Below are 230,686 nucleotides of genomic sequence, written 5' to 3'. Positions count from 1 at the left end.
GACCTTTCCTTTCTGCTCGGTGAGCCAGTATTCCCGCTGACAGGTTGGACTGTTGGCCCTTACGAAGTGTTGCTGATGCGTGGAGAACTCACTCCAGAGGTCGTACAACTGTGCGATGCACTGGCGCTGGACTGCGCGTCACTTGAAAACATTCCAAATCTTTATGAGCCGGGATTGGCACTGTTCGATATGGACTCAACGGCTATTCAGATTGAGTGCATTGATGAAATTGCCAAGCTGGCAGGCGTCGGCGAGCAGGTAGCAGAAGTGACGGAACGTGCCATGCGCGGCGAACTCGACTTTGAAGCTAGCCTTCGCCAACGTGTTGCGACGCTGAAAGGCACGGATGTGTCTGTGCTTGAGCAAGTACGCGATAACATTCCTTACATGCCGGGCATGAAGCAACTGACGGCCTCTTTGCAGGCGCGTGGCTGGAAAGTCGCGATTGCATCAGGTGGCTTTACCTGGTTCTCGGACAAGCTGAAAGAAGACTTGTCACTGGCCTATGCTGAGTCAAACCAACTGGTGATTGAAAACGGCAAGCTGACCGGTGAAGTGGCGGGCTCAGTGGTGGATGCACAGCGCAAAGCCGACATTCTTCGCGATCTGGCAGACCGCTATGAACTGATGCCGGCGAACACACTGGCGGTGGGTGACGGCGCCAACGATTTGGTCATGATGTCTGCCGCTGGGCTGGGCATTGCTTATCACGCTAAACCGAAAGTGCAGCAAGCGGCGCAGGTGGCTGTTCGTCACGCGGATTTAGGGGGCGTACTTTGTGTGCTCTCTGCCTCTTTGCTCCCGCAAAGACTGAGTTGGTAAGGTGTATAGAGGCTGAAACAAGAAAGGGATGTCGACTGACATCCCTTTTTATTTGGTGGTATAAGTTTAACCGCCGATTTCCAAACGTCTTAGCACTTCGTCGGTAATGTCACTCATTTCTCCATAAGCACAGAGGTCAGTGAATTCCATTTCAAGCTGTCTTGCCCGTTGTGTAGACAGAGAGACCAAAGGTGCCAGCGTTTCTGGTGGCAGCCACTGATTGCCATCATCCAATGGTTGTAGCCAGTTTCTGACCGCAAAAAACTTCCCACGCTTACGTGCCTGTGTAATGAACATTTTGCGCTCTTCGGGAGAGCTAAAGCTTTCCAGTGGGCGCGATGTGACATCGATAATGGCACCGTCTGAGAAGGTCGCCGAAATATAGAACTCATGACGAACCTGCTCTTCCCGGTTGCGCAGGCGCGTCACTGGGCTTACGTATTTCGACAGGTGCTCACCAATGACTGAGCGGAGCGACATCATGCCCGAACCAGCATTTTTCTGAAGCAGACGACTGAGTTCATTACCCGGGAAGTTCGCACCAATGGCAGACACCTGAAGCGTTTCCCCACGGCGAACAATAAAGTAAGGCGTGGCAGATAACCGTGTTAGCAGCATTTGATGCATGGCATGAAGCAGCGGTGCGTCCGGCAGTTTCTCGCTGTCGAGCAGAAGCTTATGCTGGTTGTGCTCAATCAATCGCTGCAGGTAATGACTCCGGTGCTTGCTGTGTCTGTCTTTTAACAGTGCCAGCTTGATGTTGGTTCTGTCTTCACTGATCTGTACCACTTTGTAAGGCACGTTACCGAGAGGTGCGTTCGGATCGACCCGTTTCAGATCAGTAAAAGTGACCGATACTTCCTGCTGTTTACTACCGGTAAAGGGTTTGCTCAGCACCACGTTCAGACCTTGGGTTGAAAAGTCGATGGTCTGGCCCTGCAATTCACCGGTTAAATGGTGCACCAAGGTGGTTTGGTTCTGTGCTGGTAGCGCGGCTCTTTGCGTTGCGGTGCCAGCACAGAAGGGACTGCTTCAACCGGTAGAATAGGGTCACGCAAGTGCGCGAAACGGTTGAGCTGTTTCACCGGGTGCTTGGGCTTGATTGGAATCCGGAAATCACTGCTGACCTGGGACAAGGTCAAATCCTGAATCGTCGCAATATGGGTCAGCTCATCAATTTGTTGGATGTAGGCTGGTGACACTTCCTGCAACCTTCGGGCGTCTTCTTCACTGATTTTAGCCATGGTGACGCGAAGCACACGCCAGGATGGGCGTGAACTGCCGACATGCCAGAACAGGTGACGAAGCTCTGCGTCCAATTCTGTCGGACAGGCAGAGAAGAAGTAGGTTTTTTCACCGTGCTGATGGTTAAAGCAATACACCAGGGTTTCGCTGTTGGTCAGCCCTTCAAGTGCCAGATACTGTAAACGCTTTTCCGAGAACAACTTGTCGATCACCGGCTGATTGCGTTCGTCATGCCAGTAATCCCAAAGCTCGCGGTTTTGTTCGGTCAAAAGGCTGTATCTCAGCCTGTTGCCACAGAAAAACAGTGGCAGTGACGGTGTCTGCTCAAGGAATACCTGTTCATAGGCGCGGGAGCGGGTGGTCAGGAATTTGTCCTCATTTTCCTGGCGGGAGTCCAGATCGTCAGTTTGGGACTTAATCTCAATGGCGTCTTTGATGACATCGGTGCTGCTCATCAAACGAAGGCGCAGGCGCTGGAAGTTGTCGCCGTTGAGGTTAAGTTCCTTTCCGACCACTCGATAGTTCAAGCCGCTGAAAAGCTCTGCCAGCTGGCACTCATCCCCCAATTGAGGGAAATAAATCACCAATGTCGATCCCGTTTCATAATGGAACGATGAAGGTAATTTGATCTGCATGCCTGAATTGGAAATATCAATGGTCGAGCCATTCACTTCCGTGCCATCGGGCAGAAAAGCCTGAATGCGACTAGAGAGCTGAATGCGGTTTTCACTTCTCGACAGGTAGTGGCCAAAACGCAGCGGCACTGCATCAACTGTGTCCAGAGACTCTGTTGCCCGCACATCGCCTTGTCGCTGCAAAACACGGTAACTGTTTGGCGTATTGTGTAACTCTTCCCAAAGCCCGACTGTCATCCGGCCTTGATAGATGTCGACGCGGCGGTGATACAGATTGATGGCAACATCGTCCATCCAGTGATTCACTTCGTGCAGAAAATAACGGCGACACTCGCCAACCACTTTTCCGCGTAGGTCCACGGGTTTGCTGCAAGGAGACATGAGGCGTCGCACTTCCATCTTGGTAATTAACCGTTCGGAAGCGTTCTCATTGGGGGTAAGCTCCGCCAGTACTGCATCAAATGCATCTTGCTCATACAGGGGGAGTAGCTGATCAAACAGCGCCTTGTCGTGGTCCTTCATCTCGATAAAGTCTGGTAGAATCCTGAAATTAGATGACAACATCTGTATCGGCCATAAGTGTCGATAGTTTACCTTTTTTCCCGATCTTGGCGTGAACTTATGCGCAGACTTGCATGCAAGACATGTAAGCATTGGTAACAGGAGCAATCATGGCGAAAACAAAACGTGCTTATGTGTGTAACGACTGTGGCGCAGACTATCCGCGCTGGCAGGGACAATGCACTGCCTGTGGGTCGTGGAACACCATCACTGAAGTACGTTTGGCTGCCTCTCCAACGGTGGCGCGCACTGAGAAATATGCGGGCTATGCGGGCGCAACCGAAGCCAAAGTTCAGACGCTCTCTGCTATCGATCTTCAGGAAGTGCCACGCTTTACCAGTGGTTTTAAAGAACTCGACCGCGTACTGGGTGGCGGTATTGTGCCGGGTGCGGCGATCCTGATTGGCGGTAACCCAGGGGCAGGTAAAAGTACACTTCTTCTGCAAACTATGTGTTGGCTGGCAAGCCAAATGCCAACGCTGTATGTCACTGGTGAAGAGTCGCTCCAGCAGGTGGCAATGCGCGCCGAGCGCTTGGGTCTGCCGAAAGACAACCTCAAAATGCTGTCTGAAACTAACGTTGAAACCATTTGCTCGATTGCCCGTACAGAGCAGCCGAAAATCATGGTTATCGACTCGATTCAGGTCATGCACTGTGCAGATATTGCCTCTGCGCCGGGCAGTGTCGCGCAGGTGCGTGAGTCTGCTGCCGCTCTGACCCGTTATGCTAAGCAGCATAACGTGGCGATATTTATGGTCGGTCATGTCACCAAAGATGGCACGCTCGCTGGGCCGAAGGTGCTTGAACACTGTATCGACTGCTCCGTGTTGCTTGATGGTTCCAGCGACAGCCGTTTCCGTACTCTTCGCAGCCATAAAAACCGCTTTGGTGCGGTGAATGAATTGGGTGTGTTTGCGATGACAGGGCAGGGACTGCGTGAAGTCAGTAACCCTTCGGCGATTTTTCTGTCACGTGGCGAGGAAGCGACATCCGGTAGTTCAGTGATGGTGTTATGGGAAGGCACGCGTCCACTGCTTGTCGAGTTACAGGCGTTGGTAGATTACAGTCAACTGGCCAATCCGCGACGTGTTGCCGTCGGCCTTGAGCAAAACCGCTTGGCGTTGCTGCTGGCTGTTTTGCACAAACATGGCGGCCTGCAAATGTCGGATCAGGATGTGTTCGTCAACGTAGTGGGTGGCGTGAAAGTCACGGAAACCAGTGCAGACCTCGCCTTGCTGCTGGCATTGATTTCCAGCTTCCGTGATCGCCCATTGCCGCGCGATTTAGTGGTGTTCGGTGAAGTCGGTCTTGCCGGTGAAATCCGCCCAGTCCCAAGCGGTCAAGAGCGTTTGTCAGAAGCGTTCAAGCATGGCTTTAAACGCGCTGTTGTGCCAATGGCCAATGCGCCTAAAAAAGAAATCCCAGGCATGAAGGTGTATGGGGTGAATAAGCTTTCCGAAGTGCTGACTGTGTTGGATGAAATGGATTAACGGTTACAGACCTTAACACCATTGAAAAAGGCGCCCGATTGACGTGGCGCCTTTTTTTACGTCTCAGCATGACTGGCGAAGATTAATCCGTGGCTGCAATGGTCACTGGAGTGTCATTCTCGCTTTTCGCAGTGACTGCACCTGATTGCGCCACGGCATCCGCCGCCAGCTGCACTTGGGTTGATACCATGCTTTCAACGATCTCGACCAGGTTCGCCCAGTTCACTTTGTCTTCCTCTTTGAAAAGGAACTCAAAGTTATCCGGTGTCCAGGCAATAAAGCGTTTCGGGTTCAACGCACGGCCCAGGAATCGCACTTCATAATGAAGGTGTGGGCCGGTAGACAAGCCCGTGTTACCTGACCAACCAATCAAGTCCCCTTTTTTGACGAACTGACCGGTATTGACGTTGAACTTATCGAGATGGGCATACAGCGTCATAAAGCCAAAGGCGTGGTCAATTTTCAGCATGTTGCCGTAGCCTTTCTTGCGGCTAGGGCGTTTGTATTCCACGACGCCATCTGCGGGTGCGTAAACCGGTGTGCCGATGTCTGCAGTTAAATCTAAACCAAGGTGGAACTTCTTGTTGCCAGTCACTGGGTGGGTACGCGAGCCATAGCCTGACGATCGACGGTAGCTTTCAATCGGTTTGCCGCTTGGAATGAGTTGCAGCATGGTGGCGCGCACGGCAGAGTTTATCGCCGCTACATCCAGTCGCTCAGCCAATGGCAAAGACTCATCGCCTTCTTTTTCCAACCCCAATACTTCCTCAACCGTGGAAACGCGCTGGGTCAGATAGCTAAGTTGGCTGTCTTTGTCTTCGATGATCTGGGCGTATTCTTCTTCTTTGTTGTTGATCAGTTGCTCTAGCTGTTGGCGTTTTTGTTTGAGATCTTCAAGCTGACCGACAAGCTCAGAGCTTTGCTCTGTCATGCTCTTGAGCGTCACTTCCGCGGTGGTTGAACGGTGGTTCAGATAATAAATGGTCGCGATGCTGGCGAAGATGCCAACGATGAGGGTGGCTAACAGCGTGAGCAGGACTTTCTTTAGCGAAGGGGAGAGCACATAGTGACGTGATCCATTCGCATGGGAGACGGCGATTCGAATGTTGTGGGGCATGTTACTACTACTTCATGTATATGCGCTTAAATTCATCACCGCGATTATACGGTATCTTTCAGATCTGTCAGTTGTGCTAATTCACGATGAAGCAAATCATCGTTACCGACGTTCAATTCGACCAGACGTTTCAGGTGGCTGGCGCTGTCGATATCAATATGGTCGATTTGAAAGCGCAGGTACTCATTGTTTTCCTGGACCAGTTTCAGATCCATGTCTAACTCAATGTCAGTATCCTGGAGGCAGAAGCGAACATCATAGTCTGCTTCATTACCTGCTTCCCAGTCCTCTGGCGTTGCCAGCAATGCCCCTTTCAGTGACAGATCCAGTACTTTGGATTCCCAGCTTTTTCCATTTTGCGTGATGGTAGCAGGGGTGCGGTACACCACGCGGGAAAATTTACGACGTTCTGCCATCTAAAAGTCCTCAATTCCTTTTACACCAAGTGTAGGAGAGTCGGCGTTATATCTCTACTTCGACGTTTCGTCTCCGTGATGTTCTGCGCGTCTTATAAATGAATCAATAAATAACGGGCAGATTTTGCGCATAAAAAAGGGCCACATGACGTGACCCTTTCTCTATCAAGCGGTGATTACTTGGTCACGCGCTTGTATTTGATGCGGTGTGGTTGTGCTGCCGCTGCGCCCAGCGTTTGTTTCAGCCACTCGCTGTATTCCGCGTAGTTACCTTCGAAGAAGTTCACCTGACCTTCATCACGGTAATCCAGGATGTGCGTCGCGATACGGTCAAGGAACCAACGGTCGTGAGAGATAACCATGGCACAGCCAGGGAACTCGAGCAGCGCTTCTTCCAGTGCACGCAGGGTTTCTACGTCCAGGTCGTTGGTTGGTTCATCGAGAAGCAGTACGTTACCGCCCGCTTTTAGCAGTTTTGCAAGATGAACACGGTTACGCTCACCACCTGACAAGTCGCCGATACGTTTTTGCTGATCGCTGCCTTTGAAGTTGAAGCGCGAACAGTAAGCACGGGCAGGGATCTCGAAGTTATTGATGCGGATGATTTCTGCACCTTCAGAGATTTCCTGATAAACCGTGTTGTTGTCGTCCATGCTGTCACGGAACTGATCAACAGACGCCAGTTGTACGGTTTCACCCATTTCGATAGAGCCGCTGTCTGGCTGCTCGGTGCCGCTCAGCATCTTGAACAGAGTAGATTTACCTGCACCGTTGGCACCGATGATGCCCACAATCGCACCTTTAGGCACGCTGAACGACAGGTCGTCGATCAGAACGCGGTCACCGAACGACTTGGTCAGGTTATTCACTTCGATAACCTTGTCACCCAGGCGTGGACCCGGTGGGATGAACAGCTCGTTGGTCTCATTACGGCGTTGGTAGTCAGTGGTGTTCAGCTCTTCAAAGCGCGCCATACGTGCTTTAGATTTTGCCTGACGACCTTTAGGATTCTGGCGAACCCACTCCAGTTCTTTCTCGATGGTTTTCTGGCGAGCTTTTTCAGATGACGCTTCTTGTTGCAGACGCGCGTCTTTTTGCTCCAGCCATGAGGTGTAGTTACCTTCCCATGGAATACCTTCACCACGGTCAAGTTCCAGAATCCAACCCGCTGCGTTGTCGAGGAAGTAACGGTCGTGCGTGATCGCCACAACAGTGCCGTTATAATCAACCAGGAAGCGTTCCAGCCAGCCCACAGATTCTGCGTCCAGGTGGTTCGTTGGTTCGTCGAGCAGCAGCATGTCTGGGCGCTCAAGCAACAAGCGACAGATAGCAACACGGCGGCGCTCACCACCAGACAGATGCTTAATCTTCGCATCCCACTCTGGCAGACGCAGTGCATCCGCAGCGCGCTCAAGGGCGTTGTCAAGATTGTGACCGTCTTTTGCCTGGATCAGTGCTTCCAATTCGCCTTGCTCTTTTGCCAGCGCGTCGAAATCTGCATCTGGTTCTGCATAAGCGGCGTAAACAGCATCAAGACGAGACAGGGCATCAACCACGTCAGAAACTGCTTCTTCCACAGTTTCACGAACCGTTTTGTCTTCATCCAGTTTTGGTTCCTGAGGCAGGTAACCCACTTTGATGCCAGGTTGTGCACGCGCTTCACCTTCGATATCGGTATCGATACCCGCCATGATGCGTAGAAGGGTGGATTTACCTGCGCCGTTTAGACCCAATACGCCGATTTTGGCACCTGGGAAAAAGCACAGAGAGATGTCTTTCAGGATCTGACGCTTCGGTGGCACGATTTTGCCAACGCGCGACATGGTATAAACGTACTCAGCCATTCTGCTCGCGTTCTCTTGTCACTAAATGGAAATGATTAGCCGGATATTCTACCTGCTTCGTTGAAGTATTGTAACAGGCCCTAAGTCTCAAACCGCTTCAAGGTCAGACTTTGAACTGGTCAGAGTATAGTTTTGGGAACCATTTGTTGTTGGGAAAAACAAAAGAAAGAGAGGCATGCTTCCGTCTCACGTGCCCGAGCTCCCGTTTGTCGTTTTCAGTAACAGTTTCTTTGCGGCGGGAGCTCAGGGAGTTTGATATATAGAAGATGGTGCAACAGACCTAATTTTCCATCTCATTCGAAGGATTGGGTATAAGCTTAAAGCTAAGTGCGCTAGGGAGAAGCATCTGAATGCTACTAAGTGAAAAATCAATAATTACAAAAGCGTATAATAAGTCAGTGGATAGATTCAATCTCGCAGCGCCTCTAGGCATGGCGCTTCTGCTTGGCAGTGTTTTTCCTGCCAACGCACTCACGATCGATGAGCAACGTACCCGTTACGAAAAAGCCATCGCTGCGATTGAGCGCAACGACATGGCAACGTTTTCGCGCCTCAAATCAAACGTGAAGGATTATCCGCTTTATCCTTATCTGGACTATCGCGATTTTATGCGTGATATCAATGGTGCCAGTACCAAAGAAGTGAACGCTTTTTTGAAAAAGCATGCTGATTTGCCGTTTACACGCACTGTGCGGGCGCGTCATCTCAATGTATTGGCTTCTAAGGGGAAATGGTCGCAATTGCTGGCGTTTCAGGACACTGTCCCCCGTGGTGAGAGTTACCAGTGTAATTATTACTATGCGCACAGCAAAGCCGGTGACAAAGCGCTGGCGCTGTCAGGGGCGAAATCCCTCTACCTGTCGGGTTCGTCAGTCGACAGGGCATGTGACAAGCTGTTTGATTACCTCAAAGACAATGGCAAGCTGACAGATAACCTCGTCCTTGAGCGCATGCTGCTGGCGTTTGATAACCGCAACAAGTCGTTGATGACCTATCTTCAGAAGCAATTCACCACCACTCACGCCAAACGTCAGGCCAAAGAAGTCCTGGCACTTTATAACAAGCCTCAGGGCGTGGCGGATTTCTCCAAAAAAAGCAAAGTCACCACGTTTAACCGGCACCTGGCGCGCATTGCCTTTGAACGCCTTGCGCGCAGCAATTCTGAAGAAGCCGTGAAACAGTTCAAACGCACGGTTGAAGGTCAGCATTACGACAAGCATGAACGTCAGGAGATGGCGGATTACCTTGCGGGTCGTTTGATGTCGACAGAAGATGCATCCCTTGCTGCATGGCGTGATAAGCAGCTCAAGCAAACAGTGAATCAGTCGCTGCTGGAACGCCGAGTGCGTATGAGTCTGGTGGAAGCGGATTGGAAAGACGTTGGCCGCTGGATTGATGTGATGTCTGAAAAGGAGCGTGACTCACTTAAGTGGAAATACTGGCGAGCCCGAGTGCTGAAAGAGGCAGGTAAAACGGCAGAAGCCAACGCGATTTTTGAATCCATGATTGGGGAGCGTAACTTCTACAGTGTTGCGGCAGCAGACGAATTGGGTAAGTCGATTGATATTCCTTATCAAACCACACCGCTTAATCCGGGAGCATTAGCGCCTTTCAACAAAGCCTTGAAGCGTGTCGATGAGCTGCTGACGTTGGATAAAATCACTGCTGCGAAACGCGAATGGCAATACATTTTGCGCAATGCAAACAGGGATCAGAAAGCCAACCTTGCGGCGTATGCGTCAGACCAAAAGTGGTATCATCTCTCTGTGCAGGCAACGATCGCCGGAAAGCTCTGGGGACACCTGGAATACCGCTTCCCAGTGGCGCATCGCTGGTGGTTTGAGTTCTTCAGTAAAGAGCGTGAACTTCCACTGACGACTTTGCTGGCTTTGTCGCGTCAGGAGAGTGCCTTCTACACCCGCGCAGTGTCACCTGTTGGCGCACGCGGTTTGATGCAGCTCATGCCGGCGACGGCGAAGGAAACGTCGAAGAAACTGGGTTTTCGCTATCTTGGCAAGAGCACGCTGAACGATCCGGGTATCAATATCCGTTTAGGCAGTGGTTACCTTCGTATGTTGCTGGATCAGTTTGATGAAAACCGTATCCTGGCGTTCGCCGGGTACAACGCAGGTCCTCACCGTGCTTCCCGCTGGTTGGCGAAATCAGACGGCAATCTGGATGCGATTGCGTTTATCGAAGCCATTCCTTTCCGGGAGACGCGAGGTTATGTGCAGAATGTGCTGATGTACGACATCTACTACCGTAAGTTGCTGGGTCAACCTCTACAGTTCCTGACAGAAAGTGAGTCTAATCGTCGCTATTGAGTCATGATTGTCTAAGAAACAGAGAGACTTGGAGTATAATGACGGCGTTATTAGTACCGATTTCTACGAGGTGACCATGAAAGCGACGCCGGAATATTCTGACTGGCAAGATGTGCTGGATTTGATCCACAGAGCAAGTGACAACGGGGACGAAGCTAAACTCTTGAAGATGTTGCTGACGCCCGACGAGCGCAGCGCGCTGATTGCCCGGGTCAATATTCTCAACGAGTTGTTAAAAGGTGAGGTGAGCCAGCGACAACTCAGTCAGATGCTTGGCGTCGGTATCGCGACGATCACCCGTGGCTCTAACGAATTGAAGCAATTGGATGATGCGCAAAAGCAGTGGTTGCTGGAGCTTTTGGACAAGTAAAGATCAGGAAGAGAAGGTTCTAGGAAAAACAGGTCCTAGGGAAAAAATGTGCGGCAACTGTCTCTTAGCAGTGCCGCTTTTTTATTCAATGTTGTCTGCAGGACCCAGGACCCAGGACCCAGGACCCAGGACCCAGGACCCAGGACTCAGGTCTTCTTTAGTGCTCTTCCGTCGGAAAAAAACCGGATTCATAAACGGGATCAGCGCTAAGATAAGCGCCTGATGGTAGACCGAGCTTCGTGTCAGTAAGTGTCCAGTCAGCATGCCGATCGCCCCACCTTTTTGTTTCACGTTCTGTTCATTGAACATTTCATCCATCACATCGCCCAGCTCTTTGCCTTCCTCCAGCATGTTGAGTGCGGCTGGTGGCAAAGGGACAGAAGCCGAACGCGATTCACCAACGCGGTCTGCAGATTCCACGACCATCCAGGCAAAGGTATAAGGAGCGTCCAATCCAGCCTCGACACCCACGTAGAAATTACCATCAACCACCTTTTTGGCGTTATGGACACGGTTTCTGGCACCTGCCAACGTTTCCTCACTGGTCATTGGCTGATCTGCGACACCACTGGAGACAGACACACCTTCAAACGTCATGTCATTGTTGGGAAATACTTCTTTGAAGGCAGCTTCCACAGCAGCAATTTTGGCAGGGTTAAGCGAAGTGACAATCACTTTGGTCATGGGCATCCAGTCCTGAATCAGAGAGAGTTATTTTGTTGTTTTTTCTCAGGGGCACGTTTGAACAAGCGAAATGGCAAGGCAAGAAGGCCTGTTAGCCACACGACATGTCTTTCTTCCCGCTGGCTTTTTATGCCAATAGTCATGCCGTAATGGCCTTCCTCGGGTTGCGCACGGTAAGTGTTGAACAGCCGGTCCCAGATAGCAAGATTAAAACCGAAGTTCGAATCACTTTCATAGCGATGAATGGAGTGATGCACGCGGTGCATGTCCGGTGTCACCACCACTTTGCGCAGCCAGCGGTCTATCGACAAGGGAATGGCCACGTTACTGTGATTAAACAGCGCCATACCGCTGAGTATCACTTCAAACAAAATCACAGCGACCACAGGCACGCCTAACAGCGCAATGGCAGCAAATTTGATAAGCATGGAAAGCAGAATTTCAATCGGATGGAAGCGGGCACCTGAGGTAACATCCAAATCCCGATCAGCATGATGAACCGCGTGCAAACGCCAGAGAATAGGAACGGTGTGAAAGAGTTTGTGCTGGAACCAGATGATACCGTCAAGAAGGACAATGCTGAGGGTGACCGACAGCCAAAGTGGGGAATCAAACACGTTGAATAAACCAATCCCTTTCTGGGCACACCATGCAGCGAAACCCGCCGCGGCGAGAGGAAAAATGGCGCGGAGCACCGCGGTGTTAAACATCATCAGGGCGATATTGTTCAGCCAGCGTTTCGCCTTGCTGACCGTCAGAATTCGTTTTGGGAACAGCCACTCTACAGCTGCCATGACGCCGAAAATGGAAAAAAAAGTCAGCAGACGGAAAACACTTTCCTGTGATTCGATAAAACTCAGCACTGACACTCCCGCATGAATAATCCTTTCGAACAGCTTAACACATCCCGAAACATCTTCGGTTCGCGTATAGATACGTGACCGGAAAGAAAAACGGGCACTTTCAACAGTGCCCGTTTGTGCTTTGATGGGAACGAATCACCAAACCCGTTTGATGGTGACTTTCGCGCCCGGGTTCAGAAACCGGTGACGGTAATTCAATGCTGAACCTTCCAATCCCTCATCAGCCGACAGCACGCCAGGGTGAATGCGCAGACGGTCTACATCATCGCGTGCAGCGTTGAAGCCTTCACCACCTGCAGCGGGCCCAGGAATGGTGCCTTGGGTTTCCGAGTTCGCTTCTGTGCCTGCATCCCACACTGGCAATGTGATGGTGATGCTTTGACCAGGGCGCAATTTACGTAGATCGATATCAGACTCAGCGACGATAGCATCGTTGGTATTGACCAGCATAGATGCCACAGAAAGGTAACGTGTCTTCTTGTGGTTCAGTTGTACAGTGAAGCTTTCTGATGCGCCCGGAGGAAGCGGCGATGCGCCAGAGAGAGCATCTTCCACGTGGCGAAGATCTTCATAAGCAAGAACATCGCTGTTATCACCACCTTCCGCCAGTTTTTCCAGTGCGACAGAAACCGGTTGGCCAACTTCAAACAAGGTGTTGGTCTTGCTGTGGGTCAACAGCGCGACCGGAGACATAGGTTGCGCATCCGTCAGGTTTTCTACGGTGACCGTGTATTCCTTTTGCAAGGGACACCCAGCCAGTGCCAGCGCTGCTGCGCCAATGAGAGCAAAGCGATACATACTGCGCCCTCCTTAATAAACGGTGACGGTGATGATGGCAACTGGGTTGAGCCAACGGTGTTTGGTGCTGTCGAAGTCGCTTAGACCGCCAGTGGCATCAGTGTCACCGAGGTTACCCGGATGAATGTGAACGGTTTCATTGGCAACTTCAGTATCGACACCTGTGCCACCTTCACCAAAGGTGATAAACGGTGGGGTTGGAACGCTGCCTGCCAGCTCATCATTCGCTTCTGTGCCTGCGTCATAGCCGTTGGCTTTGATGACATAGGTGCCTTTTTTCTTTGGGATTTTCCAGCTGTCTACCCCGATAAACGCATCGTTAGAAGGTAGCAACATCGCGGCGATAGAAAGCACATCGCCATGATTTGCGTAAAGCGTGGTGGAAGTGGATGCGCCTGGGTCCAGAATGCCTTCTGCCGGGTTGGCTTGTACATCAGCACCCACACCTTCAGCCAGTGCAACCAGACCAGAAATATCGCCACCTTCTGCCATGGCTTCTACATCAGCAGATGCTGCTTCGCCGGTACGGAACAGATACGCGTCCGGGCTGTGAGCAGCAACGATCAATGGGGTGAAATAAATGCCATCGGTGGCATTGGTGATTTTGACATCGACGTTGGCGGCCTGCGCGGTGAATGCTGCGCCCATTGCCATACTGAGAAGTAAGGTTTTCATTTTTCGCTCCCTGTGCGTTGAATTCTTCCAAGCATGGCGCGAAAAAATGGCGAAGCCTTCGCGGATTTCTCTCAAAACTCTCACAAAGGCCTAATGAAATACTATCAGAGTGTTACGCGGTGTTTTTCTCCTGAGGGTCATCACTGTTCCCCAGTTCAACATGGGTTACCACACGGTTTCTTCCCCGCTCTTTTGCCAGATAGAGTGAAGAGTCGGCCACTTCAATAAGACCCTCAATAGAATCAAACTCGGGAAACGTCGCGATACCAGCACTCAAGGTGGCAGTGAATGTTTCGGGACCGTTTGAAAACGGCGTTTTGGAGAACGTACTGCGGAATTCATCAATCAATCTGAGCGCGATATCTGCAGGCGTGTCGGGCAGGATCAATGCGAATTCTTCACCGCCATAACGGGCGCTGGTATCAGTTTTGCGGAAGCGGTAATTGAGTAAGCGCGCGACACCCTTGATGACCTTGTCACCGACAGGGTGACCGTACTTGTCATTGATGGACTTGAAGTGGTCGATATCAATCATCACAAAACTGACGGGAGACTTATGACGTCTGGCGCGCGAAAGCTCACGCTCCAGTGCCATTTTCAGGTTGGAGTGATTGAGCAACCCGGTCAGACTGTCTCTGTCCATCATGGCGCTTAGCGCACGAAATCGGCGGGCACGAATGGAGACTGCCTGTGTCAGGTGTAAGTCGTTAATCGGCTTAGTCAGAAAATCATCCGCGCCGACCTGAAGCGCTTTCATTTGAAGCTTAAGATCAGTTTCACCGGAAAGGTACACGATGGGCACATTGGTGTGCGCCGCATGTTGGCGTATTACGCTGGCCGCTTCAACTCCTGAGCAATTCGGCATGTAGAGGTCCATTAACACCAGATCCGGATGAAATTCGCCCAACTCATCGAGCAGATGATCCGGACTGTCTACTATGCAGGTTTTCATACCTGCGCCTTGCAGCACAATTGAGTAGTGCTCAGCAAGGGTTCGGTCATCTTCGACGATCAGTACCCGGTATTGAGCGTTGTTGGTCTCCCAGAGGGAGTCGAGTAAACCGAGGATATCGTCATACTCAACAGGTTTGTGGAAGAAGGTAAACGCACCAGCTTTGGCGGCACGCAGGCGACTTTCCCAGCATTCTGTTGCACTCAGCACGACCAAAGGAATTCCGCTGTTTTTACGCCAGACTTTGGTGATTTCATCGAGGAGTTTAAAGTCATCAAGGTCAACAATCAGTACCGAAGGTGCCTCTTGATCGAGAGCGACTTTAAGTTCGGCAGCTGTTGAGAACATTGCTACTTCGTAATCGATATACTGAAGTTGCTCGACCATTTCGGTGGCATCTTCAGGATTTTCTGCAACCACGTAAACCAGTTGCTTGGTGCGGTCTTGCTCATGAAGCAAGGTCACTTCACCGTATGTTAAATCATCAGGGCGTTTGGGTTCGATTTTGGCGATATCGTCAATGCCTGAAATCAGGCGATCTATATCTTCATCACCGATGGGCAGCGTTTGATTCTCAATGTGCGGTTTCAGTAATACTTCAATGTCACGGCCGCATTCTCCAAGATCGACAAAGCCCAGCGTAGTGGCGGTGCCAGCCAGCTTATGCGCTTCCATTACCAATTCTTCCAGTTCGCAAAACTCAGAGGTTTTCTGCGTTTGGATTTTATTCCACAGCGTTTTAATACGCTTTGTGCGTTTAACGACGCTGCTGGCGAACTTGGTTTGTTGCTCCTGAAACTTTTTGACTTGAGAAGGTCTCATACACTGCGCCTTTCCATTAATTTCATGATTTCATCTGCCAGTAACATGGGATCGAAAGGTTTGCTGATGACCCCGATGGCGCCGTACTCGTGATACGCTTTCACTTCCGCAGGCTGCACCTTGGCGGTCATAAAGATAGCGGGTGTACTTTCAAGGTGTGGTATGGTTCTTAACCGTTTGAGCGTGGTGGGGCCATCCATGTCTGGCATCATCACATCCAAAAGCAATAGATCAGGGCTTGATAACGCTGCCTTTTCGAGCGCCACATCGCCACACTCACATGACAAAAGGATAAAGTCGTCACCTTCCAGCGCGAGCTCTGCCACATCACGTATATCTTCATCATCTTCAACGTAAAGTACGGTAATTGGCTTATCCATTACATCGCCTCTCTGGGAAATCTTTTCTTAAGTATAAGACGCAGTTCGGATTTAAGACTGTTGATGTTCAGAGTATCAATACTGTGGGCGGCGATCACGATATCGAGATCGGGCACATCCTGTTCCCCGTGGGTGAGTAGAACAACAGGGATATGACGACGACTGAGTTGATCCATCAACTTATCCAGAGGCTCCGGGAAGGGATATTCCACTAACGCGAGCTCAAAGGGTTGCTGGCCTAACGCCAGATTGGCTCGCGATACCGATTCTGCGGTTGATATTTCGCACTCGGGATAGAACTGATTCCTGAGATCGCCAATCAGCTGATCATCCGATCCCACAAACAGTATTTGAAAGGCAGGGAGTCTGCCGCTTTGGCGTCGCTGATTGTTTGGTTGTGCACTATCGCTAGGAAGGGTGAAGAAGAAGGTCGAACCTTCGCCCAGTGTGGAGAAAAAGTCGATGTTACCTTTATGGGCTTCAATGATGGATTTGGTAATCGCCAGCCCTAGGCCAGTGCCTCCAACTTGGCGGGTATCAGAGCTATCTGCCTGGGAAAAACGTTCGAAGATCTGCTGATGAAACTCAGCGGGAATACCTGCACCGGTATCTGTCACTTCTACCCGATAGGCTTTGCCTTGAAGGGAAAGAGAAACGGTCACGGTACTTTCGGCGCTGGAGTATTTAATGGCATTGGAAAGCAGGTTTGCCATCACCTGCTGAAGCCTTGTCGAATCGGCATTGATATAGGCATTTTCAATGTCGGCATGAAATGCCAACGAGACCTTGTGCTGTCTTGCATACCCTTCGTTGTCTTCTAAAGAGCGGGTAATGATGCTGTAGAGGTTATTTCGGTGGAAGGTGTACACCATTTGGTCGGACTCTAGTTTTTCGATATCCAGAATATCGTTAATAAGCAGAGTCAGGCGTTCACAGTTGCGGAGCGCAAGTGTCAGCATTTTGTGGGTTTTGGGCGGAAGCTCATCGGTGAACTTACCGAGGATCAGACCAAGCGCCCCCCGAATGGAAGTGAGTGGGGTGCGAAGCTCATGGCTCACCGTGGCAACAAACTTGCTTTTTAAGGCCTCGCCTTTTTTCCTTTGGGTGATATCACGTACAACACCCGTGAACATTTTATTTCCGGACACCTGCATTTCACTGACAGAAAGCTCAGCCGGGAAGATGTTGCCATCTTTACGCTTGGCCGTTACTTCACGCCCCACGCCAATAACCTTTGCACGTTTTCCTGACAGGTAATTGTTGAGATAAGTGTCGTGTTGGGAAGCGAAATTTTCCGGCATCAGCATGTTGACTTTGTGACCAATGACTTCTTCTGCCCGGTAACCAAACAGGCCCTCAGCCGCCGGGTTGAAGGTCGCAATATGGCCTTTCGAATCAATAGTGATAATGGCATCAACAACGGTGTCGACAATCGCTGACAATTGATTTTGACCGGATTGCCGTTCTTCTTGCAGATTGATTTCATTGATCCGTTTGATTTCTAACGTGGCTTGGTTGAATGCATCAGCCAGTGTGGTCAGTTCAAGATCAGAAACTTGTGTTCTTACCGGATACTTAGCGGCTTTGACTTCATCTGCTAGTTCAATAATGGGGTTTGCCATCTTTTGCCCAATCCGGCGTGTAATGACAATCATCGGCAGTAAGGCAATCAAAGCTAGGACACTGAAACTGGTCAGCCAGGGAGAGATTCCACCCAACAATGCCTTATAGGGTTGGTTCAAGGTAATGGAAATATCGAACTCGCTGAGCGCCATGTTGCTTGGGGGGGGCATGACAACGGTAATGCCAGGAGCAATAACATCTCCAGCAGATATGCGCCAGCGTTGGTTGATTTTGAGCTCGTGGCTGTATTCAATGTTATCAAGAACGGGGGCAATGAGAACGTTGGGATCAATTTTGGCAATAATTCCACCCTGAACTGCGCCGTAGTATTTAATGGGCTCGATAATAAAAAAGCTGCCATCATGGAACTTGATCTCGCCCAGCCCTGTCGTGAGGGTTTCGGTGACTAAAAGTGGGGTAAACCATGTGGCGGCTTCATCATCCATATGAAGAAACTGCCCGGCATAATCAAAAAGGTGTGCTTCTTCGATGGCGGTATAGAGGGTCAAATCTTCCAGTGCGTGTTCGAAGTAGTAACGTCCTCCGCCAAGGTCAATCAAGCTGTTTATGGATAACTGGCTTTGGGCAGTTCTGGATACGGCACGTTGCTGGGTAGACAGTTGAAGATTGAGTACGCTCAGTACGTTAAATGCCTGTGCGTGGAGTTTATCCTGCAGTTGGCGCTCAATGCGGAATAGCTCCATCACCGTTGTTGCGCCGACAACCAATAAAAGAAACGTAATCAACAGGGACAGGATCAGTTTTGAAAACCGATTAGCGATGCTTGTTTTGGCAGCCATCAGCGTTCAGTCTCCATGGGGCGCAAACTCCCCTCTTTGTAGTAGGCAAACAAATAGTCTTCGACTGAAAGGGCATCCTGATTACCGTTTTTGAATGGCGCCCGATACGCTTTCATCAACCCGTTATACTGCTCAAGCTGTGTCAGTGCTTTTTGAATCTCAGACATATCGATAGTGCCTGCACGTTCTGCGGCAATGGCTAGCATGTGCATCAAGTCATACGCATGTGCGGTGCCAGAGGGGGCGTAAATATCCGACGCCTTTTGGGTGCCGTATTTGCTGTGATAGCGCGCGACGAAGGATTTGGCGGTGGGGTTGTTATTGTCAACGAAGGAAAAGGTTTGGAGCACCCGAAGATCAACGGATTGGAGTGCTTTTTGTGAACGGCTGGCAAACTCAGAGCCTGTGATCCCCCAATGGGAGAAAACCACTGGCGGGTTTGGATACTTGGCGAGGTGAGTGACAAACTTTTCGCCTTCGACAGCGTTCCCAACAAAAATAATGGCTTCTGCGCCTTTTTTGACCAAGCTATCGACTTTTGAACGCATGCTTTGCTCCCCCCAATCAAACCATTCGATTTGAATGGGTGGAAGTGAACGCTTATTCATTTGCTTGGTCAGTCCTTCAAAATTACTGCGTCCCCAACCATTGTTGACCAGAAGAAATCCAATCTTGTCGGACACGTCGAGTGCGCCTTCCAGCAAGAATTGTGCGGCGTATTCATCCCTGACAGAGACCCGGAAGACAAAATTGGGGTCTCTCTTGTTACTGACAATGGGCGTCGCGGCTGCCATGGTGCCAGCATCAATATCTTGCGCTCGTGCAGCATATCTAACTCCGCCAGCACCACGGGGCTGCTGATGCCACTGAATACAGCGAGCAGGTTTGGGAGTTTGGAGAACACTTCGATGTTGTCCAATCCGCGTGACGGCACCATGGAGTTATCGCGGGCGACCAACTTCACCTGTTTGCCGAGAATACCGCCATTGGCGTTGATTTCTTCCAGTGCGAGTTCAATCCCGCGCCTGATAGAAAGTCCTGATATCGCTGAGCCTCCTGAAAGGTCGGCATCCAACGCTACGAGCAAATCGGTAGGATGTGGGTTGGTCCAATCTTCACGCGCTTGAAGAAATTGCTCGACCAATGCGGTGCCAAAGTGCTCCCTATTTTGCTCGAGCAGGGGTTTATGGGCTTGACGCATGGCATCGGTCAGTTCGAATGGAGGCGTTTGCAGGCGGCCTTGCTTTTTCAGTTCCGCCAATGCCGCCTCTGACTTCTTCTTTGCTACGTCGTATTGCAATGCAGTCGCAGCGCCGGCGGATTTTTCGATAGCGGCAACAAGGTGCGAAGGCAGACTGTCTCGGACTTTGGTGGACATCAGAAGTAATTGAGTGAGATGACCGTGATTGGTCAGGGAGATGGGAAGTGCAGTCTCTGTGTGCTGAATAACTTCATCCGGTGTGCACTCCTCACCATCAATGTCTCCGGCTTTAAATGCGGCTTCAACCTGTTTTCGGCAATCGGGATAGAGATGGCTCCCCATTTTTCAAACTGTTGACGTAACACGGTACTTTCCATGGTGCGAAAGCGGCGTTTTTGAAAGTCTTCAGGTTTACGCAGAGGGAAATCCGTCACTATCTGCTTGAACCCCCCATCCCAGTAAGCCAGCCCTGATATACCGTGAACACTGAGATCAGAAAGGAGCTTTTGTGCACTGATGCTGCGATAAACACGCAAGAGTTGCTCCTGACTTTCGAACATGTAGGGCACATCAAACAGTTCCAGTGGTCGTGAGAGGTAGCTGACTTTGGCACTGGGAATGACGATAAAGTCTATATCTCCTTTCTGCACGGCGGCCAACAGCTCCCGCTCGCTTGCGCCATGGTTTTGACCTAGCAGTTCTATTTTTATTGCGCCTTGCGTTTTCTTTTCAACCAAAGCAGCGAAATAACGCGAAGCCTCAGCGCTGGCGCTGTCTTGATGGCTGGAAATTGCCAGGGTGAGGGTCTGGGACTTTATTTCGTGACTTGAGTCTGGATTGGAAACCTCACGGTTATCACAGCCATTTAGCAGCAGTAACAATGTCGTGAGTGTAAAGAGGTATCTCATTGTTTTCTCCGCCCGAAAAGACCTTCAATGCCTCATCAAAGATTAGAAATGAGATGGGTGTTTTTCCAGTGAGATAAGGGCGAACACAATGCGGTAAACCAGCCCCAGAACGGAGCTGGTGGGAAAGTAAGTGCTAACGTTGTGTAACTTGATGAATATTAAACAAATCACTGTTAATTGTGGCGATGGTGTACTCGAAGGGGATGCCATCATCAAATGAGACCACTTCGCGAAGCTCGATCATGGCCTGTCCTTCATCGACATTGAGAAGCTCTGCCAGCTCTGAGTCCCGCAGATTAAAGGCGGAAATATCCTGTTCGCGGGTCTGTACTTTCTTGCCTGTCATCTGCTCCATGTAGCCGTATTTTGAATGTTCAATCTGGTTAAACTCAAAGCCATCGCAAACGGCGACCGGGATATGGGTTTGCTCAAAAGACACTGGCATGTTGCCAAAGCTCATCAAACGCTCGATGTAGTAAACCTTTTCATTGGGTTTGATACGAAGGGCGTGGGCGATTTGCACATTCGGCACTTCGATAATGGCGCTGGAAATCACGCGTCTTACTGCGCTTTGGCCTGATTTCTGGGCCTGTTCATCAAAGGGGGAAAGCACATGGAAATTGCCACTTGGCGCTGCTTGGCCAGAACCCACATAAAGACCGGAGCCTTTAACGCGATAAACCATGCCTTGCTCGACCAGATAGCGGGTGGCTTCACGCACGGTCACGCGCGTAAAGCCCAGGTGTTTGGCGATACCCGCTTCGGTATCCAGCTTGTCACCGGGGGAGAGGTTAGCGCTCGCGATTTTGCGCTCAATGAAGTCGATGACTTCTTGTTGCTTCCCTGTCACTTTAAACGTCATAGCGTCTCTTTTTTCGTTATTTATTAGCCGACTGACTGCAATGTTATTGAGTGTTTTTAGTTTGCAGATCTAAAAACGGCGGATCCCTGATCCGCCGCTTAGTTTATGTTATCGCTAGGTGAATACAAACTGTCGCTTGCGTAGCGCGACGGTTGAGGGCTAAGCGCTTAGCAAGCTGGTGCAGAAATCCGCAATGCGTTCGGCGCTGATGCCATAAGCATCTTTCAGAAAATCGAGTGAGCCCACCTGACCGTATTGCTCCTGCACGCCAAGCTTATGGAAACTTTGCAGTGCAACGCCACCAGAGAGCAGTTCAGAAGCCACCGCATCACCCAGACCACCAATCACATTGTGGTTTTCAATCGTCACCACACGGCCCGTCTTACGCGCCTCTGCAATCAAAAGCTCGGTATCCAGCGGTTTGATGGTGTGCATGTCGATAACCGCAACAGTTTTACCTGTGTTAGCTTCGATTTTCTCAGCGGCTTCCAGCGCGTCATGCACACAGATACCCGCCGCGACGAGGGTAAGCTCCGCACCTTCTTTCAAAAGGTTACCCTTACCGATTTCAATCTCATCTTCCGAGGCATAAATCGCTGGTAAATCTTTGCGGGTAGAGCGGATGTAGTTCACCCCTTTGTGCTCGTAGGCATAACGCATCGCTGCGCGAAGCACCGATTCATCTGACACATCAATCACGGTCGCATTCGGCACCAAGCGCATCAAGCCTGTGTCTTCAAACGGCATGTGGGTACCACCGTTGGTGACCGCGGTTACGCCTGCATCACTGCCGAAGATATTGATATGTTGGCCTGCGTAGCCGCCTGCAAGGAAAATCTGATCGTAACAACGACGGGTGGCGAAGCAACCAAACGAGTGAACGAAGGGCACTTTGCCAACCGCTGAAAGGCCGGATGCCACACCAATCATGTTGGCTTCGGCAATACCACAGTTCAGGAAGTTATTCGGGAAAGCGTCCGCGAATTTTTTGGTGCTTACGCTGCCTGCAAGGTCGGCTTCCAGCACCATCACATTGTCATGTTGCTCAGCCAGTTCCATCAGCATTTCAGCATGGATAACGCGAAGTTCTTTGCTCATTTCAGCTCCTCGATTTTTTGTTCCAGCATGGCAATGTCAGCTTCAATGGCTGCGCGCAGGTTGTCGTCTAAACGCAAATGGTGGTTGGCTTCAATCGCTTCCACGGTTGGCATGCCCTGGCCTTTTTCGGTATCGAGAATGATGGCGGTTGGGCGCTCAGTTTCAGCCTGCGCGGTTTCAATTGCGGCGCAGATGGCTTCGACACTCTTACCGTCGACATCAATGGCGTTGAAACCGAAGGAAGCGAACTTCTCGCGAAGATCGAACGACGCCTGAATCTCGTCGATGTAGCCATCAAGCTGGCGCTTGTTGTTGTCGACAAACACCACCAGATTCGACAGCTTGTGGTGTGCGGCAAATTGCGCCGCTTCCCAGCACTGACCTTCCTGAAGCTCGCCGTCACCGACGATGGTGTAAACCGTTGATTCGGTGCCCGCCGCCATACCGGCAGCACACGAGATGCCCTGACCCAGAGAGCCGGTTGTCATATCCACGCCCGGTGTTTTGTTCATATCCGCATGGCTTGGCAGGTTAGTGCCGTTACCGTTGATGGTTTTCAGCCATTCGATATCGAAGAAACCGCGAAGGGCGAGAGTTGCGTAAAGCGCAGGACCCGCATGGCCCTTAGACAGCACAAACAAATCACGGTCTTGCATTTTCGGGGTCGCAGGATCGTGCTTCAGGTAGCGACCGTAGAGACAAGCCAGTGTTTCAGTGACAGACAGGCAGCCGCCAAAGTGTCCGTAACCCATGTTCAGTAAAGCCTTTGCCATTTCTTTTTTGATGGACAGATTGAAGGCCTCAATCTGACGCAGATCGAGTAAAGATTGCATAGTTACCTCGGGAGAAAGAGAAGGGCGGGCTGGTGGTCAGCCCGCGCTGAAATTAGATGTTTTCTGCTGTCTCGGCGGTTTTCTTGCCGATGAAGTTGGTGCTCAGAACCAGTGCAGCAACGGCTGCCACACCCAGAATGACCGCCTCTTTGCCCAGCATCGCCAGATAGCCCAGGAAGATACCTGTGATAGCGAAGTCAGAGTCGGAGAAGGTGGTGTTGGCAAAGCCCAGGTCGCCCAGTACAGGCAGCAGCCACAGGGTCAGGAAGGTAATGACCACACCGTTGATGAATGCGCCCACTGCCGCGCCGCGACGGCCACCGGTAGCGTTACCGAACACGCCCGCCGTTGCGCCGGTGAAGAAGTGAGGGACCACGCCCGGAAGGATAAGCGTCAGCTCCATCACACCCAGCACGCCCATGCTCACCAGACCGCCAAGGAAACTACACAGGAAGCCAATCAGTACCGCGTTTTGTGCGTAAGGGAATACGATTGGACAATCCAGCGCTGGTTTCGCGTTTGGTACCAGTTTTTGGGAAATACCGGTAAATGCCGGCACGATCTCAGCGAGTACCAGACGTACACCCTGAAGGATAACGAACACACCCGCTGCGAAGCCGATAGCTGTCAGAATCGCGTAAACAATCGGGTTCTGGCCGTTACTCAGGTTTTCGGTGACGAAATCACTGCCTGCTGCCATTACGAGGATCAGATAGATGATACCCATGGTCAGCGAGATAGAGATGGATGAGTCACGCAGGAACACCAGGTTCTTCGGCAGATTCATCTCTTCGGTGCTCTTAGAGCCTTTGCCGACCAGCTTACCGACAAGGCCAGAAGCCACGTAACCCACGGTAGAGAAGTGACCGAATGCCACATCATCACTGCCGGTGATCTTACGCATGAATGGCTGCGCCATGGCTGGGAACAGCACCATGATAAGGCCCAGAGACACCGAGCCCAGGAACACCAAAGATGCGCCGCTAAAGCCTGCCACGCTCAGGATGATCGCAATCATACATGCCATGTACAGGGTATGGTGACCCGTCAGGAAGATGTATTTGAACTTACTGAAACGGGCAAAGAAGATGTTCGCCACCATACCGAACGCCATGATCATGGACGTTGCTGCGCCGAAGTCCGCCATCGCTGTGGCGTAAATCGCTTCGTTGTTCGGGATGACACCGCGAAGGTTGAAGCCTTCTTCCATCAGCACACCCATAGGGGTAACAGCACTCACCAGGATGCCGGCACCGCCGCCGATCACGATGAAACCCAGGACAGTTTTTATCGAGCCTTTGATCACGTCAGAGCTCGATTTTTTCTGGATAGCAAGACCAATCAGGGCCACGATACCGATGAGGATCGCAGGTGTACTTAGAATGTCAGTGATGAAGTCGAGCATAGCGAAACCCTCAATTAACGGTTCATGTAAGCGACGAGCTGTTCTTTCATTGCGTTCTTGTCAGTGATGTTAGGGATAGAAATCACATCACCGGCATGAATGCTGTCTGCCAAATCGCGGGTGCAGATGAACACATCCGCCATGTCTGGCGTCACTGAACCCAAATCGGTGTGGTTCACTTCTGCCTCAACGCCCAACTCACGCATAACTTCCTTCACTTTCATTTCGATCATGAAAGAAGAACCCAGACCTGTGCTACAAACGGCCATGATACGCATAGTGTTACCCTCAATATTTTTTAATAATTTCAATGATGTCTTGTGTGTTCTTCGCTTCGGTGACGGCTAAAACGTCCTCGTCGGAGCAGAAGAACTCAGAGATTTTTGTGATGAGCTCGATGTGCTGATCGCTGTCTTTTGCAGCCAAAAGAAGCAGCAGTTTCACCGGGTCGTTTTCTTCACTGTGGAACTCGACGCCATTGCGGACGACGAGCAGGGAAAGTGCGTTATTGTTCACGCCCTGTTCCGGGCGGGCATGTGGCATGGCAATCATAGGAGCCAGCACGTAATAAGGGCCAAGCGACTCAGTGGTGTCGATAATGGCAGACTGGTAATCAGGCTCGATATCGCCGGATTTCACCAAAGGTGCGCACACCTGTTGAATGGCGTCTTTCCAGTCAGAAACGGAATCTACCACCGCGATGCGGTGCTCGGAGAGTAAGGTTGAAAGCATACATACCACCATGCTTATACAGCTAATAAGTTGTCTATACAGGTGGCAATGTAGCGGTTTAAAAACGGCTTTTTCGTGATGGAAGTCTAACCTGCTAGCGGATACTTTTACGAAATTCCCACATTGTTTTCATGGTCACAATGGCGACTTATTTCGTATCACATTCGGATTAAAGTGAGATCTTCTGACAAGTATTGGGAATAACTTGATGATATGTGCTTGAGTGCTTATGTGAATTCAGGGTTATTTTTGCACCAATGTCTGTATAGAAGTTTGCCAAAGCGTTAACGCCGCGATCTGGGCTAGTATGTTAATTGTGTGGTTAATCAATAAGCGGCAACCTATCGCTAATAAAAATGAAACCACCTTTGTAGTCAGCCAGAATTAAGGGGCGGTTTATGCTTTACGAACTTAATGCAACCTATATGGATGCCATCAAGCCATTGAACAGCTGGGTCAAATTTATCAGGGACGTGAATGCCGCGCCCTGGAATCCGATGAAGACCTCACCTGCGACCCGAACGCTTGATGCTTCCATGGAGCTGGTGGAGCGGCTGACAGATTGCTACGACGAACCCGCATGGGGGCTTGATACCACCGTCATCCACGGCGAGAAACTCGCGATTCAATACAATGTGATTGCCAATAAGCCCTTCTGTAATCTGCTGCATTTCCGCCGCAGCAAAGCGCAACCCAATCAACCTAAAGTGTTGTTTGTCGCGCCACTTTCCGGCCATTTTGCCACGCTATTGCGCGGCACCATTGATGCCTTCCTGCCGGATCACGATGTGTATGTGACTGACTGGCGCAACGCCCGCGATGTGCCGCTCACAGAGGGAGAGTTCCACTTCGATGATTACGTGGATTATCTGGTCGAATTCTTAGAGCTGCTGGGGCCGGACACCCATGCCATTGCGGTATGCCAGCCAAGTGTACCCTTGATGGTTGCGACAGCGCTGATGTCTGCGGAAAAGAACCCAGCCGCTCCTGCAACTGTGACTTTGATGGGCGGTCCTATCGATACCCGCATCAATCCTACCGAAGTAAACGACTACGCCAGCGGCAAGGATTTGGAGTGGTTTGAGTCTAACGTGATTTGTACTGTGCCCGAGCAATACGAAGGTGCAGGACAAGTGGTGTATCCGGGGTTCGTTCAGCTTTCGGGTTTTATGTCGATGAACCTCGATACCCACGTGCAAAAGCACTTTAAGTTTTTCGGCGATCTGGTCAAAGGTGACGGTGATAACGCGGAAGCGCACCGCAAATTCTACAACGAATACTTGGCGGTGATGGACTTGCCCGCTCATTACTACCTCGACACCATCCGCAAGGTGTTTTTGGAACATGACCTGCCAAACGGCACCATGACCTATCGCGGCAAACCTATTGATCTCGCCGCCATCAAAAAGACAGCACTCCTGACTATTGAAGGGGAGCTGGATGACATTACCGGCCGAGGTCAGACAGCCGCTGCGCTCGACATCTGCCCCAACATCCCTAAATCCAAGAAAATGCATTACGAGCAAAAAGGCGTTGGCCATTACGGTATTTTCAATGGCCGCCGCTACCGGGAGGCGATTGCGCCGAAGATCAAGGGGTTTATCAAGAAATACAATCCGAAGATGGTGAAGGCGGCATAGCCCATTCTTACGCGCCAGTGGAGAAAACACTTTTGCCACTGGTGTGATTCTGTTCGTTCCTGATCGTCGTTATAAAGAAACGAAACGGTTTGAGAAGGAACAGCGGATGTTACGAAAACTATTTCCCGTCATTGTGATGCTGGCAGGGATTGTCGGCGTTTCCACGGCCAATGCCCATGGCCCATCAAAGTGAAAGCGGAAGGTGATAAAAGTATCGTGACGTGGATGGCGGGATGCTACCGCGGCTATCCGGACAACGATCCGCTGGAAAACCCCAACGACGCAACAGCCATTTCAGCCATCACTGGCCTCTATAAAGCGGGGTTAGACAACCTGAAAGCTGAGATGGAAAAGTAAGGTTCACTGCCTTTGGAGGTTTTCAGCTCAATTCCTGCGAACCACCGCCGCTGACAGTCAAAACCTGACCACTCACCCAAGCTGCCGCGGGTGAGCACAGAAACAGTGCGGCCAGCGCGATATCATCGGTTTTCCCAAGCCTTCCGAGTGGCGTGTGTTTCAGCATCGCTTTTTCAATATCCGGGGTGAGCACTTTCTCCAGCGCCGCAGTGCGGATTGCCCCCGGTGCAATGGCATTCACGCGAATGCCCTTGGTACCCAAATCAAAAGCGGTATTGCGGGTGAGGTGATTGATAGCGGCTTTCGACGATCCATAAGACGCCATCATCCAGTTTTTATTTTCACCAGCCATCGAACTGATATTCAACACTGCGCCTCCGCCGGCTTTTTCCATTTCCGGCGTACAAAGCTGCATCAACCTGAAAGGGGCAAACACATTGAGTTGATACGCCCACTCAAAGTCTGCCATGGGCATGTCGAAGGGCTTGGGGCCGCCACCGCCTGCGTTGTTGGCAAGAATAGTCACCTTGCCAAATGTCGTGACAGCACGCTCAACCAGTGCAGCTCTGTCTTCTTCTTTGGTGACGTTGCAGGCTGCAGCAATTGCATGTCTGCCCGTCGCATTGATATTGCAGGCGACTTCGTTAGCGGCATCCAAATCGAGATCGCTCACTACGACCTCTGCGCCCGCATCAGCAAACACTTCTGCTATCCGGCGACCAATCCCCGCGGCTGCGCCAGTGACAATGGCGACCTGACCATCAAGGCTGAACTGTTGAATGACTGACATGACAAACCCTCATTGAAAAGAGATGCATTGAGCCTAGATGTGGTGGGCAGAAGCGCGCGCGTTATTCTTGATACAAAGCGGGATGGAGGAAATGGGAAGGAGAGTTTTTCGGGAGAAGAAAGCAAAGAAGGAGCCCAGTGGCTCCTTCCGTTAGTCAGGTGTGTTATCCCGCGTAGCGGAAGTAATCCAGACCCTCGACATTACTGGTGATCTCTTTGGAGATGATTTGTGCCAGAAGATGACCAGAACCGCATGCCATGGTCCAGCCCAGCGTGCCGTGACCGGTATTGGTGAACAGATTGTCGAACGGCGTTTTGCCAATCAGCGGCGTGCCGTCTGGCGTCATTGGGCGGAAACCTGTCCAGAACTGGGCTTTGTCGAAATCGCCACTGTGGGGGAACAGATCTTTCACCACCATAGAAATCGTCGCTTTGCGCTTTTCCGGAATAGAAGGATCGAAGCCTGCCAACTCAGCGGTGCCTGCTACACGGATACGATCGTCAAAGCGGGTCAGGGCCACTTTGTAGGTTTCGTCCATCACGGTTGATGTCGGTGCCTGCGTTTCATCAGTGATTGGCACGGTGAGCGAGTAACCTTTCACCGGGTACACAGGAATGCTCAGACCCAGACCTGCCATAAACTTGGTCGAGTAGCTGCCCATCGCGACCACATAAGCGTCTGCTTCCAGCTCGCCTTTGTCTGTCACCACACTGACAATACGGGTGCCTTCGCGTTTTACATTCTTCACTTCGGTGTCGAACATAAACTCCACGCCGTGTGCTTTGGCAAGCTCAGTCATTTGTTGGCAGAACAGGTAGCAATCACCCGTTTCGTCATCCGGCAGATAGAGACCGCCTGTCAGCTTGTGGCTTACAGAAGCCAACCCCGGCTCTTGCTTGATGCAATCTTCGACCGTCATACGTTGATAACGGGTGCCGCTTTGCTCCAGAAGGGCGATGTCTTTTTCTACCGCATCGAGTTGCTTCTGATTACGGAAGATTTGCAGTGTGCCTTTCTGACGGCCCTGATATTCGATGTTGTGCTTGTCACGAAGTGCGAGCAGACACTCACGGCTGTGGTTGGCAATGCCCAGCATGCGCGACTTGTTCACCTGATAACGGTCAAGCTGACAGTTCGACAGCATTTGCGTCGCCCACTTGATCAGCTGTGGATCCAGTGTCGGTTTCACCTTCAGCGGTGCGTGTTCTTCCATCAGCCAGCGAATGGCCTTTTGCGGAATACCGGGGGCTGCCCAAGGGGAGGAGTAGCCATAGGAAATTTGCCCAGCATTGGCGAAACTGGTTTCTTCGCCCGCTTTAGATTGGCGATCAACAACAGTGACTTTGTAGCCTGCCTGCTGCAAATACCAAGCGCTCATCAAACCGACAACGCCACTTCCCAAGACCAGTGCTTTCATGATTATTCTCCCCAATCAGACAGGGCGAGTTTGCGTTGTTTACATAACCCTAACAATCGATTTAAATTAATCACTGTGTATAGAATTTCTAAAAGCAAAGATGCAGACACTCAAAAGCCAACATCTCGGTGCCCTTTATACTTTTTCGGAAGTTGGGAGGCACAGCACATTAACCAGTGCCGCTAAAGCCATGCACCTGACTACTGGGGCGGTGAGCCAGCAGTTACTGCAGTTGGAGCAGCAACTGGGTTTCACTCTGCTTGAACGTCACTCCCGTGGTATTCGTCTGACCGAAAAGGGTAAACAGCTTCACCAGAATGTGAGTTTCCATTTAGTAGAAATTGATGCAGAAATCGCCAGCTTGCAGCGTAACACCGGAAAGAAACAGGAAATCCGCCTCAAGCTCACACCCTCTTTTGCGTTCAAATGGCTGGTGCCAAAACTCGAAAGCTTTCACGACGTTTACCCCGACATTCAGGTACAAATTTTCGCGGAAGGCGCACTGGTGAACGCGGATACGCGGGACTTTGACCTTGCCATCGACTATCGCCCACATACTTTCAAACACCCGAATGCCGAACTTCTGCTGGACGAATACCTGCTGCCGGTGATGAACCCAAGATATCTGGAGCGTCACCATTGGCTGCAAAACGATGCTGGTATATCCGAACATTGGCAAGGCGTCACTTTGCTGCACGATGCCATGCCATGGGAAAAAGCAGAGAAAGATTTGGAGTGGAGAAACTGGGCCAAAGCAATGCAGCTTTCGGTACCCACCGACCGCGGCCACTTCTTCAACCGAACCGACATGGCCATGTCAGCCGCTGAAGCAGGTGTAGGTATCGCCATGGCCCGGATGGCGCTTATCGACAATGAGCTGGAAACCGGAAGGTTGGTGTCACCGTTTTCGCCCATCAAAGCCAACGCTGGGTATTACCTGATCAGCAATGTGCAGGACGAAAGCACAGAGAGCTTTGTGAAATGGTTGGAGGGGATGATTGGGTAGGGCTGATTAAAGCCCTATTTGTTTCCATCAAAAGGCGTATCAGACTGTTGCGCTTTTCCTCGGTATAGAACGACGCCGTAATCTTCTATTTCGGGGATATACTCCCAGCGTTTTTCTGGGTCTTCTGATATTTGGCAAGGCGCACTTGGCATCCAACAGTGAACTCTATAGACAAATTCAAAATCCAGCCCATCCTTGATAGCTAGGATATCTGAGCTTTTTAGATACCCATCAAAAGCTTTGCTTCTGTAAGCGCGAATTTTTTCTTCCTGAGACTCTGGGTCTTCCAGTACCCCTTCGATTTGAAAATATCGATATTTCCAGTTTTTCCAATCACTTTCAGGATTGAGGGTTTCTTTCCATGCTACTTTAAAGCTCTTTGGCATCTCGATAGACTCAGTGGGAATAACTACTGTGCCGTCGAGATCAAGAACTTCAACAGTATCCATAGTGATATTTTCTTGCGGATTGTATCCTAGTGTCCTCGTATCCAAGCGTGATTTTGGGTATGGGTAAGGTGAGCTTTCGCCAAGACCGTCAAACAGTACCACCACATCTCCGCGCCCCCTGGGATCTTTGACTACCCAGTTATTCGGGTCAGCATCTTGCCTAGGTGTACAGTCGTCGTTAAAACCGCCGCAGCTTAAAGTAAAGAAAAGCATGGCTCTGGGTCCCTCGACTGCAAACTGCATTTTCCCCCAGGGGGAAGAGTAATTTTGATAATAGTTTTCGAGAGTTTCGATTTTTTTCTTGGCTAGATCACTGTCGATAGGTGATGAAATACGGTAAAAGGTGCTATCTCTATTCGTTTCAGGATCTTCTTTGACCCAATGTCCTGCAATAAAATTAGGTACTCCAAGGCCGCCAACATCGGCGCTTGCTCCTGGAAATCCGTTTACTGCTCCAAAACCAAATCCCATTCTGCCACCTGATGTATCAGTAGCATACACATCAATAATGCCATACGGTCCGTCAAGGCTTCCTGCATTGGCAAGCTGAGCATGAGTTTTATAGTTATCTTCCGGTTCAGTACATCCCTGCAAAATAAAAAAACATAGGGAGAGAGCCGCAGGCTTAATCATTGTCATAAGTCTCTCTGTATAATTCACCAGATGCTTTTTGATTGGGTTTGTTTGCTATCTCCATGACGAAATCGTCATAGCCTATGCTGATGTTTATATCATGAGGGCGATGCACGCAGTGCATGATGATAGGAGTAATATCATTGGCCCAGAGTGTTTGATTGATTGTTCCGCTTCCTTGCACGTTGAGAGCAGCAGATAGCTGTTTTAGTTCGCTACTTTTCCCGTAGTCAGTGGGGATGTCATATCTATTTTTGTTCCATTTGATACCGGCAACTTCTGCTTGCTGGTACATTCGTTCTAGAGACAAACCCTGAAGACCCGTAGTGATGGGTTGTAAGTGGTAATAGTAAAGCATACCATCGTGGTGTTTTACCTGCCCGTGATGCCTATATTCCTCTGAACCAATGACAGTCTTATAGATGCTTTTACATTGCAGATTCCAAGTTGTAGTTTCTTGCCTTGCAAGAGATAACCCATAATCTTCGTCTGATATCCCCCGCGCCTGAGACTTAAATTTCCACTTTCTTTCGTCATCAGGCACAGGCAACGTTTTTACCAATTCTCGATTGTAGCTATCGATCATAGGGGTACCGTATCTATCAGGTAATCCAGATTTATCGTATTGCTCAATGTTCGGGTAACCACCACCAACATCTGCATGCGCACCCGGGAATACCTCTTCATAGAAATTGTCTGGGAGGGTATCTTTGACTTTTAGGGATGTCAGAGGGAAATTCTTTCTGTACTCGTGGTATGCAGTAATGTGATATACAGTTTTAGCGCAATCCGGACCTAGTGATAGTTTGAAGCTACCTTCGTCTTTATCTCCGGCTTTACCGAAAGATCCAACTGTATCAAATAAACCCACAAAACGAATTTTTACGGTTCTCTTTTGATCAATGTTATACGTACAAACTGAGCTGGCTAGGGCATTCTCATTGCCTAGTAAGTGAGGAACGATACCAACATTAAAACGAGAAGCTTTTTCAACTTCGCTTCTGCCTGAGCCGGGGGGGACCAGTAAATTTTGGTAATCAGGGAAGCCTGCTTGAGCAGCGTTTACAAAATGCCTAGCTAGCGCTGCACCACGACTAAAACCGAAAACATCAAACTCTATACATTTTATCTCGCTATACGACCCCGCATTTTCTAAATCGTAAATGATATCTCGCAATTGCTTTAGCAAAGATGTCCACTTTACATAGGCACTTGTTTTACCGTCTGAGTCGTAAATAGCGGTCATCATAGCGAGTGTATTTAGATCATCTCCTTCATCTATTGCCTTTTCCATGACAGCTCTCGGAGCATCATCAAAATCAACTGTACCAATGCCCGAAACATAGATTTTGGCGATTTCACCTTCCTTCTCAGGATAAGCTTCAAACAGTCTTGCTACATTGGTACGGGAAGCATTGCCTCTTACTTCCTTGTACTTGTCGTTCTCAAGATTATTTCCCGTCCCATCAAAGAACACCCCGATGGTGAACTTATTATTTTGCAACTTTTTGATGTTAACTACTGGCAACCCACTCTCTACCAATCGTTCATTGTTGATGGCTTTGAGTGTTGAACCTTCCAGCAGACGTTCTTTGTGTTCGTAAACTACATCAACTGGGGCATTGCAGGTTTTCGGTTGGTAAGGTTTCTCGTCGGCGGTTGCGGCTTTCATGGCACCAAGCAGGGTTGGAACGTCTATCTCAACGCCATTCTCATTCAGCCATTCATCACTGACGTTACCAAGTTGCTCTTGAGTAATAGGCTCGTCGAGGTAAACAAGATGCTGGTCGGTGACGACTTTGCTGTCGATTTTCCAGTAAAGCAGAATCGCGCCCTGGTATTTATTCAGCCCGTTCTCTGTGTTCAGGCTAAATGGCGTTGAACGTGTGGCCTGAAATGCCCAGCGGCCTTCACCGAGAATTTTGTATTCCTGAACCAGCTTCTTTTCATGGAAATGGTAGAAGTAGCCTTCAGTTGGAAAGCCTAAACAATCGCCAAGTTGAAGGGCCGGGATCACCGGAATAAACGCTTCCCGAACGGCGTCTGTGCCTTTGGGTTTGAGCTTTACAGGAGGCTGGTTACTCACGCCTTTTTCTGCACTCGCAACTTTAGCGATAAGTTTACGGGGCTTGTCGTCAGTGGCTTTGGCAGAGAAAACCGTCCCCATTTCAGAAGGCTTGGTTTCCCAGCTGACAATACTTGCTTCCTTCGGTGTTTTACCCAGCGCAAACTGACACCCTACTTCGCTGGCAAGTACCTCTTCCGAGCAGGCTACCTCAAACAGATACTCATAATCCTGCGCAGGCTTTTCCTGTTTTTCTTCAACTTTATCTTCAGGTGTGTAAGGCGCTTCTGCAGGAGCTTGGGATTCAGAACCCGAGCGGGAAGTCAAACCTTTAGCTTTGGTTCGGGAAGTCAGCGCAGATTTAGCTTCAGGGGAAAAGCTGGATTCGGCATCAGGGTTGACCAGCCAAACCTTATCACCCATCGAGTCAGTTGTGGATTTCAGAGCTGGCGTGACAGGCGCATCACTCAGTAACACATACTCGCCAGATGCGAGCTGAGATTGGAACTTTTGAATGGTGACACCTTGAGGTAACACGGCTTCCAATGCCCGCTCTTCCAGTGTCGAAAATCCACCTTCGACTTTGCAGAACTCGTACGATGCAAGTTCGGTTATTTTTACAACCCTGTACGCCACTGACTCTTTCCTGATGTGCTTTTGTTTTTTGGTTAAATACCGAACAAACGCGAGCAGCACAACGCCGTGAAAGCAAAACCGAAAGACAGATCATGCAGGGGCAATTTCTTGCTCAATTTCTTGGTGAGAAGCGGCTCGGAGAGGGATCAATTCAACCCAAGCTCAGACACGAATTTGCTCTTGAGATACATATCCGTCGATTGTTTCAGCCAGTTCGGATTTTGCTTGAACCAGCTATCTAAAAGCGGGATCACTTCCTGCTCTTTCATGCCTGCATTAACGCCTGACGAATAGAGCAAGCGAAGCAAGGTGATATCCAGCGTTGTCATCACATTGTTTTTAGAGCCATCGTTAAAGATGGAAGGGAAGACCTTGTCAGAGTCATTCGGCAATCCCATCGCCTGCGTCAGTTCCTCGACCACACAGGCGAACAGCTTGCCGCGTTCGCGGGCGAGATCGACCGGGATTACAATCAGTGCTTCTTCGATTTCTGCCTGAGATGAAGAAGAAAAATGCGCCATGCAGATAGCACCGCGGAACGGAAAGTCTTTCTGTTTCGGCCACAGTTCGCGGGTCTCGTTCTGCCAGCGGCTCTGGCGGGTAAATACCATGCGGAGGTTGGCGTTTTCCGGCGAATTCACCACCTTGATGTCATGCCCCGTTGCCCGCACCAAATCTTCAATCTGGGTATTGGCCAGCATGCTATGAAGCTCTTTGTCACCAACGCGATGGTCAATATAGATACGTATCGGCTTTTGCCACTTGCGGACAGGGTGCTGCTGATTGTCATACTCATTGCTGAGGGCAATGATTTTAAATGCCCTTTTGACATACTCAGGGTCATTCCATTTCGCCAGAGCAGGGGCAGACAGCAGTGACAGCATCAGCCCCCAGATAAGAATTCGCATTTGGCTCTCCGTGGCCGATTCAGAAACGTCGTCGAAATCACGACGACTCAAGATTAATAATGACAATCAGTGGGTAAGGTTTCCAGTTGGAAGGTGAGATGTCCAGATTCAATCGTCCAAAACATTTTTGTGTGTGGGAGGAAGCGTTTCTTTATCCCCTAGTGGGTATAACAGAAAGTGTATCCGCGGTAAGGGATAGCAGGTCGCTATCCCTTAAAGGCCCTTTAACCCAAACTCATTGAGAGAAACCACTGATACGGATGACTTCCCGGAGTTCATTCTCCAAGTCCGCTGCGTCATTGTATGGCAGCGTGTAAGGGCTCTGTTTGAGTAACTCAGACTCCCACGAAATATCAGGCAATACGCCCTCATTCAACCTTGAGCCGTCTAACCGACGAAACTCCTGTACGGGGTAAGACATGTATCCAAGCTTCTCATCATACAAGTCATAGATATGTTGAAGTGAGCGGAACTGAATCACCAAGGGAGAGCCCGCAGTTGGCTTGCCAATCACCGTCGATTCAGGTGAACTTTGAATCCCAGCCGCCAATATTTCCCCGCCGGAATTTGTCTGTGTATCGGTTAGCACCAACACTTTCCCGTCGAATACCTTGCTGGTCTCGGAAGAAACGCGCTTACTTCTGCCAAAGGCATCGTAATAGACTCCGAAATCTTCATCCCCAAGAAACAGGCCCGCTAAACCTGTCATCTCTGGCAGAGCGCCGCCTTGGTTTCCTCTTAGATCAAACACAACAAGCTCGGGATTATTGGCTTCTAAAAACTCTCCGGTTGCCTCAGCGATACCTTCGTAAAAGTAAGCCATCCAAATGTAAGCGACACGCTTGCCGTCGACGTTCAGCTGGGAGAAATCCACGCCCTGCGTGTGGATGCCATTTTCGCTGGAGGCGAAATCTGCCTGTGTGCCCAACTGCAACGGGACAGGAATATCAAGGAAGGTAATGTTTCCCCCGTTATTGCGCAGAACATGGAGCGTGACCATTTCACCACGCATTCCTGTGACAAACTCTTGGAGCTTGGCATTGTCGCTGTCTCCCAGAACTGAAAACTCCCCGGATTTCGTCACACCGACAATACAGTCCAGCGGCCTTAAACCTGCATTAAGGGTGGATGTGTTGGTAATCCCCATGACGGAGTAACACGCAGGTTTTTGTGCCAACGTCGCGCCAATGTGCGGAACGGGAGGAAGCGTCGTTTGTTCATACTCTTTTTCAGAAATATAGCGAACACCAGTCACTGAATGAGGAAGCAAAGCGCCAATAAACAGCCCGATGTTGGAAAAGTCGACGCGGTCAGTTTTCGACTGATGGTAGTCCAATTGCCCTTCAATGATGCGCAGCGTCTCTGCCGGGTTGTCAGTAAACCCATTGATAGCGACCAGCTTATACGTCAGTAATGCAGCCCTTCTGTCGTCTATCAGATCGCCATCGTCTGCCGAGATAAAGTTCAGCGCATTGTCTGGTGCATTTTTTAAAACCTCAGCCCCGTTTTCGGCCAGCCAGTTTTTCATCTCGCTAATGGCGAGGTTTTCCTTTTCCCGATAGTCGGTGTAAAAGTCCTGAGCCTCTTTGGTGGAAAGGTTGAGGGGATAAACGAACAGATCGCGATAGCGATCCCCAAACGCTTTTTTCTCTTCATCCGTTAACACCACACCGATGGGATCCAGATTGAAGAGAAGCCGAGAAAAAGCCTGCCCAACACTTTCGCGGTTGTTAGCCAGGGGAGTGAGCGTATCAAGTGATGACTTGTAATAGCGTCGGATAAACCGATTAACCATAGCATTCAGCGCATCGTTATAGCCTTGTTCTACACTGGCAGGCGTGGAGGGAGCATATGCTTTGGGGGCACTTTCTTTCGGGGTGTTAGCGCTTCCCGTTGACTGACAGCCAACAAGAAAAGAGGCGCAAAATAAGCCAAACACCCAAAACGGTTTACATACGGTTTTTCCAAACAGCACTTTCATCGACATCATCCCTGTCATTACCATTTTGTGAAAGCTAGCTTATCTTTGAGCGCGTTGCCGTGATCTGTGTTTTTGCTCACTGCTAATTCGTTGGTTTGTATCAGTTTGGAGGCGGGAGCTGAGAACTCCTAGCTGGTGGGGGAGAGATGAGGCTAATCTGCTTTTAGCTTCCATAACGCCTGAGCGCGCTCATTCAGGGCTTCTAATCCTTTCCCGCTGAGTTCCCCAAACACTGCGCCGGACTTTATCCAAGTTGAAATCAGCATGAAGATAGATGGCTCAGGTAATCGCTCTTTTCCCTTTAGGGCGCATTCCCAAACCACCAATACCCTTTTTCCGTCTTTAAGAAGGGCGGATATGTTCCTTTTGTCTCTGGCGGCATTGCCAGTGAGCTTATCGTTCCAGAACTGTTTTCGGGTATTAGGGATGTGGGATAAGTGGCAACGGTGAAGATGCCAGAAGCAACCGTTGATAAATATTGCCGTGTTGTACTTTGGCAGCCAGATATCGGGTTTGCCGGGAAGAGCTTTGGGAGCGATACGATAGCGAAAGCCTCTGGAATGCAGCCCTTGGCGGATCAGCAATTCCGGTTTTGTGTCTCTGGCTTTAATCGCCCGCATGTTCCGCTTGCGGGCCTCAGACAGTTCTTCCATAACCCTGCATTTCGGTGTGAGGCGTAGTGATACCTTACACAAAAATACAGAAGAGAAGTGTATGAGTTCCGCTAACTGGAGTGTGTATTCACAAGGCGCTCATCTATCAACTTTTGTGCCGTTGAAAGGGCTGATTCAGGATCTGCTGTTAGCCCTTGTTCTAGAATTTCGGTTCCATTCGAAATACAGAACTCAAAGCCACCTCTGTAGCCATCTGAGTTTTCGTCGATGTAGATAGTGAAGCCTTTGTAGCTTTCCTCAGTTTCTGCCCTGTAGCTCATAGCTGGATTCCCATTGAATGAAACATTGAGAAATGATGATTGATATGAAGGGGATAGGCCACGGACTATGAGTCACATTGTAATTGTGTCTTGCTCATTGTGTGACCATTAAGAACACCTTAAAGCTAAAGTGATTGTGCACAAGATGAAGCCTGGTATTATTGCCAGCATTGAAGATAAGTAAGCGCTGAATAATGAACCAAGGTGAAATTTTAGTTATAGATTTGTTCGCTGGACCGGGCGGTTTGGGCGAGGGTATCTCATCGTGCAAAGACGATAACGGGAATTTTCCTTTTCAAATCGGCGTATCCGTTGAGAAAGAAGCTTCGGCGCATAAAACACTGACGACAAGAGCGTTTTATAGAAAGCTAAAAGATAACCCTGACTCCCTTGCTGATTATCACAAGTACCTCGAAGGTAAAATTAGCCGTTCTGATCTATTTGATGTTTACCCACAAGCAGCTGAAGAAGCAAAATTAGAAACACTTCAAGCTCCAAGAGCGTTAGGTGATGATAATGAACTTATTCATGCTCGAATCAAGCAGCTTTGCGAGAAGCATAAAGGACCTAAAGTCGTAATAGGTGGCCCCCCGTGTCAGGCTTATTCGCTAGCTGGCCGTTCTCGCAATGCAGGCATCAAAGACTATAAAGCAGAAAACGATACCCGGAATTTCCTGTACAAAGAATACCTAGAAGTTATTTCGATAGCTCAACCTGAAGTGTTCGTGATGGAGAACGTTAGGGGAATATTGTCAGCCAAAGTTGCTGGTGAGTTGATGTTTCCCAAAATCCTAGCAGACTTAAGAGAGCCGGGAAAAGTAACTGATAAACCGGGTGTTAAAGGTTATCGAATTTATTCCCTCGTAGAGCCAGCAACAGACCCTTCAGATCCTATTTATAAAGACTCTAGAGCTTTTCTCATTAAAGCTGAAAACTATGGCGTGCCTCAGGCAAGGCATAGAGTCATTCTCCTTGGTATTAGAGAGGATATTGACCGCGTCCCAAATGTATTGAAGCCTGCTGACGAAATTGTGACTGTAGAACAGGCTATCGGCGACCTACCGCCTCTAAGAAGCGGATTCTCAAAAAGAAAAGATGATGCGTTTGAATGGGAAGTGGAAGTTGAAAGTAACAGTAAACTTATTTCTCGTTTACTTGCAGCCAAGTTCAATATAGAAAAACCAGCGGATTTATTCTTAATGTTAAAACCGCAGAAGGCTCTCAAGAGAAAAACGTCGACTAAGTCTGGGATAAGTTCGAGCTTGCCTGAAGAGTTGAAACGTTGGTACTCAAATAATGCCGCATCTGCAGTTCTTAATCACGAAACCCGTGGTCATATGGATAGTGATCTTTTGAGGTATGCATTTAGCGCTGGATATACAGAATTAAGCGGTGGAACCTCGCCTAAAGCAAGAGATTTCCCTGAAGAGTTAGCGCCTAACCATGACAATTGGAAATCAGGTTCACATGCAGACCGATTTAGAACTCAGGCGGCCGATAAGTGCGCAACGACTGTAACTAGTCATATATCTAAAGATGGCCATTACTTTATTCACTACGATCCCAGCCAATGTAGGAGCTTGACTGTTCGTGAAGCAGCAAGGCTTCAGACATTTCCTGATAATTATTTTTTTGAGGGAAATCGAACTCAGCAATATGTCCAAGTAGGAAATGCTGTCCCTCCATACTTAGCTAAGCAGATAGCGAAAATTGTACTCAAGTGCTTATAAGTTGAATTAAAAGGGTGGAGACACCACCCTTTACGCATTTTCCTTAGAGAGAATTAAGCACCTCAGTAGAAATGACTTTATATCAGCAGAGCTTAAAGCTTCAAACACCAAGCCACCACCATATAAATTTACAGTCTTCATAAACTCCCTAAACTGTTTTTCGCTAAGATCTAAATTTTCACCTATAAAATCGACTAAATGAGTGATCAAACACTTCCTAGTGGTGATCCCAGAACGCTCAATGATATTAGAGCGTATATCTGCTTTTGAGAATATAATGCTCAGTACATTTCTTGGGTTTTCAGCATCAATTCTTCGTGCAATCCAAGAGCTCCACCAAAGTCTAGCTATACCGTTATCATCTCTATACTGAGTCAGATGTGTCGCGAAAAAGTGTTTTCGAATGGCTTTGTCAACATTTTCATCGTTCGACTTATCGAGACTATTAAGCCACCTGTTTCTCGTATATTCAAAACCTTCAGCATGACAGACCCGCGTCCATATCCGACTATCAGTGGCCATAACAGGTGTTATATCCGAGAATGCTTTCATTACTAAAATAGAGTTTTCAACATCTAGCTTTGAAGATGTTGAAGTGCTATCCAAACTCTTCAAATAACTGTAATCGACAAGTATATCTTTGAGCTCACTATTCCAGCCATAACTATCACAGAGATCAGAGAATGAATCATTTAAATATTTTTCTCTGTCAGTACTAATATTTCCTATGAGTCTGTCATGTTCGTCTTGAGATAGATATTTAAGTCTCTCTAGTGCCATAACTATACTATCTCCATATTTTTCAATATTCTACTTAAAGGGTTTTTCAGTATCTTCTGAGCATCTCTTAATGGGTTGATAGATTCAAAATCAATATCAAGGCTTTCACATTTCATCTTGAATATGGGATACCATGACCTTTCTTCATAGATTGTGGGCTCTTCAGCAATTTGCCACAGTGCTTCCATAACCGCAGGAAGATAAATGCTATTCAGTAGAATATCTTTACCTCTCCGAGTGCTTCTAAGCTCTGTTATACTATTTAATGTCTCTCTATTGACTCTTATGTCAATTTTATCTGAGTTTAGATCAACTAATATTTCATTATCTTCAATAGCATCATGAGCTGAGAAAATGAATATGGTTTCAGTAGCTTGTAGCTTTGCAGGAATTGATTTAAATCTACTTTCAGTTGAAAATGCAAGTATGCTTCCTTTATCTAACTTCCAGTCTTCATCAGATAGTTCAGGGTGTAAGTTTTGGTTGATATATGGATGTATATCAACTGCTGAATAAACTATTGCACGAATTGTAACAAGTCCTCGGAAGTTCTCAGGTTTGAAGTTGAATTTTCCATTTGTTACTCGAGATAATATTTTTATATCATGCGAGTCTGTAATGTAAGTGTCTTTGCAGGATAGGAAAATGCTACATTTTGCTTGTCCGGATATTATGGATTTAAGTAGTGTTTCTTCTGTTAACGTCAATAAGAAGCTTATCTCGCAATTACGAGTATTTACAGAGAAACTAGCATCAAACTCACCTGAGATATAGTCATTTGAATACTTCTGAAGCACTGGGTGTGGAAATGTTGAAGTATCTTTTATTTTCATTTTACTTCTCCACCTTTGGCTAATGATCTCATTGATATAGGGCCATTATAGTCAGTTGATAATTCAACATTAACAGTGACTCTTTCATTTTTACTTACTTTGATTATAAATCCATTTTCCCTAGTCTCTATTTCATTAGAAGAAATTCCATAAGCTCTAGCTATACTTAGCTTTTCTTCACTTTGAATTCCAACTGCAGAAAGAGTAATATATGCTAAACCTGATTCTTGAGCTGTCATTAGAAGTCTATAACTACCAAGCTTGGCATTTCTTATTAATCTGAAATCTTTAACAATGGCATCAATCTTTCGATTATTCTTACTATCATTACCATTGTTTTCATGATTATTACCACTCCCTTCTGAGCTAGCGGTGCCAGAGCCAGAGCCAGAGCCAGAGCCAGAGCCAGAGCCAGAGCCAGAGCCAGAGCTAGGCTCATTCCCATTCCCAGGTATATATGAACCACCGTTCTCTTTTATGCCAGATCTGGATCTTTTTATTGTTTTTGCTCTTTTTAATCTATAGTCTTCTGGTACAAATTTTGTTACAGCGGGATGATCCTCAAGATCATCTTTCCCATCGAAAATGGGTAACTCTTCTCCTGTTGAAAAGAAATCTGCAAGCTCATCTATTAGCTCTTTTTCTTTTGGGGATGTATAAGCTTTGGATTTAAGTATTTCTCTAACAGTTCGTCCTAGATCATTCATGGAGCTTTTTAGAATATTACGTTTACTAGGATCTGTTACACGCTCAGCAGAAAGTTCATCATGTTTAGGATTTTCAAGAACTTTTAAATTTGAACTGCTTTCTATTGATATTGGTTCTAGTAAAGCAGTAAAGCTTTTAAAAGAGTTGAAGTTTAATAGCTTGTCTTTAAAGTTCTTCAGGTTTGATGTGATAAACATTCCATTACGAAGAATATGTACTTTTTTGATGCCTCATCGTCTAGTAATATTCTTAGATTAAACTTACCTAGGTTTTTAATTTCAAACTGTAGATTATCTGATAAATCAGAGCTTAGGCATTTATAGATTTGTCTTGCCACTTCTAAATCTACAGCAATACCAGATCTTTCTGCTATGATCTCCAAATCAGAAGAAAAAATCAAATTACTAATACTCTCGCGGTTAACTATATATTCGTTATTAATATTGAACTCCATTTCTCCATTATATATGGCTGAAGTGAAGTTGTTTATTAAAGAAATGACGATTTTATCTTCCCACCTATCAGAGTCTTCAAAAAATAAAGAAAAAATAGTGGTGCCTTGTTCTTCTTTATGTAACCACTTTGGTAACAACTCTATATTTTCAATTGCTTTATACTGATCCTCTCCCCAATAACCAGTAGCACTCTTGGGCTCATGGTTTAAACAGTGAGAAATTAGAAGTGATTTACCCTGAAAATAAAATTTCTCCTCAGAGTTAGATAAGTATTTAGTTGAATAAAATACTGTTCTTCCCTGAGATACCGCATAAACTGCATTTTTCCCAATGCCATGAGAGCCTCCCGAAGATATATCATCTCCTTTCTGGCTGACTCCACGGGATTTAACTAAGCTATGAAACGGAGTTCCTTCCTCACACGGGCCATGTAGCCCTTTTGTATTTATATCTTCTATTTTTAGAATTTTTACCGATTCTTTTTTCAGTAAATTAGAGAGGTTATAAAAAAAGTCTATAGCTTTAGGATCTTTACGAGAATAAGAAGTTTCAAGGCATTGCTCTACTGTGTTAATAAACTCATTTATTCCTGGAATTTCTGACTTTTCAACTTCTAGGATATCGAAGGTAATTCGTACTGGGCAAGACACGTTTGGGCTCTTTGCATCTCGGCTGTTTTGACCGATTTCTCTCGCTAAACTAATAAAAGGTGAGTCGAGAAATGTCTCTATGCCAGCATCACCAAGACCTTCACTTTCCCCTGCGAAATTTGGAGTGCAGCAGAACTTTACTTCATTCAACATGTTTACCTCTAGCTTTGATCGAATTGGAGGCAGGTTCTTTCTGATAGCTTTCGATTTTATCAGTAATGCCTAAAATACAGTACATTCAACGTTTATTTTTGTGATATTCCCGAGTTGCTTAGCAAATGTGATTTGAGCTAGATAGTAGTAAGCTTCTTATTGGAGTTAAAAATGAGACACAAAAAAGCGCCAACCCTTTCGAGTTGGCGCTTTCCCAAACGTTTGGTGGAGCTGGCGGGAGTTGAACCCGCGTCCAAAATCAGTCTAACTAATGGCGCTACATGCTTAGTCTATCTTTAATCTCGTCAGTGTGCTGCGAATAGACACGCTACAAAAAGACATACCGAAATTCTATTTCGCGGTTCAGCTCTTCGGTCAAAGCTTCCCTCGCTATCCTGATTGGGTTTGACTGCCCTGATTCCCCGTCCTACAGGCGGAGGCTAGGGAGGGCAGGCTCTGAGCAGGTTATTAAGCTGCTAGTGCGTAGTTTTCGTCGTTTGCGACTATTTTTTTGCGGCTTTTTACGAGGCCAACCGCCCCTCGGCATGCTCCACGAGCCTTCTTGATCCTGTCGAATCCTGAATCAGCCCCGGAATGTGGACGCAGATACTAGCATAACATGCTGCTGCGTCAACGATTATCTGGTTGAGTGCTTCATGATTCGCGCTTTGTCGCGCTGCCAATCGCGATCTTTGGAAGCATCACGCTTGTCATGAAGTTTTTTACCTTTCGCCAGACCAATCTTAAGTTTAGCCCACGACTGTTTCCAGTACATGGAAAGCGCGATAACCGTGTAACCTTCGCGGTTCACTTTACCAATCAAGTTGTCGAGTTCACGACGCTTGAGCAGCAGTTTTCGCACGCGTGTTGGGTCTGCCACTACGTGTGTAGAAGCAACGTTCAGCGGAGTGATGGTCGCGCCAGACATGAAAGCTTCACCATTGCGGAAGAACACGTAGCTCTCGCTGATGTTGGCTTTGCCTGCACGGAGTGATTTCACTTCCCAGCCTTGTAGCTCTAGCCCTACCTCAATATCGTCTTCGATGAAGTATTCGTGGCGAGCCTGGCGGTTCTGAGCAATCGTGTTGCTGCCCGCCTTATTCTTTGCGTTTTTCTTTACCATAATGGCGGCATTATACGTAGTGGTTATGGTGGGCGAAACAAGTTTTTATCGGATTTTCAGGCGCCCGGCCCCATAAACCGTCGATGGCGATGTTTCCGGGTGTCCCTGTTCGTTGCCGTTTGTGCGGTTTGGAGGCACGTTGAAGGAATTTGGGGAAAAATACGGTCTGGTGATATGATGCCGGAATCGACCTGAGAGGAGACGCTATGCCGCGTATTACCCGTTCTGCGTTGGTGCCGTATAGTGCAGAGCAGATGTTTGAACTTGTTAATGATGTTGAAGCTTACCCTTCATTTTTGCCGGGGTGTGCCGGTTCGCGCGTGCTGGAAGCCAATGACAGTGCGATGACCGCGTCGGTGGATGTGTCGAAAGCCGGTATCCGCAAAACCTTTACCACGCGCAATTTGCTGGTAAACGGTCAGCAAATCAAAATGGAACTGGTTGATGGCCCTTTCCGAAAACTGGTGGGTGGCTGGCATTTTACGTCTTTGGATGCGGATGCGTGCAAAATCGAGCTGAATCTGGATTTTGAGTTCACCAACGGTTTGGTGGAAATGGCGTTCGGAAAAGTCTTTAACGAGTTGGCGATGAACATGGTGAAGGCTTTCACCGACAGGGCGAGAGACATTTATGAGTGACGGTAAGTTGCTGCATATTGAAGTGATGTATGCGTTGCCGGATGAGCAGCGTGTGTTTAAGGCGATTGTGACACCAGATACGCCGGTGGAAGAAATCATCAGCCACTCGGGTATTTTGGATGCCTACCCTGAAATCGACCTGAAGAAGAACAAAGTCGGTGTGTTCAGTCGTCTGGTGAAACTGGATGCGACGGTGCATGACGGCGACCGCATTGAAATCTACCGCCCTCTGGTGGCAGACCCGAAAGAAATCCGCCGCCGCCGCGCTGAGCGCATGAAAGCAGAAGGGAAGTCTGACCCGGTCACAGGTGGTAAGGTAAACCCGCTGCGCAAAGGCGAGTAAATCTGCGCTTCGCTTTCGTATACGAATGCGAAGAAGAATGCGGATAAGTATATAGATAAGAACAAAAAGAAAAGCGGTGGTCATTGGCCACCGCTTTTTTGTGTATTGAAGCCCGCACAAGCTAGGATGAGCGGATATTGACTACGATTGGTATGACTTCAACAGGTTCCAGGCATCTTGCCAGAACGGTGTTTTACCCGGTGCGTAGCTTGGGTTGGAGCACCAGCCTGAGTTTGGCCATGGCTTGCATTGGTAAAGCTTGCCGTCCTGACCTTTTACAATGTCACCTTCCTGATAGGCCGCGCCCGGTGTGTAGTTTGGGTATTCACCCGGTGGTGGCGGTGTCACTTCTGGGTCCGGATCGGGTGTTGGCTCTGGGTTAGTACCGCCACAGCTCTCGTCGTCGGTTTGTTTCCAAACGCCCCATTCACCGGTGTTGCCCGGCTCTTCGCCTTTGGTCCACCAGGCGGCCAACCATACTACGCCGTGGTGCGAGACTTTATCGCCGCCCACATACACGCGGTTTTTCTCCCAGCTGGTAATACATGTGGCGCTGGCTTTGACCGTGATGGTGCGGGTGGCTGAGGCTGTCTGGCCTTCGCTGTCGGTGACCTTGTAGCTCAGCAGGTAATCGCCCGGTGTTTGGGTATCGACATCACCGGAAACGCGGATGCTAGCGGTGATGTCGCCATCTTCTTTATCAAACGCGCTCACGCCGTGCAGTGCATCAAAGCTATCGCCCTGTTGCAGGGTCACGTCTGTCACACCTGACAGGGTCGGTGCTTCGCCAAGCTCTGTGGTGACGATGCCTGCTTTGAGTTCCACCGTCGGCGCGGCAATCGCGATATCGGCAAGCAGTTTGTCGTTGCAGTAAAGCTCGGCGCGGTAAGGGTTGAGTGCGGTTTCCACATTCACGTGGAAGCGGTTCATCAAGCCTTCTTTAAGGCGACGGTTGTGCAGGTTGAAGCGTTGGGTGCCGCCTTGTTGGGTGAGCACGTCCAGCTGACACGATGATGCAGTAAAGTTATCGGCATATACTGCGCCATACGCACCGTGCAGGGCGGGGTAGATGTAGCTTGGCAGCGTGTTGTTTGGATCGTAGTAACCCACCAGTGTGGTCACGGCAACGCCCTGTTTTTCAGGAATGCGCGGCACGGTTTTGTCGATGATGTCTTTTTCCACTTCCACCCACTGACCCGCTTCAAAGCGGTAAGCGTATTTGGTGCCGTTCACCAGAAGCTGGGAGCCACTATTAAAGTGAATGTGGGAGTTATAGCCTGCTGATGAGCTGAACACCACCACTTTGCCTTCGAAGCTTTGATCAGTCGGCAGGTAGAAATCACGCGCCCAGTAGCCGTTGCCAGTGTTGATGCGAACAGCGTCTGCGTTCTCGAACAGTTCGTGGAACTTGCTGCTTTCCGCGCCAAACTCGTTCAGTGTGTTGTTGTCGCTGATGGTGACAATGTTAAAGGCGAGATCGTCCTTCACGCTGTTGTCCCATTGCTGCATGGTCTGGCTTTCTGCATCCCATTTGCTGAATCCGGTTGGGGAGGATGGGTCAAAGCTCGCTTTGCCTTCCATAAAATGCTGGAACACGTTCAGCTCGTAAGGCGTGTGCAGTGTGTACTCATTGCCTGCCGGGTGCAGCGGCCAGCCACCTGCCATGGTGCCCCATCCGAAACTGTGTCCGTTGAATGGTTCTGCGCATTCGCCTTCGTAGCAGGACGAACCATTGGTTCGCGCTTTGCTGAGGTTCGGCAGGAAGCGGTTTTCAAACAGATCCCAACCCCAGGTGGAGTTGATATTGGTGGAGCTGTTATGCACCGAGCCTTTGAATCCGCCCAGATAGTGAGCTTCTGCATGGGTGCCTGCGCCGAACTCGTGGCCCACTTCGTGGCTGAATTCATTGCCTGTTGAGCTGACCACTGACGCCACACCGGCATAAGAGCCAAGTAAACCGTGATTGATAATGCCGTCGCTGTAGTTGCCCCGCGAGTTGTTCACTGTCACTTGGGCCGCGTGGTAAGGCGCGCTGATGTTCCATTGGGAACCGTTCATTACGTCATAGCTGTTCACGCCGTAGTTGGCGCTGTTGATCCCTGCGGAAATCAGTTCTCGGGCAATGCGGTAGTGGGAATCACTGCCGTAAGCGTCTGCTTTGCTTGGGTCAACGTCGACCAGAAGGCGGCCATCCGGCAGCATGATTTCTTCTAGATGGATGGGCGCGTATGGATTCACGATAAGCTTGCTGATCTGCACAGACTGGAAGTAGTCGCGGTGCAGTTTCTTATCGGTCATAAAGCGGAATTCACCGCGCGGTGGCGTCAAAAGACCCACATCGACAGCGTTAAGAATCAGTGTGGTGTTAGCACCGACTTTAATGCCTTCGACCACGCCTTCCTGATGGCCATTGCTGAGCGTCAGGCTAAAGCCCGGCTCAATCACTTCTGCGGGCAAAACCGCTGTGTAGGCGTTGTCGCTGTAGGCGAGCTTGCCGTAATCCGCATCAGATTGGGCAAACCATTTACCGCCAACGTTGTTGTAGGTAAAGCGGTTACCAGAAGAAAGCGTATCAGAGCCGTGGGTGTAGTGAATGCGTGAGTTGTATCCGGCCTGTGAGGAGAAGGTGACGATCTTGCCGTCGAGCTCTGCGCCTTCCGGCAGCATAAAGTCGTAGGCAAAGTTGCCGTTGCTGGTGGCGATTTCAAGGGTGTCATGCTCGGTCAGCAGTGCTTTGAAAGCGTCCTTGCCGGATTCATAGGCGATGACATCAATAGCCTGTTGCGACGAGATGCGGTGCGCGTAGGTTTCCGGCACGACAATATCGAGGTCGATATCAATCTGGCCCGCAGGTTTTGGCTGCGCAGAAGGCGGCAGCAGGGTCGTGCGGTGCACTTCGTCACCCTGGCTGTTTTTCACCACCACGGCGATCTCGCTGTTTTTAAGTTCGTCAGTGGCATGAGGTTCTACGATCACCAGTGCTTTACGCAGTGCGACCAGATGAGGCTGGCGATCCCCTTCAATGCCATGGATGGTTGGCATGATCACGCTCTGCGCCATGCTGACGCTGGCAGCCAGCGAACCTTGGGTATCTGAAGGCAAGGATTTCTGGTTGAAGTAAACGGTTTGAGAGCTTGGTGTGCTGGCGAAGGCTGTTGAGCAGCTTGCCCCAGCAAGCAATGCCGGGATCAGGCAGGCTAACTGTTTCTTGTTCATGGTATTTATTCTTTTTGATGGTTGTGATTTGGGGCGGAATATATAGAGGGAAATACCGGGTGAGTGAGCGAGAAAATCCGTTATTTGAAGCAGTCCCTCAATTCAGAATCGTGAACTGGCAGTAAATGCACAGTGGTGACATTTTTATGGCGTAATTACAGTGGTTTACGAAGTTTTGACGCTGTCTGGAAAGGTCGTCTTTGAGGCGTGTTTTCAAGACAAAAAAGCGCAGCTTTTATCAGCTGCGCTTTTGGGTTGGGTGGTGGTTGGCTTATAGCTCTTCGGTGACATCCGGCACGAAGCTTTGGCTTTCGAGTGGCGCACGTACGTAGCCTTCTTTGTTGATCTCCGGCAGATCGATGGTGTCATAACTGATGGCTTCATACGGAATGCTGGAAAGCAGGTGGGAGATGCAGTTCAGGCGCGCACGTTTTTTGTTGTCGGCTTCCACTACCCACCAAGGGGATTCTTTGGTGTCTGTGTAAGCGAACATTTTATCTTTTGCTTCACTGTATTCTTTCCAGCGGCTTCGGGATTCCAAATCCATAGGGCTGAACTTCCAGCGTTTCATTGGGGTATTGATGCGTTCGCTGAAGCGCTTTTCCTGCACTTCATCGGAAACCGAGAACCAGTATTTCAGCAGGATAATGCCGGAGCGCTGCAACATACGCTCGAACTCGGGGCAGGTACGCATGAATTCATCATATTGCTCGTCGGTGCAAAAGCCCATCACGCGCTCAACGCCTGCGCGGTTATACCAGCTTCGGTCAAACAGGACGATTTCGCCCGCAGCAGGAAGGTGCGAAACGTAGCGTTGGAAATACCATTGGGTGCGTTCGCGCTCTGTGGGTTTATCCAGCGCGACAATACGGCAAACGCGTGGGTTGAGCTTTTCGGTAATGCGCTTTATCACGCCGCCTTTACCCGCGGCATCGCGCCCTTCGAAGACGACGACCACTTTCAGGCCTTTGAGTTTGACCCATTCCTGAAGTTTGACGAGTTCCGTCTGTAGCTCAGCGAGTTTGTTCTCGTAGGCTTCGCTGCTGAGTTTCCCTTTCTTCTTTTTCGTTGGCTTGTCTTGTTCTTCGCTCGCCATGTGCCACGTCCTTTTCCTCGGGTTGTCCTGCCACCCTAAAAAAGAAAGGAGGATGATTTCAATCCCCCTTTCGGAAAAGTGCGAGCTTAGCGAGTTAGCGCTGCGAGTGTAGCTTTGATTGTCTCAGGATTGGTGACTGTGATGGCAAAATCGTCACCGTTGCCCATGGTGGCGTTTTCGTTTTTGAAAACCATATGGGATTGGCGGGTGGTTTTGCCGGAAAGGTGAATTTCTGTCACGCCTGTGGCGTCAACGATGCGCTTGGCATTATCCGGCGAAACGCCAGCGCCTGGCATGATTGAAAGGCGACCTTGGGTAAACGTAGCCATCTCTTTCAGCATCTCAATGCCGTCTTCGGCGCGTTTGGCAAGGCCGGAAGTCAGAATGCGTTCTACCTTGTGCGCCATCAGAAATTCCAGTGCATCAAACGGGGCAGAGCAGTGGTCAATCGCTCGGTGGAAAGTGATGCCCATGCCGGAGGCCGCTTTGATCATGTCGCCAACAATCGTCTCATCGATTTTTCCGTCAGCTTGCAGCGCACCAATCACCACGCCGTTAAGGCCTGCCTGTTTCGCGGTGTGAATGTCTTCAAGCATGATTTCCACATCATCACCTGAATAAAGGAAGTCGCCTTCACGGGGACGAATAATGCCGTAAACCGGAATACCCGCCACACGCGCCGCCGCTTTCATGTAACCCGCACTGGCTGTCAGGCCACCCGTTGCTAGCGAACTGCAAAGCTCAATACGCTTCGCCCCTGCACGCTCGGCGATAGGAAGGGATTCAATACTATCAATGCACACTTCAACCAAAACAGACATACAACACTCCTTGGAATTTGAGCTCTCATCATCAAGGAGTTGCATTCGGAATAGAAGATGGAGGCGTGTAAAAGTTTGGTAAAAGTTGGTTAGGAGCAGGAAGAGCAGGGCCTAGGATCCTGGGTCCTAGGAAGAGCAAGAGCAAGAGCGAGAAAGTGCAGAGATGAGATTTGAGATAAGAGAAAGAACAAGAAGGGCAGAAAAAGCAGGAAAGCGAAGATATAGATTAGAGCAATGCGAGAAAATGCGCTGAAAGTTGGGTGTGTCTGGAAATCAATTTAATGACCGAGAGTCCGCTTTTCCTAGGACCTTGTTCCCTAGGATCTAGGACCTTTTAAGTCCGCTTTTCCTAGGACCTCGTCCCCTAGGACCCAGGACCTTTTAAGTTCGCTTTTCCTAGGACCTCGCCCCCTAGGACCCAGGACCTAAATAGTCCCTTTGGAACTCTGAATTTTGGGCTTATACAGAAGGTGGAATAAATCCCAAATTTCCCGGAGCTTAAACAAAAAAGGGCCCGGTGGTCCGGGCCTCATTCTATTTTTATAGCTGACTTTGGCTTTACGCTTACGCGTTAGGGGGAAACTGCGCGAGCAGTTAGCCAAATATTACAGGTCGTCAGAGTGCTCAGACAGGAACGCTGCAACACCTTTAGGAGATGCGTCCATACCTGCTTTGCCTTCTTCCCACTGTGCTGGGCAAACTTCACCGTTCTTCTGGTGGAAGTTCAGTGCGTCAACCATGCGCAGCATTTCGTCGATGTTACGGCCCAGTGGCAGGTCGTTAACAACTTGGTGACGTACCAGACCGTCTTCGTCGATCAGGAAAGAACCACGGAAAGCAACGCCTGCTTCTGGGTGCTCTACGTCGTATGCTTTACAGATTTCGTGCTTAACGTCTGCAACCAATGGGTATTTAACCTGGCCGATACCGCCGTCTTCAACAGCAGTGTTACGCCATGCGTTGTGAGAGAACTGAGAGTCGATAGAAACGCCGATGACTTCAACGCCTTTCTCTTGGAAGTCAGCGTGACGCTTGTCGAAAGCGATCAGCTCAGAAGGACATACGAAAGTGAAGTCCAGTGGGTAGAAGAACAGAACCGCTTTCTTACCTTTGGTGAATTCTTTCAGGTTGAAGTTTTCTACGATTTCACCATTGCCCAGAACTGCTGCTGCAGTGAAGTCTGGGGCTTGACGGCCTACTAGTACCATTTCTCAGCTCCTAAAATGTCTAATTTTCAGGCATGAATGCCTTGATTCATCTATGAACGGGACAAACTATAATGGAACTGCTAGATTGAAAAAAGTGAATTAAATAGATTAGCGTAATCGGAAAAATCGATGACTAAATTCCCTTCTCTCAAACAACTCCATTACTTGGTCACACTGTATGAGACGCGCCATTTCGGTGAGGCGGCCAAACAGTGTTTCGTCAGTCAGTCTACACTAAGTTCCGGCATTCAAAACCTTGAAGACCTGATTGGATCTCAGCTTATTGAGCGCGATAACAAAACACTGGTATTTTCGGCTATCGGTGAAGATGTTGTGTCTCGAAGTCGGGAAATCTTGGCACGTAGTCAAGATTTAATGGAGCTGACACAAGTCAGTGAAAGCCCGATGCAGGGCAAGCTGCGTGTAGGCTGTATTCCCACTATCGCTCCTTTCCTTCTCTGTGACTTGGTGCAGGCAGTGAACCAGCGCTTTCCCGAGCTTGATTTGCTGCTGCGCGAAGACACCACTGCAAATCTGCTCATGGCGCTGAAAAGTGGTGAGATGGATGTGCTGATTCTGGCGCTACCTGTCGAAATCGGCGGCATGCAAAGCCGTATCGTGGGGAAAGACTCGTTTAAGATGGTGCTAAACAGTGCTCAGGCGCAAGGGATCCCTGTTCCTATCCACTATTCTGATCTGCCGGATGAGTCGGTATTTCTGCTGGAGCGTGAACATTGCCTGACAGACCACGCAGTCTCAGCCTGTCAGCTCACAAGCACAGAGAAAATTAACCCGTTTACCGCAACCAGTCTTCATACTTTGGTGCAAATGGTCGCGAATGGGTTGGGTACAACTTTCATTCCCCAAATGGCCATCAATCATGGGCTCATCGAGAATCTCGATTTGGTGGTGATGGAACCACCGGGGCGGGAGGCTTACCGCGAAATTGGGCTGGTGTGGCGTCCTACTTCGAGCCGCAAACCGACCTTTGAAGCACTTGCGGATCTGGTTGAAACTCTCCTTTAAGTACCATAGTGGTACTCAAATCCGGGGAACTTTCATCGTCAACATGCGCATCAAAACACCTAAAACGATGAAATTTCCTCTGGTTTTTCAAGATTCTTTAGCTCTCATTAGGTTTTAGAATAACTTTGGTTATTTATTCTGAATATTGATCTACCGCTAGAATAATATCCTTTTTACACTTTGGTAACTCCCCTGCGCTTCTGAAATTAAATTCTGTCGGTATCCCTACATATTTTTCGCCAATTATTAAGCACTTAAGTTGCATGTTTGTTAGCGGCTGCCAGATGCTTGTGTTGTTAAGCTTTTGTTATAAAAAGATTTTCTGCAGAAATTGATATTCACTGCTACGTTTAAAACATGCGAATTCAATATTCAACAAGTTGACTCGAAAAGTAATTTAATTTCGTAAGTGCTTACAAAAATCGCACTAAGGGATGAGAAAGTCACAAGCGGAAGAACAATCTGAGATTCGTTTTAATTTAGTGTTTTGAGTTAAAACTCTATATTTTGTAAATTGTTGATATTAAATGATTTAAATGATTTAAGACTTAAGTCTAACGCCTTTGGTAGTGTTGACGGGTGAAAATAAATACGCCAGTTTAGAAGGGTGTTTCGGCGATAAGAAAGCAATCGAAGCAGTAAGGGAATAATTGATATTGTTGTGATTTAGTTACAAATGGAAATGGAGGGCATTTTATGGATTCACAAGCACAACAAGCTTTAAAGGAATTGTCGTTTGTTCCGCCGATCACTGAGATGGAATCTGATGTACTGACTGATGAAGCGCTCTCTTTCATCCTGAAACTTGCCACCCGCTTTGCGCACCGTGTACCAGAACTGCTGGAAGCCCGAGAAGCACGTCAGGCGCAATTTGATGCGGGTGCCACGCCTGACTTTCTGCCTGAGACGGCAGAAATCCGAAACGGTGACTGGCGTATTCGCGGTATTCCTGAAGACCTACAAGACCGCCGCCTGGAAATCACCGGCCCGCCAGAAAGGAAAATGGTGATTAATGCTCTGAATGCCAACGTAAAAGTATTCATGGCAGACTTCGAAGATTCATTCTCGCCGGTTTGGGGGCCTGTGCTGCAAGGCCAGCGTAACCTGACCGACGCGATTAACCGCACTATTTCTTACAACAACCCAGCGACAGGCAAACACTACGCCCTCGGCGATGACCCATCGGTGCTGATTTGCCGTGTTCGTGGTCTGCACCTGAAAGAAAAGCACGTGCTGCTGAATGGTACGCCGATTCCTGGTGCGCTGCTGGATTTCGGTTTGTATTTCTTCCGCAACCATAAAACCTTGCTGGAAAATGGCTCTGGTCCTTATTTCTACCTGCCAAAACTTCAGGCGCATCAAGAAGCTGCATGGTGGAACGACGTGTTCTGCTTTGCGGAAGATGAGTTCAATCTGCCTCGCGGCACCATCAAGGCAACCGTGCTTATCGAAACACTGCCAGCAGTGTTCGAGATGGACGAAATCCTGCACGCGCTGAAAGACCACATTGTGGCGCTGAACTGCGGCCGTTGGGATTACATCTTCAGCTATATCAAAACATTCCGTAACCACCCAGACCGCGTTTTGCCGGATCGTCAGGTGGTGACGATGGAAAAACCTTTCCTGAACGCGTATTCGCGTCTTCTGGTGAAAACCTGTCACCACCGCGGTGCGATGGCAATGGGTGGCATGGCGGCGTTTATCCCGTCAAAAGACCCAGAGAAGAACGCCTGGGTTCTGGACAAAATCAATGCGGACAAATCGCTGGAAGCCAATAACGGTCATGACGGTACCTGGGTGGCTCACCCTGGTCTGGCAGACACGGCGAAAGCGGTTTTCGATGCAGCGCTCGGCGAGCGTAAAAACCAACTCGATGTCATGCGTGAGCAAGACGCACCTATCACAGCCAAAGAGCTCACAGAGCCGTGTGAAGGTGACCGCACCGAGGAAGGCATGCGACATAACATTCGCGTGGCGGTGCAATACATCGAAGCTTGGATTTCGGGGAATGGATGTGTGCCTATCTATGGCCTGATGGAAGATGCGGCGACGGCGGAAATCTCCCGCGCTTCAATCTGGCAATGGATTAAACATGAAAAATCGCTCAGCAACGGCAAAACCGTTACCGCAGATTTCTTCCGCGCCTGTCTGGCCGAAGAGATGGAGGTGCTGAAGCAGGAACTAGGGGAAACCGTATTCAACGGCGGGAAATACCAGCAGGCGGCCAGTTTGATGGAGCAACTGACCACCAGTGATGAGCTGGCAGATTTCCTGACGTTATCTGGATACGAATTGCTGGACTAATTACCGATTTATCAAACATTGAGAGAGGGAAGCACAATGACTCTGACAAGACAGCAGCAAATTGACGCACTGAAAAAAGACTGGGCAGAAAATCCGCGTTGGAAGAACGTGAAACGTACTTACACGGCGGAAGAAGTGGTTGCCCTGCGTGGTTCATTCGTACCGGAGCAGACCATTGCCCAGCGCGGTGCTGACAAGCTATGGGAACTGGTTAACGGTAGCGCGAAGAAAGGCTACGTGAACTGTCTTGGCGCATTGACCGGTGGTCAGGCTGTCCAGCAAGCAAAAGCAGGTATCGAGGCGATTTATCTTTCAGGTTGGCAGGTCGCTGCGGATAACAACACCGCGTCTTCTATGTACCCTGACCAGTCACTTTACCCGGTAGATTCCGTACCAGCAGTGGTTAAGCGCATTAACAACTCTTTCCGTCGTGCTGACCAAATCCAGTGGTCTAAAGGTGGCACGCCGGAAGAAGGTACCGATTACTTCCTGCCAATCGTTGCTGATGCAGAAGCAGGCTTCGGTGGTGTTCTGAATGCTTACGAGCTGATGCGTTCGATGATTGAAGCGGGTGCAGCGGGTGTTCACTTTGAAGACCAGCTGGCATCGGTGAAGAAATGTGGTCACATGGGTGGTAAGGTGCTGGTTCCTACCCAAGAAGCCGTTCAAAAACTGGTTGCAGCACGTCTTGCTGCCGACGTTGCAGGCACCACCACCCTTGTGATTGCGCGTACTGATGCGAACGCTGCAGACCTGCTGACATCTGATTGTGACCCTTACGATAAAGACTTCATCGAAGGCGAGCGTACTTCAGAAGGTTTCTACAAAGTTCGTGCGGGTATCGATCAGGCGATTTCACGTGGTCTGGCTTACGCACCATATGCTGACCTTATCTGGTGTGAAACCGCAACGCCGGATCTGGAAGAAGCGCGTCAGTTCGCTGAAGCTATTCACGCACAGTACCCAGATCAACTGCTGGCCTATAACTGTTCGCCTTCGTTCAACTGGGAGAAAAACCTGGACGCGCCAACCATCGCGAAGTTCCAGCAAGCACTGTCAGACATGGGCTACAAGTACCAGTTCATCACTCTCGCGGGTATCCACAACATGTGGTACAACATGTTCGATCTGGCGCACGCTTATGCGCAAGGTGAAGGCATGCGTCACTACGTGGAGAAAGTACAGCGTCCTGAATTTGAAGCGGCTGAGCGTGGTTACACCTTCGTTGCTCACCAACAGGAAGTGGGTACCGGTTACTTCGATAAGATGACCAACACTATTCAGGGCGGTAATTCTTCTGTGACAGCTCTGACAGGTTCTACCGAAGAAGACCAGTTTTAAAGCGCTACCCTAATCGGGCAGATAATCCAGCCATACCTATCGGCCCGATTACTTTATATAACATGCAAAGTCCTTAGCTGTTCATGGGCCGGAGAGCCCAGGGGTGTACTGCCCCTTATCCACGCTTTGAGCGACCTTCGGGTCGCTTTTTTTGTGCCTGTGATTTGAGGCTACTGAGAGTTAAGGCTGGTGTTTAAAATCGCGAGCAGCGCTGAGCACATCTTTATAGATAGAGGGAAAGGCATCCAACAATATTTGTCGATGAGCAACTAAGGTTTCTGCTGTCTCAGCCAGCGGCCCCATCCGAGGGCTTCGGGCTGACATTCGCTGTAAAGCAAAGGGCAGGGTGTTGATATCTGCATAAGAGGGGATCCAACCTTCCCGCCACATTTTATCTGAGAGAAAAAGATATTTTTCCGGCAGCGGATTGGGTTCTTGCTGAGTTACGGTGCGGCAGTCTGTCTCGGCGCGGGCGATAAACTCATCGAAACGGACGTCATTGAAGGCATCCCAATGATGGACTAGCGCATGATCCCAGAACATATCGAGAGCAATCGCGCTGAACCGGTAAAGGTGTTTGGGAAAGAGCGCGCGGCAGGGCTTGATGGCTTCATGGCTGTCGACGAAGCGATCCACAAACCGGTGAAGATAGATGGCCTGCGTTGTCTCTGGCAGAAATTTACCGTCGGGTTTTCCGCGAACAAAATCTGCCATCAGGTTTCCCATCAACTGGCTGTTGCAGTGCTTGGCAATGTGTAAATGCGCCAGATAATTCACGCGCCCTCTGGAACTTTCCTTGAAACGGAAGGCTTAGCCTATCTCAAGTGGCACGTGTTTGTCGCTATCAGACCACTTCTTCCTCTTCTTCCATCGGCTCTGTTTCTTCTTGGATCTCCAAAAGATTGATGGCGATGGCGACGAAATCGCTGTCAGTGATAATACCAACCAGTTTGTCGTCCTCAACGACTGGTAAACAGCCAATCTTACGTTTCTGCATATATAGCGCAGCCTCTTTGAGCCCAGCACACGGTGACACCGTATATAAAGAACGCTTGAGGAATCGCGACAAAGGCGCTTGCATGGGATCGTTATCGCCAACTGCTTTTTCCAGACTGGATGTTTGAGCAGCGAGGACATCACGCTGTGTGACCAGACCTTCTAGTTTTCCTAAAGCACTGACGATAGGAATGTGGCGAATACGGCGGGAATCCATCAGGCACTTTGCGTCAGATATCTTATCCTTAGAAGAGAGCGTGATGGGGTCGGAACTCATCATGTCATTAACGGTAAACATTCTGCCTCCAGAAACACATAGAATTAGTAAGGCTATATCTCGAATGTAGCTAAAAAGGCAGGGACTTTAGGTGACGACATTCAAACTTCCATCCGGAAATGTGAGATGGTCACCTAGGTTGTTTCAAGCAGTAGCAACGCACCGTGGTGCCATGGCGCCGAACAACACTTTTCTGTTTTAAGGGGCGATGATAATGCGCATGAAACTCGCAATACTATCCTTACTTTTTTCATCATTTTTGGGTCAGGCCGCAGAGCCGTCTCCCAATGTTGTTGGTGGGACAGATGCTTCCATCAGCGATGCCCCCTGGCAGGCATTTATCAGAATTGGTAACGCTTTTTGTGGCGGGGTGGTGATCTCTTCGCGCTGGATTCTAACCGCGGCACACTGCCTTGATACTGCTGACGACGATGATCCTTTTTCATTGGCGTCCGCAAATTCAGTTTCCGTCTACACGGGAACAGCGGAAATCAATGGGGCAAACTTTTCGTCTTTTCAATCTTCCGTTGAGTCTATCTATGCCAACAGCAGCTACGACAAAGACACACTGCAAAACGATATTGCCCTGGTAAAACTTTCCTCGGATGTTCATCCCAATGCCTCAACCGTGGTGTTGCCCAATGACACGGTACAAGCGGCTGTCGATGCAACAGGAAACCTCAACAACAATGATATGCAGCTAACTGGCTGGGGTTATACGGACACCGGACGAAGCCAATCGACCACAACACTGCAAAAAGCCACGCTCTCCGCACTGACAGATGCCAGTTGCGCTTCTGCGTGGGGAACAACTCTGACTGATGTGTCCGATTACCAATCTAAGTACTTCTGTGCTCAGGCAAGCGGTGTTGGTGCTTGTAACGGAGACTCAGGCGGCCCACTAATTTGGTACGACCCTTCCCGCGCTAGCGATGCAGACGGTGGCGCAACCCTGATAGGTTTGGTGAGCTTCGGTGTAGCTTCACAGTGTGCGTCGCCGACGGTTCCAGACGTTTTTACCCAGGTTGCTACTTACATCAGTTGGATTTCCAACTGCCAAAGCGGAAGCTGTGCAAGTCGATCGTCGACCGTGGTGCAAGCGTCTGATGGGGGAGGTGGGGGAACTATGGGGTTATTGTCTCTGATGATTTTCATTGTCGCTCGGACTCTCCGAACTCGACGATGAATATAATCTGCATCTGATAATCTGATAATCTGATAATCTGATAATCTGATAAGGTTTTGAATATGCGGTATTGTCTCTGGATTGAGAATGCGCTGTAAAAGTACAGGTTTTTAGGTTCTGTTCTTCCAATACCCTTGCCTTTGATGCTTTTCTGGATAACCTCGACCATTGAGACAATAACTCATGGAAGAGGTTAGTGATGAAACGTCAGTTATTGGTAAGTTCAGCATCTCTTTTGGCGTTAACTGTTTGCCCAGCCATTGGTGCGGCAGAAGATAAAACCCCCCGAATTGTAAACGGTACGTATGCTTCAATTGAAGCAACACCGTGGCAAGCATTCCTTACTATTGGAAATCGGTTCCAGGGATTCTATTCCTGCGGCGGCATCATTATTTCCGACAACTATGTATTAACCGCTGCGCATTGTGTTGATGGTTTCAGGGCCGATGACATTAAGGTTTTTGCAGGCTTTGAAAGTCAAGAATATGCTGGCGTTGGTGTTTCAGCCTCTGCTGTCACAATGCACCCAGCCTACGAAGACATTCAGTTTACGGCTGATGTAGCCCTTGTAAAGTTAGCCTCAGCGTTACCTTCTACTGTTAAACCAATAAGACTTCTTTCGCCGACAGAGCAGTCGGAAATGGATACAGAGTTTAATGGTGCGGCTAATCAGAATCTTTACGTTTCAGGTTGGGGAGCCACAAGTACTAACGGTGATTCTAGTCAGTATTTGCGGAAAACGTACTTGAATGGTGTGAGAGACCTTTCTTGTAGTTGGGTGAATGAATTTGGTTATGATCAAAACTTAGCTGATGCTTATGTCTGTGCTAATGAGACTTTCACCACCGGTATTTGTTCTGGAGACTCAGGTGGCCCTCTGGTATGGCAAAATAAGAATAATGCCGGCGATGCTGACATGGGATATCGTGCAGTCGGTGTTGTGAGTTTTTCGAGTGCGGGTTTTGGTTGTGGCAGTCCATCAGCAGAAGATGGTTTTTCACAGATCAGTACGTATTACAACTGGATAAACCAGAACATGGACGGTGGCTATACGGAACCTACTCCGACGTTCACACAAGACATCTTTGATCAAAGCGTCAACTATAACCCTTTTGATAACCCACCAATTGTTCCTGTTTATCCGGGAAGTAACGGAGGGGATGATGGCGATTCTGGTGGAGCCACACCACCAACGGGTAGCAGCGGAGGTGGCGGCTCTTTTGGCTGGCTGGCATTCCTTTCCATGGGACTTCTGACTTTCCGTCGCCGACTGTCATAACTCCTCACAATTTGCCCGCTGGAATTGCAGCGGGCAAGCCCCATCCTGCTTGATATTGCAGCACAGCGGCCTATACTAGCGGGCTGCTGTAGAATGGGGCTTTTTCGATGCAAGTATCCGATTTTCATTTTGACCTTCCTGACTCGTTGATCGCGCGTTATCCGCAGGCTGATCGCACTGCAAGCCGTTTGCTGCAACTGAACGGCAATACCGGTGAGCTGAGTCATAAGCAATTCACTGACATCCTTGATCTTGTCGAGCCAGGTGACTTGATGGTGTTCAATAACACCCGGGTGATCCCTGCGCGCGTCTACGGCCGCAAAGCGTCCGGTGGCAAGATTGAAGTGCTGGTGGAGCGTATGCTGGATGAAAAGTCGATCCTTGCACATGTTCGCGCTTCTAAGCCACCCAAGCCGGGTACTCAGTTGTTCCTGGGTGAAAATGACGAGTTTGAAGCAGAAATGGTTGCCCGTCATGATGCGCTTTTTGAAATTCACTTCAGCGGCGAGCAAGCTGTGCTTGATATCTTAAATCAAGTTGGCCACATGCCGTTGCCGCCTTATATCGATCGCCCTGATGAAGAATCGGACAAAGAGCGTTACCAAACGGTTTACAACGAAAAACCGGGTGCAGTCGCAGCACCAACAGCAGGTCTGCACTTTGATGAAAACATCCTTGCTGCTCTCAAAGAGAAAGGCGTAGAAACAGCATTCGTGACTCTTCACGTTGGCGCGGGTACTTTCCAGCCAGTGCGTGTCGATGACATTAATGATCACGTGATGCACTCTGAATATGCTGAAGTGCCGCAAGAAGTGGTAGATGCAGTTCTGGCAACCAAAGCGCGCGGTAACCGGGTGATTGCAGTAGGCACCACGTCAGTCCGCTCACTGGAAAGTGCAGCTCAGCATTCAAAGAATGAAGGCACTGAATTGAAGCCTTTCTTTAACGATACCCAGATTTTCATCTATCCGGGTTACGAATGGCAGTTGGTGGATGCATTGGTGACGAACTTTCACCTGCCGGAATCGACGCTGATCATGCTGGTGTCTTCTTTTGCAGGCTATGACCACGTGATGAATGCCTATCAAGAAGCCGTGAACAATGAATATCGTTTCTTCAGTTACGGAGATGCGATGTTTGTCACCCGCCAGACTGAGGTATAATCAGACGCTGGCTTTACACCGCATCGCCTTTGGGGATGAAGGTGACTCCAAATTCAACTGGCTGTCAGCAGATTTGCGACAGCCAGTTTTGTCTCTGTGCGACAGGCACATTAGCGCCAGACTGTTTCTCTGGCATTTCGGAGGTATCGTGAAATACGAACTGATTAAGAAAGAAGGCCGCGCGCGTCGTGGTCGTCTGGTTTTTGAACGCGGCACTGTTGAAACCCCAGCATTTATGCCAGTGGGTACTTACGGCACCGTAAAAGGGATGACACCGGAAGAAGTGGCTGATACTGGCGCACAAATCCTTCTGGGTAACACTTTCCACCTATGGCTGCGTCCTGGTCAGGAAATTATGCGTGCCCACGGTGACCTGCATGATTTCATGAATTGGCAGGGTCCTATTCTGACCGATTCAGGCGGTTTCCAGGTATTCAGCCTGGGTGCAATGCGCAAAATCACCGAAGAAGGTGTGCATTTCCGCAACCCTGTAAACGGTGACAAGATTTTCATGGACGCAGAAAAGTCGATGGAAATCCAATACGACCTGGGTTCTGACATCGTGATGATCTTCGACGAATGTACGCCATACCCGGCGACACACGAAGAAGCGAAAAAATCGATGGAAATGAGCCTGCGTTGGGCACAGCGTAGCCGCAACCACTTCGACAAAATGGGCAACAAAAATGCACTGTTTGGCATCGTTCAAGGGTCTGTCTATGAAGACCTGCGCGATGTGTCAGTCGAAGGCCTGACCAACATTGGTTTTGATGGTTATGCGGTCGGTGGTCTTGCGGTGGGTGAACCAAAAGAAGACATGCATCGCGTTCTGGAACATACCTGTCCCAAACTGCCGGAAGATAAGCCACGTTACCTGATGGGCGTAGGTAAACCGGAAGATTTGGTGGAAGGTGTTCGCCGTGGTATCGACATGTTCGACTGTGTCATGCCAACGCGTAACGCGCGTAACGGTCACCTGTTTGTGACTGGCGGTGTGATCAAGATCCGTAATGCGAAGCATAAAAGTGACACAACTGCACTGGATCCAGAGTGCGACTGTTACACTTGCCGCAACTACAGCAAGGCGTATCTGCATCATCTTGATCGCTGTAACGAAATTCTGGGCGCACGCCTCAACACCATCCACAACCTGCGTTACTACCAGCGCCTGATGGAGAGTTTGCGTAACGCTATTGACGAAGGTAGATTAGAGACCTTTGTTAAGGAATTCTACGAACGCCGTGGCCGTGAAGTGCCACCGCTGAAAGAAGACTAAGAATTCTCGCCTCGCCAAAAGAGTGCTTTCGGTGAGGCGAAAATCTAGAAAATGTTCATATTGATACGAGGACGTTACTGAATGTTTATTTCTCAAGCTCATGCAGCAGCAGAAGGCGCACCACAAGGCGGCGGTATGCAGCTATTTATTATGCTTGGCCTGTTTGCCGTTATTTTCTATTTCATGATTTACCGTCCACAGGCGAAACGTGTGAAAGAGCACAAGAACCTGATGGCATCAATGGGCAAGGGCGATGAAGTTCTGACCGGTGGCGGCCTGGTGGGTAAAATCACCAAAATTTCAGATGACAACGACTTCATCGTTATCGCACTGAGCGACAACAACGAAGTGACCATCAAAAAGGATTTTGTGACTGCAGTTCTGCCAAAAGGCACCATTCAGTCGCTGTAAACCCATAGCCATAAAGGATCCTAGCAGTGCTAAACCGTTATCCTTTGTGGAAGTACATTATGGTGGTGTTGGTCATTTTTGTCGGCGCCCTTTATGCACTTCCCAATATCTACGGTGAAGATCCAGCGGTTCAAATCACCGGGGCGCGTGGCGCCTCGGTTGATCTCTCCACACTGGACACCGTCAAATCTTCCCTCGAAAAAGATAAAATCTCTTATAAATCCATTGCGCTAGAAAACGGCACTGTACTGGTTCGTTTCTCCGACACTGATAATCAGATTGAAGCCCGTGACGCTCTAAACAGCGAACTGAAAGAAGACGGTCTGATTGTTGCGCTTAACCTTGCTCCTGCAACGCCTGATTGGCTGGAAGCCATTGGTGCTAACCCAATGAAACTGGGTCTGGACCTCCGTGGTGGTGTGCATTTCCTGATGGAGGTGGACATGGACGCGGCAATGGAAAAACTCCTCACTCAGCAGGAAGATACCTTCCGTACTGAACTTCGTGAAGCCAAAATCCGTTACCGCGGTATCCGCGTGGGTGGTGAGGACAACATTGAAGTGATGCTGCGTAATGAAGCGGACATGGATGCTGCAGAAAGTGAACTCGCTAGACTGCACCCAGATATGGTGTTCACCACCGATAGTGCCCGTTTTGCCGTTTCTGCGAAATTCACTGAGGAACGTCTGCAGGAAATCCGTAACTACGCCGTTGAGCAGAACATTACAATCCTGCGTAACCGTGTGAATGAACTGGGTGTTGCAGAACCACTGGTACAACGCCAGGGCGCAAGCCGTATCGTGGTTGAGTTACCGGGTGTTCAGGACACGGCACGTGCGAAAGAAATTCTGGGTGCGACTGCAACCCTGGAATTCCGCGAAGTGGATGACAGCGCCGATCCGGTTGCTGCGGCTGCTGGCCGTGTTCCACCGGGCAGCGAAATCAAATACACCCGTGACGGTCGTCCGGTTGTGCTGAAAAAACGTGTGATTCTGGGCGGTTCAAGCATCACTGATGCGAGCTCAAGCTTTGATGAATACAGCCGTCCGCAGGTAAACATCTCGCTGGATAGCGACGGCGGCAGCAAAATGGCAGCGTTCAGTAAGAACAATGTCGGTAAGCTGATGGCGACGGTATTTGCGGAATACAAAGACAGTGGTAAGCGTGATGAAAACGGCAAGATTATCCTTTCCAAACATGAGGAAGTGATCAACCAGGCAACGATTCAGACCGCACTGGGCCGTAACTTCCGTATCACGGGTATCGACTCTCAAGCTGAAGCACACAACCTTGCACTGCTGCTACGCGCAGGTGCTTTGATTGCACCAATCTCTATCGTTGAAGAGCGCACCATTGGTCCATCAATGGGTCAACAGAACATCGATATGGGTATCAAAGCCTGTATCTGGGGTCTGCTGGCGGTCATGTTGTTTACGCTGGTTTACTACCGTCGTTTCGGTCTGTTTGCGAACTGTGCACTTGCGGCGAACATCATCCTGATCATCGGTGTGATGTCGATGATTCCAGGGGCGACAATGACCTTGCCGGGTATCGCAGGTATCGTTCTGACAGTGGGTATGGCGGTTGATGCCAACGTCCTTATCTTTGAGCGTATCCGTGAGGAGCTCAATGAAGGGCGTAATCCTCAGCAAGCGATCCATCAGGGCTATGCGAACGCATTCAGCACCATTGCCGATGCGAACATCACCACACTGATCACGGCAATCATTCTGTTTGCTGTGGGTACAGGTGCGGTGAAAGGCTTCGCTGTGACACTGTCGATCGGTATTCTGACGTCTATGTTTACTGCAATTATCGGTACCCGTTGCCTGGTTAACCTGGTGTACGGCGGTAAGCGCATTAACAAGCTGTCGATTTAAGGAGGCATTAAGATGTTTCAACTATTAAGGCCTGACTTTAGCATCGACTTTATGCGTTGGTCGAAGCCGGCATTTTTCCTGTCGGTTGTGATGATTGCCGCTTCGATTTTCAGCTTGTCTACCAAATGGCTGAACTGGGGCTTGGACTTCACCGGCGGTACGCTGATTGAAGTGGGTTTTGAGCAACCAGCAAACCTGCCACTGATTCGCGAATCACTGGAAGCAAAAGGCTTTGGTGATGCGATCGTTCAGAACTTCGGTACTGCACGTGACGTGATGGTTCGTCTTCGTCCACGCGAAGATGCGCAGGGTGAATTACTGGGTAACCAGATCCTGGATGCTATTAAAGAAGGTACGGGTCAGGCAGTAGAAATGCGCCGTATCGAGTTTGTTGGCCCGAATGTGGGTGACGAACTGACAGAAGCAGGTGGTCTGGCGATATTGGTATCGCTGATCTGTATTCTGCTGTATGTCTCTTTGCGATTCGAGTGGCGCCTGGCGGCGGGTGCAGTTGTTTCTCTCGCACACGACGTGATTATCACGTTAGGTATCTTTTCGTTCCTGCAGATTGAAGTTGACCTCACCATCGTCGCAGCATTGTTGACCGTTGTCGGTTACTCACTCAACGATACTATCGTTGTTTATGACCGTATCCGTGAAAACTTCCGCAAGATGCGTAAGGGCGATGCCGACGAAATCGTGAACGCGTCAGTGTCCCAGACATTGAGTCGTACCTTGATTACATCAGGCACAACCTTATTCGTAGTGATTGCGCTGTTCCTTCAAGGCGGCGCCATGATCCACGGCTTTGCGACTGCATTGCTGATTGGTATCACTATCGGTACTTACTCGTCTATCTACGTGGCTTCTGCGCTGGCGCTCAAACTGGGTATTACCCGCGAGCACCTGCTTCCACCGCCACCGGTGGAAAAAGAAGGCGAAGAATTCGACAGTATGCCTTAACAAAAAACGGAGCCGATTGGCTCCGTTTTTCTTTGAGGTCCTAGGGCCTAGGAAAAGCAGGTCCTAGGAAGAGCAATAGGACTAGATATATGGTTCTAACGGCTTAAACTACCCGGTGCTCCTAACCCCCAAACAAAAACGGCGTCCCGAGGGACGCCGTTTTATTGATTCCAAAGAATCTTATTTTTTCATCGCTTCATTCGCGTTGTCGCGAATTTTCGCCAAAATACCTTTCAGTACTTTAGGGTTTGCAGTCACGATGTTGCCTGACTGAACGTAGTCAGTACCGCCAGCGAAGTCAGTACAAATTGCACCAGCTTCACGGGCAATCAGTTCACCTGCAGCGATATCCCAAGGTTTCAAGCCCAGTTCGAAGAAACCATCAACGCGGCCAGCTGCTACATAACACAGGTCAAGAGCGGCAGAACCAGTGCGGCGGAAGTCGGCGCAGTCTACAAACAGTGCGCTAACAACTTTGATGAAGCCTTCTGAGTGTTGCTTGGCTTTGAATGGGAAGCCAGTTGCCAGAACGGTACCGTTCAGATCTTTTGCAACGCCTACACGGATACGCTTGCTGTTCAGCTGCGCACCTGCGCCACGCTGAGCAGAGAAAAGTTCGTTACGGATTGGATCGTAAACACACGCAACCTCGGTACGGCCTTTAATGCGCAGAGCAATCGACACAGAGAAGTGCGGGAAGTTTTTAACGAAGTTAGTGGTGCCATCCAGTGGGTCGATGATCCATTGGTAATCAGTGTCTTTACCTGCAACCACACCGGCTTCTTCAGTCACGATGTTGTGTTCAGGGTAAGACTTCTTGATTACGTCGATAATGATTTGCTCAGCTGCTTTGTCGATGTTAGTGACAAAGTCATTAGAACCTTTCTGAGTCGTTTCAACGTTATCAGAGTTCTCAGCAGATTTAGCGATAAAGTCGCCTGCCTTTCGCGCTGCGCGAATGGCAATATTTAGCATAGGATGCATACGAATTTCCCAACGGATGTTAAAGAACGGAAAGCGGCGGCGAGTATATCAGAGCTGAACCAAAAGGGAAGCGGTTATTTTTTGTTCGCTCGTCTTCTATGACGGGCTGTAAAAAGGGTAAAACAAAAGCTGCTGTGTTAGAATCCGGCGGCTTTTCTTCCTCAAAGTAAATCAGTGATAGCGAAATGTTAGAAAATATTCGAATTGTGCTGGTAGGCACCACGCATTCAGGCAACATCGGTTCTGCTGCTCGGGCAATGAAAGTGATGGGGCTGAAACATATGGTGTTGGTCGCGCCTGATTGTCAGGTCGACGGGCAGGCGATAGCGCTTGCTGCCGGTGCTAGTGATATTGCTAACAACGCGCGTATCGTTGATACAGTGGAAGAAGCGGTTGCTGATTGTGGCTTGGTGATTGGAACCAGTGCCCGTAACCGTTCACTGGAATGGCCAATGCTGGATTCCCGCGAATGTGGCGTTAAAGCCATTGAAGAAGCGGCCCAATATCCTGTGGCATTCGTGTTTGGCCGTGAGCGTACGGGTCTGACAAATGAAGAACTTCAGGCGTGTCATTTTCACGTGGCTATTCCTGCTAACCCAGAATATAGCTCGCTGAACCTAGCCATGGCGGTGCAAACCCTTTGCTACGAAGCGCGAATGGCTTGGCTGGACAGTCAGGCATATAAAGGGGAAGTGAAAGAGCAGCCTTACCCGCTGGCTGAGGATTTGGAGCGTTTTTACGCTCACCTTGAACAGGTTCTCGATACTACTGGTTTTATCAATAAATCTCATCCGGGCATGGTGATGACTAAATTGCGTCGCTTGTTTAACCGCGCAAGACCGGAAAGTCAGGAACTGAATATTCTTCGTGGTGTGCTCTCTTCGGTTGAAAAGCACCACAAAGAGAAGCAAAAATAACCGCTTTAAATTTATGGCTAAAAGCTTGACTAAATTAGTAGGTTAAATACTTGACCCTTTTAGTCGGGTATGTCAGACTCAGTGCATTACTCGCTCACAGGTAGGATGTTATGAGACTGACTTCGAAAGGCAGATATGCCGTTACTGCGATGCTCGATGTCGCGCTGCACTCCGAGATGGGGCCTGTGCCTCTAGCTGATATTTCAGAGCGTCAAGGGATATCTCTGTCATATCTGGAGCAACTTTTCTCGCGCCTTCGTAAAGCAGGCCTAGTGTCCAGTGTACGTGGTCCAGGTGGCGGCTATCGACTCGGCGTGAATGCCAATGAAATTGCAGTCGGCATGGTGATTGCCGCTGTTGATGAATCGGTCGATGCGACCAAGTGTCAGGGCAAAGGCGATTGCCAAGGCGGAACACGCTGCCTGACGCACACGCTATGGCGTGACCTTAGCTCCCGTATCAGCAGCTTTTTGAATGACATTACGCTCGGCGAACTGATGCAAGACAACGAAGTCAAGCATGTCGCGGATCGTCAGGACTCCTCACTTGAGTCCTCAACAATTGTTAGACATGGTTTAAACTCCAGTGGCAGTGAAAAGCCAGCCACCACTTTGGGTGTGAATTTTCGCTCGTAACCAGTCTTGCCGGAGTACTTGGAGACACAAATGAAATTGCCAATCTATTTTGACTATTCAGCGACATGCCCAGTGGATCCGCGTGTTGCTGAAAAAATGATGCAGTACCTGACCCTTGATGGTTGTTTTGGTAACCCTGCATCCCGTTCACACCGTTTCGGCTGGCAGGCGGAAGAAGCAGTCGACACTGCCCGCGAAAACATTGCCAACTACTTGAACGCTGACCCACGCGAGATCGTGTTCACTTCTGGTGCGACGGAATCTGACAACCTGGCAATCAAAGGTGTTGCGCACTTCTACGGTAAGAAAGGCAAGCACATCATCACTTGCAAAACTGAGCACAAAGCTGTACTGGATCCATGCCGTCAGCTGGAGCGCGAAGGTTTTGAGGTGACTTACCTTGAGCCAGAGTCTAACGGCATTATCGATCTGAACAAGCTGGCTGACGCCATCCGCGAAGACACCATTCTTGTTTCTATCATGCACGTAAATAACGAAATCGGCGTGGTTCAAGACATCGCAGCGATCGGTGAACTGTGTCGTGAACGTAAGGTGGTCTTCCACGTTGATGCGGCTCAATCTGTCGGCAAACTGCCGCTGGACACGCAGGAAATCAAAGTTGACCTGATTTCAATGAGCGCGCACAAAGCGTACGGCCCGAAAGGTATCGGTGCTCTGTACGTTCGTCGTAAGCCACGTATTCGCCTCGAAGCTCAAATGCACGGCGGTGGTCATGAGCGCGGTTTCCGTTCTGGTACATTGCCAACCCACCAAATCGTGGGTATGGGTGAAGCTTTCCGTATTGCGAAAGAAGAACTTGAGAAGGACACTGCGCATTCTCTGGCATTGCGTAACCGATTCTATGAAGGCGTTAAAGATCTGGAAGCGGTTTATGTAAACGGCGACCTTGAGCAGCGTGTCGCAGCAAACCTGAACGTGAGCTTTGCTTTCGTTGAAGGTGAATCTCTGCTGATGGCGCTGAAAGATCTGGCGGTTTCTTCTGGCTCTGCATGTACATCTGCAAGCTTGGAACCTTCGTATGTACTTCGTGCACTGGGTCTTGATGACGAACTGGCACACAGCTCTATCCGCTTCTCGTTTGGCCGTTTCACTACTGAAGAAGAAGTAGACTACGCGGTTGAGCAAGTACGTAAAGCGGTCACCAAACTGCGCGAAATGTCGCCACTGTGGGACATGTACAAAGAAGGTATTGATTTAAGCACTGTTGAGTGGGCACACCACTAAGCGGTCTCAGGGTTTTGAGGATAAGATCATGGCTTACAGCGAAAAAGTAATCGATCATTATGAAAATCCACGTAACGTGGGTGCTTTTGACAAAAACGATCCAAACGTAGGTAGCGGCATGGTTGGCGCGCCGGCGTGTGGTGATGTGATGAAACTGCAAATCAAGGTAAATGAGCAAGGCATCATTGAAGATGCGAAGTTCAAAACCTACGGCTGTGGTTCAGCGATTGCGTCAAGCTCACTGGTTACTGAGTGGGTGAAAGGCAAGTCTTTGGACGAAGCGGCAGCTATCAAGAATGCTGAAATTGCAGAAGAGCTGGAACTTCCTCCTGTGAAGGTTCACTGCTCAATCCTCGCGGAAGATGCTATCAAAGCAGCAGTAAGCGATTATAAGAAAAAACACGAAGCTTAATACGATTTAAAGGGTTGTTGTACATATGGCCATTACTATGACTGACGCGGCGGCATTACGCGTCCGCACCTTCTTGGAAAACCGCGGAAAAGGCATCGGCCTTCGCTTGGGTGTTCGCACGTCAGGCTGTTCGGGAATGGCTTATGTACTGGAATTCGTTGACGAACTTAATGAAGAAGATCAGGTGTTTGACTTTGAACAATACGGCGTCAAAGTGATCGTCGACAGTAAAAGTCTCTTGTACTTAGATGGTACTGAGCTTGATTTCACCAAAGAAGGTCTTAATGAAGGCTTCCAGTTCAACAACCCCAACGTAAGCAGCGAGTGTGGTTGCGGCGAAAGCTTTAACGTTTAACTCGTGAGATGATATGAATCATTTCGAACTATTTGGGCTATCATCGCAGTTCGAGCTGGATGGTAGCTCTCTTTCTTCGCAGTTTCGCGAACTTCAACGACGTTTCCATCCGGACAAATTTGCCACTGCATCTGAGCAGGAACGCCTGCTTGCTGTGCAGAAAGCCGCGCAAATTAATGATGCTTATCAAACGCTCAGTGATCCGGTGCGTCGTGCCGAATACCTTCTCTCTCTCAATGGCGTAGAATTGCGCGATGAGCAGCAGACGATGCAAGATCCAGAATTCTTGATGCAGCAAATGGAGCTGAGAGAAGAGCTGGAAGAGATTGCAGACAGCGATGAGCCGGATGTATTGTTGTTCGACTTTGAACAAGGCGTGGAGAAACTCCACAAAGCCATGCTTGCCGAATTGAAAGAACAACTAAATGGCGAGCATTGGCAGGATGCGGCGATAAGCGTTCGCAAGCTGAAGTTCTTGGTCAAACTCAAGCAAGAAATCGAACGAATCGAAGATCGGCTGCTGGGTTAATTCAGCACGCTGATCAGGCTACAGGAACCACTATGGCACTGTTACAAATTGCAGAACCTGGTCAGAGTGCTGCACCGCACGAGCACAAGCTTGCGGTGGGTATTGACCTAGGAACTACCAATACTCTCGTTGCTTCAGTCCGAAGCGGCACTGCGAGCACCCTTAATGACCTTGATGGTCGAGCGCTGATCCCTTCTGTGGTTCACTACGGTGATGACGTAACGGTGGGATATGCAGCAAAAGCGATGTCAGAAACCGACAGCGCAAACACAGTTTCTTCCGTCAAACGCATGATGGGCCGCTCATTGGCGGACGTGCAAGCCCGTTATCCCAACCTTCCTTATGAACTGTCTGCATCTGACAATGGTTTACCACTGATCAACACCCGTGCAGGCAAGAAAAACCCCATTGAAGTTTCTGCGGATATCCTACGTGCCGTCAATGCACGTGCAGAAGCAGCGCTGGGTGGAGAGCTGGAAGGTGTGGTTATCACGGTTCCTGCTTACTTTGACGATGCGCAGCGCGCGGGGACCAAAGATGCCGCTAAATTTGCCGGCCTGAAGGTACTTCGTCTCCTGAACGAACCAACTGCAGCAGCGATCGCTTACGGTCTGGATTCCGGTCAGGAAGGTGTTATCGCTGTTTACGATTTAGGCGGCGGTACGTTTGATATCTCTATTCTCCGCCTTTCAAAAGGCGTGTTTGAAGTGCTGGCTACAGGCGGTGATTCAGCGCTGGGCGGGGATGACTTTGATCACCTTGTCGCAGACTGGATCTCCGAGCAAGCAGGATTTGGTTCGCTTTCCGGTGATGACCGCGCGCGCTTGATGAATGCCGCTAACAGCGCAAAAGTTGCTTTGAGCGCAAGCGATGCCGCAGATATCGATGTGCTTGGCTGGAAAGGCACACTGAGCCGCGAACAGTTCGACGATCTGATTGGCGCGCTGGTAAAGAAAACTCTATTGTCTTGTCGCCGCGCACTGAAAGATGCTGGCGTTTCTGCTGAAGAAGTGCTGGAAGTGGTGATGGTAGGTGGTTCTACCCGCGTACCACTGGTTCGCGAAAAAGTTGGCGAGTTCTTCGGCCGCACACCGCTGACCAGCATTGATCCGGATAAAGTCGTTGCCATCGGTGCAGCGACACAGGCCGACATTCTGGTAGGTAATAAGCCGGATGGTGAAATGTTGTTGTTGGACGTGATTCCGCTTTCTTTGGGTATTGAAACCATGGGCGGTCTGGTCGAGAAAATCATTCCACGCAATACCACTATCCCTGTTGCGCGTGCGCAAGAGTTCACCACGTTCAAAGATGGCCAGACGGGCATGAAAGTGCACGTGGTTCAGGGCGAGCGCGAAATGGTGGATGACTGTCGTTCGCTGGCGGATTTCACCCTGAAAGGCATTCCACCAATGGCTGCAGGCGCAGCGCACATTCGCGTGACCTACCAGGTTGACGCCGATGGCCTGCTATCCGTGACAGCGATGGAAAAGAGCACCGAAGTGCAGGCATCGATTCAGGTGAAACCGTCTTACGGCCTGAGCGATACCGAAATTGCCGATATGATCAAATCGTCGTTCACCCATGCGCAGGACGACAAAGACGCCCGTTACCTGGCGGAGCAACGCGTTGAAGCCGATCGTGTGATTGAAGGTCTGCTGGTTGCGATGCAAGCAGACGGCGAAGTGCTGCTGTCAGACGAAGAGCAGCAAGCGCTGGTGAAAGCGATTGAAGCGCTGATTGCGCTCCGTAACGGTGACGATGCTGCCGCCATTGAACAAGGCATCAAAGATACAGATAAAGCGAGTCAGGAGTTTGCCTCACGTCGTATGGACAAATCCATCCGTGAAGCACTGGCTGGCCATTCCATTGACGAGGTTTAAACATGCCAAAGATTGTTGTTCTGCCACACCAGGATCTCTGCCCAGAAGGCGCGGTGTTGGAAGCAAAGACCGGTGACACTGTGCTGGACGTTGCACTGCGTAACGGTATTGCGATTGAACATGCCTGTGAAAAGTCGTGCGCTTGTACGACCTGCCACGTAGTCATCCGTGAAGGATTTGATTCTCTGGATGAAAGCGATGAGCTGGAAGACGACATGCTGGATAAAGCATGGGGTCTGGAGCCTGAGTCACGCTTGGGCTGTCAGGCAAAAGTGGCTGATGAAGACTTGGTGGTAGAAATTCCGCGTTATACCCTAAACCACGCTGCAGAAAATCACTAATCTGATAAGGGAGCAAAAACTATGAGCCTGACATGGACCGATTCGCGTGATATCGCGATTGAGCTGGTAGAACAATTCCCTGATACTGATCCGAAAACGGTGCGTTTTACTGACCTGCACCGTTGGGTGACGGAGCTTGAAGACTTCTCTGACGACCCAAATCGCTCGAATGAGAAGATCCTAGAGGCAATCATCCTGTGCTGGATGGAAGAAATGGATTAAAGACCTTGTTTTACGCCAGTAAAGCAGGCAGATTGAGACTATCCAAGCGGGCATGATGCCCGCTTTGTTTTATCCCCAAATTGAGCTGGAACCTCTATGAACAGACGATTTGGGGCACTTCTGATAAAACGTCATAAAGATGGCGTACTCTAAAAAGAAAAATCAGCCCAAATTTTACGCTCCGCAACGATGTGCGGGGTAACAGGAAAAAGGAGTTCAGCATGACTGACAAAATGCGTATCACGCTATCACACGAAGCTGCGGGTGAGACTTGGGGTGCGAATGCACTGGTTTCTTTTAATCAGCAAGGCGCAGTGGTTCACGCCTCTGGTGACGATAAACTCACGCCGGTTCAGCAAGCTGCTCGTAAGCTGGATATGCAGGGTATTCGCAAGGTATCTCTGGTTGGTGATAGCTGGGATTTGGAAACCGCGTGGGCATTCTATCAGGGGCTGCGTGGCCCTAAGCCTGGTTTCGATTTCGACGCAGAGTTGGAAGATGCTGACCAGAAAGTGTTGAACGATCGTATGGTCGCGACTGACTGGGTACGTCAAATTATCAATGAAACCGCAGAAGAAGTTGGCCCTCAACAACTGGCTGTCCGCGCCGGTGAATTCATCAAATCCCAAGCGCCAAACCCTGAACATGTCAGCTACAAAATTGTTTCCGGTGCTGACCTGCTCGAGCAAGGCTGGGTGGGCACCCATACCGTAGGCCGTGGTTCAGCGCGTAAGCCGGCGATGCTTCAGCTTGATTACAACCCAACTGGCGACAAAGATGCTGAAGTGTTCGCTTGTATTATCGGTAAAGGTATTACTTTCGACTCGGGCGGCTACAGCATTAAGCAATCTGCGTTCATGGATTCAATGAAAGCAGACATGGGGGGCGCAGCGATGGCGACCGGTGGTCTGGGACTGGCAGTCGCTCAAGGTCTCAACAAGCGCGTTAAATTGATTCTTTGCTGTGCAGAGAACATGATTTCCAGCAACGCCTACAAGCTGGGTGACATCATCACGTACAAAAACGGCGTGACCGTTGAAGTACTGAATTCAGATGCCGAAGGGCGCTTGGTGATGGCGGATGGCCTGCTTTACGCGAACAAATTCACCCCAGCTCTGACCATCGATTGTGCTACTTTGACCGGTGCTGCGAAGGCAGCGCTAGGCAATGACTACCATGCACTGTTTAGCTTTGATCAGGCACTTTCTCAACGCTGTCTGTCAGCGGCAGAAGCGGAAAACGAAGGCATGTGGCAGTTGCCACTGGCTGAGTTCCACCGTCAGATGCTGCCATCTAACTTTGCTGATCTTGCAAACGTTGGCGCAGGTCAATACTCACCGGGTGCGAGCACGGCGGCAGCTTTCCTTTCCTACTTTGTCGACAACTACAAAGTAGGCTGGGTTCACCTGGATTGCTCCGGGACTTACCGCAAAACGCCAAGCGATAAGTGGTCTGTAGGTGCTACGGGTATGGGCGTAAAAACCCTTGCGCGCATTCTGATGAACGAATCTGCCGAATAAAGACTACAAAATATAAGTGTTTTAACAACACAGTTAACGCTTCCGCAATGTCAGGGTGGGGTCTGGCATTGCGCTCTGGTAGGCTACTTTTGTAAATACAAACAGATAGCAGAGCGCAACTCTGATGTCTGAAGAAATATAAAAGGAAGATAGAATGACTATTGAGCGCACTTTTTCAATCGTTAAGCCCGACGCAGTAAAACGTAATCTGATTGGCGCGATCTATCAGCGTATTGAAGCGGCTGGTCTGCAAATTGTCGCAGCAAAAATGCTTCACCTGACAAAAGAACAGGCACAAGGTTTTTATGCCGAGCATGAAGGCAAGCCATTTTACGATGGCTTGGTTGAGTTCATGACTTCTGGTCCGGTTACCGTGCAGGTTCTGGAAGGCGAAAATGCAATCACGCGATACCGTGAACTGATGGGTAAAACCAACCCGGAAGAAGCGGCGTGCGGCACCTTGCGTGCAGACTTTGCTGAGAGTATGCGTTTTAACTCAGTACACGGCTCTGACAGCCCGACTTCAGCAGAGCGAGAAATTGCTTACTTTTTCGCCGCTGACGAGATTTGCCCTCGTACTCTGTAATCGCTTCATAGATAAGATAAAAGGAGAGCTTTGGCTCTCCTTTTTCGTTTCTGGCGGATTTACACACTAGAATAAGCCTATAAGTAACAGGTGGAATCCCGATCACAAAGGCTGTACAATTTCGCGCCTTGATTTAAGGCGAACCGCTATTTATCAGCCAATGCTGAGAGGCTGGTATGGTTACTGATTTATTGTTCACGAGGCAATCTGATGACAACAGAAAAAATCAATCTGCTGGATTTCGATCGACAGGCGCTACGTGCGTTTTTCGCCGAAGAGTTAGGCGAAAAGGCGTTCCGAGCCGATCAGATCATGAAGTGGATGTACCATTTCGGTGTTGATGATTTCGATCAGATGAACAACATCAACAAAAAGCTTCGTGAAAAACTGAAAGCGCGTTGTGAAATCCGTGCGCCAGAAGTGAGCACTGCTCAGTATTCTTCTGATGGCACCATCAAATGGGCAATGCGTGTTGGCAATCAGGACGTTGAAACCGTTTATATCCCAGAAGACGACCGTGCAACCTTGTGTGTATCTTCACAGGTAGGCTGCGCGCTCGACTGTAAATTCTGTTCTACTGCCCAACAAGGCTTTAACCGTAACCTCAAAGTGTCTGAAATCATCGGACAGGTTTGGCGTGCGGCGAAAGAAATCGGCGTGGAAAAAGAAACTGGCCGTCGCCCAATTACCAACGTGGTCATGATGGGGATGGGTGAGCCTCTTCTGAATATGAAGAACCTGATCCCTGCGCTGAATCTAATGCTGGATGATCTGGCTTACGGTTTGTCAAAACGCCGTGTCACGGTATCAACTTCCGGTGTGGTTTCCGGCCTGGATCAGATGGCAGGTAAGATTGATGTCGCTCTGGCGATATCTCTTCACGCACCGACTGATGAGCTACGCAGCCAAATCATGCCAATCAACGATCGCTATGATATTGAAACGTTTTTAGCGTCTGTACGTCGTTACATTGCGTCGTCAAATGCGAACCGTGGACGTGTCACCGTAGAGTATATTCTCCTCGATCACGTCAATGATGATATGGAGCATGCGCGCCAACTCGCAGAGCTGTTAAAAGATACGCCTGCGAAGATAAACCTGATTCCTTTTAACCCTTATCCTGGGTCACCATATAAGAAACCGAGTAACTCACGCATCGATCGTTTCCAGAAAACACTGATGCAATACGACTACACGGTTATCGTTCGTAAAACCCGTGGTGATGACATTGATGCGGCGTGCGGTCAGCTCGTCGGTGATGTGATAGACCGAACCAAACGCACGCAAAGCAGACTGAATGTTGAGGAGCAAATCCCAGTGAAATCAGTCTGATTTGTCAGACTGATTAGGATGGGATAATGGCAAGGACGCTTAGCGCTCTGTTATTGATGGGATTATTAGCTGGTTGTGTCACAGTAACAGAGAAGCAAAATACCGCGAAGTTTGATAGCATTGACGCAGCTGAGTCCAGAATTTCGCTTGGTCTTGCCTATTTGAAGGCCGGACAATGGGAGCGAGCGAGGCAAAACCTTGAAACGGCGGTGCAGTTTGCACCCACTTATTATCGCTCACTCATTTCCTTCGCCTACTATCTTCAGGAAGTTGGCGAGTACGACCAAGCTGAACAACAGTACAAAACAGCGTTACGTCATTCACCACAAAATGGTGACGTTCAGAACAATTACGGCGTCTTTTTATGTCGACAGGAACGATACGACGAAGCGCAGCGGGCGTTTGCGAGGGCGATTGACCAACCATACTATTACAAGTTGTCCGGTAGTTACGAAAACGCCGCTCTTTGCGCAATGAAAGAGGGGAACAGGAGTAACGCGAAAGTATGGTTCGCCAAAGCTATTGACCATGAGCCGAACAGGCCTTTATCTTCCGTAAAACTCGCCCGTATGGAAGTGGAAGACGATGAGCTGAATGAGGCGAGAATACGTCTTTTCCATTTTCACAAACGCTATGGCTATCAGCCAGCGACGCTGTTAATAATGACTGACCTGGAGAACAAAGCCGGACGGCCAAAGGAAGCGGAACGTTACGCGAGCCTGCTGGCTGACAAATTTCCCGAATCAAAAGAATTTAGACAGTACCTGACGAATGAATACTGAACAAAACGAAGAACAGCAGTTTGAGGTTGAGTCGACACATCCGGGAACGGTTTTGCGACAAGCCCGAGAGGCGATGGGGCTATCCGCTCAGGATGTGGCTGACCGCCTGAGACTTCGTGTTTCCGTTATTCAAGACCTGGAAGATAACTGCTGCGATGAAAAACAGATAACCACGTTTACACGTGGTTATATTCGTTCATATGCCAAGCTGGTCGGCGTAAACGCTGACGAACTCCTGCACACGTTTAAACCTGCGCCTGAAGTGGAAGATAACGTGCAGAAGATGCAAAGCTTCTCGCGAAAGACCCGTCGTGACAAAGACGATAGCCGCGTCATGAGTCTGACCTGGGTTATTTTGGCTGCTGCTGTGGGTTTGACCGCCTTTTGGTGGTGGCAGAACCAACAAAACGATCCCCTACTTTCACTACCAGAAGGCACCAACCTTCTCGCTTCTATCACTGAAGAAACACCTGCAGCCACTGACCTAAGCGAAGGTTTGGGAAATCAGCAGGTTCAGGATGTGACCGAAAGTATCGCTCCTGCTCTGATTGAAGCAGAAGAAAACAATACTGTGGCAGAAGAGACTGTCACCGAGGTTGTGCCTGAAGTCGGGACAGAGTCTCCAGTGGCGCAAGAATCTGCACCGCAAGAAGTCGCTGAAACTTCAACAGTGGTTGAAGCGCCAGAACAGGTTGAAGAAACTGTTTCGCCCCCGGTGGTGACGGAACCGACTTTATCTTTATCCTTTAATGGCGATTGTTGGGTGGATATCCGCGATGCCAGTGGCAAACGTCTGCTGACAGGGATAAAATCTGCAGGCGAAACCGTTGAATTATCCGGTGATGCACCGTTTAAGTTGGTGCTGGGTGCACCAGCTGCTGTGAGTCTTGCCTACAATGGCGAGAATGTTGATCTGAGTGGCTACCCATCAGGACGGGTAGCGCGTTTGAGCCTTCCGAAGTAATCCAGAGTACACCTAATGCATACCGAATCTCCTATTAAACGTCGTCCGTCTACGCGTATTTATGTGGGCGATGTGCCAATTGGCGATGGCGCTCCGATCGCAGTTCAATCAATGACGAATACCCGCACAACCGACGTGGAAGCGACGGTTGCGCAGATCAAAGCACTGGAAAAAGTCGGTGCAGACATCGTGCGTGTTTCTGTGCCGACCATGGACGCCGCTGAAGCGTTCAAACTGATCAAACAGCAGTGCTCCATTCCATTGGTTGCTGATATTCACTTTGACTACCGTATTGCCCTCAAGGTGGCAGAATATGGTGTTGATTGTCTTCGTATTAACCCAGGCAATATTGGTAATGAGCAACGTATCCGCTCGGTGGTTGACGCAGCGCGTGACAAGAACATTCCGATCCGCATTGGCGTAAACGGCGGTTCGCTGGAGCGTGATATTCAAGAAAAATATGGCGAACCAACACCAGAAGCACTGGTGGAATCGGCGATGCGCCATGTTGATATTCTGGATCGCCTCAACTTTGACCAGTTTAAAGTGAGTGTGAAGGCGTCTGATGTATTCCTGGCTGTTGAATCTTACCGTCAACTGGCAAAACGCATTGATCAACCTCTGCACCTTGGTATTACTGAGGCTGGTGGTGCGCGTGCAGGTTCAGTGAAATCGGCAGTTGGCCTTGGCATGCTGCTAAGCGAAGGCATTGGTGATACTCTGCGTATCTCATTGGCGGCTGATCCAGTAGAAGAAATCAAAGTCGGTTTCGATATTTTAAAATCACTGCGTATCCGTTCACGCGGTGTGAATTTTATTGCCTGTCCAACATGCTCCCGTCAGGAGTTTGATGTGATTGGTACCGTAAACGCATTGGAACAGCGTCTGGAAGATGTTGTTGTACCTATGGATGTTTCAGTGATTGGCTGTGTGGTTAACGGGCCGGGTGAAGCTGAAGTATCACACATCGGTGTGGCTGGTGGTAACAAGCGCAGCGCGTATTACGATGATGGCAAACGCCAGAAAGAACGTTTTGAGAACGACAACCTGATCGATCAGCTGGAAGCGAAGATCCGGGCGAAAGCGTCAATGTTGGATGAAAATAACCGCATCGACGTGAACACACAAGAGTAAGCGCAGCGCGCTCACTTAGCGAGAACAAACAGATCGGTTACGAGAGTTAACGTGGCAAAAACTATTCAAGCAATCCGAGGCATGAACGACTGCCTCCCAACACAGTCTCCACTATGGCAAAAAGTGGAAGGCACTGTTAAAGACGTTATCAGCGCATACGGTTATAGCGAAGTGCGCATGCCGATCGTGGAAATGACTCATCTGTTCAGCCGCGCTATTGGTGAAGTGACCGACGTGGTTGAGAAAGAAATGTACACCTTCGAGGACCGCAACGGCGATAGCCTGACTCTGCGCCCTGAAGGCACGGCGGGCTGTGTGCGCGCTGGTATCGAAAACGGTTTGCTTTACAACCAGGAGCAACGTCTGTGGTACGTTGGTCCAATGTTCCGTCATGAGCGTCCACAAAAAGGCCGCTACCGTCAGTTCCACCAGTTTGGCGTGGAAGTGTTTGGCCTGAACGGCCCTGACGTTGACGCAGAACTCATCATGATGACTGCACGTCTTTGGCGTAAGCTGGGTATCCATGAGCATGTGCGTCTGGAACTGAACTCAATCGGTTCACTGGAAGCACGTGCGAATTATCGTGAAGCGCTAGTGGAATTCTTGATGCAACATGAAGCGATCTTGGATGAAGATTGCAAACGCCGCATGCATACCAATCCGCTGCGAGTGCTGGATACCAAGAATGCGGATATCCAAGCGGTATTGACCGATGCACCGAAGCTTTCGGAGTATCTGGATGAAGAATCAAAACAACATTTTGCAGGTCTTTGTGAACTGTTGGACGCAGCAGGTATCCAATACACGGTAAACGAGAAATTGGTGCGCGGTTTGGACTATTACAACCGTACCGTTTTCGAGTGGATCACTGAAAGCCTGGGCTCTCAAGGTACAGTTTGTGGCGGTGGCCGCTACGACGGTCTGGTTGAGCAGCTGGGCGGCAAAGCTACTCCGGCAGTCGGCTTTGCTATGGGTGTTGAGCGTCTGGTGCTTCTGATGGAAACGCTGGAACTTGATGAAACCCGTCCTGCGGTTGACGTATACATGGTCACAGCAGGCGAAGGCACGCTGGTAGCGGGCATGCAACTGGCTGAGAAACTGCGTGAGCAGGTTCCTGGTCTGCGTGTGATGACCCACTTTGGCGGCGGTAACTTTAAGAAGCAATTCAAACGCGCTGACAAAGTGGGTGCGTCGGTGGCTCTGGTACTTGGCGAAGATGAAGTCGCTAACAACCAAGTGACCTTCAAAGATCTTAAAGGCGGCGAACAGCTGACCATTTCTCAGGATGAAGTAGCCGATAAACTGGCTCAACGAGTTTAAGAGAGGACAAAACGTGGACGTCTACACCACAGAAGAACAACAAGTCGAAGCGATTAAAAAGTGGTGGCGGGATAACGGCAAAGCCGTTGTCCTCGGCGCAGTAATCGGTTTGGGCGGCCTATACGGATGGCGTTATTACCAAGCGGAAATGGAAACCAGCCGTGAGCAGGCATCAGAAGCGTATACACAAGTTGTAAGCGCACTGGTTGCAGGTGATGCGCAGGCGGAAGAGAAAGCAACTGCTTTCATCGGCGATAACCAAGGTTCTTATGCGACCTTGCTTGAGCTGCAACTGGCGAAATCTTTTGTTGATGCAGGAGATTTGAACAAAGCAGCAGAGCAACTGCGTAAAGTGCAGTCCTCAAAAGACGAAACGCTGAAAACACTGGCGACAGTTCGCTTGGCTCGTGTTGAAGCAGAGCTGGGTAACTACGACGCTGCGCTGACACAACTGAACAGCGTAACGGCGGAAAGCTGGAAAGCACAGGTTGAAGAGCTACGCGGTGATATCGAACTGCGTAAAGGTGATACAGCCGCAGCGCGTTCTGCTTATGCCGCTTCCATTGCAGCAGCGACCAACCCAGTTGTTCAGATGAAACTGGACAACCTGTCTCAATAAGGTCTGAGTATGATGCGTAAGGGATGGAAACGTGTTGGTGCAGTTGCCTTGCTGGGAACACTGCTGATTGGCTGTGCGGGTGAGGAAGATTCCATCCAGATGGCACCCGTGCCAGTGGTTGAGAGCGAATTCACCCCGACTCAAGTTTGGAAGTCGAGTGTTGGAGACGGTGTTGGAAACTATTTCAGCAATCTGGCTCCTGTGCAGGCCTACGGCAAAGTGTTTGCGGCTGACCGTGAAGGCGTGGTCAAAGCGATGGACACTGAAACCGGCACCACGATTTGGAGTGTTGATCTTGGTGAAGATGCACCAGCACTGATTTCAGGTGGCTTGACGGCATCTTACAGCAAGGTGTATTTGGGTACAGAAACCGGTGTGTTGATTGCGCTGGATGAAGAAACCGGTGAAACCGTTTGGCGTAGCAACGCTGGTGGCGAAATCCTTTCTAAGCCGTTGGCAGATGAAAGCTTGGTGATTGTTAACACCAGCCGTGGTGAACTGGCTGCGTTTGATGCAGAAACGGGTGAAGAACGTTGGCGTACTTCCAGTGATGTACCAAACCTGACGCTACGTGGTGATAGCTCGCCGGTATCAACGTCTGGCGGTGTGTTCTGGGGCATGGCAAACGGGCGCCTGGGCGCTGCGTTCGTTGAGAACGGCAATATTATCTGGCAACAGCCGATTGCGAGCCCGAAAGGCGCCACTGAAATCGACCGCCTGGTGGATGTTGATGCGACGCCTGTGATTGACGGCGCACTGCTTTACGCTGTGGGTTATAATGGCCAATTGGTTGCGATTGACCTACGTTCAGGTCGCCCTGCGTGGAAACGCACTTACAGTTCATCGACTGACTTTTTGGTGGCGGGAAGCTATCTGTTTCTTATCACCGACAAAGACCATGTGGTGGCAGTAGATGCACGCAGCGGTACTGAACTTTGGCAGAACCGTGATTTGGAATACCGTCAGCTGACGGCACCGGTTGCTATCTCCGGCTATGTTGTCGTTGGCGATGCAGAGGGCTATCTGCATTGGATGGACCCGAACTCAGGTGAGTTTGTGGCGCAACAGCAGCTAGACGATAGCGGATTTGCGGTGAGCCCATTGAATGTTGATGAAGGCTATATCGTCATTACCCGTGATGGCACAATAAGTAAGAAGCAAGTACAGTAAATACAGTTGCTTATCAATTATTCGGCTCCTGATCCTGACCGGTCAGGAGCCGCTGTTATTAATGAATTAGAGATTTTAAGAGGTCAGTATGATTCCTGTAGTAGCCCTGGTAGGGCGTCCTAATGTGGGGAAGTCGACACTCTTTAACCGGCTAACAAGGACGCGCGACGCGCTCGTTGCCGATTTTCCGGGTTTGACCAGGGATCGTAAGTACGGAAAAGCTATGCTGGGTGAGCATGAGTTCATCGTGGTGGACACTGGTGGTATCGACGGTACCGAAGAGGGTGTAGAAACCAAGATGGCTGAACAGTCACTGGCAGCGATTGAAGAAGCCGATGTTGTGCTGTTTATGGTTGATGGCCGTGCGGGTCTGACCGTCGCCGATGAGGCGATTGCACATCACCTGCGTAGTCGTGAAAAGAAAACCTTCCTTGTCGTCAACAAAGTTGATGGCATTGATGCGGATGCAGCCAGTGCAGAATTCTGGCAGCTGGGCATGCCAGACATGTACCAGATTGCAGCCGCACATGGTCGTGGTGTACTCGCTTTGATCGACCGCGCACTGAAGCCGTTTGCAGAAGAGCTCGCGAGCGAAGAAGGTGAAGAAGGCTTGGTCGACCTGACTGGGGAGCAAGATGCAGAAGACGAAGATAAAGATCTGACCGAAGAAGATGCAGAATCTGCATTGGAGCGTCTGCGTAACCTTCCAATTAAATTCGGCATCATTGGTCGTCCAAACGTCGGTAAATCGACCCTGACTAACCGTATCCTTGGCGAAGACCGCGTGGTGGTTTACGACATGCCGGGCACAACGCGCGATTCCATCTACATTCCAATGGAGCGTGATGGCCGTGAGTATGTGATCATTGATACTGCAGGTGTTCGCCGCCGTAAGCGTGTTAACGAGAAAGTTGAGAAGTTCTCTGTTATCCAGACACTGAAGGCGATCGAAGACTCGAACGTTGTGCTGCTGGTCATTGACGCGCGTGAGAACATTTCGGATCAGGATTTGAGCCTGTTGGGCTTTGCATTGAACGCAGGCCGTTCAATCGTCATCGCTGTAAACAAGTGGGATGGTCTGGACAGCGATGTGAAAGAGCGTGTGAAGTCAGAACTTGACCGTCGTCTTGGCTTTGTGGATTTCGCCCGTATTCACTTTATCTCTGCATTGCACGGTACAGGTGTGGGTCACCTGTTTGAGTCGATTCAGGAAGCGTATGAGTCTGCGACCAAGCGAATCAGCACGGCGATGCTGACCCGCATCATGAGCATGGCTCAGGATGATCACCAGCCACCGATGATCCGTGGCCGTCGCGTGAAGCTGAAATATGCACACGCTGGTGGTTACAATCCACCGATTTTCGTTATTCACGGAAACCTGGTGAAAGAGCTGCCTGATTCGTACAAGCGTTACCTGATGAACTACTACCGTAAGTCTCTGGAAATCATGGGTACACCTATCCGTATTCAGTTCCAGAACAGCGAGAACCCGTTCGAAGGTAAGAAAGAGAAGCTAACCATTTCTCAGGCGCGTCAACGTAAGCGTCTGATGGACATGGTGAAAACCCGCGGCAAGAAATAACTCTCTGCCACTAAATACTAAGAGCCGACCTAAAGGTCGGCTTTTTTACGCATGTAAAAAACGGCTTGTATCCGGATACATGAAGGTTGAATGACAGCCCATGTAATTTAGACAAAAGTGTCATCTTTCCGTGTTTCCCGCCCGTAATTTGAGCCGTTAGCCTTAATACAAGCTCTCAGGTACGGCTGATTGACCGCTAATTCAGTCTGATCTGACCGTCAAATGATGGAATTTAGATGATCTTCGTCACAAAAAATAAGCAATTAGGCGTGAAATATCGTTCTAGGAAGGAAAGGCGAATTATTACGCGGCTACTATGACACCTATAATTTATAAAATATCGAATTTTATGGTTTTAAAATTTCTTTTCGATATTTTATCCTTTCTAAAATCCATATGCAGAACATGTAACTTATGCTTTCGGGGGTTGTATTGATAAATATTTTTTTAGGGGGTGATCGCTGATCGGATCCCATAATCGCTGCGATCTGACGATCTTTATAGGATCCAGCACTAGGCTGCTCGTTTTGCCAGCATCTAAGGAGTAGAATAACGGCAAAAGGATCATTGTGCATCCTTTGACCAAAAAACTGCGAAGTCAAAGCTAAGGAAACCTTAATGGGAAATCATTGCCCTGATTGCGAACGTGACTTGGTGTGGGATAACGGCACTTACCGTTGTGAAACCTGCGAGAAAAGTTTTGTAAAACAGGCATTTTGTGCCACTTGCGACGCGCTATTGGAAAAGCTTCAGGCTTGTGGGGCGACCAGCTATTTCTGCAATAGCTGCAACGAGCTGAAATCGAAGTCGAGCGCGAGAATCGTTTTTGAAGAACAAAAAACGGTGTCCTGAGACACCGTTTCACCTTTCTGGTTAAAGATCCTTTTTAGGGGCTGTTGACCTTTGGTGATGATTTTTGCAGCAGTTTGTGGGGATTTTATGCAAGGCAGAAGCTTCGATGTGTAGCTCGCCTACATGAGAAGCTGATAACGCAGCAGAAATACCCCACAAACGCTGCCCGAAGGGTTCTGCTCTAAGCGTTTTATGCTTTGTTGAGGTGTATTTGCTTAGAATGACTAGGCGGCACACACCTCGCCGCGCCTAAAACGCTTATAGCTAGAACAAAATTTAACCACCAAAGCTCAACAGCCCCTAGCTTGCTCTTTTTTAGAAGGACACCATCGAAGGTACTTTGGTTTGAAAAATCGTTTCCATTGGCACCTTGACGTTGATGGAGTAGCCAAGGTGGTCAATTTCCATCGAAACGGGCCTTTCTCCCTCTCCATGGGGAAGAATGCCCGTCATACCCGTTAAGTGGCCGCTCACAACAGCCACCGTCACACCATCCACCTGACTGTTGGCGACAGAAGTGGCATCTTCGTAGTAATACAAAATCGTTTTGATCTTGATGATGTGGGATTCAGGGATAGAGGCCAAATACCGGCCGTGACGCACCAGATGTGAAAAGCCCGGCGCTTGTTTCACGTCCTGCAATCCCGCTTGGGTAGTCCGCACAAAAAGGTGGCATTTGAACAAAGGCTCATAAGAGATTCGCCGTTTATTACCCACAGTTTCCCAATACCTGCGTTCGGGCAAATAGACTTCATAGCCTTGCGCTAACAGGTAATCGCGGAGGAGTTTTTCCTCATTAAAATGGGTATAAACTGCATACCAATGATAGTGATGCAATTCAATCTCTCCAGTAAAAGAAAAAGGTGTCGCCTACCAAAAAATTCAGGCGAAAAAACACTTCAGGCAGCCGGAGATCACGATGCATCGAAAGGTAATTATAAGAGTGATAAATTCATCGCGACGTCTGTGAGTTGCCAACAAAACTCAAGGCTCGAAAAAGCCTGCCAGACTGCATGGAGTTGATGTGAAGATAGTAGCGCTTTACCGGGCTACAAGGAAGTGAATTCGGGTGCCAGCGTGAGCTTCGCCTTCGAACAAAATCGACTCTTTGGCGAATATCACACATCAGAGTGAAAACGCTAAAGTTAGGGCTGGAATGAACGAGGGTCGACTTAGAGCCAAGTCAGCCCTGAATAAGGTTTTGCTTTTAGACTATCCAGTCTGCTTTGAAGGCCACCAGCATGAATTTCGAGCTTATGCCCGTCCGGATCCAGAAGGTAAAGAGATTTCCCCTCGCTGTGGTTTTGTTTCCACTCGCTCACACCTTTTTTGCGCGCTGATGCAGCGAACGCTACAAAGTTTTCATCATCGATATCAAAAGCAATGTGTGAGTAATCATTTTTCTCACAGGGTTCATCGACAGAAAGACACAGCCAAAGGTCATCCAAAGAAAGGTAAGCGCCACCATCCCATTTGACATGACCTTGAAAACCCAGAACATCAAGATAGAAAGCAAGTGAACGCTCTAAATCAGACACCGCCAGCGTGATGTGATTAAGCCCTTTCAACACGGCTTAATCCACCAGTTTTTTGGTAAGGAAGTGGAGCTGATGCTCATCACCGGGGAACGCATCCAGTGTCATTTGGTTGTGATAACCCAGAGATTCGTAAAACGGTCTGGCCTGAAAACTGAAGGTATCGACCATGGCAGATTTACACCCTTTGCCGACCGCTTCTGCTTCCATCTTCTGCATCAGGGTTTTGCCGATACCCCCCCCTTTCAGCGCAGGATCTATCCAGAGGAACAGGATGTGCATCCAGCTTCCCCAAAAGCGCGAGACAATACCACCACGCCTTTGGCCGCTTTCATCAACAACAAATACCGCCATTTGCATCTCATTCAGATGCTCGACAAAAGGGTCATTGAACGCCCGAAGCCCGCCGCGCACGTCCATGATGTCCTGCTCTGTTGGGTTGGCAACAACCTGATATTCCATCACTCCTCCCTGAGTCTCAACCTGCGCTAACTGGCCGGCTGGTTGTCTTCCTTCACCGCATCTTTCAGCTTCTTGATGCGGGATTCTTTATAACCAAAGATACCGAACATCGCGACGGTAACAGCAATACAGGTATAAAGCTGCAGCTGGGAGTAAATAGTGAAGTTGGTTGCGAGGAAATAGAGCATCAGAGCCATCAGTACGATTTGGATAACCCAGCGTGGCTTGTCATTGAAGTTGAAGGTCTTAGTGTCTTCTTCGTAACGCACGTGCACGCGTCCTACGAGAAAACCAAGGTTAATCAACAATCCATCGTTATCAGTCGCTGATTTAAAGTCGATGTGGTTCAGCGCCAGGTATTTTTCCAGACCTTTCAGATCCATTCAGAGATTCTCCTAAAAACATCTTGTCGAAAGCACACGCTTTCCATTTGCCCGATAATATCAGAAGAGCAGCGCGAGTCTGAATGCCGTGCGTCAGCCTCACCCAATTTGTTGTTACGAAGTGTGAGTCAAAATGAGAAAAGGCCACCTTTGCAGGTGGCCTTTGATTACGAGGTAAAGAGGTAAAAGCGAATAAACCAAAAAGCGATGATTATTTTATTCACGTTTCTGTGATTGTTTGGTTTCCCAGTCAGCCGTGGAGACCCGCTTTTCGCATAATAAAGTCGTCAACACCAGTCGGGATAATCAAACCTACAACAGCTTCCATACACTCCTCATGTCGACCTTGGATGACTTCATCATATGCCAGAAATGAAAGGTAATTTGTGAATCTCGCCGAGAATTCAGCTTGCCAGTTCACTTTCCTTACTCTTTGAATATTTGGATATTATTGGGCTGTGCTTGACGACCAATCAGGCACAAAAAAGCAGCTTCAATGCTGCCTTTTGACATTCTATTTGGGGAGGAAGATACGATATATCGCGCCTTCTTCATCTCTCAGGCTGAGCGCCCGTTTGCCCGATATCCGGTGGTTGGAAGCGTCTTCAAAGCTCCAATGAGTGGATTGAGCACCTTCGCGCAGGGCAATGCTGACACCAAGCGCTTTGAGCTCTTCCAAATTATCCGATTCTCTGACGATATCGCCGCTAAGTACATTCACCAGCTTCATACTGCATACCTCTCGTCGTTCAGGTTTTTCCCTAAACCTAATTCGAGGCTAGCAAACGAATGTGACGATTTTTTGAACTATTTTTGGGACTCGTCGGTTTTTAGATCGACCACTAAGTTCGACCGTAAACTCTCACACCCGCCGATGAGTTTTTCGACTCACCGAAAACTTCCAGCTTCTTCACACATCGTTTGTACGGCAGTTCGCGCCAGTCCGTGGTGTCATCTTCTTTGATATTTCGGTAAAAACGGAACGTCTTGGTGTCGCCGTTTTTAAACGTGGCGACCACCTTTCGCAAATACATGTTGCGGTCAGCTTTTACCTGAATAGCATCAACACGACGACAAACCAGCAGTGGAATCGGTGCACCGTAATCAGTGTTTTCAAACACAATCGTGCGACCCAGCGTAATATCGTCATCTGCCTGCGCTGTTGCACTCGCACCCAATAAGCCCATAGACAGACAAACCACAGAGAACCAGGATTTCATTTTCATCTTTCAATCTCTCAATATCGGCCCGTCGCCGAAGGACGCGGAGTGTAGCGTCCAACTGGAGATGAAAAGACAGGGGAGTGTTAATTTTTCAACGGTGAGAGCGCAGCTAGCCAGAGTGATGCAACACGCGTACTTTTCGTTCCAGCAGTCTGCGGGATGCTTCATTTGGTGCTGTCTCAATCGCTTGCAGGTAAGCATCACGAGCGCTACTGAACTCACCAAGCTTCTCCAGCACATGGGCGCGAGTCGCGTACCAGGGTTGATAGCTTTTGAGCTTGGGTTTCAGCTCATCCATCTTTTGTAATGCGAGTTCAGGTTGACCGGTTTCGGCCAATGCCACGGACCAGTTCAGAGCCACGACAGGTGTGGGTTCAAAGTGCCAAAGCGCTCTGTAGAGAAAGGCTATCTGCAGCCAGTCTGGTTTAGGTCGCATCATGTGACAGTCTGTGATGGCGGCTTTGATTTGAAAAGGGCCAGATTGCCCACGCTCGATGGCCTCTTCAAGGATACCTCTCGCCTCTGTCACTGCATCAGTTAACCAAAGCGTTTCGCTTTGCTCTTCGACTGGTACCAAAGCCCCCTCGGCATCGATTCTTGCAATCCGCCGGGCATCGGTCAGCAGCATCAAGGCAAGCGCGCCCTCGATTTCCGGATCGTTCGGGCAAAGGTTGTGCAAAAGACGCATCAGAAAAATGCCTTCTTCACATAGGTATCTCGGCCCTTTGTCTTCTATGACATAGCCGGTGGTAAAAATCAGGTATAGCGTGGACAGCACCGTGTCCAGCCTATCCGTCCATATCTCTTTTTCGGGAACAGAAAAGCTGATGCCTTTGGATCGAATCTTCGCTTTGGCTCGGGACAGGCGCTGTCCCATTGTCTGCTCGTTATCGAGGAAGGCTGCTGCAATCTCCCGGGTCGTTAAATGGCAAACAGTACGCAGCGTCAACGCAACGCGGGACTTTTCCTCAAGCGCGGGATGGCAACAGATGAAAATCAATCGCAGGCGTTCGTCAGGGATGACTTCCGCAACATCTAAACCCGCTTGTTCTTGTGAGTCTTGGGCGACTATATCGAGATCGGTTTTTCTCTGAGCTTCGCGTTGGGAGAAACGGATTTGATCTATCCCTTTGTTCAGCCCCACCTTCATCAGCCACGCAACCGGATCACGTGGAATACCTTCTTGGCTCCAATGCTTGAGCGCAGAAATAGATGCTTCCTGCAGCGCATCTTCGCCCAATTGGAAATCACCGAGTCTGGCAATCAACCCAGACAAAATCCGCCCCCGATCGCGGCGTAATACCTCATCAATTAGATGACCTACCGCGATAGCTTTGGGGGTGGCGTTCTTCATCTGTCAGCTCTCTTGATCAAAGACCAACAAAGGCCGCACCTCAATGGTGCCAAAGTGGGCGACAGGTATCATCTCGGCATATTTCAAGGCGGCATCCAGATCCGCAACGTCCAGCACGTAATAGCCGCCTAAGTGCTCACGGGTTTCAGCAAAAGGACCATCCATAATTTCCACCTTGCCGGACTTTATCCGTAAAGACGTCGCGGTTTCGATATCTTGCAGCCCTTCACCACCCACCAGTACCCCATCTTTCTCATAGGCTTCACTGGTTGCGGCAAACGCGGCCATCATTTCATCGAATTCCGGCGTCCCGTATTGAGGCTCTTTATCCGGTGCAGCGTAAAGCAGTAGCATGTATTTCATTTCCAAATTCCTTCTTTAATGATGGTTCTCGCTACAAGGACGATCCCAATCCGTAATTTTCGACATGTATGGGGAAAAAGTTTTGTCACCTGCTGCTCAAAAGATTCGCTTAACTTCGGCATACTCACCGCTAGTGCGCAATATCACCATCACAGTGTGGTCATTGCGATTGCGGAAAAACCAGCCATGATTGCCCGTGAATGCAGCCGTTAGCACACCCTGATCTTCAATCGCCCCGCGACCCTTTTCATAGCTGACCGAATTGCCGTTTCCATCACCATGTGCATCAAAATTCACCGCCCCACCTTTGGCTTTCCATTCAAATATCGCTTGCTCTCCCTGCTTCATCATCAGCTTCACTTCCGCCCCTTGTCCGGGCTTAAGTGCCAACAGCACCCGGTCTTTCCAGACAGGTTCTTCGCCCTTTAACTCTGTGATAGCGGGTGTTTCTACTTCCTTGATATCTGACGTGACAGCTAAACTATTTGTGGTCTTATCTGCTGCCGCCTCTTGGGATAATTGCGTTTTGATATCACCCATCTCTTTAAGCCCTAACACCCGGCCAATACCCGTTGGGTCAATGCCATACTCCGCTGGCAAAATCACTGTTACCAGCAAGACGATAGCGGTGACCAGCGCAATCAGCGTAGAGCGGATAAGCTGTTTCGACGTGGGCAATTCCGCGCGGTGGGCATATCGGAGTTATACATGTTGCATTCCTTCTCTTAATGCTGCGCGACGACGTAGCCCGTTAACTGATATCCGATCAGCATAAAACCCAGACTCATCATCACAACATTGGCGGAATAAGCCTGACGATAGAAGTGGGAATGCCGACGCCAGAACCCCATCAGAATCAATATCGCCCCCAAAGCCAAGAGTTGACCAAGTTCAACACCGATGTTGAAAGCCAGAAGATTTGGCACCAGTCCATCGGGCGAAATATCGTAGTCAATGATTTTGGATGACAAACCAAAGCCGTGACAGAAGCCGAATAGCAAAGTGGCAAGTTTGGTATTCGGCTGGACGCCAAACCAGCGCTGGAAGGCACCGAGGTTATCCATGGATTTGTACACCACAGAAAGGCCAATAATGGCGTCAATGATGTAACTGTTGATACCAATGTTGAAATAGACGCCCAGTAGCATTGTCGTTGAATGCCCCAGCGCAAACAGGCTGACATAAAGCGCTATGTGCTTTGGTCTGTAGAGAAAGAAGATAACGCCTAACAGGAAGAGGATGTGGTCGTAACCCGTTACCATATGCTTTGCACCAAGGTACATAAAAGCAATGATATGTGTGCCTGTGATTTCCTGAATGTAACCTTTGTCACCTTCCGCGACAGCGTGCGCAAACGCCTCTGAGCTAACAAAAGCAACCAAAAACACTACAACTGTGCTGAGAATGGTTGAGCGCGTTTTTCTTTGCATAATTCTTCCGTGATTATTCCGTTGAAAAAGCTACACGTCCTGTGCTGCCTCTACGAGATGCCCTCTAAACCGAAAAGCTTAGCGTCTTCATTTACCAAATGGTCAAGAAAACAACAAAACAGTGAGATTGTCGTCATTACAGTTTTTGCACTCTCAACAGTATTGAGGAAAACTTGACTCCACTCTCTATTCTTTCAACGGGCTGGCTTCTTCCACACAAGATAGAGCACAAACAAACCGCCCAAGGCCGCAGTGACAATGCCGACTGGCAGTTCCTGTGGTGCCAGAATGGTGCGGCTGACAAGATCGCCAAGAGTTAAGATCACCGCCCCCCACAACGCAATGAGAGGCAACGCGCGCTTGTGGGTCATCCCTGAAAATGGGCGCACCAGATGAGGCACCATTAATCCAACAAACCCAACCACACCGGTGAGTGCAACAATCGAAGCTGTACAAAAAGCGCAGCACAGGAATACTTCACTTTGCAGCCTGTGAACGTTGATACCTAGTGAATGGGACGTTTGTTCGCTGACAAGCAAAGTATCCAGCTCGCGGTATCGCATGAGAATCAGAACCACCAAGCAGAGCACGCCCGCGGCGGCAAAAATCAGGTTATCCCAACGGGCTAAACCCAGTCCGCCCATCGTCCAGAACAAAATTGAGCTCGCAGCACGTTGGTCACCAGAATAGATAAGAAAGCTGGTCACAGCGCCAAACAAAAAGGAGATGGCCAATCCACACAGAACAATGTTGTTGTCGCCTTGCTTTTTCTGGAGGGAAAAGAGCATCAGCACCGCTGCGGCTGAGACGATTCCCCCTGCAAATGCAGCAATAGGCAGAGACCAGATGCCAAGTGCATCACCAAGCTTGGTAATCACCAATACCGCCCCTGCCGACGCACCGGAAGACAAACCAAACAGGAAAGGATCCGCCAAATCATTGCGTGTGGTGGTTTGAAGCAATGCACCCACCAAGGCTAAACCAGCGCCTGCTATCAAAGCGAGGATTGCTCTGGGTAACCTCAAATCCATCAGGATAAGGCTTGTCATGCTGGCATCGTCTTCGTTGAACGAGCTCAAGCCTTCAAGCACTTGTCCTAAGGAAAGCGGCACAGTTCCAAACTGCAAACTCAGCACAAAAGCAATCAGCATGGCACTGATACCCAGTAGCCATGCTGCGCGGTATTTGTTGATTCCTGAAATCAATCTAGGTGCTTTCTAGGTTATTGCGGATAGAAGGCCTGAGCGAGTTTTTCGATTGCCTGAATATTGGCGGGTCCCGGCGTCAACTGCTCATAACGCAGCTTCACGTAGCGACCATCTTTCACCGCATTGGTATGTTTCATCAAAGGGTGTTGTTCCAGGAAGGCCTTCAATGAATCTGCGCCACTGGCGGTTTGATAATCCAAAAGGATAATCACATCAGGGTTTTCTGTCGCGACATGTTCCCATGACGTTCTGGCCCAGCTGGTTTCCATGTCGTCAGTGACATTTTCCCCGCCTGCCGCTTTGATCATTGCGCTAGGCATCGCGAATTTACCTGCGGTGAATGGCTTGTCTTCACCGGAATCAAACAGGAAGACCTTCGGCGCGTTGTTTTCTGCTTTGCTTTGAGAAGTGACCGTTTTCATTTTGGCTTGCCACAAGTCCACCAAAGCTTCTGCTTCATCCTGCTTGTCAAAAATTACACCCAGCTTTTTAATGTCATCATAGAGCAACGCCATGCTGGCACCTTGCTCCAGCTTGTTGGTGTGAATGCAGCTTTCCGAGAGTACAAGGGTGTCGATGCCGTAAGGCTTGAGGGTTTCCGGAGTCACTTCTCCACCGACTTTCATCCCGTAGTTCCAGCCAGCAAAGAAGAAGTCGGTTTTAGCCGCAATCAGGGTTTCCAGCGAAGGATATTTGGGTGCCAGTTCAGGAATGTCGCCAAGCGCTTTTTCAAAAGAAGGGGACATCTTGTACCAACCTGTAATGCCCGTCACACCCACCATGGTGTCTTCCAAGCCAAGTGCAAATGCCATCTCCGTCATGTTGATGTCGTGAAACACAGCAGCATTCGGGCGCTTTTCAATTGTCAGTGGATTTCCACAGTTATCGACCGTGACCGGATATTCCGTGCTTTTGGCATTAGCGATTGCGATAGGGAAAAGGAAGAACAGCGTCGATACGACTGACCACTTCATTGTGCAGCTCCTATTAATGGCATGGCTTAATGGGACGGTGCGGCTTCAAAATGATGCACCGTGTTGTTGATTTGGGGATGGCTGAGTGGAAACACACGAAGGCCAAAAACGGGGGTAATGAATGTGTCCTGCAACACCTCGTTGGGGGACGCGCAGGTCACCATTTTCTGGCCGGACATCAAAATCACTTTATCCGCAAAAGGCGCGACCAGTGGTAAATCATGCAGCACTGCAATCGACGCGATGCCACGCTGTTTAATCAAGTCGAGCAGCTCAAGACGCGCCAATGGGTCAAGGTGATTGGTAGGCTCATCCAGAAGCAAAAGTTTGGGCTCTTGAGCAAATGCGCGGGCAATGCTGGCACGTTGTTTTTCACCCCCGGATAGAGAGCCGAACAGGCGATTTTCTTTGGCAGACAAACCTGTGTCATGAATGGCTTGTTTGACGGCACGTTGATGCTCTTTTTCAGTACAACAGAAGGTATGTGGCACCCGACCCAAGCCGACATATTCAATCACACTTAACCGTGGATCGACATGTTCATGCTGGGCAACCACCGCCACTCTTTTCGCCCGGTATAAACGATTCAGATTTTCTTCAGCGCAGCCTTCAAGCGAGAGTTCCCCTGCCGCTTTCCGGTATTCACCCGTGATGGCTTTAAGCAAACTCGATTTCCCGCTGCCATTAGGTCCGATAACAGCAATGCATTCGTTTGCAGAAACAGAAAACGTCACGTCAGACACAGCGCGCCAACCTGAGAGGCTATCAGCACAGAAGTCAGTCACTGAAAGTATGGGTTGATGAGTTCCTTTCATCTGATGCCCGCGAATTAAATTGATATGTTATAACATAACATTTATATAAGTAGACTTGTCAATAGGCAGGAAAATGAGTCTTTCTGAGCGTCATAAAACAGAGAATGGCAGCACTCAATCCCGGAGATGTTGGAAGAACCAAAGCCGCACAAAAGTACCTTAAGAAAAGATTATTTCAGTTTAGCTCATGGTAATGGTCGGCCATCCTTGCACCACCTGACCACCATGCGCGCAGCCGTCTCCCATTCTCACCACGGCTTTTCCGTCAATTTTCACCAAAGAGGAGCCTTGCTTCAGGTCATCAGGCATACCTACACCGGTGCAAATTGCCTTGCCTCCGACCACTGCGACAGGAATACCATTGACCTTCACTAGCGATTGGCCAGCATCGATGATTGGACCTCCCACATGAGGCACTGGGCCGGGTTCTACTTTGGGGCAGACATGCATGTGGCCAAGTAAAGAAACAGGGTTACTCATAGCAAAACCTCATTGGTGTAAGTGAAGGTTTGGGTTCACATCAATGATCGCAAACCCTCTCGATGTATCTAAAACAACATCTATCAGTAAAGGTTGTTCAAGTTGCGCGACGTCATCCCCAAGGCATTGCCACCACTTCTTGATAGCTTCTCGGTAACCGGCTTGGAAATCTTGCCGTTGCCGATAACAACGAGCGTCTAATAATGCCCCTCCGGAAACTGCCAGTCGGTATTCAGAACGCGCAGAAAAGTCATGATACGGAAACAAATACAGCCTCGGTGTTACCTGATCTACGACATACGCATGAAGTACCTGAGCCATTCGATCCGATAGATTTGTCAGCCAGCAAGATAGCACTTCATTTTGACTTTCTGGGTGAAGCAACCCTTTGGGCAGCATTGCCATTCCAACGCAATCTTTCCAACTCACTACGCCTAATTTGGGCAAGTAATCTTGGGGCTCGATGATGCTATCAGCCGTAAATTTCACCGCCCTTTTAGGTAGCCCAGAAAGGCGGCGGTAACTCGTATTGTTTGAAAGTCCTGCTAACAAAATCTCACTTGAAACCGCCAGTGTCGCTGACGGGTGCAGAAAATAATGACGCTGGAAAACATCGGGGAGATTTCCATATTCTGTCGCGATGATTGCTGTTGAACATTTTGCGATTTTTTCCAGCTGTTTCATCGAATCATTTCGTCAGGGATATTGAAATCAGGCACCTCAGCCGAGTCATTCTCTACAATCTTTAACAGCAAATCTGTCAGCGACTCGGCAATTAAAACAAGGTAGTCACTGTCTTCAAAAGCTCCCCATGGCTTCAGATTGCTGAGAAAATAGATAAAGCCAAATCGCTCGTCACAAAGATCCATCACTAAAAAATCACCGGAAATAGAATCCGCAATGATCAAACTTTCATCCGGGATTCTTTTATCTTCACCGTCATCAGAATACATTTGAGTGACAACATGTGCTGAGTCGGCAGCCAGGAATGCAGAGAGAAAAGACAGCGAAATTCCACTCAACTTGAGATGAACTCTTTCATCTTCGAAGCTGCGCATCCCATAGCTTTTCATAAACCATCGATAATCCTTCGGTAGCTTACGATTCAGAAACGTTTCAAGCGCGACCAGCTCTTGCTCCGTTGCACAATAAACGTCTTTCGTTTCACACTCTTCGGCTATTGGACTCCAAGAAATATCTTTACAAAGCTGCTCAATCACATGAGTGGAGTCAGACACTGCTCCCACCCTGAGCCATAATCAATTCGGCTTCTTCATATGTCACCAGACTTTCAAGCCAGTCTTCGAAGCTATTGGCAATCAAGATGATGGAATCATTTCCCTTGTCTCCCCATGCATTCTGGGTAAACCGCCAATGCCACAAAGAACCATAATGTTTCTCCGCCAAGTTCATTAGAAGGTAGCCATTGTCATCGGCCAAGCTGTCAGCAATGGGGATCATGGCGGGTGGGATCAACGCGGCATCCGTTTCCCAGAAATCAGGTAGTTCCTCGTTCAACTCAAACAGCGTATCTTCAATATCATCCACGTTGTAAATGAAGTTATGCGCCACAAAACCCGGCACACTGCGTTCGCCTACATCCAACATATAAACGCAAAAGTTCTGTTCAAGGTCATTAAAACTACACGCGCCGTATTCTGTCAGAAAAGATTTGAACCCCTCTGGTAACACAGCACCATGTTTGGCCTCAAAATCGGATATTGCTTCTTGAGAAGACAAACGGTCACCGAGGTCTTCCGTGCTAACTATTTCCTGCTTCCAAAAGGACAACAGTTTCTCTTTGTTCATTTGCGTCTCCTTGTGAAACAGGTGTTGGTTGGCTGATTTCAGTTGGGTTCATATTGGACAATCTTTTCCAACAGCTCGGTGAATGAGTCAGCCAAAAGCACAAGCCCTTCATAATTGTGTCCAGACCAGTCTTTTTCGCCTTGATAGCCATTCATGTACCAGACTTTCCCGTAGTTGTTCTCAGAGACATCAAGCAACAATAAATCCCGGGAAATGGAGCTTTCCATCACCGCTAAATTCGGTGGGATACGAGCGTCACCATCATCATCGACATCGCTTGCCATCATAGTGAATGTCAATACATCAACGGCATCCCGGAACCAGTCTAAAAATTCCAGCGATATACCGTTCACTCTGACTTCAATTCTCTGATCCTCAATCAAGCGTCTCCCTACATTTCTGAGGAACCATCTGTAATCTTCGGGTAACTTGGTATTGAGAAATGCTTCCACTGCTAGCACTTGTTCTTCAGTCGAACAAAACAGTTCGGGTGTTTCCCCATCCTCTATATCAATAGGCTTCCAAACGATTTGCTGACTTAGTGTCTCAATGTTCGACGGCATATCTTTCCTCATTAATTCGTCGCTAGAACGCATCCGTGTCCATGATTGAACGGCTACCTGTATGGCTTGCTTTGGAGTGTAGCTTGGAAGGGACATAACCCAGCGTACCATCTTCAAAATGGTGTAGAGTCCAATCTTTACCGGGAGGCGTGATCCCCTGTTGCTTCAACAATGCGCTGTCAGTTGCGACGTTGTTGCTCAAATCAGTAACTCTCACCCTGCCATGAACGTGTTTGTCCTTAAATACAGGAAAACCATCCTGATAATCGATTGATTTAACCTGGCCACCAGGCGGGTTTGGAAGGTCCACAGGTTTGTTAAACGTCAGTTTCCCTGAGCCAAAATTCGGGCTTTTCGGGTCATTGGCACCGGGTGGATTCCATGTTCCTTTTCGGTTAGATGGCATTTTGTGTTTGCGCTTAAATTGCTCGCATTTTTTGCACTTAAAGGCCCTTTTACGCGCATCAATCATTTGAGCTCTGGCTTTTCTCAGCGCTTGCATCCTGGCTTTCATCACCTGTGTAGCGGACAAGACGCTTTCATAAGACTTGGTCATCGAGGCGACATTGTCGAACTTCTTAAACATCAGCCCGACCAGTCCCTGAACCTTGCTCCCATATTTGGCAAACTTAGCAGGCTTTGCCAGTGCATCCCCCGCATAAGGGATCATAGAAACTAATGACAAACCGGCTCCGAGCCAGTCCCCTTTTGCCGCCGAAATGACGGCAGAAATCCCATCACTTGCCGGTGTCGGGTCAAAAATCCCTGTGATATCTGTGATGATCTGCGGGTTGTTTTTGGCAATCTCTCCCGCTTCTTCCCATAGCTTTTTGTCTCTGGCTTCTTCTAACAAACGCGTATATTCGTTACTCATGACGCCCCCTCACCCTCAGGCCACCAATCCTTGTATTTTTCTGCGCCAGCACGTATCCAGACTTCCTCAAAGTCATCAGACAGCAGCGTATCGAACTTTTCTTCTGTGCTGGATGATTGGGATAACACCTGATGTATGGAGGGTTGTAGATGAAACTGGGGGTTGATCGTCCACATCAGGTTAATGAAAAGCCGCATATGGATAAGGTCCAGAACTTTGTAAGTAAAACAGTGCTCTATGCCCTGATTAACCATGGCTCGGACAAACCCTTTTGGATAGAAGTGCACCGTTTCGACTTCTTCATACTCCAGGTATTCAATCAAGTCATCGATCAGTTCGTCGCGATGGGCGAACAACGGATACTGAAGCTGCTCCTCGGTGAAAAACCAAGGTAGAGACGGGTCATGTTCTTCGGTTTTTAATCCCGGTAGTGGGTAAATGCCTGAATCTTCAATGTTGCCAGATACCGACCAGTTCATGGTCGCGTCCGCGTTCAGCGTGTACGTGAAGAAGCCCTCTTCCCCTTCCTCAGCGTAAACACTGTTCATGGCGCTGAAAAACTCACGTCGCTGTCCTTCTGAAAACACAGGTAAATAACGGTTCAGCGTATTGGCGTCGTAAAACCGGAAATAAACCAATTCCCCACTCGGCTCGACGACCTCTTTGACCCTTTGAAGCTTGATGAAGAGGCTGTCTATCCCCTGATTGCTGGCAAAGTAAAGGACCTGCTGTTTGCCGAAGGTTTCTTTGAGTAGCCAGTCAAAAAGCGGCTCTCCTTCAAGAATTTCAGCTATCCAGGGCGATTCTTCCTGAAATTCTTCTAAATCTTCCCCGACAAACAGGCAGCGATGACGCGTCGACATGCCCTGAACCGCGGCGATAAGCTGCTCGTTGTGTGAAGGGTCTAGAAGGACATAAAGGCGACATTCTTCACTTTGATTTTTGGCCTCGAACAAGGATGCACTGAGGGTTTCTGTTGCTGTCATTACCCTTTCCCCTTGGTGCATTTTTCTTTAAATGGCTTGTCTTCTTTGTCGCCACCGCCCGCACTCGAAAAATCAATTGCGTTGCCTTTGATTTTGACTTGATTGCCCTTAATCAAAATGCCGGATGCATCCATTTCAATCATTGCACCCTTTGTACTGAGCACGATTTTCTCCGCTTGAACGACGTATTTCTTGGTGTTGGAGTGAATCGATTTACCCGCAACAATGGATTTAATCGTCCCAACTTGCTCTGCACTGACCAACGCGACCGATTCATTTTTTGCCCCTCCGACGGTCACTTGATATGCCCCGCCCACCGTGAGTGTGCTCGCTATCCCTACCGTTTCCGTCAAGAAGCGGTTGACCTTGATGTGTTGATCATTGCCGACACTGATCTTCTGGGTATCTCCGATTTTTACCGTTTCGTTATTCTTGACGTCCCGTTGCCTGTCATTACCAACAATGTCGCCTTCGTTGTTTTCGATGACACGGTTAACATCCTTCTGAGCATGGACATAAATCTCTTCTTTGCCTGACTCATCTTCGAAGCGCAGCTCATTAAAGCCATCACCTTTGTGGGTTTGCGTCCGCAGCACAGTCTGAGTTTTATGCGCCGGCAAAGACTGCGGAACTAGGTTGGCAGCGTGATAGGTTCTTCCCGTTACAATCGGCTGGTCCGGATCTCCCTCTAGAAAACTGACAATCACTTCATGACCGATCCTCGGTACACTCACAGCGCCATAGCTCGCCCCTGCCCAGCCCTGCGCGACGCGCACCCAGCAACTGGAGTTTTCGTTCCACTCCCCCACTCGGTCCCAAGGAAACTGGACTTTGACCCGCCCATGTTCATCACAGAAGATTTCTTCATTGGCTGGTCCCACAACAATCGCAATTTGAGGACCATCAACACGGGGTTTGATATTCGGCATCGGGCGCCAGGTTCTGGTTGCCGGAATCACCACAGCCTCGTTGTTGTAGGTCGTTTGGCCTTCGCCCCCCGATTCTTGTGCTGCCTGAGGCTGGGTACCTATATGGATAACCCTGACACCGAGCCATTCCATGTTGACATCAGACGCGTCTTCAGGCCCTTCAACCGTCATTTTCAGACCCGGTGAGATGGCGGGAATATTACTCAGCAAAGAAGCAGAAAGACTTTCGCGCCTCAGAGACTCAAGCCGGAACTGAGTGAAAGGTTTCCCCGAACCGTCGTCTTTAAACCGTCCGGGATAGTCGTAGTGTTCATAAGTCGCGCGCTGAAAGCTGAGGTCTGTCCCTGTGTGGCTGTGCACCAACCCATAGTCGGGTTTTTTAAAGCTGTAATCTTTTAGAGTTGCACTGGACGCCCCCATTTCGCTGGAGGGTTTGAAGCTACGGATGTAGGGATATTCAGCCACGCCGCCAATGTTCGGCTCGTAAGTCAGTGGGGTAGAAATAGCAGATAGTACGGAGCTGTCGTCCGCAAACACCAGAGAATGCTTACCGCCTGATTGCTCGAAGAAGTAAAACATTCCCTCTTCAGCTGCCAAGCGTTCGACAAAATCTAAATCAGACTCTCGATACTGCACACAATACTCGCGGGTAGCGGGCGTGTGTGTCAGTGAGAACGCGAAATCATCAACACCCATCTCCTCCAGCAGCGTAGAGATGATTTGAACAGCATCAGCACTTTGGAAGATCCGGCTGTTCTGGCGCAAGCTCAACCGTTTCAGCGCAGGAACCAGCTCCAGAAAGTAGTAAGTTTGCGAATGACCGGTGTCCCCGCGGGTAAAACGGCTGACGATGCCATGGAATTGCCGGTACAGCACACCGTCTTTCCATACGCAAAGTAAGCCATCTTTGTCTACCAGCTGGTCAGGCGAAACGCCTGCTTCACGGCTTACCAGCTCAACTTTTGCCACGAAGGGCGTCGAAAGCCCCTCCTCAACGGAAAAGCCAAGAACACCAAACAATGAAAGATCCAGACTGCTGGTCTGAAAAGTGAACTGTAGCCCTGTCGCATTCGCCATCGTTAAACCATCCCTAGACGCTTGTGCGGTATCTGTTCGATGGATAACGGGTAAGCATCAACTGAGTAGACGCTTACCCAGTTTTTTTACCCTTCGATCGGCGCTCTCCAGTCGTCGGCGCCTGATGTGCCTGCGACAGTATGTTCCCAATCGATTTTTCGGTAAGCCACGGACACAGTCACTAGCTGAGTAAACTCTTTTTTCTCTAAGTCCTGACAGTGCGGCATATGACAGTCAATATCGATGATGGTGCCGTCTGTCAAAATGGTCGAGAAAAAGTGTTCCTGCTTACCTTCTACTGACGTTCTGTACCACTTGAGTTCAATTTTCGGCAGCATTTCACCCGATGACAGTGCGTTATACATGAGGGGTACCGCTTTGTTCAGCGCCACGGTGAACTTGAATGGTTTGTGGACACGTTGACCTGACGGCTGACCACTTTGCGGGTCGGTGGGAACAGTCACGATGTGATCAAATGCCTGTACCAGCATTTCATCTTCATGACCTTCAACATAGATATTACCGACAGAATCGGCGGTAAATGCACCGGCAGTGATATTGCCTTGGGTTTGACCTTCAATCGCGATATAGCATGGAGTTGGCATTGCGTATTCCTTCTGCAGCGAGTGTATGTATAGACCAATACACACAGGCAACACATATGCCAATTAGGTTTTTTCAGATAAACAGACACTTGAGAATTTCAACCAAATACCCGGGCAAAAAACCGCTCAAACTTCGCGCAATTCTTGCCCATTGGGTAATTTTTGGCCTGAAAGAATTCTATCAATAGCTTCGATTAGCAAGGGAGCTCTGACTCTCCGCACTCAGCTGTTGGTTCCTCGCCAGAATCCCGATTGGATAGGAAAACACTGCTCTGGGAGCTCTAACGGTAATGATGCCTTGAATCAAGAGAGTAGGTGTTTCTCTATCCATCCTCTACGGTGTTCAAAGCGCTTTCCTGCGTGTAATCTACGCCCGCCGCAAAGAAATGAACGGCGAACGCAGCGAGAGCCTTAGTGATAGTAAGGCGAGGCATCAACGCTGTACACGTTGGCAAAAAGAACGTGAATTGTTGCTTGCAATCTGAGTAAATCGTAACGAGCGCCACCCAGACTGAGAACTAAGGTGATATTTTCAAACAGTCGCAACTGAGCATTGTGTTCAACACGTTGTGGGGACACGGGTCTTTGGTTGCTTTCTTAGAGTGTGTGTCCCTGTTAGTTTTTTTTAATGACTGGGCTTTACATTTACAGTTGGAAACAACCCCTCTCAGTCTATATTGACGTTAACCCCGGCAAATGGAATTTGGGGTGCCCCCAATTGGCGTAAGATGGTCAAGTGAATATCCAGATTTAATATAGCAAGATTGTCCACGCTCAAGTTGCCCCCGGCAATCAGAGCCGGTTCAAAACCGTAGACTTCATCTGGCTTTAATGGACCTAGTTTTTTGAGGGCTTGGGGGAAAAGGGGTTTGTCGTTTAGGTCTTCTATGTCGCTTATCTCAGTATCTATATTAGACAAAAAGACTTGTATGGCTAATTCAGTATCTTCCTCTACTTCACGAACTTCACTTTCCAAGGCGATAATCGCGTGCATGGGGCAATTTAAAGTAATGGTTTGATGGGTGCGTTCGCCCCACAAGTACATCTTTCCAAAAGCATTGCGACCAATGGTCCGATAGCGATCTATATCAGTGAATGGAGTATCCTCTAACCACATTTCAACAAGATGGTCATAGTCAGTAGGATTAACAAGCCAAAACTGACCGTCGGCAAAACCACTCCAGCCAATCTCCTGCCAGTATTCCAACAATTTATCAGGTAAAATGCCGCGATATACCGAAAGTTCGGCCTGTGATACAGGTCTGTATTGAGTAGGCTCACCCAGTTCTTCAATAAATAATTCTAAATATTCGTCTCGCATACTTTATCCTGGCCCTCGAGCCACTTCGAGTTTGAGGCTTTCTTGGAGTGGGCTTTCTTAGAGTGTGTGTCCCAGTTAGTTACTCGTGTCTCTGTTCGTTTTACGTCAGTGCCTTTCTTCTCATTCCTCCAGGCTCTGAAGAAACTCTACAAAACTAGAGGCAATCAGCTTTAATTCAAACTGCTTACCATCATGACCAGGCGATTGCTCATGATCCCAAAATAAATCTTCTCTCTATATACACCTCTGAGCCCAATACATATTTGATTTCCCCCAGAGTCTCGCGCTATTGGCATTAGCTCTTTTGGAATTCTGTCATTAAAGGCTTTTAGAATTTTGACCAAATCGTAGGAGTCACTGCGATTTAAACCGTAGAATCTCTGAACATCCGAACCGTCTTTTTCACCCGAAAATATATAACAATCAGGTTCAGGATACCCTCCACCATAGTTCATGAGAAATTCTCGGTAACTCCGAGGAAGGGAGCTCTCTAACCGTGATTCCAATACTTCGATTGCATCGACAGAAATCACCGAACCAGCATCATTAATTTTCGCCATATCTCTCACTTGTAAGGTTTTATACCGGATGTTGCTACACCGCCAGTGTGCTTGACCGCGTCATGTAAGTCTGAAGCAGAAGTACAAACTGGTACAAACTGGGACAGATGGTACAAACTGGGACAGACACTTTTAGAAAAAGACCCATTTATCAATTTCATACATTCGTGCGCTATTCTTCATACCCGCCCAGTCAACATGCAATCGTGTGTTGGCTAAGATACGGTAAGTTCATTCTTCAGCCTTATTCGCTTACTCGCTATGACCAAAGCTCGCGCCGCTCAGATAAATGTCGATGCCACTCCATACTATCACTGCATTTCTCGCTGTGTTCGTCGTTCTTTTCTTTGTGGCTATGACAACGAAGAGGGAAAAAATTTCGAGCACCGACGGGCTTGGATAGAAGAACGGCTCTTGATGTTAGCCCAGGCATTCTGTATCGATGTGTGTGCCTACGCCATTATGAGTAATCACTATCATGTTGTGTTGCACATCAACACGAATAGTGCGAATACATTAGCACCCATTGACGTTGCAGAACGTTGGTTAACCTTCCATCAAGGCCCAGTACTGATACAGCGCTTCGTGAAGGGGGAAGTACTGTCAGAAGCGGAAACCGAACGTTGCCTTGAAATCATAGACACTTGGCGAGAACGACTCTGCTCTATCAGTTGGTTTATGCGCCTGCTGAATCAGCATATTGCCTCTGAAGCGAACCGTGAAGACCAGTGTACGGGACACTTCTGGGAAGGGCGTTTTAAAAGCCAAGCTCTGCTCGATGAAAAAGCCTTAGCTGCGGCGATGGCCTATGTTGACCTCAACCCCATACGGGCAGACATGGCGGACTCGCCAGAATCCTCTGACCACACATCAGTTAAAGCCCGGATAGAAGCACTGCATAGCGACCATACCAATGCTGAGGGGCTGCTTGTTTTTGCGGGGTATCCGCGAAAAGATATGCATGATGGCATTCCCTTTCGTTTAATCGATTATCTGGAGTTGGTTGACTGGACGGGCAGGCAAGTGCGTGATGATAAAAGAGGCCAGATTTCTAGCACGCTACCACCATTACTGGAACGCCTTGGCATTGAACCAGCTCTGTGGTTAAAAACAGCGTCAAACATTGAGGTTGGAACTATGGTTGGTTCCGAAACATCCATTAAAGCCGCCTTACCGCTTCTTCAGCGTCAAAGGGCATCGGGTCTACGCCTGCCTGACAGTTGATCCGTCTTTTTCTGCCGTTTTCTGTCAATCAGGCCTAAGCCTGATGTTTTTGTTGCCCGAAATCTGGGTAAGTCGTACCAAACGTCATCCATACTGAGAACTAAGGTCAGATTTTCGAAAAGTTGCGACTGAGCGTTGTGTTCACCACGTTGTGGGGACTCGGGTCTTTGGTTGCTTTCTTAGAGTGAGTGTCCCTGTTAGTTTTTTCTGAAACAGTGACTACTTTCTTCGGACAACCGGTAAGGGTTCACAATGAAACCGAGCAGATAGCTTTAGGTAGCTTAGACCTAGAAGCTATTCACCAGCGCGTGCACGAAATTCTGACTAGACTTTCGAGCGCGACCAAGCCCGTGTTCGAGTTTGAGGAGAGAAGCGACTCTGCCAAGCCAGCATGTTTTATCGAAACCGAAGCACTTCCACCACTAGAATTCTACCCTCGTAGTGATATTCATGAGGCGCCATTAAGCTGGACCAAACTGCTGAGAGCAACGAGGAAGTTGGGAAGACAACCCCCAAAAAAAACATTAACCATTCAAGTATACCCCAACGCGACCACCCTACCCTGATACAAAAACTGGCAATGTGACCACTTAAATGCGACACTCCCTATTGCGACCACCTAAATGCGACGTTGGCCAACTTCAGGGAGACACACCATGTTTATTCGCGCTTACCTTCGCGCCTCGACCGATGAACAAAATGCCGAACGGGCAAAAGCCGCCCTCGACCAGTTCACCCAAGAGCATGGCCAACGCATTGCCAGCTATTACACCGAAAACATCAGCGGTACCCAACTCGACCGCCCAGAACTAAATCGCCTACTCACTGACACTCAGGCAAACGACATTCTGCTCGTTGAACAAATCGACCGCCTGACCCGCCTTAACGACCACGACTGGAAACAGCTCAAGCGCATGATTGAGGAAAAAGGCATACGCATTGTCAGCATGGACGTACCAACCAGTTGGCAGGCACTCGACAATAACTCCCTCACCCACAACGACCCCATCATCAAAGCCGTGCTTGATGCCATTAACAACATGCTGATAGAGCTGATGGCCGCCATGGCCAGAAAGGATTACGAAACCCGAAGAGAACGCCAACGCCAGGGCATAGAAGCCGCCAAAGCCAATGGCAAGTACAAAGGCAAACGAGCCGACACCGAACGGCACCAGAAAGTGAAATACTTCAGAGATAAAGGCCTTAGCCTGAGAGAAATTGCAGAAGCGACCGGCTACAGCCGATCGCAGGTGTGTAGGATCTTGGCGAGCTAAGTTTTGGACAAAATTGCTTAGAGTCGAAACTCGAAGCCATATAGTTCAGATAAGCTGAGGTTGGGGAAAATCTAGGTTACTACAGTCTACGAGTTCGGTGGCTATTCAGTATATATGTCCATGTCAGCTTCACACACTGGTTTGAGACACAAATTTTCCGTTATGACCATTAATACCTCCATTCGTATAACGCCGCAATAAAGGGCCGAAATGTAGCAGCGAAGCTGCGGAATGTAGGTCCAGCCACGTAGTGGCGCCTTTGATTGCCTTGTTAAGCATGGGCGAACTTCCTGCGGTAAATCAGAACTGACAACCTCACACCGACTAACATGCCCAGCCCAAATGCCGCTGGTGTAGCAGCCAAGAACATACTCTCTTCACTACCTTCTAGGGCTGCCGGGAGATATGGAAGGGAGCCAGCAAGTATGAACCAACCACCAAAATGAAAGAACTGAAGAGGCTGTTTTAAGCTAAACGGATTGTACTTCCAGGCTGGACGTAACCAAACTTTGGCAGACATAGGATTGAATGCCTGAATTCCTATGATGAACTGCAGCCCGACAATGCCAAAAATAAATGCTACCGGCACGAACTGCCACATTACTGGTGGGGCTTCTGTTGCACCATTAGGAGAAACAAACAACTGCGAAACTACACCCGCAGCTATAAATATTAAGCGGACATATAGCCAGTTGACTCTAGCTAAAATGGCTGAGACTGAGTCACTCGTGTTTGCCGCTAGATTATCAATGGCAACCTTACACTTTATAAATATACTCATGATTTATTGCTTAACGTTGCAATAACGGGCGCTTACCAAACCACCCAAACTGCTTTAATCCTCTTAATTCACAACACTTTGAAAAGCCGCCGCAGTGACAAAGCGCCCCGTTCATTGCCTAGTTAAAAATTTAAATTAATCAAATAGATAGAGTAAAAATGAGTCTACATTATGTTGAATTCTATCTTTTGAGTCTTCAAACGCTGGGCATAATTCTGGCGCCAAATGACACTCTTCCCACATCCTTTTCACCTTTAGCAAGTCTTCATCTGTAAAACTAAACTTTTGCTCATTCAGAATATTAAGAGCACTCCATTTACATTCGTAATTCGAATAAAATAATATTCTAAAAACATCTAAAAATTTTGAGCTGCAGTCATGGGTTTCAAGGGCATATGCGAGTGTTGCACAACGTTTAGGATCAACTGGATTTAAAACGCCTTCAATGAGAGGGTCAACTGCTCGTTTATCGCCAATATCTCTGAGAGCCAAAGCTGCTCCATTTCTAACATCAGCATTTACGGAATCAAGACACTCGATAAAGAACAGAGATACCGCATCACCCCCAATATCTACTAATTTATCTGATGTCTTCAAGAGCGAGTCCCAGTCGGAACAAAGAAACTGGTCTTTGAGTGTTTCAACTTCCGTATCTACTGCGTCCATTATTGAAATCCCCCGTTCGCGTCGAGTTTTTTATAACAGTGTATTCAACCCCAAAATGGGCGATTAAACACCCCAAAACGGCTTGCTTCGGTATTATGCGACACCTTTGCATTTACTGTGTGTATCAACAGTGGAAAAGCACGTTTCGGATTATAAAGAGTAGGGTGGATAGGAGACTTTTAAACACCTCATCAAAAATGATGCTGGCTCACTTTGGGGCATAAGCGAGCTAGATTCTAACCAATATCAGCAGCCCCACTACGCATTATACCCATAGTGTTAAATCACTTTCTCCCGCGAACCAGAGTGATTACAGGCCCAAACTCAACTTATCCAAAGTGGGCTGCGCCTAAATAAATCAACACCTAACTCGAAACTGTCCAATATCCACTTATTACGCTACTGCTCTACCGCAACGACTTTGCGCTGTTCGGCGCATAGCGCCTTTAGCTATGACGATCCCATGCCAAATGCGCAGAAGTCAGTAATATCTATTACTCACATCACTCTGACTATCCGCACTCAGCTGTTGGTTTCTCGCCAGAATGTCGATGCCTTGCTGATGGAAGAAATACAGTAAATCAATAAACACCCAGTTTTCAGCGAGCTTATCGCCTTCGCGGCGGTAGATATCAATCACGCGCATGTCGAAGTAGTTGTCACTCGCCGCCATCCCCATAAAGCCGCCTGAGGGTTTCAGGCTGAGATTCGGCCAGCCGAAGAAGCCACCGAAATGCCCTTCGGCGAACTTACAGACATGACCATTGAAGATGCGGTCGGAAAAGCTGGCTCTGAAAATACCCGAGTGTTGCTTGGCATAGCGCTCAATGGTGTAACTCGCGCCGATGCCGGTCGGTCCCCACCAAATCATGTCGTCGTGCCAGGTGAGCGCCAGTTCTTCTTCCAGACTCAGTTTGTTATCCCAATTGCCCAAATCGGAAATCATCTTGTTGATGACATTGAGCGTTTTTTCCCCTTCTTGCCCGGGTTGAAGGGTTGTCATGATGCCATCATGGGTCATCGGGCCGGGCTGCACCAGCTGCGCGCCACTCTGCGGTGGAAAAGGATTCACTCCCGCTTGCACCATGACACCGGGGATATCCGCAAAGAAAGCAGACTGAACGATCTTGCCATCTACCACCTGAGTAAACTCGCAGTAGCGCAAGAATGCCATACGGCCAGTTCTGGGTATGCCGAGCCAATGTTGATCCAACAAGCCCATCAGGTGGCCCATCGATACCACCCAAATACTGCCACCCTCATCCAGGCTGTTTTCACCTGCCATGAAAATATCCTGACGACGCTGAAGCGCACGGAAGGAAGCTTTCAATGGCTGCCAGACTGCCTTGATGACATCACTGGCATTGTCGATTTCGTTAAAGGGATGGCAGCCCCGAAAGCGGTAGTCCGGCGAGCAAAACTCGCCGAAAACAGCTTCCAACTGATCGCCTGAAGCAGCATCCAATGCTTGATAAAACGACCATACTTTCTCTTTCGCTTGTTGTAGCACTGACGACACCACCTACCCTTTAACCGCGCCAGCGGTCAGGCCGGACACAATTTGTTTTTGGAAGAAGAGAACAAGGAAGAACAGCGGGATCATCGCCGACACCACTGCAGCAACCGCAAACATCACGTTACCTTCCACCTGCGTGGTGCCAAGGAAGCTGGCGATCTTCGGCACCATGGTTTGATTTTCCTGACTGAGCAGCATGCCCGTGACGGCAAAGTCGTTATAGGCCAGCAGGAAGCTGAACAAACCTGTGGTGATCACGCCCGGCCACATCACCGGGATAATCACGTGCTTGAAGGCCTGGAATCGGGTGCAACCGTCCACCATTGCGCTCTCATCCATGTCTTTTGGAATGTTGAGGAAGAAGGAGTGAAGCATCCACAGCGTAAAGGGTTGGTTAATGGCCACCAGCACAATAATGGTGGTGCCAAGGTGCCCCCACAAATTCCATTCGAAGAATGGCAGCATGTAACCCGAAACCAAAGTGATGTGAGGCATGGCCCGAAGCACCAAGGCAATCATCAAAATCCATAGCGAGTAACGAAAACCGGAGCGAGCCAGCGCGTAACCACCCAAGGTGCCAATGGTCAGGGAAATGATGACCACGGAAAACACCACCACAAAGGTATTGATGGCGGCGAGCCAGAAATCCTGCTCAATCCATGCGCCGTAGTAACCTTGCCCCGTGAACTCGGAGCCCGTTTCCAGCAAGGTCTTTACACCGTAAATCGCGTTCATCCAATCAGATTTGGAGAAGAAATCTGCCTGCACTTTGAACGAGCCCCAGGCTGTCCAAAGGAACGGGCCTGCGGCAATGAGTAGCCAAACAATTACAAAGGCAATCGAGACCGTTTTTAGCCAGACAGGCTTCTTACGTACTTCTTCCATGATGGTCTCCTAGGCTGACTTACGGTTGAAATCGCGCCAGGTTCGAATGAACACAGGCATCAGAAGAATCGCCACACCGAGAATGGTGAGCATGGATGTGGACGCAGCAGAACCAAAGAGCTGAGAATCGGTGCCACGCAAATCGTTGAAGATAAGCCAACTGAGCGATGTTGCGTGCGCTTCGGCCGCAAAGCCGACAATAGGTTCAAACACCCGGAAGTTGTCCATCAACTGCATCAACGCCACAAAGGTCACCAGTGGTGCCATATGCGGGATCACGACAAAACGAATCGTCTCCCAACGCGATGCACCATCAATCATCGAGGCTTCCAGCGTGTCGGTCGGCACGGTCTGAAGTCCGGCGTAGAAGACGATGAAAGAGAAAGGCACCGACGACCAAATGCCGTAGATAAAGAGTGTTATCCAGGTCAGTGTCGGCGAGGCTTTCAATGACAGACTGTCGTCATTAAACCAGATTTGTAGGGTTGCCCCGATAACGCCATCGGCGTCAATCATCCAGAACAGAATCAGTGAGCCAATCAATGGCGTCACAATCATGGGGAGTAACGAGAGGAAGATCGTGGGACCTTTGACTAACTTGGGTAATGCGTTCACGCAAAGCGCCACCACAAGCCCCAGCACAATCACCAACGGCGTGACGATGAAGGTATACGCCAGCGTAAAGACCAGCGCTTTGTAAAACGGCAGGTTCATCATGCGATCGACAAAGTCACCCATGGAAGATGAAGCATCCCACGCTTCGCCTAACTCCTGAAAAGCCAGATGGCTTCGGTTGGTGTAGGTATCCATGCCGTTAAAACGCCCGAGCGGCTCCTCTTCGCGAAGTTTGTCTGTCGCTTCGCGATCAACCGCAACCGTGGTTTTACAGCCAAACGGACCACAGTTTTCCGTTTCCAAAACAATTTGCTCGTGTTCCACATAAAGCGACTGAACGAATACTGAAACGATCGGCAATGCGATAAGCAAAAACATGACCAATAACGATGGCCACATGAATTTTAAGAATGTGCGATGTGGCATGAACTCCACCTTTCGTTAGGTAAGCCCCGAATCCCTCCGGGGCCTTGTTGCCAGAGAACCGTCGTAATGACAGAAGCTAAGTGATTACAGAAAACCCTGCTCTCGTGCAGAGGTCATATAAGCCGCTTCTACATCCTTGAGCGCTTGTTCTGCAGATTCGTTACCTAAGAGGAAGTCAGGCAGCTCCGCACCCAGTGCGGTATGCAGCAAACCCATGTAAGGCAGCATGGGGTAAGGGTTAGCTTGCTCTTGAACCGTTGCAATCACTCCCATCGCGGACGCGTCTGGCTCATAGCCTTCAATCAACCACACCGCTTTTTCTTGGTTGGCCTGCATCATCTCTGTCGAAATGGCATGGGTCATGACTTTGAACGTTGCCTCGGCGTCTTGCGGAGAAAGGTTGCTCGCTACTGTCCATCCGTCCCACCAGAGCGTCGCACCCGGTGTACTGTTCCCCGAAAATACCGGCGTATTGGTGAGTACTGTGTTGGCAATAATCTCCGGACTGGAGCCTTCATCATCAAGAATCGCAGTCGCCCGCGAGCCCCATAAAAGTGCCAGTGCGACTTTGCCGTCTTCCCACAAAGCCTGGGTGCTGTTGGAATCAAAGGTCAAAAAGTCAGGGTTCGAAAGCTCCGTCAGGGCTTTGAGCGTATTGAGCGTTTTCACGCCATTGGCATTATTGAGGTTCGGAATCGCACTGCCCGGTTTGAAGAAGCTCTCGCCAGTGGCGCTAAAGACATTGATAAACTCTTCACCGAGATTCCATCCGGTTTTGGTATTCAGGGCGACAGGGTATTTCATCAGTCCCATCTGTTGAATTTTCTTGCCTGCAGCAATCATGTCCTCAAAGGTTTTCGGTGGCTCGACACCTGCTTTTTCAAGGATATCTTTGCGGTAAAAGAGGTGCTGCGAATTCGCCATAAAGGCCACAGCCATTACCTTGCCGTCAATCTTGATCAACTGTGACGGCTGAAGGCTTTGCCCGTATTTTTCCACCATGTCATCGAGAGGCTGGATCAGGCCTTCATTTAGTAAGGGCACAATAGAGCTGGTTGATACAATGGCGGTGGAGTACTTTGCGGGGTTCGCTTTCAGCGCTGCGTTTTGTAGATCGCGGTGGTCTTTGGTTTGGTTTTTGGTCACGCTCAGCTTATCCGTGGTGCATCCCTCAGCTTGCGCTGCTACCGCGTGCAATGCGGGAAAGTCATTCGACAATATGTTGACCTTTCCTTCCCCTGCACCGCACCCGTCTGCGGCTGTCGCCTGATGAGTGATAGCGAGCAAACTCGCCATGGCTATCCCTTTCACGCTGCAATTCATGTTGCTCTCCTACTTCTTCATCCGATAAGCAATAACTAAAACGATTGCGTCTCTCACTAACTTGCCTGACTTCAAATTCAGACAGAAATAGATACGTATGCAAAAAGAAGGTTTGTAGTTTTATTCTTTTTTAGCAAGAAATCTTTCTTTCTAATTTGAGTGAAAATTGCGCGGCCATATTTGTTTTTAACTTATTGAAAAATGACAAATATATTAAAATAATGATATTTATCATTCATTTACAAAACAATGATTTTATTGATTTTCTTATTATTAAGAATTATCGCCAAGTAAATTTATTTGTGTGACCGCACTCAAATATCACTATTTTTCATATTCTAAAACTCATATTTCTCTGCTTATTTTGAATACGTACCCATTAGGTTTCATTCAACGTGGAGAGCAATCATGGCTGAAGTGCAGTTGCGTCATATCGATAAACGCTGGGGCGACTTTATCGGCGTCAAAGATTTCGATTTGACCATTCCTGACAAGGAGTTTCTGGTATTACTTGGACCATCAGGCTGCGGAAAAACCACCACCATGCGCATGATTGCTGGGCTAGAGGAAGCGACCAGCGGAGAAATATTGATTGATGGCAAGGTAGTGAACGACCTTGAGCCGAAAGACAGAGATGTGGCCATGGTGTTCCAAAGCTATGCGCTCTACCCGAATATGAGCGTGTACGAAAACATTCGCTTTCCGCTGAAAGTTCGCAACATCGACCCGGCCACCCATGATGAAAAAGTGATGCGTGCGGCTGAAATGGTCGAGCTCACTAATTTCCTACATCGCCGCCCTGCCGATCTTTCGGGTGGGCAACGCCAACGCGTGGCACTGGCACGTGCCATTGTGCGCGAGCCCAATGTATTCCTGATGGACGAACCCCTCTCGAATTTGGACGCCAAATTGCGGGTGTCGACACGCGCTCAAATCAAGAACCTTTCCCACGAGCTGCAAATCACCACGATTTACGTCACCCATGACCAGATTGAAGCCATGACACTGGCAGATCGCGTGGTTGTAATGAGCGCAGGAAACGTGCAGCAGGTCGGCACGCCAACCGAAATTTACAACTATCCCGCCAATACCTTCGTCGCCAGCTTCATCGGTTCGCCAGCCATGAACCTGATGAAGGGCACCATTGAAGGCGGCGTATTTACCGCAGAGAACGTCACCATCACAGGGTTGGATACAAGCCTTTCCGGCAACATCACGCTGGGGTTCCGCGCCGAAGATGCCGTTGTCACTGATAGTAGTGAAACGTCCAGCGGCATTAACGCCAAGGTCTTCTCCATCGAGCTGTTGGGTGATGCCACCATGATCACTGTCAAGGTCAATGATGAACTCGTCGCCATCAAAGCGGATAAAGAGTATGTCACCGACATTGGCCAACCTTTCTCCGCCACAATTTCCGCCAGTATTTGTCATCTTTTCGACGCAGAAACGGGCGAACGGCTCTCTCAACCGGAGTCAGAATAAATGAAAGGCTCAAGACCCGAACAGGCCACGCTCACCAAAGACACAGACATGACCAAGACGGAAGAAACCCGTCAGGTTATCGAGTCCATGGTCGATGGCCTGAACGATCACCGCATTGCTGATATCGGCGAGTTTTTTTCTGAGAGCTTTCGTTGGTTTGGGAATCAGGGCTGTGGCACCAAACATGGTTTGGAAGCCTTCCAGCGCAACTGGCAAAGGCCCTTCCAGGCAGCCTTTTCAGACAAAGTTTGCGTGGATGAAGCACGGCTTTACATGGGCGAATGGGCAGCCGCATTTGGCCATCAAACCGCCAAGCATACTGGCACATTTATGGGCATCGCCCCAACCGGACAACAAGTGGAAATCCGTTACATGGATTTTTGGAAAGTGCAGGACGGAAAAATCGTCGACAACTGGGTGATGGTGGATTTTCCGTACGTACTCGCTCAGTTAGGTGTCGATGCATTCAACGGCGAAGGCTGGGAAGCGTTTGACCGCAATGAAAAAGTCCCACCATCACCCGCTTCATAATTTTCACCCTTTTCGCCTTTAGAGGAAAAAAACATGACAGTCAGATATTTAAAAACAGGGAAGTCAGAGTCTGATAAAGAGAGCGACAACGAAAAAGTCGTCCAGATCGTTGCTGATACCCTGAAAAAAATCGAGCACGAAGGCGATGCCGCTGTTCGCGAGCTGGCGATCAAATTCGACAACTACGCGCCAGAATCTTTCCTTCTGTCCCAAGAGGACATCGAAAGCATTATTGCCAAAGTCTCCCCTGAAGACATGGCGGATATTCGCTTTGCCAACGAGCAGGTGACCAACTTTGCGAAAGTACAACTCGCATCAATGAGCGATGTGGAAGTCGAGACCTTACCCGGCGTCATCCTAGGGCACAAAAATATTCCGGTACAAAGTGTCGGCTGTTACGTCCCTGGCGGAAAATTCCCTATGGTGGCTTCGGCGCACATGTCGGTCGCCACGGCGAAAGTCGCAGGCGTACCACGCGTGATTGCCTGTACACCGCCGTTTAATGGTGAGCCTAACCCTGCAGTTGTGGCAGCGATGCATCTAGGCGGTGCCGACGAAATCTATGTGTTAGGTGGCATTCAGGCTGTAGGTGCAATGGCGCTGGGCACCGAAACCATCGCGCCAGTGCACCTGCTCGTCGGTCCGGGTAATGCCTTTGTGGCAGAAGCGAAGCGCCAGTTGTTCGGACGCGTGGGTATCGATCTCTTTGCTGGACCAACAGAAACCATGGTGATCGCTGACGATACCGTGGACGCCGAAATGTGTGCGACAGACCTTCTCGGTCAAGCAGAGCATGGCTACAACTCACCTGCTGCGCTGGTCACGACCAGTGAAAAGCTGGCGACCGAAACCATGGCGGAAATCGAACGTATTCTGAACATCCTGCCCACCGCCGACACCGCCAGTGTCAGTTGGCGTGATTATGGCGAGATCATTCTCTGCGATACCTACGAGGAAATGCTCGCCGTTTCTGAGGAAAAAGCCTATGAACATGTGCAGGTGATGACCGACCGGGACGACTGGTTCCTCGACAACATGACCTGTTACGGCGGCCTGTTCCTTGGCCCGCGTACCAATGTGTCCAACGGTGACAAGGTGATTGGTACCAACCACACCCTGCCGACCCAGAAAGCAGGCCGATATACCGGCGGACTTTGGGTAGGCAAGTACCTCAAGACACACAGTTACCAGAAAATCCTGACCGATGAGGCCGCAACCCTGATTGGTGAGTATGGCTCACGTCTTTGCATGCTCGAGGGCTTTGTTGGTCACGCAGAACAGTGCAACGTGCGAGTGAGACGCTATGGCAACAAAGACGTGCCATACGGCGAACCCGCGGCAAGAGGATAAGCATCCGTGACGATGGAAAATCACCGCATTGCCGACGCCTTTTCTCGCTGGCGTCAGTGTCAGAGAAACGCCGAACTTGGCGCGCTGGAAACAGCCGCCGAGGAGCTATTCGACCCCAATGCCGTGATCCACATGTGTCATCCTTTCGGGGACATGACTGGCGCGTCGCAATGGCTTCATCAAAGCTATCAACCTTTGTTTGAGGCAATGCCGGATCTTGAGCGTCGGGATACCATCGTCATTCATGGAAAAGACCAACACGGTCAGCAATGGATTGGCTGCTGCGGCTATTACTGCGGCACCTTTCTCAGTCCGTTTTTGGATATTCCACCGACCGGACACTTCACCCACATGCGCTATCACGAGTTCTATCAGATTGCCGATGACCGCATCGTTCAGGTGCAGGCCATCTGGGATGTGGTCGAAGTGATGATGCAAGCCAATGCCTGGCCAATGGCGCCATCGTTAGGACGGGAAGGACTGGTTCCGGGGCCAGCGACCCAAGATGGCGTGAAAGCGTTGTCGCCTGAAACGGAGGATACGCCATCCAGCGCCAGGCTTGTTTTAGCGATGCTTAATGACCTGATCCGTCACCCCGCCCAAGGTGGCCCCGAGGTGATGAACCTGACGCATTATTGGCACCCAAATCTGACTTGGTATGGCCCAGCGGGTATTGGCACTTGCCGCGGTCTTTCAGGTTTTCGTCATTGGCATCAAATCCCATTTCTCAACGCAATGCCTGATCGGGGAAAAGTGCACAGTGAAGCGGATATTCACCTGTTCGCACAAGACAACTATGTCGCGGTAACGGGCTGGCCAAACATGCGACAGACGCTCAGTGCCGATGGCTGGCTGGGAATCGCCCCCTCTGGTCAACAGGTCTCGCTGCGCAGTCTGGACTTCTGGCGTATCGAAGATGGGAAGATCGCTGAAAACTGGGTTTTGGTTGACCTTTTAGATGTTTACGCCCAGCTCGGCGTAGACGTTTTTGGCAGACTGAAGGAATTCAACAAAGCCAGGCCGCACCGTGCGGTCGAATTACCAAAGGAAGTATTATGACCATTGCCCTGCCCAAAACCCCTTCATTTGACCTCACTGGCATGCGTGCATTAGTCACGGGCGCGTCGTCAGGGATCGGTCTCGCGTGCGCCGCGGCTCTTGCGCGAGCAGGCGCACATGTCACCTTGATGGCACGTAGAAAAGACCAGCTCATTGCCCTTCAGCAAGCCATGGCCGACGAAGGGTTACATGCAGAAGCGCTACCCTTGGACATGACAGATCTCGCTGCGTTAGAGCGTGAAATGGACGCTCGCGAACCTTTTGATGTGGTACTCAACTCAGCAGGCCTGGCCAAACACTCCCCCGCTGTTGATACCCAGTCCGATGACTACGATCAGGTCTTCAACCTCAATGTGAAAGCGGCGTATTTCCTGTTTCAGTTTGCCGCCAAAAAGCTCATTGCCGCGGGCAAGCCGGGCAGCCTGATTTCAATTTCCAGCCAGATGGCACACGTGGGTGGTCTTGATCGCGCCGTTTACTGCGCAAGTAAACATGCCGTCGAAGGGTTTACCAAAGCCATGGCAATCGAGTGGGGTAAAAAAGGCATCCGCGTGAATACCGTTTGCCCCACTTTCATCAAAACCGACCTCACTGCGTCGACGTTTGCGGACCCGGAAAAGCGCGCCTGGATTGAAAGCCACATCAAACTCGACCGCGTTGGCGAAGTGGAAGATTTGATGGGCGCTGTGGTTTATCTCGCTTCAAATGCCTCAGCCATGGTCACAGGAACCTCGCTGAAAGTAGACGGAGGTTGGACAGCAGAATAATGGCAAACGATAAAGTCACCTCAACCGACGTCGCCAAACGCGCAGGCGTCAGCCAGTCCGCAGTCAGCCGGGTGTTTACACCGGGCGGTTCTGCGTCGAAAAAAACCATCGAGAAGGTCAAAAAGGCCGCAGAAGAGCTCGGATACAGGCCAAACGTTTTGGCACGCGCCATGGTCTCTGGCAAAAGCCGGGTCATTGGCCTGGTTGTCGCTTACCTCAATAACCAGTTCTATCCCGACGCACTGGAAAAACTTTCCAACCAGCTTCAGGAGCAGGGCTACCATGTCCTGATCTTCATGGCGAACAACTCGGATAGTGTTATCGAGGAAGTGATTGAAGAGATCCTGGATTATCAGGTCGATGGCATTATCGCCGCATCCGTCGATTTATCCTCGGAGCTTGCTGCACGCTGTCGCTCAGTTGGTGTACCTATCGTTCTCTTTAACCGCTCCCAACAAGGCGATGATTTCTCTTCTGTCACCTCTGACAATTTCAGTGGCGGCATTGCTGCTGCAGAGTTTCTTGTCGCCGGTGGCCATAAAAAATTAGCTACATTGCTGGGCTAGATTGCACATCCACCCAACGTGACCGGGAAATTGGCTTCCGTGCCGGATTGCAGCAGGCAGGTATTGATGTTCACTCCCGAGGCGATGGCATGTTCGACATGGACAAAGCTCGTGAAGCAACCCGCGCGATGTTCAAGAACGATCCGCCCGACGCTGTGTTTGTGGCCAATGATCACATGGCCTTGGCCGTCATGGACACCATCCGTTTTGAGCTCGGCCTTCGCGTTCCAGAAGACGTGTCCGTGGTTGGGTTTGACGATGTTCCCGCCGCTTCATGGCCTGCTTACAACCTCACCACACTGGCGCAACGCGCCGACATCATGGTGAGTGAAACCGTCAGAATTTTGCTGCAACAGATCAGCCATGAGAACGATGCACCTCAGAAGGTTGCCATTGGTTCGCCGTTGATCGTCCGCGGCTCAGCCAGATTACCGAAGGGATACACATCATGAAGGGCTTTAACGAAAAGTTTGTCGACTTTCCGGACTACATTCTTGGCATCACTAAGGAGATTTGGGAAGGCCGAAATCTCGCCTCACTGCACGACTACTATGCGGAAGATATTGTGGTTCGAACACCTGCAGGGCTCTCAGTCGGTAACCGTGATGTGATTGCCCAAACTGCGGGGATCCTCAACGAGCTGCCCGACAGAACGCTTTTTGGTGAAGACGTTATATGGAGTGGCTCACCCGAGGAGGGAATGCTGTCATCCCACCGAATTCTGTCAGAAGCCACGCACATGCATGACGGTCAGTTTGGCAAAGCGACGGGCACAAAACTGCGCTACCGCATTATTGCCGACTGCCATGCCATCAATAACCAAATCAATGATGAGTGGCTGATCCGCGACCTCGGCGCCATCGTCCGCCAGCTTGGCCACGATCCAAAAGCCTTTGCGATGCAACAAATCGCTGAACAGGGTGGTTCTGAACACTGCTCCCATCCCTTCACACCGGCAACCGATCAGTTAGGGCCCTACTTAGGAAAAGGCAATGACAATGTATGGGGACAGCACTACGCCGATGTCCTAACCCGTATGATGAATGCCGAATTATCGTGTATTCCCGAGTGCTATGACCGCGCCTGTCAGGCGGAGTATCCTGGCGGAGTCACCGTCAATTCGTGGGGACCTATCGACCAGTTCTGGATTGGGCTCCGCGCCAGTTTTCCGAACGCCACGTTCAAGATTGAACATCAGATCGGACGGGAAGATCCTCTCATGCCACCACGTGCTGCTATCCGTTTCTCGCTCCATGGGAAGCATGATGGTTGGGGCTATTTTGGCCAACCGTCTGGTGCCGAGGTTTACGTGATGGCCGCTGCACATGCCGAATTCGGGCCTTATGGCATCCGACGGGAGTTTGTGGTGTTCGACGAAACGTCTATCTGGAAACAAATCGCCCTGCACACAGGTTGATGTCAGTTATCAGGCTTATATCTTAAAGGAGAAAATAATGGAACAGCCTCAATGGGTGAGATTCGGCGAATTGATCCCGTGTCGTACAGCCTTTATCGATGCACATACACCGGGTTCCTCTGAAAAGGAGAACTTCACCATTATTGGCGGTGGTGTGTCGGAAAGCCCTGATCAGCACGTACACATCAACGCCACGCCGGGCTTCAATATTGGCGCGGCTGGCCAACCTCCCCGCTGTTTCAACTCTCTGCACTCCCACAATACTGCGGAGGTTTTCTTTGTCCTGAAAGGACGCTGGCGCTTCTTTTGGGGAGAAACCGGAGAAGACGGTGAAGTCGTCCTCGAAGAAGGAGACATTTTCAACATTCCTACCCGCTTATTCCGTGGCTTTGAAAACATCGGTAGCGATTACGGGATGATCATGTCGATACTGGGTGGCGATGATGCCGGCGGTGGCGTCATTTGGGCACCGCACGTCCGTGAGGCCGCTCAGGAACACGGCTTAATACTCAGTGAAACAGGCCGGCTTTACGACGCTAAGCGCGGTGAGTCACTGCCAAGCGGAGAGAGAGAAATGCCTCTTCCTCAGCAGGACTGGCTTGACGCTCTACTCCGCCCAGATGCGACAACCGTAGTTAAGTATTACGTCGCCCGCTACTGGGACATGATGGCCATGTCTGCCCAAGGCGCTGTGAGTGTCATTGGCGAGCATGGCTTATTGATCGACAAGCCGGGTTTTGAAGTCGATTTTCTTTCCCGTCAGTCACCGCTTCCCGAAACACTTCACGCAGAAAAAGATGTGGTCCTAATGGTGATGCGAGGACATTGGTCTGTCAGTTGGCAAGACAAGACAGAAATCTTCAATCCTGGTGACACTATTTGGCTTCCCGGAGGTACCGACTACTCACTCAAGGTCACTGCCTCCGGTGAAGCCAGCCTTTTTCGTGTCACGCGCACTGATGATCCTGCTGGCCTGACTTGGACTGGGGAAGACGTATGAATGAGCCATTAGTCCTGCTTCCCGGCATGATGTGCGATCACCGCCTGTTTGAGCATCAGGTTGCTTCATTGGGCGAAGAACGTGAAGTGATCGTGATGAATATCGATGGTCATGACAGCATGTCAGCGCTCGCAGCGGACGTATTGGAAAACGCCCCCGAGAAGTTCGCGCTGGGTGGGCTTTCCATGGGCGGCATACTGGCAATGGAAGTCTTCCGTCAGGCGCCGGAGCGTATCACCCGACTCGCGTTGATGGACACCAACCCCCGCGCTGAACTCGACGAAGTAAAAGAGGGCAGAAAACAGCACCTTGTTCGCACCGCAAACGGTGAAATGTTGGACGTGATGCAAGAGGTCATGATCCCTAAATACGTTCACCGTGACATCCCACGTCCTGATATCGAAAAGCTGTGCCTTGAGATGGCAGCGAACCTTGGCGATACCTGCTTTATTAACCAGTCACTCGCCCTTCGCGATCGCCCGGATCAGCAGGACACCCTGCGCACGGTAACTGTTCCTACCCTGATATTAATGGGAGAAGACGACCAGCTCTGTCCGAGAGATCGACACGACACCATGAAGTCGCTCATTCCCCATGCTGATTTCATCATTATTCCTTTTGCCGGGCATTTGCCCACACTTGAAAAACCGGAGGCAACCACACGTGTCCTGCACGCTTGGTTGAACGCTTAATGGATAAAAAGCTCTATAAACTCTTACTGAGTGTCGACACACCCACAGTCTGTAATGCAATAGAAGTGGCGCAGGGAGCGCGCGGTTTTGACCAGTTTACACGAGGTACACTGCTTGCTTCCGACCCCACCAGCAAAGCCATGGTCGGCTATGCGAAAACCGCGCAGATTGCCGCCATTGAACCTTCCAGCTTACCGCCGGAAGACGTTAAAGCGCTGCGCATGCAGTACTACAAATATATGTCCGAAGGCCCATTCCCTTCCGTCACTGTGATTGAAGATACGGATTACCCCGACGCTATCGGTGCCTTTTGGGGGGAAATCAATACCAATGTCCACAAAGGCTTTGGCATTTCAGGCGTCTTGACCAATGGCGTTATGCGCGATTTAGGCGATTTACCAGAAAACTTCCCCGTGCTGGCCGGCTCCATCGGTCCCAGCCACGCCTTTGTGCACATTGAATCAATAGCACAACCCGTCAACGTCTTTGGCTTAACAGTCAATGAAGGTGATCTTATCCACGCTGACCGCCACGGCGCCGTGGTGATTCCAAAAGACGTGATTCCCAAACTGGAACAAGCCATCCAAACCTTACTCAAAAACGAACAAATTGTGTTGCAAGCCTCGAAGGAAGAAGACTTCGACTTTGAGCGGTTTGAGCAGGCATGGGCGGAGTTCGAACGGGTCAGAACCTAACATCTTTCAGCTGCGCATTCCGCGTAGCTTTTTCCTCGCGCTTTCATGCGCGTCAATGAATGCGACACGGCTAAAAACAAGGAGTACACCATGAAGTTGTCAATGTTGATCACTGTCATAGCCGGACTTTTCACTGCCAGCGCCTCAATGGCTGATACCACCATCCGAATTGGGCATGCCACACCGGAAGTCTCCCCAATTCACCAATCGCTGCTCTATTTTGAAAAGGAAATCGAGAAGCGTTCCAACGGTGACATTGAGGTCGAAATATATCCTGGCGGCCAGCTCGGTGGCGTAAAGGAAATGACGGAGCTCGTGCAATCTGGAAACATCACCATGGCAACCGGCGCGTCCGTGCATTTGTCATCCACCGTTAACGAACTCGCGGTACTGGATCAGTTCCTGCTGTTTGCCGATGAAGAAACCGCACGCAACGTGCTGGATGGCAAAGCCGGTGAATCCCTCGGCAAGGCCATGGAAAAGCAAGGCCTCAAGTCAATGGGCTTTATGGAGCTTGGCTTTCGAAGCTTTACCAACAACCGCGCGCCACTGGACAGCTACGAAGCATTTGAAGGCTTGAGAATGCGCTCAGCGGATAACCCGATTGCGATTAAAGCGTGGCGCTCTGTAGATGCCGTGCCGATTGCGCTGGCATGGGGTGAGATCTATTCATCGCTCCAACAAAACCTCATTTTCGGTCAGGAAAGTGCGTTGTCTTCTATGCTCGTTGAGCGCTTCTTCGAAGTGCAGGATTACGTGTCCCTCACCAACCACATCTACTGGCCTGAGCTTTGGATGGCAAACCTTGAGTGGTATCAGGATCTCAGCGATAAAGACCGCAAACTCATCGATGAAGTCGCCCGCGAAACCATTTTGCTTCAGCGCGACCTTACCCTGAAAACCAACAATGAAACGCTGGCAGCACTGAAAGAAAAAGGACTGAAAGTGAATGAGCTTCCTCTTGCTGACCGCGAGCGCTTGGGTAAAACCATGAATGCGGCGATAGAAAGTGACATTCGCGAGAAAGTCGGCAGCGATTTCTACGACGAATTCATGTCCAACCTACAGCAATGATAAGTGCATAGGGTCTGTTGACCCTAGGAGTTGGTCAACGCCAGCTCCTTGCTCTGCCCTGCAAAACGTAAAAGGAAGTCTGTATGTTCCGATTTCTGGAAAAGTACTTCGAACCGACCGTGATTGTTGCCAGTCTGGTGACCATCATCATCACTGTGTTCGCTGACGTGATAGCAAGGTTCGCTTTTTCCACCTCTATCGTCGTGGCGAATGAGATTGCAAGGCTGTGCTTTGTGTACCTCATCTACTTTGGCATCAGCTATGCCATCCGTGAACACAGACACATGCGAGTGACCTTCTTCGTGGACAAATTCCCTTCGCAGTTCAAACGCCTCATCTTGTTTGTCAGCGAGTCAATTTTCCTCGTTTACTCTGTGACGGTTTGCGTGCTGGGTGTCGAAATCACACAGCAGGCTATCGCTCGCGGAAAAACACTCTCTGCGACTCAGTGGCCAACATCCATCCTTTACGCCGCGATTATCTTTTCCGGCCTACTGTGCTCACTAAGACTCCTCTACTCCCTTTACCAAATTGGCGTAAAGGGCGACATTTCGCTTTACCAAAATGAGGAGATGCCACAATGACGTCACTGATCCTCTTTCTCAGTTTCTTCGGTATGTTGCTAATAGGTGTGCCCATCGGCATCGCGCTGGGCTCAGCGTCGTTGATAGCCATCATGTACATCCCTTTCCTCAAACCTGATTTGTATGCACTCGGCCTTGTCAGCGGCATCAACAGCTTCACGCTGATCGCTGTGGTGCTCTTTACACTCGCCGGGAACATCATGAGTAAGGGCGGTATTTCCAAGCGTTTAATCGCAGTCGCCGATACCCTGTTCGGCCGTGCGCCGGGGGACTTAGGCACGGTGACCATCATGGCATGCCTGTTCTTCGCCGCCATTTCAGGTACGGGCTCTGCCACTGTGGCGGCGGTCGGGTTAGCCATGATTCCAGCTTTGGTTAAACGTGGCTATGACCGCGCCTATGCCGGAGCCATGGTCGCCAGTGCTGGTGGTTTGGGTGTGATGATCCCACCCTCTGTGGTGATGATTGTGTATGCGGTAGCGGCAGGAGTATCAGTGACCGCCCTCTTTATGGCGGGGATCCTGCCGGGGCTTGTTATCGCGTTAACCTTGATGACCTACAACTACTTTTACCGCAAGCAGGCCACACAGGTAAACATGGCAGAGCAACGGTCTGCCGCCACCGGAAAAGAGATTTTCCACGTGCTGAACGAGGCGAAGCTCGCACTGATTATGCCCGTGGTGATCTTGGGCGGGATATACGGCGGCATAGTCACGCCTACGGAATCATCTGCCGTGGCAGTCGTCTATGCCTTGGTGGTGTCTTGTCTGGTTTATCGCGAATTACCGCTCAAGGCACTGCCAAAGATCATGCTTGAATCGGCCATGTTGGTATCAGCGGTGCTGGTAATCATCGGTGCATCTGTGGCGTTTGGTCGTATCATCGCGCTGGAGAAAATTCCGACAGAACTGGCACAGTTTGTTCTTTCCATCACAGAGAACAAATACTTGGTGCTGGTGGCGATTCTGGTCTTGCTGCTCATTATCGGTACCTTCCTCGAAACCCTCGCTTCCATTGTTATCCTGACGCCAGTGCTGTTGCCTGTGTTAACCAAGTTACAGGTTGATTTGGTGCACTTTGGTATTGTGATGATCGTGGCGCTCGCCATCGGATTTGTTACTCCACCCTTGGGGGCAAACCTCTTTATGGCCGCACAGGTTGGGGAGATACCCTTCGAGCGGATAGCCAGGCGAATTTTACCTTGGGTGGCCGTGTTGATAGGCGCACTGCTTATCATCACCTTTGTGCCCGCAATATCGCTGATACTCCCTACGCTCTTTCTCGGTTACGGATAAAACAAAAGCCACCCGCAAGGGTGGCTTTTTGAAGCTATTAGCCATTTCTGTTATTTAAGGCTGCTGACGGGTAGCAGTGATCACAATCTCACGCACGCACACGTTTTGTGGGAAGGAGTACGCATAGCAAACGGTGCTGGCGATGTCATCTGCAGCCAGAACGCCGCCCATTTCGTCTTTCCAGCTGTCGTAACCAGCTTTGATTTCATCGCTGGTGGTATGGGAAAGCAGCTCGGTTTCTACCGCGCCAGGGGCGATGGTGATGACACGAACATTAGCATCCGCCACCTCTTCACGCACGTTTTCAGAAATCGCGTGAACCGCAAATTTAGTGCCGCAGTAAGCCGCATGGTTCGGGAAGGTTTTGCGGCCAGCCACTGAGCTGATATTCACAATAGTGCCGCCGTTGCGCGCTTTCATCGGTTCAAGCACGGCCTGCATGCCATTCAGCAAGCCAACCACGTTCACGTTAAACATGGTTTGCCACTCTGCGGCATTTTGTGTTGCCACATCACCCAGCAACATCACACCTGCGTTGTTCACCAGCAGGTCTACCTCGCCGTATTCCGCTTCGGCTTCTTTAATTGCTGCTTCGAATGTGGCTTTGTCAGTCACATCGACTTTACGACACAGAGTGTTTGGCAGGTTCAGCGCTTCTAAGCGTTCAACACGGCGCGCCACCAGCAGCAGCGGGTGACCCAGTGCAGACAGTTGTTTTGCAATCGCTTCGCCGATACCTGAACTTGCACCTGTAATAACAGCCAACTTTTTCATGATGTTCTTCCTCAAAGACCTTGTTGTTTTGGTTGAGGCTGCATTCTAAATAAGTCATCATTGTTGATATATATGTCACAATAAAACTCAGTGTTACCAAATGAACACCAATAAAGAAGTCCTCGGCGAAAGCCTTAGTGACATCCGCGCCTTTGTTGCTATTGCAGAAACTGGCAGCTTCTCTAAAGCCGCAGAATCGCTGAATGCTTCCCGCGCCCATATGTCGCGCCAGTTGAGTCAGCTTGAAGCGAGATTAGGGGTGCAGCTGATCATTCGCACAACCCGTTCCCAACGCTTAACCGCGGCAGGAGAAACCTTCTTTAGTCGCTGCCGGGCTGCTCTTTCGCAACTAGATGAGGCGATTACTCTAGCCAGCAACGATGCTGATCAGATGCGCGGCCATATCGCGGTGAACTGTGTAGGCGGTATCTTGGGAGAGTCTTTGATTGGTGATGTGATTCATGCCTTTTGCGCCAAGAACCCAGAGATCAGCATCGAGCTTGATTTCAGCTCAGAACGGGTTGATCTGGTGCAGTCCCGTTTTGATTTGGTTCTTCGAATGGGAGCGTTGGCCGACTCACTGTTGATTGGCCGTGAGCTCGGAGAAATCAAGATAGGCACCTACGCTTCACCAGACTATTTCACGCGCAAAGGCAGGCCATCACACCCAAAAGAGTTACAGCAGCATGACTGCCTGACTGGGTCTGTGACCAAGTGGCGATATGTGAAATCCGACGACCCAGAACAGCATACCGATGTGGAAGTTCACGGCCATTTACAATGTAAAAACGGTCATGTGCTTTTGAACGCGGCGCTTCAGGGGAATGGGATTTGTCGCTTGCCCGCGCTTTATTGCTCGTCTTATGAAGCGGAAGGAAAGCTACAATCGGTGTTTACTGAATGGAAAGTGGATAAGGTGCCGCTCTATCTGCTGTATCACAGAGACCGGCACCAACCCGCCAGATTGAAAGCGCTCATTAGTTACTTGGTCGCTAACATTCCGGCGAAATTAAAGGATTAGAAGCGGCCTGCGCTCAACTCGATACGTTGGGCGGCGTTGTCTTCATTCAGATCTTCAGGCGTACAAAGGTAAGGGCCTTTGCGGGCAAACACATCAATCGGGGCTTTGGCTTCGTCATCAAACACCGACACAGTACATAGGCCGTCTTCCAAGCTGAATTTATGGTTCACTGTGTAGCTTTTCCCTTCATCGACGTTGAAGGTAAAGGTGTTTACACAAGACGCACCACCTGCGGCAAAGCTGTTGGCGTGGAAAGACACATTCAGCGTTACTTTCTCGCCTCGCGGCATGGTCATGCTCTTGGTGCCCAGACTTTCCATGTACAGCCCCATCGGGTCTGTACATTCAAGGTGATCGGTAAAGAGGGTGACTTCGTGGTCGCCGTTAGCAATGAACAGCTTCTGTTGATTGGTTTTTTGCGTGTCATCCCATTCAGGATCGTAATCTTGTGAGTCGTTACTACCCACAAAATACAGAGAAGCCGGTTCAGGCAGTACCTCTCCTTTTTTCGCAGCTTCCTGCTCTTTCTCCTGCTGAGCCTCGATATCAAAAGTCGGTTTTTCTGAAGACGAACAGCCAGCGATGATCACTGGCAGCAGAGCTGCGAAGACGTATTTGTACATGAGAAATTCCTTTGCCAACCATGTGAAGGGGTTATCCCTGCCCTCACTTTTCTTTTGTTTTGCCTCACTTTATTGACTGCTTACAGACAGTTCAACCAATCTGCCCGGCATTTCGCCTTCCAGTATTCAAATTAAGAAAAATGCATGCGAATTTGCGGCTGGACATAAAAAAACTCCCCCACTTTTGCAAGCGGGGGAGCGTTTTAGGTTCTCTGTTCTTCGTTTAGTTATGCTGGCTCAGCAATCTCTTCTGGCGTTTTTTCCAGTGCAGCCGCTTTGGCTTTGCGGGACTTTCGTTTCTCGCGTCCTGCCAGCCACAGCAGTGGAACAACAATCAGGGTCGTGCCCACCACCATCAGCATATCCGGCACTTCACCGAACAACACCAAACCCACACCAACAGCACACACCAAACCGCTGTATTCGGCGCTGGCAATCTTGTTACTTTCCGCTGCGCGATACGCGATCACACAGGTCGCGGCGTAAACCAGAATGAAAGCAGTCGAGCCAGCAGCACGCCAGAACAAGTCGAGGCTGAACGGCATACCTTCATAAAGTGCCAAGGCAAAGGCTACTGGAATACCAATCAGGTTATGCAGCAGCAGAGTTTGTGGCACCGTCTGAATGCGCGGAATTTTCGGGATCAACAGGTTGTTGATGGCCAGCGTCACCGCCACAATCAGTGCTGACATTGCTGCCCAGCTAAACTCGGTTGGACGCACCAGGATCAACACACCAATAAAGCCCACTACCGCAGCCACGATCGACGGCGCAGAAAGCTTCTCACGCAGAAAGATCGCTGCAAGCGGAAGCATGATCAAGGGTGCTGCATAGAAAATCGCATTCGCTGTCGCCAAGGGCATCGTGGTCAACGCGATCACTGAGAAAAACACACCAAGCAACCAAATGTGCGCGCGCAGTGCGTGCCATTTCAGTCCCAACGTCAAATTCTTCACAGGTGCCGTAAAACAGAAAGGCAGCAAAATGAGCACGGCAGATACCTGACGAAACAGCGCGAACTGGAAGATGGCACCGTCTGGCCCTCCTTCCATGGTTTTAACCAGCGCATCGGAAAACGTTGCGCTGAGGTTTCCTATCACCAACAACGTCATGGCGAAACCTACTGAGATATTGCGCATACCTAAGGCCTCCTTTAAGCGAGAAAAAGCAACATAGCTCACAGAATCCTCATAGTAGCGGCACTTTTTCATGACGTATAATGATGATTATTCGGGTTCTATGAGTTTTTTAGATAATGAAACTTCCACCACTCCGAGCCGTTCAATATTTCGAAGCCACTGCCCGCTTAAACAGCTTCTCGCGAGCAGCAGAATCTTTGAACGTGACCCAAAGTGCCGTCAGCCACCAGATCCGTTTACTGGAAGATTTTCTGGGAGAGTCCCTGTTTGAACGTCAGGGTCGGAACTTGCATTTAACCCCGGTGGGGCAGCGTTACTATGATGATATTGGCGACCCGCTCCAAGCCATTGCCCGCGCCAGTCTTCAGGTTCGTGAAGGGGTTTCAGGCAACCTTCGTCTTGCAGTTTTCAGCTCGCTTGCGGTGAAGTGGCTCATGCCCCAGCTTTCAGATTTTCGCACTAAGCACCCTGAAATCGACCTTTCTCTTGAGATGTACGCTCACCGCCCGGATCTCTCAGACAAAATGGGCGACTGCTTTATCACCGACTTTGCGCCCGGCAAAAACTACGAATACGAGCTTTTGTACACCGAATACATTTACCCAGTATGCAGCACCAAAATCTGGCAACAAATCAAAGATAAACCCTTGCCTGAAGCGCTTTGGGAATATCCTTTGCTGTCTGTAAGATCCTTGATGGAAAACGACTGGAAAGAGTGGTGTAAAGTCGGAGGCTACTCGCTACCAAGAGACGTAAAAATTCACACCTTCAGCCATATGTTGCTCGCCACAGAAGCGGCGCGCTATTCCCATGGCGTCACCCTGCTCAACCACTACTTCATGAACGAGATAGACCGCGAGCAATTGGTTCGAATTCCTCTGCATGAAATTCCTACCGGAGATAGCCTCTATTTCGTCTACAAAAAACACCGCGCAAGACAGCCAGAAATCTTGAAACTGGGGCGCTGGCTACAGCAAATTGCCGCTGCCGACGAAGCCGCTTTTTAGTGCGGCTTCTTTACTCCTCCCTCTCATCTTATTCACTTCCCTCTCACCAATCCTCGAATCATTCTGAAACAGGTAGTTAGGCATTCACCCGCTGCCACACGTTTCGCTATATCGGTCTAGACTTAAATATGAGTCAAAATCACGATTTCACTCATTTCGTCTCGTTATTGAATCAGGGTAATTGCCGTCGTGAAGGAAGCTTGGCGCTTATTTATTTCAAAGTCCGGTGACATGCTGTCGCCCCGCAGGTCGAAAACGTCACTGGCAACGGCGGGTTTACTCGCGCTCATTTTCCTTACGTCCTCTCCAGTGCACGCACAGACACAAGATGCCAAGGCATATGGTTATTCCGATCGCTACGGCGAGCTGACCCCCACAGAAGTCTTCTCACTGGTTAAAAACCTTGATGCCATCGTGATGCATTACGCCTATCGCTATAAACCTGAATTAGCGAGTTCCCTGCCCAGAAAGATTATTCCTGTTCAGGGTTATACCCCTGATCGCGTGTTTATCGCGCTTACTGGCTTATCAAAAAGACTCAATGTGTTGGCCGATGACTACGGCGTTCCGAAAGTACAAAGCGTAGTGAGAGAGCAAAACAAAGCCATTCCGGCAGAGGTTTTCCTGCTGGCAGGCTCTTGTCTGGATACCCTGGCTCATATTCTTTCAGTGATGGAGCCAGAAAACAGCTTTGGCGATTTCTATAACAACCGGACCTATCGCCGTCCGAAAACACCGTCAGATGTCTATGCCTTGGTCGATTTGATTGATCGGAAACTGATTGTTTTGCTTGGTGAACAAGTGCAGCAGATAGAGTGAGCACAGATGAAACACAAAATATTTCGCATCACCATAGGTAAACGCCTGGCGTTCGGCTTCGGGCTTATCCTCGCCATTCTTGTCACGGCAGTGGTTATCTCCAATGACAGGTTGCGGGATCTTCAAAAGCTGGAACTTGAACTGGTCAACTCCACTTTTCCTTCCACGCTGGCTGCGAGTGAACTGGTGGGCGAAATCAACAAATCACTGGCGATATTACGTGGCTATCTGGTGCTTGGTGACGAAGAGTTGATCACGCAGCGTCAGGATGTGTGGGAAAACATCGATAACCAAATGGTGGTTCTCAAAGAAAACCAACTGAACAATCAACACATTGTGGGTTACGCAGAAAAGCTCTCGGCGTTGGATATCAGCTTGAAGCAGTATCGGAGCGCACAGGATGAAGCTGAACAGGTTGCCCACACCGAAGACGAGCAACCGGCAATGAAAATGTACAAACAAGACATTGCCCCTATCGTGATGAACCTGCTGCAAGACATCAATCAACTCGCTCAATTAGAACAATCTCTCCCCGCCACACCTGAGCGGAAAAAACTTCTGGGCGTGTTTGCCAACTCCAGCGCTTCCCTCTCGCTTGGCTTGGCCTCTGCGCGCTCTTATCTGATCGGGGGGGATGAGAACTACAAAGCAACCTACTTTCAGCATTGGACCACCAACAGCAGCACATTTTATGAAATAGAAAGCAAGCGTCACCTTCTGACGCGCGAGCAACGCGGACTCTTTGACAGCTATTCATCGATGCGCGATCGCTTTTCGAACGAAGTCGAAAAAATGTTTAAAGTCAGGGAATCCAAACGCTGGAACATGTCGCAATACCTCCTTGGTACCAAGGCTGCACCCCTTTCTGTTTTGTCACTGCAATTGGTTCAGGACCTTGATGCCCTGCAACGCGCACAACTGAAAAAAGAAGTGGCTCAGCTAGATGAAATGAACGCCTCCATCGCCCAAGTGCTGAAGCTCACCGGTATTGTCGGCATCATCGTGGGTGTGTTTATTGCCTTCACCATTACCCGTTCGGTGACACGCCCTATGATCGGGATGACACGCAGCCTCAAAAGTGTCGCGCGGGAAGGTGACTATTCCATCCGCCTCCCCGTGAGGGGGTCTGATGAAGTGTGTCAGTCAGCCATTGCTTTCAACAACCTGATGTCAGAAACCCAAAACGCGCTCAATGAAATCAATCAGGTCATGGAACGTATAGCAGAAGGCGACTTGAGCCTTCGCATAAACGGCGACTACAAGGGCGATCTGCTATCGATTAAAGAGGCAACAAACGCTTCACTGATTAACGCCGAAAGGGCCGAGTTTGTGAAGCAGTCTTTCGAAAGCGAAGCGCGAAGGGTGGCTGAGGAAAATGCCCGTGTCAGACAAGCTTTGGATTGCGTTTCCAACAACATCATGATGGCCAATAGTGAGCATCAGGTGATCTACATCAACAACGCGGCGCAAGAGATGCTGATAGACGCGAAGGACGATTTCAAACAGGAACTCTCCCACTTCGATCCAGAGGATGTGGTCGGCCACTCTATCGATTTGTTCCACAAAGACCCTCACCACCAGCGTCAGATACTGGAGAACGTAACAGAATCATTCACCAGCGAGTTTTTCGTCGGCAACAAGGTCATGGCAATCAATGCCCAGCCGATGTTTGACGATGAAGGAGAGCGTATTGGTACTGTCATTGAATGGACAGATCGCACTGATGAAGTGGCCATTGAACGGGAAATCGATAACGTGATTTCCTCCGCCGCCCGCGGCGATTTCAGTGCTCGTATAGAAATGTCAGGAAAGCAGGGATTCTTCTACAACCTCGCTGAGGGGTTAAACACGCTGACCAGCAACATCGATCATTCTCTGGCAGACATGCAGCGTATCCTCGCCGCCATGGCAAAAGGTGATCTGACCGAACGCATGGAGAAAAACTACGCTGGCAGGTTGGGCCTTCTCAAGCAGGACACCAACCAGACCATAGAGAAGCTGACAGACGTTATCCGCCGAATCCGAGAAACCGCCTCGACTGTCTCTGTCTCTTCAAGAGAAATCGTATCCGGCAATCAAGACCTCAGCATGCGCACTGACGAGCAGGCAGCGTCGCTGCAAGCCACTGCAACCAGCATGGAGGAGATGACCAGTACCGTGAAACAGAGCGCCGAAAACGCCTTCTCTACCAAATTGGTTAGCATGAAAGCACGGGCAAAAGCCAGAGAAGGTGGCGAAGCCATTACACGCACTATCAACGCCATGGAAGATATCAGCACGGCCAGCAGCGAGATTGGGGAAATCATTGGCGTGATAGACGAAATAGCATTCCAGACCAATCTGCTTGCCCTGAATGCCGCCGTTGAGGCCGCACGTGCGGGTGAACAGGGTCGTGGCTTTGCCGTCGTCGCTGGGGAAGTCAGAAGCCTCGCCCAACGCTCAGCCAGCGCTGCGAAAGAGATCAAGGAGCTGATTGAAGCCAGTAACAAGAAAGTGGCTGTCGGTGCGGAATATGTCAGTAATTCAGGTAAAACGCTGTCCGAGATTGTCTCCATGGTTGAAGAGATGGGTGGAAAAATGGCTGAAATTTCCGACGCGGCTCAGGAGCAAAGCATTGGCATCGAGCAGGTAAACCTCTCCATCACCAAGATGGACACAGTCACCCAGAAAAACGCCGCGTTGGTCGAAGAAGTCACCACCGCCAGTGAAGGAATGTGGAGCCTTTCTCAGGACATGACAGAAATGGTGGCCTTCTTTAACCTTCCTGAGCAAGACGACACCGACGTCATCGCGCGAGATAGTTCTCAAGATCTTGATGACGATGACTTCCTGGAATTCAGCGATGACAGCTATCGCGAACTGGATGACGACATCGAGACGCAAAGCCCACCATCAAAACCAAAGTTCCAGTTCGCATCAAAGACAAAAGACGATGTGGAAGACGATGACGACGACATTGAATTCGAGTTCTATGATGGCGATAACGACAAGTAGACGTTGGGACGACTAGGTGCAGAGAGCATCGACAAGCTGAGCCCGTCAATCAACTGCACAACCAATAAAAAGCCGGACATGAGTCCGGCTTTTTAGTTGTTAATGCAAGGTCAGGCAGTGCGGGTTTTAAAGAAGCTGACCAGCTCCTGTAGGTTTTCCGCTTCCACCAGCATATTTTCGCTGGCAGCCGTCGCCTCTTCAGCTAGGCCAGCATTCTGCTGGGTCATGTTATCCATTTCGGTGATTGCGCGATTGATTTCACCGATACCCTGCGACTGTTCCTGCGTCGCTGTGCTCATATCATCAATCATGGAAGAGACACTGCGAATCGAATCGACAATCTCTACCAGGTTTTCACCTGACTCGCGCACCAACTGGGTACCATCTTTCACCTTGTTGACGCTGGCATTGATGAGATCTTTGATCTCCACTGATGCTTTCGCACTTCTCTGGGCCAGATTGCGGACTTCACCCGCCACTACCGCGAAGCCACGCCCTTGCTCTCCAGCACGTGCAGCCTCAACCGCGGCGTTCAGTGCTAACAGGTTAGTCTGGAAAGCAATCTCGTTAATGACGCCAATGATGTCTGAAATCTGCTTACTGGAGTTTTCAATTTCAGCCATGGCGTTGACCGCATCTTCCACCACCGAGCCACCACGCTCAGCCTTTTTGGTGGCTTCACTGGCCTGCTTAACGGCGCTTTGCGAGGTATCTGCATTTTGCTGCACCGTAGAGGTCATTTCCTGCATACTGGCGGCAGTTTCTTCGAGGCTACTAGCCTGTGACTCGGTGCGATCGCTCAGGTCAGTGGTACCCACCTTGATTTCACGGGCAGCGTTACTGACAGACGTCGCCGTGCGGTTGATATCCACCACCAGCTCGTTCAATCGCTCGATGGTGGAATTCAGGGCTTCCCTGACAGGTTCAAACTCTTCATCTAATTTTGAAGGAATAGAGACGCTCAGGTCCCCTTTCGACAGAGACACCAAACACGCGCTGATTTTTGCCACAGCCCGCTTTTTAGCAGTAATGTCTGTGGCGTATTTCACCACTTTGAATGGCTTGCCACTGGCATCGCAGATGGGATTGTACGAAGCCTGAATCCAGATTTCCCTGCCGCCTTTGGCAAAGCGCTGGAACTCAGCAGACTCATACTCACCGCGGTTGAGTTTGTCCCAGAAGGCTTTGTACTCGGCTGAGTTTTTGTATTCAGGGGCAACAAACATGGAGTGGTGACGCCCTTTCACTTCGCTCAGGGAGTATCCCATCGCTGCCAAGAAATTCTCGTTAGCGTGGCGAATGGTGCCGTCCATGTTGAATTCAATCACTGCCTGAGATTTGCCTATGGCTTCAATCTGGCCTTCGTAATCGGCATTTTTCAGTTTTTGATCGGTTATGTCAGACGCATACTTCACGACTTTGAATGGCTTACCGTTAAGGTCAAAAATCGGGTTATAAGAAGCCTGAATCCAGATTTGGCGGCCGCCTTTTCCGACGCGCTCGAATTCCCCGGAAAAGAATTCACCTGCCGCAAGTGATTTCCAGAATTCTTTGTACTCCCGGGAGTTTTTCAATCCTGGGGGGGCAAACATCGAGTGGTGTTTACCCTGCACTTCTTCCAGTGTGTAGCCGACAGTGTTAAGGAAGTTTTCGTTGGCGGTGCGAATGGTGCCGTCCAGTTCAAATTCGATCACAGCCTGCGATTTCCCAATAGCTCGGATTTGACCTGAGAAATCAGCATTACGCATCTTCTGTTCGGTCACATCTGTCGCGAACTTCACCACTTTGAATGGTTTGCCATTGTCATCGAAAATTGGGTTGTACGAAGCACTGATCCAAACTTCTCTGCCGCCTTTGGCAACACGCTTGTATACGGCACTTTGGTATTCACCTTTGGCCAGTTTTGCCCAAAAGCCTTTGTATTCTCCGGACTGCGCTATTGCAGGCTCGACGAAAATAGAATGATGCTTGCCCACCACTTCTTTTTCGTCATAACCCATGGCACCAAGGAAGTTTTCATTCGCGCGAAGAATATTGCCTTTGAGGTCAAACTCGATCACCGCCTGACTGCGGTTAATGGCTTTAATCTGCCCCAAAGTGTCGAGGTTTTTATTTTTTTCCTGAGTAATATCGGTCGCGAATTTCACCACTTTCACGACGCCTCCTTTCGGCGAATAAACAGGGTTATACGTTGCCTGAATCCAGACATCGATACCGTTTTTGCCGATTCGCTTGAACTCACCGGACGCTGACTTTCCGTTTGACAGTCTTTGCCAAAAATCCCTGTACTCACTGGAGCTGGCAAATGCCTTTTCCACAAACAAGGAATGGTGCTTGCCGATAATTTCGTCCGGGGTATAGCCCATGACTTTCAGAAAATTCTCGTTGGCCGAGAGAATATTCCCTTTGGTATCAAATTCGATGATGGCGAGAGACTTATCCAAGGCGGCGATCTTGGCATTCGCCTCCGACTCGAGTTCTGCATCGAAGCCAAAAATACTGCTTATGGCTCGTTTCAGTGGTGACATGAAAGAGTTTTGCATTTTTGAGACTCCTGTTCCTCTCATAGAATACTAGTTGAAAATTCCCAATCTTCCTCTTGAGACGGGGATTAGTTCAAAAAAGCTAACCTAATGGTTTTAGAGAAAAAGAATCTAAGTGCTTAACATCAAAAAAGCCGGTGCACGAATCGTGTCACCGGCTTATACCCGAACAGCCTGAAGATGCAGGATTCAGCGAGTTTGGGTATATAAATTTAGCTTGGAATTAAAGCGTTAGATCAGGCCCAGCTCGCGCAGACGTTCCACTAGATAGCTGTTGGCCGTATAGCGCTCAGACAGCACCACTTCTGGTTTTGGGTGCAGGAACAATGGGAGTGAAATGCGCGATTTGGTCATGTCCGCCCCATCAGGATTCACAACGCGGTGCGTGGTCGATGGGAAGTAACCACCAGATGCTTCTTGCAGCATGTCGCCAATGTTGACAATCAGGTAGCCAAAATCACATGGCACATCCAACCACCCGCCGTCTTTTCCTAATACTTGCAGGCCAGGCTCATTGGCCGCAGGAAGGATAGTCAGTAGATTGATGTCTTCGTGAGCTGCAGCACGAATAGCGCCTGGATCTTCATCACCTTTCATTGGTGGGTAGTGCAGCACGCGAAGCAAAGTCTGCTCACTGCCATCCACCATGCTCGACAGGGATTGCGAGTACAGTGACGACACATTTTCCGGCGAGTGCTCTTCTATCCAGCCCAGCAGGGTTTTCGCCAGACCGTTGGCTTCGTCATAGTAGCCTTGCAGTTGATCTCTCAGATCATCCGGACACTGACCCCAAGGGTAGTAATGGAAAAACTCTTTGATGTCTCTCTTCTTGTGGCCTTTCGCCACCTCAGACACCTCTGCCGGGAATAGTCCGTCCTGTGTTTCTGGCTTGAATCGATATTGCATTTTCTCTTCGCTATCGAAAAAGCCTTGCCAGTTTTCATACACTGACGACACCAGATCCTGACTGATTGGGTGATTTTTCAGAACGCCAAACCCTGTTGAGCGCAGGGATTCAACAAAACGTTCAGCCGCGTCTGGCGCGTTGAAGTCGACTGCTTCCAATTTCATGGTGACTCTCTTGGTTTCTTTTTTGTTTGGGTAGATACCCAAACAACTTGAAGATGCAGCATTCAGGTCGTTTGGATATATATCGCACTTTCTTTGAAATGCGTTGCGAGAATTCTAGCAGTTGAGTGAAGCAGAACAATCTAAAGGGGTGAGAAAGGTGCGCTAGGTTCGTTCAACCAGCCAATGATTGAGCACTTCATTGAACTCAGTCGGCTTTTCAATCGGAACAAGATGTCTGGCATTGGGAAGACAAGCGAATTGCCCATCAGGATAGAGATAAGCGAGCACTTTTTTCGACGCGACGGGCGTGTAATCAAACTCTGAGGTCAGCATAAACAGCGGACATTTCAGCCTGGAAAGTTTGTTCAAAGCGTCCCAGTTCACCACGGCATTAAAGGCTGCAATGTAGCTTTCCCTGTGGTTTTTCGACCAGCGACTGATCACCTCATCCCGAGTTTGGGCGTGACCATCTCCCGGTAGGAGTTGCTTCGCCATCAGTTTGGCAATGGTTTCGACGCTAACAAACTTAAGTAAAAAGCGTCTTGAAGCCAGCATCCACCATTCATTGAGCTTTCTAGGGCGACATTCCGCCAGCGCATTTACCACACATAACCCCGCAACATACTTAGGAAATCGAGTTGCCAACTCAATACCGACCATGCCGCCCATTGACACCCCAACCACCAGCACATCGCGAAGTTCCAGCTTCTCAATCAGTGAAGCAATGATGACTGCACACTGCGGCAAACTGAAGGTATCAATGTCGCCGGGTGAGGCGCCGTGCAGCGGGAAGTCAGGTGCAATCACATCAAACCGGTCGCTGAATGCGTCGATTTGATGCTGCCAGTCTTCACTGCTCGAACCCAAGCCATGAAGAAGCAGGAGCGGTCGCCCCTGCCCTTTGCGTAGATAGTGAATATGAGATTCCATGTTTACAGTGTAAAGCTATCCAACACAGCGAAGTGTATCATCGCCTTTACTTTGCGCCTGCCACTCTTCGCGAAGCACCCCATAACGGAGCGAATCGTAGTACTTGCCTTCAAAGTAGCGAACCCGTCTTATCCGCCCTTCTTCCTGAAGGCCAAGCGCTTCGGCACATTTCATCATGCGCGGGTTACCCGACCAGGTTGTCAGGCCAATACGGGCGACGTCATAACGCTCAAAAAGATGGGTGATCCAAAGGGTCAGCGCTTTACGTCCGAGTTGTTTTCCCCAGTATTGGGAAGTGAAAAGCGTAATACCTACTTCCAACCAACGGGTCGACTGATCTTCCCAATAGCAGGAAAGGTAACCAATGGCCTCTCCGTTGTAGTCAATCACCATAGCAGTTTGCGCTTCTTTCAGGCGTTTAAACAGATGACGTCGGAATTGAAAGCGGGATTGATGCTCGAGCGGAAAATAGGGGGCATCGTGTGCCTTCCACTCGTTTTGCACATAAATGAAATGCCACAAATGATCACGTTCATCATTCCGGGCGGGTCGCAAGCAAATATCATCAAGCTTTAACATGTCTCTCCTTTTTCATGTCGCCGCGTTTACGCAGTCTTTTCTTTCTCCATTATCAAGCTACCGCAGCCATAAAAGGATAGCCAACAGAAAACGTTATTATTGATTATTATCGGCTTTAAACTGTGTTTCCTTCCCCAAATACACATCGTATTTCATTTTGTTGGCGATCTGATGCATTGAGCCAGCTATCAATTGGACATGTGAGCAGGTTTTTCTACGCTTGTTTATATGAACAAAGATCCATACAAAATGCACCATCACCATTAAAGGTCCGAGGACAGAACCTAGGGATACTGCAATGTCGCTAACACAACAACAAATCACACTGATCCAAACCAGTTTTAGCAAGGTGGAACCCATTTCTCTTAAAGCTGCAGAGATTTTTTATGACACCTTATTCTCTTACGACCCTTCCCTTAAAAGGCTCTTTAAAGGGGACATTAAACAACAGGGCAGAAAACTGATGGCCATGCTTCATGCCGCGGTCAATGGGCTGAACGACCTTGAGTCTTTGGTGCCTGTGTTGCATCAGTTAGCAGAGCGTCATGAAGGCTACGGGGTAAAGAAAAGTCATTTTACGCCGGTGGGCAATGCCTTGCTGCATACCCTGAAAGTCGGTCTGGGCGATGAATATACGCCAGAAGTTCGCGCCGCTTGGGTGGCACTGTTACACATAGTGGCAGACACTATGAAATCAAAAATGGCGGCTTAATCGGCCGCCAAGTGAACACTTTCACCTATCGCATTTCTTACTGACGCCTTTTCAATAGGCGTCACACTTAGCGGCAGCGGTAATTGCGGTGAGAGCATCTCTTCTAATTCCCCCACATTTGCGGCTGGACAGTCTAGCCATTTCCTCTGCACTTCAGGATTGAGCGGCAGTATTAACGGCATCGACTTCGCATGGTAAGGCGCGATTTTAGGGTGCGGCGGCAAAGTAATGATTGAACATGACAAGACTTCTTCTCCGGTTGTCCCATCAATCCAGCGCCGGAACAAACCACCAAACGCAATGGCACTCCCAACAGGATCCATCGCATAGGCGTTGCCTTGTTGGGTTTCCACGAAGCCTGACGCCGGAATAATGCAGCGCGTCTGGCGAAAAGCGTCAAAACCTGCGCTGCCTTTAACATTGAGTTTATCGCTACGGGTATTGAAGCTGGCGTATTTGGTGAGTGGGCGAATACGTCCGTCTTCATGGTGCATCAGCAGCCACCAACAGGCGTCTTTCAATACCGTCTCTTTCCCATTCGACACTACAATACTGACCGTTTCGGTGGGTGCAATGTCGTTACTTACCCTAATCGGAAGTTGGCCTAAATCTACGCCCAAGCTATCCAACAGCGCATGCATATAAGGATCATCAGTGACGTTAAAGCGTCCGCACATTGCATATCCTTTATCTTTCAATATTCAATAAAGTGTATACAAGGGTCAGATTGCACCCAAAAAAAGAGCCGCAATTGCGGCTCTCTAGACAGTTTTGATCCCAGCGTTACAGAGAGACAATCTCTGGGCCTGAGAACGCATTCACGGCTGGCGCCTCGCCCTTGAATTTCTCGTAGTCCACCAAACAGGTGTATGCACTACAAGCCTGTGCAAGCTCAGAGGTACCGACATCCAGTGTCACGGTATTTGGGTCGCCATAGGTATCAATCGCACCGATTTCAGAGCCTGTCGGGCCATACCACGCCCCTTCCTGAATACGGATAACACCCGGTGGGTAATCATCCGACACCACTGCGCCGGCAATCAGTTGTCCACGGTCGTTAAACACGCGGATCAGATCGCCATCTTTCACGCCACGCGCTTTGGCATCTTCAGGGTTGATGTAGGCAGGCTCTCGTCCCTGCACTGTGTAGGTTTCACGAAGCGCGGGAGATTCACACATCTGTGAGTGCAGACGTTTATCCGGGTGGCAGGATTGCAACCACATCGGGAATTTCTCTGACCCCGGACCACCGTGAGAGCGCTCGGCTTTCTCAAACCACATAGGGTGTTCCTGACAGTATTCGTAACCAAATCCGCCGATTTTGCGGCTGGTGATTTCGATAAAGCCAGAAGGCGTTCCCAATGGATTGAGCTCAGGATCTTCACGGAACAAAGCGTGACGGACAAAAGTACTGCCCTTACCAAAGCCGACATAACCATCCTTCCAGAAGGTTTCAAAGTCAGGCATTTCAAAGTTGCCTTTGTTGGCTGTTACACATTCATTGTAGAGCTTCTCAACCCACTGCATCTCAGTCATTTCCTGCGCGTACTCTTTGTCTTTATTCAGACCAAAGCGGGCAGTCAAACCCTTGAAAATCTCAAAGTCTGTGCGGGATTGATAGAGCGGATCCACCAGCTTGTGCATAGCAAGGACACCCGTCGCTGAATACGCACCGTAGAGGTCGATATCGTTACGCTCAAACTGGGTACAGGCTGGCAGCACAATGTCCGAGAAGCGGCAGGTCGCTGTCCACGCAAAGTCGATGGTGATAGCCGTTTCAATGTTGTGGTAGGCCTTCTTCATCCGGTTGTGATCCTGATGGTGGTGCCATGGGTTGTTACCACTCACCACGACCATTTTGATCGGCGGCAATTTCACTTTGCTGCCGTTGTAGTTGATCACTTTGCCCGGCTCTTCAATCGCCTCTATCCATCGCGCCACCGGAATGGTGCTCGCATAGCCTTTGAAGTCACTGTTGTTGTATTTCGGCTCCATGCCGGGGTCGAGGTTTCGAGGGAAACCACCCGGGCCAGCAGCGCCTGTCGCTGGCTCACCAATACCGCTGTAATGGTGCGCGTAAGAAACACCTGCGCCAGGAAGGCCAATACCGCCGAGCATACTCGCCAGTACTGCCCCCATCCAATAAGGCTGCTCACCGTGTTGCTGGCGCTGCACACACCAGCCGAACATCAATTGAGTACGTTCGCTGGCTAGCATTCGGGCAAACTCGCGAATACGATCAGCTTCTACGCCGCATATTTTGGATGCCCATTCCGGCGTTTTTTCGACTTTGTCTTTGGTTTTACCCATGACGTAATCGATAAAAGGTTCAAAGCCGAGGCAGTAAATCTTGATGAATTCTTTGTCGTACAAATCCTCTGTGTAAAGGGTGTGCGCCAGTGCCAGCATGAAAGGCACATCGGTTTGAGGATTGATGTACTGATGCTCACAGCCAAGGAATTTCTGGGTCTTGCTGACCACAGGGTCAACCGAGATCACCTTGATATCACCGCTGGCAACTTTGTCTTTCAGTTGATCGAAGTAGCCGTACACATCATGGGTTGGACACTGCCAGCCAACCTGAGCGTTTTTCACCGGATCGTTCGCCCAAATCACAATCTGCTTGGCATTATCCAACACCAACTGCCACGAGGTTTGCTGCGCGTATACTTCGGTTGAACCCAGCACGTAAGGCATGATGGTTTGTCCGGCACCTGTCGAATAATCCCCGATTTTCTTCACGAAGAAGCCGTGCATCGCCATCGCGCGCTGCATGTGAGTCGTACAGCTGTGAAACTGACCTGTCTGACGCCAGCCGGTTTGTCCTGCTAGAACGCCCGACGGACCATAAGTCTTCTGCACGCGCTCAAGTTCGCTATAGAAGAGATCAAGCGCCTGATCCCAGGTCACGCGAACAAAACGGTTATCACCGCGTGTGGTGTTCCAGCCTTCGGCACGTTTCAACCAATCAAGGCGCACCATGGGGTAGCGCACTCGCGATGGGTTATAAATAAGCCCTTTCACCCCTTCCAACATTTCAGTCGGGTGTTTGTCATGGCTGAACGCGACCACCTCGGCGACTTCACCGCCGACGATACGGGCGCGGAATGCACCCCAGTGAGAACCAGAGGTGCGCCAAGTGCCCTCCAGCAATTCAGAATTGGCGTGTGCGTCTGTAGCAACGAGAAGGCTGGGACCAATGACAGCCGTTGCACTGACAGACAACATGCCTTTAAGGAAAGTTCGTCTATTGATTGTCATCCTGTTATCCCTCTCAGTGTTCTACAAAGGTGCTGGAATGTTTCTGCAGGTACTTGAGCACCAAAGCCTGAGTTGCCTGATCAAAGTTAACAAAGCCCATCATGCCGTCGAACATGCCCGGCCAGGTGTTGGCGTCAAAGTGCGCCACATCAGGCTGGGTATGACACAAGCTACAGTTAGTGTCGTAAGCCTGTTTCGCTTCGGTCCAGATGGGGTCGATAGTGTCGAGGAAATCTGCTTTTTTCACCCAAAGATCCACTTCAACGCGCTGCCAGGTAAGGCCGGTCAGGTCGTCTTCTTTGGTTTCAAAAGTGCGGATATCGGTCTGGCTTTGTGCCACTTCTTTCGACAAGGCGGCGGAGGCGATATTCAGGCCAAAGTCTTCGTAGATCACACGACCAAAACCTTTCATCTTACGCCAGCCAGCGAGGGTGACTTTCGCCGCGCTGTCGTTCTCTTCAAGAATGGTCACCATAGAAGCAGGCTCGAGCACACCACCATCTTGTTGCAGGCCTTCATCAACATACATTTCCAGGAAATTGATGCTGTAAATCGGCGCACCTTTGTTGAAGTCTGTGCTGTGAGAGCGGGAAATCAACTTACCGATCAAGCCACCGGTTGAATCCATTTCCGCAGGCAGTTCGTGAGCGATCCCTTTGTGGCAGTCGATACAGCTTTGGTCGGTTTGCGCCGCATGCTGCATTTGGAAGCGCGACGTTGGCCTCATCTTATCAAACTGCATGCTGGCGTAATTGTGGCAGGCCTTACACTCTTTCGAGCCATTGGCACTGAACCTCGCCCATTCATGCTGTGCCAGCTCCAGCCGCTTATCGAGAAACTTCTCCCGCGTGCCAATCACACCGAAGACCTGAGCAAATACTTCTTTACTGGCCTGCATTTTACGGGCGATTTTATCGGTCCAGTTGTGCGGCACGTGACAGTCAGGACAAGTGGCACGGACACCGGAACGGTTAGACCAGTGGACAGTTTTCTGCAGCTCCGGGTATACGTTGTCACGCATGGAGTGACAGGAAATACAGAACTGCTCAGTGTTGGTCAGCTCCAGCGCGGTATTGAAACCACCCCAGAAGATCACCCCAGCGATAAAGCCCCCGAGCGTCAATGTCCCGAGACTGATTTTGGTAGCAGGACGCCGCATGGTCGCCCAAAGTTTTCTAAGAAATTCTTTCATGATTGTTTGCTCTTGATTGGGTCAGTGTATGTGCATCGCTGTTAGCCGTGACCCGGAGGGCCAAAAAAGAACACCTGACTCATCCAGATGAGAAAACCATATCCACCAATCAATACCACGCTGAGAATGGGGAACAGGAAGACGGCGATAAAGAAGAAAGCACGCCACTCAAACGTCCCTTTCTCGCCTTCCTGAACAATATCTGTTTCGCTTTTTTCCATGACGTTGTCCTCGCTTTTCCAGCTTCTTTTTATATGCCAAGCCGGAATTGAAAATGTGCTCCCCACAAGTCTAGGAGAGCATCGCTTTTCGCGTGTCTCTTTATTGACTCACAGAACAACACAAAGCCTTTGAATACAGTACGCTAGAGGGTATATGCGTTAGGAAGGAAAACTATTTCATTGTTAAGACTGGGGACAAGTTGTCCCCAGTCTTGAGTTTTACTGGCCTGTGGCCACTTTGAGGACTTCTGAAAGTTCGGTAAGCAGCTTTTGCGTATCGTCAGACAGACGGTTGATTTCACTGGTCGATTCAGAAGAACGGGTCGCGAGTTGACGCACCTCATCTGCGACCACGGCGAAACCTCGGCCATGTTCACCAGCACGCGCTGCCTCGATTGCCGCATTCAGTGCGAGCAGGTTGGTTTGCTCGGAAATGCCGTCGATGACCTTAGCAATATTGGAAATCTCTGAGCTGGATTTCGCCACCCCATCCATGATTTCGCCCATGCCATCACGCTGCTGAACCTGAGCCGTCACATCTTTCACGAAGGCGGTGTACATGGTTTTGCCATCAATCTTCACCTTGGAAAGAGACAAAAGGCCGTGATAAAGCTGCCCATCTTTACGGTGGATGGGCACTTCTCGGCTCGAACCAACAATTTTGTCGTTCCCTGTGACGCGATTTGAATTCACGAGCGAGTCATGGTTAGACTGAATTTCTGGTGGCACAAGTAACTTCACATTCTGACCAATCACTTCCTCCGACGAATAGCCCCAAAGCAATTCTGCTGCCGGATTAAAGAAGGTCACGATGTTGTTTTCATCGATGGTGACCACCGCATCCAGTGCCTGTGACAAGGTCTGGTTGATAGATTCCTGTGCCATACGCTGGGCAGAAATATCTCGGACAAACGCTGTGTAACCGATATTGCCACCGATATCGACTTTGGAGAGCGAGAAGTTCACCCAGATTCGGCTGCCATCTTTTCGCTGCATTTCCAACTCGCGGGCATTACCAACGATTTTGTCGTTGCCGGTACGGCGGTTGGTGTTGACGTAGTTATCATGGTTGGCCTGAAACTCATCTGGCACCAGCATGCGCACGTTATTACCGACCACTTCATCCGCCGAATAACCCCATAGCTCCTCTGCAGCAGGGTTGAAGAAGGTTACGTTATTGTCGGCATCAATACTGACCACAGCATCAATAGCCTGACGAAGTACCTGCTCGGTTTCCTCACTGGCAAGCTTCTCTTTGGTGATGTCACGGGCAAACGCGGTATAACCCACTTCGTTCCCGACTTCGACACGCGACAGGGAGAGATTCGCCCAAATCCGGCTACCATCGCGGCGCTCTAACTCGACATCCCGGCTCGTACCAACAATGATGTCAACACGGCTCTGACGGTTGGTGTTCACGTAGGTATCGTGAAACTGCTGGATTTCCTTTGGCACCAACATCTTCACGTTTTTTCCAACAACTTCATCTGCGCTGTATCCCCAAAGGGCTTCTGCTGCAGGGTTCATGTAGGTGACATTGTTCTGACCATCGATTGACACCACCGCATTAACAGATTGCTCCAGCATTTGCTTGTTTCGCTCACGCTCACCGAACTCTTTGGAAATATCCTTAACAAAGACGGACAAGCCTTTCCCACCAGAAACCGTAATTTCGGAAACATTCACTTCCACCCAAGCTTGACCGTTGAGCTGGGTTTGAAATGAACCTGTATTCAGGCTTCCAAGATTGAATGAGGAGATATCTTTCCCCTTCGCATCTTTTGCGGACATATTGAAAAGCCGTTCTGCCGATGCGTTGATGTAGCTCACACGGTTTTTACTGTCCGTGTAAAGCACTGCATCGTTGGCTTTGTCCAGTACTTGCTTGATGACGCTGTCGTTGCTGTTTCCGAAAAGTCCCATGTCTCTGTCCTACCTTGAGTATTGGAAGTCAAAAGCTCACATTTGTGACTAATACTCAAATCTTAGACAGCGTTGGAGATAACCCCAAATATACAAAGTTTGTTTTTGCAACTTGGTGATAATTAAGTGCTAATGAAAACTCGTGGATTTAGACGCCGTATTTACAGTGTAAAGCAAGATAACACCCAAAAAGCCCGACAAATTGCACTACGCTGAAAGGGTTAACCCGTTAAGGAATAAAACAAAAACAATGAAACCCAGCGCATCACCTATTCTCTATCACATTTATGTGCGTAGCTTTTATGACAGCAACGGTGATGGCATCGGCGATCTGCAGGGCATCATCGACAAACTCGACTATTTTGACTGGCTGGGTGTTGATGGCATATTGCTTTCCCCTGTCTTTGAATCTCCCCTTAGCGACTTTGGCTACGACATCACCAGCCTTCGCGGACTCAACACCGAGTACGGTGACATGGAGACTTTCACCAAGTTGGTAGAGGAAGCCAAAAACCGAGGGCTTTCCGTGATGCTGGATTTTGTCGCCAACCATACATCCAGCAAACACCCTTGGTTTATTGAAAGCAGTGCCAGCGCTACTTCCGCTAAGGCGGACTGGTATATTTGGGCACCGGCGAAAACCGATGGCACACCACCGAATAACTGGCTAACCATATTCGGAGAATCTGCTTGGCGTTGGCACCCCACGCGCGGGCAGTACTATCTGCACAACACGTTAAGCAACCAACCTGACCTCAATTACCGCAATCCCGACGTAGTGAGAGAACTCAATAAAAGCGTGCGGTTTTGGTTAGATACCGGGGTAAGTGGTCTGCGCTTAGATTCTGTGAACCTGTTTCTTCATGACGATAAGCTTCGCAACAACCCACCCCGACATTTGGGCTGGCAAGATGATGCCCGTACCGATCCCTATCGTTACCAGAGCCAGCGATATAACATCAGCCGACCGGAAAACATTCACCTGCTCAAGCAACTTCGGGTGATTGCTGATGGTTACGACGATAAAAAGTGGCTGCTGGGGTCTTTGAGCGATCCCTCTCCTTACGCCGTGATTGACCGCTACACCAGTGAAGGTGACGCCCTGGATGCAGCCAATGTGTTCGAGTCGCTGAGTCTTTGCCACAGTGTTGGACAGGTGGGTGAGCAGCTCGATGATTTTATGAAGTCGGTGCATCCCGGCATAGGCTGCTGGAGCACGGGAAACCACGATATTGCCAGAACCGTCAGTCGCTGGCAGGACGCCAACAATCAGCCAGAGGCTGCAAAATTACTCCTGACTATGCTGATGTCGCTGCAAGGGGTGATCAGCCTGTATCAGGGCGAAGAGCTGGGATTGCCAGAGGCCGATGTCCCGCCTTCTCAGCGCAGGGATTTATTTGGTAAGCAGGTGATCGCCAATTATGTTGGCCGCGACGGATGCCGCACACCAATGCCTTGGCAAAGCAGCAAAGAGAACCTTGGCTTCAGCGCATCACCTCCTTGGCTGCCCGCCGATCCTAAGCATTCAGAATATGCCATCGATAAACAGCAACAGGATGAAAGCTCTGTGTTGCATTTTACCCGCGCCTTGCTTCTTTGGCGCAAGCAACATGTCGCCATGCAGCATGGTGCTTGCCGCGTACTGGCCTACAACCAGACTCTGATGGTGCTGGAACGCCACCATGAGGAGCAAACCCTCATCATTGCACTCAATGCCTCAAACAATGAAGCAACAGTGAGGCTGAACCTGCCCTCTGAAGCAAAACCTCTTTCGCTTCCGCACATGGCTAATGCAGTGCCCGAAAATCATGGGGTGCTGAAGCTTCTCCCCTGGCAAGCATGGGTCGGCGAGCTTAATCGCAGCTAACTAATTTAGGTTTGCCTCAACCTTGTAGCACGTTAGGCATTGAAAAACAGGCCATACTTACGTCTAACGATCTTCGACACTAATACTAAATAGGCGTGAAAAACGCCAATCACGTTGGTCGTCTGAAGCAATGTCGCTTAAAGGAGTAAGTCATGACAGACCCTGTTGTATCCAATAACAAACCAATCAAAGTCGAGCTCGAAAAGGTAAAGAATATTACTACTGCCGGTGCGGACGCTCGAAGAAGCAACCCTATTGTGACGGCTCCCATGCCGGGACGGAGTTTACGCCTCTGGCCTATAAGGCAGACAAAGATGGCGAAGCTTGGTTTTGCGCCTGTAAACACACCGGAAATGAGCCTTTCTGCGATGGCACCCATACCCGCTATGCAGATACGGATGTCGGAAAAGAAATGCCGCCGGTTCAAAGAGAAAGCGCTTCCCCCTCGCCAAAAGCGACCAAGGAAGAGCCTTACGTTGAGTTGATCCACCAGCTCGCAAAAGAAGGACTGGAAAAGTTTGGCCACCACGGGCCGATGACCTCCATGGGCGTGCCACGCTACCAACTCCCAACCTGGGACGATATCCAGATCATGGTGGCGCAAATGGCAACGAAACCACTTCTGGATGACGCTTCTGTCGGCACTGAGCTTATCGTTGGTCCACGTGCGAAGAAGCCACTGAAACTCGACACGCCGCTGTTTGTGTCTGACATGAGTTTTGGTGCGCTGTCAGAAGAAGCCAAAGTGGCACTGGCAACCGGTGCGGAAAAAGCAGGTACAGGCATCTGTTCGGGTGAAGGCGGTATGCTGCCCGAAGAGCACGCAGCGAACAGCCACTATTTCTATGAGCTGGCAAGTGCCAAGTTTGGTTTTGAGCTTTCCAAAGTGCGCGATGTTCAGGCCTTCCATTTCAAAGGTGGTCAGGGTGCGAAAACCGGTACAGGTGGTCACCTGCCGGGCATCAAAAACCATGGAAAGATTTCACAGGTGCGCGGTATTCCAGAAGGGAAAGATGCCATTTCGCCATCCACTTTCCCTGATCTGAAAACACCCGCGGATTTTGCACGCATCGCAGACGAAGTGCGCCGTGAAAGCGGCGGCATTCCTATTGGTTTTAAACTGAGTGCTAACCATATTGAAGCCGATATCGGCTTTGCGCTGGATGCAGGCGCTGATTACATCATCTTGGATGGGCGTGGCGGCGGCACAGGTGCTGCGCCGACACTATTCCGGGATCATATCAGTGTGCCAACCATTCCGGCGCTGGCGCGCGCAAGACGCTTCCTGGATGCACAGGGCGTGAATGACGTTACCTTGATCATTACTGGCGGGCTTCGCGTACCGAGTGACTTTGTGAAAGCGTTGGCTCTGGGCGCGGACGGCATTGCCCTCTCCAATAGTGCGATGCAAGCGATTGGTTGTGTCGGTGCGCGCATGTGTAATTCCAACATGTGTCCGGCTGGTATTGCAACGCAAGATCCAGAGCTTCGCAAACGTCTGAATGTGGAGGCAGCTTCCGAGCGACTCTACAACTTCTTCACTGCATCAACCCATCTGATGCAGGTGATGGCACGCGCTTGTGGCCACGATCATCTGAGTAAATTCACTCACAGTGATCTGGCGACTTTCAATAAGGAAATGGCAGAGCTTTCCGGTATCCACTACTCCGGTACGGGCCCTTCAACGCTCTGATTCGCTTCCATTTAGCAAACAATACCAATCACAGTAGGTAGGTGATCAGAAATAGCGCAGGAAAAATGCTCGAGAACAAGGCGAAAAATTTCGATAAGTAGTTATTCTACAATCAAATTTTTCAACGCAGTTATCGAGCATTTTAACAAGCTAGGATGAGCAGATATTTACTACGATTGGTATAATAAAGAGGCAGGATTAAAATCCTGCCTCTTTTACGTTTTAAGCGGTTATTTGCTAATTACGGGGTCACAACCAGTGACGGTTTGGTTTCGCCCACCACAGAGCGTTTGAAAGCCTTTCCATCGCGATCAAACAGGTGGCAATAATCCGCAGGGAACTCAATACAACGTTTATCCCCTGCACGGATATTGGTTTGCCCCTCAGTACGAATCACCACTGGCTCGTTGCTTTGTGGCGTATTGAAGTACATCAGACACTCGTTGCCTAACTGCTCCACCACACTCAGCTCCACACCACCTTCTTGGATCGCATCTTTCTCGCCGAAACGAATATGCTCGGGACGGATCCCAATCACACACGGATCGCCAACGCTGGCCCCGATCGTGTTGGCAGAGACTTCCACTTCCTGACCACGGTGGATTTGGACGCGGGTCGTCTTCTCGCCGGTTTCCACAATATCCGCCGTCAGGAAATTCATCTTCGGTGAGCCGATGAAGCCGGCCACAAACGTATTCGCTGGGTGGTTGTATAGCTCAAGCGGAGAACCCACCTGCTCAACACGGCCAGCATCCAGCACCACGATCTTGGTGGCGAGTGTCATCGCTTCCACCTGATCGTGGGTCACGTAGATCATGGTTGCGCCAAGACGTTCGTGCAGACGGGCGATTTCCATGCGCATTTGCACGCGAAGCGACGCATCCAGATTCGACAATGGCTCATCGAACAGGAAGACTTTTGGCTCCCGTACAATTGCACGGCCGATCGCCACACGCTGACGCTGACCACCGGAAAGCTCTTTCGGCTTGCGTTCCAGCAAGGGTTCCAGTTGCAGCGCCGCTGCCACTTCGCGCACTTTCTCGTCCACGGTTTTGGCTTCGGTTTTCGCCAGTTGCAAGCCAAACGCCATGTTCTCGTAAACCGTCATGTGCGGATACAGGGCGTAGGACTGAAACACCATGCCAATACCGCGCTCCGGTGGTGGCAGATCATTACAGACTGTGCCGTCGATCTTCAGATCGCCCGTGGTGATATCTTCAAGACCTGCGATCAAGCGAAGCAGGGTCGACTTACCACAGCCTGACGGGCCAACGAACACCACAAAGTCGCCTTTATCGATGTGAAGATCCACATCCTTGGTGACATGTACCTTGCCAAACTTCTTGTTAACTTTATTTAAAATGACCTCAGCCATATTGCGTCCTTACCCTGTTAGTTCATTGCAAATGCCGCCTGATACGGCGGGAGGGTGACCGATCCATTTTCCAGCCTGAATGCAAATCCATGACCTTCCAGCGCCTGCCAGTTTCCTTCCGGCAGCGAAATAGTCATGTCTGAATCGGACAGGTTAAAGGCCACCAGCAGACGTTGCTCGTCGTTGTAGCGCACGAATCTGAGCCCCTGCGCATTGGACTGCACATCACTCAACTCGCCATCCACCAGCGCGGCGAACTGCTTACGCCAGCGAAGGTAAGTGCGGTAATGAGCCAGCATGCTGTCGCTTTGCTGCTCTTGCTTATCCACCGCCAGCGCGTTGTGGCGTGGGTCAACGGGCAGCCAAGGTTCTGCAGAGCTGAAGCCTGCGTTACCTTCATCACCGACCCAAGGCATTGGGGTACGGCATCCGTCCCGGCCTTTGTATTCCGGCCAGAAAGGAATCCCATAAGGGTCCTGAATTTTCTCAAACGGTATATCCGCTTCAGGCAATCCAAGCTCTTCCCCCTGATACAGGCACACACTGCCACGAAGCGAGGTGACCAAAGCCAACAGCACTTTGCCGTAAGCCACTTGATCCGTTTCATCCTCGCCCCAACGGGTGATACAGCGCACCACGTCGTGGTTTGACAGCGCCCAACATGCCCAGCCATCGTTGATGGCCCCTTCGATTTTCTCAATCACGGAAGCCAGGTAATCCGGCTTGCGGTGAATGTTGAGCAAATCAAAGGTGTAAGCCATGTGCAGCTTGTCGCTGTCTGCCGTGTACTGAGCCATCAGTGCCAGTGGGTCATCGTCGCCGATCTCCCCAACAGTGGTGATGCCATCGTACTGATCGAGCAATGCACGCAGCTTTTTCAGGAAACCGAGGTTTTCCGGCTGCGAAATGTCGTACTGGTGTTTTTGCATTGAATACGGATTGGTTCCCGGCACGCCGAGCGATTTACTGTCTCCTGTCGACAACCCAGGGTTGTCACGCAACTGACGGTCATGCATGTAGAAATTGACCGTATCGAGACGGAAACCGTCGACGCCCAAATCGAGCCAGAATTTCACGGTATCCAACAGGTGTTCCACGACCTCTGGGTTGTGGAAGTTCAGGTCAGGCTGGCTGACGAGGAAGTTGTGCAGATAATACTGCTGACGTCGGCTTTCCCACTGCCAGGCACAGCCACCAAAAATGGAGAGCCAGTTGTTTGGCGGTGTGCCGTCAGGCTTTGGATCAGCCCAGACATACCAGTCGGATTTCGGGTTGTCCCGGCTCACGCGGCTTTCCTGAAACCAGGCATGTTCATCCGAGGTATGGCTGAGAACCTGATCGATCATCACTTTCAGCCCCAGATCGTGCGCTACCTGCACCAGCAGCTTAAAGTCATCCAGTGTGCCGAACAGCGGATCGACGTCGCGGTAATCGGATACGTCGTAGCCGAAGTCTTTCATGGGCGATGTAAAAAAGGGCGACAGCCAGATGGCGTCTACGCCAAGCGCCGCCACATAAGGCAATTGCTGAGTGATCCCCGGCAAATCACCGATCCCATCCTGATTGGCGTCGTAAAAGCTGCGTGGGTAGATTTGGTAAATAACCGCGCCGCGCCACCAGGTTGATTCTTGTTGTTTCATGTTTCTGATTATCCCTTAACTGCACCGGCAGTGAGGCCGGAGACGATTCGACGTTGGAAGACCAGCACCATAACGATGAGCGGCACAGTCACAATGACGGAAGCCGCCATGATGGTGCCCCACGGCAATTCGTATTGACCGGCACCGGAAATCAGTGCGATCGCCACAGGAACCGTACGTTGCTCATTGGTCAGGGTGAAAGTCAGGGCAAAGAGGAACTCGTTCCACGCGGCGATAAACGCCAGCAGACCTGTGGTCACCAATGCTGGCCACAACAGCGGCATCAGCACTTTGGTGATGATCTGCCACGGCGTTGCACCATCCACAATCGCAGCTTCTTCCAGCTCAAGAGGGAGTTGCTGCATGAAGGTGGTGAGTACCCAAACCGTAAACGGCAGCGTGAAGATCATGTAGGCGAGCGCCAGACCTGGCATGGAGTTATAAAGCCCAAACGCTCGAATGAGCTCAAACAGGCCAGAAAGTACTGCCACCTGTGGGAACATCGACACCCCAAGGATTGTTAGCAGCACGATATTGCGGCCGCGGAAACGGATCCGTCCTAGCGCGTAGGACGCCGTCACACCCAGCAGCAGCGAAATGGCCACCACAACGGTCGACACCAGTACAGAGTTCAAGAGGTTACGTTCAAACACCCCACCAGAAAACACCGAGGCGTAATTGCTCCAATCAAACGATGATGGCAAATACTCCACCTGGAACAGTGCTGAACCAGACTTAAAGGAGGTCACGATGGCGTAGTAAAACGGGAACACCGAGAACACGACAATCACAGCAACCAAGAGGTAGAAGCCTACCTGCAAATACCATTTCTTCGACATATCAGTTGCCCTCGTTCATGCTTTTACGCCCAACGTAGAGATAGGCAATGGTGCAGAGCGCGACGATCAGGAACAGCAGCGTGGAAGCGGCTGAGCCATAACCGACATCCTGGAAGTCCACGAGGTTCTGTCTTGCATACACAGACATCGACATGGTGGCCTCGTTGGAAGGCGTGAGCACATAGATAAGGTCGAATACCCTGAGCGCATCAAGGGCACGGAATACCACGGCCACCATAACGGCAGGCATGATGAGTGGCAGGGTGACTTTGAAGAAGACTTTGACCGGATGGATACCGTCAATCTTGGCGGCTTCGTAGCAATCAGACGGCAGCATCTGCAAAGCAGCAAGCACCAGCAGGGCCATAAACGGTGTGGTCTTCCACACGTCTACCGCGATCACCACATTGAGCGAGAGATCAGAATCCGCCGTCCAGGCGAGTGGCGCAGCAATCAACCCCAAGGTCATCAGAAAGTCATTGATGATCCCGAACTGATCATGAAGCATCCAACCCCACATTTTGGCAGAGACAATCGTTGGGATCGCCCACGGTACCAGTACCGCGGCACGAACCAATCCCTGCCCTCTGAACTTGGTATTCAGCACCAGAGCGACCACGATCCCGAATACTGTCTCCAGGCTTACAGACACGATGGTGAAATACAGGGTATTCCACACCGCCTGCCACCAGGTGGGATCAAACAAGATGCCGTAAAATTCGCCGTCTTCGTAGATAAAGTAGTTATCGAAGCCAATGAATTCCGCTACCCCACTGCCATCCAAAGTGGCATTGGTCATACTGAACCAGAAGGTTCTCAGTAACGGCCACCCTGCCACCATGGCAAGCGTGATCATCATAGGCGTCAGAAACCACCAGGCGGCGCGAACGCGCTTACGCGTGAGTGCGCTGGTCTGTTCCATACAATTTTCCTCTGGAAGCGGCTATCAGGCGCTTAGGGAGCCTGATAGCCAGATCAACACTTACCAACGACCGTTGCGACTGATGCGCTTAAGATCTTTGTTGAGTTTGGTCAGCGCAGCATCCGCATCTTTGTTGCCGGAGAGCACGCTATGTGTTGCGTTCCAGAAGGCGTTAGAAACCTGATTGTACTTGGCACCGGTTGCCGTTGATGGACGCGGCGTACCGTTAGCAAAGGTATTGTAGAGACTGCCAAAGAAAGGAACGGCAGTAAGCACTTCTTTGTCTTCGTACAAGGCTTCAATCGTAGGGTTATAAGAGCCTTTGATCGCACGGCGTTTCTGCTCTTCAAACGAAGTCAGATGCATCACCAGATCCGCAGCAAGATCAGGATTTGCAGAGTATTTGGAAACTGCCAGCTGCCAGCCCCCCAAGGTACCGGCATGGCTGCCGTCTTCGCCGCCTTTAGGTAGCGCCACGACGCCGATTTTGCCTTTCACTGGAGAATCTGCGCTGTTACCAAGCGACCAGGCATATGGCCAGTTACGCATGAAGACCGCGTTCCCAGTCTGGAACACGCCGCGCGCTTCTTCTTCACCGTAGTTCAAAACGCCCGGAGGAGAAATGGTATCAACCCAGCCAGCCGCGGTGGTCAGTGCTTTCTTGGCGTTGTCATTGTTGATGGTGACCTTACCGTTTTCATCAACGATAGTGCCGCCATTGTAAGAGGCCACCCACTCCAGCGCATCACAGGTCAGGCCTTCATAAGCGCGGCCCTGCCAAACAAAGCCCCACATTTTGTCGTTGCCTGCTTCACGCTCACCTTTTTGAATTTTCTCTGCTGTTGCAGTGAGTTGATCCCAGGTGGTAGGTGGCTGCTCTTCATATTTTTCAAGTAAGTCAGTGCGGTAGTAAAGCACACCTGCATCAGTGAACCATGGCATGGCAACCAAACGGTCTTTCACTGTATTGTTCGAGACAATCGCCGGGAAGTGCGCCTGTTCAGCGCCATTTGAATATTCTTTCAGATCGATAAAGTGATTGCCGAGGATACCCGGCCAGATAACATCAATCTGAAACACATCAATGTCTTTGGCACCGGCAGCAAGCAGCTGTTGGTAGAGTGCCAGACGTTCAGTGGTAGAGTTAGGTGTGGTAACGATCTTAACGGTGTGGCCCGTTTCCTCCTCCCACGCAGCAACGCCTTCCTGACAAAGTTCCAGCTCCTGTCCGACAGCACCGCACGAAATGGAAATGGTTTCAGCATAAGCATTTACGCTTAGCAAGCTTGAAGCAACAACGGCTCCGAAGATAGCACGTTTCATGGATAACTCCCTGTCGCGTCACCCCGGTTTTACCCGTGTTTTTATCCCCGCCAGCGAGAGGTCGGCACTTCCAATTCATTTGGGTTAGCAGAAGGCGCGGCGTCATTGGACGAAGAGAAATCCGGGTAGGATTTTCGACCAATCAACCATCCAACAGGAACAGAGGTGTACAGTGAGTTATCGAGTAATACGCGCTGTGTTGTCGACGTGTCGCCCTGTGACAAGGCTTTGTCAGATCGCTCGGCGATTTTCAGAACCTGATGCCAGTTTTCAAAACCCTGCAGGCGTGCGACCACATCCAGCGCTTGCATGTGAGAACACTGCAATTGGCGCTTTTGCATTTTGGCCTGTCGCTTGAAGGCTTTGATGTCTGAATCAGTCAGGATCATGGATGTCACTGTGTTCCCTTAGGATCATTGACCGGTGAAAATACGCACGCAACGGCCCACTCGTAGCCCGCATCCCTTCCGGGTGACAACCAATTTCTTAGAAGTATTTTAGGAAGTAGATATTGCGTTAGCTTTGCCATCGTGGGCGGCCAGCCGATATCTGCGGCAGTTAGATAAACGCTAGCATTGCGATTACATATTTGCAACATGTGGAAATGTGACTGACCGTGCATTACCGACATCTGCCGAAATGCTGGACAAAAAAAACGAGCCAGAAGGCTCGTCAAAGGGTTAGCAAATCAATGCATCGGGCGAACCCAGATGCCAATAGGACAAAGGTATCTATTCGTAGATAATCCTAGACGGCATCGAAGGTTGGCATGTCAGAATTTTGTCAATAAAGGGTGAATTTTTCTATACACCCGACGCAACTTCGTCCAAAACAGCAAGCACAGCGCTGTCTAAATGACCGTCATAAACTTGACGACAAACCTTGCGTCGTACCGCCAAGCCAGAGATCAAGCGCTCGATAGACAGGTGTTTATCTTGCTGCTGGCTGTTGTAAAACTCGATCGTTTTACTCAATGTTTCGTAAGAGAGGATGTCGCCGTCTACGCGCAAATAATCAAGCTTATCCATGTAGGACTGGCACTCTTCTGCGATAGTGGCTGCGGGGTGTCCTGTCATGGCGGACAACGCCGTAATGCCGCGTTGCATCGCTTCCTGTGACGTGTACTTCGACAAGGTGATCGTCAACTCATCGGCATTGATTTCCACCAGATGCTTACGCAACTTCACGCGTCGTCCCAAACGGCCGCCACGCTTTTCCTTACGTTGGATAGGCTCAAACTCGCCATCAATGATCTCGGAAAGCTGATCAAGGTCCTGCTTAGGCAAGATCTCATTACGCAGCGGGTTTGGCATGGTCGGCGCAAGGGATCGTTTCCCTTCGTTGTAAGTCTTGGCGCGGGAGAAACGGATCACTTCATCCACGTTGCACTTGATGTCAATGCGATAGTCCGGATGCTTCTTGTCGTCATCCAATCGGTAAAGCGTCAGGTGATAACCATACAAATTCACGGCAAACACGCCGTCGGCGATCGCTTCCTTCTTCGCCATCTTACGAAGCTCACGGATCAGATCGCTCGAAAAACGCCGCCATTCGATGTTTCTCGCCATTTTCTGGTTCAAGTCGCTCAATGTCATGGAATCTTCCAATCGACGCGACATACGGCTTCTGAAGAGGCTATAGAGCTGGAAAACCAGGGTATGCTGGCGCAAAATCTCTGGCGGGAACAGGAAGAAGTAATCTCGGGTCATCAATTCTTCAAAAAACGATGGCTCCCAAACCATGATATAAAGATTCGGCTTGATGCGGATTTCACCATCCTCCCCTTCCCTTGGTGCTTCTTCCGATGCGGTGATCGTGCGGGCGATAAAACGGAAGCGATCACTCTTGAAGCCTTCTGGCATGTTTTCGCTAAGCCAGCGTCCGGTCAGTTCGTGAAGCTGAAAATCGGTAAATTCAATACGATCAATACTTTCCCGAATGGAATCACGTGCCGGTCCGCTGTCTTTCTTTCCGCGTAAAGAGAGGATATCCGTGATGTAAACCGGTGTTTTGTTCCCCACTTTCTGGGTTTGTAATTCATAACTTGGCAGATGGTGATCGTGGTACTGCACCGTTAGGGTAAACAGCGCAAACAAGGTCATCAGATCGTCCACCGTCATGATCGATTTAGAGGATCGTGTCTCGATGATCGCTTTGGTGCCACTGATCGCCACCATAGATTTCTGGTAGCTTTTCTTGGTACGCGGGGGCGCCAAAGCCTGGTCGATAATACCTGCCCAGCTGGTGGGAGAAATCAGGATCTGATCTTTTTCATCAGGCATGGTTGGCGGGGTGCCGAGACCGTGTTCATGCAGTAATTGCTTGTTCACGTGGTTTTGCGCCAGCGCTTTGGATCGTTTTTGCTTCGCAATGACTTTGGTTTTTTCAGATTGAAGGCCTGCAGAGCCCAAGACAGAAATCAGCTGGCTGGGGTTTACAAAGCGGTGCAGCATGGTTTTGCCCGCAAGACCTTCTTCAAAGCGCACGCCCTGCTGGGTAAACAAACCAATCTGCACGGCGGCACGCAGTCTTTGCTGTATGGCTGCACGGGTAAGTTGGCCATCCGTTGCTTCAACCAATTCTGTGGTTGAAACCAGACCATCTTTCGAAGAAAAGCCACGCAATGAAATGAGGTTGAGTAGCTCTAGAATACTTTTGGTTACACCTCTGAAGTGTTCATACTGTGGAAGCCAATCTACCAGTTGGCCGTGAACTTCAAACAGGTGACCGTCTTTGTGGGATCGAGGGGCTGTGATCAATATTTTTTCAGAGGGACTTGAGGCCATTCGCCACAGCTCCTTGTTAAGCCAATGTGTTATAAGAATACAGATGCCCGTAATTACGCCATCTTTCCGAAAAGATTAAAAGAAAAAATGAAAGAAAGAAAGATCTTTTTGTAGAGGTTTTTAAACTGATCTTTTTGATTTAAATAGATCTAATTGATTCTATGATCTTATGATCCGGGCAAAGGGATGGCTGTAACGTATTGTTATTATTAAATATAAATTTCATCCATATCGAAACGATGATCAGGGTATCCTTGGAAAGATGATCAATAAAACATTGAAAGCATGATCATTATAAGGCCGAAACGATGATCATCAACGATTCGAAAGTGTGATCATCGAATGTCCAAAAGCATGATCATGGTACTTTCACAACTTATCCACAGCGGTTTTTCCTTACTTGGTGAAAACTCGCTGCTTTGAACATTCTTACCCGCCTTTTCTATTCGGAAAAATGATCAGGGAAACGTGTTTCCGACATCGTTTTGTCCCAATTTACATGTTCAGCACTGATATTGTGTTCCCCGCATACTGGGTATCTGTTCAGTTGAACTGACACCAGACGTATTTTAGCCGTTCCTATATATGTGTCCGGTAATCGAAACGATGATCAAGTGAGTGTTTGTGCATTTTGAATGAGAGTGGGCTGCGCCCTGACTCTTGCCATTTAACGCTTAACGTCATTGATTTTTTGGACAAAGCCAGTATTGAAAAGGCATCAGCCGTAATTTGGCGCCATGTTGTCATCGTTCCGGTGCTTCCTCCTTATGATCAATACGCTGACTGTTTCTTGATCATCTTTTCGGAAATGATGATCCGATCGCCCTACTCTTTGGCGAATTATTCCTCTGATTTTTACCTTGATCATTTTTCCTATTCAGTACTCTGCGATTGAAAGCATGATCAAGGATGAGGCGAGGATTTACATCTTTCCTATAACGTTTCCGTCTTCAGCTTGATCATGCTTCCGAAACGATGATCAAGAAGAGATGTGATAGCGTGACTCTATCGCCCAGTATGAAGTATTCAATCTGAAATCTATGAACACTAATGTTGAAATAACATCGCCCGTAATTTGGACGTGTCTTTTCAGCGTTCCGGTGTTTTTCTCTTCTTTTACTTCTTATTTCGAGTTTACATTGTAAAAAAGTGACGACGTAACACTTTAAATCTGTATGTTTAGGCCTGTCATAAGTCACAATTTATTTGTGCGATTTTTCATCATTTTGACATAAAGTGAGCAAGATCTTAATTATTTTGCAGTATGTTCAGCTATTTATTGTGCGTGATGTATTTTGCTGTACAATTTGTTTAATTCTCTTTTATGGCGAAAAGAAAAATGAATAGGGAAAAGACAATAGAAAACCTGCAAACTATTGCAGAGCAAACAAAGCAGGTTCAAGCGGACCGTATTGAAATCGTGATGGAGGAACGTCACGATCAACTGTTCCCACCTATGTCAAAAGCATTGATGGAAACACGTTCAGGTTTGACACGTCGTAAATTGGATGAAGCCATTGGCCGCATGGAAGAGTCTGGCCATCAGTTCACTAAAAACAACGCGAACCACTACTCCATCACACTGGATGAAGCTCATCAGATCATGGAAGCCGCGAAAATCCCTGCTTTCCATGAAGGCAAAGGTGCGGGCTACAAACCTTGGGTCATCAATATCCAAAACCAGAAGGGTGGTACCGGTAAGTCAATGAGTGCCGTTCATATGGCTGCGTGCATGGCACTGAACCTTGAAAAGCGCTACCGCATCTGTCTGATTGACTTGGATCCTCAGGGCTCACTACGTCTTTTCCTGAACCCTCAGATCAGCATCACTGAGCAGGAAGGCATCTATTCTGCGGTGGACGTGATGTTAGATAACACGCCACAGACACCTGACAAAGAGTTCATGATGAAGAACGTACTGCTTCCTACGCAGTACCCAAATCTGAAGACAATTGCTGCGTTCCCTGAAGACGCTATGTTCAATGCAGAAGCGTGGCAGAGCCTGGCGACCAATGGCTCTCTGGACATTGTTCAGTTGCTGAAAGAGAAAGTGATCGATGTCATTGCCGATGAATTTGATGTCATCATGATTGATACTGGTCCACATATTGACCCGCTGGTCTGGAATGCAATGTATGCTTCAAATGCGCTGCTGATCCCGTGTGCAGCAAAGCGTCTGGACTGGGCTTCTACCGTTAACTTTTTCCAGCATTTGCCAACAGTGTACGAAATGTTCCCAGAGGATTGGCCGGGTCTTGAGTTTGTTCGCCTGGTGCCTACTATGTTTGAAGATGACAACAAGAAGCAGGTCTCAGTGCTGACAGAAATGAACTATCTGCTTGGTGATCAGGTGATGATGGCGACGATTCCACGTAGCCGAGCATTTGAAACCTGTGCCGATACTTACAGCACAGTATTTGATCTCACTGCCCAAGACTTTGAGGGTGGTAAAAAGACCCTATCAACGGCGCAGGAAGCGGTTCATCGTGCCGGGCTGGAGCTGGAGCGGGTGCTTCACAGCCATTGGTCGCAGCGAAACCAGGAGTGATAAATGGCCATTAAAACGTCAGAACTGAATGCGCGTCTGTTTGGTAAAGCGGATAAACGTCGCGCTACCTCGGCGCAGGAAGCGCAAAAAGCCGCTTCTGATAAAGCAGCGGTGATTGAACTTTCTGTTGCCGGTGAAGCCACTGTGGAATTTGAACTGGTGCGTGTGGCAGCAGCGGATGTCGCTAACCGCACATCCGTGTTCTCGGAAAACGCCCGTGAGCAATCTTTCCTCAATGAGCTCGCCCTGCAAGATATTCTCACCACGCTGAAAGATCGCGGTCAGCAATATCCCGCTGTCGGTCGTTGGCTGGAAGGCGATAAGATTGAAGTACTGGACGGTAGCCGCCGTCGAATGTCCTGTATTCTCGCCAAGCAAGACTTCCTGATTTATGTTGCCAAAGGCATCAACAGCAAGCATGCGAAATTCCTGTCAGATGTGGCCAATGCACACAAACCGCTGTCGCTTTATGAGCGTGGTAAAGAGATGCAGGCCATGCTGGATCGCGGTGATGTGCTTGATCAGAAAGAGTTGGCCAAGGTCTGTCAGTGCAGTGAAGCGCTGGTCAGTGGCGCATTGAAAGCAGCAGCGCTTCCCTTATCACTGCTACAAGCTTACCCAAGTGTTGCTGAGCTGGGGCGTCCTACCATTGTTAAGCTGCACAAGCTTTACTTCTCTTTGACGGATGACGAGAAAGCCGCTCTGGATGCCAAGTTCGAAGGTACACCGGTTTGGCAAACCGTTGAAGCGACGGGGGTGAGCCGCATTACCCGTGAAGTGACCTTGGTTTTGGAGCAATGGTGTGACTCGCTGAAACCAAAAGCGACGAAACCTGAAGCGCCGGCAATTGATTTGATCAAAGGCCGCGCAAGCTACCGCCGCAAAGGGGATGCGATTTCTATCAACCTCAAAAAGCTCAATGATGAAGACGCTGATGCCATTCTGGCGTTTATCAAGTCCCGTCTTGCGTAATTTGATAACGACACTAAAACGCGCCTCCCGGCGCGTTTTTTATATCTTCCACTTTTAGCAACCTCATTTTAACTCTCTCTCCGCTACCGTATTTCCGTTATCATTGATGGGTACTCATTGATAAACGATAAGATTGTGACCACTGATCCTCTTCAAATACTGCAGATACTTAAAGACAAGGCAAAATCAGGCTTTGTCAGATTTCCGGTTTTTCTCTCGGGAGACGAAGCGTTCATAAAGGAAATGCTTTTTGCCTGCGACTTGGATTCGGTGATAAGTGATGAATTGAAGGGGATTGATGCGATTCCCTGGAGTAAAGCCAAGCAGTTGTTGGGGCAGGAAACCGGGACTCTTGCTCTCGATCTTCGGCAAGGTTTGGACGTCGATAAGCTTTGTGCTGCCGCTGGATGCGTGCGAGGTGGCGCATTATTGCTCTTGATCGTGAATGAAGAAAGCTCAAATCACAGCCGTTTTTATCACCGCTTTCTCCGTTTTGGTGAACATCCTTCCGCTGCGTTTCTCCGTCAGCACGGTGAATCATCATTGCCAACAATGGATGTCGCTATCGCAAAGTGTGAAGGGATTGATGCGAACACTGGGACGACTGCATCTCAGAAGACGGCAATTGAGGCCATTGAGAAGGTATTGAAAGGACATCGCCGTCGCCCCACACTTCTAGTGGCTGACCGTGGTCGCGGTAAATCTTCGGCGATGGGTATTGCAGCGTCTGAAGTGATGCGCCAATCAAAAAAACAGATCGTCGTAACCTCCCCAACCTTTTCGAACGTTGAAACCCTATTTTACCATGCGGTAGAGCGCGGAGGGCTATCTAAGAACGGACGCTTTTCATTCGTGTCAGATAACGGTAGCGAACTTTCCTTTATCGCGCCTGATGCCTTACTGCGTGATAAGCCCCCATGCGACCTTCTTTTGGTCGATGAAGCCGCCGCGATTCCCCTTCCTATGTTGTCGAAAATTCTGAAAGGCTTTAGCCGAGTTGTCTTTTCTTCCACAGAGCATGGCTATGAGGGAACCGGCCGTGCATTCAGCACCCGCTTTAGAAACATGCTAAACGCCGTGGCTAAAGGGTGGCGCGAAGTCTGTCTTACAGAACCGGTCCGCTGGGCTGAGAATGACCCTCTTGAGTTATGGCTGTTCAGCGCATTTTTGTTTGATGCAGAGCCTTTATTGCCGAATACATCAGAGCCGGCAGTCACCATCAGACTTCTTGATGCGAATGACCTCACCAACGATGAAAACACATTAAAACAGCTGTTCTCTTTATTGGTGACGGCTCATTACCAAACCTCACCCAACGATTTGGTTCAGTTGCTTGATGGCCAAGACCAGCATACGATTGGCGCTTACTGTGGAAACGTTTTGGTCGGGGCGTTACTTGCATCAAAAGAAGGCGGCTTTGAGCGTGATTTGGCACAAGCTGTCGTCGATGGAAAACGCCGTCTCAAAGGTCATCTCCTTGCTCAAAGTCTTTCCACTCACACTGGGAATGTAGAGGTACTGACAAGCGCCCTTCTTCGCATTGTCCGTATCGCAGTGTTACCGGAGTTCAGAAATAAGGGTATCGGCAAGCAGTTAATCTGCGAGTTAGAGGGAATGGCTGCCAGTGAAAACATCCAGATCGTTGGCACCAGTTTTGGCGCCAACCTCGGACTTTGGCAGTTCTGGTCTTCATTGGGGTATCAGCCTTTGCGGCTAGGTGTACAAAGAGATGCTGCGAGCGGTACCTACTCGCTTCAAATGGCAAAGCCAATTCAACACAAACCTGATTGGTTCGATGGTATTCAGCACTTGTTCTATCTCAACCTGAGTTATCAGATGGCTGAGCAGTTTTTGGACATGGATACGGCGTTGATCCCTGCTTTGCTATCTGGCGCAGATGTCGTCGCGACGCCTTCCGACATTGCACTTCATCAGGTTCGTCTTTTTGCGCAGGGTAATCTGGGATACGATTTAGTTACGGGAAGTTTGTGGCAGTGGTTTGTACATCGGCTTGCCACAGAGCCTTCAGATAATAAATCTGATGAAATACGTTCACTGATGATTGCACGCCTTCTCCAGCGACAGTCTTGGGCTGATGTCGCAGAACAGTTCGGCTTTCGTGGACGTAAAGATACAGAATCAGCAATGCGTGATTGGATTCGTCATCAGTTGGCACAATAAGGACATACAATGAAACTCGTCGTTGATACTCACACCCACACTCTTGCCAGCGGCCATGCCTATAGCACCATTTTAGAAAATGCCGCACACGCCAAGGCGGTAGGTTTAAGCCATCTTTGTGTGACGGACCATGCCAGCTCTATGCCTGGTGCGCCACATCACTGGCATTTTGTTAATCAAAGGGTGATCCCCGATCACCTTAACAATGTGCGTATTCTTCGTGGCGTAGAAGCCAACATTATGAATGCTGATGGCGAATTAGATATGCCGACTTATGTTTATGCTGGGATGGAGTGGGTTAATGCCAGCTTGCATGAGGCGGTTTTTCGGGCTCAATCTAAAGAGGCGCATACCCAAGCAATAATTCGCGCGATGGAAACTCAGTTAATTGATGCCATTGCACACCCGGGAAATCCAAATTATCCCATCGATGCAGAGGCTGTGGTTGATGCTGCCGTTCAACATGGTGTAGCAATCGAACTGAACAATTCCTCTTTGAATGGCTCGCGTAAAGGCAGTGAACCGTTCTGCCTTACTATTGCTGAACTTGCAAAGGAGAAGGGGGCTTATGTCTCGACGGGCTCAGATGCACATTTCGCCTTAGACATTGGCAACCTTTCCAGCGTACAGAGAATCATTGAACAAGTTGGTCTTTCTGAAGAGCAAGTCATCACGTCAAAAGCAGAACGTTTTGAGGCATTCCAACGTCGTCGATTTGCAATCAGGCAAAGACGTGTCGAAGAGCTCTCTCAGAGAGCGTAAATTTACACTGTAAATGAACGTGGAATTTCTCAGAGGTTTGGATAAGATTTATCTAACATTCAATACATTCAATGTATTGAACAGCAAATATACTTTGGACTCTGCTGCAGAGAAACTCAGTGCTTTACCACTAGTTGGCCGCTGAGCACAAAAGAGGGAAGAGGCTGATGTCGGGGAGGCAGTGTAATGAACGATTATGAAAAACTCTGCGATACCCTGATTGAAAAATCAGGGGGAGAGGGCGAGTGCAAACGCTTCCAGGAAAGAATAGAACTCGGTGGTGGCGGTATTCATGCGCGCTTGTATGTTACGTCCCACCCCTTGGATGAACATGATGAAGAAGATTTTGGCCATCCCGTCGTTATTCGGGATATCAGTCGTAGTGGAATGGGATTATTGACGCAGGAAAGTGTCGATATTGATGCCAATTACTTTCTGAAAGTTGTTGATATTCCTTCATTAAAAGGCACTTTGATCTATTGTAACGATGAGCCTGATGGTAAGTTTCGTTATGGCTTCAGCTTAGATGAATGGTTATCAGATGAAGAGCATCAGAAGCTATCTCCTTAGCATTCTGAATCGTTAACTTCCTGATTTAAAAGCACACTCAACCAGTGTGCTTTTTTTGTACTTCACAACGTTGGATTAAACTTTAATGAGAGGAGGGCAGAATAGCCAAAACTCTCTATAATTCATTTATATGACACAGGTATCTTAATTGAGTCAGTCGTCATTAGTTTAATGAGATCTGATTCTAACTTGAGTGTTGTGGTGTTTCTTTTGAAGTGTTTCATCTAGGTAGAATACGAGTGTGATATTCGTTCGTAGATTTAGTGTATTTATTTAGGGGATTACATGCTGCAACAGCTTTTGCGGCTGTCTAACGATGGTCGCAGGGTCTACATGACTGTAGTACCTAAGGCAGACCAAGACGCGCCCCAAATCGAAAAAAAGCATATCGTTGATTGGCTTATCCAACATAAAGTGGCCAGTTTCTTCCGCTTTGAGGAAACCATCGAAGCGGTGCTGGTCAAGATTAACGCTTCCACCGACGAGTGGAAGGGGGAGCCAGACGATGTTGTTGTTGCTGAACGTCGTGATGCGACGGTCAGCGCACGCTTTGACGATGAAAAAATGACGGCATTCCTGCGTGTCAATGGTGCGTGTGGTGGTAATCCCATCAAAGGTAATGATCTCCTCGCCGCGCTGAAAGCGTCACAAATTGTGCGCGGCGTAAAGAAACAAACCCTACAAAAATTGCTCACCGCTTCGGCCCGTCTGAAGCCGGGCGAATACCTAGAAGTGCCGATTGCCAACGGCAAATGGCCGATTCGCGGCGACGACTCCAAGCTTGCATACCTGGTTCAAGACAGTAAATCCCGCGTGCTTCGCCCTCAAGAGCGAGAAGATGGCACGGTTGATATGCGTGACTTGGGCAAGATGATCACGGTTCAAGAAGGTCAACCGCTCGCCAAGCGCATTCCACCTACAAAGGGGATTGAAGGTTTCCGTGTTACGGGCGAAGTCCTGCCGACCACGCCAGGTAATGATGTACCACTCAAGCTCTATCCAGGCAGTAAATTCAGCAGCAATGATGAAAATGTGATTGTTGCTGAAGTCGCAGGTTTGCCGCTTTTGCACCCTGACGGTGTGGAAGTGGATAACGCCCTGTGTATGAAGTCGGTGACTGTCGCGACCGGCCACGTAGACTTTGAAGGCAGTGTCGTCATTAACGGTGACGTGAATGCTGGCATGAAGGTGAATGCGACGGGGTCAATCACTGTCGGTGGTGTGGTGGAATCTGCAACGCTAACGGCGGGGGGCGATATCATCATCCACAATGGTATTTTGGGTCGGCAGGTTCAATCTGAACAAGAGATCACCACCAGCTTGAAGGCGAAAGGCTCGATAGTGGCCAAGTTCGCTCAATACGCCCGTATTGAGGCCAGAGGTGATATCAATATCAGCCAACATGCGATGCATTGCCGCACATTTACCGAGAACAATCTTGTCGTCTGTGATGCCAATAAACGAACGGGAACCTTAACGGGCGGTACGCATGTTGCCCAGTGTGGTGTGAAGGTGCTTACGCTTGGGGCTGCCTCCGGTGTCCATACCAATGTTCATGCCTTTACAGGCCTCAGTGATTTAATGGCAGACACGTTAAACCTCTCTAAAGAGTTGGACCACGAGCACGAGCAGTTGATGAAGGTGAAAGACGCCGAGATGAAACTGCTTCAGCAACCGGCAAACAAGCGCCCTGAAGAGCTTATTGAGCGTTTGGCGTGGACCAAAACACACCACTTTGAACGCATTGCGGAAATCAAAGCCAAGATGGAAAACAGCTCCTCAGAGCTCAGTACCTTGTACCGCCGCTATGTAATTGAAGTGTATAAAAACTGCTTCCCAGGCGTTTATTGTCAGATTGGGGACACATCTGCCAATTTGGTGAACGAGTATGGCGCTTGTAAATTCGTCACTAATGGCAAAGAAGTCACGATTGAAAAATCTTCTTCCTGACGTTTATGCTCAAACTCAAGTTACCGTCATTTACACTGTAAAATGTCAGGCACAAAAAAGCACCGATATCGGTGCTTTTCTATTGTCTAACAGGGACGGTTTTTATCATCCAACCTTCTGAATTTTTCCGTCTTTTAAAGCCTGCAATACGGCCAGTTTCGGGCCATCTGCCACTATGCTTCCCTGTTCGACCACAATGATACGGTCAACGACATCCAGCATACCAGTTTTGTGTGTGTTAATGATCAGTGTTTCGTCGCGGCGAAGTGACGACATCTGTTGCTTGATGTATTGCTCGGAGCGGTTGTCCATGGCACTGGTCGGTTCATCCATCAAAAGCACTGGAGGACGACCCAACATAGCGCGGGCGATAGCAATAGATTGGCGTTGACCGCCGGAAAGCTGATTGCCGCCTTCGCCCACCTGACGTTCAAGGCCTGCAGGATCTCGCTGTGTAAAGGTGGTGACACCAGAACGGTTGGCGGCATCAAGAATGTCACGGTCGTCTGCCAATGGTCGTCCGAGGGTGATGTTGTCACGGATAGAGCCAAAGAACAGTACAGGGTCCTGCGGGACACAGCCTATATTACGGCGTATGTCGATATTATGGATTTGGCTGATGTCTGTCTCATCGATACGTACTGAACCCGCTGTAGGGCGATACAGACCCATTAACAGTCGACTGAGCGTCGTCTTGCCTGAACCGATACGTCCGATGATAGCCACCTTCTCTCCGGGAAGGATGGTGAAGGAAATATCGCGGAGTGCGGCTACTTCTGAGTTGGGATAGTTGAAGTTCACGCGATCGAATTCAATCTTGCCACGGATAATAGGGCGGTGAATGTAGCGTTTTCCTTCTTCCTGTTCGGAAGGCATATCCATCAACTGGCTGATGATTTCCATCGCGGATTTGGCTTGATTGTAGCGCGTAGATAGCAAGGACAGTTGAACCATTGGGCCTACGGCACGGGAGCTCAACATGGTTGCTGCAATCAATCCACCCATGGTCAGGTCACCCGCAGAGATAAGGTACACACCAAACACGATCATCGAGACATTGACGAACTGTTGAATAAAGCCAGCGGCGTTTTGAACCGAGTCAGTCAGGCGGCGGGTTTTGATACCCCAGTTTGCCATATGTGCCACGGCTTCTTCCCATCGATATTGGAACTGACTCTCAGCGCCAAATAGCTTGATGGTTTCCAAGCCAGCCAGACTTTCAATCAGGTTGGCGTTCTTTTGGGAAGACAGGCGAGAACCTTCTTCAATGGTATGGCGTAATGGCTTTTGGATGATGGCGGCGTGGATCATCAAAATCAGCACGGCTGCAATGGGCACAATAACCAGAGGCCCTGCCACAATCCAGATGATAAACAGGAAGAAAAACGCAAAGGGTAAATCAATCAAGGCGGAGACAGAAGCAGAGGTAAAGAAATCCCGTATGGATTCGAACTCCTGCATATGGCGAGCAAAGGCACCGACAGAAGGCGGGCGTGCCTCCATGCGAATCCCCATGACTTTCTCAAAGATTCTGGAAGAAATCAGTAAATCCGATTTTTTCCTGAGATATCGATGAAGTAACTTCGCAGCATCTTGAGCACAAGATCGAACAGGAAGATGACGAAGACCCCGGTGGCAAGCACCCAAAGTGAGTCAAACGCCAAATTCGGTACGATTTTGTCGTAGACGATGCGTGAAAAGAGTGGGGTGGCGATAGCAAAAGCGTTGATGAAAATGGAGGCTATCAGCACATCACGATAAATCGAGCGGGACTCCCAAAGGGTGCTCCAGAACCAGTGGCCCTGACGCTCTTTAAGAATTTCGGGAGATCGCTCGTCGTAGCGGAATTGTTTTTTCAGTAAGAAAACACGCCCAAGGTAATCCTCTTCCAGCTCGCTGATAGGGCGAACGGCAGGCGTGGTGTCGGTGAGCGGTTCAACCACTTCCGCTTCACCGGTTTCATGATTGATACTTTGAAGCACACATGCCTGATTGTCCTTGAGTAACAAAACACAAGGACACAGCATCGGCGACAAATCTTTGAGCGCCTGGCGGCTTTCTTTGGCATCGATCCCCGCCCGCTCCGCAGCTCGGGGAAACAGGAAGGGGGAGAGGTATCCGTCAGAAATCGGCAAGCCGGATACTAACGCATCCGGCGAGTTTGATTGACCGAAGTATCGGCTGACGTAAACCAAAGATTGCAGCAGGGGGTCTTTAACCATGATTCTCTGATTTCTTCTCGAATATAAAGCCCTGGAAACCATTCACGAACAGCTCAGACAGTTTATTGAGCTGGGCTTCCGTTTCTACGCGCGTGGCGATGGTTGTGATATTCAGGTTGTGTGCGGTACGACATATTGAAGCTAGCACATGGCTTTGCGACTCGTCGTCGAGATTACTGGTGTAAGCAAAATCAATCTTCACGTAGGAAGGTTTGAATTTATTCAGGTAATCCAGCGACTGGAAGTTTCGGCCATAGTTGTCCACACCGAACCCGAAGTTGAAGCGGTGCGCCGCCTCAGTCAGCAGGCTGACGTGATCCGGGAAGCGGACAAACACACTTTCCGGGATTTCGAAGAATAGGCGCCCCGCCATGTTGCGGTGCTTCTGCATCGTGGTAGTCAGCCAGCGAATGAAGGAAGCGTTGGTGACACTGTTCTGGGTCAGGTTGATCGCGATCGGACCAAGGTTCGGGTCATCACCCAAACGCTCAATCATGTGACTCACCACGTAGCGGTCGAAGGACTCACCCAGTTCCAGTTGCTCCACCGCACCAAGGAAATGTGCGGCACCATAGTAGTCTTCACCTTTCTCAATTGCAGAGAAAACTTCCTGGTGAATAACGGCCTGATCACTGGATGAGGCTGACTGGAATTTGAACTTGAACCAGTCGTGCGCCATGGCATCGAGGATGAGTGATTTCCACTGCTGTTTACCCATCGAAGCATCATTCGCCGTTTGGTCAATCATAGAAACTGGGTGATTCGGCGTATTGCGCGCTTGGGTCAGGGCGTTATCAGCCTGCGCCAGCAACACACTCGCATCGCGGTTATCTGAACCGTTAACCGCAAGGCCAATCGCCACTTTCGGTGGAGTAATCCCCATTGGGTCATGCTGCATATCGTTCACGATAGCCATGATGCTTTCACCGATAATTTGCAGGTCTTCACCTGTGCTGTTAGGAGCCAGAATCACAAACTCGTCTTTAGATATACGCGACGCAGTGCAGTCTGCATCGGTCAGGGTAGTGTTCAGCTTCTTGGCAAACTGACCAACAATGGTGTCACCTTGTGCAAAACCCTGATTGCGGTAGGTATCTGTGATCAGGTCAACTTTTACCATCACCAGACCACCGACGGCTGATTCTGCCAGCCAAGATTTAAGCTGGCCAACGAAGAAGCTACGGTTACCCAAACCAGAAACAGTGTCACGGTAAGCGTGCTCACGCAGACGGTCGGCTTCTTTGGCTTGTTGCTCAAAATAAGCTTCGAGCTGGCTGCTCATTTGGTTAATAGCGCGAACCACGGTTTTTAGCTCACGAGTTGGTGGCAATGGTATCGGTTCGCCAAACTTATTACGGGCAATTTCTTTTGCACGTTTGGTGATGGTATCCAGTGGTCGCAGTGAACGGCTGAGCTGTATGGCGATAATAAGCATCGCAATAACAAACAAAATACCTATCCATACACCCAGTTGAATGGTGGAACGCCACATTTCCTTGTAAGCGTAACCCGGGTGTGAAACCACGGTGACTTCGGCAAGCTGTAACCAACCGCTGGTAAAGGTGCGTTCTTCGGTAATGACAGGGAAGAGTTCCAGATTGGTATACCAGTCTGGTACCCCTTCTACATGTATCGGATACTCGCGGATAATTTCGCTGCCGTCGGAGAGCATTTTCAGACGGACTTCCTGATAAAAACCGCCATCGAACAGTGCATTGATCACCGATTCCACAGCAACTTTATCGTCGTCTTCAAGATAAGGCGCGAGGGCGAGGCCCATCGAGTTAATGGTGTTATTTACCTCAGCCGATTGCTGAGTCAGCAGAAAATTACGAGTGGTGTTGAGCTCAATACCTGTCACTGCCAGAATCAGCAGGAAGAATATCGCCAACATCCATGTAAACAATTGCCGGTATAAAGTCATAGACGTTTACCCATCATAGTTTTTGATCGGTCTGTTCAGCTTTACAGACCCCATGCGCGCCCGGAGATCGTTCCACAATCCCAGTCGCGATGATTTGCCTGCAAGCTCACCTTTACCACGTTCTTTCATGAGCCATAGCCTGCTACCGTTGAAGCTGTATACAGGAAGTAGGTCTCGTCGTTTTGAGGCCTTTTTAATTTCAGGGTCGATATTATCCAGCAGGACAGGCTCGGAGGAAGCGGTTGGGTAGTAGGCAACAACCATATGGAATTGATTGAGCTTGATGGCTTTAACGTAAACAAGGCGTAGCTTTTTATCGTCAATGCCGAGCTCTCTGAGCGTGAAGTATTTCGCGATACTGAAATCTTCACAGTCTCCCGCCGCGCTGCCAAGAAACTCCAATGGTGTCGCCCAATAGTCCTTCTTTCCCCACAAATCGATATCATTCACAAAATAGAGCTGGTTGAAGAAGTTATTCACAGCTTCAAGCTTTTGCGTTTCTGAAAGATCGGCAGACTGCGCGACAACATCACGCCATGCCGCTACTCTCTTTCCCGCTCTTTCACCGTAAAATGACGCTACTTTGTTTATCCACTGACTGTCAGTATCACTCAGTGCGAATGTTACGATTGATGGCAACAGGAACATGAGGAGTAAGGTCGCCCGTTTTCGCATCAGGCAACCTCAGCCACTATTGTCCCCGTTGGGTAAAGATGGTCCATGCTTCCTTTATTTCCCCTTTAAATCCTTTCACGCGACCTACAACACGTCGATTCACAAGCTGTGTGGTTTCTGTGCTGTCAGCCAGCATGAGATCGCCTTCACCCAGGCCTACAATGGTGAGACGATCGACTGGAACGCCTCTTTCTATGAGCTGTGCTTGAACTGCTTTGGCACGTTGGACAGACAAACTCCTGTTGTAGTCGTCAGACCCAGGGGAACTTGTATGTCCTTGAAGTTCTAGAAAGGTTTCGGGATAAAGCTTAAGGAATCCAGCCATTTTGTCCAGTGCTTCACGGTAAGCGGGTTCTACAATTGCAGAGTCGTTTGCAAACTGAATTCTTAATGAGTTGTCACTTTCAAGCAAAAGGTAGTTCGGGCACCCATCGTTATCGATGATTGCCACGTCTGGCGTGTTGTCACATAAATCGCGCGCGTTGATCACACCGTCACTATCATCGTCCAATAAATCGGCCCGTTGTTCAGCAAGAGGAGGTTGGTCAGCGGAAAGTGAGCAGCCGCCAATGGCAAGGAGAATGCTGCTGAATAGCAATACGTGTTTCATGGATTAACCTTCTTTGTCTATCACAGGTTCAAGCCATTTCTCCGGTACATCGACACGCAGCGCATCCAGCAGGGTGCCCATACTGTTGAGTACACGGTATTTGGCCGTAATGTTCGCGTAGTGCGCATCGAGATATGATCGCCTTGCCTCAAACAGTTCATTTTCAGTATTGAGCAGATCCAGTAAGGTTCTGCGGCCAATTTTGAATTGCTTTTCGTAGGCGATAACGGTTTCAGACGCCGCATCTACGTGTTGTGCAAGATATTTCTTTTGTTGCTCGGTTAGCTGGTACGCGCTCCAGGCCAAGCGTGTACCCTCTCCCAAAAGTCGCGAGGCGTTGTCGAAAATGTCCTTCGACTTGTTCAATTGATACGCGCTGCGACGCATGTTGGCGGCATCGGTGCCACCGTTATATAGGTTGAATCGAACCCGCAGCATGGCGCTGAGCTCGTTCACTTCTTCTTCGACACCACCTGCTTCTTCACTCCAACTCTGACTGGCCTCGAAAGTAAACGATGGGTACATGTTGCCTTTGTTTTGTCGATACTGGGCACGTGCCGCATCAATGTCATAGGTCGCCAGTTTGACTACCGGATTGTTGGCAAAAGCCACTTCTAACGCTTCTGCTTGTGACTGGGGTAGATAGAGAGCATCTACCTCTGGGTCGACAGGGTCTTTGATGTCGACGCCGACAATCCTCAGGAATTCAGTTTGTGCGTCATCCAGATTACTTCTGGCAGCCAGCATATTAGTGATAGAACGTGCAACACGTGCCTGAACCTGTGACAAGTCAGCGGTGGAACCAATGCCCGATTCTGCGCGCCGCTGAATGTCTGCCAGCATCTTTTCATGGACTTCGACATTGGCTTCAGACAATGAAAGAAGTTGTTTGGCAAGCAGCACAGCAACATAAGCTTCCGTCACTGCCAGCGACTTGTCCTGCGCATCGGAGAGCAATTGATAGCGCTGCGCTTCCGCCTCAAACTCAGTGCGGTCGATATTATCTCCGGTCTGCCCATCCCAGATGAGTTGGGTCAGGCTGATGCTGGCGTCGCGGCGGTTGAAGTCCATGTCACCGCTGGCTTGGGTGGATGAGTTATCAATACGCTCATAACCTACGCCTGCATTGAGGTTGATGTCTGGTAGGTAGTCACCTGTGGCCGCATCAATGCCTTCCCTGTTACTCATGAAGTCATTAAATGCACTTTTCAGCTCTGGATCGGTGGCGATCGTGGTCGCGACGGCTTGTTCCACAGACATGGACCACGCAGGCGCACAGAGTGAGCTGATGGCAGAAGCAATCAAAAGCTTTTTCCAGTTCAAAACACATCCCCCTATAAAGGCAGCATTTAGCGCAAATTATTGTTATGTCACAGCCTCTTTTTATGGGCTGGCTTTTTAATTTTTTATTCTCTCAGCGCAGATTTCTGCGCTTGCAGTATGGGTTTTAACAGGTAGTCCAACACACTGCGCTTACCCGTGATGATGTCAGCAGATGCTGTCATCCCAGGAATAATAGGTAGCTCTTCACCTGCACCTAAGTTATTGGACTCGGTGCGTATTTTTACAAGATAGAAGCTATTTCCTTCTTCATCCTGAATTGTGTCTGCACTGATGGTTTCCAGAATGCCAGTCAGCCCACCATAGACGGTAAAATCGTAGGCGCTGAATTTCACGATGGCTTCAAGTCCGGGGCGGAGGAAAGCAATGTCCTGTGGGGCAATTTTGGCTTCGATCAGCAGGTTGTCTTCACTCGGTACGATTTCAACCAAATCCATCCCTGGTTGGATGACGCCACCAACCGTGTTGACGTGCAATTTCTTGATGGTGCCATCGACCGGACTGACAACCACGGTTCGTTGCACACGGTCAGCAAGGGTGACGCGGGTCTCCGTCATGGCAAGAAGTTTGTCTTCTACATCATTGAGGCGCTCCTGCTGCTCACCACGGAATTTAAGCGCAACATCTACGTGCTTAAACACGGCTTCTTGCAGTGCAGAAGTAATAGAGGGGAGTGACAGTTCTGCCGAAGACAGTTCGCGCTTGGTGTCGTTCACCTGTCGCTGTAGTTTCAGCAAATCGATTTGTGGCACCACGCCTTCATCAGCCAAAGGTTTGGTGATGTTGTATTCTTCGCGGGCAAAATTGTAGCTTTGACGAAGGTTTTGCACCCGCGCCCGGGTTTCAATCAACTCTTGTTGTTTCTGGCGAATTTGCTGCGACGTGACGGACAACTGGTTTTGAAGGTTGTTGAGCTTTTCACGGTACTCGGCTCGTTGGCGGGAAACCACTGCACGGTGCTCCTCAACGAACGTTGGATCAAATTCAAGCTCTACGCGATTGATCGAGACTGACTTTTGCCAGTCTTCAACTTCGACTTCGGGGTCGACCACCACAGAGTCCACCAGCGTTTTCAGCGTGACAGAATCGCCCCGCAAACTGGTGAGTTCCTGGATTCGTTCGCGAAAGTCAGAACGGAACATAGTGTCATCAATCAACAGCAATTGCTGACCTTCTTCGACGATATCTCCCTCACGGACCAGCAGTTCTTTAACCAGTCCCCCTTCAAGGTTTTGCACCACCTGAAGTTGAGACGAAGGAATCACTTTTCCTTGGCCCACAGTGACTTTGTCTAGCTCGGCAAATGCCGCCCAGATAGCGCTGATCGTAATAAAAAGAGCGATGACCCAGAGCAAGACTCGCGCACTTTTAGGGGTTGAAAGCAAAAGAGCGGCGGTTTTGTCGTCGATATAGTCAAGGTGCTCGCTGGCTGGCAGCTTAGATCCCGGTTTATTTGAATTTGTCATTGTTATGCCGACTAAAAAATCCAAGAAAGACAAAAAGGGTTGCAGGCCAGAAATGCCAACATGCCCTAATAAAAGAGTAGTTTATCTATGAGATTCTCACTAATCGGGAACAGTGTAACGAGAATGAGCAAGAGCCAGTTTCTCACTGGCGAGAAACTGACGAGTATTCGGTAACTTAGGCCTCATGCGGCTTTAGCGGGAAGGAGGGGTATTGGTGGTGTGGCAAAAAATTTCTTTAAAAAAGCGAAAAAAACGTAGGATTTTCCGCTCGTTTTGCTGTGTATTTTTCCTGACTTTCTGCAGGTTAAGTGTTTGGGTTCATATTGAAAGTCTGCAAAAACAAGGCCCAACTTCCGAGGGGGGGATTGGGGGATTATCCTTTAAAACTTTGTTTATCGAGGTGATGCTTTTTAAGCTTTTCGTAGAGGGTCTTTCTGGCCAGCCCCAACTCATTCTGTACCTCTTTTAGCATGCCATTATGTCTGTTGAGGGCATCGAACAAAATAGCTCGCTCCACTTTCAAAATACGATCTGCCAGTGTGTCATGTTCTTTTTCATGCGCTGTCCCGCTTTCATTGGTCAGACATTGTTCTCCCATCAGCACCCAGCGCTCTGAGTACGCTTGAAGTTCCCGCACATTGCCTTTCCATGAGTGTTGTAGCAGTTTTTCTTTGTGCTCAGCGTCCAAAGTAGGCGGGGCAACACCAAAGCGAGATGCGGTGGTACGCACGAAGTTCTGGCAAAGGGTGATCACATCTTCGCTGCGCTCCCTCAGCGGTGGAAATGCCAATGTGGTTTCAGACAGGTTCTGGAACAGACGTTGATTGAATCGTCCTTGGGCAATGCTGGCCGTCAAATCGACGCGGGTTGACGCAACAATACGCGGGCGGCCTGATGATTCTGTCAGGTCAGCGAGTTTTTCCTGTACGTTGGCAGGAAGCGCTTCAATACCATCGAGAAAAAGGGTGCCTTTACCCGCCGTTGCCACCTTACTATGTTTGTAACTTGGCAGGGTGGCATACGCTTGTTGTTCGGATCCAAACAGCTCCAACGCAATCAAGGCTTCGGGGACCTGGCGACATTTCAGCGCAACAAAGGGTTCGTCCTGTCTGGTCCCATGATCGTGGATAAAGCGTGCAGCCAGCTCTTTCCCTGTCCCTCTTTCCCCTTGAAGCAGTACATCGCTGTCTTGATCTTTCAAATGGAAGATCGTTCTCCTGAGCTGTTTGACCGAATCCGCGTTCCCCAAAATCCTTGGTCCTGGTGCACTTTGCGTTTCCAGTTGCCTTTTCAGCTCGCGGTTTTCCATCACTAGCTGACGTTTATCAACCCCTCGTTTGAGGACATCAAGCAGGTGATCGGTTGAGAATGGTTTTTCGAGAAAATCGTAAGCTCCCCGACGCATGGCTGAAACGGCAGTAGAAATATCCCCGTGTCCGGTCAGCATGACAATTGAAAGCTCTCGGTCGATTTCCAATGCTTTGGTTAAGAACGTCATGCCATCCATTTGCGGCATGTTGATGTCAGAGATAATAACGCCTTCAAACGCTGGAGTTAGCTGTTCAATTGCCTCTTTGGCGGCGGCAAAAGCGCGGGAGTGAAACCCTTCAATTTCCAGGGTCTGGCTCAGCGCATCACGGATAGTGCGCTCATCATCAATAATCCATATTTCCGGTGTCACTGCGGGGTATCTCCATCGTAAAGACGTTGAAGGGTGATGGTGAACTCAGCGCCACCAGTTGGATGGTCGCTGATTTGAAGGCTGCCGCCAAACTCTTCAATTATCCGTCGGCAAATGGTCAGCCCTAATCCGAGCCCCTCTTTTTTGGTTGTATAGAAGGGTGAAAAAATATGCTTCTTGGTGTCGTTATCAATGCCGGGTCCATTGTCCCACACATGGATGGATACGCGATCAAGAAAGGTTTCCACCTTGATACCAATTTCTGGTGAAGGGGTATTGGCCACTGCCTGTGACGCATTGTTCAGAAGGTTCAAAATCACTTGCTCAAGCTGGACGGTGTCCGCATTCACTACCAGTCCTTTTTCTGGGATGTGGCAAGCGATCTGGATACCTTTTTTGATAAAGCTTGCCGCTGATAATTTCAGTGATGCTGAAATTGCATCATCGACTGAAGAGCGTGCTTTGCCTTCGAGGTTTTGTTTACGGGCGAAGATTTTAAAGCGCGCGACAATGTCTGCGACCATGCCAATCAGCTCATTGAGCTGTTTGAGGTTGCCATTGACTGACTCATAGCGTTCCTTTTCCATCAGCTTGATGCTGTTTTCGGTATAAGTGCGCATGGCGGCCAGAGGTTGGTTTATCTCGTGATTAATGCTGGCAGAGAGCTCGCCCAGCATGGCCAGCTTTGCCGCCTGAATCAGTTCATTTTCCGTCTGGCGCAGGGCTTTTTGTGTGTCTTCATATTGTTGAATGCTCTGACGCAGCTTGGTGTTGGTTTCCTCAAGGCTCGCGGTTCTTGAGGCCACTTTCTGCTCCAGTTCATCGTTGAGCCTTGCAAGTTTTCGCTGGGTTTTGACGGTTTGCAGCCAAGCGGTAAGCACCAAAACCAGCAGGCCGTAGAAGGTGGCGAAAATCAGGACAGACTGGGTAACCACTGGCCAGGCATTGCTGGTGGGAATAAAACCGTATATCCGCCAACCAGCAGTGCCAAGGTCGGTATTGGAAACGAGCACACGTTCGCGATCTCTATTGGGCAAGCCAAGATGGAGAGCGTCCTGCGCTTCAATATCTTCCAGTGCTTTGAACCTTGTGAGATGACTTAAAGACGAGTCCCCATAGCGTCGGGAGTCACGAATCGTTTCTTTTTGTTTGTCAGACAGAATGGAAAGGGACTGATATAACCATTCGTCGCGCGAGCTGTAGAAAACCACTCCGAGTGGATCGGCAATCAGATAGTCGAACCTCTGCTGATCCCAGATACTATCGATAATAGAAAGGTCGACTTTTAGGGTCAGCACACCCGTGATTTCTTCGCCATCCCACACTGGATAAGAAAAGTAATAGCCGCGCTTGTCAGACACCACCCCCAATGCATAGTAACGCCCTTTCTTGCCTTCTATTGCTTGCTGAAAATAAGGACGGTAGTTGTAATTGTGTCCCACAAAGCTTTGGGCGTCTCCGGCATTACTGGCTGCCAGCGTGAGGCCGTTTTTGTCCATCAGATAGAGCACGTCACTTTTAAGGCGCGTATTCCAGTTACCCAGCAAAAGATTGGTATCATTCAGTAATCTTTCACTCTTCGGCACACGTAGAAGACGTTTCAATCTTGGATCAGCAGAAAGAACAACAGGGATTTCACTGTAACGGGACAGCTCAGCAGAGAGTTTCTCTTGAAGCTGATTGACGTCATACTCAATTTCTGTGGTGAAGCGTTTTTCGACTGAGGAATAGGTGAAAACACCGACCAATACAGTCAGTAATACGCCAATAGCTGTGATCAGTGAGATAAAAAGACGACGGCGCATAGCTTCCCTGTTAAATAGGTTCTATAACTGGTTGATGTGATGAGCGCCAACCGCCTGTAGAGTGCGGAAATTCGCTTGAGAAAAGACGCATGCCCCATCACAATGACGTAAAAACGTATTCGGAGCACCACAATGGATTTGTACGATATTCGCAGAGAATATAACCAAGGCGGTTTGAGACGCAAAGACCTGCCTGAAAACCCGGTTCAATTCTTTGAGCATTGGCTCAAACAAGCCATTGAGGCCAAGCTGCCAGACCCAACGGCGATGACTGTTGCCACCGTTGACGAAAATGGGCAGCCATTTCAACGCATTGTGTTGTTGAAGCATGTCGACAACGACGGGTTTGTGTTTTACACCAACCTCGGCAGTCGTAAAGCTAAACATTTAGCAGATAACTCACGTATCAGCCTCCATTTCCCATGGCATCCACTTGAGCGTCAGGTACATATCACAGGGACCGCAGAAAAACTCAGCAAGCTTGAAGTGATGAAGTATTTTCTATCCCGTCCTAAAGAGAGCCAATTGGCCGCTTGGGCGAGCCGTCAGAGCGAACGTATTACCGCGCGTTCAGCATTGGAAAGCAAATACATGGAGCTGAAGCAACAGTTCGACAAGGGCGAAGTGCCAGTGCCAACCTTTTGGGGCGGATTCCGCGTGAAGCCAGAGTCTTTCGAATTCTGGCAAGGTGGTGAACATCGCCTGCACGATCGTTTTGTCTTCCAGAAAGAACAGGATGGTCAGTGGGATATTGAGCGCTTGGCGCCATAATTCCGCTTCTCTAAGCCAAAAAAAGCAGCGCTTTTGCGCTGCTTTCTTATGCCTAACATCGGGTATATATCGCTAAAAGCTACTCTGAAAGCACCAGAGTTAGTTGCTGCTTCAACAGTGAGTCTGGGATTTTGCACCCCACGCCATTTTCCAGGGCTTTATCAACCAACTCGGTTTTACTTGCTGCACCCAGTTTGACGCGCAGGTTAGCGAAATGGTTCTCAATGGTTTTGACCGACACACCTAGAGACTGCGCGATAAATTGTGGCTTTTTACCGAACTGGTGGAAGAAGAGCACTTCTGATTCGCGAGCGGAAAGTGATGCACTTCCTTGTGTGTTTGCAGCGGGCTGGGGCTCAACCGGTTCAATGCCTGCAGCTTTGCAAATCCACTGACCAACTTCCAGTATCGGATTGTCGTTCAGTGCCTGTCCATGAAAAATCGTTCCCAATACTTCCCCATCATCACCATACCAAGGCACTTTGGTAAATACATGTGCTTGCCATTGACCATTGGGGTAAGGGTGGATGTTGAGCACCCGCATATAACGACCACTTTCAATCACCTGCCGATCTTGTTGCTTGAACAATGCGGCGCAGTCGGCAATCGCATGAGGAAGTTCTTCATCGCTTCTCCCTCTTAGGGCCTCGGGTGAGTCAGCGCCGACTAACTTGGCATAGGCAAGATTGACGTGAACAAAACGTGACTGGGTGTCTTTACAGCCCCAACAGCCAGGGAGTTGCTCAAACAGGGATATCAGCATGGAAGGTGGCAGGGATATGTCGTTCATCGTTGGGTGGCGATAGATTTAAGTTACATCGTATTGTAAGTGATTACTTATGACATTAAAAGCATATTAATCATATGGTTACTTCGAAGTAATGATCAGGAATATCCGAAGTCTCTAGATAAAAAAACCGGCTCGTAGGAGCCGGTAAAGACAAGATCTCACTCACTAGAGTAGTTTCCTGTACGACGTGTAGAAGAGGCCACCTGACACTGTGCTCGAGGGTAATCACACACTGTCTGATGGGTCACCGAGGTAAATTTCAGTGATAAAACAGGCGCATACTGCAATATGCGCCTGTTTGACCCTCACTATACTGAGGAGCCAGAAATTCGGACAGGGGGGGAATGCACTAATTAAGCGAATAACTGACAATGTTATTTGTTATTAGCGACCTCGATCTCGTTTTTCTGTGGATATTTGTTTGGATGTTTAGGCGGGGCTGCCAATAATTGCGAGGCATGAAAAAGCCCGCAATCGCGGGCTTTTAGGGACATAAAGAGACGTTGGAAACTAGATGTTTCTCACGACCCTAAAGCCAAGGTAGTTGGCGCTAATATCTGATTTCAGCTCTAGACGCTCTGCGACACGCGCGCTGCTTGGAGAGAAACTCCAAGCACCGCCACGGGCGACAGGTGTCTGACTTTCTGCCCACTCCCACACATTACCTGCGGTGTCATACACACCGAATGGGTTAGCAGGGAAGCTGGCTACTGGCGAAGTGCTTCTGTTTGACCAAACGGTGCCACTCCAGCCTGTGTTGGCGTTGCCGACACCAATATCGTTGCCCCACCAAAAGTCAGAGTCGCTGCCTGCACGCGCTGCCACTTCCCACTGAACTTCCGTTGGGAGGGCATAGCTGAACCCGGTTTGCGTGCTCAGCCATTTAGAATAAGCTTGTGCATCATCTTTAGTGATACAGACAACAGGTGAGTTCTCAGCTTGGTCAAAACCGGGTTTGCGCCAGTTGTGATTCAGTAGCTGTTTTGGTTCGCCGTTGATCAGAGACGTACATCCCTGACCTTCTTCAGCGTCCGTCACATAGCCTGTTGCGGCGACAAACTCTCCAAACTGTTTCACAGTGACGGGCGTCGCTGCAATAGAGAAGGGTTGGTCGACAACCACCGGTTGTTTGGCTTCAAAGCCAACGCGGTATTGGCCTGCACCAATCACCACCATTTTAGGTGCCTGACGATTATTCGAGAGTTTGTCAGCGAAACGCTTTCCCGGCTGTGGACGGTTCTCCTGTTCGCGAAGGTTTGCCCAAACCGTAGAATCCTTGTTCATGAACATCTGACGGCTGTACGGTTCGAAACCTGGCTTCTCAACGGTCAACTGATGTTGGCCGGCTGGCAGCATGATCTCTACCGGCGTTGAGCCGTAAGTCACACCGTTGATGGTGACATTGTCTTCATAACGGTTTGAACGGATTTTCACATTAACCCAGCGTTTTGCTTGTTGCTTCGGTGCTGCTTTGGCGGAAGTAAAAGAGTTCTCCACACAGTAGCGCTCAGCGAAATCCAGCAATTTACATGCTGCGTTTTCGTCAGGCTGGCTGCGCATTTCCGCTTGCATACGGGTAATGTAACGATTGTTGCCGCTAAAGCCGCTGTCGACCACGTTATTGTTCATCACATGGATATTGAATGACACGCGGTTGGCGTTGAGTTTTGCAGTGGTCGATTCCGTCACATTATCCAGCACCTGAGCCTGGAAGGTGTTAACGGCTTTTTGCATGGTCAGGGTTTTGCCCTGATTTGAACATGCAGCCAGCGTCATCGAATCACTACAGGTAATAGTGTGAACCACTTCGATAGTATCTGCGAAGGTCAGTTCCTGACGAAGACGCTTAACACGGGCTTCTTTTTTGGACTCCTGCAGATTTTCCAATGCGCTAACCAGCAATTGTTTCTGACGGTTTTCGCCTTCAACAATACGCTGCTGTTCGGCAATAGCCTGGTCATTGGTTAGAGTGGAAGACTGATTATCTTTCACTGCGCTCCACGCAGCTTGGTAATCATCTTTATATTGGGTGAGATCGGTATCTGGGTTTTCGAGGAGTCGACGGAATTGCTCATCAAGACGTTCTTGGGCGAGATTTCGTTTCTTCTCTAACTCGATAGCTTTGGTAGCCAGCGTTTCGCGCTCGCTTAATAAAGCATCCAGTTTATCTCGTTGCGTTTGGAGGTTTTCAGCGTGAACGCTAATTTCACTTCGTTTATCGGCTAGCTTCTGTTCCAGCGCAACGACAGGATCGTCAGTTGCCGCATTGGCCCCATTGGCAAGCGATTGACTACTAAGAAGTATCGGCGATAACGCGAATACTAACGCGGCGATGCGATTACTTTTCATATGTCCCTTGCTTATTCTCAGAAATCATAAACACCTTTACTGCGCCAAGACATCCTGCTCATTACTGTATCTCGGCAAAACCCGGTATTTATTAGCTTTGTCCCAATTAGCTAGATTAACACGTAAATGCCAATTAGCCTGTTCATGTTACTAATTATTTGACGCTTATCGTTATTATTCAATGCTTATCTTTTGAGTGATAACTCAATAAATTTTAGCCGCTTTCTGTGTTTTAGGAAATAATGTCTGGTAAAAACAATCATAGATAAAAAATATCATTTTAATTGACGCATTTTGATTATTTATCGTCATATTTTTGACGTTTGATATATCAATACTGAGCGGAGGATAAATTAAACTGGATAACGCGGCTTAGTTAACCTTTGCGATGAAACAGGGAAGATCCTTTTCACCGGAACGATGATCACGGAAAGATCATGTCTTCAAGTTACCGAAAGCATGATCAAGTAATTTGTTGCGTCATGCTTCTGATTGACCAATGCATTTAAATGATATATTACAAAGGTTTACGTGCATTTTCGGATCTTACTTTTCGTCGAAGCCAAATTTCACCCGTGATCGCAATGGTCTGTTTGTTGAGATCCTGCACAATTTTGGTATTGAAATGACAACCTCCGTAGTTTGGCCACCTCTTGATCATCTTTCCGAAGCGATTTTTCTTCTCGATTTCCGCTAGAGCGTGGCAGAATAGCCGAAGTTTCACTACTACAATCGTTAACTATGGCATCCGAACTGAAGCACTCTCAGGTTATTGCTTTACCCAATCACCCGTCGTTGCACGCGCACGAATACCGTCAGGTGGTGATTGGTTTGCAAGGCCAAACTGAGTTTGAACTTTCCGGGCGCGGCAGTCTTGTCGGGCCGGGGCAGGGCTGTCTGGTTTCCGAGTCCGAGCTCCATGCTTTTTCTGGCGTCGGGCAAAACGAAATTTTGGTGATCAACCTACCCGAGTCTGTCCTGCATGGCGAACTCAGCATGAAAGACAAAGTAGAGCGCCTGTTTGCCCGTGATGCCTATTTCCAGTTGGACAGCCAGGCGCAGACGCTGGTGAAGGCGTTGACGTCTGAAATGATTGCTAATCCGCATGATGTCATGCTGGGACGCGCCTGTGCCGATACCTTACTGTGCGTGATGGAACGACACTTCCGCGAACAAATCGCACCGCGACGCCATGGCCATCGACTCAATATGGACATTATCGACCTCTACATTCGCCAGCATATCAGTCGCAAGATCAGCGTGGCGCAGTTGGCAGGTTCTGTTTTTCTGGCAGAAAGTCAGTTCCACCAGTTATTCAAATCCCAAGTGGGCGTAACTCCGCATCAATATGTGCTGAAGAAACGTTTTGAACTCGCGCAGGAGCTGCTCAGCACCAGCGAATTGAACTTGGCACAAATTTCAGACAGCTGTGGTTTTGCCTCCCAAAGCGGTTTCACCTCAGCGTTTACCCGTGCGTTTGGCGTATCTCCTTCCCGTTTTCGCCAGCAGCACTGAGCTGCAACCCTGATCTAAATCATCAACATATGCAAAAAGTTGTTATCGGCACGCATTGGCCGTGGTTCTCTGTTTGTTAATCATCGGAGTTTTTTGCAATAATGCCGCAGAATTTTGAAAGACTCATCTGCACCTCATACCTAGAATCGGTCTTTAATCTAACATATTAGTAACATATGCCACTGCCTCGTGGTTGATGGAGAGAGGAATCTGCTTATGTTAAAAGCGACCGATGTGCTGGTGCCAAGTTACCTTGAGCAACCCGCTTCCGCGCTATGGCCTCATATTTCTTCGCACTATTGTGTCGATGAGAGTGAGTTGCTTGCTTCGCTGCTCCCACTTGCAACACCTTCGGATGAAGAGCGAAAACAGACAGAGGCCCAAGCGGCTGATCTGATTGAGCGTGTACGTGCGGATAAAACAGCAGTGCAGATGATTGATGCACTTCTTCTCGAATACAGTCTGGATACCCGCGAAGGCATTTTGCTGATGTGCTTGGCAGAAGCATTGATGCGCGTCCCGGATGCGAAAACCGCTGATGCTCTGATCCGCGACAAGCTGGGCGTGGCAGATTGGAAAGCCCATCTTAAAAATTCTGAATCTCTGTTCGTGAACGCCTCGACCTGGGGACTGATGCTGACCGGCAAAGTCGTCACTATTGATGAGCGTAAAGAGGGTGGCGCAGGAAAGGTACTCAATCGCCTGGTGAACAAGATGTCTGAACCTGTGATTCGTCAGGCGATGCATCAAGCCATGAAAGTCATGGGTCATCAGTTTGTCCTTGGCCGTTCAATCAACGAAGCGTTGGAAAACGGCAAGCCACTGCGTCAGAAGGGTTTTACTTACTCGTTTGATATGCTGGGTGAAGCTGCGCTTACTACTCAAGACGCTCAAAAGTACTTCAATGATTACATGATGGCGATCGAAACGGTGTCGCAGCAGTTGTCTGTGGGCAACGGGCCATCACCTTCTGTTTCCATCAAACTCTCTGCTTTGCATCCGCGATATGAAGTGGCGAATGAAGACCGTGTGATGGGCGAAATGTGCGAGACGGTACTTCGCCTGCTGAAACGCGCCCGTGAGTTGGGTGTGGCGATCACTATTGATGCAGAAGAAGCTGACCGTCTGGAACTGTCACTGAAGCTTTTCGAAAAACTCTTCACCCACGACGATATCAAAGGCTGGGGTCAGTTTGGTCTGGTGGTTCAGGCTTACTCTAAACGTGCCCTGCCCGTGATTACCTGGCTGGCGGCGTTGGCGAAAGAGTACGGTACCATGATCCCGATGCGACTGGTAAAAGGCGCTTACTGGGACAGTGAAATCAAACTGGCTCAACAGGCAGGCTTGCCGGGCTATCCTGTTTATACCCGAAAAGAAGGCACGGACGTGGCCTACCTCGCCTGTGCGCGTTTCCTGCTTTCTGAGCATGTGAATGGGCTTATCTATCCACAGTTTGCCAGCCACAATGCGCAAACCGTGGCAGCCGTGAAAGCCATGGCTCAGCATGACAACTACGAATTCCAGCGTCTGCATGGCATGGGTGATGCACTTTACTTCCACGCCAAGGAAATGTTTGGTCAGTCTGTACGTATTTACGCGCCAGTGGGCAGCCATAAAGATCTGCTGCCGTATCTGGTTCGTCGTCTGCTTGAAAACGGCGCCAACAGCTCGTTTGTTCACCGTCTGGTGGATGCGGCCTGTCCGGTCTCTGATTTAACGCAACACCCAGTGGACACATTGACGTCTCGCCCAACGCTGCATAACCCACGTATCCCTCAACCTTCTGAGATTTTTGGTGAGTCACGCCAGAACTCTAAAGGTGTTGCGATCGACATTGAAAGCGAATGGGAAGTCTATGATGCCAAGGTTCAGGCCTTTATGGATGCAACCTGGAGTGCGGGGCCTATCATCAATGGCGAACGTCTGACGGGCGACGCTCACACTGTTGTGGCGCCTTACGATCACCGCCTGAAAGTCGGTAGCATAAACTGGACGACACCTGAACTGGCTAAAGACGCCCTGAGCGTTGCTGCAGCGAATGTTGATAGCTGGCGTGCACTAACTGCCAAAGAAAGAGGTAAGTACTTACTTAAGCTTGCTGACTTACTTGAAGAAAATTTGGGCGAGCTGGTGGCACTTTGCCACCGTGAAGCGGGCAAGACCATTCACGACAGCATTGATGAAGTGCGTGAGGCGGTGGATTTCCTCCGTTACTACCCGATTCAGGCAGAAAAGATTGAAGGTGATCTGCAATCTTTCACCCGCTTTGATGGTCAGTCTGTCACCTTGCGTCGAGAAGGGCGCGGCGTGTTCACCTGCATCAGCCCTTGGAACTTCCCACTCGCGATCTTTATTGGTCAGATTTCCGCGGCCTTGGTGATGGGAAATACCGTCGTTGCCAAGCCAGCGGAGCAAACGTCACTGATTGCGTTCCGCACGATTGAGTTGCTGCTTGATACCGGCATTCCGGCGGGGGTTATCCAGCTGTTGCCGGGCAGTGGTGCGGCAATCGGCAGCGTATTGACCGCTGACGACAGCATTGCCGGAGTGGCCTTTACCGGCTCAACGCCTGCGGCGCAGCGCATCAACCAATCGCTTGCGTCCCGTGAAGCCCTGCCTGTGCCGTTTATCGCGGAAACCGGTGGTCAGAACGCCATGTTGGTGGACAGTACAGCGCTGCCTGAGCAAGTGGTGCGCGATGTACTTCGCTCTGCATTTGCATCTGCAGGCCAGCGTTGTTCAGCCCTGCGTGTGCTGTATGTCCAGCAAGATGTGGCGGATCGTGTGATTGACCTTATTAAAGGGGCGATGGCGGAAATGCGTATTGGATTGCCTTATCTTCACTCCACTGACGTGGGGCCAGTGATTGATGAGACCGCCCAGGAGAAGCTGCAAAACCACATCAACGAGTTGTTCAAGACCAGTAAATTCATCGCCAAAGCACCGATGAAAAGCGAAACCCGCATGGGCACATATATTGCCCCAGTGGCGTTTGAAATCGACAGTATCTCGATGCTTTCAGAAGAGCACTTTGGCCCAATCCTGCACGTAGTGCGATATCACGCCGATGAACTCGATAGCGTGATTGATGACATCAACAGTGCAGGTTTTGGTCTGACACTGGGTGTCCACAGCCGCAATGAAACCACCTATCGCCACATTGAATCCCGCGCCAAAGTGGGTAACTGCTACATCAACCGTGATCAGGTTGGGGCAGTGGTTGGTGTGCAGCCATTTGGTGGTCAGGGGCTATCTGGTACAGGACCCAAAGCAGGCGGACCTCACTATCTCTATCGCTTCACGAAAGAGGAGGTTGTGGCATGAGCAAGGTAATAGGAATGCAGGCAATGAATGACGTACAAACGCTCGCCGCACAAAGTCAGGCGGTTTGGGAAGAGTGGAATGCGCTTGGTGTGGTTGAACGCGCAGCACTGTTGAATGTGTGGGCTGACAACCTGAGTCAACGTGGTGATGCCTTTATGGACGCTGCAAGCCTGATTCGCTTCCATCTTAATCAGGCTGAAAGCCTGCTCGCGCCCGTCCACGACATGCCGGGACCTACAGGGGAAAGCAACGAACTCTATACCGCTGGCCGTGGGCTGTTTCTTATCACCGGTGATGAATCACTGTCCGTGGTGTCATTGGCAGGACAGTTAGCCGCAGTATTGGTATCGGGTAACTGCGCCTTGTTAGCACCGCCAAACACTTTACACCATGAAGCCGAAGCGCTGATTGGCGATCTGGTAAAAGCCAGTGCACCAAACCGACTTGTTTCGCTGCTGAGTAGCGAAATGACGGAAGACGCCATTGTTTACGCACCGATTTGTGGTGTGGCCGCGGTGGCGAACTCAGCAACCTTGATTGCTATGAACCGAAAACTGGCAGCCCGAGACGGTGTGTTGGTGCAGTTTGTCGCTGAAGATAACGCAAGCCAATTACCTCTTGTCGCTTCGCCAACCTATCTACTCCGCTTTATTACCGAGCGGACGAGAACCATAAACGTCACTGCGGTAGGGGGCAACGCCACCTTGCTGGAACTTGGTAGTGGCGAACATTAAACCCAAGTAACCCGACGTAATGAAGCTCAGGTTCTCTGCTGGCAAAGCAGAGGCCTTGGGTTTTCTGTTGCTGACGGTTTTAAATAATCGGAATTAGGCACTGGAGATCTTTGATCCCCAATTTTTATGCCTTGTTATTGAGGGAAAAAACATGATTGAAAACAGCTTTGCAATCAGCGCCACGTTTATCGTGTACCTGATTCTTATGCTTGCAATCGGCGTATACGCTTACAAACGCACTTCAAACTCAGAAGACTACTTCCTTGGTGGGCGTTCACTGGGGCCTTGGCCAGCGGCATTATCTGCCGGTGCATCAGACATGAGTGGCTGGCTGCTGCTTGGTCTGCCGGGCTATGCCTACGCAGCGGGTATCGAGTCGCTGTGGCTTGCTGGTGGGCTGTTAGCGGGTACTTACTTAAACTGGTTGATCTGTGCCAAAAGACTTCGTACTTACAGCATCGAAGTAGACAATGCACTGACCATCCCCGAATTCCTGTCTCGCCGTTTTGAAGATAAATCAAAACTGTTGCAGACCATTTCTGCTTTCTTCATTTTGCTGTTCTTCCTTTTCTATACCAGCTCAGGCTTGGTCGCAGGCGGTAAACTGTTCGAGACGGTCTTTGGCCTTGAGTACACCACAGCGGTAGTCATCGGTACTGTCTGTGTGGTTTCTTACACCCTGTTTGGTGGCTTCCTTGCGGTATCCTGGACCGACTTGGTGCAGGGCCTGTTGATGGCGGCAGCACTGATGATCGTGCCTATCGCGACGCTGGATGGCTCTTTCACCGACTTGCCTGCTGCGCTGGAAGCGAAAAACCCTGAGCTTCTGACCCTTTGGCAAGATGTTAATGGTGAACCTCTGACTGCCGTGGCGATCATCTCTCTGGTGGCCTGGGGTTTGGGGTACTTTGGTCAGCCGCACATCCTTGCACGTTTCCAGGCAACACGCACCAATGCGGACATCACCACAGCACGCCGTATCGCAGTGGGTTGGAGTGCTGTCTCTATGACAGGCGCAATCCTGATTGGTTTGGTGGGTATCCTCTACGTTGATCAACACCTCGGTGGAGAACTGGCAGACGGCGAAACCATCTTCATGTATCTGGTGAACGCGGCGTTCCACCCTGTGATTGCAGGTATCCTGCTCGCGGCAATTCTGGCGGCGGTGATGAGTACAGCAGATTCCCAGTTGCTGGTGTCATCTTCTGCTCTGGCCGAAGATTTTTACAAACAAGTGTTCCGCCCTGATGCATCGACCAAAGAAGTGGTCATGGTTGGTCGTTTCGCCGTGGTGGGTATTTCCATCATTGCGTTGATGCTGGCAATGAACCCAGAAAGCTCAGTACTGGGCTTAGTATCTTACGCTTGGGCTGGTTTCGGTGCTGCGTTTGGTCCAGCCTTGTTGTTGAGCCTGTTCTGGAAAGACATGAACCGTAACGGTGCGCTGGCTGGTGTTATTGTCGGTGGTGTGACCGTGGTCGTTTGGAAACAACTGACTGGCGGGATTTTCGATATCTATGAGATTGTCCCGGGCTTCATTCTGGCTGGTCTTGCGATTATCGCTGTGAGTAAAGCGACAGGTGGTGCGGAAAACACTGTGATGCAGACATTTGATGATTATGAGCAGAGCTTGAAGACCTTGCCATAATCCTACTTATCGTTATTAAAGGGACGCTGAAGCGTCCCTTTTTTATTTTATTATCAATAAGCTACCCGGCCATCAGATTGTCGCCTTATCCCTTCTCCTCCAAAAGACTGAGTTTAGGATTAAGATCACACGATCCAGTAACAAGACATATGCACTACAGTTAATAGCGGAGAGGTGCGCCTAGCACGAAATTTACCCGCTTCAACAGGCAGGAAGCCTTTGATCCGAGTATGAGGGCAACGAATGGCCGACAAAATGATTATTACGCAACTGGACGGTAACGCATTAATTTTTGCACCGGATGGCAGCGTAAGGGTTGCAGAACAATACGCAGAGCTTAAACCGGAAGAAGTGCTAGTCACGGAAAACGGCAGTAGTGCGGTTCTCAAAGAAAATGGTGAAAGGGAAATTCAGGTGAATGCTAACAGTGGCTTTCGCTTTGAAACACCTCCTGATGCAAATGAGGACGTGAATGCAGCCCGACGCGGCGTCGAAGAAGGGGAAGACCCCAGCGAAAACGCAGATCCAGCTGCTGGCCAAGCCACCAGTTCATCCACATTCTTTGTTGCCGGTGATGTGGTTGTGGAAGATGCTGGCTCACGCCCAAGCCTGACTGAGTTGCTGGAAGAAGGAGAAAGTGAGGAAAGTGAAAATGTCGAATCACTGAATGCAAACAATCTGACGGCATTTCAGCTTAGCTCCCTCTCTTCACTGCAACGTTTTTTCTTTGAACAATTAAACGAAGCGACACAAACCGCTGAAACTGCGGATGTGACGTCGTCAGCCCCCACGACTCCCGGTTCCACGCCATCTCCAGATCCATCACCCACTGATTCCAATCAGGCGCCTTCTGTCACGCTCTCCATGCTGACGGTCACAGAACAGTCAGTCATTGAAGGTCAGGTCGTGGCGACGATCACCACGACGGATGCGAATAATGACGCCGTTTCCCTCAATCTGCTTGATAACGAAGACGGATATTTCCGCATTCAGAACGACAATGTGGTGCTGACTCAGGTTGGCGTGGATGCGATCAACAATGATGCCCTCGGCCTGGAAAGTATGTCGATTGTGGTCGAGGCTGATGACGGTGAGTTGAGTGAGCAGGCATCTGGCGTGCTTGCTATTAACAAGGTGAACGACAACGTCCCCACGCTGACATTAGAAACGGTTGACGTGACTGAGGAGTCTGTTTTTGAAGGCATGGTGGTTGCGACTTTTTCGGCCTCCGATGCTGATGGAAACACCCTTAGCTACACACTGACAGATAACAATAACGGCTATTTTTCGCTGGGAGATGGTGAAGTGCTGCTGACGGCAGCAGGTGTTGAAGCGATCAATAATGATGCCCTGAATATCGAATCATTGGGCATCTTCCTGACCGTCTCTGACGGAGATTTTCAAGCCAGTGCTTCCGACACAATCTCAGTCATTCGAGTGAACGACAACGGCCCGACCGTGAACATCTCCACCAGTGACATTTCTGAAAGTGCTGTCACCATCGGGCTGGTTGTGGCGACTGTGACCACTGCCGATGCGGATGGAGATAATGTCACCCTGTCATTGGTTGGCAACGAGGATAACTACTTCCTCCTTTCAGACGGTGAAGTAACCCTGACTGCGGATGGCGTCACGGCGGTACAGGATGACGGTTTGGATATCCGCTCCCTGACGATCTCTGTTCAGGCCAGTGACGGGGAGAATGTCACGGATGCCTCTGCCACGCTTCTTGTTGGTCGTGATAACGACACTCCACCAACACTTTCCCTTGCTGTTGAAGGTTTGACCGAAGAGTCGGTCACAGAATCAACGCTGGTGGCGACTATCACAACGTCAGATGAGGACGGAGATGATGTCTCGCTGACATTGCTGAACAATGATGAAGGCTACTTCAGGCTTGATGGGAACGGTGTATACCTGACCGCAGATGGTGTTGCCGCCATCAATCAAGACGGCGTAGACGCGATATCCAGCGTGCCGATTTCAGTTCAGGCATTCGACGGAACGTATACCGTCGTCGCCAGTGATACGGTGGCCGTCGCGCGCGTCAACGATAACTCTCCTGTTATCACCCTGAACGAGACGGATGTAATGGAAGAGTCTGTGTCGGTCGGCACTGTGGTGGCAACTATCTCTGCTTCCGATGCTGACGGAGATGATCTCACTTTCACCGTTTCAGGTCCCCATGCGGACTGGGTGACCATTGATGGCAATGAAGTGAAGCTGACTGCGGCGGGTGTAGAAGCGATCAACGATGACGACGCGGAAATCAGCGCCATCAACTTCACTGTCACGGCATCAGATGGTTCCCGCACGGGCAGCGACGATGCGAACGTGACTGTCACCCGTGTGAATGATAACGATCCGGTGATCACACTGACCGAGGTCGGTGTGGCGGAAGAATCCGTCTCAGTTGATACCGTGGTGGCGACCATTTCTGCTTCCGATGCAGACGAAAATGAGCTGACTTTCACGATCTCAGGCGCGAATGCAGATTGGGTAACCATTGATGGCAATGAAGTGAAGCTGACTGCAGCGGGTGTAGAAGCGATCAACGATGACGACGCGGAAATCAGCGCCATCAACTTCACTGTCACGGCATCAGATGGTTCCCGCACGGTCAGCGACGATGCGAACGTGACTGTCACCCGTGTGAATGATAACGATCCGGTGATCACACTGACCGAGGTCGGTGTGGCCGAAGAATCCGTCTCAGTTGATACCGTGGTGGCGACCATTTCTGCTTCCGATGCAGACGAAAATGAGCTGACTTTCACGATCTCAGGCGCGAATGCAGATTGGGTAACCATTGATGGCAATGAAGTGAAGCTGACTGCGGCGGGTGTAGCGGCCATCAACGATGACGGGGCCGAAATCAGCGCCATCAACTTTACAGTTACAGCTTCAGATGGTTCCCGCACAGGCAGCGATGATGCAAACGTGACTGTCACCCGCGTGAATGATAATGATCCCGTGATCGCCCTGACCGAGGTCGGTGTGGCGGAAGAGTCTGTCTCTGTTGATACCGTGGTGGCGACTATCTCTGCTTCCGATGCAGACGAAAATGAGCTGACTTTCACGATCTCAGGTGCGAATGCAGATTGGGTAACTATTGATGGCAATGAAGTGAAGCTGACTGCGGCGGGTGTAGCAGCCATCAACGATGATGGGGCCGAAATCAGCGCCATCAACTTTACTGTCTCAGCTTCAGATGGTTCCCGCACAGGCAGCGATGATGCAAACGTGACTGTCACCCGCGTGAATGATAATGCACCTGAGCTGACTGTCTCAGTCAACGAACTGACGGAAGAAAACGTCGCAGAAAATGATGTGGTTGCGACCCTGTCGGCGACTGATGTAGATGAAAATATACTGACTTACAGCCTCAGTAATAATGGCGCTGGCTATTTCACACTCGTCGGGAATCAGGTGTTGCTGACCGCAGCAGGCGCAGCGGCAATTAATAGCGACAGTGCTGCCGATCCGTTGGAAAGCTTGTCGTTTACGGTAGGGGTGAGCGATGGAACCTATGTCGACTCGGAAAATGTGAGTGTCACCGTTAATCGGGTAGACGATATTGTTGCCGCCAATGACAGTGACGAGATTGCTGCGTCTTCGACGGCGACGGGTAACGTTATCTCTGGCAGCAATGGTGATGGAAGTGGTGCAGATACCCTGACGTCACCTTCCTCTGTCAACGTGAGCCAAGTGACCTACGATGGTGTGGATTACGTGCTGACTGATGGCAGTGTCACCATCAGCGCGGACTCAGGACAACTGACGGTCTCTTCCAACGGCGATTACACCTTCACCTCATCTGTGCAGACAGAATTCTACGCCAGCGAACTGAACACCGCTTTTGATAGCACCAATGGGGTCACCTTCTATGGCAGCAACCTGACAAGTGCCGCCTTCTTAAGTGGTGATGCAGGGAACGGGCTGAACCTGGATGAGGTGCATCACCCTTCACATGAAGGGATTGTCGAGCACGAAGTGGAAGAAGGCGCGATTATAGGCACAGATGGCGACGACACGATTGATGCAGGGAACGGTGCAGATATTGTTTACGCAGGCGCGGGTAATGACACAGTGTCTGGCGGTAACGGTGTGGATGAAATCTACGGCGAAGCGGGTAACGATATCCTGTCAGGTGACAATGCCGAAGACCATCTCTATGGCGGCGATGACAATGACACGCTAGACGGTGGTCGCGGTAATGACCGATTGGTGGGCGGCGCGGGCGATGATGAGCTCACACTCGGTAAAGGCTCAGACACCGTGGTGTTTGAATCTGGCGATGACACAGTGATGGATTTCGATACCAACAACGACACCATTATTATCAAGAACGCATCGACGATTGATACCTTTGCTGAGCTGGGCATTGAGCAGGTTGGAGAGAATACCGTCATCACCCTTGATACTGGTACTTTGACGCTCAACGGTGTTGATAAGGATGACCTCACCGCAGACATGTTCACCTTCGATACATCAGATGAAGACGGGGAGTATTCGGCTTCGATTTATGGTTTCGATGATGAAGTCGACGAAGCGACGTTGACGGTTTCAGACTTAGCCGACAATGAAGTGGTGGACTGGTTCCTCTATGACGTGTCGGGCAATGTCGTTGGCACAGGTTCCAGTACGGTAACGGACGGCAAACTGTCGCTTTCTTCGCCGGTCGATACCACCTTCCGTTATGTGGCGTTGGATGTTGAAAACATCACGGTTGAAACGATCTTCGCTGAACTCACCACTCACGACGTCGACGAGGAAATTTTTACCTACACACTGGCTGATTCAGACAGTAACAGTGCACAGGCACAGCTCACTCTCAGTTATGACGACAACTCCCGCGTGGTGGCGGATATCGACACGGTTCAAACGTTGGGGCTAAATGGTGATATAACTGCGCACATTGCCAAAGGGAACCTGTTCGACAATGATGTCTTAAGCGGAACCTGGTCGTTTGAATCTGTGCAGTTTGAAGGTGCCACTTATCACGCATCTGAAGGCGTGATGATCATTGAGACCCAATACGGCTCGCTGACCATTTATGGGCAAAGCGACGAGCCCCATACAAAAGGTGATTATGTCTATCAATTGATGACCGATGTACCGAGCGACGACGTGTTAGAGTCTTTTCATTACACCTTGGTGAACGAGAGTGGATTGCGAATTCAGAGCGTGCTGGACATCCGGGTGGATGACAATGCCGACGCGGATGCCGACTTGAGCGATCTGATTAATACCACTGAGCTGACAGGGGATGAAAACGCAAACTTGCTGGTGGGCCGTGATGAGTCAGACACCCTCCAAGGCAATGGTGGCAACGACATTCTGGACGGTGGTCTTGGTGAAGATCTCTTGATTGGCGGGGCGGGCGACGATGAGCTGACCGGTGGAGAAGGGCGCGACGTATTCCAATTCCTCCGTGGTGATGCTGATTCCTTGGCGACCGACACCTTGACGGACTTCGACGTGAGTATGGACGTGTTAGACCTTTCCGATTTGTTGGATGGCTTGAACAACGAAAGTATTGAAGATTATCTGGTTTCTCTTTCAGACAAAGAGGGTAAAGCGACGCTGACCGTTGGCCTTGAGGGCGAAGCGGACAGTCAGGTGATTGTCTTTGAGAATAAGTCGTTGGATCAACTGAGCCAGGATTTAGGTATCAGTGGGAGTTCAGGCTCTGAAATTCTCGGTAAGATGATTGATGACGGCATACTGATCACTTCAGTGTGATCACGCCCAGCAGTCTGACAGCGGCAGGCGTTCCATCAGCGCCTTTAGTTCTTTCATTGAGCTGACCGAAATCACGAGAGGATGCTCGATGTTTTCTCTGTTTCCCGGGTTGAAATAAACCGTGCGCATACCTGCATTGATGCCTGCCTCTACCCCCAATAGCGTGTCATCGACAAACAGGCACTCCTGAGTCAACACCGCCATATTCATGGCAGCATAATGGAGAAGATCGGGGGCAGGTTTCCAGCTGTTGGCATCAAATGCGCTATAAAGGTGGTCGCGGAAATGGTGAAGCAAGCCTGTCATGTCCAGAGACATTTCCATCTTATTAACAGGCCCATTTGAGGCGACACACATGTCAATGCCGACCTCTTTGAGCGTATCGAGTAGCTCTGGTATACCATCGACCGGATCAAGGTGGTCAGCAAACAGTTCTGAACACTTCTGGCGATAGAGATGTTCCAGTTCATCAATCGAAATTTTCAGGTTATAGCGCTCACAGGTCTGGATCAGGATATCTGCCAGTTTGCCACCCTGAAAATTATCAAGACATTCCTGCAAATCCAGTTTCACGCCGTAGTTTGAGAAAATCTCAACGATCGCCATCTGGGACAGCACTTCGCTATCAACCAAGGTGCCGTCACAGTCAAAAATGACACAAGAAACTGGGACATCAAAGTCAAAGGAGTTCATTCTTCTCGTTCAATTGGTTTCACAATAATGTCGATACTCTAAGCCTTAACCTGACCAGTAAATCCAACAACGTGCCATTTAATAAATTGCTAGCTAGGTCTTATCAATTGCTGCGAATAGGTGGAAAAATCCATCTAAGATCTTGTTTTATTAAGAGTGATACATGGGCGGGGAAATGTGCGCCGGCTCAACCTTCTGGTTGAGCCGGAATTGAAGGGGGGATTAGTGGTCGAGGTACAGGTAGTTTTGCCAGCTCTTCATACGGATAAGAACCTTACGCATGATAGAGACATGATGGAAGCTGTCTGAATAGACGGCGATTTCGACATTGGTACCGTTCGGCAGCATATGTTCAGAAATATCGTCTGTCATCTCCAGCACGACCAATGCACGGCCTTGGTCGCTAAACATCTTGTCGCCCATCAACATGCCTTGCGCCTGAATCTGACCTTCTGCAATGGCAGGCAGCACTTCGACGACTTTGCCCTGGAAGGTTTTGCCCGGCAGAGCACGGAAGATGAACTCAGCTTCAAAACCCGGTTTCAGGCGTAGCAGGCTGTTTTGGCGGAACGCGCCCACATATCGGGTGCGGTCTTCATTCACAAAGGTCATCACCGGACGAAGCGGCATAGGAACGGCCATCATACCTGGGCGCAGCGTCACTTGGGTCACGTAGCCGTCAGTCGGTGCACGGACAATGGTGCTGTCCAAATCAAACTGTGCTTGTTCCAATGCAGCCTGCGCTTTCGCTACAGTGGTGTCCACGCCATTGATTTGAGAGGTAACACTCAGCAACTGACGATCTTCTTCCGCTTCTGCGGCTTCCAGAGAGGCCTCTGCAGCCAGATAGATTTGACGTTTGTTGTCGACATCAGAAGCGGTAAATGCCCCCTTCTTTGCACCTTTTTGGTAACGTTCAAACTCTTTCTTTGTTCTGTCTCGCTCGGCTAATGCTTTGAGGGTATTGGCCTTAGCCGTTGAGTAAGCGGCCTGACGGGCCAGTACAGATTGCTGCGCGTCCTGCAGGGCTGCCTTGGCTTCCATCACCCGGGCTTTGAATCGAGTTTGATCAATCTTAAACAGGATGTCGCCCTGTTTGAGTGGCTGATTAGCCTGTACCGGCACATCAACAACCTGTCCACGTACGTTCGGTACAATCGGCGTGGTCACGTACACATTACCACCCAGCGCTGTGTGAGGGTGGTTGTAGTTCATCAGCAGAATCAATGTGCCGATCAGCACGACACCCCCCAATACCGCAGTGGGTACGGTCCATTTATTTAGAGGGATTTTGAAGATTTTGAAAATAGCAACACACAGTGCGGTGTAAGTCAGAATGAGGAGTAAATCCATTATTTAGTCTCCCCGTCAGTATCGCCGTTTGAAGGTGTAGATGCCTGTTGTTCTTTGTCTTCGAGCTTTTTCTCAAGTACTGCAATGCGTTCCTTCATGGCATTGAATTCACTCTGTAGCGCTTCCTGATTATGCTCGAGTGCATTCATACCCCAACCCCGGTCGTGACGCCACAGCGTTGCCCAAATCCATAAGAAGGGCCAGAGCGCGTGAAGGGTAAACAGACTCACCCAGCCAGCATGGTGGATGGCATCTTGATGCGGATGATTCCGCTTTTTCGCGATTTCATAGGGGATGTCGTGAATGACAATGATGCCGTAGAAAATCACCAGAGCGACAAAGACCAGCAGCCCAAGCGCAAAGTAATCGAGGTTCATATTTTATCCTTTTATATGACTTACTGACTCGTCCGTGTCTACCGAATACCGCTGAAATTCAAGGCTAAAAAGACGAACGATTACGCGATAATATAACACTCACTTAACCAATCGTGGCTAAGATGGCATAAGAATTAACAAGATTGGATCGATCCGCCATCATCACAAAAGATGTTTGATAATATGGCACGGTTATTTTGGAAGGCAGGGAGTCAGGAATGTATTCACATCAATGGGTTGACGGAAAGGATGCAGGGTTGCCAACCGGCAAAGCGGTTTGTATTGGAAGAAACTATGTCGAGCATGCCAAAGAACTCAATAATCCTATCCCTGATGAGCCTGTGCTCTTTATTAAACCGGCGACATCAATCGTCGGCACCGATTCCCCGCTAGCACTCAGTGAACGTCTGGCCCCTATTCATTATGAGGCTGAGTTATCCGTATTAATCGGCAAGCCACTGACGAAGGCAACAGCGGAAGAAGTATTGGATGCGATTGTTGGTGTTGGGGTTGCGTTAGACCTCACACGCCGCGAAGCCCAAAGCAAACTGAAAGAAAAAGGGTTGCCTTGGGAGCTGGCAAAATCCTTTGATGCCAGTTGCGTGCAAAGCCAGTTCGTACCTTTTGAAGGCATAGATCTGGCCGCGACTACTTATGGTTTGGACATCAACGGCGAGCCAACCCAGCGCGGAGACACCAGCCTGATGATTAACCCTGTGGTCGATTTGATTTGCCATCTCACCCAGTACTTTACACTGGCACCGGGTGATATTGTGCTGACAGGTACACCAAAGGGCGTGGGTAAACTCGCTGATGGTGATGCTTTGACACTGACTTTAGCAGATGAAGTTTTGGCAGAATTTAGTTGTATCAGTGCGCCTTAAAAAGATAAGGAAACAGCGCTTTTCTCTCTTCTGCGGACAAACTGCAAACGCGGTCGATATTGATTTGCGGGATATCTTCCGCGTCCCCGCCGTAGTGCTTCAGGGCTTTTTCAATGCTGGCTTCACGGATCAGGTGAAACATCGGGAACGGTGAACGGTTGGTCAGGTTGCTGTCATCTTCCGGTTCAACATCCGCAAAGCAATAATCGGGATGGAAACTCGCAATCTGGTAAATACCGCGCCAGCCAAACTGATCAATCAGCATATCTGCGACATCCAAAAACTGGTTGTAGTCATCAAAGTCCAGAAAGTGATTCGGAGTGACCACGATGGTTGTTTCTAAATCCGCCACGTCGCTTTTTTCCAGCAATGTTAACTCTGTGATGATGCTTTCCATCACTTCCTGATCATCCTGGGCATCACATACGGCAACCTTGATTTGCTTGTTACGTTGCGGCTTGGCGGCAAACGGGCAGAGGTTTAAGCCAATGACGACTTTCTCGAGCCACTCTGTGGTTTGTTGCTCGACGAGGTTTTTGGAAGGAAAAGCGGTCATGGTAATTACTCTGTTGAATGTGACAGCGGTATATTAACGGCGTATTTCGCCAAACCCAACGTTTATACCAAAACAAGAAAGCGAGCTGGCCTGCCAATGAGTGAAAATCATTCGCATTAGTTTGACGGGAGAGCCTTTATTATTTAAAGTGCATTTGAAATGCATCTTTAAAGGGGAAGGTTATGGAAGTAGTAATCCAATCTGGAAATGAACGAGGCATTAACTTCAAAAAGGTTACGCAGGTCGGCGGCGTGTTGATGATTATGTCGGGCTTGATAATGGTGAGCTCTTTACTCATCAGCTTTCCATTTGCGGACAATTTTTCAATTTTCCATCAAACCATCGCCCACATAGTGACCATCGTGATAGCGGGGGTATTCAAAGTCGGATACGTGACTTACATCGTTGGACGATACGAGCGCAGTCTACCTTGCTGATAGGCAAGCGTGCTCATCCTTCATTAAAAATCTCGCCAGAAGGATGAGCAAGCAGCGTTTTATTTATCTTCTGTAGGCGCTTGCCACGCCTTAGTACCCCAAAGTGGAACCGTTGAGAGGCTGTGTTTATGGCTCCCTTGTGTCTCTTTGGTCGAGTAAGAGAGGTACATCAATGTTTGGTTTTTAGAATCAAAGATGCGGCGGATTTTCATCGATTTGAACAAAATGCTTTTCGATGCTGTGAACACCACTTCACCGGACTTTGAACGGTCGACGTTGGCAATCATTTCTGGGGTGATTTCACCCGTCTGACGGCATGAGATTCCCATATCCGACGGATCAGAAAAATCGAGGTCTGCTTTCACATGGCTGATGTGGCAAGTGACGCCGGGCACTTCTGGGTCGTTAAAGATCTGAATTTTGATGTCTTTGGTTGTGAACAAACCCAAACTGACATCACCAACCTCATCATCTGAACAGCCTGCCAAAGCAAATCCGAAAACAGATGCAGCGATAAGCGCTCGAAGTGGTTTTGAGGTAGGAGATTTAGGGAAAGCGAACATGGCAGCACCTGTCGTTAGAAATATTTCAAGCCACTTTATCAGTGGCTTGTGTTAATTGTCTAACTTCGACTGGTATCGCTAATAAAGAGTCACTAATCGAATTGTGCGTCACCAGGGCGGCGATCCAGCGTTTCTGGATTGAAAGTGAGTAGCTCGTCGTATGCATCACAAAAGCTTGCCGTATCATTGTATTTTTGGCGGGCAGCTTCGATTTTTCGCTCTGCTATACGGCGTTTATCGGAGCCGTTGCGATCAGAGCTGAAAATTCGTTGCTGAGTAAACAGCTCCTGCGTGAACTTCTGCTTGCAGATTGATTCGTTTCTTTCTGTAACCACTTCACCCAACTTATCTTTTGCAGCAAAGGCAAAACCAGATACCAGAGCCGAAGTTATAATTATTGATTTAACAACGAGATAGCGCATAATCCTCACCTGATAGTGAACCCACTCGTTTTAAAGATAGTTCACACAACAGTGCCTCTCCAGTGAGATACGTTGCTCATTTTTGATTCAGCACAATTCCCCTTTCATTTGGTGATATTGGTTCCTGATTTAACGCCTCATTATCAAACACTGACTATCGGATTCCGGCCTGTTTTCGGCGCTGGTTAACATTCCTACAAAAGAGGGATGAAGAGGGCGTAGCTTACGGTTATCTTCATCTTTTTCAAGGAATGACAGTGACGTAAGAGATGCAAAATCAGGTAAACAGCTCGTACTTACAGCTTTTTCTGCGCGAATCTGGCACCGCAGCCATGCTGGATATTGAACAACTTCCCGACGTGTCAGATGTCGATGCCATCGCCCTTTTTGACTGGATGTCCAGTAAGCGCTCTTTCTCGGTATCAGAAGTGAAAGGCCAACGCTGGATTAAAACCTGCAGTGCGGGCTATGTAACTGAGTTGCTGCTCAAAGAAGACGGCACCCTTGAAGAATTTACCCTGTTCAACCGCCTACCAACTAAAGGTTGGTGGAAACTGGAACAAGGTGTGTTGGACTTGGAAATCGTGAAAAACGACAACACTTACCGTAGCCGGGTCATTGCCAATAAATCAGTGAACATTCACTCCGCCATCGAGTATAAAAACGGCGAACTGCATTCTTACCTCAAACTGGCGCAAGTCATGCCGGTAGCGCAAAGCGCGTAAGTGCTATTTAAATCCAACGCCAAAGGTCAGCGAAATGCTGGCCTTTTTCATTTGTAGGTCCCACGAGTGAATTTCTCTGGTCATTAGGTATAAGTGAGACCCCTAACATATTGTTTTTGCGCTATACATGAAGGCAGAGCGTTGGCTTTGTGTTGAGGGAGTAACAAGGTGCAAATAGGGCTACCAACTTGGGTGATTGTTGCGACAGGACTGGTCATGAATGTAATCGCCGCGCTAATGACCAACTTTGTAATTGATGGTTTGGGAGAGAAAGCGGCGGTGGTGGAGGAAACCCAGAGCAGCAACAATCAACTTATTCAATTGACCTGGCAGCAAGTCGATGCCCTTGAGCGCCGAAGGGAAACCTTGCTCATCATCCTTACCACCCAAGAAGAGGGTAGAGAACTGCCTAAGATGCTAGTTAGCCAACTGCTTTCACCGTTTTCTGATATGACAGATACACCCCTAGATATGGCCAACATCAACAAAATTATGCTTGGTATTGACCAGCAGCAAGATCTTCTGCGAAACAAGATAGATACGCTATATCTCGATAACCTACAGTTAGCTGACGCCTACCGTGAAATTGTGAGCAGTATCTCTAACTACCGAAACCTTGCTCTTTTCCTACAGATACTAGGTCTGGCGCTGATCATGGCCCGAGACCTCTCCCGAAAGCTAGACTAGATAGTGATCAAATAGGCTTAACATGTGCCATATTTAATGTGGTTACATACGCTATTTGTATCTTAATAATCAGAATAAAACACTGGTTTTAATTTTAAATATAGCGCCTAAATCCAACAGAGTTTTGTTCTAATAGCCGATATAACGGAGGTGAAAAAGTCGGCGTGAACGGCACTTCTCCATTCCGTTTTTTTATTGAATTTTTGGCTGTTTTAGCCGTTTTGATTTAGCGATTTTGGGGTGAGTAAATGGGTGGCGCTAACCGCGTTCGCAGCGTCGTGGCTGATATGTTTGCCATGGTCGTTTTCTGTTTCGTCACTGGCATGATGGTCGAGATCTTCGTGTCTGGTATGTCTTTCGAACAGTCTTTGGCTTCGAGACTGTTGTCGATTCCAGTCAATATCCTGATTGCCTGGCCTTACGGTGTATTCCGAGACAATGTGCAAAAGTTATCGCAACGTTTATCTTCGACCAAAACAATGAAGCGTGTGGCGGACTTTGTCACTTATGTGGCTTTCCAGTCGCCAGTGTATGCAGCCATTTTGTTTACCGTTGGCGCTGAACCAAGTCAAATCGCAACAGCCGTCGCGTCAAACGCGCTGCTTTCCGGCTTGTTGGGTGTGGTGTATGGCTCATTCCTGGAGCGTTGCCGCAAACTGTTCCGTGTTCAGGTGATGCCTGCTGCTGTTTAACCAATTGGTAAAACAATACCAATCGTAGTAAATATCTGCTCATCCTAGCTTGTTAAAATGCTCGATAACTGCGTTGGAAAATTTGATTGTAGAATAACTACTCATCGAAATTTTCCGCCTTGTTCTCGAGCATTTTTCCTGCGCTATTTCTGATCAGCTACTTACTGTGATTGGTATAATGCCACCTCAACCTGGTGGCATTTTTTGTTTTTACACCAGCAAACTTTGTACTTCCTTTTGCAGTAAGTGACGGTCTAATGCGTTCGGTTTTAAAAGCTCACCGATATTCACTTCAATCTTTGACCAAAACCGTCTTGGGCGGGTCGTCAGTGCATGACCGTTTTTATGACTGAAGAAGGAACCCCACAACCCTTTCAATGCCATTGGGATGACCGGAACCGGCGATTGAGCGAGGATTTTCTCCACGCCGGGTCTGAATTCGCCCAGTTCACCATCAGAGGTTAAGCGGCCTTCCGGGAAAATACAGACGACTTCGCCGTTGTTTAATGCCTGCTCAATGGTTTCAAATGCCGCGTTGTAGGTCTTCTCGCACTTGCGTGGTGAGCAGATAGGAATGACACCCGCATGACGGAAAACGTATTTCAGTATCGGCATTTCACTGATGGATTTATCCATCACAAAGCGCACCGGGCGGGGTGAAGTTCCCATCAGGAGCAATGCATCTACATAGCTGACATGGTTGGCGACAATCAAGGCTGCGCCTTGCTCAGGAATATGCTGGCGGCCTTTTACTGACACGCGGTAAAGGCAATGACTCAGCAAGTAGCTGACAAAGCGTTGAGTGAACTCGGGCACCTGACGGTAAACGTAAACCGCAACAATAAAATTTCCCACCGCCATTAGCGCAAACAGCTCAACAATTGATAAATCCAATACGCTCAAAACCAAGATAGAAACCAGTGCCGAGGCCACCATAAACAATGCATTCATAATGTTGTTTGCAGCGATGGAACGTGCGCACTCACCGTCTTTAGCGCGTGACTGAATAAATGCATACAGCGGGACAATAAACACGCCGCCACTAACACCCACCAAAAAGAGATCAAACATCACACGCAGATGGCTTGATTGAGCGATGAAGCTTTGCACGCCATAAAACTGCTTGGGGAAAGATTCAACGGAGGGAACTGCCCAAAGCAAATCCGCGCTGAAGAGTGTCAGGCCAAGAATACCGAAAGGAAGAATGCCCAGCTCTACTTTGTTGAAAGACAGCTTCTCACAGATGAAGGAACCCGTGGCAATACCGATAGAGAACAAGGCAAGCAGCAGCGAAACCACAGTACTGTCTGCATGTAGGTGTTCACGGGCAAAGTTCGGAAACTGTGTCAGATAGGTTGCACCCATAAACCAGAACCAACTGATGGCGAGAATCGACATCCAAATCCCGCGTTGTTTTTTGGCGACTTTGAGTGTGTTCTTCATGCCTGAAATCGGAGAGAAATGCACTTTCTCCTGATTGGAAACAGGCAATGAGGGAATGTTCACGCTACTCAAAAAGCCAATCAATGAAAGCGAAACCACCAGACACGCTGCAATAAAGGTCCCGCTGGGAATGGCGAGCAGCAGACCTGCGCTGAGCGTACCAATAAGGATAGAGAGGAAAGTACCTATTTCGACCCAGGCATTGCCTTTTACCAGTTCATTGGCCTTCAGAGCCTGAGGTAAAAGAGCGTACTTAACCGGTCCGAAGTAGGCCGATTGGGTTCCCGTCATAAATAGCAGGGCCAACATCAGCAAGGCATTTTGCGTCAAGATGGCAGCAGCGGCGCAGCCCATAATGGCGAGCTCTGCCAGTTTCAAACGCTGAATGAGTTTGGCTTTATCCATATTGTCGGCAATCGCGCCAGCATGCGCAGAAAACAGGAAGAAAGGCAAAATGAAAAGGCCAGCAGCAAGGTTAACGAAGAGATCGACCGAAACAGGAAGTGAATCAATAAAACTGTAGGTCACCATCAACAACAGAATGTTCTTGTAGATGTTGTCATTCAGCGCGCCCAGGCACTGAGTGAGAAAATAGGGAAAGAATCGTTTCGTGAAAAACATGCCGGCTCCTTGGAGTCAATTCGCGTCAGATGTTGTCACTTTAAAAGGTGCAGAAAAGGATTCCAGCGTAGTGAAAAGAGTCGCGATATAAGGAACCGAAAGTCGCACCATTTGAGACTTTAACGAGGTAGCAAGGGAACGAAAGGCAGGAAGTATTTTCGTCGCCGTATCCCATTAAACGTCTTTCTGGACTCGCTGTTTGAAGCCCCTTGAGCACTGGGTGGACTGTGTTCTACAATGGCGCACTTTCAAATGACATCAGGTCAATACAATGAACGACACAACTTCAAAGCCAGCGCTGCCAGACCACCTTTCTGGTAACCCACGTAGCCCACACTTTGTAGAAGAATGCTTCCAGCACGACATCGGCATTCGCTTCAACGGTAAAGAGCGTACTGATGTTGAGGAGTACTGCATCAGCGAAGGTTGGATCAAAATTCCTTCACCTAAAGCACTGGATCGTCGTGGCCAGCCACTGCTGATTACCCTGAAAGGCACGGTTGAAGCTTACTACATCTAAGCTTTCAAACGTCGCAAGACACTGATTCAAAAGAACGGGAGCCCAAGGTCACTTAGGCTCTCTTTCTTTGCCTGTAAAACAGCGTTTTTACGCGGGATGATTCCCTTAGGTGCAAACCTGGAACTCTGATAGACTCCCCCGCCTCTCCGGTAAATCGTGTTGATTACGCCGGACCACCTAAGACTAGGATCTGCTTTGACCAATAATGATATCTTGCGCCGCATTCGCTATACCTTCGACTTTAAAGACAAAGAAGTCGTGGAGATTTTCGCGCTGGCTGATGTAACCGTGACGCTTGAACAAGTGTCGGCTTGGATGAAAAGAGATGAAGACGAAGCGTTTGTGCAAATGAACAGCATCGAGCTTTCTTCTTTTCTGAACGGTTTGATCAACCTGAAACGCGGCAAGCGCGACGGTGAACAACCTCAGCCTGATGTCCATCTGAGCAACAACATGGTGTTCCAGAAACTGCGTATCGCTCTGAACCTGAAAGCGGAAGATATTCTGGAAATTCTTGAACTGGCGAACTTCCGCTTGAGCAAGCATGAACTGAGTGCTTTTTTCCGCAAGCCTGACAATAAACACTACCGTCAGTGTAAAGACCAGATCCTGCGTAATTTCCTGATGGGTGTGCAGCTAAAACTACGCCCTGAAGATCAGACTGAATACCAAGACTGATCATTGAACGATTTAAAACAAAGCCCGGTTATCCGGGCTTTGCTGTCTCTGCTTGATGGAAACTATACCAATCACAGTAGGTAGGTGATCAGATATTTACTACGATTGGTATTAGTCTCGTGTTTTCGGCTTGAACTGCTTGATGCTGCGTTTGCTGTTGCTGCGACGGTTGGCTTTCTTGTCGCGAGGCGGACGTTTGCGCTCGCGGGTGTTGCTTTCTGCTGCAGGTTTGTCTGTCACCGGGAACCCTTCAAGTGGAAGCAGTTCCAATGGTCTTCCCGTTAACTTGCGGATGGCGTTCAGCGAATCGGTTTCGCCATGGCAAACTAAAGAGAGCGCCAGACCATTTTCGCCAGCACGCGCGGTGCGGCCAACGCGGTGAACATAGACAGGCGCGTTCGGTGGTAAATCAGCATTAATAACCACAGGCAGCGCGTCGATATGAATGCCGCGGGAAAGCAGGTCAGTGGAAACGAGAACAGTCACTTTCTTGGCTTTAAAGGCCGCCAGAGTTTGCTCGCGTGCCGTCTGATCTTTATCGCCATGAAGCGCCGCCACAGACATTCCGGCTTTGATGAGTTTCTTCGCCAAGGCGTCGGCATTACCGCGTTCGCCAACAAACACCAATACCTGCTCCCAGCCATGTTGTTTGATCAGCGAAATCAACGCCTGCGCCTTACTGCCTTTGTTAACAAGGTAAAGGCGCTCTTCAATCTCTTCTACCACACTGTTTTTCTGGTGCGCTTCGATTCGCACAGGTTTAAAGAGCATAGACGCGGCGGCAGACTCCAGTGCTTGCGGCATAGTGGCTGAAAACAGGAGAGTTTGTCGCTTCGCTGGCAGCGCAGAAATCAGGCGCTGAACATCTGGCCAGAATCCCATTTCCAACAGACGGTCTGCTTCATCAAGCGCCCAAAGCTTCAAGGCGTTGAGCGAGACTTCTTCTTTGTCGATGAAATCAAGCAGCCGACCTGGCGTTGCCACGATAAGATGTGGCTTGTCAGCCAGCTCTTTGATCTGGTTTTCAGGCGCGACGCCGCCACACAGCATCGCGGTTTTGATGCCCATGGGTGCGGCTATTTCATCAATCGCTTTGATGACCTGAGCGGCCAGTTCACGGGTGGGAACCAGCACCAAGGCCTGAATGTCTTTCTGGTTTGCGTCGATGCAATTAAGCATTGGCAGACCGAATGCCAGCGTCTTGCCGCTACCTGTTTGCGCGAGTGCAATCACATCGCTGCCTTTCAAAATGGCTGGAATGGCTTTTTCCTGAATCAGGGTTGGGGACGAGAGCGCTTTAGGTAGCGCTGCAAGCAAAGCAGGAGAGAGATTCAACGATGAAAAAGTCATGGGCAATTACAGTCTGGTGGGAAAGGCGGCGAAGTCTAACAGTAGGCCGCCTTGAGTGGAATCGCTAATTATCGACCACTATCTATCTGACCAAACCGCAAACTCATTGCCACTTGGCTCGGTAAAATGAAAACGCCTACCGCCTGGGAAGTCGAAAATCGGTTTCACTATCTTGCCACCAGTCTGCTTTACGTTGATTTCTGTCTGCTCCAACGACTCACTGTAAAACACCAAAAGTGCGCCACCGTTTGACGTCTCTGAACACATCTCCGCGCGGAAGAATCCACCATCTAAGCCTTGATCAGAAAAGGCGGTGTAATCAGGGCCGTAATCGGTGAAGGTCCAGCCAAAGGCTTCAGAGAAAAAGGATTTGGTGGCTAACAGGTCACGGGCGGGAAATTCAACGTAGTTCAGTTTACCGTGTTGGTTCATTGGCGCACTCCAAGGTCGTCAGAAACGCGACCATGTCTGGCCGCGCAGCCATTCAAGATGATTAGCTCCATCCTAAATCAAGGCGGCTACGTGCTTTGAGATCAAAGGCAACTTCCTGCAAACAAACCTTCTTATAACGGAAACAAAATGTCATGCGGTGAAGTGAGTTACATTTGGTTTTGAATTGTTTCCTTTGTTGCACCTGAATCTGAAGGTTCGAAGAATTGACGAAAAGTGAAGGCGTATTCTGACTCGCCGTGTTCGCGTAAATGTTCCAGCCTCTCTTTCGCTTCTTCCAGCGAGGGGATGTGTCCTTCAGGAATCCACCACATTACAAAGTTGTGTGAGTTTGGCTTTTCAAACCATTCATTTCTGCGCTTCATGATGCCCACATGATGGGTTTTGAACATGAACTGTTTGAGTGCATCGGCGGACTCCCAAACAGAGAGGTTAATCAGGGTATTAGGGTTACCAAACAGGCGGTAACTGAGCACCTTGCTATAGGAATCTTTAAAGCGCCACACATACCCGCGGGACGATTCCGCAGTCGAATTGACTGAAGGAATGTTATCGACAAAGTCCTTTAAAAGCGGGTCGTCAATGTTGGCTTTGGCAATCGAAATATTTAGCTCAGCAAGGTGCATTCCACTCTCCCTAACTTATCTGTTCATCAACCTCCCACGAATCGTCAGAGGGGTAAAGTCACCCTAAGACGATGCGAGGAGTGCGTCTCACATATGCAGTGATGTGGAAGCTACCAGACACTGAAGTGTGGGTATTGAACGATATTTCACTAGCATCACCTAACTGCCATCCGATTGTCATTGTTCTGAAATCTCAGCTCGTAAAGGTAGCGCCATTGAATAGGGTAATAGAAAGGAGTCCACCCATGCGTAAGCAGCGCAACCTACTCACTTCTGTGCTGGCGCTTTCAGTCAGCGCGGGTTTGCACGCCGCAGAACAGTCTTCATTTCAGCGCATCAGTGCCGTGTCGACAGCCAACAATATCCCACCGGGCGTGGAAAAAAGTCATGAAACCTCCGCGGAAATTATTGCTGTCAGTGAAGACGGCAACACACTGGTTTACACCGATAGCCCGTTGAAAGGTGTGGGGATGCTGGATATCACCAACCCGAAAAAACCAACAGGGAAAGGCTTTGTCTCTTTGGATGGCGAGCCAACCTCGATTGATGTGCTGGGTGACACCTTTGTCACTGGCGTGAACACTTCAGAGAATTACACCCAGCCTTCCGGCTATCTAGTTCAACGAAACCTGAATACGGGTAAACAAATGTGGAAGTGCGACTTGGGCGGACAACCCGATTCGGTTGCGGTGGCGAAAGACGGCAGTTTTGTTGCGGTGGCGATTGAAAATGAACGCGACGAAGACCTGAATGACGGTGTGCTTCCGCAGTTTCCTGCCGGCCACTTGGCGATTGTCCCTGTGAAAGGCGGTCAACTGGTGTGTGCAGAACAAATGAAAGTGCCAATGACAGGTATGGCAGGTATTGCGCCGGAAGACCCAGAGCCAGAATTTGTGGATATCAACAGCCTTGGCGAAATCGTGGTCACCCTGCAAGAGAACAACCACCTGGTGATTGTTGATGGTAAAAAAGGTGAAGTGATTGAGCACTTCCCTGCCGGCGCCGTTGATTTGGATAACGTCGACTTGGATGAAGAACGCGCCCTGACCTTTGATGGAACCCAGAAAAACCGTAAGCGTGAACCCGATGCGGTGAAATGGCTGGATGACGAGCGCTTTGTTATTGCCAATGAAGGTGACTACGAAGGCGGCTCACGAGGCTTCACCATCTTCAACAAGCAAGGCGACGTGTTGTTTGAGTCGGGTTTGGATCTGGAATACCGCATCGCGATGGCGGGTCACTACCCGGAAAAACGCTCTGGTAACAAAGGCGCAGAGCCGGAAGGTCTGGAAGTCGGTACTTTCAATGGCCAGCAATACATTTTCGTGTTGTCTGAGCGTGGTTCTGTCGTCGGTGTATACCGCGACACAGGTAAAGCGCCGGAGTTTGTTCAGCTGTTGCCTTCTGGCATTGCACCGGAATCTGCCGTTGCGATCCCGCAGCGCGGTCTGCTGGCAACGGCCAACGAGAAAGATCTGATTGAAGATGGCGGCGTGCGTGCTCATGTGATGCTTTATCAGATTGGCAGCGAAGAACCCTCTTACCCACAAATTGAATCTGTGATGGTTGATGGTAAACCCATCGGATGGGGGGCGTTGTCAGGTCTGGTAGCGGATCCAAACAACGAAAACACCCTGTACGCCGTGAACGACAGTTTCTATAAAGCCCAGCCTTCGATTTTTGTGGTCGATGCTTCTTCTGCGCCAGCCAAAATCACAACGCGTATTCCTGTGATGAAAGACGGCAAACCAGCGAAGAAACTGGACTTGGAAGGGATTACTACAGATGGCAAAGGTGGTTTCTGGTTAGCGTCTGAAGGGCGCACTGACAAAGAGATCCCACACGCCCTGTATCGTACTGATGCCAATGGCAACATCGTAGAAATGGTCGAATTCCCAGCTGAATTGCTGGCTGTGGAAAAACGCTACGGTTCAGAAGGCATCACCCGTGTAGGCGACAACCTCTGGGTTGCGATTCAGCGTAGCTGGAAAGATGACCCTGAAAACACCGTAAAGCTGGTGCAATACAACACCAAAACTGGCGAGTGGAAAGCGGTGCGCTACCCCACAGAGCCAGCGGAAAATGGCTGGGTAGGTTTATCTGAAATTACGGAACACGAAGGTGCGCTTTACATCATTGAGCGTGATAACCAAATCGGTGACGCGGCGAAAGTGAAGCAACTGACCCGTGTGTTACTGGCTGATGCCAAACCCGCCGCATTGGGCGGTGAACTGCCATTGGTGAGTAAAGACGTGGTTTATGACTTCATTCCAGATCTGAAAGCGCAGGGTGGTTTCGTGACGGATAAAATTGAAGGCTTTGCGATCACCAAAGACGGTAAAGCATTCGCCGTTACCGACAATGATGGTGTCGATGACAGCAGCGGTGAGACCTTCTTCTTCCCACTTTCCAAAGATGGAAAGGCGCTGGATTTTGCGACCTTGCGTCCTTAGCTTGATGATATAAATAAAAACGCCGGCTTGATGCCGGCGCTTTTGCTTTAGAGTGCCAACCGATAATTCAACAAATCGTGGTGCTGCCCCTGAATCAAAGCTGCGTTCAGTGCTTTGCTTTGGTAAACAAACCCAGCGCTCTAAAGCTCATTGTTTACATTGTAAATTGTTAAAAAGGCTGCTCGGTGAACCGGCTCATCAGTTTCCAGTGCTTAGATGAATAATCTGTGGTGACATCAGAACCTGTGTTTAACCAAAAATGGTCTTGGGTAAACATCATTGTCGGGTGGTAATTTGGCTGGGTTGAAGCCAGTGGATACTGTCGGCCAAAACCGCGTTTTTGGGTCGCTTCCAACACATACTCGTTACCATTGATGAACAGCACTACCCAGGCATGACCACCACCGTCGTATGTGCCGACTGCCACGCGCGCGTCATACCCAGCTTCAATCAACCAGTCTGCCAGCAGAATAGCATGGTCCTCACAATCGCCGGAAGGGTAGTAGTAAGACTGCTTGCTCGATTGCCAAATTTCCATCAGGCCACCGTATTGCTCGTGGTCATACTGGTAGGTTTTCTTTCTGGCGATCACCAGCATGGGCAGCATAGGGTTGTCGACTTTGAAGGGAAGATAGCCCTCCAGGTAACTGTGGGTCAGGTGAAAGTTCCCTTTTATGTCGGGCGCCAGCGCCGTAAAAGGGCGGTTATTGGTCTGGTAAGTGTAGAACCCGTTGTTCCCCTTCAAAGATGCACGCCAACGGGCGATTTCCTTATGGGAGATCTTACGGTTTGAGTCAAGCAAGGTGAGAAAACCATTACTTCCATCAAATTCGATATCCGCCGGCGTCAAGGCGCTGGTGGAAGCAGTTATCTGCTTTTCAGTGTGACTTGGCACATCCGGCAGTTTGGCCTTTCTCTCTTCAAGCAGGCTGGCCACTACGGCCAACACCAACATCAGCGGAAGATAAAACTTGAGGTTCATGGCTTAACTGCGAAAACCGAACGCAACGATAACAGCAACGAAAATGAGGATGGTTGATGCAAAAAGTGAAACCGCCACGTTGCCCTTCTTCATTTCCTCTTCTATATCCACATTCTTCAACAGTTTCTTGTCCACCCACAACAGGGCGTAAACGCCAACCAGCAAAGAAATGATGGTGTAAATGAGATTGATGGAAAGGTTGAGAATTGAAGCGAAAAAAAACTCGCTGCCCATAGTTGCACTCCTTGCATAGGGTAAGTATCGGCTTCTGCCATATACGTTGATAGTACTGTTTTTTATCCAGCTATTCGATGCAAATGCTTGGTAAAGCGAGTCTTATCAAACCTTACAAAAATGTATAGTTCGCGAAAAGTTGGCGAAAGCCCCTTTAGTTAGAGTATCTACGTCGACAGGGAAATGTCCTTGTCCACCGATACCAATAACGAGGATGACACCATGAAAAAGACAATGATTTTTAAGCCTGCTGCTATTTCTGCTGTATTGGGTCTGAGCGCCATGATGGCGGTAGGCACTGCAAACGCGGGTGACGCACCAAAGTCACTGAATGAAGATGCAGTCAGTCTGGTTCAGGCGGTTGAGATTGCCAAAAACGCCACTGGCGGCGTGGTACTAGAAGCAGAACGCGACGTAGAAATGGGCCAGGCGGTATACGAGATTGAGCTGGCAAGCGAAACCGGCGAAGAAATCAAAACCGTGGTGAACGCAACAACTGGCGAAGTGATCTTGACGAAAGCCCGTCGTGACCATGACGACCACCACGATGATGACGACATTGAAGACGCCATTTGGCTATCAGGCATCAAAGACGGAACCTACTTGTCTCTGGAACAAGCGCTGATGCAAGCGGAAACACAGGTTGGCGGTAAAGCGTGGAGCATTGAGCAAGATGACCACCGTGACCAGCCTTCTTATGAAGTTGAGTTGCTGGATGCAAACGGCAAACGCGTTGAAACCCGCATCAATGCGATGGCTTCGAAATAAGCCTACGCATAGGGTCAACAGACCCTAGAAAGTCACAATCGAATTTATCTGTAGGGGCGATGCCGTCCCTGATTGGAGGTACACATGAGCGACGAAACTAAAAACACATCAATGTGGCAACGCGCAAAAGAGATGGTGAAACGTGTTGTTCAAGAGGCACCTATGGCAATTCTGGGTGTTGTGAGTTTCTCACTACTATTTATGCTGGGACTGGTTACACTGGGAATCAGTTTGATGGCCGGAATAGCGGCAATTATCGCGGCGAAATGGCAACAACGCCAGATGTATAACGACATCGCCAACCCCACAGATAAGAGAAACGACGAAGAACCGATTGCGGCTGTATAAGCCGCAATGTTATCCGAACAGAGAGAGTCCCTATGCGCGTGTTGTTGGTCGAGGACGATACCAGCCTCAGTAGTTTTGTAGAAAAAGGCCTGCGTGAAGCAGGCCATCAGGTTGAAGTCACCGACAACGGTAAGCATGCGCTCACGCTTTGTATGGCAGAAAGCTACGATGTGGCGATTGTCGATCGTATGTTGCCGGGGTTGGATGGTCTCTCTTTGGTCAAAGCGCTGCGTGCGGCTCAGGTCGGCACGCCAATACTTTTTCTGACCGCCCTCGGTGGCGTAGATGATCGTGTGCAGGGTTTGGAAGCGGGTGGTGATGATTATCTCACCAAGCCTTTCGCGTTTTCTGAGCTGTTGGCTCGCGTCACCGCGCTTTCCCGCCGCTCTGTGTTGAAGTCCACCGAAGCCAGTCCTGAAATCAGTTATGGCGACGTGGTGCTGAACCTGTTTGAGCACTCCGCCACCCGTCAGGGGCAGCCACTGGATTTACAGCCGAAAGAGTTCCGTATTCTGGAGCTGTTCCTTCGCCACCCTGGTCGGGTGATCACCCGCACCATGCTACTTGAACACGTATGGGATATTCATTTCGACCCGCAAACCAGCGTGGTGGAAACCCATATCAGCCGCCTTCGCAACAAGCTCGAAAAGCCTTTTGGCGATACGCTGATTCAGACTGTCCGCGGCGTGGGCTATAAGCTTGAACAAAAAGGCGGTGAGGCGAAATGAAAGCCAGAGTGACGGACTTTTTCCATCGCCACTTTTCCAAGCGCAAACTGCTGACGTTGTTACCGTCCTGGATGAAAAGCTCTGCAACCCAGCAAGGTTTGATGTTTGGTGGTGTGTCGATTATCAGTCTGGTGCTGATGGCAACCGTGACTTTCTTCTATGTCGAGCATGAACTGAAAGACCAAAACCGTGAGATAGTGAAAGAGTCCCAGCAGTTAGCTACCGGTCACCATAAAAAAGTGGATGATGACCCGATTGAAGACGACGAGATTCTTGCGGTGCTGGCGTCTGGTTTTGTACTTGCTGGCGTACTGGTGTCGATTTTCACCGTGGCATTGGTTGTTGCGATGAGCCGTATTAGCCAAAAACGTATCAATCGCATTGAAAGCGTGCTCAATGCGGCGGCTGAGGGCGATCTTTCCGCTCGGACCGACGTGAAATACATACACAACGATTTGGCGAGAATTTCAGTTTCTGTTGATGACATGCTGTCACGGCTGGAAGGCTCTGTCGCGGCGATGAGCGACATCTCTGCCAACATCGCTCATGAGCTAAAAACACCGATTACCCGCTTGCGCCATAACCTGTTGACACTGCGGGAAGACGCGGAGCGCGTTGAGCCGAATCTCGATGACGCTTTTATCGAGGAACTCGACAAAGCGTTGGAAGATTCGCAGCGTTTGGCTTCTATTTTCGATGCATTGTTGCGGATTTCCCAGATTGAATCCGGTGCGCGCCGAAGCCGCTTTATGGCGCTTGACCTGAACAATGTCATTGAGACGGTGGCAGAGATTTACGTCGATGTCGCCGAAGATGCAGAGATGACGCTGACGGTAGAGAAGCCGGACTCACCACTGATGATTCAAGGCGATCGAGAGCTGCTTATCCAGCAGGTGGCGAACCTGATTGAGAACGCGCTGCGTTATTGTCCTGCGGGCAGTCAAATCCAGCTTCGCTGCGGTGAAAATCCGGAAAACGGCAATGTGTGGCTCGAAGTGAGTGATAATGGCCCCGGTATCTCTGATGAAGAAAAAGAGCGCGTGTTCGAGCGTTTATACCGTGTCGACAAAAGTCGCACCGATGGTGGCCTTGGTCTTGGGTTGTCCTTGGCAAAAGCCGTGGCTGGTTTGCATTACGGCCATATTGAGCTGTTTGATGCAGAACCGGGGTTGGGCGTCAGGGTGGCGATCTCTGTCCGCTAGTGGGTATATATGCTTGAGAAGATTGTTTTTCTTCGACAAGAGAAACGAAAGTGTATGTGCTCATGAATAACAATGAATGTCATGTTTCTGCTTTTTATTATATGAAACAGAATTCATTTTGAGGTTATTTACTCTCTAAAATTAAAATTGATAATTTCTTTATTTTTTTATCTTTAAAGTTTTGGATTTAAATTACCCTGTCGACACCTTTAATTCTCATTATTGAGAATTAAAGGTGTCAGAAATCGATATTCCCTACTCGATTCCCGAATAACGGAATGCTTCTTTGGTTAGGCGGTTTAATTCGCTTTCTTTCATTTGGTTATGAACAACGGTGATGCGTCCGAGGTAAATTAAAGGCACTTCAGAAGCCCTGCCTTCGAGGTGAAATTTAATGGCCTCTGCGGTGGCCACACCCAGATCATCGCTCATCCTCATTGGCGTCGCATCTAATTCACCCGCCCGAATCTTTTCGATCTCTTTTGCCGTTCCACCCCAGCCCGTAACATAAATATCAGACAATCTGTCTGCTTCACCAAGCGCTTCGACAGCACCCATGGTCATGGCGGTATTGGCATTGTGTATCATCGATACTTCGGGAAAATTATTGAGCACCAATCGCACGCCGTCAGCGCCTCCGAGCTTCTGATATTGGCCAAAGTGTTCGTAGATATTGCGCCAGTTACCTTTCCGCTGTACACAGTCGATAAACCCTTGAGAACGTTGAGTATCTGTAATGCCAGGGATACCTCGGTTGGCAGCAAATTCCACCTCTTTGCCCACGTGCTTAATCACATGGTCGCAAAGTACATCAGCGCCCATGGCACTCGAAAAGTCGAACCAGGCATCAGGCTGATGGGTCCATGTGCTATCTGGCGTATGGAACGCCCAAATGAAGGTTTTAAATTGTTTTGATGCGGACAGCTTTTGGATATTGGTGGCTTGTAAATCAAGCTCGGAAGGACCAAAAATGACAAAGTCATAGGGCTCCTCAGCGCTCAAGACTTGGTCGGTGTACTGGGTTTGCCGAGAATGCTCTATCTGCCTTGAGGAGAATTCGTGAACCTCATAGGGAACCCTCAGCGCCAATAGTCGCTGAGTCATTGCTTTGAAGTTTTTTATCCAAAAATCAGAGATATCTGCACTAGGATAAATAATAGCGATACGCATCGGTTTGCGTAAATTTTTCATATTGATCGGTAAGGGTGGGTCACTTACTTTTTTCTGAAAGTCTTTAAGTTTTTCATTATTCAGATTATTTGGGGTTTTATTAGCAATAGCTGAAAAAGATGCAGACCCTAAAGCGAAAATCAGGCCTGCCAAAATACTTCTTTTCATTTACCTTCCTTGTGGTTTACCAATAGGAAAAACTCTATTAACATGCTTATTAATGATACATGAGATTTATAAAATAGACGGGTCTCATTCTTTGGCTGATTATATTTTTTCTCGAATCAAGACTTTCGTCTTCTTTTTCATCGCGACAACGTGTTCCGCCGACATGATGGAGGTGGACTATGTTGCGTATGCAGAAGAGAAGGTGAGCAAAGCGATATCTGAGAATGATATCTGGGACGGTCCTGTGACTGGGCCGCGTATCGTCAGCAACAAAAACATCATTTATGTCGCTTCCGACTTGAGAAATGGCGGCGTATACGGTGTTGGGAAAGGCATGTCTGAGGCCATTTCGAATCTAGACTGGCATCTGAGATTCATTGATGGGTTTGGCTCTGAGGTTCGACAGGGTGCTGCGATTAAGAAAGCCATCAGCTTCAAACCTGACGCGATTGTTCTTGGTGGTATCGACGCAAAGCATCACAAAGACGTGTTAGAGGTCGCTAAACGCCAAGGTATCGTGGTGATCGGCTGGCATGCGACTGAGTTGGCAGGAGGCAACAGCGAACTTGGCCTGTTCATGAACGTCACCACCGACCCGCTTGCCGTTGCTGAAACGGCCGCTATGTTGGCGATTGTCAGTTCCCAAGGACAGGCCAGAGCCCTTATCTTCACCGACCCGAACTACGAAATTGCGACCATTAAAGCCAATGTCATGGCGGATACCATCCGACGTTGCAAGACCTGTGAGGTACTGGAAGTCAATGCACTGCCTCTTGATAAAATCGCTGAACAGATGCCCGTTACCTTTGATAGCCTATGGAAAAAATACAGCGAAGACATCACTTATATCCTTGCCATCAACGATCTCTACATTGATTTTGTTATCCCTTCGCTGGAAACCAACCTAGAGCACCAGTCTCAAATTCCGCAAAACATCTCAGCCGGTGATGGAAGCCGGGCCGCGTATAAGCGCATCAACAACAATAATTTCCAGTTAGCGACCGTACCAGAACCGCTTTATCTGCATGGTTGGCAGATCACGGATGAGCTCAACCGGGCATTTAATCAACTTCCGCCGAGCGGCTATTCTGCCCCCGTGCATTTGGTGACACCTGAAAACGTCGGTGCGCTACTGGGCAAGCATCAGCGAGGTGTCTACGACCCGAATAATGGCTATCGCGATGCCTACCTAAAGATATGGAAGCCATGATGAACAAGAACAATACGAGCATCACGCAAAGACTCATTATCTCAAGCTTGATTTCACTGCTTATGGTGAGCTTTGCTGTCCTGATCGTCATTCGTTCTCTGTTCTATGTCGAATCCACGCTGAAAACAGAAACTTCCCGTCATGTCTCTGAGCTGATTGTGAACTCCGAAATCAGTCGTCGCGTCTTTGCATTGACCTCACGGGTCAAGCTTTTGGAGCAAACTTTCCTCTACAGTGAAACGGCGCTGTCTGAAGAGGCGTTTGACATTGATTTTCAACTTCAAAGGCTAAGAGATCTCTCCACGAATCAGGATTTTTCCCACAAGATTGACGCTTTCATTGACAATTTTCACCGTTTTCTCGGCAGTTCGCTGGCGTTAAACCGGATCCTCAAAGAAGCCAAAACGACGGATGCCACGTTAGCCGAGCAACTCAATGCGCTCGAATTTGCAGTGGCTGAGAGCAAGTTGGAGCACCTCAGTGATGAGGAAGTGGTCATCTACAACAATGAGTTGGATATCATCGCCATGCTTCGCGAATCGTTCCTCACCGTGGGGAAAATGCTGGGTGATATTCATAGCCGCATTACGCCCGAGACGGAAAAAGTCCTGCTCATCGAGGCGGAGAAAGAGCTGGATATCCTTCAGCTTCATCTCGAGAACGTTGATATTCCCACCTCTGAGGTCAAGACACAGAAAGTCGCCATCGCGCAGACATTGGATAACTACCACGCCGCGCTCAGGAAAATCAGGGCGAATTTGGATCAGCGCTGGGTGGTGATCGCAGCGCTGGTTCAATCGCAAACTGGGCTGCTTCAAATGGTCGAAAATACCGAAGCCCGGGTACAGGATCAGACGTTGCAACTCACCACCCAGTTAGAAGATCTGATCAGCGAATCCCGTTTGAATGCCATCATTATCAGCCTGTTGGCGTTTTTATTCTCTGTATTACTCATCAATTATGTCGTCAGAAGGCATATCCAGAAGCCTTTGGATGATCTTAAAGATGGGTTTGATCGCTTGGTATCAAATGGCACAAAGCGGCCGATTGACCTGGGTCGAAGCGATGAATGGGGGCATATTGAAAGCGCTTATAACAACATGGCGGCGAGACTCTCGGAAGCCTATCAAGCCATCACAGAAGAGAAGAAAAACTTCGACTTCCTTGCCCATCACGATCCACTGACAGGGCTGGGTAACCGGCTGTTGGCCTCGAAAGAGCTGGATAAGCAGATCTCCCATTCCAAGCAGAGCGGCACCAACTTCTTGCTGCTTTACATGGATATTGATGAATTTAAAACCATCAATGACTCACTGGGTCATGCTGCGGGTGACAACTTGCTGATTAACGTGGCGGAGAAACTTTCTTTGTTGATTGGCGAAAAAGGCTTCGTGTCCCGAATGGGCGGCGATGAATTTATGATCCTGATGCCCAACAGTGACCTGGCAAATGGGATGCTGATGGCACAGAGAATCAACAAAGCGATAAGAAAGCCCTATTACATTGAAGACAATACCATTTTTGTGTCTGCAAGCATTGGCGTCTGCGAGTTTCCTGACCACGGGCATGATGGTGAAACCCTGATCAGAAATGCGGATACCGCGATGTATTATGCCAAACGGAACGGCCGCGATGGCTACCGCATCTACACAGATGAAATGACAACGGAAGTGAATGACATCATCGAAACGAGCCGCGGGTTACACCATGCGGTCAGCCAAGATGAATTGATGGTTTTCTTCCAGCCCAAAGTCAATTTGGCGACAGGCAATATCCTCGGGGCAGAAGCGTTAGTGAGGTGGCAACACCCACGACTTGGCTTACTTCCGCCGAGTGCTTTTTTGGAAGTGGCTGAAAAATCAGATCTGGTGGTGGATATTGATAAGTGGGTATTCAGTAAAGTCGCCAAGCTGGTGACTGAGTGGAAACGCGCTGGCATTGATACTTCCAATATCTTTATCTCGGTCAACTTCTCGGCAAGGATGTTCTACATGACGGACTTGGCCGAGCAGCTCCAAACCATTCTGGATAAGACAGAATGCAAACCCAGCCAATTGATTCTGGAAATCACCGAGCGGGACATGATGCGGGACTTTGAAACCTGTGTCAGGACCATCGAAATGTTGCATGCCAAAGGCTACAAGATAGCGATTGATGATTTTGGTACCGGCTATTCTTCTCTCTCTGTGCTGAAAAACCTCTCCGCCGATTACATCAAGCTCGACCGCAGCTTTATCAAAGACGTGAATACCTCCCCGTCTGATTACGAAATCACCAAGGCGATTCTCCAGCTGGCGAAAGTGTTGGATTTGGCCGTCGTCGCAGAAGGGGCGGAAACGCGGTCTCATGTCGATACGTTACGACAGCTTGGATGTGCGTCAGCTCAAGGGTACTATTTTGCCAAACCTTTGCCCGTCGATGGCTGGTTGGATTACTTGAGTAAAAATAAAGATCACATCCCTCGGTCAGCCTTGTATCATGCATATACCCAAACAACCTGAAGATGCCGGATTCAGCGAGATTGACTGGCGTTGTGATCGCGGCGTCCCTTTGTAGGTGTAGTCACCTCCATCAAAAAGGGACAACAACGAGCACGACGTCAGTCAACTCGCCCGAAGGGAGGCCCTCAATGCGCCCACTTCTTCGTTAAATTCCACGGAAATAGAACCACTATTCCTCGCGAAATTTGCCTTGAATTGAACGCATTGATGACCTCTGAATGCGAGCACCTTCAGGTCGTTTGGGTATAAACGTATGAGGCGTGTCTTATCGTCGGCTGTGATTAGTGGGAGGATAGTTGGAAGAGATCTACTTTGCAGGCGGTTGCCTGTGGGGCGTTCAGGAATTTATGCGCCACTTGCCAGGTGTGATATCCACAGAAGCGGGAAGGGCTAATGGCACCAGCGATTCAACGGCCACACCTTATGATGGTTATGCCGAATGTGTGCGAACACAATTCGACCCTGACACGGTCTCTGTCATGACGCTGATGGAATATTTCTTTGAAATCATCGACCCTTACAGCGTGAACCAGCAAGGCGAAGATGTCGGCGAGAAATACCGCACAGGCATATACAGCAATCATCCTGAGCATTTGACCATTGCCCGCGAATTCATTGCGGCCAGGAAAGATGCGGAAAAGATTGTGGTGGAAGTCTTGCCCCTGAGTAACTATGTGCCGAGTGATGATGAGCATCAAGATAGGCTGACCCGTTTCCCTGATGACTATTGCCATATCCCTCTGGATTTATTACATAAATACAAGAAGAGATAGATTAAAGCCAAGGATGAAGGAATGAACAGAACAATCGCATTAACCCTGACACTTTGTAGCGCCTTGCTGGTGGCACCTGTGGCTTCGGCAACCGAGCGCGCGGAGTATGGTTGGGAAATGATTGAGCAGGGCGCGATGGTGGTGGATGTTCGCACGCCGGGTGAATTCGATGATGGCCACCTGAGTGGTGCACTGAATTACCCGGTGACGGAGCTGGATAAGCACATCCAGCATTTAGATAAAGACACACCGTTGGTGTTGTATTGCCGAAGTGGTGTACGCTCGGGTGCAGCCTATCAATATCTGTTGAGCAAAGGCTTCACCAATCTTCACAATGCAGGTGGTTTTGAAGAAATGAAAAACGCGAAGTAAATGACTTCGCGTTTCCAGTTAAACCATTTCTGGTGACTGCTTAAATTTTCCCTTCATTAAAGTCTTTCTGGAAGTAGAGCACCTTCTGCAGGTAGCGTCTCGCCTCGTCTTTCGGGTGTCGGGCTGTCAGGGCATCGTAGACCTGACGCGGAGACTTGCGGTTAAGCGCTACCATCGCCTGTTTGCGATCGTTATGGAAGGTGGCCAGAACACCGCCCGTGCCGCCGTTGTAGGCGGAAATCATGCTGAAGTGCTTGGATGACGCATTCTTTACATCACGCAGATAACGGGTTTTCAGAATGTGCAGATACGCTGTACCTGTGTCGATGTTATTTGCGGGATCGAACAGGTACTCTTTGGTCGGCATTCCCGGCTTTTTCTTCACCAGATTAAACACATCCGCACCCGCTGTTTTCGGGATCACCTGCATCAAACCGTACGCACCCGCATGGCTGACCGCATAAGGGTTGAAGCTGCTTTCGGTTTTGATCACTGCGTAAATCAGATCTTCTGGAATGTCGTAACGCTTTGAGGCGTCGCGAACATAGTGTGCATACTGGTATTCACGCTGCTCCAAATGGTCTTTCACCATATCAATCTGCACGTAATAAGCTTTGCCGCGTTTGATGATTTTACTTTGCAGCTTGTTATCGATGAGGTAATCCGCAAAGCGGTTTGCGCGCCATTCCCACTCAATCGACTTGCCTTCCTGATCGACAATCTGACCGAGGAAAAACGGCTTTCCGGTGAGCTCAATATCTTTGTCCGTAAACTGCTCGACGTGCTTGGGGTCAGCGGGCATTAATACCGTTTGAACGATGGCTTTTTGCAGCTTCTCCATCGGCTGGCGTTGAGCAACGGTAGAAACATAGATCTTACCTGCCTCAAAGTCGATGTGTGCTCGGGTCTGATAACCGTCCAGATACTTCACATAGCGGTGTTTGCTGGACTCGACATACTCATCGTCGCCCCATTGTTTTTTCGCTTCTTTGGCAATGTAAGCGAACAGGGCGTTGATTGCCTTTTTATTGGCATCAGACACGGGTTGGCTGGTCACAGGTGGCGGTGTGTTATCGCAATTGCAGTCCGGGGTTTCGGGCGCTGACGAGCAGCCAGCAAGCAGGGTTGCTGACAGCAGAAGAATGGCTTTTTTCATCGTCACTTCTGATTGTTGTTTTTGTTCTTAGTGAATAGAGGCGACGATGCTATGCCTGACCTTTAAAAAAGGAAAGAAATTTGTCGGTATCGGGGCAGCTAAAGATAGAAATTTTGCGCTAACACACAAGGTGTTAGCGCGCTTTTTGAGCAGGTCTAGTTGAGTTGTTCGACGATATGTTTGGCGATAGGAAAGCAAGATGTCGCTGCCGGTGAAGGTGCATTGCAAACAACTAATGCGTGCTCGGTTTTGTGGAACAGGAAATCATCAGCCAGATCGCCATTTTGGTAGACCGCTTGAGCGCGAATACCCGAGGGGTAGGAAAGCAAATCCTGATTGGTGAGAGAAGGACAATACTTCTGCACTTCTTTTAAGTATCCCGGCTTCCAGAAACCATTGCGCAGCTCTTTCATCGCCGATTTGAAGTTGCGGCGAATCACCTTGTAGAAACCCGGATATTGCAGCATTTCAACCACGTCATTTGGAGAGAAAGAAAAGCGGGTGTAGCCTTCACGGGCAAGACTTAGCACCGCATTTGGGCCAACAGTGACCGAGCCATCAATCATTTTGGTCAGGTGAACGCCGAGGAAGGGCAAAGCAGGGTCAGGGATGGGATAAATCAGGCTGCTGATAATGGCATTATGCTCAGTCGCCAACTGGTAGTAATCTCCCCGAAACGGCACCATTTGGAAATCGGGCGTCTCTCCCAGCATACGCACAATGCGGTCTGACATAATGCCTGCGCAGGCAATCAGCTTGCCGGTATGGAACGTTTGTTCACCCGCCACCACAGTCACGCCATCTTTAGATTCCTGAATGTACTCAACAGGATAACTATAGAAAACATCCCCACCGCACTCCTTGATCATACTTCCGAGTTTTTCGCAGATTTGGCGGTAGCTGACGATGCCTGTCGAAGGGACAAAGATGGCACCAAGCCCACTGATATTTGGCTCTTTTTCCTTAAGCTGTGCGGCGTCCAGCACATCGAATTCCAGTTCGTTGTCAGCCGCCCGGATTTTTAATGCTTCCATGCGTTCAAGTTCAATCTCGCTGGTGGCGACCAGTAGCTTGCCGCACTCTTCGAAAGGGATGTGGTGCTCGGTACAGAAGGCTTTGATGGCCTGATTCCCTTCTTTGCAAAAGCGGGCCTTCATACTGCCGGGCGTGTAGTAGACACCGGCATGGATCACACCGCTGTTGCGTCCGGTTTGGTGACTGGCGGGTTGGGCTTCTTTTTCGACAACCACGACTCTGGCGTTGGGCTCTCGTTGCTGGAGCTCATTGGCCACACTGAGGCCGACGATACCCGCGCCGATGATCAAATAATCACAATTCACCATGTGTCAGTCCCTGCTAATGACGCCTGTGAGAGTGATGATTGAATGATAAATCGACAGCGATGGGAAGGTATGTGCTGTGAGTCTGTGACGAGGATAGGGTGTTAACCCGCTGTCTTTCTTTTGTTCATCCCTTCTTTCGCGTATGTATGCCCCAGCCCCATTTTGTAGGAAGAAATGATCCTGGCGAGGGGAACAGGTTCACCGTATATGTAGCCTTGTGTGTAATCCAGTCCAACTTCCATCACCTGACGTAGGTCTTCATCAGAATTCACTTTCTGTGCTGCGGTTTTGACTTTGAGCGAGTCGCTGACTTGTTTGATGGATTCAACGATACGCCTGTCGACCTTGCTCGATTTCATCATGGAAATAATGCTGCCATCAATCTTGAGCAGGCTGATATTGAATTTACGTAGATACCCGAACGATGTCAGTTCCGCGCCGAAACTGTCAACGGCGACCTCACAACCCAGCTTTCTCAGGGAGGAAACAATTTGTTGTGAACGCACGGTGTCAATCAAAAGGGTGCTTTCTTTTACTTCTATACAAAGTTGTTGGGCGGGTAAGGTACTTTTCTTTATTAAATCTAAGCAATAAATCATGAAGCTCTCGTTGTAGAAGGCACCCGAAGAGATGTTTACCGCGACCGACATACCGGTTTGCGCCAGTGCAGACGCTTGCGTGACCAGCACTTCATTGAAGACCCAGCGCTCAATGCTGATCAATCGGCCTGTGGGTTCAGCAGCAGCCAAGAATTCTGCGGGTAATAAAAGATCGCCGTCTTCTGTGATCAGCCTGACCAAAAGCTCATGCCAGGTTTGGTCTTCCTGATTAGTAGGAATGATAGGCATGCTTAAAAGACTGAATGAATTCGTAGAGATGGCGGTATCGATACGCTGCAGCAAAAAGTCGCGACGGAAAGAAATGCCGTCGTTAAGCAAGGATGCATCAAAGATTGAAATTGCGTGCTGACTGCCCTCAGTGATGGACTCCAATGCCACCTGCGCTTGATAGATGAGCTGGAATGGTGTGTTGCTAGGGTCGTCTGCTGCAGTCAAACCCATTGAGCATCCTAATGGGTAGGAAAAGTCACCTTGTTGGTACTTCAACGCGCCAATTTTCTCTGCCAGTGTGACCAGAGAGGCGCGAGCGTGTTCGACGGATTCATGCTCCAGCAGCATGCCAAATTGGGTGTCACTGATTCTGGCAACGCGCTCTTTACCCAACGCCTTGATTAAAAGTGCTGCCGATTTAATGAGTTGATCACGGATCTGCTCCCCGAAGGCGTCCGTCAGAATGTCGAGCCCACTGACTTCTATCACCGCTAAAGCATGGGGTTCTGTGCCCTTTAAGCTGTCGATGTGGCTTTGTAAGCTATGTTCAAACGCGCGTTGGTTTGGCAACTTCGTGAGCATATCTATTGCTGACTTCTCTTCCAGTCTTGCAATCCTCTCTTCTACCGTCGCTGTTTGATAGTGGAAGGTCAGTACCCAGCCGTTGGGCGCTGCGCCGTCGAGGATGACAGGGGTCGTTTCTAAATACACCAACTGTTCCTGATTGTGTTCAGTTTGCAGGGTAAAGGTGCCCCTCAAACGGAAGTCTTGGTGATAGGCCGAGAGCAGGTGCGCAAAGGTGTATTGGTTCTGGCGATCAAAGATGTTGAATTGTTCGTCGATGTTAGTACCTACCAGCTCTTCTGGGGAGAAGCCAGTGAATACCGAGGCATGGCGGTTGATAAAGGTTATCCGGAGCAGGGAGTCCAGCGCGACGATGCCATCTGTGACGGATTCCGCTGCCGTAGCCAGCAAAAGGTTTTCACGTTCGAGCTGTACGTTTTCCCGCTGGATTAAGGTGGTTTCCTGACATAGCCCGACCAAACGGGAACCCGATTCAGAATGAATAACTCTGGCCAAAATATGATGGTACACCACATGTCCATGCGCGTTTTGTACCTGGATGTTGAAACTGAGCTGATCGTTGTTCATGCGGGTGATGTTGAACACAGAATCAAGCTGATGGCGGTCTGAAGGCAGTACTCTTTCCCGCCAAAGAGATGTCGTCATGTGCTCGCCATTTTGTAGCTCATACAAGGCGTACATTTCTTCGTTCCAATAGAGCTGTTCTGTTTCAGGCGTATATTCCCAAAGGCCAAAATCACACACCTGGCCGACCAATTCGGTTTGTTTGGCTGCCATGGCTTCTTGCAGGGACAACGCTCTTTCGTCATCAATGTCGGCAATGGTACCAATCACTTTAGTCGTCATGCCGTGGCTGTCATATTCAATAGGTTGGCAATTGTCCCTTACCCAGCGATATCGCTCGTTATCATCCAACAAGCGGTATTCGATCGCCCCTGAATGCCCCCCATTTCGGGTTAACGTATGCTGGTATTCGCGCAGGTCTTCGGGGTGAATACGGGACATCCATTCGTAAAGGCGTTTAACTTCAGTGGCTTTAATGCCAATGGCTTGTTCGGAATTTTCGGAAAGTTGCAAGTATTTAGTGTGGCACTCCATTTCGTAGACGGCGGTATGGTTAATGCCGAGAGCGAACTCAAATTTCTTGGACCACATTTTCCGCTCGTCATCAAAGCGGCGGTCTTTATCAATATCCTGAACCTGATAGATGTATTGCTGGGTGTTACCCGTCCATTTATCCCGGATGATAGAAACGGCTATACGTGTCCAAACGACTTGCTTGTTTTTGCGGGTCAGGCGGACTTCAGCTTGGAAGTTACTGATTTTGCTTTGAGTAAGGAGTTGGAGCTGTTCATTGGCGGTGTCTTTGTCGCGATGAAAAACCAATTGACGGAAGGTTTTGTTTTCCAACTCTTCCCCGGTGTAGCCAATCAGGTCAATGAAGCTTCGATTCGCATTACTCATTTTGCCATCAGGCTGCACCATCACTGTACCGATGACAGAAGATTGCATGGCATTTGAAAATAACTCTGCGCGCTCATCACTCATTTTTTGAATGTGCAGTAGACGTGCTGATTTCACCGCTAGAATGGCACCCAGTAACATGGCTCCACTGATGGGAAGAAGCAGCGCTGTTGGGCTGGAAGATTCAACCGAGAGCAACAGATTCTCCCCCGGGCTAACCAAGAGCAGGTCCAAGGTGATTGACACGACAAAGGCGGTAAAAAACGCTGAGAGTCTATCTAAGACAGCACCAGCCAGGGTTAACGCGATAGCGATAGCAATGAACGGGAAAGTGACATGGGTGAGCAGCCATCCAGAAAGCGCTGCGATAGCGAAGATAGTGAGGACGGTCGTGGGTCGATAAATGCTGGAAGGCAGTTCTTTATCTCGCTGCAGCAAGGTGTAGGTCAATGGGGTGATGGCGAGAAAACCGATAACATCTCCCAGATACCATGCCGGGGCAACGACTTCAAAAGGAATGGATAATTCTCGATTGAGTACCCAACCGCCGAGGACTGCGCCCGAAATAGGCACAAGGATGACCGTAAAGAGGACAAAAAAGCTAAACGCTTTGAGAGAAAGGAAAGGTTCAGCGTACCGACTGATCAGCACCAGAGACAGGCTGCCAAGAATGATGGTCGTGCTGTTTGCGGCTGAGAGTTGAATACTTTGTAGAGGGTCATCACCGAAAATAATATTGGAAAGTAAGATGGCAACAAAAGCAGTGCCAACAAGGGCAAAACGCTGGCTGGGAGGAGCCAGAGCGATCATGGCGATACTGAAACCATTGGTATACCAAATAAACGCGGCACTGTTGGGTTGGCGTAAAAAGTAGATGGCATACAGCGACTCAATCAGACAGCCCAGAAACAACAGCATCACGCGGATCAAAACCGCATTCTCTGGAAATACGTCCTTAGAAGATGTGGGCGCTGTCGTTGGCGTCATTCTGTCATCCGAACCATGAGTCAAAAAAAGGAAACTCTCCCTTTCGGCAGGCGCTGACAGCGAAGCCACACCTTAGAGGCAGAGTTGTGTCTCAAAAGTTTAGATGATGTCTCACTGTTGTGCCGAGAGGCTGTTTCACTGAGAGTTATTCGTGACGGTTACAGCTCGTTATACTTAACGGCTTTCCCAAAGCACTTCTCGGGTGGGTATTTCTTACGGTTGTGCGCAATTTTTTCATCACAGGCTTTTTCTAAGTCCACGCCACAACGGTCGGCAATACGGATGAGATAAAGCTGAATATCCGCCAGCTCATGCTCAAGTGCCTGACGTTTTTCTGAAGGGAAATTTTCTGCCTGTTCCGGCGTCAACCACTGAAACAACTCTGCCAGTTCGCCCACTTCGCCGCTCAATGCCATCACCAGATTCTTGGGGTTATGAAATTGCTCCCAATCACGTTCGCGGGCAAATTCTGCCATTTCAGATTGCAGCCGAAGAAAAGCACTTGTTGGTTTATCCGTCATGAGGGGCGTTGTCCTTGAAATAATCTGGGTTTAGCAGAGCCTAGGGGCTGTTGACCTTTGGTGATTGTTTTTGCAGCAGTTTGTGGGGATTTTATGCAAGGCAGAGGCTTCGATGTGTAGCTAGTCTACATGAGAAGCCGATAACGCAGCAGAAATTCCCCACAAACGCTGCCCGAAGGGTTCTGCCCTAAGCGTTTTATGCTTTGTTGAGGTGTATTTGCTTAGAATGACTAGGCGGCACACACCTCGCCGCGCCTAAAACGCTTATGGCTAGAACAAAATATAACCACCAAAGGTCAACAGCCCCTAGTGTGTCATGGATTGAAGCAAGGGAAAACTGGTGTGTTGGATTGCCTACGTAGTCACTAAACAACTGGTTTACCTGTCCTATTTTTGTGAAAACAAGGAATTTATCTGCCCAGTGAAAGCTATTACGCGCTAATCCTGTCTATTCTGTAAGTAGAGCCATGGAGCTGGGTACCCACTTTGAATGACATCACCGCCACATTGCTGACGTTTTCCCCTGTGACCCTCTTTTTCGCGGTGATCCTCCTGTCTTATCTACTAGAAGATTTGGCCATTGTGACAGCCAGTGTTGCGGCATCGCAGGGTGTGATGTCTGTACCTGTTGCCTTGGCCGCGATTTTTGTTGGTATCGCGACAGGCGATATTGGCCTGTATGCGCTTGGCTTGTGGGCTCGCCGCTGGAGAAAACTGCGCGGATTTTTACTGACCAAGCCGAGTGTCAGGATGATCAGGCGCAAACTACGTGCCCATGCGTTTGGCAATTTGTTCCTTATTCGCTTTGTGCCGGGTCTAAGGTTTGTGGGTTTTTGCCTCAGCGGTTTTTTCCGCGTGGGGCTGAAGCCATTTTTATCTGCTGTTTTGGTTGCGACCGCGCTCTGGACGGCATTGGTTTTCGCGCTGGTTTACCAGTTGGGCGAAATTGAATGGATTAATAACCACCTCAGTTGGGGGCTTATCCCGGTTGTGGTGCTCTTGCTCATTGCTGTCAACCGCGTTGCAGGGAGCAAGCTGAAGGAGAAAGCCGTTTGCACAGATTAAAGCTGGTGGAAGAGAAAACGTCTCCTGCCTTGCCGGTTAACCATGGCATGCCTCCGTTGGACATGAGCGGCAAGCCGGTGTCGTTTTTTGAATTCTGGCCGGGTTGGGTGTTTTACGCCCCGGTTGCTCTGCAGTGGATTTGGAATGGCCTTAAATACCGAAGCTTCGGCTTGCCATTAGTGGCAAACCCCGGGATTGAATTAAGCGGCATGGTGGGCGAGTCCAA

206 protein-coding genes, 1 other RNA gene and 4 pseudogenes (2 of these 211 only partly in view) are annotated in these 230,686 nt (G+C 49.5%); 93 read left to right on the top strand and 118 right to left on the bottom strand.

What is annotated here, in order from left to right:
* On the top strand, positions 1-822 hold the 3' portion of the coding sequence (serB, locus tag G5S52_RS08565) for a phosphoserine phosphatase (protein ID WP_165012769.1). The gene continues 144 nt to the left of window position 1, outside the view; the window shows 822 of its 966 coding nt (coding positions 145-966); the start codon falls outside the window, past its left edge; it ends in the stop codon at positions 820-822.
* Between the two features lie 66 nt (positions 823-888).
* On the opposite strand, the gene G5S52_RS23895 is transcribed toward serB, so the two are convergent.
* Positions 889-1,785 carry a PilZ domain-containing protein gene (locus tag G5S52_RS23895; protein ID WP_368737461.1) on the bottom strand — a complete coding sequence of 299 codons (897 nt, stop codon included), beginning with the start codon at positions 1,783-1,785 and terminating at the stop codon, positions 889-891.
* On the bottom strand, positions 1,773-3,266 hold the full coding sequence (locus G5S52_RS23890; RefSeq protein WP_235956144.1) for a PilZ domain-containing protein: 1,494 nt from the start codon (positions 3,264-3,266) through the stop codon (positions 1,773-1,775). Before G5S52_RS23890 ends, G5S52_RS23895 begins: the two co-directional genes overlap by 13 nt.
* A 107-nt stretch (positions 3,267-3,373) precedes the next feature.
* On the opposite strand from G5S52_RS23890, the gene radA reads away from it, so the two are divergent.
* Positions 3,374-4,753, top strand: coding sequence for a DNA repair protein RadA (radA, locus tag G5S52_RS08555; RefSeq protein WP_002538929.1), 1,380 nt, complete (start codon positions 3,374-3,376; stop codon positions 4,751-4,753).
* An 82-nt stretch (positions 4,754-4,835) separates the two neighbouring features.
* Here radA and G5S52_RS08550 read toward each other — a convergent pair whose 3' ends face one another.
* The 3 genes from G5S52_RS08550 to ettA all read right to left on the bottom strand — a co-directional run bounded on the left by G5S52_RS08550 (position 4,836) and on the right by ettA (position 8,130).
* A complete protein-coding gene (locus G5S52_RS08550) occupies positions 4,836-5,870 on the bottom strand; it encodes a M23 family metallopeptidase (protein WP_165012767.1) in 1,035 nt (344 codons plus the stop codon).
* Positions 5,871-5,914: 44 nt separating this feature from the next.
* A complete protein-coding gene (locus G5S52_RS08545) occupies positions 5,915-6,286 on the bottom strand; it encodes a PilZ domain-containing protein (protein WP_165012765.1) in 372 nt (123 codons plus the stop codon).
* A 176-nt stretch (positions 6,287-6,462) separates the two neighbouring features.
* The gene (gene ettA, locus G5S52_RS08540) at positions 6,463-8,130 is read right to left on the bottom strand and encodes an energy-dependent translational throttle protein EttA (protein ID WP_165012763.1); all 1,668 of its coding nucleotides are present in this window, start codon (positions 8,128-8,130) and stop codon (positions 6,463-6,465) included.
* Between the two features lie 398 nt (positions 8,131-8,528).
* Here ettA and sltY point away from each other — a divergent pair, with 398 nt between their 5' ends.
* Both sltY and trpR read left to right on the top strand, forming a co-directional pair.
* Positions 8,529-10,454: a murein transglycosylase gene (gene sltY / locus G5S52_RS08535; RefSeq protein ID WP_438590713.1), complete on the top strand. Its 1,926-nt coding sequence runs from the start codon at positions 8,529-8,531 to the stop codon at positions 10,452-10,454.
* Between the two features lie 76 nt (positions 10,455-10,530).
* Entirely contained in the window at positions 10,531-10,824 is a 294-nt protein-coding gene (gene trpR / locus G5S52_RS08530) for a trp operon repressor (RefSeq protein WP_002538922.1), read from the top strand.
* Positions 10,825-10,905: 81 nt separating this feature from the next.
* Here the strand turns inward: trpR and yjjX are convergent, their stop codons facing one another.
* The 16 genes and pseudogenes from yjjX to G5S52_RS08460 all read right to left on the bottom strand — a co-directional run bounded on the left by yjjX (position 10,906) and on the right by G5S52_RS08460 (position 25,460).
* On the bottom strand, positions 10,906-11,508 hold the full coding sequence (yjjX, locus tag G5S52_RS08525) for an inosine/xanthosine triphosphatase (protein WP_235956143.1): 603 nt from the start codon (positions 11,506-11,508) through the stop codon (positions 10,906-10,908).
* A 17-nt stretch (positions 11,509-11,525) separates the two neighbouring features.
* Positions 11,526-12,371: a sterol desaturase family protein gene (locus G5S52_RS08520; RefSeq protein ID WP_165012759.1), complete on the bottom strand. Its 846-nt coding sequence runs from the start codon at positions 12,369-12,371 to the stop codon at positions 11,526-11,528.
* A 135-nt stretch (positions 12,372-12,506) separates the two neighbouring features.
* Positions 12,507-13,169: a spondin domain-containing protein gene (locus G5S52_RS08515; RefSeq protein ID WP_165012757.1), complete on the bottom strand. Its 663-nt coding sequence runs from the start codon at positions 13,167-13,169 to the stop codon at positions 12,507-12,509.
* Between the two features lie 12 nt (positions 13,170-13,181).
* Positions 13,182-13,844, bottom strand: a complete 663-nt coding sequence (locus G5S52_RS08510) for a spondin domain-containing protein (protein WP_165012755.1) — start codon at positions 13,842-13,844, stop codon at positions 13,182-13,184.
* 112 nt (positions 13,845-13,956) lie between these two features.
* Entirely contained in the window at positions 13,957-15,618 is a 1,662-nt protein-coding gene (locus G5S52_RS08505; RefSeq protein WP_165012753.1) for a diguanylate cyclase, read from the bottom strand.
* Positions 15,615-15,998: a response regulator gene (locus G5S52_RS08500; RefSeq protein WP_165012751.1), complete on the bottom strand. Its 384-nt coding sequence runs from the start codon at positions 15,996-15,998 to the stop codon at positions 15,615-15,617. Before G5S52_RS08500 ends, G5S52_RS08505 begins: the two co-directional genes overlap by 4 nt.
* Positions 15,998-18,421: a sensor histidine kinase gene (locus G5S52_RS08495; protein WP_165012749.1), complete on the bottom strand. Its 2,424-nt coding sequence runs from the start codon at positions 18,419-18,421 to the stop codon at positions 15,998-16,000. Before G5S52_RS08495 ends, G5S52_RS08500 begins: the two co-directional genes overlap by 1 nt.
* Positions 18,421-19,104 (bottom strand): ABC transporter substrate-binding protein, encoded by a 684-nt coding sequence (locus G5S52_RS24205; RefSeq protein WP_368737460.1) that lies wholly within the window; start codon positions 19,102-19,104, stop codon positions 18,421-18,423. The genes G5S52_RS08495 and G5S52_RS24205 overlap by 1 nt, the downstream gene beginning before the upstream one ends.
* On the bottom strand, positions 19,038-19,622 hold the full coding sequence (locus G5S52_RS24200; protein WP_268895517.1) for an ABC transporter substrate-binding protein: 585 nt from the start codon (positions 19,620-19,622) through the stop codon (positions 19,038-19,040). The genes G5S52_RS24205 and G5S52_RS24200 overlap by 67 nt, the downstream gene beginning before the upstream one ends.
* 27 nt (positions 19,623-19,649) lie before the next feature.
* Positions 19,650-20,530, bottom strand: a pseudogene (locus G5S52_RS24195) (TRAP transporter substrate-binding protein); the annotation flags it as partial.
* Between the two features lie 133 nt (positions 20,531-20,663).
* Positions 20,664-21,392, bottom strand: a complete 729-nt coding sequence (locus G5S52_RS08485) for a GntR family transcriptional regulator (RefSeq protein ID WP_165012747.1) — start codon at positions 21,390-21,392, stop codon at positions 20,664-20,666.
* A gap of 159 nt (positions 21,393-21,551) precedes the next feature.
* Complete coding sequence (locus G5S52_RS08480; RefSeq protein ID WP_165012745.1) at positions 21,552-22,490, bottom strand: transketolase family protein; 939 nt, start codon at positions 22,488-22,490, stop codon at positions 21,552-21,554.
* Positions 22,487-23,323, bottom strand: a complete 837-nt coding sequence (locus tag G5S52_RS08475) for a transketolase (RefSeq protein WP_165012743.1) — start codon at positions 23,321-23,323, stop codon at positions 22,487-22,489. Before G5S52_RS08475 ends, G5S52_RS08480 begins: the two co-directional genes overlap by 4 nt.
* 52 nt (positions 23,324-23,375) lie before the next feature.
* The gene (gene ulaA, locus G5S52_RS08470; protein ID WP_165012741.1) at positions 23,376-24,728 is read right to left on the bottom strand and encodes a PTS ascorbate transporter subunit IIC; all 1,353 of its coding nucleotides are present in this window, start codon (positions 24,726-24,728) and stop codon (positions 23,376-23,378) included.
* Between the two features lie 14 nt (positions 24,729-24,742).
* Positions 24,743-25,006 (bottom strand): PTS sugar transporter subunit IIB, encoded by a 264-nt coding sequence (locus tag G5S52_RS08465; RefSeq protein WP_002536881.1) that lies wholly within the window; start codon positions 25,004-25,006, stop codon positions 24,743-24,745.
* Positions 25,007-25,016: 10 nt separating this feature from the next.
* Complete coding sequence (locus G5S52_RS08460; RefSeq protein ID WP_165012739.1) at positions 25,017-25,460, bottom strand: PTS sugar transporter subunit IIA; 444 nt, start codon at positions 25,458-25,460, stop codon at positions 25,017-25,019.
* 398 nt (positions 25,461-25,858) lie between these two features.
* Here G5S52_RS08460 and G5S52_RS08455 point away from each other — a divergent pair, with 398 nt between their 5' ends.
* Both G5S52_RS08455 and G5S52_RS08450 read left to right on the top strand, forming a co-directional pair.
* Entirely contained in the window at positions 25,859-27,100 is a 1,242-nt protein-coding gene (locus G5S52_RS08455; RefSeq protein WP_165012737.1) for a polyhydroxyalkanoate depolymerase, read from the top strand.
* A gap of 189 nt (positions 27,101-27,289) precedes the next feature.
* The gene (locus G5S52_RS08450; RefSeq protein WP_235956142.1) at positions 27,290-27,457 is read left to right on the top strand and encodes an SRPBCC family protein; all 168 of its coding nucleotides are present in this window, start codon (positions 27,290-27,292) and stop codon (positions 27,455-27,457) included.
* Positions 27,458-27,479: 22 nt separating this feature from the next.
* Here G5S52_RS08450 and hdhA read toward each other — a convergent pair whose 3' ends face one another.
* Positions 27,480-28,247 carry a 7-alpha-hydroxysteroid dehydrogenase gene (gene hdhA / locus G5S52_RS08445; RefSeq protein WP_165012735.1) on the bottom strand — a complete coding sequence of 256 codons (768 nt, stop codon included), beginning with the start codon at positions 28,245-28,247 and terminating at the stop codon, positions 27,480-27,482.
* Positions 28,248-28,410: 163 nt separating this feature from the next.
* Positions 28,411-29,664, bottom strand: a complete 1,254-nt coding sequence (locus G5S52_RS08440; protein ID WP_165012733.1) for a D-amino acid dehydrogenase — start codon at positions 29,662-29,664, stop codon at positions 28,411-28,413.
* Positions 29,665-29,764: 100 nt separating this feature from the next.
* Between G5S52_RS08440 and G5S52_RS08435 the strand changes: the two genes are divergently transcribed.
* Positions 29,765-30,670 (top strand): LysR substrate-binding domain-containing protein, encoded by a 906-nt coding sequence (locus G5S52_RS08435; protein WP_165012731.1) that lies wholly within the window; start codon positions 29,765-29,767, stop codon positions 30,668-30,670.
* 14 nt (positions 30,671-30,684) lie between these two features.
* On the opposite strand, the gene G5S52_RS08430 is transcribed toward G5S52_RS08435, so the two are convergent.
* The 6 genes from G5S52_RS08430 to G5S52_RS08405 all read right to left on the bottom strand — a co-directional run bounded on the left by G5S52_RS08430 (position 30,685) and on the right by G5S52_RS08405 (position 38,276).
* Positions 30,685-31,758, bottom strand: coding sequence for a hypothetical protein (locus G5S52_RS08430; protein ID WP_165012729.1), 1,074 nt, complete (start codon positions 31,756-31,758; stop codon positions 30,685-30,687).
* Complete coding sequence (locus tag G5S52_RS08425; protein WP_165012727.1) at positions 31,745-34,453, bottom strand: DUF2235 domain-containing protein; 2,709 nt, start codon at positions 34,451-34,453, stop codon at positions 31,745-31,747. The genes G5S52_RS08430 and G5S52_RS08425 overlap by 14 nt, the downstream gene beginning before the upstream one ends.
* A gap of 146 nt (positions 34,454-34,599) precedes the next feature.
* Positions 34,600-35,361: a DUF2927 domain-containing protein gene (locus G5S52_RS08420; RefSeq protein WP_165012725.1), complete on the bottom strand. Its 762-nt coding sequence runs from the start codon at positions 35,359-35,361 to the stop codon at positions 34,600-34,602.
* Positions 35,362-35,596: 235 nt separating this feature from the next.
* The gene (locus G5S52_RS08415; protein WP_165012723.1) at positions 35,597-37,342 is read right to left on the bottom strand and encodes a S41 family peptidase; all 1,746 of its coding nucleotides are present in this window, start codon (positions 37,340-37,342) and stop codon (positions 35,597-35,599) included.
* Positions 37,343-37,494: 152 nt separating this feature from the next.
* Positions 37,495-37,995, bottom strand: coding sequence for a very short patch repair endonuclease (locus G5S52_RS08410; protein ID WP_165012721.1), 501 nt, complete (start codon positions 37,993-37,995; stop codon positions 37,495-37,497).
* 71 nt (positions 37,996-38,066) lie between these two features.
* Positions 38,067-38,276, bottom strand: a complete 210-nt coding sequence (locus G5S52_RS08405; protein ID WP_165012719.1) for a hypothetical protein — start codon at positions 38,274-38,276, stop codon at positions 38,067-38,069.
* A 194-nt stretch (positions 38,277-38,470) separates the two neighbouring features.
* Between G5S52_RS08405 and G5S52_RS08400 the strand changes: the two genes are divergently transcribed.
* On the top strand, positions 38,471-40,006 hold the full coding sequence (locus G5S52_RS08400) for a DNA cytosine methyltransferase (protein WP_165012717.1): 1,536 nt from the start codon (positions 38,471-38,473) through the stop codon (positions 40,004-40,006).
* A 30-nt stretch (positions 40,007-40,036) separates the two neighbouring features.
* On the opposite strand, the gene G5S52_RS08395 is transcribed toward G5S52_RS08400, so the two are convergent.
* From G5S52_RS08395 to smpB, 6 genes are all read right to left on the bottom strand, one after another.
* A complete protein-coding gene (locus G5S52_RS08395) occupies positions 40,037-40,786 on the bottom strand; it encodes a DUF6339 family protein (protein WP_165012715.1) in 750 nt (249 codons plus the stop codon).
* A gap of 2 nt (positions 40,787-40,788) precedes the next feature.
* Positions 40,789-41,619, bottom strand: coding sequence for a hypothetical protein (locus G5S52_RS08390; protein ID WP_165012713.1), 831 nt, complete (start codon positions 41,617-41,619; stop codon positions 40,789-40,791).
* Positions 41,616-42,524: a hypothetical protein gene (locus tag G5S52_RS23630; RefSeq protein ID WP_205743823.1), complete on the bottom strand. Its 909-nt coding sequence runs from the start codon at positions 42,522-42,524 to the stop codon at positions 41,616-41,618. Before G5S52_RS23630 ends, G5S52_RS08390 begins: the two co-directional genes overlap by 4 nt.
* On the bottom strand, positions 42,503-43,585 hold the full coding sequence (locus tag G5S52_RS08380; protein WP_165012711.1) for a hypothetical protein: 1,083 nt from the start codon (positions 43,583-43,585) through the stop codon (positions 42,503-42,505). The genes G5S52_RS23630 and G5S52_RS08380 overlap by 22 nt, the downstream gene beginning before the upstream one ends.
* 223 nt (positions 43,586-43,808) lie before the next feature.
* Positions 43,809-44,176, bottom strand: a transfer-messenger RNA (tmRNA) gene (ssrA, locus tag G5S52_RS08375).
* Positions 44,177-44,222: 46 nt separating this feature from the next.
* Positions 44,223-44,708: an SsrA-binding protein SmpB gene (gene smpB / locus G5S52_RS08370; protein WP_002536901.1), complete on the bottom strand. Its 486-nt coding sequence runs from the start codon at positions 44,706-44,708 to the stop codon at positions 44,223-44,225.
* Positions 44,709-44,914: 206 nt separating this feature from the next.
* On the opposite strand from smpB, the gene G5S52_RS08365 reads away from it, so the two are divergent.
* Together G5S52_RS08365 and G5S52_RS08360 are read left to right on the top strand one after the other, a co-directional pair.
* Positions 44,915-45,346, top strand: a complete 432-nt coding sequence (locus tag G5S52_RS08365; protein ID WP_002536903.1) for an SRPBCC family protein — start codon at positions 44,915-44,917, stop codon at positions 45,344-45,346.
* Positions 45,339-45,689 (top strand): RnfH family protein, encoded by a 351-nt coding sequence (locus tag G5S52_RS08360; RefSeq protein WP_002536904.1) that lies wholly within the window; start codon positions 45,339-45,341, stop codon positions 45,687-45,689. The genes G5S52_RS08365 and G5S52_RS08360 overlap by 8 nt, the downstream gene beginning before the upstream one ends.
* Before the next feature lie 141 nt (positions 45,690-45,830).
* Here G5S52_RS08360 and G5S52_RS08355 read toward each other — a convergent pair whose 3' ends face one another.
* From G5S52_RS08355 to G5S52_RS08340, 4 genes are all read right to left on the bottom strand, one after another.
* Positions 45,831-48,905 carry a M66 family metalloprotease gene (locus G5S52_RS08355; RefSeq protein ID WP_165012709.1) on the bottom strand — a complete coding sequence of 1,025 codons (3,075 nt, stop codon included), beginning with the start codon at positions 48,903-48,905 and terminating at the stop codon, positions 45,831-45,833.
* Between the two features lie 271 nt (positions 48,906-49,176).
* Entirely contained in the window at positions 49,177-50,001 is an 825-nt protein-coding gene (gene ppk2, locus G5S52_RS08350) for a polyphosphate kinase 2 (protein WP_165012707.1), read from the bottom strand.
* 86 nt (positions 50,002-50,087) lie between these two features.
* Positions 50,088-50,822, bottom strand: a complete 735-nt coding sequence (locus G5S52_RS08345; protein WP_165012705.1) for a copper homeostasis protein CutC — start codon at positions 50,820-50,822, stop codon at positions 50,088-50,090.
* 605 nt (positions 50,823-51,427) lie between these two features.
* Entirely contained in the window at positions 51,428-52,030 is a 603-nt protein-coding gene (locus tag G5S52_RS08340) for a peroxiredoxin C (RefSeq protein WP_062660567.1), read from the bottom strand.
* Between the two features lie 129 nt (positions 52,031-52,159).
* Between G5S52_RS08340 and G5S52_RS08335 the strand changes: the two genes are divergently transcribed.
* The 3 genes from G5S52_RS08335 (at position 52,160) to aceA (ending at position 56,701) form a co-directional block, all read left to right on the top strand.
* A complete protein-coding gene (locus G5S52_RS08335; RefSeq protein WP_046304055.1) occupies positions 52,160-53,056 on the top strand; it encodes a hydrogen peroxide-inducible genes activator in 897 nt (298 codons plus the stop codon).
* A 696-nt stretch (positions 53,057-53,752) separates the two neighbouring features.
* A complete protein-coding gene (gene aceB / locus G5S52_RS08330; RefSeq protein WP_165012703.1) occupies positions 53,753-55,360 on the top strand; it encodes a malate synthase A in 1,608 nt (535 codons plus the stop codon).
* 36 nt (positions 55,361-55,396) lie between these two features.
* Complete coding sequence (aceA, locus tag G5S52_RS08325; RefSeq protein ID WP_165012701.1) at positions 55,397-56,701, top strand: isocitrate lyase; 1,305 nt, start codon at positions 55,397-55,399, stop codon at positions 56,699-56,701.
* Positions 56,702-56,881: 180 nt separating this feature from the next.
* Here the strand turns inward: aceA and G5S52_RS08320 are convergent, their stop codons facing one another.
* Both G5S52_RS08320 and G5S52_RS08315 read right to left on the bottom strand, forming a co-directional pair.
* On the bottom strand, positions 56,882-57,478 hold the full coding sequence (locus tag G5S52_RS08320) for an acyl carrier protein phosphodiesterase (protein ID WP_165012699.1): 597 nt from the start codon (positions 57,476-57,478) through the stop codon (positions 56,882-56,884).
* 67 nt (positions 57,479-57,545) lie between these two features.
* Positions 57,546-57,995: a CBS domain-containing protein gene (locus G5S52_RS08315; protein WP_165012697.1), complete on the bottom strand. Its 450-nt coding sequence runs from the start codon at positions 57,993-57,995 to the stop codon at positions 57,546-57,548.
* A 193-nt stretch (positions 57,996-58,188) separates the two neighbouring features.
* Between G5S52_RS08315 and G5S52_RS08310 the strand changes: the two genes are divergently transcribed.
* The 7 genes from G5S52_RS08310 (at position 58,189) to secF (ending at position 66,132) form a co-directional block, all read left to right on the top strand.
* Positions 58,189-59,160 (top strand): serine protease, encoded by a 972-nt coding sequence (locus tag G5S52_RS08310; protein WP_165012695.1) that lies wholly within the window; start codon positions 58,189-58,191, stop codon positions 59,158-59,160.
* 199 nt (positions 59,161-59,359) lie between these two features.
* Positions 59,360-60,439: a S1 family peptidase gene (locus G5S52_RS08305; RefSeq protein WP_165012693.1), complete on the top strand. Its 1,080-nt coding sequence runs from the start codon at positions 59,360-59,362 to the stop codon at positions 60,437-60,439.
* A gap of 107 nt (positions 60,440-60,546) precedes the next feature.
* Complete coding sequence (queA, locus tag G5S52_RS08300; protein ID WP_165012691.1) at positions 60,547-61,602, top strand: tRNA preQ1(34) S-adenosylmethionine ribosyltransferase-isomerase QueA; 1,056 nt, start codon at positions 60,547-60,549, stop codon at positions 61,600-61,602.
* A 148-nt stretch (positions 61,603-61,750) separates the two neighbouring features.
* Entirely contained in the window at positions 61,751-62,878 is a 1,128-nt protein-coding gene (gene tgt / locus G5S52_RS08295) for a tRNA guanosine(34) transglycosylase Tgt (RefSeq protein ID WP_062660575.1), read from the top strand.
* An 81-nt stretch (positions 62,879-62,959) separates the two neighbouring features.
* Positions 62,960-63,289 carry a preprotein translocase subunit YajC gene (gene yajC / locus G5S52_RS08290; protein WP_002536925.1) on the top strand — a complete coding sequence of 110 codons (330 nt, stop codon included), beginning with the start codon at positions 62,960-62,962 and terminating at the stop codon, positions 63,287-63,289.
* Between the two features lie 26 nt (positions 63,290-63,315).
* Positions 63,316-65,169, top strand: coding sequence for a protein translocase subunit SecD (gene secD / locus G5S52_RS08285; RefSeq protein WP_165012689.1), 1,854 nt, complete (start codon positions 63,316-63,318; stop codon positions 65,167-65,169).
* A gap of 12 nt (positions 65,170-65,181) precedes the next feature.
* Positions 65,182-66,132, top strand: a complete 951-nt coding sequence (secF, locus tag G5S52_RS08280; protein ID WP_002536928.1) for a protein translocase subunit SecF — start codon at positions 65,182-65,184, stop codon at positions 66,130-66,132.
* 180 nt (positions 66,133-66,312) lie between these two features.
* Here secF and suhB read toward each other — a convergent pair whose 3' ends face one another.
* Positions 66,313-67,116: an inositol-1-monophosphatase gene (suhB, locus tag G5S52_RS08275; RefSeq protein WP_002536929.1), complete on the bottom strand. Its 804-nt coding sequence runs from the start codon at positions 67,114-67,116 to the stop codon at positions 66,313-66,315.
* Positions 67,117-67,301: 185 nt separating this feature from the next.
* Between suhB and trmJ the strand changes: the two genes are divergently transcribed.
* From trmJ to G5S52_RS08175, 20 genes are all read left to right on the top strand, one after another.
* Complete coding sequence (trmJ, locus tag G5S52_RS08270; RefSeq protein ID WP_165012687.1) at positions 67,302-68,033, top strand: tRNA (cytosine(32)/uridine(32)-2'-O)-methyltransferase TrmJ; 732 nt, start codon at positions 67,302-67,304, stop codon at positions 68,031-68,033.
* A 110-nt stretch (positions 68,034-68,143) separates the two neighbouring features.
* Positions 68,144-68,668, top strand: coding sequence for a Fe-S cluster assembly transcriptional regulator IscR (iscR, locus tag G5S52_RS08265; protein ID WP_002536934.1), 525 nt, complete (start codon positions 68,144-68,146; stop codon positions 68,666-68,668).
* 30 nt (positions 68,669-68,698) lie between these two features.
* Positions 68,699-69,913, top strand: coding sequence for an IscS subfamily cysteine desulfurase (locus G5S52_RS08260; protein ID WP_062660579.1), 1,215 nt, complete (start codon positions 68,699-68,701; stop codon positions 69,911-69,913).
* Between the two features lie 28 nt (positions 69,914-69,941).
* Positions 69,942-70,325 carry a Fe-S cluster assembly scaffold IscU gene (gene iscU / locus G5S52_RS08255; RefSeq protein ID WP_002536937.1) on the top strand — a complete coding sequence of 128 codons (384 nt, stop codon included), beginning with the start codon at positions 69,942-69,944 and terminating at the stop codon, positions 70,323-70,325.
* 25 nt (positions 70,326-70,350) lie between these two features.
* Positions 70,351-70,680: an iron-sulfur cluster assembly protein IscA gene (gene iscA / locus G5S52_RS08250; protein ID WP_062660580.1), complete on the top strand. Its 330-nt coding sequence runs from the start codon at positions 70,351-70,353 to the stop codon at positions 70,678-70,680.
* A gap of 13 nt (positions 70,681-70,693) precedes the next feature.
* Positions 70,694-71,209: a co-chaperone HscB gene (gene hscB / locus G5S52_RS08245; RefSeq protein WP_165012685.1), complete on the top strand. Its 516-nt coding sequence runs from the start codon at positions 70,694-70,696 to the stop codon at positions 71,207-71,209.
* Between the two features lie 32 nt (positions 71,210-71,241).
* Complete coding sequence (gene hscA / locus G5S52_RS08240) at positions 71,242-73,089, top strand: Fe-S protein assembly chaperone HscA (RefSeq protein ID WP_165012683.1); 1,848 nt, start codon at positions 71,242-71,244, stop codon at positions 73,087-73,089.
* 2 nt (positions 73,090-73,091) lie between these two features.
* On the top strand, positions 73,092-73,430 hold the full coding sequence (fdx, locus tag G5S52_RS08235) for an ISC system 2Fe-2S type ferredoxin (protein ID WP_002536943.1): 339 nt from the start codon (positions 73,092-73,094) through the stop codon (positions 73,428-73,430).
* A gap of 27 nt (positions 73,431-73,457) precedes the next feature.
* Positions 73,458-73,652, top strand: a complete 195-nt coding sequence (gene iscX / locus G5S52_RS08230) for a Fe-S cluster assembly protein IscX (RefSeq protein WP_192815495.1) — start codon at positions 73,458-73,460, stop codon at positions 73,650-73,652.
* 221 nt (positions 73,653-73,873) lie between these two features.
* A complete protein-coding gene (gene pepB / locus G5S52_RS08225) occupies positions 73,874-75,172 on the top strand; it encodes an aminopeptidase PepB (RefSeq protein WP_165012681.1) in 1,299 nt (432 codons plus the stop codon).
* Between the two features lie 154 nt (positions 75,173-75,326).
* Positions 75,327-75,758: a nucleoside-diphosphate kinase gene (ndk, locus tag G5S52_RS08220; protein WP_165012679.1), complete on the top strand. Its 432-nt coding sequence runs from the start codon at positions 75,327-75,329 to the stop codon at positions 75,756-75,758.
* A gap of 210 nt (positions 75,759-75,968) precedes the next feature.
* The gene (rlmN, locus tag G5S52_RS08215) at positions 75,969-77,090 is read left to right on the top strand and encodes a dual-specificity RNA methyltransferase RlmN (RefSeq protein ID WP_165012677.1); all 1,122 of its coding nucleotides are present in this window, start codon (positions 75,969-75,971) and stop codon (positions 77,088-77,090) included.
* A gap of 26 nt (positions 77,091-77,116) precedes the next feature.
* Positions 77,117-77,872 carry a type IV pilus biogenesis/stability protein PilW gene (gene pilW / locus G5S52_RS08210; RefSeq protein ID WP_165012675.1) on the top strand — a complete coding sequence of 252 codons (756 nt, stop codon included), beginning with the start codon at positions 77,117-77,119 and terminating at the stop codon, positions 77,870-77,872.
* Positions 77,862-78,836: a cytoskeleton protein RodZ gene (gene rodZ / locus G5S52_RS08205; RefSeq protein ID WP_165012673.1), complete on the top strand. Its 975-nt coding sequence runs from the start codon at positions 77,862-77,864 to the stop codon at positions 78,834-78,836. The genes pilW and rodZ overlap by 11 nt, the downstream gene beginning before the upstream one ends.
* 15 nt (positions 78,837-78,851) lie before the next feature.
* Positions 78,852-79,970 (top strand): flavodoxin-dependent (E)-4-hydroxy-3-methylbut-2-enyl-diphosphate synthase, encoded by a 1,119-nt coding sequence (ispG, locus tag G5S52_RS08200; RefSeq protein ID WP_002536953.1) that lies wholly within the window; start codon positions 78,852-78,854, stop codon positions 79,968-79,970.
* Between the two features lie 51 nt (positions 79,971-80,021).
* Positions 80,022-81,290 carry a histidine--tRNA ligase gene (gene hisS / locus G5S52_RS08195; protein ID WP_046302740.1) on the top strand — a complete coding sequence of 423 codons (1,269 nt, stop codon included), beginning with the start codon at positions 80,022-80,024 and terminating at the stop codon, positions 81,288-81,290.
* A 13-nt stretch (positions 81,291-81,303) separates the two neighbouring features.
* Positions 81,304-81,909 (top strand): YfgM family protein, encoded by a 606-nt coding sequence (locus G5S52_RS08190; RefSeq protein ID WP_165012671.1) that lies wholly within the window; start codon positions 81,304-81,306, stop codon positions 81,907-81,909.
* Positions 81,910-81,918: 9 nt separating this feature from the next.
* On the top strand, positions 81,919-83,079 hold the full coding sequence (gene bamB / locus G5S52_RS08185; RefSeq protein WP_165012669.1) for an outer membrane protein assembly factor BamB: 1,161 nt from the start codon (positions 81,919-81,921) through the stop codon (positions 83,077-83,079).
* Between the two features lie 88 nt (positions 83,080-83,167).
* Positions 83,168-84,661: a ribosome biogenesis GTPase Der gene (gene der, locus G5S52_RS08180; protein WP_039849687.1), complete on the top strand. Its 1,494-nt coding sequence runs from the start codon at positions 83,168-83,170 to the stop codon at positions 84,659-84,661.
* A 618-nt stretch (positions 84,662-85,279) separates the two neighbouring features.
* Positions 85,280-85,513, top strand: a complete 234-nt coding sequence (locus tag G5S52_RS08175; protein WP_165012667.1) for a zinc ribbon domain-containing protein — start codon at positions 85,280-85,282, stop codon at positions 85,511-85,513.
* 315 nt (positions 85,514-85,828) lie between these two features.
* Here G5S52_RS08175 and G5S52_RS08170 read toward each other — a convergent pair whose 3' ends face one another.
* The 24 genes and pseudogenes from G5S52_RS08170 to G5S52_RS08055 form a co-directional block, all read right to left on the bottom strand.
* The gene (locus G5S52_RS08170) at positions 85,829-86,350 is read right to left on the bottom strand and encodes a transcription termination/antitermination NusG family protein (RefSeq protein ID WP_165012665.1); all 522 of its coding nucleotides are present in this window, start codon (positions 86,348-86,350) and stop codon (positions 85,829-85,831) included.
* Between the two features lie 335 nt (positions 86,351-86,685).
* Complete coding sequence (gene fos, locus G5S52_RS08165) at positions 86,686-87,084, bottom strand: fosfomycin resistance glutathione transferase (RefSeq protein WP_165012662.1); 399 nt, start codon at positions 87,082-87,084, stop codon at positions 86,686-86,688.
* A 3-nt stretch (positions 87,085-87,087) separates the two neighbouring features.
* Positions 87,088-87,510: a GNAT family N-acetyltransferase gene (locus tag G5S52_RS08160; protein WP_165012660.1), complete on the bottom strand. Its 423-nt coding sequence runs from the start codon at positions 87,508-87,510 to the stop codon at positions 87,088-87,090.
* A gap of 26 nt (positions 87,511-87,536) precedes the next feature.
* Entirely contained in the window at positions 87,537-87,893 is a 357-nt protein-coding gene (locus G5S52_RS08155) for a hypothetical protein (protein WP_165012658.1), read from the bottom strand.
* A gap of 514 nt (positions 87,894-88,407) precedes the next feature.
* Positions 88,408-88,623, bottom strand: a complete 216-nt coding sequence (locus G5S52_RS08150) for a hypothetical protein (protein WP_165012656.1) — start codon at positions 88,621-88,623, stop codon at positions 88,408-88,410.
* A 112-nt stretch (positions 88,624-88,735) separates the two neighbouring features.
* Positions 88,736-89,119, bottom strand: coding sequence for a DUF2541 family protein (locus tag G5S52_RS08145; RefSeq protein ID WP_165012654.1), 384 nt, complete (start codon positions 89,117-89,119; stop codon positions 88,736-88,738).
* A 106-nt stretch (positions 89,120-89,225) separates the two neighbouring features.
* Entirely contained in the window at positions 89,226-90,470 is a 1,245-nt protein-coding gene (locus G5S52_RS08140) for an RNA polymerase sigma factor (RefSeq protein WP_165012652.1), read from the bottom strand.
* A 3-nt stretch (positions 90,471-90,473) separates the two neighbouring features.
* The gene (locus G5S52_RS08135; RefSeq protein ID WP_002540669.1) at positions 90,474-90,833 is read right to left on the bottom strand and encodes a YciI family protein; all 360 of its coding nucleotides are present in this window, start codon (positions 90,831-90,833) and stop codon (positions 90,474-90,476) included.
* A gap of 96 nt (positions 90,834-90,929) precedes the next feature.
* Positions 90,930-91,543 (bottom strand): annotated as a pseudogene (locus G5S52_RS08130) (transmembrane anchor protein).
* Between the two features lie 15 nt (positions 91,544-91,558).
* The gene (locus tag G5S52_RS08125; RefSeq protein WP_165012650.1) at positions 91,559-92,263 is read right to left on the bottom strand and encodes a HupE/UreJ family protein; all 705 of its coding nucleotides are present in this window, start codon (positions 92,261-92,263) and stop codon (positions 91,559-91,561) included.
* Between the two features lie 194 nt (positions 92,264-92,457).
* On the bottom strand, positions 92,458-93,414 hold the full coding sequence (locus G5S52_RS08120; protein WP_165012797.1) for a FecCD family ABC transporter permease: 957 nt from the start codon (positions 93,412-93,414) through the stop codon (positions 92,458-92,460).
* A gap of 71 nt (positions 93,415-93,485) precedes the next feature.
* Positions 93,486-94,445, bottom strand: a complete 960-nt coding sequence (locus G5S52_RS08115) for an ABC transporter substrate-binding protein (protein WP_165012648.1) — start codon at positions 94,443-94,445, stop codon at positions 93,486-93,488.
* 26 nt (positions 94,446-94,471) lie between these two features.
* Positions 94,472-95,260 carry an ABC transporter ATP-binding protein gene (locus tag G5S52_RS08110; RefSeq protein WP_165012646.1) on the bottom strand — a complete coding sequence of 263 codons (789 nt, stop codon included), beginning with the start codon at positions 95,258-95,260 and terminating at the stop codon, positions 94,472-94,474.
* Positions 95,261-95,440: 180 nt separating this feature from the next.
* Complete coding sequence (locus tag G5S52_RS08105; RefSeq protein WP_165012644.1) at positions 95,441-95,740, bottom strand: PAAR domain-containing protein; 300 nt, start codon at positions 95,738-95,740, stop codon at positions 95,441-95,443.
* Between the two features lie 9 nt (positions 95,741-95,749).
* On the bottom strand, positions 95,750-96,424 hold the full coding sequence (locus G5S52_RS08100) for a hypothetical protein (RefSeq protein WP_165012642.1): 675 nt from the start codon (positions 96,422-96,424) through the stop codon (positions 95,750-95,752).
* A complete protein-coding gene (locus tag G5S52_RS08095) occupies positions 96,421-96,978 on the bottom strand; it encodes an SMI1/KNR4 family protein (protein WP_368737459.1) in 558 nt (185 codons plus the stop codon). Before G5S52_RS08095 ends, G5S52_RS08100 begins: the two co-directional genes overlap by 4 nt.
* The gene (locus G5S52_RS08090; RefSeq protein WP_165012640.1) at positions 96,971-97,549 is read right to left on the bottom strand and encodes an SMI1/KNR4 family protein; all 579 of its coding nucleotides are present in this window, start codon (positions 97,547-97,549) and stop codon (positions 96,971-96,973) included. The genes G5S52_RS08095 and G5S52_RS08090 overlap by 8 nt, the downstream gene beginning before the upstream one ends.
* Before the next feature lie 38 nt (positions 97,550-97,587).
* Positions 97,588-98,112 carry an SMI1/KNR4 family protein gene (locus tag G5S52_RS08085; protein WP_165012638.1) on the bottom strand — a complete coding sequence of 175 codons (525 nt, stop codon included), beginning with the start codon at positions 98,110-98,112 and terminating at the stop codon, positions 97,588-97,590.
* A 22-nt stretch (positions 98,113-98,134) separates the two neighbouring features.
* Positions 98,135-98,986, bottom strand: a complete 852-nt coding sequence (locus G5S52_RS08080; RefSeq protein WP_165012636.1) for an HNH endonuclease — start codon at positions 98,984-98,986, stop codon at positions 98,135-98,137.
* Positions 98,983-99,972, bottom strand: coding sequence for a DUF4123 domain-containing protein (locus G5S52_RS08075; RefSeq protein WP_165012634.1), 990 nt, complete (start codon positions 99,970-99,972; stop codon positions 98,983-98,985). Before G5S52_RS08075 ends, G5S52_RS08080 begins: the two co-directional genes overlap by 4 nt.
* Positions 99,972-101,978, bottom strand: a complete 2,007-nt coding sequence (locus G5S52_RS08070) for a type VI secretion system Vgr family protein (protein WP_165012632.1) — start codon at positions 101,976-101,978, stop codon at positions 99,972-99,974. The genes G5S52_RS08075 and G5S52_RS08070 overlap by 1 nt, the downstream gene beginning before the upstream one ends.
* 86 nt (positions 101,979-102,064) lie before the next feature.
* Positions 102,065-102,583: an Hcp family type VI secretion system effector gene (locus tag G5S52_RS08065; RefSeq protein ID WP_165012630.1), complete on the bottom strand. Its 519-nt coding sequence runs from the start codon at positions 102,581-102,583 to the stop codon at positions 102,065-102,067.
* 667 nt (positions 102,584-103,250) lie between these two features.
* Positions 103,251-103,904, bottom strand: coding sequence for a GAD-like domain-containing protein (locus tag G5S52_RS08060; RefSeq protein WP_165012628.1), 654 nt, complete (start codon positions 103,902-103,904; stop codon positions 103,251-103,253).
* A gap of 170 nt (positions 103,905-104,074) precedes the next feature.
* Entirely contained in the window at positions 104,075-104,464 is a 390-nt protein-coding gene (locus G5S52_RS08055; protein WP_165012626.1) for an SMI1/KNR4 family protein, read from the bottom strand.
* Positions 104,465-104,725: 261 nt separating this feature from the next.
* Here G5S52_RS08055 and G5S52_RS08050 point away from each other — a divergent pair, with 261 nt between their 5' ends.
* On the top strand, positions 104,726-105,688 hold the full coding sequence (locus G5S52_RS08050; protein ID WP_165012624.1) for a transposase: 963 nt from the start codon (positions 104,726-104,728) through the stop codon (positions 105,686-105,688).
* Between the two features lie 656 nt (positions 105,689-106,344).
* Positions 106,345-106,962 carry a recombinase family protein gene (locus G5S52_RS08045; RefSeq protein WP_165012622.1) on the top strand — a complete coding sequence of 206 codons (618 nt, stop codon included), beginning with the start codon at positions 106,345-106,347 and terminating at the stop codon, positions 106,960-106,962.
* A gap of 271 nt (positions 106,963-107,233) precedes the next feature.
* Here G5S52_RS08045 and G5S52_RS08040 read toward each other — a convergent pair whose 3' ends face one another.
* From G5S52_RS08040 to G5S52_RS08015, 6 genes are all read right to left on the bottom strand, one after another.
* On the bottom strand, positions 107,234-107,743 hold the full coding sequence (locus G5S52_RS08040) for a hypothetical protein (protein WP_165012620.1): 510 nt from the start codon (positions 107,741-107,743) through the stop codon (positions 107,234-107,236).
* 135 nt (positions 107,744-107,878) lie between these two features.
* A complete protein-coding gene (locus G5S52_RS08035) occupies positions 107,879-108,409 on the bottom strand; it encodes a HEAT repeat domain-containing protein (RefSeq protein ID WP_165012618.1) in 531 nt (176 codons plus the stop codon).
* A 481-nt stretch (positions 108,410-108,890) separates the two neighbouring features.
* Positions 108,891-109,928 (bottom strand): nuclear transport factor 2 family protein, encoded by a 1,038-nt coding sequence (locus tag G5S52_RS08030; protein WP_165012616.1) that lies wholly within the window; start codon positions 109,926-109,928, stop codon positions 108,891-108,893.
* 3 nt (positions 109,929-109,931) lie between these two features.
* Positions 109,932-110,810 (bottom strand): carbohydrate ABC transporter permease, encoded by an 879-nt coding sequence (locus G5S52_RS08025; protein ID WP_002540630.1) that lies wholly within the window; start codon positions 110,808-110,810, stop codon positions 109,932-109,934.
* A 9-nt stretch (positions 110,811-110,819) separates the two neighbouring features.
* Complete coding sequence (locus G5S52_RS08020) at positions 110,820-111,851, bottom strand: carbohydrate ABC transporter permease (RefSeq protein WP_165012614.1); 1,032 nt, start codon at positions 111,849-111,851, stop codon at positions 110,820-110,822.
* An 84-nt stretch (positions 111,852-111,935) separates the two neighbouring features.
* Complete coding sequence (locus tag G5S52_RS08015) at positions 111,936-113,174, bottom strand: ABC transporter substrate-binding protein (protein ID WP_205743821.1); 1,239 nt, start codon at positions 113,172-113,174, stop codon at positions 111,936-111,938.
* Positions 113,175-113,582: 408 nt separating this feature from the next.
* Between G5S52_RS08015 and G5S52_RS08010 the strand changes: the two genes are divergently transcribed.
* The 14 genes from G5S52_RS08010 (at position 113,583) to G5S52_RS07950 (ending at position 125,686) form a co-directional block, all read left to right on the top strand.
* The gene (locus G5S52_RS08010) at positions 113,583-114,656 is read left to right on the top strand and encodes an ABC transporter ATP-binding protein (protein ID WP_165012612.1); all 1,074 of its coding nucleotides are present in this window, start codon (positions 113,583-113,585) and stop codon (positions 114,654-114,656) included.
* A complete protein-coding gene (locus G5S52_RS08005; protein WP_165012610.1) occupies positions 114,657-115,187 on the top strand; it encodes an ester cyclase in 531 nt (176 codons plus the stop codon).
* 33 nt (positions 115,188-115,220) lie between these two features.
* Entirely contained in the window at positions 115,221-116,537 is a 1,317-nt protein-coding gene (gene hisD / locus G5S52_RS08000) for a histidinol dehydrogenase (protein WP_165012608.1), read from the top strand.
* 12 nt (positions 116,538-116,549) lie between these two features.
* Positions 116,550-117,596: an ester cyclase gene (locus G5S52_RS07995; RefSeq protein WP_165012791.1), complete on the top strand. Its 1,047-nt coding sequence runs from the start codon at positions 116,550-116,552 to the stop codon at positions 117,594-117,596.
* A complete protein-coding gene (locus G5S52_RS07990) occupies positions 117,593-118,363 on the top strand; it encodes an SDR family NAD(P)-dependent oxidoreductase (protein WP_165012606.1) in 771 nt (256 codons plus the stop codon). The genes G5S52_RS07995 and G5S52_RS07990 overlap by 4 nt, the downstream gene beginning before the upstream one ends.
* Positions 118,363-118,929, top strand: a complete 567-nt coding sequence (locus G5S52_RS24190; RefSeq protein WP_268895515.1) for a LacI family DNA-binding transcriptional regulator — start codon at positions 118,363-118,365, stop codon at positions 118,927-118,929. Before G5S52_RS07990 ends, G5S52_RS24190 begins: the two co-directional genes overlap by 1 nt.
* Positions 118,908-119,381: a substrate-binding domain-containing protein gene (locus G5S52_RS24185; RefSeq protein WP_368737462.1), complete on the top strand. Its 474-nt coding sequence runs from the start codon at positions 118,908-118,910 to the stop codon at positions 119,379-119,381. The genes G5S52_RS24190 and G5S52_RS24185 overlap by 22 nt, the downstream gene beginning before the upstream one ends.
* The gene (locus G5S52_RS07980; RefSeq protein ID WP_165012604.1) at positions 119,378-120,346 is read left to right on the top strand and encodes a nuclear transport factor 2 family protein; all 969 of its coding nucleotides are present in this window, start codon (positions 119,378-119,380) and stop codon (positions 120,344-120,346) included. The genes G5S52_RS24185 and G5S52_RS07980 overlap by 4 nt, the downstream gene beginning before the upstream one ends.
* A 37-nt stretch (positions 120,347-120,383) precedes the next feature.
* Complete coding sequence (locus G5S52_RS07975; RefSeq protein WP_165012602.1) at positions 120,384-121,346, top strand: cupin domain-containing protein; 963 nt, start codon at positions 120,384-120,386, stop codon at positions 121,344-121,346.
* The gene (locus tag G5S52_RS07970) at positions 121,343-122,038 is read left to right on the top strand and encodes an alpha/beta fold hydrolase (protein ID WP_165012600.1); all 696 of its coding nucleotides are present in this window, start codon (positions 121,343-121,345) and stop codon (positions 122,036-122,038) included. Before G5S52_RS07975 ends, G5S52_RS07970 begins: the two co-directional genes overlap by 4 nt.
* On the top strand, positions 122,038-122,733 hold the full coding sequence (locus G5S52_RS07965; RefSeq protein ID WP_165012598.1) for an RraA family protein: 696 nt from the start codon (positions 122,038-122,040) through the stop codon (positions 122,731-122,733). The genes G5S52_RS07970 and G5S52_RS07965 overlap by 1 nt, the downstream gene beginning before the upstream one ends.
* A gap of 90 nt (positions 122,734-122,823) precedes the next feature.
* Positions 122,824-123,807 carry a TRAP transporter substrate-binding protein gene (locus G5S52_RS07960; protein WP_165012596.1) on the top strand — a complete coding sequence of 328 codons (984 nt, stop codon included), beginning with the start codon at positions 122,824-122,826 and terminating at the stop codon, positions 123,805-123,807.
* Between the two features lie 83 nt (positions 123,808-123,890).
* Positions 123,891-124,391 (top strand): TRAP transporter small permease, encoded by a 501-nt coding sequence (locus G5S52_RS07955; RefSeq protein WP_165012585.1) that lies wholly within the window; start codon positions 123,891-123,893, stop codon positions 124,389-124,391.
* A complete protein-coding gene (locus tag G5S52_RS07950) occupies positions 124,388-125,686 on the top strand; it encodes a TRAP transporter large permease (RefSeq protein ID WP_165012583.1) in 1,299 nt (432 codons plus the stop codon). Before G5S52_RS07955 ends, G5S52_RS07950 begins: the two co-directional genes overlap by 4 nt.
* 54 nt (positions 125,687-125,740) lie before the next feature.
* On the opposite strand, the gene G5S52_RS07945 is transcribed toward G5S52_RS07950, so the two are convergent.
* Positions 125,741-126,460, bottom strand: coding sequence for an SDR family oxidoreductase (locus G5S52_RS07945; protein WP_165012581.1), 720 nt, complete (start codon positions 126,458-126,460; stop codon positions 125,741-125,743).
* Positions 126,461-126,560: 100 nt separating this feature from the next.
* Between G5S52_RS07945 and G5S52_RS07940 the strand changes: the two genes are divergently transcribed.
* The gene (locus G5S52_RS07940; protein WP_165012579.1) at positions 126,561-127,481 is read left to right on the top strand and encodes a LysR family transcriptional regulator; all 921 of its coding nucleotides are present in this window, start codon (positions 126,561-126,563) and stop codon (positions 127,479-127,481) included.
* Here G5S52_RS07940 and G5S52_RS07935 read toward each other — a convergent pair.
* Both G5S52_RS07935 and G5S52_RS07930 read right to left on the bottom strand, forming a co-directional pair.
* Positions 127,478-128,104: a hypothetical protein gene (locus G5S52_RS07935; protein WP_165012577.1), complete on the bottom strand. Its 627-nt coding sequence runs from the start codon at positions 128,102-128,104 to the stop codon at positions 127,478-127,480. The two genes, G5S52_RS07940 and G5S52_RS07935, sit on opposite strands and share 4 nt — an antisense overlap.
* Before the next feature lie 227 nt (positions 128,105-128,331).
* On the bottom strand, positions 128,332-129,243 hold the full coding sequence (locus tag G5S52_RS07930; RefSeq protein ID WP_165012575.1) for a DMT family transporter: 912 nt from the start codon (positions 129,241-129,243) through the stop codon (positions 128,332-128,334).
* A gap of 116 nt (positions 129,244-129,359) precedes the next feature.
* On the opposite strand from G5S52_RS07930, the gene G5S52_RS07925 reads away from it, so the two are divergent.
* The 3 genes from G5S52_RS07925 to G5S52_RS07915 all read left to right on the top strand — a co-directional run bounded on the left by G5S52_RS07925 (position 129,360) and on the right by G5S52_RS07915 (position 134,063).
* Entirely contained in the window at positions 129,360-130,250 is an 891-nt protein-coding gene (locus G5S52_RS07925; RefSeq protein ID WP_062663282.1) for a LysR substrate-binding domain-containing protein, read from the top strand.
* Positions 130,251-130,439: 189 nt separating this feature from the next.
* Positions 130,440-131,069 (top strand): hypothetical protein, encoded by a 630-nt coding sequence (locus G5S52_RS07920; RefSeq protein ID WP_368737458.1) that lies wholly within the window; start codon positions 130,440-130,442, stop codon positions 131,067-131,069.
* Positions 131,070-131,075: 6 nt separating this feature from the next.
* Entirely contained in the window at positions 131,076-134,063 is a 2,988-nt protein-coding gene (locus G5S52_RS07915) for a methyl-accepting chemotaxis protein (protein WP_165012573.1), read from the top strand.
* A gap of 110 nt (positions 134,064-134,173) precedes the next feature.
* Here G5S52_RS07915 and G5S52_RS07910 read toward each other — a convergent pair whose 3' ends face one another.
* The 4 genes from G5S52_RS07910 to G5S52_RS07895 all read right to left on the bottom strand — a co-directional run bounded on the left by G5S52_RS07910 (position 134,174) and on the right by G5S52_RS07895 (position 139,186).
* On the bottom strand, positions 134,174-136,606 hold the full coding sequence (locus G5S52_RS07910) for a methyl-accepting chemotaxis protein (RefSeq protein WP_165012571.1): 2,433 nt from the start codon (positions 136,604-136,606) through the stop codon (positions 134,174-134,176).
* Between the two features lie 231 nt (positions 136,607-136,837).
* Positions 136,838-137,677, bottom strand: a complete 840-nt coding sequence (locus G5S52_RS07905; protein ID WP_165012569.1) for an isopenicillin N synthase family dioxygenase — start codon at positions 137,675-137,677, stop codon at positions 136,838-136,840.
* 162 nt (positions 137,678-137,839) lie between these two features.
* Positions 137,840-138,607 carry an alpha/beta fold hydrolase gene (locus G5S52_RS07900; RefSeq protein WP_165012567.1) on the bottom strand — a complete coding sequence of 256 codons (768 nt, stop codon included), beginning with the start codon at positions 138,605-138,607 and terminating at the stop codon, positions 137,840-137,842.
* Positions 138,608-138,622: 15 nt separating this feature from the next.
* Positions 138,623-139,186: a GNAT family N-acetyltransferase gene (locus G5S52_RS07895; RefSeq protein WP_046303930.1), complete on the bottom strand. Its 564-nt coding sequence runs from the start codon at positions 139,184-139,186 to the stop codon at positions 138,623-138,625.
* 298 nt (positions 139,187-139,484) lie between these two features.
* Between G5S52_RS07895 and G5S52_RS07890 the strand changes: the two genes are divergently transcribed.
* Positions 139,485-139,898 (top strand): globin family protein, encoded by a 414-nt coding sequence (locus G5S52_RS07890; RefSeq protein ID WP_165012565.1) that lies wholly within the window; start codon positions 139,485-139,487, stop codon positions 139,896-139,898.
* Here the strand turns inward: G5S52_RS07890 and G5S52_RS07885 are convergent.
* The 5 genes from G5S52_RS07885 to G5S52_RS07865 form a co-directional block, all read right to left on the bottom strand.
* A complete protein-coding gene (locus G5S52_RS07885) occupies positions 139,895-140,575 on the bottom strand; it encodes an SOS response-associated peptidase (RefSeq protein ID WP_165012563.1) in 681 nt (226 codons plus the stop codon). The genes G5S52_RS07890 and G5S52_RS07885 overlap by 4 nt on opposite strands.
* A 106-nt stretch (positions 140,576-140,681) precedes the next feature.
* A complete protein-coding gene (torA, locus tag G5S52_RS07880; RefSeq protein WP_046308191.1) occupies positions 140,682-143,159 on the bottom strand; it encodes a trimethylamine-N-oxide reductase TorA in 2,478 nt (825 codons plus the stop codon).
* 13 nt (positions 143,160-143,172) lie between these two features.
* The gene (gene torC, locus G5S52_RS07875) at positions 143,173-144,351 is read right to left on the bottom strand and encodes a pentaheme c-type cytochrome TorC (protein ID WP_165012561.1); all 1,179 of its coding nucleotides are present in this window, start codon (positions 144,349-144,351) and stop codon (positions 143,173-143,175) included.
* A gap of 41 nt (positions 144,352-144,392) precedes the next feature.
* Complete coding sequence (locus G5S52_RS07870; protein ID WP_046308195.1) at positions 144,393-144,572, bottom strand: periplasmic nitrate reductase, NapE protein; 180 nt, start codon at positions 144,570-144,572, stop codon at positions 144,393-144,395.
* 219 nt (positions 144,573-144,791) lie between these two features.
* Positions 144,792-146,495: a PAS domain S-box protein gene (locus G5S52_RS07865; protein WP_165012559.1), complete on the bottom strand. Its 1,704-nt coding sequence runs from the start codon at positions 146,493-146,495 to the stop codon at positions 144,792-144,794.
* A 250-nt stretch (positions 146,496-146,745) separates the two neighbouring features.
* Between G5S52_RS07865 and G5S52_RS07860 the strand changes: the two genes are divergently transcribed.
* Entirely contained in the window at positions 146,746-148,362 is a 1,617-nt protein-coding gene (locus tag G5S52_RS07860) for an alpha-amylase family glycosyl hydrolase (protein ID WP_165012558.1), read from the top strand.
* Between the two features lie 152 nt (positions 148,363-148,514).
* Positions 148,515-150,055, top strand: a pseudogene (locus tag G5S52_RS07855) (glutamate synthase-related protein).
* 241 nt (positions 150,056-150,296) lie between these two features.
* Here the strand turns inward: G5S52_RS07855 and G5S52_RS07850 are convergent.
* From G5S52_RS07850 to G5S52_RS07820, 7 genes are all read right to left on the bottom strand, one after another.
* Positions 150,297-151,430 (bottom strand): ABC transporter ATP-binding protein, encoded by a 1,134-nt coding sequence (locus G5S52_RS07850; protein ID WP_165012557.1) that lies wholly within the window; start codon positions 151,428-151,430, stop codon positions 150,297-150,299.
* A gap of 17 nt (positions 151,431-151,447) precedes the next feature.
* Positions 151,448-153,070, bottom strand: a complete 1,623-nt coding sequence (locus G5S52_RS07845; RefSeq protein ID WP_165012556.1) for an alpha-glucosidase — start codon at positions 153,068-153,070, stop codon at positions 151,448-151,450.
* Positions 153,071-153,078: 8 nt separating this feature from the next.
* Entirely contained in the window at positions 153,079-153,909 is an 831-nt protein-coding gene (locus G5S52_RS07840) for a carbohydrate ABC transporter permease (protein ID WP_002542581.1), read from the bottom strand.
* Between the two features lies 1 nt (position 153,910).
* The gene (locus G5S52_RS07835) at positions 153,911-154,831 is read right to left on the bottom strand and encodes a carbohydrate ABC transporter permease (RefSeq protein ID WP_165012555.1); all 921 of its coding nucleotides are present in this window, start codon (positions 154,829-154,831) and stop codon (positions 153,911-153,913) included.
* Between the two features lie 60 nt (positions 154,832-154,891).
* A complete protein-coding gene (locus G5S52_RS07830; protein WP_165012554.1) occupies positions 154,892-156,154 on the bottom strand; it encodes an ABC transporter substrate-binding protein in 1,263 nt (420 codons plus the stop codon).
* A gap of 41 nt (positions 156,155-156,195) precedes the next feature.
* On the bottom strand, positions 156,196-156,543 hold the full coding sequence (locus tag G5S52_RS07825; protein ID WP_205743834.1) for a hypothetical protein: 348 nt from the start codon (positions 156,541-156,543) through the stop codon (positions 156,196-156,198).
* 414 nt (positions 156,544-156,957) lie between these two features.
* Positions 156,958-158,940, bottom strand: a complete 1,983-nt coding sequence (locus G5S52_RS07820; RefSeq protein WP_165012552.1) for a replication initiator protein RctB domain-containing protein — start codon at positions 158,938-158,940, stop codon at positions 156,958-156,960.
* Between the two features lie 1,339 nt (positions 158,941-160,279).
* On the opposite strand from G5S52_RS07820, the gene G5S52_RS07815 reads away from it, so the two are divergent.
* The 6 genes from G5S52_RS07815 to G5S52_RS07790 all read left to right on the top strand — a co-directional run bounded on the left by G5S52_RS07815 (position 160,280) and on the right by G5S52_RS07790 (position 167,923).
* Positions 160,280-161,488 (top strand): AAA family ATPase, encoded by a 1,209-nt coding sequence (locus G5S52_RS07815; protein ID WP_002542587.1) that lies wholly within the window; start codon positions 160,280-160,282, stop codon positions 161,486-161,488.
* Between the two features lie 3 nt (positions 161,489-161,491).
* A complete protein-coding gene (locus G5S52_RS07810) occupies positions 161,492-162,460 on the top strand; it encodes a ParB/RepB/Spo0J family partition protein (RefSeq protein WP_165012551.1) in 969 nt (322 codons plus the stop codon).
* A 135-nt stretch (positions 162,461-162,595) separates the two neighbouring features.
* On the top strand, positions 162,596-164,641 hold the full coding sequence (locus tag G5S52_RS07805; protein ID WP_165012550.1) for a GNAT family N-acetyltransferase: 2,046 nt from the start codon (positions 162,596-162,598) through the stop codon (positions 164,639-164,641).
* 9 nt (positions 164,642-164,650) lie between these two features.
* Positions 164,651-165,403: a phosphatase gene (locus G5S52_RS07800; RefSeq protein WP_165012549.1), complete on the top strand. Its 753-nt coding sequence runs from the start codon at positions 164,651-164,653 to the stop codon at positions 165,401-165,403.
* Positions 165,404-165,589: 186 nt separating this feature from the next.
* The gene (locus G5S52_RS07795) at positions 165,590-165,973 is read left to right on the top strand and encodes a PilZ domain-containing protein (RefSeq protein ID WP_165012548.1); all 384 of its coding nucleotides are present in this window, start codon (positions 165,590-165,592) and stop codon (positions 165,971-165,973) included.
* A gap of 285 nt (positions 165,974-166,258) precedes the next feature.
* The gene (locus tag G5S52_RS07790; RefSeq protein WP_165012547.1) at positions 166,259-167,923 is read left to right on the top strand and encodes a flagellar assembly protein A; all 1,665 of its coding nucleotides are present in this window, start codon (positions 166,259-166,261) and stop codon (positions 167,921-167,923) included.
* A gap of 105 nt (positions 167,924-168,028) precedes the next feature.
* On the opposite strand, the pseudogene G5S52_RS07785 reads toward G5S52_RS07790, so the two are convergent.
* From G5S52_RS07785 to G5S52_RS07750, 8 genes and pseudogenes are all read right to left on the bottom strand, one after another.
* Positions 168,029-170,145: pseudogene (locus G5S52_RS07785) on the bottom strand (type I secretion system permease/ATPase).
* Positions 170,138-172,069 (bottom strand): bifunctional diguanylate cyclase/phosphodiesterase, encoded by a 1,932-nt coding sequence (locus G5S52_RS07780; protein ID WP_165012546.1) that lies wholly within the window; start codon positions 172,067-172,069, stop codon positions 170,138-170,140. The pseudogene G5S52_RS07785 and the gene G5S52_RS07780 overlap by 8 nt, the downstream one beginning before the upstream one ends.
* Before the next feature lie 6 nt (positions 172,070-172,075).
* Positions 172,076-172,744, bottom strand: a complete 669-nt coding sequence (locus G5S52_RS07775; protein WP_039850648.1) for a transglutaminase-like cysteine peptidase — start codon at positions 172,742-172,744, stop codon at positions 172,076-172,078.
* Between the two features lie 16 nt (positions 172,745-172,760).
* On the bottom strand, positions 172,761-173,354 hold the full coding sequence (locus G5S52_RS07770) for an OmpA family protein (protein ID WP_165012545.1): 594 nt from the start codon (positions 173,352-173,354) through the stop codon (positions 172,761-172,763).
* A gap of 3 nt (positions 173,355-173,357) precedes the next feature.
* On the bottom strand, positions 173,358-174,677 hold the full coding sequence (locus G5S52_RS07765; protein ID WP_165012544.1) for a TolC family outer membrane protein: 1,320 nt from the start codon (positions 174,675-174,677) through the stop codon (positions 173,358-173,360).
* An 83-nt stretch (positions 174,678-174,760) separates the two neighbouring features.
* Positions 174,761-176,161 (bottom strand): HlyD family type I secretion periplasmic adaptor subunit, encoded by a 1,401-nt coding sequence (locus tag G5S52_RS07760; protein WP_165012543.1) that lies wholly within the window; start codon positions 176,159-176,161, stop codon positions 174,761-174,763.
* Between the two features lie 373 nt (positions 176,162-176,534).
* Positions 176,535-177,842 carry a sigma-54-dependent transcriptional regulator gene (locus G5S52_RS07755; RefSeq protein ID WP_165012542.1) on the bottom strand — a complete coding sequence of 436 codons (1,308 nt, stop codon included), beginning with the start codon at positions 177,840-177,842 and terminating at the stop codon, positions 176,535-176,537.
* Complete coding sequence (locus G5S52_RS07750) at positions 177,839-179,647, bottom strand: sensor histidine kinase (RefSeq protein ID WP_165012541.1); 1,809 nt, start codon at positions 179,645-179,647, stop codon at positions 177,839-177,841. The genes G5S52_RS07755 and G5S52_RS07750 overlap by 4 nt, the downstream gene beginning before the upstream one ends.
* Before the next feature lie 132 nt (positions 179,648-179,779).
* Here G5S52_RS07750 and pdxH point away from each other — a divergent pair, with 132 nt between their 5' ends.
* On the top strand, positions 179,780-180,418 hold the full coding sequence (gene pdxH / locus G5S52_RS07745) for a pyridoxamine 5'-phosphate oxidase (protein WP_165012540.1): 639 nt from the start codon (positions 179,780-179,782) through the stop codon (positions 180,416-180,418).
* A 79-nt stretch (positions 180,419-180,497) separates the two neighbouring features.
* On the opposite strand, the gene G5S52_RS07740 is transcribed toward pdxH, so the two are convergent.
* Positions 180,498-181,208: a helix-turn-helix transcriptional regulator gene (locus tag G5S52_RS07740; protein ID WP_046307751.1), complete on the bottom strand. Its 711-nt coding sequence runs from the start codon at positions 181,206-181,208 to the stop codon at positions 180,498-180,500.
* Positions 181,209-181,718: 510 nt separating this feature from the next.
* Complete coding sequence (locus tag G5S52_RS07735; protein WP_002542606.1) at positions 181,719-183,557, bottom strand: SUMF1/EgtB/PvdO family nonheme iron enzyme; 1,839 nt, start codon at positions 183,555-183,557, stop codon at positions 181,719-181,721.
* Between the two features lie 741 nt (positions 183,558-184,298).
* Here G5S52_RS07735 and G5S52_RS07730 point away from each other — a divergent pair.
* From G5S52_RS07730 to G5S52_RS07710, 5 genes are all read left to right on the top strand, one after another.
* Entirely contained in the window at positions 184,299-185,072 is a 774-nt protein-coding gene (locus G5S52_RS07730) for a helix-turn-helix domain-containing protein (RefSeq protein ID WP_165012539.1), read from the top strand.
* A 216-nt stretch (positions 185,073-185,288) separates the two neighbouring features.
* Entirely contained in the window at positions 185,289-188,396 is a 3,108-nt protein-coding gene (gene putA, locus G5S52_RS07725) for a bifunctional proline dehydrogenase/L-glutamate gamma-semialdehyde dehydrogenase PutA (protein ID WP_165012538.1), read from the top strand.
* Positions 188,393-189,130 carry a delta 1-pyrroline-5-carboxylate dehydrogenase gene (locus tag G5S52_RS07720; protein ID WP_231590950.1) on the top strand — a complete coding sequence of 246 codons (738 nt, stop codon included), beginning with the start codon at positions 188,393-188,395 and terminating at the stop codon, positions 189,128-189,130. Before putA ends, G5S52_RS07720 begins: the two co-directional genes overlap by 4 nt.
* 151 nt (positions 189,131-189,281) lie before the next feature.
* Positions 189,282-190,778, top strand: a complete 1,497-nt coding sequence (gene putP, locus G5S52_RS07715) for a sodium/proline symporter PutP (protein WP_165012537.1) — start codon at positions 189,282-189,284, stop codon at positions 190,776-190,778.
* Positions 190,779-191,021: 243 nt separating this feature from the next.
* A complete protein-coding gene (locus tag G5S52_RS07710; RefSeq protein WP_165012536.1) occupies positions 191,022-196,523 on the top strand; it encodes a type I secretion C-terminal target domain-containing protein in 5,502 nt (1,833 codons plus the stop codon).
* On the opposite strand, the gene yieH is transcribed toward G5S52_RS07710, so the two are convergent.
* The 3 genes from yieH to G5S52_RS07695 all read right to left on the bottom strand — a co-directional run bounded on the left by yieH (position 196,524) and on the right by G5S52_RS07695 (position 198,946).
* Positions 196,524-197,216, bottom strand: a complete 693-nt coding sequence (gene yieH, locus G5S52_RS07705) for a 6-phosphogluconate phosphatase (RefSeq protein WP_165012535.1) — start codon at positions 197,214-197,216, stop codon at positions 196,524-196,526. It abuts the gene before it with no gap.
* 222 nt (positions 197,217-197,438) lie between these two features.
* On the bottom strand, positions 197,439-198,569 hold the full coding sequence (locus G5S52_RS07700; RefSeq protein WP_165012534.1) for an HlyD family secretion protein: 1,131 nt from the start codon (positions 198,567-198,569) through the stop codon (positions 197,439-197,441).
* A complete protein-coding gene (locus tag G5S52_RS07695) occupies positions 198,569-198,946 on the bottom strand; it encodes a DUF3302 domain-containing protein (RefSeq protein WP_165012533.1) in 378 nt (125 codons plus the stop codon). The genes G5S52_RS07700 and G5S52_RS07695 overlap by 1 nt, the downstream gene beginning before the upstream one ends.
* 218 nt (positions 198,947-199,164) lie before the next feature.
* On the opposite strand from G5S52_RS07695, the gene G5S52_RS07690 reads away from it, so the two are divergent.
* Complete coding sequence (locus G5S52_RS07690) at positions 199,165-199,830, top strand: fumarylacetoacetate hydrolase family protein (RefSeq protein ID WP_165012532.1); 666 nt, start codon at positions 199,165-199,167, stop codon at positions 199,828-199,830.
* Here G5S52_RS07690 and G5S52_RS07685 read toward each other — a convergent pair.
* Positions 199,817-200,392, bottom strand: a complete 576-nt coding sequence (locus G5S52_RS07685; RefSeq protein WP_438590715.1) for a DUF1415 domain-containing protein — start codon at positions 200,390-200,392, stop codon at positions 199,817-199,819. The genes G5S52_RS07690 and G5S52_RS07685 overlap by 14 nt on opposite strands.
* Positions 200,393-200,568: 176 nt before the next feature.
* Between G5S52_RS07685 and G5S52_RS07680 the strand changes: the two genes are divergently transcribed.
* Positions 200,569-200,823, top strand: coding sequence for a hypothetical protein (locus G5S52_RS07680; protein WP_002536558.1), 255 nt, complete (start codon positions 200,569-200,571; stop codon positions 200,821-200,823).
* A gap of 59 nt (positions 200,824-200,882) precedes the next feature.
* On the opposite strand, the gene G5S52_RS07675 is transcribed toward G5S52_RS07680, so the two are convergent.
* Complete coding sequence (locus G5S52_RS07675) at positions 200,883-201,386, bottom strand: CreA family protein (RefSeq protein ID WP_165012530.1); 504 nt, start codon at positions 201,384-201,386, stop codon at positions 200,883-200,885.
* A 92-nt stretch (positions 201,387-201,478) separates the two neighbouring features.
* Entirely contained in the window at positions 201,479-201,808 is a 330-nt protein-coding gene (locus G5S52_RS07670) for a hypothetical protein (protein ID WP_002536559.1), read from the bottom strand.
* A gap of 269 nt (positions 201,809-202,077) precedes the next feature.
* Here G5S52_RS07670 and G5S52_RS07665 point away from each other — a divergent pair, with 269 nt between their 5' ends.
* From G5S52_RS07665 to G5S52_RS07655, 3 genes are all read left to right on the top strand, one after another.
* A complete protein-coding gene (locus G5S52_RS07665) occupies positions 202,078-202,533 on the top strand; it encodes a hypothetical protein (RefSeq protein ID WP_165012529.1) in 456 nt (151 codons plus the stop codon).
* A 168-nt stretch (positions 202,534-202,701) separates the two neighbouring features.
* Positions 202,702-203,220, top strand: coding sequence for a hypothetical protein (locus tag G5S52_RS07660; protein WP_165012528.1), 519 nt, complete (start codon positions 202,702-202,704; stop codon positions 203,218-203,220).
* Between the two features lie 248 nt (positions 203,221-203,468).
* On the top strand, positions 203,469-203,912 hold the full coding sequence (locus G5S52_RS07655) for an L-alanine exporter AlaE (protein ID WP_165012527.1): 444 nt from the start codon (positions 203,469-203,471) through the stop codon (positions 203,910-203,912).
* Between the two features lie 210 nt (positions 203,913-204,122).
* On the opposite strand, the gene G5S52_RS07650 is transcribed toward G5S52_RS07655, so the two are convergent.
* Complete coding sequence (locus G5S52_RS07650; protein WP_165012526.1) at positions 204,123-205,976, bottom strand: MFS transporter; 1,854 nt, start codon at positions 205,974-205,976, stop codon at positions 204,123-204,125.
* A gap of 271 nt (positions 205,977-206,247) precedes the next feature.
* Between G5S52_RS07650 and G5S52_RS07645 the strand changes: the two genes are divergently transcribed.
* A complete protein-coding gene (locus tag G5S52_RS07645) occupies positions 206,248-206,496 on the top strand; it encodes a DUF3297 family protein (protein WP_002536576.1) in 249 nt (82 codons plus the stop codon).
* Between the two features lie 195 nt (positions 206,497-206,691).
* A complete protein-coding gene (locus G5S52_RS07640) occupies positions 206,692-207,174 on the top strand; it encodes a YehS family protein (RefSeq protein WP_165012525.1) in 483 nt (160 codons plus the stop codon).
* A 111-nt stretch (positions 207,175-207,285) separates the two neighbouring features.
* Here G5S52_RS07640 and G5S52_RS07635 read toward each other — a convergent pair whose 3' ends face one another.
* The 3 genes from G5S52_RS07635 to G5S52_RS07625 all read right to left on the bottom strand — a co-directional run bounded on the left by G5S52_RS07635 (position 207,286) and on the right by G5S52_RS07625 (position 209,600).
* Positions 207,286-208,524, bottom strand: coding sequence for a DEAD/DEAH box helicase (locus G5S52_RS07635; protein WP_165012524.1), 1,239 nt, complete (start codon positions 208,522-208,524; stop codon positions 207,286-207,288).
* A 78-nt stretch (positions 208,525-208,602) separates the two neighbouring features.
* Positions 208,603-208,956, bottom strand: coding sequence for a VOC family protein (locus G5S52_RS07630; RefSeq protein ID WP_165012523.1), 354 nt, complete (start codon positions 208,954-208,956; stop codon positions 208,603-208,605).
* 167 nt (positions 208,957-209,123) lie between these two features.
* Positions 209,124-209,600, bottom strand: a complete 477-nt coding sequence (locus G5S52_RS07625) for a DUF3291 domain-containing protein (RefSeq protein WP_165012522.1) — start codon at positions 209,598-209,600, stop codon at positions 209,124-209,126.
* Between the two features lie 245 nt (positions 209,601-209,845).
* Here G5S52_RS07625 and G5S52_RS07620 point away from each other — a divergent pair, with 245 nt between their 5' ends.
* Positions 209,846-212,053, top strand: coding sequence for an esterase-like activity of phytase family protein (locus G5S52_RS07620; RefSeq protein ID WP_165012521.1), 2,208 nt, complete (start codon positions 209,846-209,848; stop codon positions 212,051-212,053).
* 169 nt (positions 212,054-212,222) lie between these two features.
* On the opposite strand, the gene G5S52_RS07615 is transcribed toward G5S52_RS07620, so the two are convergent.
* Together G5S52_RS07615 and G5S52_RS07610 are read right to left on the bottom strand one after the other, a co-directional pair.
* Positions 212,223-213,035: a transglutaminase domain-containing protein gene (locus G5S52_RS07615; RefSeq protein ID WP_165012520.1), complete on the bottom strand. Its 813-nt coding sequence runs from the start codon at positions 213,033-213,035 to the stop codon at positions 212,223-212,225.
* 3 nt (positions 213,036-213,038) lie between these two features.
* The gene (locus tag G5S52_RS07610; RefSeq protein WP_002536650.1) at positions 213,039-213,269 is read right to left on the bottom strand and encodes a DUF350 domain-containing protein; all 231 of its coding nucleotides are present in this window, start codon (positions 213,267-213,269) and stop codon (positions 213,039-213,041) included.
* A gap of 222 nt (positions 213,270-213,491) precedes the next feature.
* On the opposite strand from G5S52_RS07610, the gene G5S52_RS07605 reads away from it, so the two are divergent.
* The 4 genes from G5S52_RS07605 to G5S52_RS07590 all read left to right on the top strand — a co-directional run bounded on the left by G5S52_RS07605 (position 213,492) and on the right by G5S52_RS07590 (position 216,315).
* The gene (locus G5S52_RS07605; protein WP_165012519.1) at positions 213,492-214,037 is read left to right on the top strand and encodes a PepSY domain-containing protein; all 546 of its coding nucleotides are present in this window, start codon (positions 213,492-213,494) and stop codon (positions 214,035-214,037) included.
* 84 nt (positions 214,038-214,121) lie between these two features.
* On the top strand, positions 214,122-214,385 hold the full coding sequence (locus G5S52_RS07600) for a hypothetical protein (protein WP_165012518.1): 264 nt from the start codon (positions 214,122-214,124) through the stop codon (positions 214,383-214,385).
* A 32-nt stretch (positions 214,386-214,417) separates the two neighbouring features.
* Positions 214,418-215,113, top strand: a complete 696-nt coding sequence (locus G5S52_RS07595; RefSeq protein ID WP_002536655.1) for a response regulator transcription factor — start codon at positions 214,418-214,420, stop codon at positions 215,111-215,113.
* A complete protein-coding gene (locus G5S52_RS07590) occupies positions 215,110-216,315 on the top strand; it encodes a sensor histidine kinase (protein ID WP_165012517.1) in 1,206 nt (401 codons plus the stop codon). Before G5S52_RS07595 ends, G5S52_RS07590 begins: the two co-directional genes overlap by 4 nt.
* 255 nt (positions 216,316-216,570) lie before the next feature.
* On the opposite strand, the gene G5S52_RS07585 is transcribed toward G5S52_RS07590, so the two are convergent.
* The gene (locus G5S52_RS07585) at positions 216,571-217,653 is read right to left on the bottom strand and encodes a substrate-binding domain-containing protein (RefSeq protein WP_165012516.1); all 1,083 of its coding nucleotides are present in this window, start codon (positions 217,651-217,653) and stop codon (positions 216,571-216,573) included.
* 166 nt (positions 217,654-217,819) lie between these two features.
* Between G5S52_RS07585 and G5S52_RS07580 the strand changes: the two genes are divergently transcribed.
* From G5S52_RS07580 to G5S52_RS07565, 4 genes are all read left to right on the top strand, one after another.
* Positions 217,820-218,863, top strand: a complete 1,044-nt coding sequence (locus tag G5S52_RS07580; protein ID WP_165012787.1) for a substrate-binding domain-containing protein — start codon at positions 217,820-217,822, stop codon at positions 218,861-218,863.
* The gene (locus G5S52_RS07575) at positions 218,863-221,364 is read left to right on the top strand and encodes an EAL domain-containing protein (RefSeq protein ID WP_165012515.1); all 2,502 of its coding nucleotides are present in this window, start codon (positions 218,863-218,865) and stop codon (positions 221,362-221,364) included. The genes G5S52_RS07580 and G5S52_RS07575 overlap by 1 nt, the downstream gene beginning before the upstream one ends.
* 296 nt (positions 221,365-221,660) lie before the next feature.
* A complete protein-coding gene (locus G5S52_RS07570) occupies positions 221,661-222,137 on the top strand; it encodes a peptide-methionine (S)-S-oxide reductase (RefSeq protein WP_165012514.1) in 477 nt (158 codons plus the stop codon).
* A gap of 21 nt (positions 222,138-222,158) precedes the next feature.
* On the top strand, positions 222,159-222,509 hold the full coding sequence (locus tag G5S52_RS07565) for a rhodanese-like domain-containing protein (protein WP_165012513.1): 351 nt from the start codon (positions 222,159-222,161) through the stop codon (positions 222,507-222,509).
* 40 nt (positions 222,510-222,549) lie between these two features.
* Here G5S52_RS07565 and mltC read toward each other — a convergent pair whose 3' ends face one another.
* The 4 genes from mltC to G5S52_RS07545 form a co-directional block, all read right to left on the bottom strand.
* Positions 222,550-223,665: a membrane-bound lytic murein transglycosylase MltC gene (mltC, locus tag G5S52_RS07560; protein WP_165012512.1), complete on the bottom strand. Its 1,116-nt coding sequence runs from the start codon at positions 223,663-223,665 to the stop codon at positions 222,550-222,552.
* A gap of 155 nt (positions 223,666-223,820) precedes the next feature.
* On the bottom strand, positions 223,821-225,008 hold the full coding sequence (lhgD, locus tag G5S52_RS07555; RefSeq protein ID WP_165012511.1) for an L-2-hydroxyglutarate dehydrogenase: 1,188 nt from the start codon (positions 225,006-225,008) through the stop codon (positions 223,821-223,823).
* Between the two features lie 101 nt (positions 225,009-225,109).
* Positions 225,110-228,874 carry an EAL domain-containing protein gene (locus G5S52_RS07550; RefSeq protein WP_165012510.1) on the bottom strand — a complete coding sequence of 1,255 codons (3,765 nt, stop codon included), beginning with the start codon at positions 228,872-228,874 and terminating at the stop codon, positions 225,110-225,112.
* 158 nt (positions 228,875-229,032) lie between these two features.
* Positions 229,033-229,395, bottom strand: coding sequence for a nucleotide pyrophosphohydrolase (locus G5S52_RS07545; protein ID WP_165012509.1), 363 nt, complete (start codon positions 229,393-229,395; stop codon positions 229,033-229,035).
* A 486-nt stretch (positions 229,396-229,881) separates the two neighbouring features.
* On the opposite strand from G5S52_RS07545, the gene G5S52_RS07540 reads away from it, so the two are divergent.
* On the top strand, positions 229,882-230,460 hold the full coding sequence (locus tag G5S52_RS07540) for a DedA family protein (RefSeq protein WP_165012508.1): 579 nt from the start codon (positions 229,882-229,884) through the stop codon (positions 230,458-230,460).
* 47 nt (positions 230,461-230,507) lie between these two features.
* Positions 230,508-230,686: the 5' portion of a D-alanine--D-alanine ligase gene (locus G5S52_RS07535; protein WP_205743830.1), read on the top strand. It continues 898 nt past the right edge of the window; the window shows 179 of its 1,077 coding nt (coding positions 1-179); the start codon lies at positions 230,508-230,510; the stop codon falls past the right edge of the window.

Source organism: Grimontia sedimenti (assembly GCF_011045095.1).
Classification (GTDB): domain Bacteria; phylum Pseudomonadota; class Gammaproteobacteria; order Enterobacterales; family Vibrionaceae; genus Enterovibrio; species Enterovibrio sedimenti.
Note: the sequence above shows the minus strand (reverse complement) of the source record. Positions and strands in the feature narration are given on the sequence as shown.

Bases quoted from the DNA above. Each gene is read 5' to 3' on its own strand.
- G5S52_RS07990 (WP_165012606.1), top strand. From the start codon at position 117,593: ATGACCATTGCCCTGCCCAAAACCCCTTCATTTGACCTCACTGGCATG.
- G5S52_RS07645 (WP_002536576.1), top strand. From the start codon at position 206,248: ATGAACGACACAACTTCAAAGCCAGCGCTGCCAGACCACCTTTCTGGT.
- G5S52_RS08465 (WP_002536881.1), bottom strand. From the start codon at position 25,006: ATGCGTATCATGGCCGTTTGTAGCACAGGTCTGGGTTCTTCTTTCATG.
- G5S52_RS08430 (WP_165012729.1), bottom strand. From the start codon at position 31,758: ATGACAATGATTAAGCCTGCGGCTCTCTCCCTATGTTTTTTTATTTTG.
- G5S52_RS08475 (WP_165012743.1), bottom strand. From the start codon at position 23,323: ATGCAATCTTTACTCGATCTGCGTCAGATTGAGGCCTTCAATCTGTCC.
- G5S52_RS08115 (WP_165012648.1), bottom strand. From the start codon at position 94,445: ATGAAGTGGTCAGTCGTATCGACGCTGTTCTTCCTTTTCCCTATCGCA.
- G5S52_RS07975 (WP_165012602.1), top strand. From the start codon at position 120,384: ATGGAACAGCCTCAATGGGTGAGATTCGGCGAATTGATCCCGTGTCGT.
- G5S52_RS07545 (WP_165012509.1), bottom strand. From the start codon at position 229,395: ATGACGGATAAACCAACAAGTGCTTTTCTTCGGCTGCAATCTGAAATG.
- G5S52_RS07615 (WP_165012520.1), bottom strand. From the start codon at position 213,035: ATGAACCTCAAGTTTTATCTTCCGCTGATGTTGGTGTTGGCCGTAGTG.
- G5S52_RS07925 (WP_062663282.1), top strand. From the start codon at position 129,360: ATGAAACTTCCACCACTCCGAGCCGTTCAATATTTCGAAGCCACTGCC.
- G5S52_RS08015 (WP_205743821.1), bottom strand. From the start codon at position 113,174: ATGAATTGCAGCGTGAAAGGGATAGCCATGGCGAGTTTGCTCGCTATC.
- G5S52_RS08065 (WP_165012630.1), bottom strand. From the start codon at position 102,583: ATGCCAACTCCATGCTATATCGCGATTGAAGGTCAAACCCAAGGCAAT.
- G5S52_RS07950 (WP_165012583.1), top strand. From the start codon at position 124,388: ATGACGTCACTGATCCTCTTTCTCAGTTTCTTCGGTATGTTGCTAATA.
- G5S52_RS07945 (WP_165012581.1), bottom strand. From the start codon at position 126,460: ATGAAAAAGTTGGCTGTTATTACAGGTGCAAGTTCAGGTATCGGCGAA.
- G5S52_RS07840 (WP_002542581.1), bottom strand. From the start codon at position 153,909: ATGTCGAAGAAATGGTATTTGCAGGTAGGCTTCTACCTCTTGGTTGCT.
- pilW (WP_165012675.1), top strand. From the start codon at position 77,117: ATGGCAAGGACGCTTAGCGCTCTGTTATTGATGGGATTATTAGCTGGT.
- G5S52_RS08395 (WP_165012715.1), bottom strand. From the start codon at position 40,786: ATGGCACTAGAGAGACTTAAATATCTATCTCAAGACGAACATGACAGA.
- G5S52_RS08025 (WP_002540630.1), bottom strand. From the start codon at position 110,810: ATGGAAGAAGTACGTAAGAAGCCTGTCTGGCTAAAAACGGTCTCGATT.
- G5S52_RS07885 (WP_165012563.1), bottom strand. From the start codon at position 140,575: ATGTGCGGACGCTTTAACGTCACTGATGATCCTTATATGCATGCGCTG.
- G5S52_RS07780 (WP_165012546.1), bottom strand. From the start codon at position 172,069: ATGACTTTATACCGGCAATTGTTTACATGGATGTTGGCGATATTCTTC.
- trpR (WP_002538922.1), top strand. From the start codon at position 10,531: ATGAAAGCGACGCCGGAATATTCTGACTGGCAAGATGTGCTGGATTTG.
- G5S52_RS24200 (WP_268895517.1), bottom strand. From the start codon at position 19,622: ATGCGTCAAGCCCATAAACCCCTGCTCGAGCAAAATAGGGAGCACTTT.
- G5S52_RS07680 (WP_002536558.1), top strand. From the start codon at position 200,569: ATGGAAGTAGTAATCCAATCTGGAAATGAACGAGGCATTAACTTCAAA.
- G5S52_RS07930 (WP_165012575.1), bottom strand. From the start codon at position 129,243: ATGCGCAATATCTCAGTAGGTTTCGCCATGACGTTGTTGGTGATAGGA.
- G5S52_RS07625 (WP_165012522.1), bottom strand. From the start codon at position 209,600: ATGCACCTTGCTGAGCTAAATATTTCGATTGCCAAAGCCAACATTGAC.
- putA (WP_165012538.1), top strand. From the start codon at position 185,289: ATGTTAAAAGCGACCGATGTGCTGGTGCCAAGTTACCTTGAGCAACCC.
- G5S52_RS07620 (WP_165012521.1), top strand. From the start codon at position 209,846: ATGCGTAAGCAGCGCAACCTACTCACTTCTGTGCTGGCGCTTTCAGTC.
- G5S52_RS07820 (WP_165012552.1), bottom strand. From the start codon at position 158,940: ATGGCCTCAAGTCCCTCTGAAAAAATATTGATCACAGCCCCTCGATCC.
- G5S52_RS08415 (WP_165012723.1), bottom strand. From the start codon at position 37,342: ATGAAAGTGCTGTTTGGAAAAACCGTATGTAAACCGTTTTGGGTGTTT.
- G5S52_RS08405 (WP_165012719.1), bottom strand. From the start codon at position 38,276: ATGAGCTACAGGGCAGAAACTGAGGAAAGCTACAAAGGCTTCACTATC.
- G5S52_RS07720 (WP_231590950.1), top strand. From the start codon at position 188,393: ATGAGCAAGGTAATAGGAATGCAGGCAATGAATGACGTACAAACGCTC.
- G5S52_RS08505 (WP_165012753.1), bottom strand. From the start codon at position 15,618: ATGAGACCTTCTCAAGTCAAAAAGTTTCAGGAGCAACAAACCAAGTTC.
- pepB (WP_165012681.1), top strand. From the start codon at position 73,874: ATGACTGACAAAATGCGTATCACGCTATCACACGAAGCTGCGGGTGAG.
- G5S52_RS07790 (WP_165012547.1), top strand. From the start codon at position 166,259: ATGCTGCAACAGCTTTTGCGGCTGTCTAACGATGGTCGCAGGGTCTAC.
- G5S52_RS08055 (WP_165012626.1), bottom strand. From the start codon at position 104,464: ATGGCGAAAATTAATGATGCTGGTTCGGTGATTTCTGTCGATGCAATC.
- G5S52_RS07800 (WP_165012549.1), top strand. From the start codon at position 164,651: ATGAAACTCGTCGTTGATACTCACACCCACACTCTTGCCAGCGGCCAT.
- G5S52_RS08160 (WP_165012660.1), bottom strand. From the start codon at position 87,510: ATGGAATATCAGGTTGTTGCCAACCCAACAGAGCAGGACATCATGGAC.
- iscA (WP_062660580.1), top strand. From the start codon at position 70,351: ATGGCCATTACTATGACTGACGCGGCGGCATTACGCGTCCGCACCTTC.
- G5S52_RS08100 (WP_165012642.1), bottom strand. From the start codon at position 96,424: ATGAAACAGCTGGAAAAAATCGCAAAATGTTCAACAGCAATCATCGCG.
- G5S52_RS07600 (WP_165012518.1), top strand. From the start codon at position 214,122: ATGAGCGACGAAACTAAAAACACATCAATGTGGCAACGCGCAAAAGAG.
- G5S52_RS07710 (WP_165012536.1), top strand. From the start codon at position 191,022: ATGGCCGACAAAATGATTATTACGCAACTGGACGGTAACGCATTAATT.
- G5S52_RS07700 (WP_165012534.1), bottom strand. From the start codon at position 198,569: ATGGATTTACTCCTCATTCTGACTTACACCGCACTGTGTGTTGCTATT.
- G5S52_RS08175 (WP_165012667.1), top strand. From the start codon at position 85,280: ATGGGAAATCATTGCCCTGATTGCGAACGTGACTTGGTGTGGGATAAC.
- smpB (WP_002536901.1), bottom strand. From the start codon at position 44,708: ATGGTAAAGAAAAACGCAAAGAATAAGGCGGGCAGCAACACGATTGCT.
- G5S52_RS08155 (WP_165012658.1), bottom strand. From the start codon at position 87,893: ATGGATCTGAAAGGTCTGGAAAAATACCTGGCGCTGAACCACATCGAC.
- G5S52_RS08085 (WP_165012638.1), bottom strand. From the start codon at position 98,112: ATGCCGTCGAACATTGAGACACTAAGTCAGCAAATCGTTTGGAAGCCT.
- G5S52_RS08500 (WP_165012751.1), bottom strand. From the start codon at position 15,998: ATGGATAAGCCAATTACCGTACTTTACGTTGAAGATGATGAAGATATA.
- ndk (WP_165012679.1), top strand. From the start codon at position 75,327: ATGACTATTGAGCGCACTTTTTCAATCGTTAAGCCCGACGCAGTAAAA.
- G5S52_RS07670 (WP_002536559.1), bottom strand. From the start codon at position 201,808: ATGCGCTATCTCGTTGTTAAATCAATAATTATAACTTCGGCTCTGGTA.
- G5S52_RS07605 (WP_165012519.1), top strand. From the start codon at position 213,492: ATGAAAAAGACAATGATTTTTAAGCCTGCTGCTATTTCTGCTGTATTG.
- G5S52_RS07845 (WP_165012556.1), bottom strand. From the start codon at position 153,070: ATGAAACAACAAGAATCAACCTGGTGGCGCGGCGCGGTTATTTACCAA.
- hscB (WP_165012685.1), top strand. From the start codon at position 70,694: ATGAATCATTTCGAACTATTTGGGCTATCATCGCAGTTCGAGCTGGAT.
- G5S52_RS07935 (WP_165012577.1), bottom strand. From the start codon at position 128,104: ATGTACAAATACGTCTTCGCAGCTCTGCTGCCAGTGATCATCGCTGGC.
- torA (WP_046308191.1), bottom strand. From the start codon at position 143,159: ATGACAATCAATAGACGAACTTTCCTTAAAGGCATGTTGTCTGTCAGT.
- G5S52_RS08120 (WP_165012797.1), bottom strand. From the start codon at position 93,414: ATGCTGATTGCTTTTGTGCTGAGTTTGCAGTTTGGAACTGTGCCGCTT.
- yieH (WP_165012535.1), bottom strand. From the start codon at position 197,216: ATGAACTCCTTTGACTTTGATGTCCCAGTTTCTTGTGTCATTTTTGAC.
- G5S52_RS07835 (WP_165012555.1), bottom strand. From the start codon at position 154,831: ATGGAACAGACCAGCGCACTCACGCGTAAGCGCGTTCGCGCCGCCTGG.
- G5S52_RS07870 (WP_046308195.1), bottom strand. From the start codon at position 144,572: ATGGAAAAAAGCGAAACAGATATTGTTCAGGAAGGCGAGAAAGGGACG.
- G5S52_RS07650 (WP_165012526.1), bottom strand. From the start codon at position 205,976: ATGTTTTTCACGAAACGATTCTTTCCCTATTTTCTCACTCAGTGCCTG.
- aceB (WP_165012703.1), top strand. From the start codon at position 53,753: ATGGATTCACAAGCACAACAAGCTTTAAAGGAATTGTCGTTTGTTCCG.
- G5S52_RS08010 (WP_165012612.1), top strand. From the start codon at position 113,583: ATGGCTGAAGTGCAGTTGCGTCATATCGATAAACGCTGGGGCGACTTT.
- G5S52_RS08035 (WP_165012618.1), bottom strand. From the start codon at position 108,409: ATGGACGCAGTAGATACGGAAGTTGAAACACTCAAAGACCAGTTTCTT.
- G5S52_RS07900 (WP_165012567.1), bottom strand. From the start codon at position 138,607: ATGGAATCTCATATTCACTATCTACGCAAAGGGCAGGGGCGACCGCTC.
- G5S52_RS08080 (WP_165012636.1), bottom strand. From the start codon at position 98,986: ATGAGTAACGAATATACGCGTTTGTTAGAAGAAGCCAGAGACAAAAAG.
- G5S52_RS08495 (WP_165012749.1), bottom strand. From the start codon at position 18,421: ATGGCTGCCAAAACAAGCATCGCTAATCGGTTTTCAAAACTGATCCTG.
- G5S52_RS08145 (WP_165012654.1), bottom strand. From the start codon at position 89,119: ATGAAAATGAAATCCTGGTTCTCTGTGGTTTGTCTGTCTATGGGCTTA.
- G5S52_RS07580 (WP_165012787.1), top strand. From the start codon at position 217,820: ATGGAGGTGGACTATGTTGCGTATGCAGAAGAGAAGGTGAGCAAAGCG.
- G5S52_RS07665 (WP_165012529.1), top strand. From the start codon at position 202,078: ATGCAAAATCAGGTAAACAGCTCGTACTTACAGCTTTTTCTGCGCGAA.
- G5S52_RS08005 (WP_165012610.1), top strand. From the start codon at position 114,657: ATGAAAGGCTCAAGACCCGAACAGGCCACGCTCACCAAAGACACAGAC.
- pdxH (WP_165012540.1), top strand. From the start codon at position 179,780: ATGGATTTGTACGATATTCGCAGAGAATATAACCAAGGCGGTTTGAGA.
- G5S52_RS08310 (WP_165012695.1), top strand. From the start codon at position 58,189: ATGCGCATGAAACTCGCAATACTATCCTTACTTTTTTCATCATTTTTG.
- G5S52_RS08045 (WP_165012622.1), top strand. From the start codon at position 106,345: ATGTTTATTCGCGCTTACCTTCGCGCCTCGACCGATGAACAAAATGCC.
- ppk2 (WP_165012707.1), bottom strand. From the start codon at position 50,001: ATGGCGAGCGAAGAACAAGACAAGCCAACGAAAAAGAAGAAAGGGAAA.
- G5S52_RS07550 (WP_165012510.1), bottom strand. From the start codon at position 228,874: ATGACGCCAACGACAGCGCCCACATCTTCTAAGGACGTATTTCCAGAG.
- radA (WP_002538929.1), top strand. From the start codon at position 3,374: ATGGCGAAAACAAAACGTGCTTATGTGTGTAACGACTGTGGCGCAGAC.
- G5S52_RS08515 (WP_165012757.1), bottom strand. From the start codon at position 13,169: ATGTATCGCTTTGCTCTCATTGGCGCAGCAGCGCTGGCACTGGCTGGG.
- G5S52_RS07595 (WP_002536655.1), top strand. From the start codon at position 214,418: ATGCGCGTGTTGTTGGTCGAGGACGATACCAGCCTCAGTAGTTTTGTA.
- G5S52_RS08340 (WP_062660567.1), bottom strand. From the start codon at position 52,030: ATGGTACTAGTAGGCCGTCAAGCCCCAGACTTCACTGCAGCAGCAGTT.
- G5S52_RS07675 (WP_165012530.1), bottom strand. From the start codon at position 201,386: ATGTTCGCTTTCCCTAAATCTCCTACCTCAAAACCACTTCGAGCGCTT.
- G5S52_RS07795 (WP_165012548.1), top strand. From the start codon at position 165,590: ATGAACGATTATGAAAAACTCTGCGATACCCTGATTGAAAAATCAGGG.
- G5S52_RS07775 (WP_039850648.1), bottom strand. From the start codon at position 172,744: ATGCGAAAACGGGCGACCTTACTCCTCATGTTCCTGTTGCCATCAATC.
- G5S52_RS07810 (WP_165012551.1), top strand. From the start codon at position 161,492: ATGGCCATTAAAACGTCAGAACTGAATGCGCGTCTGTTTGGTAAAGCG.
- ulaA (WP_165012741.1), bottom strand. From the start codon at position 24,728: ATGCTCGACTTCATCACTGACATTCTAAGTACACCTGCGATCCTCATC.
- G5S52_RS08440 (WP_165012733.1), bottom strand. From the start codon at position 29,664: ATGAAAGCACTGGTCTTGGGAAGTGGCGTTGTCGGTTTGATGAGCGCT.
- G5S52_RS07565 (WP_165012513.1), top strand. From the start codon at position 222,159: ATGAACAGAACAATCGCATTAACCCTGACACTTTGTAGCGCCTTGCTG.
- trmJ (WP_165012687.1), top strand. From the start codon at position 67,302: ATGTTAGAAAATATTCGAATTGTGCTGGTAGGCACCACGCATTCAGGC.
- G5S52_RS07610 (WP_002536650.1), bottom strand. From the start codon at position 213,269: ATGGGCAGCGAGTTTTTTTTCGCTTCAATTCTCAACCTTTCCATCAAT.
- G5S52_RS08060 (WP_165012628.1), bottom strand. From the start codon at position 103,904: ATGCGAGACGAATATTTAGAATTATTTATTGAAGAACTGGGTGAGCCT.
- G5S52_RS07830 (WP_165012554.1), bottom strand. From the start codon at position 156,154: ATGAAACGTGCTATCTTCGGAGCCGTTGTTGCTTCAAGCTTGCTAAGC.
- G5S52_RS07965 (WP_165012598.1), top strand. From the start codon at position 122,038: ATGGATAAAAAGCTCTATAAACTCTTACTGAGTGTCGACACACCCACA.
- G5S52_RS08135 (WP_002540669.1), bottom strand. From the start codon at position 90,833: ATGAAATACATGCTACTGCTTTACGCTGCACCGGATAAAGAGCCTCAA.
- G5S52_RS07860 (WP_165012558.1), top strand. From the start codon at position 146,746: ATGAAACCCAGCGCATCACCTATTCTCTATCACATTTATGTGCGTAGC.
- G5S52_RS08510 (WP_165012755.1), bottom strand. From the start codon at position 13,844: ATGAAAACCTTACTTCTCAGTATGGCAATGGGCGCAGCATTCACCGCG.
- G5S52_RS07850 (WP_165012557.1), bottom strand. From the start codon at position 151,430: ATGGCTGAGGTCATTTTAAATAAAGTTAACAAGAAGTTTGGCAAGGTA.
- mltC (WP_165012512.1), bottom strand. From the start codon at position 223,665: ATGAAAAAAGCCATTCTTCTGCTGTCAGCAACCCTGCTTGCTGGCTGC.
- G5S52_RS08050 (WP_165012624.1), top strand. From the start codon at position 104,726: ATGACCAAAGCTCGCGCCGCTCAGATAAATGTCGATGCCACTCCATAC.
- G5S52_RS08140 (WP_165012652.1), bottom strand. From the start codon at position 90,470: ATGAAGAACGCCACCCCCAAAGCTATCGCGGTAGGTCATCTAATTGAT.
- G5S52_RS07895 (WP_046303930.1), bottom strand. From the start codon at position 139,186: ATGTTAAAGCTTGATGATATTTGCTTGCGACCCGCCCGGAATGATGAA.
- G5S52_RS07815 (WP_002542587.1), top strand. From the start codon at position 160,280: ATGAATAGGGAAAAGACAATAGAAAACCTGCAAACTATTGCAGAGCAA.
- G5S52_RS08550 (WP_165012767.1), bottom strand. From the start codon at position 5,870: ATGCCCCACAACATTCGAATCGCCGTCTCCCATGCGAATGGATCACGT.
- G5S52_RS08545 (WP_165012765.1), bottom strand. From the start codon at position 6,286: ATGGCAGAACGTCGTAAATTTTCCCGCGTGGTGTACCGCACCCCTGCT.
- G5S52_RS08335 (WP_046304055.1), top strand. From the start codon at position 52,160: ATGACTAAATTCCCTTCTCTCAAACAACTCCATTACTTGGTCACACTG.
- G5S52_RS08365 (WP_002536903.1), top strand. From the start codon at position 44,915: ATGCCGCGTATTACCCGTTCTGCGTTGGTGCCGTATAGTGCAGAGCAG.
- G5S52_RS23890 (WP_235956144.1), bottom strand. From the start codon at position 3,266: ATGTTGTCATCTAATTTCAGGATTCTACCAGACTTTATCGAGATGAAG.
- G5S52_RS08090 (WP_165012640.1), bottom strand. From the start codon at position 97,549: ATGAACAAAGAGAAACTGTTGTCCTTTTGGAAGCAGGAAATAGTTAGC.
- bamB (WP_165012669.1), top strand. From the start codon at position 81,919: ATGATGCGTAAGGGATGGAAACGTGTTGGTGCAGTTGCCTTGCTGGGA.
- G5S52_RS08110 (WP_165012646.1), bottom strand. From the start codon at position 95,260: ATGAAAGGAACTCATCAACCCATACTTTCAGTGACTGACTTCTGTGCT.
- lhgD (WP_165012511.1), bottom strand. From the start codon at position 225,008: ATGGTGAATTGTGATTATTTGATCATCGGCGCGGGTATCGTCGGCCTC.
- G5S52_RS08305 (WP_165012693.1), top strand. From the start codon at position 59,360: ATGAAACGTCAGTTATTGGTAAGTTCAGCATCTCTTTTGGCGTTAACT.
- rodZ (WP_165012673.1), top strand. From the start codon at position 77,862: ATGAATACTGAACAAAACGAAGAACAGCAGTTTGAGGTTGAGTCGACA.
- ettA (WP_165012763.1), bottom strand. From the start codon at position 8,130: ATGGCTGAGTACGTTTATACCATGTCGCGCGTTGGCAAAATCGTGCCA.
- G5S52_RS07585 (WP_165012516.1), bottom strand. From the start codon at position 217,653: ATGAAAAGAAGTATTTTGGCAGGCCTGATTTTCGCTTTAGGGTCTGCA.
- G5S52_RS07905 (WP_165012569.1), bottom strand. From the start codon at position 137,677: ATGAAATTGGAAGCAGTCGACTTCAACGCGCCAGACGCGGCTGAACGT.
- G5S52_RS24190 (WP_268895515.1), top strand. From the start codon at position 118,363: ATGGCAAACGATAAAGTCACCTCAACCGACGTCGCCAAACGCGCAGGC.
- G5S52_RS07940 (WP_165012579.1), top strand. From the start codon at position 126,561: ATGAACACCAATAAAGAAGTCCTCGGCGAAAGCCTTAGTGACATCCGC.
- G5S52_RS07690 (WP_165012532.1), top strand. From the start codon at position 199,165: ATGTATTCACATCAATGGGTTGACGGAAAGGATGCAGGGTTGCCAACC.
- queA (WP_165012691.1), top strand. From the start codon at position 60,547: ATGCAAGTATCCGATTTTCATTTTGACCTTCCTGACTCGTTGATCGCG.
- G5S52_RS07915 (WP_165012573.1), top strand. From the start codon at position 131,076: ATGAAACACAAAATATTTCGCATCACCATAGGTAAACGCCTGGCGTTC.
- iscU (WP_002536937.1), top strand. From the start codon at position 69,942: ATGGCTTACAGCGAAAAAGTAATCGATCATTATGAAAATCCACGTAAC.
- G5S52_RS08435 (WP_165012731.1), top strand. From the start codon at position 29,765: ATGCAGACACTCAAAAGCCAACATCTCGGTGCCCTTTATACTTTTTCG.
- G5S52_RS08360 (WP_002536904.1), top strand. From the start codon at position 45,339: ATGAGTGACGGTAAGTTGCTGCATATTGAAGTGATGTATGCGTTGCCG.
- G5S52_RS07970 (WP_165012600.1), top strand. From the start codon at position 121,343: ATGAATGAGCCATTAGTCCTGCTTCCCGGCATGATGTGCGATCACCGC.
- G5S52_RS08125 (WP_165012650.1), bottom strand. From the start codon at position 92,263: ATGCAAAGAAAAACGCGCTCAACCATTCTCAGCACAGTTGTAGTGTTT.
- G5S52_RS07730 (WP_165012539.1), top strand. From the start codon at position 184,299: ATGGCATCCGAACTGAAGCACTCTCAGGTTATTGCTTTACCCAATCAC.
- G5S52_RS08150 (WP_165012656.1), bottom strand. From the start codon at position 88,623: ATGAAGCTGGTGAATGTACTTAGCGGCGATATCGTCAGAGAATCGGAT.
- iscR (WP_002536934.1), top strand. From the start codon at position 68,144: ATGAGACTGACTTCGAAAGGCAGATATGCCGTTACTGCGATGCTCGAT.
- G5S52_RS08480 (WP_165012745.1), bottom strand. From the start codon at position 22,490: ATGAGCAAAGAACTTCGCGTTATCCATGCTGAAATGCTGATGGAACTG.
- fdx (WP_002536943.1), top strand. From the start codon at position 73,092: ATGCCAAAGATTGTTGTTCTGCCACACCAGGATCTCTGCCCAGAAGGC.
- G5S52_RS08315 (WP_165012697.1), bottom strand. From the start codon at position 57,995: ATGTTTACCGTTAATGACATGATGAGTTCCGACCCCATCACGCTCTCT.
- ispG (WP_002536953.1), top strand. From the start codon at position 78,852: ATGCATACCGAATCTCCTATTAAACGTCGTCCGTCTACGCGTATTTAT.
- G5S52_RS08075 (WP_165012634.1), bottom strand. From the start codon at position 99,972: ATGACAGCAACAGAAACCCTCAGTGCATCCTTGTTCGAGGCCAAAAAT.
- G5S52_RS07630 (WP_165012523.1), bottom strand. From the start codon at position 208,956: ATGAACCAACACGGTAAACTGAACTACGTTGAATTTCCCGCCCGTGAC.
- suhB (WP_002536929.1), bottom strand. From the start codon at position 67,116: ATGCATCCTATGCTAAATATTGCCATTCGCGCAGCGCGAAAGGCAGGC.
- rlmN (WP_165012677.1), top strand. From the start codon at position 75,969: ATGACAACAGAAAAAATCAATCTGCTGGATTTCGATCGACAGGCGCTA.
- G5S52_RS23630 (WP_205743823.1), bottom strand. From the start codon at position 42,524: ATGTTTATCACATCAAACCTGAAGAACTTTAAAGACAAGCTATTAAAC.
- hscA (WP_165012683.1), top strand. From the start codon at position 71,242: ATGGCACTGTTACAAATTGCAGAACCTGGTCAGAGTGCTGCACCGCAC.
- G5S52_RS08400 (WP_165012717.1), top strand. From the start codon at position 38,471: ATGAACCAAGGTGAAATTTTAGTTATAGATTTGTTCGCTGGACCGGGC.
- G5S52_RS08070 (WP_165012632.1), bottom strand. From the start codon at position 101,978: ATGGCGAATGCGACAGGGCTACAGTTCACTTTTCAGACCAGCAGTCTG.
- G5S52_RS07740 (WP_046307751.1), bottom strand. From the start codon at position 181,208: ATGAACGACATATCCCTGCCACCTTCCATGCTGATATCCCTGTTTGAG.
- yajC (WP_002536925.1), top strand. From the start codon at position 62,960: ATGTTTATTTCTCAAGCTCATGCAGCAGCAGAAGGCGCACCACAAGGC.
- G5S52_RS07825 (WP_205743834.1), bottom strand. From the start codon at position 156,543: ATGATCCTGACTGATTCAGACATCAAAGCCTTCAAGCGACAGGCCAAA.
- G5S52_RS07910 (WP_165012571.1), bottom strand. From the start codon at position 136,606: ATGCAAAACTCTTTCATGTCACCACTGAAACGAGCCATAAGCAGTATT.
- der (WP_039849687.1), top strand. From the start codon at position 83,168: ATGATTCCTGTAGTAGCCCTGGTAGGGCGTCCTAATGTGGGGAAGTCG.
- G5S52_RS07890 (WP_165012565.1), top strand. From the start codon at position 139,485: ATGTCGCTAACACAACAACAAATCACACTGATCCAAACCAGTTTTAGC.
- G5S52_RS07575 (WP_165012515.1), top strand. From the start codon at position 218,863: ATGAACAAGAACAATACGAGCATCACGCAAAGACTCATTATCTCAAGC.
- yjjX (WP_235956143.1), bottom strand. From the start codon at position 11,508: ATGACCAAAGTGATTGTCACTTCGCTTAACCCTGCCAAAATTGCTGCT.
- G5S52_RS07760 (WP_165012543.1), bottom strand. From the start codon at position 176,161: ATGACAAATTCAAATAAACCGGGATCTAAGCTGCCAGCCAGCGAGCAC.
- G5S52_RS07635 (WP_165012524.1), bottom strand. From the start codon at position 208,524: ATGACTTTTTCATCGTTGAATCTCTCTCCTGCTTTGCTTGCAGCGCTA.
- G5S52_RS08460 (WP_165012739.1), bottom strand. From the start codon at position 25,460: ATGCTTTCAACCTTACTCTCCGAGCACCGCATCGCGGTGGTAGATTCC.
- G5S52_RS07695 (WP_165012533.1), bottom strand. From the start codon at position 198,946: ATGAACCTCGATTACTTTGCGCTTGGGCTGCTGGTCTTTGTCGCTCTG.
- aceA (WP_165012701.1), top strand. From the start codon at position 55,397: ATGACTCTGACAAGACAGCAGCAAATTGACGCACTGAAAAAAGACTGG.
- G5S52_RS07960 (WP_165012596.1), top strand. From the start codon at position 122,824: ATGAAGTTGTCAATGTTGATCACTGTCATAGCCGGACTTTTCACTGCC.
- G5S52_RS07655 (WP_165012527.1), top strand. From the start codon at position 203,469: ATGGGTGGCGCTAACCGCGTTCGCAGCGTCGTGGCTGATATGTTTGCC.
- G5S52_RS08455 (WP_165012737.1), top strand. From the start codon at position 25,859: ATGCTTTACGAACTTAATGCAACCTATATGGATGCCATCAAGCCATTG.
- hdhA (WP_165012735.1), bottom strand. From the start codon at position 28,247: ATGTCAGTCATTCAACAGTTCAGCCTTGATGGTCAGGTCGCCATTGTC.
- putP (WP_165012537.1), top strand. From the start codon at position 189,282: ATGATTGAAAACAGCTTTGCAATCAGCGCCACGTTTATCGTGTACCTG.
- G5S52_RS08040 (WP_165012620.1), bottom strand. From the start codon at position 107,743: ATGAGTATATTTATAAAGTGTAAGGTTGCCATTGATAATCTAGCGGCA.
- G5S52_RS08105 (WP_165012644.1), bottom strand. From the start codon at position 95,740: ATGAGTAACCCTGTTTCTTTACTTGGCCACATGCATGTCTGCCCCAAA.
- G5S52_RS08260 (WP_062660579.1), top strand. From the start codon at position 68,699: ATGAAATTGCCAATCTATTTTGACTATTCAGCGACATGCCCAGTGGAT.
- G5S52_RS08380 (WP_165012711.1), bottom strand. From the start codon at position 43,585: ATGTTGAATGAAGTAAAGTTCTGCTGCACTCCAAATTTCGCAGGGGAA.
- G5S52_RS08410 (WP_165012721.1), bottom strand. From the start codon at position 37,995: ATGGAAGAACTGTCTGAGGCCCGCAAGCGGAACATGCGGGCGATTAAA.
- torC (WP_165012561.1), bottom strand. From the start codon at position 144,351: ATGAAAGAATTTCTTAGAAAACTTTGGGCGACCATGCGGCGTCCTGCT.
- G5S52_RS08345 (WP_165012705.1), bottom strand. From the start codon at position 50,822: ATGTCTGTTTTGGTTGAAGTGTGCATTGATAGTATTGAATCCCTTCCT.
- G5S52_RS07735 (WP_002542606.1), bottom strand. From the start codon at position 183,557: ATGAAAAGTAATCGCATCGCCGCGTTAGTATTCGCGTTATCGCCGATA.
- G5S52_RS08420 (WP_165012725.1), bottom strand. From the start codon at position 35,361: ATGCGAATTCTTATCTGGGGGCTGATGCTGTCACTGCTGTCTGCCCCT.
- G5S52_RS08020 (WP_165012614.1), bottom strand. From the start codon at position 111,851: ATGCCACATCGCACATTCTTAAAATTCATGTGGCCATCGTTATTGGTC.
- G5S52_RS07995 (WP_165012791.1), top strand. From the start codon at position 116,550: ATGGAAAATCACCGCATTGCCGACGCCTTTTCTCGCTGGCGTCAGTGT.
- hisD (WP_165012608.1), top strand. From the start codon at position 115,221: ATGACAGTCAGATATTTAAAAACAGGGAAGTCAGAGTCTGATAAAGAG.
- G5S52_RS08485 (WP_165012747.1), bottom strand. From the start codon at position 21,392: ATGACGTTTAAAGTGACAGGGAAGCAACAAGAAGTCATCGACTTCATT.
- G5S52_RS07980 (WP_165012604.1), top strand. From the start codon at position 119,378: ATGAAGGGCTTTAACGAAAAGTTTGTCGACTTTCCGGACTACATTCTT.
- G5S52_RS07865 (WP_165012559.1), bottom strand. From the start codon at position 146,495: ATGGGACTTTTCGGAAACAGCAACGACAGCGTCATCAAGCAAGTACTG.
- G5S52_RS07770 (WP_165012545.1), bottom strand. From the start codon at position 173,354: ATGAAACACGTATTGCTATTCAGCAGCATTCTCCTTGCCATTGGCGGC.
- G5S52_RS07955 (WP_165012585.1), top strand. From the start codon at position 123,891: ATGTTCCGATTTCTGGAAAAGTACTTCGAACCGACCGTGATTGTTGCC.
- secF (WP_002536928.1), top strand. From the start codon at position 65,182: ATGTTTCAACTATTAAGGCCTGACTTTAGCATCGACTTTATGCGTTGG.
- G5S52_RS07750 (WP_165012541.1), bottom strand. From the start codon at position 179,647: ATGCGCCGTCGTCTTTTTATCTCACTGATCACAGCTATTGGCGTATTA.
- G5S52_RS08355 (WP_165012709.1), bottom strand. From the start codon at position 48,905: ATGAACAAGAAACAGTTAGCCTGCCTGATCCCGGCATTGCTTGCTGGG.
- G5S52_RS07590 (WP_165012517.1), top strand. From the start codon at position 215,110: ATGAAAGCCAGAGTGACGGACTTTTTCCATCGCCACTTTTCCAAGCGC.
- G5S52_RS08390 (WP_165012713.1), bottom strand. From the start codon at position 41,619: ATGAAAATAAAAGATACTTCAACATTTCCACACCCAGTGCTTCAGAAG.